Source organism: Sphingobium sp. B10D7B (assembly GCF_025961955.1).
Classification (GTDB): Bacteria; Pseudomonadota; Alphaproteobacteria; order Sphingomonadales; family Sphingomonadaceae; genus Sphingobium.
Window position 1 is genome coordinate 3,008,998 of record NZ_JAOQOQ010000001.1, and the last position, 221,963, is coordinate 3,230,960.

General features: G+C 65.3%; 240 protein-coding genes and 2 tRNA genes (2 of these 242 only partly in view). 116 read left to right on the plus strand and 126 right to left on the minus strand.

Annotated elements, in window-relative coordinates; translation table 11 throughout:
* Both M2331_RS13970 and M2331_RS13975 read right to left on the minus strand, forming a co-directional pair.
* On the minus strand, positions 1-93 hold the start of the coding sequence (locus M2331_RS13970) for a hypothetical protein (protein ID WP_181560836.1). 210 nt of this gene lie to the left of the window's left edge; only the first 93 of its 303 coding nucleotides appear in the window; the start codon lies at positions 91-93; its stop codon lies off the left edge, out of view.
* 102 nt (positions 94-195) lie between these two features.
* The gene (locus tag M2331_RS13975) at positions 196-1,155 is read right to left on the minus strand and encodes an NAD(P)H-dependent flavin oxidoreductase (protein ID WP_181560837.1); all 960 of its coding nucleotides are present in this window, start codon (positions 1,153-1,155) and stop codon (positions 196-198) included.
* Positions 1,156-1,456: 301 nt separating this feature from the next.
* Between M2331_RS13975 and M2331_RS13980 the strand changes: the two genes are divergently transcribed.
* Positions 1,457-1,774, plus strand: a complete 318-nt coding sequence (locus M2331_RS13980; RefSeq protein ID WP_264592407.1) for a hypothetical protein — start codon at positions 1,457-1,459, stop codon at positions 1,772-1,774.
* Positions 1,775-1,795: 21 nt separating this feature from the next.
* Here M2331_RS13980 and M2331_RS13985 read toward each other — a convergent pair whose 3' ends face one another.
* Positions 1,796-2,137 (minus strand): hypothetical protein, encoded by a 342-nt coding sequence (locus M2331_RS13985; protein ID WP_184117280.1) that lies wholly within the window; start codon positions 2,135-2,137, stop codon positions 1,796-1,798.
* A gap of 50 nt (positions 2,138-2,187) precedes the next feature.
* Positions 2,188-2,373, minus strand: a complete 186-nt coding sequence (locus M2331_RS13990; RefSeq protein WP_181561545.1) for a hypothetical protein — start codon at positions 2,371-2,373, stop codon at positions 2,188-2,190.
* A 102-nt stretch (positions 2,374-2,475) separates the two neighbouring features.
* Here M2331_RS13990 and M2331_RS13995 point away from each other — a divergent pair, with 102 nt between their 5' ends.
* Entirely contained in the window at positions 2,476-3,147 is a 672-nt protein-coding gene (locus tag M2331_RS13995) for a helix-turn-helix transcriptional regulator (RefSeq protein WP_181560840.1), read from the plus strand.
* A gap of 12 nt (positions 3,148-3,159) precedes the next feature.
* Here M2331_RS13995 and M2331_RS14000 read toward each other — a convergent pair whose 3' ends face one another.
* From M2331_RS14000 to M2331_RS14020, 5 genes are all read right to left on the minus strand, one after another.
* Entirely contained in the window at positions 3,160-3,918 is a 759-nt protein-coding gene (locus tag M2331_RS14000) for a class I SAM-dependent methyltransferase (protein ID WP_181560841.1), read from the minus strand.
* Positions 3,918-5,045 carry a peptide chain release factor 2 gene (prfB, locus tag M2331_RS14005; protein ID WP_181560842.1) on the minus strand — a complete coding sequence of 376 codons (1,128 nt, stop codon included), beginning with the start codon at positions 5,043-5,045 and terminating at the stop codon, positions 3,918-3,920. Before prfB ends, M2331_RS14000 begins: the two co-directional genes overlap by 1 nt.
* A gap of 120 nt (positions 5,046-5,165) precedes the next feature.
* Positions 5,166-5,717 (minus strand): DUF2062 domain-containing protein, encoded by a 552-nt coding sequence (locus M2331_RS14010; RefSeq protein WP_264592408.1) that lies wholly within the window; start codon positions 5,715-5,717, stop codon positions 5,166-5,168.
* Between the two features lie 123 nt (positions 5,718-5,840).
* Positions 5,841-8,342: a penicillin-binding protein 1A gene (locus tag M2331_RS14015; RefSeq protein ID WP_181560843.1), complete on the minus strand. Its 2,502-nt coding sequence runs from the start codon at positions 8,340-8,342 to the stop codon at positions 5,841-5,843.
* Between the two features lie 71 nt (positions 8,343-8,413).
* On the minus strand, positions 8,414-9,319 hold the full coding sequence (locus tag M2331_RS14020; protein ID WP_181560844.1) for an N-acetylmuramoyl-L-alanine amidase family protein: 906 nt from the start codon (positions 9,317-9,319) through the stop codon (positions 8,414-8,416).
* Between the two features lie 512 nt (positions 9,320-9,831).
* Here M2331_RS14020 and M2331_RS14025 point away from each other — a divergent pair.
* The 3 genes from M2331_RS14025 to M2331_RS14035 all read left to right on the plus strand — a co-directional run bounded on the left by M2331_RS14025 (position 9,832) and on the right by M2331_RS14035 (position 14,848).
* The gene (locus M2331_RS14025; RefSeq protein WP_181560845.1) at positions 9,832-12,519 is read left to right on the plus strand and encodes an Rne/Rng family ribonuclease; all 2,688 of its coding nucleotides are present in this window, start codon (positions 9,832-9,834) and stop codon (positions 12,517-12,519) included.
* Positions 12,520-12,608: 89 nt separating this feature from the next.
* On the plus strand, positions 12,609-14,033 hold the full coding sequence (locus M2331_RS14030) for a M48 family metalloprotease (protein WP_181560846.1): 1,425 nt from the start codon (positions 12,609-12,611) through the stop codon (positions 14,031-14,033).
* Positions 14,034-14,125: 92 nt separating this feature from the next.
* The gene (locus tag M2331_RS14035) at positions 14,126-14,848 is read left to right on the plus strand and encodes a DsbA family protein (protein ID WP_413716085.1); all 723 of its coding nucleotides are present in this window, start codon (positions 14,126-14,128) and stop codon (positions 14,846-14,848) included.
* Positions 14,849-14,988: 140 nt separating this feature from the next.
* Here M2331_RS14035 and M2331_RS14040 read toward each other — a convergent pair whose 3' ends face one another.
* The 3 genes from M2331_RS14040 to M2331_RS14050 form a co-directional block, all read right to left on the minus strand.
* Positions 14,989-15,171 (minus strand): DUF2892 domain-containing protein, encoded by a 183-nt coding sequence (locus M2331_RS14040; protein WP_181560848.1) that lies wholly within the window; start codon positions 15,169-15,171, stop codon positions 14,989-14,991.
* A 102-nt stretch (positions 15,172-15,273) separates the two neighbouring features.
* Positions 15,274-16,020 (minus strand): glutaminyl-peptide cyclotransferase, encoded by a 747-nt coding sequence (locus M2331_RS14045; protein ID WP_181560849.1) that lies wholly within the window; start codon positions 16,018-16,020, stop codon positions 15,274-15,276.
* Entirely contained in the window at positions 16,017-16,793 is a 777-nt protein-coding gene (locus tag M2331_RS14050; RefSeq protein WP_181560850.1) for a YgfZ/GcvT domain-containing protein, read from the minus strand. Before M2331_RS14050 ends, M2331_RS14045 begins: the two co-directional genes overlap by 4 nt.
* A 49-nt stretch (positions 16,794-16,842) precedes the next feature.
* Between M2331_RS14050 and M2331_RS14055 the strand changes: the two genes are divergently transcribed.
* Positions 16,843-18,180 carry a dihydroorotase gene (locus M2331_RS14055; protein ID WP_181560851.1) on the plus strand — a complete coding sequence of 446 codons (1,338 nt, stop codon included), beginning with the start codon at positions 16,843-16,845 and terminating at the stop codon, positions 18,178-18,180.
* A 29-nt stretch (positions 18,181-18,209) separates the two neighbouring features.
* Positions 18,210-18,962 carry a monofunctional biosynthetic peptidoglycan transglycosylase gene (gene mtgA, locus M2331_RS14060; protein ID WP_181560852.1) on the plus strand — a complete coding sequence of 251 codons (753 nt, stop codon included), beginning with the start codon at positions 18,210-18,212 and terminating at the stop codon, positions 18,960-18,962.
* A 101-nt stretch (positions 18,963-19,063) separates the two neighbouring features.
* Here the strand turns inward: mtgA and M2331_RS14065 are convergent, their stop codons facing one another.
* The 5 genes from M2331_RS14065 to M2331_RS14085 all read right to left on the minus strand — a co-directional run bounded on the left by M2331_RS14065 (position 19,064) and on the right by M2331_RS14085 (position 26,642).
* Positions 19,064-22,387 (minus strand): TonB-dependent receptor, encoded by a 3,324-nt coding sequence (locus M2331_RS14065; protein ID WP_181560853.1) that lies wholly within the window; start codon positions 22,385-22,387, stop codon positions 19,064-19,066.
* A gap of 378 nt (positions 22,388-22,765) precedes the next feature.
* Complete coding sequence (locus M2331_RS14070; RefSeq protein ID WP_220128574.1) at positions 22,766-23,428, minus strand: phosphatase PAP2 family protein; 663 nt, start codon at positions 23,426-23,428, stop codon at positions 22,766-22,768.
* 11 nt (positions 23,429-23,439) lie between these two features.
* Positions 23,440-24,855 carry a dihydrolipoyl dehydrogenase gene (gene lpdA / locus M2331_RS14075; protein ID WP_181560854.1) on the minus strand — a complete coding sequence of 472 codons (1,416 nt, stop codon included), beginning with the start codon at positions 24,853-24,855 and terminating at the stop codon, positions 23,440-23,442.
* A 66-nt stretch (positions 24,856-24,921) separates the two neighbouring features.
* Positions 24,922-25,326 (minus strand): acyl-CoA thioesterase, encoded by a 405-nt coding sequence (locus M2331_RS14080; RefSeq protein ID WP_181560855.1) that lies wholly within the window; start codon positions 25,324-25,326, stop codon positions 24,922-24,924.
* 8 nt (positions 25,327-25,334) lie between these two features.
* Positions 25,335-26,642, minus strand: coding sequence for a pyruvate dehydrogenase complex dihydrolipoamide acetyltransferase (locus M2331_RS14085; protein ID WP_181560856.1), 1,308 nt, complete (start codon positions 26,640-26,642; stop codon positions 25,335-25,337).
* 142 nt (positions 26,643-26,784) lie between these two features.
* On the opposite strand from M2331_RS14085, the gene M2331_RS14090 reads away from it, so the two are divergent.
* Positions 26,785-27,240 carry a universal stress protein gene (locus M2331_RS14090; RefSeq protein WP_181561548.1) on the plus strand — a complete coding sequence of 152 codons (456 nt, stop codon included), beginning with the start codon at positions 26,785-26,787 and terminating at the stop codon, positions 27,238-27,240.
* A 193-nt stretch (positions 27,241-27,433) separates the two neighbouring features.
* Here M2331_RS14090 and M2331_RS14095 read toward each other — a convergent pair whose 3' ends face one another.
* Positions 27,434-28,045 carry a superoxide dismutase gene (locus tag M2331_RS14095; RefSeq protein WP_181560857.1) on the minus strand — a complete coding sequence of 204 codons (612 nt, stop codon included), beginning with the start codon at positions 28,043-28,045 and terminating at the stop codon, positions 27,434-27,436.
* A 247-nt stretch (positions 28,046-28,292) separates the two neighbouring features.
* On the opposite strand from M2331_RS14095, the gene M2331_RS14100 reads away from it, so the two are divergent.
* Positions 28,293-28,856, plus strand: a complete 564-nt coding sequence (locus M2331_RS14100; RefSeq protein ID WP_181560858.1) for a urate hydroxylase PuuD — start codon at positions 28,293-28,295, stop codon at positions 28,854-28,856.
* Between the two features lie 33 nt (positions 28,857-28,889).
* Here the strand turns inward: M2331_RS14100 and pspF are convergent, their stop codons facing one another.
* Positions 28,890-29,930, minus strand: a complete 1,041-nt coding sequence (gene pspF / locus M2331_RS14105) for a phage shock protein operon transcriptional activator (RefSeq protein WP_181560859.1) — start codon at positions 29,928-29,930, stop codon at positions 28,890-28,892.
* Between the two features lie 182 nt (positions 29,931-30,112).
* On the opposite strand from pspF, the gene M2331_RS14110 reads away from it, so the two are divergent.
* The 9 genes from M2331_RS14110 to M2331_RS14150 all read left to right on the plus strand — a co-directional run bounded on the left by M2331_RS14110 (position 30,113) and on the right by M2331_RS14150 (position 33,791).
* Complete coding sequence (locus tag M2331_RS14110; protein WP_181560860.1) at positions 30,113-30,289, plus strand: hypothetical protein; 177 nt, start codon at positions 30,113-30,115, stop codon at positions 30,287-30,289.
* A 66-nt stretch (positions 30,290-30,355) separates the two neighbouring features.
* Entirely contained in the window at positions 30,356-31,024 is a 669-nt protein-coding gene (pspA, locus tag M2331_RS14115) for a phage shock protein PspA (protein WP_181560861.1), read from the plus strand.
* 3 nt (positions 31,025-31,027) lie between these two features.
* Entirely contained in the window at positions 31,028-31,294 is a 267-nt protein-coding gene (gene pspB / locus M2331_RS14120; protein ID WP_181560862.1) for an envelope stress response membrane protein PspB, read from the plus strand.
* 1 nt (position 31,295) lies between these two features.
* Positions 31,296-31,676 (plus strand): envelope stress response membrane protein PspC, encoded by a 381-nt coding sequence (pspC, locus tag M2331_RS14125; RefSeq protein WP_181560863.1) that lies wholly within the window; start codon positions 31,296-31,298, stop codon positions 31,674-31,676.
* Positions 31,677-31,771: 95 nt separating this feature from the next.
* Positions 31,772-32,074 carry a cell division protein ZapB gene (locus M2331_RS14130; RefSeq protein ID WP_181561549.1) on the plus strand — a complete coding sequence of 101 codons (303 nt, stop codon included), beginning with the start codon at positions 31,772-31,774 and terminating at the stop codon, positions 32,072-32,074.
* 29 nt (positions 32,075-32,103) lie between these two features.
* Positions 32,104-32,403, plus strand: a complete 300-nt coding sequence (locus tag M2331_RS14135) for a hypothetical protein (protein WP_181560864.1) — start codon at positions 32,104-32,106, stop codon at positions 32,401-32,403.
* Between the two features lie 25 nt (positions 32,404-32,428).
* Entirely contained in the window at positions 32,429-32,689 is a 261-nt protein-coding gene (locus M2331_RS14140; protein ID WP_413716072.1) for a hypothetical protein, read from the plus strand.
* Positions 32,690-32,729: 40 nt separating this feature from the next.
* Positions 32,730-33,161 carry a SufE family protein gene (locus M2331_RS14145; protein WP_413716073.1) on the plus strand — a complete coding sequence of 144 codons (432 nt, stop codon included), beginning with the start codon at positions 32,730-32,732 and terminating at the stop codon, positions 33,159-33,161.
* A 135-nt stretch (positions 33,162-33,296) separates the two neighbouring features.
* Entirely contained in the window at positions 33,297-33,791 is a 495-nt protein-coding gene (locus tag M2331_RS14150; protein WP_181560866.1) for a flavin reductase family protein, read from the plus strand.
* 5 nt (positions 33,792-33,796) lie between these two features.
* On the opposite strand, the gene M2331_RS14155 is transcribed toward M2331_RS14150, so the two are convergent.
* Complete coding sequence (locus tag M2331_RS14155; protein WP_181560867.1) at positions 33,797-34,282, minus strand: vgr related protein; 486 nt, start codon at positions 34,280-34,282, stop codon at positions 33,797-33,799.
* A 621-nt stretch (positions 34,283-34,903) separates the two neighbouring features.
* Between M2331_RS14155 and M2331_RS14160 the strand changes: the two genes are divergently transcribed.
* The 4 genes from M2331_RS14160 to M2331_RS14175 all read left to right on the plus strand — a co-directional run bounded on the left by M2331_RS14160 (position 34,904) and on the right by M2331_RS14175 (position 38,102).
* Positions 34,904-35,704 (plus strand): exodeoxyribonuclease III, encoded by an 801-nt coding sequence (locus M2331_RS14160; protein ID WP_181560868.1) that lies wholly within the window; start codon positions 34,904-34,906, stop codon positions 35,702-35,704.
* Between the two features lie 13 nt (positions 35,705-35,717).
* A complete protein-coding gene (ribA, locus tag M2331_RS14165) occupies positions 35,718-36,782 on the plus strand; it encodes a GTP cyclohydrolase II (RefSeq protein WP_181560869.1) in 1,065 nt (354 codons plus the stop codon).
* Entirely contained in the window at positions 36,779-37,309 is a 531-nt protein-coding gene (locus M2331_RS14170) for a L,D-transpeptidase family protein (protein WP_264592409.1), read from the plus strand. Before ribA ends, M2331_RS14170 begins: the two co-directional genes overlap by 4 nt.
* 100 nt (positions 37,310-37,409) lie before the next feature.
* Complete coding sequence (locus M2331_RS14175) at positions 37,410-38,102, plus strand: methyl-accepting chemotaxis protein (RefSeq protein WP_181560870.1); 693 nt, start codon at positions 37,410-37,412, stop codon at positions 38,100-38,102.
* A gap of 1 nt (position 38,103) precedes the next feature.
* Here the strand turns inward: M2331_RS14175 and M2331_RS14180 are convergent, their stop codons facing one another.
* From M2331_RS14180 to M2331_RS14225, 10 genes are all read right to left on the minus strand, one after another.
* Positions 38,104-39,960, minus strand: a complete 1,857-nt coding sequence (locus M2331_RS14180) for an ABCB family ABC transporter ATP-binding protein/permease (protein ID WP_181560871.1) — start codon at positions 39,958-39,960, stop codon at positions 38,104-38,106.
* 76 nt (positions 39,961-40,036) lie between these two features.
* A complete protein-coding gene (locus tag M2331_RS14185; protein WP_413716074.1) occupies positions 40,037-40,972 on the minus strand; it encodes a glutaminase in 936 nt (311 codons plus the stop codon).
* Between the two features lie 8 nt (positions 40,973-40,980).
* Positions 40,981-42,303 carry a dicarboxylate/amino acid:cation symporter gene (locus tag M2331_RS14190; RefSeq protein WP_264592410.1) on the minus strand — a complete coding sequence of 441 codons (1,323 nt, stop codon included), beginning with the start codon at positions 42,301-42,303 and terminating at the stop codon, positions 40,981-40,983.
* A gap of 73 nt (positions 42,304-42,376) precedes the next feature.
* Entirely contained in the window at positions 42,377-42,793 is a 417-nt protein-coding gene (locus tag M2331_RS14195; protein WP_181561553.1) for a secondary thiamine-phosphate synthase enzyme YjbQ, read from the minus strand.
* Positions 42,794-42,820: 27 nt separating this feature from the next.
* Positions 42,821-43,408 (minus strand): hypothetical protein, encoded by a 588-nt coding sequence (locus M2331_RS14200; RefSeq protein ID WP_181560873.1) that lies wholly within the window; start codon positions 43,406-43,408, stop codon positions 42,821-42,823.
* Positions 43,405-44,475, minus strand: coding sequence for a chorismate synthase (aroC, locus tag M2331_RS14205; protein WP_181560874.1), 1,071 nt, complete (start codon positions 44,473-44,475; stop codon positions 43,405-43,407). The genes M2331_RS14200 and aroC overlap by 4 nt, the downstream gene beginning before the upstream one ends.
* A gap of 52 nt (positions 44,476-44,527) precedes the next feature.
* Positions 44,528-45,337, minus strand: a complete 810-nt coding sequence (gene fabI, locus M2331_RS14210; RefSeq protein WP_181560875.1) for an enoyl-ACP reductase FabI — start codon at positions 45,335-45,337, stop codon at positions 44,528-44,530.
* The gene (locus tag M2331_RS14215) at positions 45,334-46,290 is read right to left on the minus strand and encodes a YihY/virulence factor BrkB family protein (protein WP_181561554.1); all 957 of its coding nucleotides are present in this window, start codon (positions 46,288-46,290) and stop codon (positions 45,334-45,336) included. Before M2331_RS14215 ends, fabI begins: the two co-directional genes overlap by 4 nt.
* Before the next feature lie 93 nt (positions 46,291-46,383).
* Positions 46,384-47,310, minus strand: coding sequence for a DnaJ C-terminal domain-containing protein (locus tag M2331_RS14220; RefSeq protein ID WP_181560876.1), 927 nt, complete (start codon positions 47,308-47,310; stop codon positions 46,384-46,386).
* A gap of 93 nt (positions 47,311-47,403) precedes the next feature.
* Positions 47,404-48,099, minus strand: coding sequence for a DUF4136 domain-containing protein (locus tag M2331_RS14225; protein WP_181560877.1), 696 nt, complete (start codon positions 48,097-48,099; stop codon positions 47,404-47,406).
* Between the two features lie 173 nt (positions 48,100-48,272).
* On the opposite strand from M2331_RS14225, the gene pdxH reads away from it, so the two are divergent.
* The 4 genes from pdxH to M2331_RS14245 are packed head-to-tail and all read left to right on the plus strand — an operon-like array spanning position 48,273 to position 51,152.
* Positions 48,273-48,893, plus strand: coding sequence for a pyridoxamine 5'-phosphate oxidase (pdxH, locus tag M2331_RS14230; protein ID WP_181560878.1), 621 nt, complete (start codon positions 48,273-48,275; stop codon positions 48,891-48,893).
* Between the two features lie 10 nt (positions 48,894-48,903).
* Entirely contained in the window at positions 48,904-49,908 is a 1,005-nt protein-coding gene (locus tag M2331_RS14235; RefSeq protein WP_181560879.1) for a cation diffusion facilitator family transporter, read from the plus strand.
* Positions 49,905-50,732: a PhzF family phenazine biosynthesis protein gene (locus tag M2331_RS14240; protein ID WP_181560880.1), complete on the plus strand. Its 828-nt coding sequence runs from the start codon at positions 49,905-49,907 to the stop codon at positions 50,730-50,732. Before M2331_RS14235 ends, M2331_RS14240 begins: the two co-directional genes overlap by 4 nt.
* Before the next feature lie 6 nt (positions 50,733-50,738).
* On the plus strand, positions 50,739-51,152 hold the full coding sequence (locus M2331_RS14245) for a hypothetical protein (protein ID WP_184117281.1): 414 nt from the start codon (positions 50,739-50,741) through the stop codon (positions 51,150-51,152).
* A gap of 4 nt (positions 51,153-51,156) precedes the next feature.
* Here the strand turns inward: M2331_RS14245 and M2331_RS14250 are convergent, their stop codons facing one another.
* Entirely contained in the window at positions 51,157-52,269 is a 1,113-nt protein-coding gene (locus M2331_RS14250; protein WP_181560881.1) for a serine hydrolase domain-containing protein, read from the minus strand.
* 80 nt (positions 52,270-52,349) lie between these two features.
* Here M2331_RS14250 and M2331_RS14255 point away from each other — a divergent pair, with 80 nt between their 5' ends.
* The gene (locus tag M2331_RS14255) at positions 52,350-52,667 is read left to right on the plus strand and encodes a hypothetical protein (protein ID WP_264592411.1); all 318 of its coding nucleotides are present in this window, start codon (positions 52,350-52,352) and stop codon (positions 52,665-52,667) included.
* A gap of 58 nt (positions 52,668-52,725) precedes the next feature.
* Here M2331_RS14255 and M2331_RS14260 read toward each other — a convergent pair whose 3' ends face one another.
* Both M2331_RS14260 and ung read right to left on the minus strand, forming a co-directional pair.
* A complete protein-coding gene (locus M2331_RS14260; RefSeq protein WP_181560883.1) occupies positions 52,726-53,655 on the minus strand; it encodes a DUF808 domain-containing protein in 930 nt (309 codons plus the stop codon).
* Between the two features lie 74 nt (positions 53,656-53,729).
* On the minus strand, positions 53,730-54,470 hold the full coding sequence (gene ung / locus M2331_RS14265; RefSeq protein ID WP_181560884.1) for a uracil-DNA glycosylase: 741 nt from the start codon (positions 54,468-54,470) through the stop codon (positions 53,730-53,732).
* A 473-nt stretch (positions 54,471-54,943) separates the two neighbouring features.
* On the opposite strand from ung, the gene gdhA reads away from it, so the two are divergent.
* On the plus strand, positions 54,944-56,293 hold the full coding sequence (gene gdhA / locus M2331_RS14270; protein WP_220128578.1) for an NADP-specific glutamate dehydrogenase: 1,350 nt from the start codon (positions 54,944-54,946) through the stop codon (positions 56,291-56,293).
* Positions 56,294-56,353: 60 nt separating this feature from the next.
* Here the strand turns inward: gdhA and M2331_RS14275 are convergent, their stop codons facing one another.
* The 20 genes from M2331_RS14275 to M2331_RS14370 form a co-directional block, all read right to left on the minus strand.
* Positions 56,354-56,506 carry a hypothetical protein gene (locus M2331_RS14275; protein WP_181560885.1) on the minus strand — a complete coding sequence of 51 codons (153 nt, stop codon included), beginning with the start codon at positions 56,504-56,506 and terminating at the stop codon, positions 56,354-56,356.
* Positions 56,507-56,639: 133 nt separating this feature from the next.
* A complete protein-coding gene (gene fliS, locus M2331_RS14280; protein ID WP_264574132.1) occupies positions 56,640-57,008 on the minus strand; it encodes a flagellar export chaperone FliS in 369 nt (122 codons plus the stop codon).
* 75 nt (positions 57,009-57,083) lie between these two features.
* The gene (gene fliD / locus M2331_RS14285) at positions 57,084-58,466 is read right to left on the minus strand and encodes a flagellar filament capping protein FliD (RefSeq protein WP_181560887.1); all 1,383 of its coding nucleotides are present in this window, start codon (positions 58,464-58,466) and stop codon (positions 57,084-57,086) included.
* Positions 58,467-58,586: 120 nt separating this feature from the next.
* Positions 58,587-59,030 carry a hypothetical protein gene (locus M2331_RS14290; RefSeq protein WP_181560888.1) on the minus strand — a complete coding sequence of 148 codons (444 nt, stop codon included), beginning with the start codon at positions 59,028-59,030 and terminating at the stop codon, positions 58,587-58,589.
* A gap of 58 nt (positions 59,031-59,088) precedes the next feature.
* Positions 59,089-60,234, minus strand: a complete 1,146-nt coding sequence (flhB, locus tag M2331_RS14295; RefSeq protein WP_181560889.1) for a flagellar type III secretion system protein FlhB — start codon at positions 60,232-60,234, stop codon at positions 59,089-59,091.
* 3 nt (positions 60,235-60,237) lie between these two features.
* Positions 60,238-61,014: a flagellar biosynthetic protein FliR gene (fliR, locus tag M2331_RS14300; protein WP_181560890.1), complete on the minus strand. Its 777-nt coding sequence runs from the start codon at positions 61,012-61,014 to the stop codon at positions 60,238-60,240.
* A complete protein-coding gene (gene fliQ / locus M2331_RS14305; RefSeq protein WP_181560891.1) occupies positions 61,011-61,283 on the minus strand; it encodes a flagellar biosynthesis protein FliQ in 273 nt (90 codons plus the stop codon). Before fliQ ends, fliR begins: the two co-directional genes overlap by 4 nt.
* Positions 61,284-61,308: 25 nt before the next feature.
* Positions 61,309-62,259, minus strand: a complete 951-nt coding sequence (gene fliP / locus M2331_RS14310; protein WP_181560892.1) for a flagellar type III secretion system pore protein FliP — start codon at positions 62,257-62,259, stop codon at positions 61,309-61,311.
* Complete coding sequence (locus tag M2331_RS14315; protein WP_181560893.1) at positions 62,252-62,524, minus strand: flagellar biosynthetic protein FliO; 273 nt, start codon at positions 62,522-62,524, stop codon at positions 62,252-62,254. The genes fliP and M2331_RS14315 overlap by 8 nt, the downstream gene beginning before the upstream one ends.
* On the minus strand, positions 62,521-62,850 hold the full coding sequence (gene fliN, locus M2331_RS14320) for a flagellar motor switch protein FliN (RefSeq protein ID WP_181560894.1): 330 nt from the start codon (positions 62,848-62,850) through the stop codon (positions 62,521-62,523). Before fliN ends, M2331_RS14315 begins: the two co-directional genes overlap by 4 nt.
* Before the next feature lie 11 nt (positions 62,851-62,861).
* Positions 62,862-63,731, minus strand: a complete 870-nt coding sequence (locus M2331_RS14325) for a flagellar motor switch protein FliM (protein WP_181560895.1) — start codon at positions 63,729-63,731, stop codon at positions 62,862-62,864.
* A gap of 38 nt (positions 63,732-63,769) precedes the next feature.
* Complete coding sequence (gene fliL / locus M2331_RS14330; RefSeq protein ID WP_181560896.1) at positions 63,770-64,390, minus strand: flagellar basal body-associated protein FliL; 621 nt, start codon at positions 64,388-64,390, stop codon at positions 63,770-63,772.
* Positions 64,391-64,402: 12 nt separating this feature from the next.
* On the minus strand, positions 64,403-65,794 hold the full coding sequence (locus M2331_RS14335; RefSeq protein WP_181560897.1) for a flagellar hook-length control protein FliK: 1,392 nt from the start codon (positions 65,792-65,794) through the stop codon (positions 64,403-64,405).
* Positions 65,791-66,219, minus strand: a complete 429-nt coding sequence (locus M2331_RS14340) for a hypothetical protein (RefSeq protein ID WP_181560898.1) — start codon at positions 66,217-66,219, stop codon at positions 65,791-65,793. The genes M2331_RS14335 and M2331_RS14340 overlap by 4 nt, the downstream gene beginning before the upstream one ends.
* Positions 66,216-67,547 carry a FliI/YscN family ATPase gene (locus M2331_RS14345; protein ID WP_181560899.1) on the minus strand — a complete coding sequence of 444 codons (1,332 nt, stop codon included), beginning with the start codon at positions 67,545-67,547 and terminating at the stop codon, positions 66,216-66,218. The genes M2331_RS14340 and M2331_RS14345 overlap by 4 nt, the downstream gene beginning before the upstream one ends.
* Positions 67,544-68,227: a flagellar biosynthesis protein gene (locus M2331_RS14350; RefSeq protein ID WP_181560900.1), complete on the minus strand. Its 684-nt coding sequence runs from the start codon at positions 68,225-68,227 to the stop codon at positions 67,544-67,546. Before M2331_RS14350 ends, M2331_RS14345 begins: the two co-directional genes overlap by 4 nt.
* A complete protein-coding gene (gene fliG / locus M2331_RS14355) occupies positions 68,220-69,236 on the minus strand; it encodes a flagellar motor switch protein FliG (protein WP_181560901.1) in 1,017 nt (338 codons plus the stop codon). The genes M2331_RS14350 and fliG overlap by 8 nt, the downstream gene beginning before the upstream one ends.
* Positions 69,229-70,995: a flagellar basal-body MS-ring/collar protein FliF gene (fliF, locus tag M2331_RS14360; RefSeq protein WP_181560902.1), complete on the minus strand. Its 1,767-nt coding sequence runs from the start codon at positions 70,993-70,995 to the stop codon at positions 69,229-69,231. The genes fliG and fliF overlap by 8 nt, the downstream gene beginning before the upstream one ends.
* Before the next feature lie 4 nt (positions 70,996-70,999).
* Positions 71,000-71,356, minus strand: a complete 357-nt coding sequence (fliE, locus tag M2331_RS14365) for a flagellar hook-basal body complex protein FliE (protein ID WP_181560903.1) — start codon at positions 71,354-71,356, stop codon at positions 71,000-71,002.
* A gap of 17 nt (positions 71,357-71,373) precedes the next feature.
* Positions 71,374-72,633, minus strand: a complete 1,260-nt coding sequence (locus M2331_RS14370) for a sigma-54 interaction domain-containing protein (RefSeq protein WP_181560904.1) — start codon at positions 72,631-72,633, stop codon at positions 71,374-71,376.
* 374 nt (positions 72,634-73,007) lie between these two features.
* On the opposite strand from M2331_RS14370, the gene M2331_RS14375 reads away from it, so the two are divergent.
* Positions 73,008-73,823, plus strand: coding sequence for a flagellin (locus M2331_RS14375; RefSeq protein ID WP_181560905.1), 816 nt, complete (start codon positions 73,008-73,010; stop codon positions 73,821-73,823).
* 608 nt (positions 73,824-74,431) lie between these two features.
* Here the strand turns inward: M2331_RS14375 and lptG are convergent.
* The 7 genes from lptG to obgE all read right to left on the minus strand — a co-directional run bounded on the left by lptG (position 74,432) and on the right by obgE (position 81,953).
* Positions 74,432-75,526, minus strand: a complete 1,095-nt coding sequence (gene lptG / locus M2331_RS14380; protein ID WP_181560906.1) for an LPS export ABC transporter permease LptG — start codon at positions 75,524-75,526, stop codon at positions 74,432-74,434.
* Positions 75,527-75,529: 3 nt separating this feature from the next.
* Positions 75,530-76,741 carry an LptF/LptG family permease gene (locus M2331_RS14385; RefSeq protein ID WP_181560907.1) on the minus strand — a complete coding sequence of 404 codons (1,212 nt, stop codon included), beginning with the start codon at positions 76,739-76,741 and terminating at the stop codon, positions 75,530-75,532.
* Positions 76,742-76,955: 214 nt separating this feature from the next.
* Positions 76,956-78,215, minus strand: a complete 1,260-nt coding sequence (gene spt / locus M2331_RS14390) for a serine palmitoyltransferase (protein WP_264576896.1) — start codon at positions 78,213-78,215, stop codon at positions 76,956-76,958.
* 4 nt (positions 78,216-78,219) lie between these two features.
* Positions 78,220-78,468: an acyl carrier protein gene (locus M2331_RS14395; protein WP_181560908.1), complete on the minus strand. Its 249-nt coding sequence runs from the start codon at positions 78,466-78,468 to the stop codon at positions 78,220-78,222.
* Positions 78,469-78,569: 101 nt separating this feature from the next.
* Positions 78,570-79,493, minus strand: coding sequence for an NAD-dependent epimerase/dehydratase family protein (locus M2331_RS14400; protein WP_181561557.1), 924 nt, complete (start codon positions 79,491-79,493; stop codon positions 78,570-78,572).
* Positions 79,490-80,620, minus strand: a complete 1,131-nt coding sequence (gene proB, locus M2331_RS14405) for a glutamate 5-kinase (protein ID WP_181560909.1) — start codon at positions 80,618-80,620, stop codon at positions 79,490-79,492. Before proB ends, M2331_RS14400 begins: the two co-directional genes overlap by 4 nt.
* Before the next feature lie 262 nt (positions 80,621-80,882).
* A complete protein-coding gene (gene obgE / locus M2331_RS14410; protein ID WP_181560910.1) occupies positions 80,883-81,953 on the minus strand; it encodes a GTPase ObgE in 1,071 nt (356 codons plus the stop codon).
* A gap of 125 nt (positions 81,954-82,078) precedes the next feature.
* Between obgE and M2331_RS14415 the strand changes: the two genes are divergently transcribed.
* Entirely contained in the window at positions 82,079-83,047 is a 969-nt protein-coding gene (locus M2331_RS14415) for a magnesium and cobalt transport protein CorA (protein WP_181560911.1), read from the plus strand.
* A 67-nt stretch (positions 83,048-83,114) separates the two neighbouring features.
* Here the strand turns inward: M2331_RS14415 and M2331_RS14420 are convergent, their stop codons facing one another.
* The 3 genes from M2331_RS14420 to rplU form a co-directional block, all read right to left on the minus strand.
* On the minus strand, positions 83,115-83,687 hold the full coding sequence (locus M2331_RS14420) for a GNAT family N-acetyltransferase (protein WP_181560912.1): 573 nt from the start codon (positions 83,685-83,687) through the stop codon (positions 83,115-83,117).
* A 231-nt stretch (positions 83,688-83,918) separates the two neighbouring features.
* A complete protein-coding gene (gene rpmA, locus M2331_RS14425) occupies positions 83,919-84,188 on the minus strand; it encodes a 50S ribosomal protein L27 (protein ID WP_181560913.1) in 270 nt (89 codons plus the stop codon).
* Positions 84,189-84,278: 90 nt separating this feature from the next.
* The gene (rplU, locus tag M2331_RS14430) at positions 84,279-84,641 is read right to left on the minus strand and encodes a 50S ribosomal protein L21 (RefSeq protein WP_181561558.1); all 363 of its coding nucleotides are present in this window, start codon (positions 84,639-84,641) and stop codon (positions 84,279-84,281) included.
* Between the two features lie 227 nt (positions 84,642-84,868).
* On the opposite strand from rplU, the gene M2331_RS14435 reads away from it, so the two are divergent.
* Positions 84,869-85,393 carry a hypothetical protein gene (locus M2331_RS14435; RefSeq protein WP_181560914.1) on the plus strand — a complete coding sequence of 175 codons (525 nt, stop codon included), beginning with the start codon at positions 84,869-84,871 and terminating at the stop codon, positions 85,391-85,393.
* Here M2331_RS14435 and M2331_RS14440 read toward each other — a convergent pair.
* The 3 genes from M2331_RS14440 to hemB are packed head-to-tail and all read right to left on the minus strand — an operon-like array spanning position 85,368 to position 87,514.
* A complete protein-coding gene (locus M2331_RS14440; RefSeq protein ID WP_181560915.1) occupies positions 85,368-85,925 on the minus strand; it encodes a gamma carbonic anhydrase family protein in 558 nt (185 codons plus the stop codon). The genes M2331_RS14435 and M2331_RS14440 overlap by 26 nt on opposite strands.
* Positions 85,922-86,497, minus strand: coding sequence for a GNAT family N-acetyltransferase (locus tag M2331_RS14445; protein ID WP_181560916.1), 576 nt, complete (start codon positions 86,495-86,497; stop codon positions 85,922-85,924). Before M2331_RS14445 ends, M2331_RS14440 begins: the two co-directional genes overlap by 4 nt.
* A gap of 21 nt (positions 86,498-86,518) precedes the next feature.
* Complete coding sequence (gene hemB / locus M2331_RS14450; protein WP_181561559.1) at positions 86,519-87,514, minus strand: porphobilinogen synthase; 996 nt, start codon at positions 87,512-87,514, stop codon at positions 86,519-86,521.
* Positions 87,515-87,689: 175 nt separating this feature from the next.
* On the opposite strand from hemB, the gene M2331_RS14455 reads away from it, so the two are divergent.
* From M2331_RS14455 to M2331_RS14470, 4 genes are all read left to right on the plus strand, one after another.
* Complete coding sequence (locus M2331_RS14455; RefSeq protein WP_181560917.1) at positions 87,690-89,054, plus strand: MFS transporter; 1,365 nt, start codon at positions 87,690-87,692, stop codon at positions 89,052-89,054.
* A 48-nt stretch (positions 89,055-89,102) separates the two neighbouring features.
* A complete protein-coding gene (locus M2331_RS14460; RefSeq protein WP_181560918.1) occupies positions 89,103-89,588 on the plus strand; it encodes a cyclodeaminase/cyclohydrolase family protein in 486 nt (161 codons plus the stop codon).
* 41 nt (positions 89,589-89,629) lie between these two features.
* Positions 89,630-91,921 (plus strand): DNA topoisomerase IV subunit A, encoded by a 2,292-nt coding sequence (gene parC, locus M2331_RS14465; protein ID WP_181560919.1) that lies wholly within the window; start codon positions 89,630-89,632, stop codon positions 91,919-91,921.
* 205 nt (positions 91,922-92,126) lie between these two features.
* Complete coding sequence (locus M2331_RS14470) at positions 92,127-93,842, plus strand: putative bifunctional diguanylate cyclase/phosphodiesterase (protein WP_181560920.1); 1,716 nt, start codon at positions 92,127-92,129, stop codon at positions 93,840-93,842.
* Here the strand turns inward: M2331_RS14470 and M2331_RS14475 are convergent.
* The 4 genes from M2331_RS14475 to M2331_RS14490 form a co-directional block, all read right to left on the minus strand.
* Positions 93,806-95,026, minus strand: a complete 1,221-nt coding sequence (locus M2331_RS14475) for a CCA tRNA nucleotidyltransferase (protein ID WP_181560921.1) — start codon at positions 95,024-95,026, stop codon at positions 93,806-93,808. The two genes, M2331_RS14470 and M2331_RS14475, sit on opposite strands and share 37 nt — an antisense overlap.
* Positions 95,023-95,622, minus strand: a complete 600-nt coding sequence (locus M2331_RS14480; RefSeq protein WP_181560922.1) for a CoA pyrophosphatase — start codon at positions 95,620-95,622, stop codon at positions 95,023-95,025. Before M2331_RS14480 ends, M2331_RS14475 begins: the two co-directional genes overlap by 4 nt.
* Positions 95,619-96,185: a DUF1285 domain-containing protein gene (locus tag M2331_RS14485; RefSeq protein ID WP_181560923.1), complete on the minus strand. Its 567-nt coding sequence runs from the start codon at positions 96,183-96,185 to the stop codon at positions 95,619-95,621. The genes M2331_RS14480 and M2331_RS14485 overlap by 4 nt, the downstream gene beginning before the upstream one ends.
* Before the next feature lie 83 nt (positions 96,186-96,268).
* Complete coding sequence (locus tag M2331_RS14490) at positions 96,269-96,814, minus strand: GNAT family N-acetyltransferase (protein WP_181560924.1); 546 nt, start codon at positions 96,812-96,814, stop codon at positions 96,269-96,271.
* A 165-nt stretch (positions 96,815-96,979) separates the two neighbouring features.
* Here M2331_RS14490 and M2331_RS14495 point away from each other — a divergent pair, with 165 nt between their 5' ends.
* A complete protein-coding gene (locus tag M2331_RS14495; protein ID WP_181560925.1) occupies positions 96,980-97,351 on the plus strand; it encodes a dihydroneopterin aldolase in 372 nt (123 codons plus the stop codon).
* 89 nt (positions 97,352-97,440) lie between these two features.
* On the opposite strand, the gene M2331_RS14500 is transcribed toward M2331_RS14495, so the two are convergent.
* Entirely contained in the window at positions 97,441-98,388 is a 948-nt protein-coding gene (locus tag M2331_RS14500; RefSeq protein WP_181560926.1) for an isopenicillin N synthase family dioxygenase, read from the minus strand.
* Positions 98,389-98,539: 151 nt separating this feature from the next.
* On the opposite strand from M2331_RS14500, the gene M2331_RS14505 reads away from it, so the two are divergent.
* Positions 98,540-98,947: an EVE domain-containing protein gene (locus M2331_RS14505; protein ID WP_181560927.1), complete on the plus strand. Its 408-nt coding sequence runs from the start codon at positions 98,540-98,542 to the stop codon at positions 98,945-98,947.
* A gap of 10 nt (positions 98,948-98,957) precedes the next feature.
* Complete coding sequence (locus M2331_RS14510) at positions 98,958-99,167, plus strand: hypothetical protein (protein ID WP_181560928.1); 210 nt, start codon at positions 98,958-98,960, stop codon at positions 99,165-99,167.
* 368 nt (positions 99,168-99,535) lie between these two features.
* Here the strand turns inward: M2331_RS14510 and M2331_RS14515 are convergent, their stop codons facing one another.
* From M2331_RS14515 to groES, 4 genes are all read right to left on the minus strand, one after another.
* Positions 99,536-99,835 (minus strand): hypothetical protein, encoded by a 300-nt coding sequence (locus M2331_RS14515; protein ID WP_181560929.1) that lies wholly within the window; start codon positions 99,833-99,835, stop codon positions 99,536-99,538.
* Positions 99,836-99,874: 39 nt separating this feature from the next.
* Positions 99,875-101,740, minus strand: coding sequence for an oligoendopeptidase F (gene pepF, locus M2331_RS14520; protein ID WP_181560930.1), 1,866 nt, complete (start codon positions 101,738-101,740; stop codon positions 99,875-99,877).
* Positions 101,741-101,928: 188 nt separating this feature from the next.
* A complete protein-coding gene (groL, locus tag M2331_RS14525; RefSeq protein ID WP_181560931.1) occupies positions 101,929-103,575 on the minus strand; it encodes a chaperonin GroEL in 1,647 nt (548 codons plus the stop codon).
* A gap of 38 nt (positions 103,576-103,613) precedes the next feature.
* The gene (gene groES, locus M2331_RS14530) at positions 103,614-103,901 is read right to left on the minus strand and encodes a co-chaperone GroES (protein ID WP_181560932.1); all 288 of its coding nucleotides are present in this window, start codon (positions 103,899-103,901) and stop codon (positions 103,614-103,616) included.
* A gap of 450 nt (positions 103,902-104,351) precedes the next feature.
* Here groES and mdh point away from each other — a divergent pair, with 450 nt between their 5' ends.
* The 7 genes from mdh (at position 104,352) to lpdA (M2331_RS14565) (ending at position 112,654) form a co-directional block, all read left to right on the plus strand.
* On the plus strand, positions 104,352-105,314 hold the full coding sequence (gene mdh / locus M2331_RS14535; RefSeq protein WP_181560933.1) for a malate dehydrogenase: 963 nt from the start codon (positions 104,352-104,354) through the stop codon (positions 105,312-105,314).
* A gap of 70 nt (positions 105,315-105,384) precedes the next feature.
* A complete protein-coding gene (locus tag M2331_RS14540; protein ID WP_181560934.1) occupies positions 105,385-105,726 on the plus strand; it encodes a GIY-YIG nuclease family protein in 342 nt (113 codons plus the stop codon).
* Positions 105,723-106,607, plus strand: a complete 885-nt coding sequence (gene sucD, locus M2331_RS14545) for a succinate--CoA ligase subunit alpha (RefSeq protein ID WP_181560935.1) — start codon at positions 105,723-105,725, stop codon at positions 106,605-106,607. Before M2331_RS14540 ends, sucD begins: the two co-directional genes overlap by 4 nt.
* A 99-nt stretch (positions 106,608-106,706) precedes the next feature.
* Complete coding sequence (locus M2331_RS14550) at positions 106,707-109,526, plus strand: 2-oxoglutarate dehydrogenase E1 component (protein WP_181560936.1); 2,820 nt, start codon at positions 106,707-106,709, stop codon at positions 109,524-109,526.
* A gap of 33 nt (positions 109,527-109,559) precedes the next feature.
* The gene (gene odhB, locus M2331_RS14555; RefSeq protein WP_181560937.1) at positions 109,560-110,834 is read left to right on the plus strand and encodes a 2-oxoglutarate dehydrogenase complex dihydrolipoyllysine-residue succinyltransferase; all 1,275 of its coding nucleotides are present in this window, start codon (positions 109,560-109,562) and stop codon (positions 110,832-110,834) included.
* A gap of 50 nt (positions 110,835-110,884) precedes the next feature.
* Entirely contained in the window at positions 110,885-111,193 is a 309-nt protein-coding gene (locus M2331_RS14560) for a GIY-YIG nuclease family protein (protein WP_264572326.1), read from the plus strand.
* Positions 111,194-111,250: 57 nt separating this feature from the next.
* The gene (gene lpdA, locus M2331_RS14565; protein ID WP_181560939.1) at positions 111,251-112,654 is read left to right on the plus strand and encodes a dihydrolipoyl dehydrogenase; all 1,404 of its coding nucleotides are present in this window, start codon (positions 111,251-111,253) and stop codon (positions 112,652-112,654) included.
* A gap of 153 nt (positions 112,655-112,807) precedes the next feature.
* Here lpdA (M2331_RS14565) and M2331_RS14570 read toward each other — a convergent pair whose 3' ends face one another.
* The 6 genes from M2331_RS14570 to M2331_RS14595 form a co-directional block, all read right to left on the minus strand.
* Entirely contained in the window at positions 112,808-114,949 is a 2,142-nt protein-coding gene (locus M2331_RS14570; protein ID WP_181560940.1) for a transglycosylase domain-containing protein, read from the minus strand.
* 91 nt (positions 114,950-115,040) lie between these two features.
* The gene (gene msrB / locus M2331_RS14575) at positions 115,041-115,451 is read right to left on the minus strand and encodes a peptide-methionine (R)-S-oxide reductase MsrB (RefSeq protein ID WP_181560941.1); all 411 of its coding nucleotides are present in this window, start codon (positions 115,449-115,451) and stop codon (positions 115,041-115,043) included.
* 414 nt (positions 115,452-115,865) lie between these two features.
* The gene (locus M2331_RS14580; RefSeq protein ID WP_181560942.1) at positions 115,866-116,849 is read right to left on the minus strand and encodes a DNA polymerase III subunit delta; all 984 of its coding nucleotides are present in this window, start codon (positions 116,847-116,849) and stop codon (positions 115,866-115,868) included.
* Positions 116,846-117,343, minus strand: coding sequence for an LPS assembly lipoprotein LptE (gene lptE, locus M2331_RS14585; protein WP_181560943.1), 498 nt, complete (start codon positions 117,341-117,343; stop codon positions 116,846-116,848). The genes M2331_RS14580 and lptE overlap by 4 nt, the downstream gene beginning before the upstream one ends.
* The gene (gene leuS, locus M2331_RS14590) at positions 117,343-119,898 is read right to left on the minus strand and encodes a leucine--tRNA ligase (RefSeq protein ID WP_181560944.1); all 2,556 of its coding nucleotides are present in this window, start codon (positions 119,896-119,898) and stop codon (positions 117,343-117,345) included. The genes lptE and leuS overlap by 1 nt, the downstream gene beginning before the upstream one ends.
* Before the next feature lie 47 nt (positions 119,899-119,945).
* Positions 119,946-120,395 (minus strand): DUF3576 domain-containing protein, encoded by a 450-nt coding sequence (locus M2331_RS14595; protein WP_181560945.1) that lies wholly within the window; start codon positions 120,393-120,395, stop codon positions 119,946-119,948.
* 349 nt (positions 120,396-120,744) lie between these two features.
* Between M2331_RS14595 and M2331_RS14600 the strand changes: the two genes are divergently transcribed.
* On the plus strand, positions 120,745-121,503 hold the full coding sequence (locus tag M2331_RS14600) for a hypothetical protein (protein ID WP_181560946.1): 759 nt from the start codon (positions 120,745-120,747) through the stop codon (positions 121,501-121,503).
* A gap of 152 nt (positions 121,504-121,655) precedes the next feature.
* Entirely contained in the window at positions 121,656-122,951 is a 1,296-nt protein-coding gene (locus tag M2331_RS14605) for an SGNH/GDSL hydrolase family protein (RefSeq protein ID WP_181560947.1), read from the plus strand.
* Here the strand turns inward: M2331_RS14605 and M2331_RS14610 are convergent.
* Positions 122,944-123,480 carry a thiamine phosphate synthase gene (locus M2331_RS14610; protein WP_264592413.1) on the minus strand — a complete coding sequence of 179 codons (537 nt, stop codon included), beginning with the start codon at positions 123,478-123,480 and terminating at the stop codon, positions 122,944-122,946. The two genes, M2331_RS14605 and M2331_RS14610, sit on opposite strands and share 8 nt — an antisense overlap.
* 94 nt (positions 123,481-123,574) lie before the next feature.
* On the opposite strand from M2331_RS14610, the gene M2331_RS14615 reads away from it, so the two are divergent.
* On the plus strand, positions 123,575-124,252 hold the full coding sequence (locus tag M2331_RS14615) for a YggS family pyridoxal phosphate-dependent enzyme (RefSeq protein WP_264592414.1): 678 nt from the start codon (positions 123,575-123,577) through the stop codon (positions 124,250-124,252).
* 12 nt (positions 124,253-124,264) lie between these two features.
* On the opposite strand, the gene M2331_RS14620 is transcribed toward M2331_RS14615, so the two are convergent.
* Positions 124,265-124,843 (minus strand): NADPH-dependent FMN reductase, encoded by a 579-nt coding sequence (locus tag M2331_RS14620; protein WP_181560950.1) that lies wholly within the window; start codon positions 124,841-124,843, stop codon positions 124,265-124,267.
* Between the two features lie 131 nt (positions 124,844-124,974).
* Here M2331_RS14620 and M2331_RS14625 point away from each other — a divergent pair, with 131 nt between their 5' ends.
* Positions 124,975-125,640, plus strand: a complete 666-nt coding sequence (locus M2331_RS14625) for a trimeric intracellular cation channel family protein (RefSeq protein ID WP_181560951.1) — start codon at positions 124,975-124,977, stop codon at positions 125,638-125,640.
* On the opposite strand, the gene M2331_RS14630 is transcribed toward M2331_RS14625, so the two are convergent.
* The 7 genes from M2331_RS14630 to M2331_RS14660 all read right to left on the minus strand — a co-directional run bounded on the left by M2331_RS14630 (position 125,616) and on the right by M2331_RS14660 (position 133,322).
* Positions 125,616-126,014, minus strand: a complete 399-nt coding sequence (locus tag M2331_RS14630; RefSeq protein ID WP_181560952.1) for a GFA family protein — start codon at positions 126,012-126,014, stop codon at positions 125,616-125,618. The two genes, M2331_RS14625 and M2331_RS14630, sit on opposite strands and share 25 nt — an antisense overlap.
* A gap of 2 nt (positions 126,015-126,016) precedes the next feature.
* A complete protein-coding gene (gene sppA, locus M2331_RS14635; protein ID WP_413716086.1) occupies positions 126,017-127,912 on the minus strand; it encodes a signal peptide peptidase SppA in 1,896 nt (631 codons plus the stop codon).
* A 120-nt stretch (positions 127,913-128,032) separates the two neighbouring features.
* Entirely contained in the window at positions 128,033-129,166 is a 1,134-nt protein-coding gene (locus M2331_RS14640) for a glycosyltransferase family 2 protein (protein ID WP_319800992.1), read from the minus strand.
* A complete protein-coding gene (locus M2331_RS14645) occupies positions 129,163-130,773 on the minus strand; it encodes a glycosyltransferase family 39 protein (protein WP_184117283.1) in 1,611 nt (536 codons plus the stop codon). The genes M2331_RS14640 and M2331_RS14645 overlap by 4 nt, the downstream gene beginning before the upstream one ends.
* 142 nt (positions 130,774-130,915) lie before the next feature.
* The gene (zapE, locus tag M2331_RS14650; RefSeq protein WP_181560955.1) at positions 130,916-132,034 is read right to left on the minus strand and encodes a cell division protein ZapE; all 1,119 of its coding nucleotides are present in this window, start codon (positions 132,032-132,034) and stop codon (positions 130,916-130,918) included.
* On the minus strand, positions 132,031-132,495 hold the full coding sequence (locus tag M2331_RS14655; RefSeq protein WP_181560956.1) for a GFA family protein: 465 nt from the start codon (positions 132,493-132,495) through the stop codon (positions 132,031-132,033). Before M2331_RS14655 ends, zapE begins: the two co-directional genes overlap by 4 nt.
* Positions 132,496-132,536: 41 nt before the next feature.
* Positions 132,537-133,322 (minus strand): succinate dehydrogenase iron-sulfur subunit, encoded by a 786-nt coding sequence (locus tag M2331_RS14660; protein WP_181560957.1) that lies wholly within the window; start codon positions 133,320-133,322, stop codon positions 132,537-132,539.
* 191 nt (positions 133,323-133,513) lie between these two features.
* Here M2331_RS14660 and M2331_RS14665 point away from each other — a divergent pair, with 191 nt between their 5' ends.
* Both M2331_RS14665 and M2331_RS14670 read left to right on the plus strand, forming a co-directional pair.
* Positions 133,514-134,353 carry a diacylglycerol/lipid kinase family protein gene (locus tag M2331_RS14665; RefSeq protein ID WP_181560958.1) on the plus strand — a complete coding sequence of 280 codons (840 nt, stop codon included), beginning with the start codon at positions 133,514-133,516 and terminating at the stop codon, positions 134,351-134,353.
* 94 nt (positions 134,354-134,447) lie between these two features.
* Positions 134,448-135,737 (plus strand): dipeptidase, encoded by a 1,290-nt coding sequence (locus M2331_RS14670; RefSeq protein WP_264592415.1) that lies wholly within the window; start codon positions 134,448-134,450, stop codon positions 135,735-135,737.
* A gap of 22 nt (positions 135,738-135,759) precedes the next feature.
* On the opposite strand, the gene M2331_RS14675 is transcribed toward M2331_RS14670, so the two are convergent.
* Together M2331_RS14675 and M2331_RS14680 are read right to left on the minus strand one after the other, a co-directional pair.
* Entirely contained in the window at positions 135,760-137,271 is a 1,512-nt protein-coding gene (locus tag M2331_RS14675) for a YifB family Mg chelatase-like AAA ATPase (RefSeq protein ID WP_181560959.1), read from the minus strand.
* Between the two features lie 40 nt (positions 137,272-137,311).
* The gene (locus M2331_RS14680; protein WP_181560960.1) at positions 137,312-138,034 is read right to left on the minus strand and encodes a winged helix-turn-helix transcriptional regulator; all 723 of its coding nucleotides are present in this window, start codon (positions 138,032-138,034) and stop codon (positions 137,312-137,314) included.
* Positions 138,035-138,131: 97 nt separating this feature from the next.
* Between M2331_RS14680 and M2331_RS14685 the strand changes: the two genes are divergently transcribed.
* Genes M2331_RS14685 through M2331_RS14715 form a run of 7 tightly spaced genes read left to right on the plus strand, consistent with a single transcriptional unit; the run spans position 138,132 to position 141,837 of the window.
* A complete protein-coding gene (locus M2331_RS14685; RefSeq protein WP_181560961.1) occupies positions 138,132-138,545 on the plus strand; it encodes a VOC family protein in 414 nt (137 codons plus the stop codon).
* Between the two features lie 23 nt (positions 138,546-138,568).
* Positions 138,569-138,799: a DUF4287 domain-containing protein gene (locus tag M2331_RS14690; RefSeq protein ID WP_181560962.1), complete on the plus strand. Its 231-nt coding sequence runs from the start codon at positions 138,569-138,571 to the stop codon at positions 138,797-138,799.
* A 39-nt stretch (positions 138,800-138,838) separates the two neighbouring features.
* A complete protein-coding gene (locus M2331_RS14695) occupies positions 138,839-139,522 on the plus strand; it encodes a glutathione S-transferase family protein (protein ID WP_181560963.1) in 684 nt (227 codons plus the stop codon).
* On the plus strand, positions 139,519-139,878 hold the full coding sequence (locus M2331_RS14700) for a DUF1428 domain-containing protein (RefSeq protein WP_181560964.1): 360 nt from the start codon (positions 139,519-139,521) through the stop codon (positions 139,876-139,878). The genes M2331_RS14695 and M2331_RS14700 overlap by 4 nt, the downstream gene beginning before the upstream one ends.
* Before the next feature lie 23 nt (positions 139,879-139,901).
* Positions 139,902-140,672, plus strand: coding sequence for a VOC family protein (locus M2331_RS14705; protein WP_181560965.1), 771 nt, complete (start codon positions 139,902-139,904; stop codon positions 140,670-140,672).
* Between the two features lie 12 nt (positions 140,673-140,684).
* On the plus strand, positions 140,685-141,176 hold the full coding sequence (locus tag M2331_RS14710) for a VOC family protein (RefSeq protein ID WP_181560966.1): 492 nt from the start codon (positions 140,685-140,687) through the stop codon (positions 141,174-141,176).
* A 4-nt stretch (positions 141,177-141,180) separates the two neighbouring features.
* Positions 141,181-141,837 carry a glutathione S-transferase family protein gene (locus M2331_RS14715; RefSeq protein WP_181560967.1) on the plus strand — a complete coding sequence of 219 codons (657 nt, stop codon included), beginning with the start codon at positions 141,181-141,183 and terminating at the stop codon, positions 141,835-141,837.
* 73 nt (positions 141,838-141,910) lie between these two features.
* Here M2331_RS14715 and M2331_RS14720 read toward each other — a convergent pair whose 3' ends face one another.
* Complete coding sequence (locus tag M2331_RS14720; protein WP_181560968.1) at positions 141,911-142,210, minus strand: hypothetical protein; 300 nt, start codon at positions 142,208-142,210, stop codon at positions 141,911-141,913.
* Between the two features lie 353 nt (positions 142,211-142,563).
* Between M2331_RS14720 and M2331_RS14725 the strand changes: the two genes are divergently transcribed.
* Positions 142,564-143,718, plus strand: a complete 1,155-nt coding sequence (locus M2331_RS14725; protein ID WP_181560969.1) for an L-lactate dehydrogenase — start codon at positions 142,564-142,566, stop codon at positions 143,716-143,718.
* A gap of 143 nt (positions 143,719-143,861) precedes the next feature.
* Here the strand turns inward: M2331_RS14725 and M2331_RS14730 are convergent, their stop codons facing one another.
* The 3 genes from M2331_RS14730 to M2331_RS14740 form a co-directional block, all read right to left on the minus strand.
* Entirely contained in the window at positions 143,862-144,725 is an 864-nt protein-coding gene (locus M2331_RS14730; protein ID WP_181560970.1) for a class III extradiol dioxygenase family protein, read from the minus strand.
* 3 nt (positions 144,726-144,728) lie between these two features.
* A complete protein-coding gene (locus tag M2331_RS14735) occupies positions 144,729-145,118 on the minus strand; it encodes a protocatechuate 4,5-dioxygenase subunit alpha (RefSeq protein ID WP_181560971.1) in 390 nt (129 codons plus the stop codon).
* A gap of 131 nt (positions 145,119-145,249) precedes the next feature.
* On the minus strand, positions 145,250-145,609 hold the full coding sequence (locus tag M2331_RS14740; RefSeq protein ID WP_181561562.1) for a MerC domain-containing protein: 360 nt from the start codon (positions 145,607-145,609) through the stop codon (positions 145,250-145,252).
* 135 nt (positions 145,610-145,744) lie between these two features.
* Between M2331_RS14740 and M2331_RS14745 the strand changes: the two genes are divergently transcribed.
* From M2331_RS14745 to M2331_RS14765, 5 genes are all read left to right on the plus strand, one after another.
* Positions 145,745-146,878 carry a COX15/CtaA family protein gene (locus M2331_RS14745; RefSeq protein ID WP_181560972.1) on the plus strand — a complete coding sequence of 378 codons (1,134 nt, stop codon included), beginning with the start codon at positions 145,745-145,747 and terminating at the stop codon, positions 146,876-146,878.
* Positions 146,875-147,207 (plus strand): divalent-cation tolerance protein CutA, encoded by a 333-nt coding sequence (cutA, locus tag M2331_RS14750; protein ID WP_181560973.1) that lies wholly within the window; start codon positions 146,875-146,877, stop codon positions 147,205-147,207. The genes M2331_RS14745 and cutA overlap by 4 nt, the downstream gene beginning before the upstream one ends.
* Before the next feature lie 145 nt (positions 147,208-147,352).
* Positions 147,353-147,832, plus strand: coding sequence for a 50S ribosomal protein L13 (gene rplM, locus M2331_RS14755; RefSeq protein WP_181560974.1), 480 nt, complete (start codon positions 147,353-147,355; stop codon positions 147,830-147,832).
* Entirely contained in the window at positions 147,832-148,356 is a 525-nt protein-coding gene (gene rpsI, locus M2331_RS14760; RefSeq protein WP_181560975.1) for a 30S ribosomal protein S9, read from the plus strand. Before rplM ends, rpsI begins: the two co-directional genes overlap by 1 nt.
* 333 nt (positions 148,357-148,689) lie before the next feature.
* The gene (locus tag M2331_RS14765) at positions 148,690-149,022 is read left to right on the plus strand and encodes a zf-TFIIB domain-containing protein (RefSeq protein ID WP_181560976.1); all 333 of its coding nucleotides are present in this window, start codon (positions 148,690-148,692) and stop codon (positions 149,020-149,022) included.
* Between the two features lie 15 nt (positions 149,023-149,037).
* Here M2331_RS14765 and M2331_RS14770 read toward each other — a convergent pair whose 3' ends face one another.
* A complete protein-coding gene (locus M2331_RS14770; protein ID WP_181560977.1) occupies positions 149,038-150,639 on the minus strand; it encodes an ABC-F family ATP-binding cassette domain-containing protein in 1,602 nt (533 codons plus the stop codon).
* Positions 150,640-150,747: 108 nt separating this feature from the next.
* Positions 150,748-151,431, minus strand: coding sequence for a hypothetical protein (locus tag M2331_RS14775; protein ID WP_184117284.1), 684 nt, complete (start codon positions 151,429-151,431; stop codon positions 150,748-150,750).
* Between the two features lie 99 nt (positions 151,432-151,530).
* Between M2331_RS14775 and M2331_RS14780 the strand changes: the two genes are divergently transcribed.
* From M2331_RS14780 to M2331_RS14790, 3 genes are read left to right on the plus strand one after another with little or no spacing between them, the layout of a single operon-like run.
* A complete protein-coding gene (locus tag M2331_RS14780) occupies positions 151,531-151,761 on the plus strand; it encodes a zinc-finger domain-containing protein (RefSeq protein ID WP_181561563.1) in 231 nt (76 codons plus the stop codon).
* A gap of 57 nt (positions 151,762-151,818) precedes the next feature.
* Complete coding sequence (locus tag M2331_RS14785; protein ID WP_181560979.1) at positions 151,819-152,793, plus strand: TauD/TfdA family dioxygenase; 975 nt, start codon at positions 151,819-151,821, stop codon at positions 152,791-152,793.
* A 30-nt stretch (positions 152,794-152,823) separates the two neighbouring features.
* The gene (locus M2331_RS14790) at positions 152,824-154,020 is read left to right on the plus strand and encodes a L,D-transpeptidase family protein (protein WP_181560980.1); all 1,197 of its coding nucleotides are present in this window, start codon (positions 152,824-152,826) and stop codon (positions 154,018-154,020) included.
* Positions 154,021-154,053: 33 nt separating this feature from the next.
* On the opposite strand, the gene M2331_RS14795 is transcribed toward M2331_RS14790, so the two are convergent.
* The 9 genes from M2331_RS14795 to M2331_RS14835 all read right to left on the minus strand — a co-directional run bounded on the left by M2331_RS14795 (position 154,054) and on the right by M2331_RS14835 (position 164,619).
* Positions 154,054-154,656 carry a murein L,D-transpeptidase catalytic domain family protein gene (locus M2331_RS14795; protein ID WP_181560981.1) on the minus strand — a complete coding sequence of 201 codons (603 nt, stop codon included), beginning with the start codon at positions 154,654-154,656 and terminating at the stop codon, positions 154,054-154,056.
* 380 nt (positions 154,657-155,036) lie between these two features.
* Entirely contained in the window at positions 155,037-156,554 is a 1,518-nt protein-coding gene (dnaA, locus tag M2331_RS14800) for a chromosomal replication initiator protein DnaA (protein WP_181560982.1), read from the minus strand.
* A gap of 426 nt (positions 156,555-156,980) precedes the next feature.
* On the minus strand, positions 156,981-158,432 hold the full coding sequence (locus M2331_RS14805; protein ID WP_181560983.1) for an efflux transporter outer membrane subunit: 1,452 nt from the start codon (positions 158,430-158,432) through the stop codon (positions 156,981-156,983).
* Positions 158,433-158,436: 4 nt separating this feature from the next.
* Positions 158,437-159,549: an ABC transporter permease gene (locus M2331_RS14810; RefSeq protein ID WP_181560984.1), complete on the minus strand. Its 1,113-nt coding sequence runs from the start codon at positions 159,547-159,549 to the stop codon at positions 158,437-158,439.
* Positions 159,549-160,733: an ABC transporter permease gene (locus tag M2331_RS14815; protein WP_181560985.1), complete on the minus strand. Its 1,185-nt coding sequence runs from the start codon at positions 160,731-160,733 to the stop codon at positions 159,549-159,551. Before M2331_RS14815 ends, M2331_RS14810 begins: the two co-directional genes overlap by 1 nt.
* On the minus strand, positions 160,730-162,484 hold the full coding sequence (locus M2331_RS14820; RefSeq protein ID WP_181560986.1) for an ATP-binding cassette domain-containing protein: 1,755 nt from the start codon (positions 162,482-162,484) through the stop codon (positions 160,730-160,732). Before M2331_RS14820 ends, M2331_RS14815 begins: the two co-directional genes overlap by 4 nt.
* A 49-nt stretch (positions 162,485-162,533) precedes the next feature.
* Positions 162,534-163,538: an HlyD family efflux transporter periplasmic adaptor subunit gene (locus M2331_RS14825; RefSeq protein WP_181560987.1), complete on the minus strand. Its 1,005-nt coding sequence runs from the start codon at positions 163,536-163,538 to the stop codon at positions 162,534-162,536.
* 4 nt (positions 163,539-163,542) lie between these two features.
* The gene (locus tag M2331_RS14830; protein ID WP_264592416.1) at positions 163,543-164,247 is read right to left on the minus strand and encodes a CerR family C-terminal domain-containing protein; all 705 of its coding nucleotides are present in this window, start codon (positions 164,245-164,247) and stop codon (positions 163,543-163,545) included.
* A gap of 204 nt (positions 164,248-164,451) precedes the next feature.
* Complete coding sequence (locus tag M2331_RS14835) at positions 164,452-164,619, minus strand: hypothetical protein (protein ID WP_181560989.1); 168 nt, start codon at positions 164,617-164,619, stop codon at positions 164,452-164,454.
* Positions 164,620-164,729: 110 nt separating this feature from the next.
* On the opposite strand from M2331_RS14835, the gene M2331_RS14840 reads away from it, so the two are divergent.
* Positions 164,730-164,804: transfer RNA gene (locus M2331_RS14840), tRNA-Thr, on the plus strand.
* Between the two features lie 204 nt (positions 164,805-165,008).
* Entirely contained in the window at positions 165,009-165,449 is a 441-nt protein-coding gene (locus M2331_RS14845) for a DUF4168 domain-containing protein (RefSeq protein WP_181560990.1), read from the plus strand.
* Between the two features lie 58 nt (positions 165,450-165,507).
* Here M2331_RS14845 and M2331_RS14850 read toward each other — a convergent pair whose 3' ends face one another.
* Both M2331_RS14850 and M2331_RS14855 read right to left on the minus strand, forming a co-directional pair.
* Positions 165,508-167,622: a malate synthase G gene (locus M2331_RS14850; RefSeq protein ID WP_181560991.1), complete on the minus strand. Its 2,115-nt coding sequence runs from the start codon at positions 167,620-167,622 to the stop codon at positions 165,508-165,510.
* Positions 167,623-167,640: 18 nt separating this feature from the next.
* Positions 167,641-168,069, minus strand: coding sequence for a GlcG/HbpS family heme-binding protein (locus tag M2331_RS14855; protein WP_181560992.1), 429 nt, complete (start codon positions 168,067-168,069; stop codon positions 167,641-167,643).
* A 252-nt stretch (positions 168,070-168,321) separates the two neighbouring features.
* On the opposite strand from M2331_RS14855, the gene dapD reads away from it, so the two are divergent.
* Complete coding sequence (dapD, locus tag M2331_RS14860) at positions 168,322-169,164, plus strand: 2,3,4,5-tetrahydropyridine-2,6-dicarboxylate N-succinyltransferase (protein ID WP_181560993.1); 843 nt, start codon at positions 168,322-168,324, stop codon at positions 169,162-169,164.
* A 47-nt stretch (positions 169,165-169,211) separates the two neighbouring features.
* Here dapD and M2331_RS14865 read toward each other — a convergent pair whose 3' ends face one another.
* The 3 genes from M2331_RS14865 to M2331_RS14875 all read right to left on the minus strand — a co-directional run bounded on the left by M2331_RS14865 (position 169,212) and on the right by M2331_RS14875 (position 171,682).
* Complete coding sequence (locus M2331_RS14865; RefSeq protein ID WP_181560994.1) at positions 169,212-170,462, minus strand: mechanosensitive ion channel family protein; 1,251 nt, start codon at positions 170,460-170,462, stop codon at positions 169,212-169,214.
* Between the two features lie 136 nt (positions 170,463-170,598).
* Positions 170,599-170,919, minus strand: coding sequence for a DMT family transporter (locus tag M2331_RS14870; RefSeq protein ID WP_181560995.1), 321 nt, complete (start codon positions 170,917-170,919; stop codon positions 170,599-170,601).
* Between the two features lie 130 nt (positions 170,920-171,049).
* A complete protein-coding gene (locus M2331_RS14875; RefSeq protein ID WP_264592457.1) occupies positions 171,050-171,682 on the minus strand; it encodes a PilZ domain-containing protein in 633 nt (210 codons plus the stop codon).
* A gap of 236 nt (positions 171,683-171,918) precedes the next feature.
* On the opposite strand from M2331_RS14875, the gene M2331_RS14880 reads away from it, so the two are divergent.
* Positions 171,919-174,285: a ribonuclease R family protein gene (locus tag M2331_RS14880; protein WP_181560997.1), complete on the plus strand. Its 2,367-nt coding sequence runs from the start codon at positions 171,919-171,921 to the stop codon at positions 174,283-174,285.
* 70 nt (positions 174,286-174,355) lie between these two features.
* Here the strand turns inward: M2331_RS14880 and M2331_RS14885 are convergent, their stop codons facing one another.
* From M2331_RS14885 to hisC, 3 genes are all read right to left on the minus strand, one after another.
* A complete protein-coding gene (locus M2331_RS14885; protein ID WP_264592417.1) occupies positions 174,356-175,012 on the minus strand; it encodes a hypothetical protein in 657 nt (218 codons plus the stop codon).
* A 126-nt stretch (positions 175,013-175,138) separates the two neighbouring features.
* Complete coding sequence (locus M2331_RS14890; protein ID WP_181560999.1) at positions 175,139-176,047, minus strand: prephenate/arogenate dehydrogenase family protein; 909 nt, start codon at positions 176,045-176,047, stop codon at positions 175,139-175,141.
* Positions 176,047-177,162 (minus strand): histidinol-phosphate transaminase, encoded by a 1,116-nt coding sequence (hisC, locus tag M2331_RS14895; RefSeq protein WP_181561000.1) that lies wholly within the window; start codon positions 177,160-177,162, stop codon positions 176,047-176,049. The genes M2331_RS14890 and hisC overlap by 1 nt, the downstream gene beginning before the upstream one ends.
* Before the next feature lie 138 nt (positions 177,163-177,300).
* Between hisC and metX the strand changes: the two genes are divergently transcribed.
* From metX to M2331_RS14920, 5 genes are all read left to right on the plus strand, one after another.
* Positions 177,301-178,440, plus strand: coding sequence for a homoserine O-acetyltransferase MetX (gene metX, locus M2331_RS14900; RefSeq protein WP_181561001.1), 1,140 nt, complete (start codon positions 177,301-177,303; stop codon positions 178,438-178,440).
* 5 nt (positions 178,441-178,445) lie between these two features.
* A complete protein-coding gene (locus M2331_RS14905) occupies positions 178,446-178,898 on the plus strand; it encodes a GNAT family N-acetyltransferase (RefSeq protein WP_181561564.1) in 453 nt (150 codons plus the stop codon).
* Positions 178,891-179,484 (plus strand): methionine biosynthesis protein MetW, encoded by a 594-nt coding sequence (gene metW / locus M2331_RS14910; protein ID WP_181561002.1) that lies wholly within the window; start codon positions 178,891-178,893, stop codon positions 179,482-179,484. The genes M2331_RS14905 and metW overlap by 8 nt, the downstream gene beginning before the upstream one ends.
* A gap of 136 nt (positions 179,485-179,620) precedes the next feature.
* Positions 179,621-180,844 (plus strand): multidrug effflux MFS transporter, encoded by a 1,224-nt coding sequence (locus tag M2331_RS14915; RefSeq protein ID WP_264571617.1) that lies wholly within the window; start codon positions 179,621-179,623, stop codon positions 180,842-180,844.
* Positions 180,845-180,959: 115 nt separating this feature from the next.
* On the plus strand, positions 180,960-181,826 hold the full coding sequence (locus M2331_RS14920) for a pirin family protein (protein WP_181561004.1): 867 nt from the start codon (positions 180,960-180,962) through the stop codon (positions 181,824-181,826).
* 16 nt (positions 181,827-181,842) lie between these two features.
* On the opposite strand, the gene M2331_RS14925 is transcribed toward M2331_RS14920, so the two are convergent.
* Together M2331_RS14925 and M2331_RS14930 are read right to left on the minus strand one after the other, a co-directional pair.
* Positions 181,843-181,918, minus strand: a tRNA-Val gene (locus M2331_RS14925).
* A 408-nt stretch (positions 181,919-182,326) separates the two neighbouring features.
* The gene (locus tag M2331_RS14930; protein ID WP_264592418.1) at positions 182,327-182,695 is read right to left on the minus strand and encodes an ester cyclase; all 369 of its coding nucleotides are present in this window, start codon (positions 182,693-182,695) and stop codon (positions 182,327-182,329) included.
* On the opposite strand from M2331_RS14930, the gene M2331_RS14935 reads away from it, so the two are divergent.
* Positions 182,656-182,904 (plus strand): helix-turn-helix domain-containing protein, encoded by a 249-nt coding sequence (locus tag M2331_RS14935; protein WP_181561005.1) that lies wholly within the window; start codon positions 182,656-182,658, stop codon positions 182,902-182,904. The two genes, M2331_RS14930 and M2331_RS14935, sit on opposite strands and share 40 nt — an antisense overlap.
* A gap of 272 nt (positions 182,905-183,176) precedes the next feature.
* On the opposite strand, the gene M2331_RS14940 is transcribed toward M2331_RS14935, so the two are convergent.
* Both M2331_RS14940 and M2331_RS14945 read right to left on the minus strand, forming a co-directional pair.
* Entirely contained in the window at positions 183,177-184,322 is a 1,146-nt protein-coding gene (locus M2331_RS14940; protein WP_181561006.1) for an acyltransferase family protein, read from the minus strand.
* Positions 184,323-185,175: 853 nt separating this feature from the next.
* On the minus strand, positions 185,176-186,009 hold the full coding sequence (locus M2331_RS14945) for a hypothetical protein (protein WP_264573673.1): 834 nt from the start codon (positions 186,007-186,009) through the stop codon (positions 185,176-185,178).
* Positions 186,010-186,876: 867 nt separating this feature from the next.
* On the opposite strand from M2331_RS14945, the gene M2331_RS14950 reads away from it, so the two are divergent.
* Complete coding sequence (locus M2331_RS14950; RefSeq protein ID WP_413716087.1) at positions 186,877-187,416, plus strand: SOS response-associated peptidase family protein; 540 nt, start codon at positions 186,877-186,879, stop codon at positions 187,414-187,416.
* 328 nt (positions 187,417-187,744) lie between these two features.
* Here M2331_RS14950 and M2331_RS14955 read toward each other — a convergent pair whose 3' ends face one another.
* The 3 genes from M2331_RS14955 to M2331_RS14965 all read right to left on the minus strand — a co-directional run bounded on the left by M2331_RS14955 (position 187,745) and on the right by M2331_RS14965 (position 191,017).
* Positions 187,745-187,909, minus strand: coding sequence for a hypothetical protein (locus tag M2331_RS14955; protein ID WP_181561007.1), 165 nt, complete (start codon positions 187,907-187,909; stop codon positions 187,745-187,747).
* A gap of 229 nt (positions 187,910-188,138) precedes the next feature.
* Positions 188,139-189,161 (minus strand): phage portal protein, encoded by a 1,023-nt coding sequence (locus M2331_RS14960; RefSeq protein WP_181561008.1) that lies wholly within the window; start codon positions 189,159-189,161, stop codon positions 188,139-188,141.
* Positions 189,158-191,017, minus strand: a complete 1,860-nt coding sequence (locus M2331_RS14965) for a terminase large subunit domain-containing protein (RefSeq protein WP_181561009.1) — start codon at positions 191,015-191,017, stop codon at positions 189,158-189,160. The genes M2331_RS14960 and M2331_RS14965 overlap by 4 nt, the downstream gene beginning before the upstream one ends.
* Before the next feature lie 147 nt (positions 191,018-191,164).
* Between M2331_RS14965 and M2331_RS14970 the strand changes: the two genes are divergently transcribed.
* The 28 genes from M2331_RS14970 to M2331_RS15105 all read left to right on the plus strand — a co-directional run bounded on the left by M2331_RS14970 (position 191,165) and on the right by M2331_RS15105 (position 211,839).
* A complete protein-coding gene (locus M2331_RS14970; RefSeq protein ID WP_181561010.1) occupies positions 191,165-191,980 on the plus strand; it encodes a GPO family capsid scaffolding protein in 816 nt (271 codons plus the stop codon).
* Positions 191,981-192,029: 49 nt separating this feature from the next.
* Positions 192,030-193,112, plus strand: a complete 1,083-nt coding sequence (locus M2331_RS14975; RefSeq protein ID WP_181561011.1) for a phage major capsid protein, P2 family — start codon at positions 192,030-192,032, stop codon at positions 193,110-193,112.
* Between the two features lie 46 nt (positions 193,113-193,158).
* Positions 193,159-193,968, plus strand: a complete 810-nt coding sequence (gene gpM, locus M2331_RS14980) for a phage terminase small subunit (protein ID WP_181561012.1) — start codon at positions 193,159-193,161, stop codon at positions 193,966-193,968.
* Positions 193,969-194,172: 204 nt separating this feature from the next.
* Positions 194,173-194,652, plus strand: coding sequence for a head completion/stabilization protein (locus M2331_RS14985; protein WP_181561013.1), 480 nt, complete (start codon positions 194,173-194,175; stop codon positions 194,650-194,652).
* Positions 194,652-194,876, plus strand: a complete 225-nt coding sequence (locus M2331_RS14990; RefSeq protein ID WP_181561014.1) for a tail protein X — start codon at positions 194,652-194,654, stop codon at positions 194,874-194,876. The genes M2331_RS14985 and M2331_RS14990 overlap by 1 nt, the downstream gene beginning before the upstream one ends.
* 2 nt (positions 194,877-194,878) lie before the next feature.
* The gene (locus M2331_RS14995; protein WP_181561015.1) at positions 194,879-195,214 is read left to right on the plus strand and encodes a hypothetical protein; all 336 of its coding nucleotides are present in this window, start codon (positions 194,879-194,881) and stop codon (positions 195,212-195,214) included.
* A 3-nt stretch (positions 195,215-195,217) separates the two neighbouring features.
* Positions 195,218-195,670 carry a D-Ala-D-Ala carboxypeptidase family metallohydrolase gene (locus tag M2331_RS15000; RefSeq protein WP_181561016.1) on the plus strand — a complete coding sequence of 151 codons (453 nt, stop codon included), beginning with the start codon at positions 195,218-195,220 and terminating at the stop codon, positions 195,668-195,670.
* A complete protein-coding gene (locus tag M2331_RS15005; protein ID WP_181561017.1) occupies positions 195,667-196,158 on the plus strand; it encodes a hypothetical protein in 492 nt (163 codons plus the stop codon). The genes M2331_RS15000 and M2331_RS15005 overlap by 4 nt, the downstream gene beginning before the upstream one ends.
* Before the next feature lie 28 nt (positions 196,159-196,186).
* Positions 196,187-196,387: a hypothetical protein gene (locus tag M2331_RS15010; protein WP_181561018.1), complete on the plus strand. Its 201-nt coding sequence runs from the start codon at positions 196,187-196,189 to the stop codon at positions 196,385-196,387.
* Positions 196,384-196,902, plus strand: a complete 519-nt coding sequence (locus M2331_RS15015; RefSeq protein ID WP_181561019.1) for a phage tail protein — start codon at positions 196,384-196,386, stop codon at positions 196,900-196,902. Before M2331_RS15010 ends, M2331_RS15015 begins: the two co-directional genes overlap by 4 nt.
* A complete protein-coding gene (locus M2331_RS15020) occupies positions 196,899-197,564 on the plus strand; it encodes a phage virion morphogenesis protein (protein WP_181561020.1) in 666 nt (221 codons plus the stop codon). Before M2331_RS15015 ends, M2331_RS15020 begins: the two co-directional genes overlap by 4 nt.
* A gap of 153 nt (positions 197,565-197,717) precedes the next feature.
* Complete coding sequence (locus M2331_RS15025) at positions 197,718-198,209, plus strand: demethoxyubiquinone hydroxylase family protein (RefSeq protein WP_221266477.1); 492 nt, start codon at positions 197,718-197,720, stop codon at positions 198,207-198,209.
* A gap of 539 nt (positions 198,210-198,748) precedes the next feature.
* The gene (locus tag M2331_RS15030) at positions 198,749-199,603 is read left to right on the plus strand and encodes a phage antirepressor N-terminal domain-containing protein (protein ID WP_181561022.1); all 855 of its coding nucleotides are present in this window, start codon (positions 198,749-198,751) and stop codon (positions 199,601-199,603) included.
* Positions 199,604-199,679: 76 nt separating this feature from the next.
* Positions 199,680-200,675, plus strand: a complete 996-nt coding sequence (locus tag M2331_RS15035) for a baseplate J/gp47 family protein (RefSeq protein ID WP_181561023.1) — start codon at positions 199,680-199,682, stop codon at positions 200,673-200,675.
* Positions 200,672-201,223 carry a phage tail protein I gene (locus M2331_RS15040; RefSeq protein ID WP_181561024.1) on the plus strand — a complete coding sequence of 184 codons (552 nt, stop codon included), beginning with the start codon at positions 200,672-200,674 and terminating at the stop codon, positions 201,221-201,223. The genes M2331_RS15035 and M2331_RS15040 overlap by 4 nt, the downstream gene beginning before the upstream one ends.
* Positions 201,224-201,234: 11 nt before the next feature.
* Positions 201,235-202,833: a tail fiber protein gene (locus tag M2331_RS15045; RefSeq protein WP_181561025.1), complete on the plus strand. Its 1,599-nt coding sequence runs from the start codon at positions 201,235-201,237 to the stop codon at positions 202,831-202,833.
* A 10-nt stretch (positions 202,834-202,843) separates the two neighbouring features.
* Positions 202,844-203,074 carry a hypothetical protein gene (locus M2331_RS15050; RefSeq protein ID WP_264592419.1) on the plus strand — a complete coding sequence of 77 codons (231 nt, stop codon included), beginning with the start codon at positions 202,844-202,846 and terminating at the stop codon, positions 203,072-203,074.
* 155 nt (positions 203,075-203,229) lie between these two features.
* Positions 203,230-203,637 (plus strand): response regulator, encoded by a 408-nt coding sequence (locus M2331_RS15055; protein WP_181561568.1) that lies wholly within the window; start codon positions 203,230-203,232, stop codon positions 203,635-203,637.
* A gap of 590 nt (positions 203,638-204,227) precedes the next feature.
* The gene (locus tag M2331_RS15060; protein ID WP_264592420.1) at positions 204,228-204,812 is read left to right on the plus strand and encodes a phage baseplate assembly protein V; all 585 of its coding nucleotides are present in this window, start codon (positions 204,228-204,230) and stop codon (positions 204,810-204,812) included.
* Complete coding sequence (locus M2331_RS15065) at positions 204,809-205,159, plus strand: GPW/gp25 family protein (protein WP_181561028.1); 351 nt, start codon at positions 204,809-204,811, stop codon at positions 205,157-205,159. The genes M2331_RS15060 and M2331_RS15065 overlap by 4 nt, the downstream gene beginning before the upstream one ends.
* A gap of 17 nt (positions 205,160-205,176) precedes the next feature.
* On the plus strand, positions 205,177-206,346 hold the full coding sequence (locus M2331_RS15070) for a phage tail sheath subtilisin-like domain-containing protein (protein ID WP_181561029.1): 1,170 nt from the start codon (positions 205,177-205,179) through the stop codon (positions 206,344-206,346).
* 39 nt (positions 206,347-206,385) lie between these two features.
* A complete protein-coding gene (locus tag M2331_RS15075) occupies positions 206,386-206,898 on the plus strand; it encodes a phage major tail tube protein (protein ID WP_181561030.1) in 513 nt (170 codons plus the stop codon).
* Between the two features lie 63 nt (positions 206,899-206,961).
* The gene (locus tag M2331_RS15080; protein ID WP_181561031.1) at positions 206,962-207,267 is read left to right on the plus strand and encodes a phage tail assembly protein; all 306 of its coding nucleotides are present in this window, start codon (positions 206,962-206,964) and stop codon (positions 207,265-207,267) included.
* An 11-nt stretch (positions 207,268-207,278) separates the two neighbouring features.
* Positions 207,279-207,410, plus strand: coding sequence for a GpE family phage tail protein (locus M2331_RS15085; protein WP_181561032.1), 132 nt, complete (start codon positions 207,279-207,281; stop codon positions 207,408-207,410).
* Positions 207,411-207,412: 2 nt separating this feature from the next.
* Positions 207,413-209,761 carry a phage tail tape measure protein gene (locus M2331_RS15090; protein WP_181561033.1) on the plus strand — a complete coding sequence of 783 codons (2,349 nt, stop codon included), beginning with the start codon at positions 207,413-207,415 and terminating at the stop codon, positions 209,759-209,761.
* 12 nt (positions 209,762-209,773) lie between these two features.
* Complete coding sequence (locus tag M2331_RS15095; RefSeq protein WP_181561034.1) at positions 209,774-210,184, plus strand: phage tail protein; 411 nt, start codon at positions 209,774-209,776, stop codon at positions 210,182-210,184.
* Entirely contained in the window at positions 210,181-211,182 is a 1,002-nt protein-coding gene (locus tag M2331_RS15100) for a contractile injection system protein, VgrG/Pvc8 family (protein WP_181561035.1), read from the plus strand. Before M2331_RS15095 ends, M2331_RS15100 begins: the two co-directional genes overlap by 4 nt.
* Positions 211,183-211,425: 243 nt before the next feature.
* Complete coding sequence (locus tag M2331_RS15105) at positions 211,426-211,839, plus strand: cupin domain-containing protein (RefSeq protein ID WP_181561036.1); 414 nt, start codon at positions 211,426-211,428, stop codon at positions 211,837-211,839.
* A 222-nt stretch (positions 211,840-212,061) separates the two neighbouring features.
* Here M2331_RS15105 and M2331_RS15110 read toward each other — a convergent pair whose 3' ends face one another.
* From M2331_RS15110 to M2331_RS15120, 3 genes are all read right to left on the minus strand, one after another.
* Positions 212,062-212,547, minus strand: a complete 486-nt coding sequence (locus M2331_RS15110) for a hypothetical protein (protein WP_181561037.1) — start codon at positions 212,545-212,547, stop codon at positions 212,062-212,064.
* A 602-nt stretch (positions 212,548-213,149) separates the two neighbouring features.
* A complete protein-coding gene (locus M2331_RS15115) occupies positions 213,150-213,620 on the minus strand; it encodes a thermonuclease family protein (RefSeq protein WP_181561038.1) in 471 nt (156 codons plus the stop codon).
* 214 nt (positions 213,621-213,834) lie between these two features.
* Entirely contained in the window at positions 213,835-214,335 is a 501-nt protein-coding gene (locus tag M2331_RS15120; RefSeq protein WP_181561039.1) for an XRE family transcriptional regulator, read from the minus strand.
* 105 nt (positions 214,336-214,440) lie between these two features.
* Between M2331_RS15120 and M2331_RS15125 the strand changes: the two genes are divergently transcribed.
* The 10 genes from M2331_RS15125 to M2331_RS15165 all read left to right on the plus strand — a co-directional run bounded on the left by M2331_RS15125 (position 214,441) and on the right by M2331_RS15165 (position 221,446).
* Positions 214,441-214,731, plus strand: coding sequence for a carph-isopro domain-containing protein (locus M2331_RS15125; RefSeq protein ID WP_181561040.1), 291 nt, complete (start codon positions 214,441-214,443; stop codon positions 214,729-214,731).
* A 133-nt stretch (positions 214,732-214,864) separates the two neighbouring features.
* On the plus strand, positions 214,865-215,128 hold the full coding sequence (locus M2331_RS15130) for a hypothetical protein (protein WP_181561041.1): 264 nt from the start codon (positions 214,865-214,867) through the stop codon (positions 215,126-215,128).
* A complete protein-coding gene (locus tag M2331_RS15135; protein WP_181561042.1) occupies positions 215,128-215,469 on the plus strand; it encodes a hypothetical protein in 342 nt (113 codons plus the stop codon). The genes M2331_RS15130 and M2331_RS15135 overlap by 1 nt, the downstream gene beginning before the upstream one ends.
* Entirely contained in the window at positions 215,466-215,969 is a 504-nt protein-coding gene (locus M2331_RS15140; RefSeq protein ID WP_181561043.1) for a hypothetical protein, read from the plus strand. The genes M2331_RS15135 and M2331_RS15140 overlap by 4 nt, the downstream gene beginning before the upstream one ends.
* A 31-nt stretch (positions 215,970-216,000) precedes the next feature.
* Positions 216,001-216,273, plus strand: coding sequence for an ogr/Delta-like zinc finger family protein (locus tag M2331_RS15145; RefSeq protein WP_264577011.1), 273 nt, complete (start codon positions 216,001-216,003; stop codon positions 216,271-216,273).
* 86 nt (positions 216,274-216,359) lie between these two features.
* Entirely contained in the window at positions 216,360-219,074 is a 2,715-nt protein-coding gene (locus tag M2331_RS15150; protein WP_181561045.1) for a toprim domain-containing protein, read from the plus strand.
* Positions 219,075-219,233: 159 nt separating this feature from the next.
* Positions 219,234-219,479 (plus strand): DUF2312 domain-containing protein, encoded by a 246-nt coding sequence (locus M2331_RS15155; protein ID WP_264592458.1) that lies wholly within the window; start codon positions 219,234-219,236, stop codon positions 219,477-219,479.
* A 175-nt stretch (positions 219,480-219,654) separates the two neighbouring features.
* Positions 219,655-220,203, plus strand: a complete 549-nt coding sequence (locus tag M2331_RS15160; RefSeq protein WP_181561046.1) for a hypothetical protein — start codon at positions 219,655-219,657, stop codon at positions 220,201-220,203.
* Positions 220,200-220,499, plus strand: a complete 300-nt coding sequence (locus M2331_RS16640; RefSeq protein ID WP_181561047.1) for a helix-turn-helix domain-containing protein — start codon at positions 220,200-220,202, stop codon at positions 220,497-220,499. Before M2331_RS15160 ends, M2331_RS16640 begins: the two co-directional genes overlap by 4 nt.
* Entirely contained in the window at positions 220,385-221,446 is a 1,062-nt protein-coding gene (locus M2331_RS15165) for a tyrosine-type recombinase/integrase (protein ID WP_181561048.1), read from the plus strand. Before M2331_RS16640 ends, M2331_RS15165 begins: the two co-directional genes overlap by 115 nt.
* Before the next feature lie 143 nt (positions 221,447-221,589).
* Here M2331_RS15165 and M2331_RS15170 read toward each other — a convergent pair whose 3' ends face one another.
* A protein-coding gene (locus M2331_RS15170; protein ID WP_181561049.1) for a hypothetical protein crosses the window boundary here: on the minus strand, positions 221,590-221,963 show its 3' end. It continues 682 nt past the right edge of the window; only the last 374 of its 1,056 coding nucleotides appear in the window; the start codon falls outside the window, past its right edge — the gene reads right to left on this strand; its stop codon occupies positions 221,590-221,592.

A 221,963-nucleotide genomic window follows, 5' to 3' on the forward strand; every position in this document is an offset into this window, starting at 1 on the left:
CACATGCGGCGCGAGCACGAGCGCCAGCTTGTTGTAGCGGGCGGAAAGACAGCGACGCAGCGCGATCGCTTCAAAGATGCGACTATTGTCCATGGCCGGGCCATTGGCCGGTTTGTCGCCGATTATCAAGGCCCATGGCGTGTTTTGCCCGGCGGGCGCGTGGCGCGCCGTGCAGCCCGCGTACCGCGCACGCCCTCACGATGCGCAAAGGCAGCGGCGCGCATCCTCATATTCCGCGGCGAATCGCGCGATGAGCGCAGCGGCCGGCACCACGCCGGTGACCGCGCCAATGCCCTGGCCTGCGCCCCAAATGTCCTTCCACGCCTTGGCACCTGTCGCCGCAGCGAAGTCCATCGCCGAGGGATCGCTGGCGGGCAGCGCGTCGGGGTCGAGCCCCTGTGCGACGATGGACGCGCGCAGATAATTGCCGGAGACGCCCGTGAAGTAATCCGAATAGACGATGTCCGCCGCCTGCCCGTCCACGATGCCTTGCTTGTAGGCGGCGCTGGCCCGCGCTTCCTGCGTGGCGATGAAGGCTGAGCCGATATAGGCAAAGTCCGCGCCCATCGCCTGCGCGGCAGCGATGCCGCTGCCCGTGGCGATGGCACCGGAAAGGGCGATCGGCCCGTCGAACCACGTCCGCGTCTCTGCCACCAGCGCGAAAGGCGACTGGCTGCCGGCATGGCCGCCTGCGCCCGCCGCCACCAGGATCAGGCCATCCGCGCCCTTTTCGACCGCCTTGTGAGCGAAGCGCTGATTGATGACGTCATGGAAGACGAGGCCGCCCCAGGCCTTCACCGCCGCATTCACCTCCTCATTGGCGCCCAGCGAGGTGATGATCAGCGGCACCTTGAAGCGGGCGCAGATCGCAAGATCCTCCATCAGGCGCGGGTTGGAGCGATGAACGATGAGATTGACGGCAAAGGGCGCGGCCGGCGCCTCGGGATGGGCAGCATCATGCGCCGCGAGTTCGGTGACGATGCGCTCCAGCCAGTCCTCGACGCGGTCCGGCGCGCGCGCATTCAGCGACGGCATGGCACCGATGATGCCCGCCTTGCACTGCGCGATGACCAGATCGGGATTGGAGATGATGAACAGCGGCGCGCCGATGACGGGCAGACGCAAACCACGGCGAAGGCTCTCGGGAACGGACACCAGTTTCTCCTCTCCCGCCCGGCCTGACATGGCGACTTTCGCCCGTCAATGCCGGCGAAATTCGCATCGTTACCATTTCATTTACCATCTGCACGCTACCGCTACGGCAGAGCCAATCGAGGCCAAGGGGGTAAGCGGCATGGGACAGACAAGAACGATGCGGGCGGGTCTGACATGGGCAGCGCCGGATGTGACGAGCTTGCTGGCGCGGTTGTTCGACCGCACGAGTCGCGCGCAGGCATCGGTTCAGGGTCAGGCTGCACCCTCCGCATGGAGCCCGAGGCCGGCGCCTCGCCGCCGCATGAACGACGACCTGCCCGCCACTCCGGATGTCGCGGAGACAGCGCCGACGCCGCGCCGCCCAGCCCTCATGCTCGTCACCGAGACCAACGCGCTGCCCGCATGGGCGTCGTTCAGCGCGGTCATGCCGGCGCCACTTAGCGATCTGGAGGTCAGCGCGCTGGCCGCCGCGCAATGGCCCCGCGCCCGCCCGATAAGCGATGATGCAGCCATCCGCGTCGCCAGCGATGCGACGGAGGAGGACTCCGCCGCGATGCAGGCCGCGCTGAGCGAGGCGCTCGCCCGCCTGCGCGCACTGACCATCCAGTCCCGCCACTGACAAAGCCGCACCGCACGCCAGTCACCAGTCCTCAATCGTGAGGACCGCCAGCACCATCTCCACCCGGCCATGCTGCCCATCCATCACGGAATCGACCGCCAGATCGACGACGATATGATGGACGAGGGCGAACTCGGCGTCCGGCAACGTCTTGGTCAGCACCGTCGCCCTGTCCCACGCATCCGGACCTGCGAGGTGCAGCACGATCCGATGCTGCGCGCCGACGAACGTCGCGCTGCACCAGGGGCGCTGTCCGCCATCCTCCACAGCACAGTCCGGACCGGCCAGCGCCTGCAAGGCAGCCAGCAGACGGCCGTGACAATCGCGCCGCGTGCTGCGGGGCGGGGCAGCCTTGCGAGGCAAGGGGCTGGACGTGGCCGCCAAACGAGCCGGCCTGGATCTCAACAGCGCTCTCATTGCGCACCTTCTTCATAAATGTTCATGAAATGTTCTACGCGGCGCCGCGTGCGTTCGGAGGGTTCACGCCCCCGACGCAGATCATGCACGAAACGGGGATCGCGCACGCATTCGCGACCGAAACGGGTTGCCGCCATGCCTGTACGGCGCAGGAACAACTCAATGGATCTCAGGACCGTCATCGCCAACCGAACCTCCTCACTGGACTCGACAATAGGAAGACCCCTAGGTTCTAAAGTTATTTCCTACTTGTCTAGGAAAATTCCTATGTGTAGTGTCCCGCAATGGACAGCGTCGATGCGAGAGCCAATCTGGAACGGCTGATTCAGGAGCGTGGGGAAAGCTATGGCAGCATTTCCCGCCTGCTCGGTCGCAATCCGGCCTATATTCAGCAGTTCGTGAAGCGCGGCTCGCCCCGCAAGCTGGACGAGGCCGATCGCCAGCTGCTCGCCCGCTTCTTTGGCGTCGAGGAGGCGCTGCTCGGCGGCTCTTCAGCACTGACGCCCAACCCGATGAGACACAGCGCACCCCTGCCGCGCGGTCTCATCGCAGTTCCCCGACTCGCTCTCGGCGCTTCTGCCGGCGTCGGCGCGCTGGTCGAGGATGAGGCAGCGGCTGGCGCGCTAGCCTTCGACATGCGCTGGCTCAGAGCCCTGGGCGGCCAGCCCGATCAGCTCTCCATCATCCGCGTGGATGGCGAATCGATGGCGCCGACGCTCAGCGATGGCGACGACATCATGGTCGATCGGGCCGACGGCATCGATCGGCTGCGCGATGGCATTTATGTGCTACGCATGGATGATGTGCTGATGGTCAAGCGCGTCGCGCTGACGCCCCGCCGCGGGCTCTTCTCGATCCGCAGCGACAACCCGCTCTACCCGACATGGGAGGATGTCGACCCCGCCCTCGTCAATATCGTCGGTCGCGTGATCTGGGCCGGGCGCCGGGTGGGCTGATCGCCTCGCCGGCTATCCGGGGCGACCACGGCGCGCCAAGCGGCATGGCCTGATTTCGCTCGGCTCGACACGGCGTTCGCCGGGCGCGAAACGCGCCAGATAGCCGCCCGCCGCCGTCCGGCCTTCCATGCCGACGAAGCGGAAGCCGATCGCCTCGAACTCGCAGCGCAGCAGTGCCGGCGGCGTGCCATGATGCTCGGTCGGGCGGTCGATATCGACCACCACCACCTGCCCGCCGGGCTTGAGCGCCGGATAGAGCCGCCAGAGAAAGGCGTAGGGCTCGGCGATCTCATGATACATGTGCACCATCAGCACCCGGTCGAAGCTGTGCTCCGGCAGGCGCGGATCGTCCGGCGTGCCGAGCTTGACGCTGACATTGTCCCGATTCTCGCGGGTCACGCGCTGGCCGAGCTGGTCGATCACCTCGGCGATGATGTCCTGCCCGAGCACGCGGCCCCTCGGCCCCACGCGTGTGGCGAGCCGCACGGTGTAGTATCCCTCACCCGCGCCGATGTCGGCTACGGTCATGCCCGGCGCGATGCCGGCACGGTCCATGATTTCCTCGGCCTCGTTGACCCGGTCGCGCGCCTCTTCCGTGGACCAGCGCGTCGAGATGATCGGCGCCACCGGCCGGTCGGCGCGGGGGAAGGCTTCGGCCGTGTCGGGTCGGCCACTGGACGCCGGCGCGAGCGAATCACAGCCCGAGAGCAAGGCAGGGCCAAGCAGCAGGACCAGCGCGGCTGAGCGCCGCGCATCCCGCCCGCGCAGCATCAGTCGACATCCTCGACGTCGACCTTCTCCCCGGTCACCTTCTGGCTGAGCGCGGCCGCCATGAACGGATCGAGCGCGCCGTCCAGCACGTCATCCGGCGCGGTGGAGGTGACGCCGGTGCGCAGATCCTTCACCAGCTGATAGGGCTGCAGCACATAGGAGCGGATCTGGTGGCCCCAGCCGATCTCGGTCTTGGCCTGATAGTCGGTGTTGGCTTCCGCCTCGCGCTTCTGCAGCTCCGCCTCATAGAGGCGCGCCTTGAGCATGTTCATCGCGGTAGCGCGGTTCTTGTGCTGGGAGCGGTCGTTCTGGCTCGCCACGATGATGCCGGACGGCACGTGGGTGATGCGGACCGCGGAATCGGTGGTGTTGACGTGCTGACCGCCCGCACCGGACGCGCGATAGGTATCGATCTTGAGGTCGCTTTCCTTGATCTCGATCTCGATATTATCGTCGATCACGGGATAGACCCACACCGAGCTGAACGAGGTGTGGCGCCGGGCGGAGCTGTCATAGGGGCTGATCCGCACCAGCCGGTGCACGCCGCTCTCGGTCTTGGCATAGCCATAGGCATTCTCGCCCTTGAGCAGCAGCGTCGCGGACTTGATGCCCGCCTGTTCGCCCGCCTGATACTCGATCATCTCGACCTTGTAGCCGCGCTTCTCGGCCCAGCGCTGGTACATGCGCAGCAGCATCTCCGCCCAGTCCTGGCTCTCGGTGCCGCCGGCGCCGGCGTGGATTTCCAGATAGGTGTCGTTGCCGTCCGCCTCGCCGGAGAGCAGCGCCGTCACCTTGTCGCGGTCGGCCCGCTCGGCCAGCGCGGCGAGGCCGGCGATGCCCTCATTGGCCATCTCCTCGTCGCCCTCGGCATCCGCCATGTCGATCAGCTCGACGGTATCGTTCATCTCGGATTCGATGGCGCGGGTGGCGTTGATGGCTGCGTCGAGCCGCTGGCGCTCGCGCATCACATCCTGCGCCGCCTTGGGATCATCCCACAGCGTCGGATCCTCCACGCGGGCGTTCAGCTCATCCAGGCGGCGCAGCGCGCGATCCCAGTCGAGGAACCGGCGCAGCAAATCCAGCGCTGCCTGAATGTGGTCGACATGGGCCTGCGCTTCGGCACGCATGAGAAATCTCCGTCAAGTCCGTGGCCAGATGGTGGGCCGAATGCAGCCCGATGCGACGCCGCTTCCCCCCGGTCAAGGGGCGAGAAGGCCGGCCTTGGCACAGCGGGCGGAAAGTTGCTCTCAGAGCAACGATTGATCGGGCGGATCGGATGCGGCGGAATCGCCCTGCCGCGCGCGGCTGCGCTGCCGCCAACGATGGGCCACCCAGCCGCGCCAGCCGAGGTGGACGAGGCAAAAGCCCAGGATCGATGCCACAATGGCGAACAGCAGAAGCCCCAGCGCGGTGGGCGCCGCAACATCCAGCGCGCGCGCGCCGATCGAGCGAATCATCGTGTCGCCGCTTGCCGAGAGACGGTCGCCCAGCACGCCATGCCCCAGCTTGTACGCCGCGAAATAAATGGGCGGGAAGGTCAACGGGTTGGTGACCAGCGTTGCGCACGCGGCGGTCAATATGTTGGCCCGTGCGGAAAATGCCAGCATGGCCGCAACTGGCGTCTGCCCGAAGGGAATCAGGAAGCCCGCGAACAGACCCAGCGCGACCCCGCGTGCTGTCGACCGCCGGTTGAAATGCCAGAGCAGCGGGTGCGCGATGCGGTGCGCGAACGGCTTCATCCACCGATTCGACAGCAGGCTTTCGCGGGTCGGCAGGCGGCCGATCAACCAGCGCTTCAAGACGGGTCCTCCATGACAGGCGACCTGTCTAACCCATCAAGGCTGAGCATCGCGTGAACGCGGCGCACGAGGACGGGACAAGTAACGGGCCAGACACGCGATATAGGTCGCCGGGCCCGCGGCTCAATAGATGCCGCCCTGCTCCCCGGCGAAATCGCGGCTCACATCGCGGCGGGCCGCGGCCGGCTTGTCCTCGCGCGCGCGCTCTTCCAGCTCATCGCGCCGCATGGAAATGCGCGGCTCGGTTTCCGGCTTGAACGCCTCCCAGATGATCGCGGTGCGCGGATCGTCCGAGGGCCAGCCGCCGTAGACGCGCTTGCCGCTGCGCCGGTCGACCCGCACCATGCGGACGCCCGCCGGCGCCACGAACGGCGTCTTGGGCATATCCTTGAGAATGGGCGCCATGGCCGACTTCCAGATCGGCGCCGCCAGCGTGCCGCCCTGGGCATAGCCGCCCATGTTACGGGGCTGGTCGAAGCCGACATAGACGCCGGCGACGATGTCCGGCGATCCGCCCACGAACCAGACGTTGGTCGGGCCGTTGGTGGTGCCGGTCTTGCCGAACAGCGGCCGGTCCAGATCGCGCAGGCTGGTCGCGGTGCCGCGCTGGATCACGCCTTCGGTGATGTGCACCATCTGATAGGCGGTCATCGGGTTCATCGCTTGCCGCCCGCCATGGGCGAAGCGCGGCATGGCCTTGCCGTTCCAGTCATCGGCATTGCAGCCCTGGCAGGGTTTCCAGTTGCGCGGCCAGATCACCTGGCCGTTCCGGTCCTGCACATAATCCATCACCTTGGGGGTGAGCTGGCGGCCGTGATTGGCGAGCATCGCATAGGCATTGACCATCTTCTCGACGGTCGTCTCGCCGGCGCCGAGCGCGAAGGCGAGATAGGGCTGGTAATCGCCAATGCCCATCGCCTTGATGGTGCGGACGACGCGGTCCATGCCGGTCTGCGCGGCCGTGCGCACCGTCATCAGGTTGCGCGATTGCTCGATACCCCAGCGCATCGTCTGCGCGCCACCGCCCCCGCCGGAGAAGTTGCGGAAGCACTTCTGCCCGAGATTGGCGCCCTGCCACACGCAGAAGGGGCCATCGACGATGATCGAGGCGGGCGTCATGCCATTGTCGAGCGCGGCGGCATAAACGAACGGCTTGATGGTCGAGCCGGGCTGCCGCATCGCCTGCGTCACCCGGTTGTAGGAAGACAGGCGCGCATCGAACCCGCCCTGCATGGCGAAGACGCGGCCGGTGTGGACGCCCTCGATCATGAAGCCGCCGGAGACGCCCGGAACGTTGCGCAGCGCATAGGCATTGCCCTCGGGCTTCACCGCGATGACATCGCCGGGCTTGAGCGAATCGAAGGTCGGGCGGCCATTGCGCCGGTCGGCGAGCAGGGCCGAGGAGCGCGGCAATGTGCCGGTCTGCCCACCGGGCAGGCCGAGCGAGGCGCTGCTGCCGGACTTGTCCAGCACCACCGCGACGGTCCAGTCCGCATAATCGATGCCGAGATTGGAGGCGGCAAGCTCGCTTTCCCAGCGATCCAGATTGTCGATTTTCGCGATCGGCCCGGACCAGCCCTTGCCCGAATCATAGCGCAGCAGGCCCTCGCGCAGCGCCCGCGCCGCCTGCTCCTGCATGAAAGGCGAGAGCGGCGAACGCACCCACAGGCCGCCTGCATAGACGCTGTTGGGGCCATGCTCGGCAGCTTCGCCAAACTCGGCGATCAGGCGCCGGCGGATTTCCTCGATATAATAGCCGCCGACAGCACTGTAGCCGCTGCCGCGCTGCCGCACCGCGCCGAGCGGCTGCGCCCGCGCTTCCTCATATTGGCCCTGCGTGATGAAGCGGTTGCGCAGCATCTCGCCCAGCACCCAGTTTCGCCGTTCGAGCGCGCGATCCATGTGGACTTCGGGCCGATAGTTCGCCGGCCCTTTGGGCAGGATCGCGAGATACGCCGCCTCATGCAGCTTGAGATCGGCCACATCCTTGTCGAAATAGGCGCGCGCCGCAGCCTGCACGCCATAAGCGTTGCGGCCAAGGAAGATCTGGTTGAGGTAAAGTTCGAGGATCTGCTGCTTGGTCAGCACGCTTTCCATGCGCCAGGCGAGGATCGCTTCCTTGAGCTTGCGCGTATAGCTCACCTCATTGCCGACCAGCAGGTTCTTGGCGACCTGCTGGGTGATCGTGGAGGTGCCACGCGGCGTCTGCCCGCTCATCAGGCCCTGGAATGCGGCGCGGGCAAGGCCGGGATAATCCAGGCCGTGATGACTGAAGAACGTCCGGTCTTCCGCAGCCAGATAGGCATTCACCAGCATCGGCGGGAAATCGGAATATTGCAGCTGGACGCGCCGTTCGCGCGCGAAGCTGTAGACCGGCTGGCCATCGATATCACGCACCACCGTCGGCAGCGGCGGCTGGTAATCGAGCAGCGTGCGCGCATCGGGCAGATCGCGCGCGAACAGCAGCCAGAAGAGGAAAATCGCGCCAATGAAGGCCAGCAGCGCATAAGCCAGCCAGCGCCAGCGCCGCCGTCTCATCATGTCGCGCAGGCGCGCGCGCACGGCGTCAAGACGCCCGCCCCGCTGCAACCGGAAGCTCGTCGCTTCGTTTGTCGCTTCTTCCATGCGCGCCACCTAGACCAATTCTGCCGCGTGAGGGAACCGATTTTGCGGCAGGGTGCGCGCAAATCTGGAATTCAACGCTGCACCGATTGCCGCGCGAAATAGACCGAGACAGCGGCGGCAACGCCCTTGGCCAGTTGCAACCGGCCATCGCGCGTCGCCATCCATCCGGCCTCGGCATTGTTGCTGACATAGCCGGTTTCCAGCAGCACCGAGGGCGTATCGGCCGATTTGAGCACCACCAGCGAGGCTTGGCGGTGATAGGGCGTGCGGAAGCGGAAATGCGGCAGTCCCTCGCGATGCAGGATCTCGGCAAAGCGCGCCGAGGATTCCATCGTGTCCCGCCGCGTCAGATCGATCAGGATCGAGCTGACCGCCGTGCTGGCGCCCGAGAGGTCCACGCCATTGATGATATCCGTGCGGTTCTCGCGCGCCGCCAGCCGCGCCGCCTCGCGGTCGGACGCGACGTCGGACAGGGTGTAGACAGTCGCGCCGCGCGCCTCCCCGTCTTGCGCGGCGTCCGCGTGAATCGAAATAAACAGCCCGGCGCCCAGCTTGCTCGCGATGCTGTAGCGCTCCTGCAGGATGAGGAAGCGATCGTCCGACCGTGTCAGCGCAACGCGGATGCGCCCGGTCTTGAGCAACTCATCCCGAACGGCCTGAGCGATGGCCAGCGTCAGATCCTTCTCGCGAATCTCGAGGCTGGCATTATAGGCGCCGGGATCGTGCCCGCCATGGCCGGCGTCGATCACCACCAGCGGACGACGCGGGTCTTTCGGCCCTTCGATGGTCGGCAGGGGCACGGCCGGCGCGGCATCCGGAATGCGCACGACAAGGCGCGGCCCCTTGGGCGGGCGGCTCATATGGTTTGTGAGGTCGCCAGCGCCGGACGCAGGCGCCCAAGCCACAGGCGCCTGCCCCCCGTCCGACGGCGCGGCAAGGCTCAGCACAAGAGCAGAAAATGCGGTCAACAGGGCCATGGAAGGCGACTTTTGCCGTCCATGCGGCGCCAGCGCCAGCCAAAAGTTAACCGGCCGGCAAGGCTCTTGCGTGCAGGGTGCCGCCGCGTTGGTAAGCAGCCTGGCTTGGTCTGGCAGCGCGGGGCCTTCTGCTTTTCCACGTTGCTCTGCGGAGCAAGCCCTGCTAGCGCTTCGTTCTCCCGGACAACCCGCTGTGCCCGACTGGCGCGCGGTGGGGATTTTTCCGGTTAATCATCGCCTTCTGGGCGATCCGACAGGTTGATGTTGCATGGGGCATGGCTTGATGAGCTTGGAGCGCGCGAAAGCGGGCCTTCAGCCGCGAGCACTGTTCAAGCCGGTATCCGCAGGACGCGGACATGCCCAGGCGACAGACACGCAATCCTTTTTTGAAAACCGGGGTTTTCAGCGCCGCTGCCGTGTCGACACGACACGCAAGAGCGCGCCCCCCTACATGACACCGGGTCGCCATCCCCGCTTGCGGCGCATGGCGATGACCGGCTGGAGAGACTTTAATGACAATGCGTATGCTGATCGATGCGCGCCACCGGGAAGAGACCCGGGTCGCGGTCGTAACGGGGAACCGGATCGAGGAGTTTGATTTCGAGAGCGCTGAACACAAGCAGCTCAAGGGCAATATCTATCTCGCCAAGGTTACCAGAGTCGAACCCTCGCTGCAGGCGGCGTTCGTCGATTACGGTGGCAATCGCCACGGTTTCCTCGCCTTTTCGGAAATCCACCCGGATTATTACCAGATCCCCCGCGAGGACCGTGAGGCGCTTCTGGCTGAAGAAGCCGCGCACGCCGCCGAAGAAGCCGCCCTGCGCGGCGATGTCGACGACGAGGATGATCATGGCGAGGATGGCGTAGAAGTCGTCGAGCGCCCCAATCTCGACGAAGACGAAGAGAGCGAAGGCGAAGCGCCGGCCCGCAAGCAGAACGGCAAGGGCAATGAGCAGGCCGCCGAGGAAGTGCGCCGCAAGCGCATGGCCCTGCGCCGTCGCTACAAGATTCAGGACGTCATCAAGCGCCGCCAGGTGCTGCTCGTCCAGATCGTGAAGGAAGAGCGCGGCAACAAGGGTGCAGCGCTGACCACCTATCTCAGCCTCGCCGGCCGCTATTGCGTGCTGATGCCCAACACCAGCCACGGCGGCGGCATCTCGCGCAAGATCAGCAACGGTGCGGATCGCAAGCGGTTGAAGTCCATCATCGCCGAGATGAAGCTGCCCAACACCATGGGCTGCATCGTGCGCACGGCGGGCCTCTCGCGCACCAAGACCGAGATCAAGCGCGACTTCGACTATCTCGCCCGCCTGTGGGACGAAATTCGCGAAAACACGCTCAGGGCCGCCGCGCCGGAGCTGATCCACAATGACAGCGACCTCATCAAGCGCGCCATCCGCGACATCTATCACCGCGATATCGAGGAAGTGATCGTCGAGGGCGATGAAGGCTATCGCCAGGCGAAGGACTTCATGAAGCTGCTGATGCCGAGCCATGCCCGGCGCGTGAAGCAATATGCCGATCCGGTCTCGCTGTTCCAGCGCTTCGGGGTCGAGGACCAGCTCGCCGCGATGTATAATCCGGTCGTCCAGCTCAAGTCCGGCGGCTATCTGGTCATCAACCCGACCGAGGCCCTGGTCTCCATCGATATCAACTCGGGCCGCTCGACGCGCGAGCACAGCATCGAGCAGACTGCCACGGCCACCAATCTGGAAGCTGCGCGCGAGATCGCCCGCCAGTTGCGCCTGCGCGACATGGCCGGCCTCGTCGTCATCGACTTCATCGACATGGAGCACAACTCCAACATCCGTAAGGTCGAGAAGGCGATGAAGGAGGCGCTCAAGGACGATCGCGCCCGCATCCAGGTCGGCCGCATCTCCGGCTTCGGCCTCATGGAAATGAGCCGCCAGCGCCTGCGCACCGGCGTGCTGGAAGCCTCGACCCGGCCCTGCCCGCATTGCGAAGGCACCGGTCTCGTCCGCACGGCATCGTCGGCCGGCCTCTCGGCCCTGCGCATGCTGGAAGAGGAAGCCGCGCGCGGTCGTGGCAGCCAGATCACCCTGCGCGCCAGCCAGGAAGCGGCCTTCTACGTGCTCAACAACAAGCGCCGCGAACTCGATGAAATCGAGAACCGCTATGGCGTGACCATCCTCATCCTGCCCGATGGCGAGATCGAGGGCGCCCGCATGTCGGTCGAGGCCAGTGGCCCGCGCCCGACCATGCAGGTCAGCTATGCCCCCGTCATCACCGAAGAGGTGGAGGACGAAGAGGACGAGATCGAGGACGTCGAGGAAGAGGAAGAAGTCGCTGAAGAGCGCCAGCCTCGCGCAGACGACGAAGGTGGCGAGGGACGCAAGCGCAAGCGCCGCCGTCGCGGCCGCCGTGGCCGGCGTGACCGCGACGACCAGTCGCCGCAGGACAGTGATGGTGCGGCGTCCGACGAGGATGACGACGCGCAGGCCGATGCCGATGAGCGTGATGACGAGCAGGCCGAAGCCGGCCCGTCCGAATCGAGCGAGGCCGAAGGGTCTGACGAGGCACCGCGTCGCGGCCGCCGTGGTCGCCGTGGTGGTCGTCGCCGGCGGGGCGGACAGAGCGACGGTGCAGACAATGGCGCCGAAGCCCGCGAAGGCGAGGCGGACGACGCCGCAGACGCCGCGCCGGTCGAATCGGCCGACGCCGCCGAGGCAGTGCAGGAGACGGCCGAGCCCGCATCGCCCCAGCCTGCTGAGCAAGCGGAAGAAGCGCCCGCGCCCAAGCGCCGTCGTCGCACCCGCAAGGCTGCCGAAGCCACGGATGAAGCCGTGACGGTGGAAGTCTCGCCCGAACTGGCGGAGCCCCCGACCGCCGAAGCGCCTGCTGCTGAAGCACCGACCGAGGCCGCCGAAGAGGCACCGGCTCCCAAGCGCCGCACGCGTCGCAAGACGACCAAGGCTGCGGAAACGCCCGCCGCGACCGAGGGTGAAGCCCAGCCGGAAGCTGAGGCAAGCACCGAGGCGGCAGAAGAGGCGCCCAAGGCCGCCCCCAAGCCCCGCGCGCGTCGCAAGCCCAAGACCGTCGAAGCAGCTACCGAGGCGCGCGAGACGCTGGTCGCGGATGCCGCCGACACGGCAACGGACGCTGATGCGTCGGCGCAAGCCGATGGCGACAGCGGCGAAACGCCCCGTCGCGGCTGGTGGCAGCGCACGTTCGGCGCGTGACGCACACCGCCCTGCGGTCTGAGAACCGGCATGATGGATCGCCCGATCCGTCATGCCGGGTTCAGGCTCGCCGGGCTAAGGGGCCGGTCATGGATCGGCCGCTCTCCCCTCCCCGGCAGCTTGCCGGCCAACTCAAACCCCATCATGCCCGTGAGGCGGCTGTCGCGCCCTGGCTGATCGGCCGACTTCTCGCCGTTCTTGCGCTGCTCAGCCTGCTCGCCGCGCAGCCCGCCCTGGCCCAGTCCGTCCTGCGCGATGCCGAAACCGAAGCGCTGATGCGCGATGCCTCCATCCCGATCATCCGGGCCGCCGGGCTCGATGAGCGCAATGTGCAGATGCTGGTGATCAACGATCCCAGCCTCAACGCCTTCGTCGCGGGCGGACAGATCGTCTGGTTCCACAGCGGCCTGATCGCGGAGGCCGACGACCTCAATCAGGTGCAGGGCGTGATGGCCCACGAGCTCGGCCATATCGAGGGCGGCCACATCGTGCGCTTTGCCGATGGCGCGCGGGAAGCCACCGGCATCCAGCTCGTCTCGCTGCTGCTCGGTGCGGCGGCGATGGCAGCGGGCGGGGGCGAGGCCGGCATGGGCATCATGGCGGCCGGTCAACAGGCCGCGATGGGCCGCTTCCTCACCTTCACGCGCACGCAGGAATCGAGCGCGGACGCCGCCGGCGCGCGCTATCTCAAGGCCGCCGGCATCAGCGGCAAGGGCAGCATCGCCTTCTTCAAGAAGCTGCAGAATCTCGAATATCGGCTGTATGTGCCGCAGGACACCTATGTCCGCACCCACCCGCTCTCGCGCGACCGCATCTCGGCCCTGACGGCGCTGTATGAGAATGATCCGGCCTGGAACAAGCCAACCGACCCGGCCTTGGAAGCGCGCTTCCAGCGTGTGCGCGCCAAGCTGATCGGCTTCGTCAGCGAGCCGGAAAAGACCCTCAAGCTTTATCCGCCCTCGGACCAGAGCCTGCCCGCCCATTATGCGCGGGCCTATGCCTATCATAAGAGCGCCTTCACCGAGAAAGCGCTGGCGGAAGTCGATACCCTGCTCAAGGCCGCGCCGCACGACCCCTATTTTCTGGAGCTGCAAGGGCAGGTCATGCTCGAATCCGGCAAGCCCGCCGATGCCATCCCGCCGCTGCGCGAGGCCGTGCAGCGCACCAATGGCGAGCCGCTGATCGCCGCGATGCTCGGCCATGCCCTCGTCGCGACCGAGGATGACAGCCATCTCGATGAGGCCGAGCGCGTGCTGCGCAACACGGTTGCGCGGGATCGGCAGAATCCGTTCGCCTGGTATTCGCTCGGCGTCGTCTATCAGCGCAAGGGCGACACCGCCCGCGCCGCGCTCGCCACGGCCGAGCGCTACTCGATGGAAGGGCAGGACGCGCTCGCCCTGCGCCATGCCGATGTGGCACTGGCCGGCATCCAACCCAATTCACCCGATTATCTGCGGGCGCAGGACATTGCGATGGCCAGCCGCGCCGCCATGGAAAGGACACGAAAGAAATGACGAACAAGGCAGGCGCGGGCGCGCTGTTCCGCGCAGCCGGGGTGATCGTGTCCGCGCTGGGCACCCGCACCGGCGAGCGCAAGCGCGGGCGGATGGTGATGCCGGCTATGGCCGTTGCGCTGCTCGCCGGCGGCGCGGCGGTAACCTATGCGGCGACCAATCAAAGCCCGGCCCTGCCGACGGCGGACCGCGCCGCCATCGAATCGGTGGTGCGCGACTATATCCTCGAGCATCCCGAGATCATTCCGCAGGCGATGGAACGACTGAAGGCCAAGCAGACCGCCGGCACGGTCGATCAGAACAGGTCCGCGCTGGAAACGCCCTATCCGGGCGCATGGGAAGGCGCCGCCCAGCCCAAGGTCACCCTCGTTGCGTTCATGGACTATGCCTGCGGCTATTGCCGCGCCGCGCTGCCGCATATCGAGGAACTGGTGAAGGCCAATCCCGATCTGCGCGTCGTCTATCGCGAACTGCCGATCATTGCCGATGGTAGTGCCAATGCGGCGAAGGTCAGCCTGCTGGCCGCCAGCGAGAACAAGTTCATGGCCTTTCACAAGGCGATGTACGCTGCGGGCGGCGTCTCCTCGGATGCCATCCTCAAGGCCGCGCGCACGGCCGGGCTGGATGCCGACAAGGCGAAGGCGGCCATCGCGGCGAAGAGCGGCGATGATGAGTTCATGAGCAACATCCGCCTCGCCCAGGCCCTCGGCGCCGAGGGTACGCCTTTGTTCGTGGTGGGCGATCAGGTGTTCAACGGCCTGGTCGGCACCGAGACGCTACAGGCGGCCGTGGACAAGGCGCGCACCAAAGGCTGATTGACCGGAGACGGCCTGGTCAGCGCCGTTCAAGAGTTCCAGCCGGACATTGGAGGCCCCCTCCGCTGCCAAGAGGGGGCCTCCCTTTGCACTGGCCTCCAATGCCCGGACGGTGGGACGAGAGGCGCGCAAAGTGACGGTCAGGACTTGGTCCTGATTCCGATCAGTGCGTAGAGCGGGCAGAAGCTGACGAACGCGGTGAGCATCGGCACCAGGCCGATCCAACCCCACGGCGTTCGCGGGCCGACAAAGACGAGCGCGATCAGCCCGAGGCCAATCAGGATCCGGATGGTCCGGTCCAGTCGTCCGATGTTCGCAGCCATGGCCACAGCCCTCTCACCATTTCATCTGATGGTGATGCTAGGCGGGTGGCGGGCGCCTGACCTTGATGAAGATCAAACAGGCGCAATCTCAGTCCTTCAGGCTCAGTCCTGCAGGCGCAGCGCGTAGATTTTGGGCCAGTTCTTGCCGGTGACGTAGAGAAGCTGCGCCTTGGCATCCCACGCGATGCCGTTCAGCACGCCCTCGCCGCTCGCGCTCATATTCTTCGCCACCAGCGGCTGCAGATTGATCCAGTCGTCGATCTTGCCGGTAGCCGGATCGATGCGGGCAATGAGCGGCGAGAACCAGATGTTGGCGTAGAGAACGTCGCCGACCTGCTCCAGCTCGTTGAGAAAGCGCACGGGCTCGCCTTCCCATGTGACGGTGACGCGGCGCTGCTCCTTGTAGCTCTCGGGATCGAGAAAGCGCAGGTCCGGCGTGCCGTCGCTCATGATCAGCGCGTGGCCATCATGAGTGAGGCCCCAGCCCTCGCCGGTGTAGCGGAACGAGCCGATCGGCTTCAAATCCTTGCGGTTCCAGACGAAGCCGGTCTCGTCCTTCCAGGTGATGCTCACGATCCGGTCGCCCCAGATCGTACTGCCCTCGCCGAAGACATCGGCGCGCATGGGCCGCCGCTGCAGGATCTTGCCGTCACTCAGCCGCATGATCCGCACATCCGACTCGCCGACCTGGCCGGTGGTTTCGTAGATCAGCTCGCCATGGATGGTGAGGCCCTGGGTGAAGGCTTTGGTATCATGCGGCAGTTCGCGCACGATCTCCCATTTGATCTCCGCCTGCGCTGGCCCCGCGCTGAAGACGAGGACGAGGAGCGTGAAAAGCACCCGCTTCATTCGGCGTCTTCCGCGAGCGCATCGGCCTGCCAGACCGGCAGCGCGATCCCCTCGAGCGAATCGACCGGGCGATGATCCACCGCGAGCCCCAGGCCCGGATAGGCAATGCGCAGCCGAGCCGGGTCGGACCGGTCGAGCGGCACCACCACGAGCCGCCGGTTCACCTTGTTGCGATAGTGCATCCGCGCAGTATTCTCCTGCCCGACATAGCAACCCTTGCCATAATCGACGCCGTGCAGCTCTTCCGCGTTGCATTCCAGCCAGAGCGTCTTGTCCTCGCCCAGCTCCGCCACACCCTCGGGCACGCCCTGAGCCAGCCGATGCGCGCGATAGAAGTCCGAAGCGTCGCCCTCCCCCGCTGGGGCCAGCCACCGCCAGCCCAGCGCGGCGAGCCGGGGGTCGGCGGAGGCACCCTCGACCGGATCGGTAGACCAGTGCGCGGCAAGCCCTTCCTCGATGCCGATGGTGACGGGGCGGCGCAGCCGGTACAGCGTCAGCCTGCGGGCCAGCGCCTCGGCGCGGGATGCCTCGCAATCGATCAGCACATCCTCTCCGCCCGCCGGATTGGCCCAGAGCAGCATGTCGTAGAGCGCCTTGCCCTGCGGCGTGAGCAGCCCGGCATAACGCGGCGCGCCCGGCTGCAGGCCGAGCATATCCTGCGTGAGCAGGCCTTGCAGGAACGGCCGCGCCTCCGCCCCGCCGACATGAAGGATGGCCCGATCGCGCAGCGTGGTTGCGAGGGGCGGCGTGGCAAGGGGGGTGGTGGCGGACATGCGCTTTAGGTAGGGGGAGAGGAGCACCAAGCCAAGAGAGGTTCGCGCGATGGCCCAGACATTCGACCTGCTGCTGAAGGGCGGCACCGTCCACCTCCCGAGCGGCCCGGCACGCGTGGACGTGGGCGTCACTGCCGGCAGGATCGCGGCAATCGGCACCAGTCTTGGCGATGCGGGCGAAACGATCGACTGCGCCGGCCTCGACGTGCTGCCGGGCGTGATCGACAGCCAGGTCCATTTCCGCGAACCCGGGCTGGAGCATAAGGAAGATCTCGAATCGGGCAGCCGGGCCGCGGTGCTGGGCGGCGTGACCGCCGTGTTCGAGATGCCGAACACCAATCCCAATACGGACACCGCCGAGCGCGTGGCCGACAAGCTCAAGCGCGCCCATCACCGCATGTGGTGCGACCATGCCTTTTATGTGGGCGCGACCGGCGACAATGCCGAGCAGCTCGGCGAGCTGGAGCGCATCCCCGGCACGGCGGGGGTCAAAATCTTCATGGGCGCATCCACCGGCAGCCTGCTGGTCGCCGAGGACGAGGCGCTGGCCCGCGTGCTGGCCCATGGCCGCCGCCGAGTCGCCGTGCACTGCGAGGACGAGGCGCGGATGAACGCGCGAAAGGACGAGCGGATCGAGGGCGATCCGGCCAGCCATCCGGTCTGGCGCGACGATGAGAGTGCGATGATGGCCACCCGCCGCATCGTGAAGCTGGCGCGCGAGGCCGGTCGGCGCATCCATGTGCTGCACGTCACCACGCCCGCCGAGCTGGAGTTCCTCAGCCAGCACAAGGATGTCGCGACTTGCGAAGTGACGCCGCAGCATCTGACGCTGGCGGGCGAGGACGCCTATCCGCGCCTCGGCACCTATGCGCAGATGAACCCACCGATCCGCAGCGCCGCGCACCGTGAGGGGCTGTGGCACTGGGTCGGCCAGGGCGTGCCCGATGTGCTCGGCTCCGACCATGCGCCGCACACCAAGGAAGAGAAGGCCAAGACCTACCCCGCCAGCCCGAGCGGCATGCCCGGCGTGCAGACTTTGGTGCCGCTGCTGCTCGATCACGTCGCGAACGGCCGCCTGACGCTCCAGCGCTTTATCGATCTGACCAGCGCCGGGCCGCAGCGCATCTTCGGCCTGGTCGGCAAGGGACGCATTGCGACCGGCTATGATGCCGACTTCACCGTGGTCGACCTCAAGGCGCGCTGGACGATGCAGGCGGACTGGATGGCCTCGCGCTGCGGCTGGTCGCCGTTCGAGGGCATGAGCGTGACCGGCCGACCGATCGGCACCATCGTGCGCGGCCATCGGGTGATGTGGGACAATCAGCTCGCCAACGAGGCGGTGGGCGAACCGGTGCGCTTCGAGGCCACCGAGTTCCCCGGCCACTAAGGCAAAGGCAAAAGGGTGAAGGCGGAGCGATGGCGACAACGCGCAGCACCACGAGACGCAAGGCGCCCCGGCGCAAGGGCCTGCGCTTTCCCGGCAACCCCACCAGCCTGCCGGGCAAGTTGTTCCGCTGGCTGCTGATGCTCATCCTCGGCTTCATCGGCATCTCGTTGCTGCAGGTGCTGGTCTATAAATTCGTGCCGGTGCCGGTGACCATCACCATGCTGATGGACAAGAACGGCATCACCAAGGACTGGACGCCGCTTTCAGCCATCGATCCGGACATGCCGCGTGCCGCCATCGCCGGCGAGGATGCCAAATTCTGCCAGCATCACGGCTTCGACACCGATGCCATCCGGCAGGCGATGGAACAGAACGCACGCGGCGGGCGCATTCGCGGCGGTTCCACGATCAGCCAGCAGACCGCCAAGAATGTGTTTCTCTGGCAGGGCGGCGGCTTCTTCCGCAAAGGACTGGAAGCCTGGTACACGGTGCTGGTCGAAGCGATCTGGGGCAAGCGCCGGATCATGGAAGTCTATCTCAACGTCGCCGAGACGGGCATCGGCACCTATGGCGTGCAGGCCGGCGCAATCCGCTACTTCAACCACGGCGCCGACAAGATGAGCCGCACCGAGGCCGCCCGCATCGCGGCGGTCCTCCCCCTGCCCAAAAAGCGCGGCGCCATCGCCCCCACCGGCTTCACTCGCCGCCACGGCAACAACATCGCCCGCTGGATCGGCCACGTGAAAGCCGACGGACTGGATGCCTGCCTGGATCTGAACTGAGCGGGCAGACGCTGTTCCCGCACAAAGAGCAAATAAGCCGCGCAACAAAAAGGGCGGAGGCATCGCTGCCCCCGCCCTTTCCGATCTTTATCCCGCGCCGATCAGAAGCTGAAGCGTGCGCCCAGACGGATCGCGTACAACGACGATCCGTTTGTCGTCACCAGTTCGTCCGCCAGCACAGTGTCGCTACTCGGCTGCTCATATTTGTACTGAGCACAGCTGTTGGCGCCCACTGCCACGCAGCTCACCTTCGCAACGGTCTTGCGGAAGGGGAAGCTCGACCGAAGCTGCTGGCCCCATTTGTGGTTGAGCAGGTTCGTGAAGTTCTCGATGTCCGCGAAGAGCGCGAAGCGCGTGCCCAGAGGCAGCGGCAGTTCCTGCTCCACATGAAGGTCGATGCGCGTGAACGCCTTCGAGCGGAAGGCATTGCGCGGCGCAACCTGCCCGCGATAGCCTGCCAGCCCAGAGGACTGGATGATGCTGTCGATCCGCGTTGCCGTCGCCGCACTATCATAGATGACCTTCGGGTCGTTCACGCCGGTCGGCACGTAGAACAGATAGCGCTGTGCACTGCCGGCCGTGCCGAACACACCCGAGCGGCCGCCCGAGAGATCCTGCATCGTGTAGCTGTACCGGGCACCGGCACGGGTCGAGCCGAACAGGTCGATACGCGTCTTGTAATCCCCGAAGAACGCGCGCTCGAACGACGCATTGTAGCGGAAGGCCCAAGTCACTTCGTCGTTCGAATGGCCAGGCCCGCTCAGATTGGCGTCATAAGCCGCGGTGTTGCCGTAGATCGAGCTTGCCTGAGAGGACGTGAGCGAGGTGTCGTCACGCACGTCCTGACGGGTATAGGCACCGCCGAGCGTCAGACCCCAGTCCCAGCTCTTCTCGGCGCGCAGGACGCCGATCCAGCCGCGACCATAATCGGTGTTGGTCAGGAGCAGGTCCTGGCCGGTATCGTTCGCGTTGCCGATCTTGCTGGTGTAGCGCTGACGGCCGTCCGGCGTGAGCGAGCCTGCAACGGGGATCGACCGCAGATCGATGACCTTCACCTGCGAACGCACTTTCGAATACAGCACATCGGCGCCGAAGCGCCAGCCGTCGCCGAGCGGACCCAGATCGGCCTCATAGTCCGCCGACAAGGTCGCGCGGAATTGGTTGGGTGCCTTGAAGTTCGGATCGATCGCATTGATCGACGTGGTCGCGTTCGGGTTCGCAGACAGACCGTTGGCTGCGGCGACCACCGCAGTGTTGGCAGCAGCGGGAATGTTGGTGAACGACGGGTTGTTGAGGATGGAGGACGCATTTGCGCTGTTGGCGCCGCTCGCGGAACCGTTAAGCTGGTAAATGCCGCCGTCCGTCTGGCGCGCCGTGATCGATGTGTTGATCACGCCGGTGTTGGAGAAGGAGTTGCCGATATAAACGTCCGGCGATCCGCCACCAAAGATGCCGCCACCACCGCGAATGGTGAGGCGCGGCGTTGCCTTGTAGGTGAAGCCAAGGCGGGGCTGCAGCAGGTCGATGCCACTGATGTTGCTGTTATTCGAGAAGCCGTAGCGCGGGTAGAAGTTGGGGTTTACCGCCGCAGTGCTCTTCATCCCGAACACATCCCAGCGCAGACCGACGCCGACCGAGAGCGTCTCATTCACGCGCCAGTCGTCCTGAAGGCCGAAGGTGTACACATTGTAGGAGAAACTGGCCGCGGCATCCGCAGGATTGAGCGAGGCCGCATTGTTGTAGCTGAAGCTCTGCGCCGTGCCCGCCTGGAAGTCTGCGATCGAGTCGAAATAATAGGTGCCCGCCGAGGGGTTGACGAACATGTTGAAGGACTTGGTGTGATTCCATTCCGCAAGAGCGCGGAGGTTGTGGTCGCCCGCCTTCAGCTTGGCGGAAACGGACCCGCCCCAGCTCTTGATGTTCAGCACATTCGACTGGCTCGGGCCACCGGCACCCAGGACGAACTGCGGTGTCCCGGTGGGGCACACGATGCTGGCCGCGGTCGTGGTAGCGCCATTCGTCGTGCGATCCGAGGTCGGCGCCGCGCAGACCGACATCTGGGCGCTGCGGCCCATCAGAGGGAACTGGCCGCTGTCATAGGTCTTGTAGAGCGCGCGGGTCTCGGTGGAGAAGCTATCCGACCAGTCGGCATTCCAGGCCAGAATACCGGCCTTCAGTTCGTTCGGCTTGCGATAGGCGTTGGATTCAAGGCCCAGATCGCGGGTGCCGGTGGTCGTGCTGACGTTCAACTCATCCTTGGTATAAAGACCGGTCAGCGAGACGCGCTGCGTTTCGGAAAGGTTGGCGTCCAGCTTGCCGACGATCCGGTCGTCCTTGTCGCCATCGGTGCGGAGCAGGCCGCCGGCGTCGTAGTTGTAACGGCTCTGGGCGATGCCCACGATCTGCTGCAGGGCAGCGTTCGTCGCGCCGATGACCGGCGTGCCGGCATTGTCTTCCTGCGTACCGAAGGCCACCGGACGGGCAGCGCGCACGCGCTCGGCGGAGACCATGAAGAACAGCTTGTCCTTGATGATCGGACCCGAGAGGGTTGCACCGAAGTCCTTGCTGGTGAAATCGGGCTGCGTGATTCTCCCGGCGGTGTTGAGGATATAAGGCTTGGTGCGCTTCCCGGTCAGCTCGTCCGAGCTGAAGGTGAAGAAGGCCGTGCCATGGAATTCGTTGGTGCCCGACTTGAGGATGGCGTTCGAAACGCCGCCCTGGAAGAAGCCTTCGCGGATATCGTACGGGGCAACCTTGGTTTCGAACTGCCCGATGGAATCGAGCGGAACCGGGCCACGACGTGACGGCAGCGCGTCCGGGTTGAGGCCGAAGCTGTCGGTGACCGGAACGCCGTCCACGGTGAAGCGGTTGAAGCGGGGATTCTGTCCGGCGAACGAAACCTGGCGGCCCGTCGTCTGGCTGGTGTCGAGCGTCGCAAACGGGTCGCGCGCGGCAATGTCGCGGATATCGCGATTGACCGAAGCGATCTTGCCGATCTGCTCAGCGGTCATGACCATGGCGGGGCCCTGCGATACGTTGCCAGCGCCGCGGATGGCCGATGCCGTCACGACGATGGCGTCGCCCGAGGCCATCTCAATCGGCAGCGTGAAGGACTGGCCAACGACCGTGTACACGTCCGTCACGCGGACATCTTCGAAGCCGGATGCGGCGACCTCAACCGTGTAAGGCCCACCAATCCGCAGGCCGCTGGTCGAGAAGCTGCCGTCGGCGCCCGTCGTGGTGCGCGAGACGGTGCCCGAGGGGACGTGCGTCACGGTGACGGCGGCGCCGGCGACCGGCGCGCCTTCTGCCGTGACAGTGCCGCGCACGGACGAGGTGGTTTCCTGCGCATGGGCAGGGCTGAGCGCCACGCAGGTGGCGATGCTCGCGGCCGAGGCAGCGAGGAAGAAGCGGAAGTTGCGCATCGAAGATCCCCTTTAGATCATCACGAAAACTGGTCTTGAGCCGTCCTGATCACGGCTGCCTTCACCCCTCTGGGCTCGGACACATCCTCTCGCCTGGTCTGCGATCCTTATGTCATCGCCCGTGTCTGGCGGACGTGACTCAATTATGACGATGGCGGGTTCATACTGGCGACCGGCCCACTCTCGCCATTGCGAAATGAGCGGTATGTACCCGAAATAAGGAGCAAAATTCCGCAAACCGCTCATTATGCGGCGATAAAATCGCGCGATATCAATGGCATATTGTGCAGTGCGGCATCCATGCAACGCTCGCGCAGAATCTTGCCATAAGATGAACGGATCGGCGGGCCAATCGGTCGTCCGGGCTGCCGGCGAGGTTCAGTCTCGCGAGACGGCCTGCCATGATAGAAGCGGACGCCACCAGGGCAGGATGAAAAGCACAAGCAGCAGCCAGATCAGGCCGACCGCCCAGCCGCCCGCCACATCGCTCGGCCAATGCACGCCGAGCCACACCCGGCTGGCCCCGGTGGCGAGAATCATCGCCGCGCAGATCCCTGTCACCACCCGGCTCCGCGCCAGCAGCGCGATGGCGCCATAGAGCGCCATGGCGCCGGCGGCGTGCCCGCTGGGAAAGCTGGTGCCCACAGTCTCGACGAGGCTGGGGAGCATATCGGGGGAGAGCATCATCGGGCGCGGCGCATTGAAGCCGAGCTTCACCACCCCGATGACGAGCGCGGTCCCCACGCCCGCGACCAGCAGCGGGATCAGGCGTTCGGGATGCCCCAGCTTGATGAAGACCAGCCCCACCGCCAGCACGATCAACGTGCGACCGCCGACCGCGCCCAGCCGGTCGAGCGCCACCGCGCCATGCGTCACAAGCCCCGCACCGCGCACGCCGTGCAGCTTGCCCGCCAGCCCCATCAGCCGCTCATCGATAGGCGCGAACAGGCCGGTGGGCTGGAGGAAGCCGATGGCCGCGACCAGCAACGCCAGGCCGAGCGCAAAACTGAGCGCGACGCCCGGAGTTGGCAGTTGCCGCATCCGCCGTTGGATCAGATGTGCAGCGCCCGCCCATAAGCGGCCAGCACGCTCTCGTGCATGGATTCGCTGATGGTCGGGTGCGGGAAGACCGTCTGCATGAAGTCCTGCTCCACCAGCTCGGCCGTCTTGCCGATGGTGTAACCCTGGATCATCTCGGTCACCTCGGCGCCGACCATATGCGCGCCGAGCAGCTCGCCAGTCTTGGCGTCGAACACCGTCTTCACGAAGCCTTCCGCCTCGCCGAGCGCGATCGCCTTGCCATTGCCGATGAACGGGAAGGTGCCGACCTTGACGGTGTAGCCCGCGTCCTTCGCCTTCGCCTCGGTCAGGCCCACGGAGGCGACCTGCGGCTGGCAGTAGGTGCACCCCGGAATGTTGAGCGGGTCCATCTCATGCGGGTGGACATCCTTATTGCCCAGCGCCTGCGCAATCGCCTCGGCGGCGGTCACGCCCTCATGGCTGGCCTTGTGGGCGAGCCATGGCGGCGCGGTGACATCGCCGATCGCCCAGATGCCATCGACGCCGGTGCGGCACAGGCCGTCGGTCTTGATGTGGCCGCGCTCCAGCGTGACGCCCAGCGCCTCCAGCCCGATATTCTCGGTATTGGGGACAATGCCGATGGCGACGATGCAGTGGCTGAACTCGCTGGTTTCGCTCTTGCCATCCTTGCCCTTGATGGCGGCGGTGACGCCCTTGTCGCTGGCCTTGAGGCTCTCCAGCGAAGCGCCGGTGATGATCTTCATGCCACGCTTCACCAGCTGCTTTTCGAGAAACGCAGAGACGTCCTTGTCCTCGACCGGCACGATGCGATCCATCATCTCGACCACGGTCACGTCAGCGCCCATGTCGTTATAGAAGCTCGCGAACTCGATGCCGATGGCGCCCGAGCCGATGACCAGCAGCTTGCCTGGCATTTCCGGCGGGGTCATCGCGGTGCGATACGTCCAGATGCGCTTGCCGTCGGCTGGCGCGAAGGGAAGGTCGCGTGCCCGCGCACCGGTCGCCACGATGATGTGCTTGGCCGCCAGATCGGTCTTCTTGCCGTCCTTGTCCGTGACCGAGAGCTTGCCCTTGCCGGTGATCGTACCCGTGCCCATGTGCACGGCGACCTTGTTCTTCTTCATCAGGTGCGTGACGCCGGCATTCAGCTGCTTGGCAACACCGCGCGAGCGCTTCACCACCGCCTCAATGTCCGCGCTGATCTTCTCGGCGGCCAGGCCATAATCCTTGGCGTGGCTCATATAATGGAAGATCTCGGCCGAGCGCAGCAGCGCCTTGGTCGGGATGCAGCCCCAGTTAAGGCAGATACCGCCGAGCAGCTCGCGCTCCACAATGGCCGTCTTGAGGCCAAGCTGGCTCGCGCGGATCGCCGCGACATAGCCGCCGGGGCCGGAACCGAGAACGATGACGTCATAGGATTCAGACACGAAATGCTCCATCCATGATGCCCTCTCCCCTTGAGGGAGAGGGGTCTAAAATGACCGACTGCGCCTTCATTGCGCGTTCGCCAGGGGCGGCACCCTGCGGGGGCGGCGCACTTCGTCGATGGCGACGAAGATGAACCGGGCCTGCGTGACCTTGTAGGTTTCCTCGCTGTGCCGCGCGCGGCGCCAGGCCTCGACCTCAATGGTCATCGACGTGCTGCCCACCTTCACGAGCGTCGCGAAGACGGAGACCTCGTCCCCCACCAGCACCGGGCGGTGGAACTGCATGCCTTCCACGGCGATGGTGACAGCCCGGCCCTTGCTGTGCCGCGAGGCGACAAGCGCCGCCGCCATATCCATCTGGCCCATCAGCCAGCCACCGAAAATGTCCCCATAGGGATTGGCATCCGCCGGCATCGCGGTGATCCGCGTCGCGGGCGCACCTTCCGGCAGGACATCCTCGTCAGCGGCCATGTGTGCGCTTACGCCACCAGACCCAGCGGCGCCTCTACCAGTTCCTTGAACACCTTCATCAGCTCCGCACCGTCGGCGCCATCGATGGCGCGATGATCGAAGCTGCCGGTGGCGGACATGACGGTCGCGATGCCGAGCGCGTCGTCGATCACATAAGGCCGCTTCTCGCCTGCGCCGATCGCCATGATCATCGCCTGCGGCGGATTGATCACTGCCTCGAACTGCTTGATGCCCATCATGCCCATGTTGGAGAGGCTGGCCGTGCCGCCGGTGAACTCTTCCGGCTTGAGCTTGCCTTCCTTGGCGCGGCTGGCGAGGTCCTTCATCGCGGTCGAGATGGCGGAGACGGACTTGGCGCCGGCATCGGTGATGATCGGCGTGATCAGTCCGCCCTCGATGGACACCGCCACCGAGATGTCGGCCCGGCTGAACTTGAGCAACTGGTCGCCGGCGAACTGCACATTGCATTTGGGCACGGCGATCAGCGCCTTGGCCAGCGCCTTGATGAGCAGATCGTTGACCGAGAGCTTCACGCCCTGCGATTCGAGCGCCTTGTTCAGCTCGCCGCGCAGCTTGAGCAGCGCATCGAGGCGCACATCCACGGTGAGGTAGATGTGCGGCACCTGCTGCTTCGATTCGGTCAGGCGGCGCGCAATGGTCTTGCGCATGTTCGAGAGCTTCTCGACCTCGTGCGGAATGCCGAAATCCTGCGCGGTCGCGGCCACAGGCGCGGCCGGAGCCGACGCTGCGGGCGCCGCTGAGGGGCTCGCGGCGGGCTTTGGCGCGGTGCTGCCGGGCTTCACGCCCTCCAGATCGGCCTTCACGATACGGCCATTGGGACCAGTACCGGAAACCGCGGCCAGATCGATGCCGCTGTTCGTGGCGATGCGGCGGGCAAGCGGGCTCGCCTTGACGCGATCTCCAGAGGAGGCAGCGGCCGGCGCAGCGGTCGATTTCGCGACTTCCGGCTCCGGCTTGGGGGCGCTGGCGGCTTCCGGCTTCTTCTCCGGAGCGGCGTCGGCCTTGGTTGCGGGCTTGGCTGCAGCGGGGGCATCGCCGCTCGGCACCTCCTCGCCTTCCTCGACCAGCACCGCGATGACGGTGCCGACCTTCACATTGTCGGTGCCTTCGGCGACGAGGATCTTGCCGACGACCCCTTCGTCCACGGCTTCAAATTCCATGGTGGCCTTGTCGGTCTCGATTTCGGCGAGCAGATCGCCGGACGAGACGGTGTCGCCTTCCTTCACGAGCCATTTCGAAAGCGTGCCTTCCTCCATGGTCGGCGAGAGGGCGGGCATCTGGATATTGATCGCCATGGGGGCCAGGCTTTCCTGTTTTTCGGGTTGGACAATCACCGGCCACCTTCACGCTTTGCCCGTCGGGGTCAAGGCCATCCCTTGCATCCAGACCGAATTTCCCGCACCTACCGAGCCGGTTTCTTCGGGGGAGCAGGCGATGATGCGGACTTATCTCGTCGTGGTGGACGAAAGCAGCGAGGCGGAATCGGCCCTGCTGTTCGCCGCGCGCCGCGCTGCCAAGACGGGCGGCGGCGTGCATATGCTGGCACTCGTGCCCAAGACCGAGTTCGTCCAATGGGGCGCCGTGCAGGCGACGATGGAGGAAGAAGCGCGCGCCCGCGCCGAGGCGCTCGCGGCCAGCGCCGCCGGCACGCTGATGGCAGAAGCCGGCATCCAGCCCGCGATCACGGTCAAGGTCGGCGATCCCGTGGCATCGGTGAAGGAGATGCTGGCCTCGGGCGAAACGGTCGCCGCGCTCGTGCTGGGCGCGGCACCCAAGGGCGCGCCCGGCCCGCTGGTGGCGCACTTCGCCGGCAATGACGCCGGCACACTGCCCTGCCCGGTGATGATCATCCCCGGATCGCTGAGCCGCGAGGATATCGAGCGGCTGAGCTGAGGGTCTGCTGCCTCCAAGTCAAATCAAAGCCGTGCTCCTGCGAAGGCAGGAGCCTAGGGCGGCGAGGTTCGTCGGTTGAGCCCTGGGCTCCTGCCTTCGCAGGAGCACTGGAACGTCTCAAGACCAGCCCTACCGCAACGAAAAAGGGGCCGACTTTCGCCAGCCCCTCCTTCAAAATCCGATTGCGACGGGTTCAGCCCGGCTGGTTGGCCCGTTCGGCGCCATTGCCGTCCAGATTCTCCGCGACGAACGCCCAGTTGACGTGCTTCTTGAGGATCGTGTCCGCGAAGTTGGGGCGCGCGTTGCGATAATCGATGTAGTAAGCGTGCTCCCACACATCGAGAATGAACAGCGGCGTATCGCCATGCGCCACCGGGCAATCGGCGTCGTGATAGCTGGTCACTTCCAGCTTACCATCCTTGAGGATGAGGGCGGCCCAGCCGCTGGCGAAGTGGCCGACGGCTTCCGCCTTCAGCTTCTCGATCAGCGCGTCGGTCGAGCCGAAGCCTTCGTTGATGAGATCGGCCAGCTTGCCGCTCGGCGCCTGCGTCTCGGGCGAGAGGCACTGCCAGAAGAAGCTGTGGTTCCAGATCTGGCCGACCTGGTTGAACAGCCCGCCCTTGGAGGACTTGATCAGCTCCACGAGCGACTTGCCCTGCAGGGCCGGATCGGCGGCGACCAGCTCATTGGCCTTCGTCACATAGGCATTGTGGTGCTTGCCGTGATGATAGTCGAAGGTCTCGGCCGACATGTCATCGCCAAAGGCGGTCTTGGCATAGGGAAGGTCGGGCAGTGTGAATGCCATGGCGCTAATCTCCTCTTGGTGCATTAAAGTCGTTCTGCAGGCGAAACGCGCAGGCGCGCGATTCGTGTCGGTTGCCCGCAGCAGATGGCGCGTAGACCGGCAGCTTTCCAGTCATCTCTCCCGATCAGCGCCAAATATAATTTCGATATGACAGCGGCGCGACTTTGGCATAGCCTGTGCGATGGCCGATAACCGGCTTTAGGGGAGGGTGCGGTCAAAGCACCCGGCAAACGACTGGGGGAGCATCATGACGAAACTGTTCGGCAATCTGCATCTCGTCCTGCTGATCGGGGTTATTCTGACCCTGGCTGTCATTTACGGCATTGGCCCGAATGGCGAATCCGTCTCCGCCGCCTTGCGCTGGCTGCACACCTTCTTCGGCATTTTGTGGATCGGCCTGCTCTATTACTTCAACTTCGTGCAGATCCCGACCATGCCCAAGGTGCCGGCCGAACTGAAACCGGGTGTCTCCAAGTTCATCGCGCCCTCCGCGCTGTTCTTCTTTCGCTGGGCCGCGGCGCTGACCGTGCTGACCGGTTTGCTGGTGGCGTGGCGCACAGGCTATCTGCACGAGGCGTTCGCGTTCAAGGCGCCCTATCAACTGATCGGCCTTGGCATGTGGCTCGCCCTGATCATGGCGATCAATGTGTGGTTCGTGATCTGGCCGGCGCAGAAGAAGGCGCTGGGACTGGTGGCCGCCGATGATGCGACCAAGGCCAGCGCCGCCACCCGCGCGATGATCTTCAGCCGTACCAACACGCTGCTGTCGATCCCGATGCTCTACTGCATGGTCAACTTCAACGGCGGCTGACCGACCGGCGCCCTGCGCGAGGCGGCAAGCGCCTCAAAGCAGGGCGTGTTTCTTCAGGCAGTGCCGCAACTGGTCGTAGGAGAGCCCGATCGCCTTGGCCGTGGCGCGCTGGTTGAAGCGGTGGCGCTGGAGGGCATGGCGCAGGATCGCGGCCTCATGCGCGTCGACAGCGCCGCGAAAGTCGGCGACATCGTCCAGCGCGATCAGCAATCGCCCGTCTTCGGCCGCGCCCTCCTCGGAAGGACCGGCAACAGGCGCCGCGCTGGCGGCAGCGGGCTTGCCCGGCATCGGCTGCGGCTTCCATGGCGAAGCAAAGGGATCGAGCTGGATCTCGTCGATCGGCCGATCCGGATCGGGCCAGCGATACACGGCGCGCTCGACAACATTGCGCAGCTCGCGCACATTGCCGGGCCAGCGATAGGCGTTGAGCGCCGTCATCATCCGCTTGGAAAAGCCCGGCCATGACGACCAGCCGCATTCCGATGCCATCTTGCGCCCGAAATGCTCGACCAGAACGTCGACATCGCCCTCGCGCCCGCGCAGAGGCGGCAGGGTAATCACTTCGAAGCTCAGCCGGTCGAGCAGGTCGGCGCGGAACCGCCCGGCTTCCACGGCATCGGGCAGATGCTCGTTGGTCGCCCCGACGATCCGCACATCGACATTGAGCGGCCGCGAACTGCCGATGCGCGTCACCTCGCCATATTCCACGGCGCGCAGCAGCCGCTCCTGCGCTGCCATGGAGAGCGTGCCCAGTTCATCGAGGAACAATGTGCCGCCATCGGCCTCCTCGAAGCGACCGGCCCGCGCCCGCGTCGCGCCGGTGAAGGCGCCGGCCTCATGGCCGAACAGCTCGGCCTCGATCAGCGTCTCGGGCAAGGCGGCGCAGTTCATGATGATGAGCGGCCCATCCCAGCGCTGGGAAAGGCGATGGATGCGCTCGGCGATCAGCTCCTTGCCAGTACCCCGCTCGCCGATGACCAGCACCGGGCGGTTGAGATCGGCCGCGCGGCCGGCCTGCTCGACCGCATCCAGAAAGGCGAGGGATTCCCCGACAAAATGCGTCGTCTTTTCCATTCCCAACTTTTAGGGATATTTCCCAACTCATTGCAACAAACAATGCTTCGCGCGCACCTCGATCAAGAAGAAATTGGCGAAAATCCGGGCTTCTCAAAAATTGGCACGCCCCCTGCACTGCATTGGGCAATCCGCCAATGAGCGGGATTTGAAGGCCTAACCAGGATCAGGAAGAGACCGCCATGTTGAACACAATCGACCGCTTCGGTGCTCAGACCGCTGCAGCATGTCTTACCCTCATTTTCAGCGCCATCATGGTGATCGGCGCTGTCGGCCCTGCTGTCACCGGCAACCCTGCCGCCACGACTGCAGCGGCTCTGGACAACACACCGGACAAGCCGTCACAATCCCTTGTGTGACGGCTTCAAGGTCGGGGCAGCACACCCCCGCTGCCCCGACCGAACCGCCTCAGTTGGAGTATGTACATGAGTATTTTCTCTCGCACCCGGGACATCATTGCCGCCAACGTGACCGATCTGCTGGATCGCGCCGAGGACCCGGCCAAGATGATCCGCATGATCATCCTCGAAATGGAGGAGACGCTGGTCGAGGTGCGTGCATCGGCAGCGCGGACCATCGCCGACCAGAAGGAGATGCGCCGCCACATCGCCAAGCTCGATGCCCTGCAGGAAAGCTGGGTCGAGAAGGCGCAACTCGCCCTCTCCAAGGATCGCGAAGACCTTGCCAAGGCCGCGCTGGTCGAGAAGCAGAAGGCCGGCGACATGGCCGAGCAGCTGCGCGGGCAGATTGCCATGCTGGATGAGGCGCTGGCCGCATCCGAAGAAGACATCGCCAAGCTGCAGGCCAAGCTGCGCGAGGCGCGCGTCCGGCAGAACAGCCTCGTCGCCCGCATGGAGAGCGCACAGACGCGCCGGCGTGCGCGCGAGATGTACAATGGTGAGCGCGTGCAGGATGCCTTCTCCCGCTTCGAACTGCTGGAGCGCCGGGTCGATCTGGCCGAAGGCGAGGCCGATGCCATGGGTCTGGGCGGTCAGCCCAAAACGCTGGAGCAGGAAATCGCCGAGCTTCAATCCGCCGACAAGGTGGAAGCCGAACTCGCGGCGCTCAAGGCCGCGCAAGCCAGGAAGGATTGATCCATGGAGGACGTCTTTCTGCCCATCGTCATCTGCGGCATGCTGTTCATCGGCATGCCGTGGCTGATCTTCCACTATGTCACCAAGTGGAAGCAGGCGCCCAAGATCACCGATGAGGACGAACGGCTGCTCGATGAGATGCACATGCTCGCCCGCCGCCTGGAGGAGCGCCTCCAGACGGTCGAGCGGATCATTGCCGCCGACAATCCCGATTTCCGTCCAGCCCGCCCGAGCGCGAGCGACGATCCCTATTTCGACAGGAGGAACTGAGATGTCCGCCCGCCGCACCAAATTCTACCTCGACAAGAAAAATGCCAAAGCCATGGGCGTCTGCGCTGGCATTGCCGACTATATGGGCATCGATGTGCTCTGGGTCCGCATTGGCGCCGTGCTCGTGACGCTGGCCGGCGGCTTCCCGTGGACGGTGATCGCCTATCTGCTCGCCGCATGGATGGCCGAGCCCAAGCCGACCGGCCTCTATGCCGACCGGGAAGACGAGCGCTTCTGGCAGGGCGTGCGTACCAATCCGGCGCGCTCCACCCGCGATGTGCGCAGCAAGTTCCGCGACATCGACCGGCGCCTGTCCGACATTGAGACCTTCTACACCAGCCGCAACACCCGGCTTGCCGACGAGATCGACAGCCTGCGCTGACAAGACGCGCGAGGCGAATGAGAGGCGCAACAGCGCTCGATTACAGGGAAATTTCAACCATGGATCCTATCACCGCGGACGCCGTCGTCGAATCGATGCCGCTCATCGTCGGCGCCAGTTCACTGCTCGGCCTGCTGGCCATCGCCGGATGGGTCTTCAACACCTGGCTGCGCGTCCGGCACGGCTATCCGCTCGAGAACAGCTGGGGCAAGGCCGTCTACCCGCAGAAGAATGAGGAGCTCAGCGAGCGGATCAAGCTGCTCAGCCAGGAGAATGCGCAGCTGCGTGCCGAGCTTGGCGCGGTCAAGGATCGGCTGGCCAATGTGGAGCGCATCGTGACCGACAGCGCCCTTCATCTGACCAACGAGATCGAAAGCCTGCGCACCCCCTCCAACTGATCGCCATCCAACTGGCCGGGAGTCCCATCATGCCTGCTTCAATGCTGTTATTCTTCATGATTGTCGTCGGCATCCCGGTCATCGGGGGCATCTGGAGCAAATATATGCGGCAGAAGATGAAGCTGCGCGAGCGCGAGTTGGACGTGCTCGGCACACAGACCGCAGAAAAGGCCGCACAATATGCCGCGCAAGTCGAGCGGCTGGAGCAGCGGGTGCGGGTCCTGGAGCGGATCGTGACCGATCGCGGCGCCGCTCTGGCCCATGAAATCGACCAGCTCGGCGGCGCTGAATCCGCCCCTCACGAAATCCCCACGCGGACCGACCACTAAGACATCGACAGGAGGAGATAGAGTCATGACCGATCTTGACCTCGTGAAGCACGCCATGCCCGTGATAGCGCTAACTTTGTCGTTTGCACTTGTCGCCCTGGCCTCGCTCAAGGGCTGGAACGGATGGCTGGCGCTCAAGCGGGCGGAGCTGGAAATGGCTAGTAGCCGCGCCGCCCCGCGCGCGCCGACCCCGGACGCGCCCTTGGCCGGCGGCCTGATCGAGATGGCCGATCTCAAGGAGCGCATTCGCAAGCTGGAAGCCATCGCCGCCGGCATCGACGTCTGACCCGCAGAGTTTCACTGGCCTCCCGCGCGCCGCGACCTATATGGGCGGCATGACGACATTGCAGACCATCCAGGACGATTACGAACTGCTCGAAGGGGATGAGCGCTACCGGCTGCTGATCGATCTGGGCCGCGAACTGGAGCCGATGCCGGACGCGCTGAAGACGGACGCGACGCTCGTGCGGGGCTGCTCCGCCTCCGTCTGGGTCTACCCGACACGGCTGGACAATGGCGCGCTGCATTTCCTGGCGGACAGCAATGCCGCCATCACCAAGGGCATCATCGCCCTGGTCCTGCTCACCGTGCAGGACCGGCTGCCGGCGGAGGTCGCGACGTTCGATATCGAACAGGCGCTGGCACCCTTCGACCTCAAGCGCCAGCTCTCGTCCAATCGCACGCAAGGGCTGCCGAACATGATCGCGCTGATCCGGGAAACGGCGACTCGCCTGCAGGCGGAGGATGCTGCCGGTTGAAAAGGGGGCGGTTGACAGGCTCGCATCACAGCTTGCAGGTTGGGCGCCATGCCGGTGAGCCGTTTTCACCGCAGCTTCATTCGCATGCGGCCTCCGCCACGAACCGGGCGGGCGCCAGAAGAAACAGGTGGCGCATTGATTGATCCCAAGCATTTCCGCGACGTTCTCGGCAGTTACCCCACCGGCGTATGCGTCATCACCTCAAACAATGCGGACGGCCAGCGCTGGGGCCTCGCGGTCGGCACTTTTTCTTCGATCTCGCTAGACCCGCCGCTGGTCGGCTTCCTTCCCGACAAGCGCTCGGGCAGCTGGGCCAATATCGCCACCACCGGCCGCTTCTGCGTGAATGTGCTGGGCAATGCGCAGCTGGAGACCTGCCGGCGATTCGCCTCGCGGCATGACGACAAGTTCGAGGGCATGGCCCATGGCACCAGCCCCGGCGGCCTGCCGATTCTCGATGGTGCGCTCGCATGGATCGAATGCGCGATCGAAAAGGTCGTGGAATTGGGCGACCATCTTCTCGTCGTCGGCGCGGTGCAGGCCATGGAGCGTGCGCCCGAGGGATCGCCGCTGATCTTCTATCGCGGCGGCTATCACCGGCTGGTCGATCTGGAAGACGCCACCGCTTGACCGGCTCACGCCCGGCCGAACGGCAGGATCGCCTCCAGCACCGGTAAAGGCGGCTTGCCCGGCACCTGCCGGCCGTTCCGCATCAGGAAGACATGGCGGACGATCTCCGCCTGCTGCTCGATCCCGTAGCGCGCGAACGGCTTGCCCGGCTGGAAATCGTAATCATAGCGGCAGAACGGGTGCCGTCGCAGCAGCAGGTTGATGCCGGTCTGGTGCTGCCAGACATGCGTCATTTCGTGAATGAACAGCCCTTGTGCCGCCAGATCGCCGGCACCGAAGCAATCGCAATAGCTGCGCCCCTGCGGATGGAAATGAATATGCCCCCGCGGCGCCATGACGATGGCACGCGGCTGGAAGGGCCACCATTTGCGGTTGCGAATTCGCACCTCATCGAGCGCAATCGCATCGCCGAACATCCGCTCGACCAGCGCGCGCTCCGGCTGGGACAGCGGCCGATCGACGGCGCCAATGTGCGGGGATGGGACGGCCATACAGCCGAGATAGGCGCCCCTGCCTCACCGGCAAGGCCCGTCCGTCCCGGCGCATGCCCGCCGGCCGTCACTCGCTCTTGAGATCGAGAACCGACACCGCCGCCAGAATGACGCCAAAGACCGCAACCATGCCGATGAAGGTCAGGACCGGCCACTGCATAAGAAGGTTCATCGCGAATGCTCCTGCAAACCATGTGATGAGCCCTCTTTTCACCGAACGGCGCCGCCGACATTGATCGGCATCAAACCCGCGCGCGCGCCCCGTCCCGGCGGAATTTTTTACGGATGATCACAGCTCCCCTCTTCCCGTGCGCAAAAACCGACAACCTTGCCCAAGTCTGACAGGTCCATTCATCGGGCGGTCATCTGGGCTGACTTAGAAAAGCGATGTGGCGCGGGGACTGACCTCGGGATTCCCCCCTGTTGCCCGGGCTTCGCCCCGCACCACATGCGCAAAAATTTAGGCGCTTTCTTCGAGCCCCCGCTCCATGCCCCCCGGAGCGGGGGTTTTCGATGTCCGCGCGATCCGCCCGGCCTGGTGCCGCGGCGCACAGCCGCTCGAGTCAAAATAATCGCTTCGCGGCTTGGGTTCGGCGCCGAGGGCGGCTAGGGACTTTGGCCATGTCGACCAAGCAGACTCTCAAGATCGCCTCCTGGAATATCAACAGCGTCCGCGCCCGCCTCGAAATCGTCGAGCGCTTCCTTACCGAGTATCAGCCGGACGTTCTGTGCATGCAGGAGACCAAGGTCGTGGACGGCTCCTTTCCGGAGGGCCTGTTCCGCCGGCTCGGCTATAATCATCAGGTGCTGCATGGCCAGCCGATGCACCATGGCGTGGCCATCGTCAGCCGCATTCCGGTGCGTGAGGACGAGCGACTCGACTGGCAGGCCAATGGCGAGGCGCGCCACATCGGCGTGCGGCTGGAAAACGGCCTGCGTATCGAGAATGTCTACGTGCCCGCCGGCGGCGAAGAGCCGGACCGCACGATCAACCGCAAGTTCGGCCAGAAGCTCGATTTTCTGCAACGCATGATCGATTGGTCGGGCAAGCTCGGCGGATCGACCCTGCTGCTCGGCGACTTCAACGTCGCGCCGCTGGAGTGCGATGTGTGGAGCCACAAGCAGCTCATCAACGTCGTCAGCCACACCCAGATTGAGCGCGACCTGCTCGGCCATCTCCAAAGCTCGCACAACTGGATCGACCTTGGCCGGCGCTTCGTGCCCGCGCCCGAGCGGCTCTACACCTGGTGGAGCTACCGCGCGCAGGATTGGGCGAAGTCTGATCGCGGCCGTCGGCTCGACCATATGTGGCTGAGCCCCGACCTCGCGGAGACAGCGGTCTCGCATCAGGTCGCCGAGGATTGCCGCAGCTGGACGCGCCCCTCGGACCATGCGCCGCTGATCACGGAATTCGCTTTCTGATGGGCGCGCGATAATGGACGGGCGCGCTGCGGCTCGCGCCATCGATGCCCTTCGGCGCGGCTGGCCCATCCGGCTGGTCGATGCAGGTGGGGCGCTGACGCTGCTGCCTGTGGAAGGCGCGACGCCGACGAGCCTCTCCTCGTTCGACCCGGCGGCAGAGGCGCCCCTGCTGCTCTCCGCCGCGCGCGCCGTCACGCTCAAGCTCGCCAACCAGCGGGAGGCGGCGGACCCGCAAGCGCCAGCGCTCATCGCTCGCGAGCGCTGGATCGATTCGCCGGCCGCCGCTATGGCCATTGCCGATCCGGTGCGCGATCTCGCGACGCCGCTCAAAGGCCCGTTCCGCGCCCTGCCGGTGCCGCACCCGGCCCTGGCCGCCGCAGCTCTCACCCTTGCGCGCCTCGCCGGCATGTTGCCCGCCTTCTTCATCGGCTCCGAGGATGCCGAGGCGGAGGTGCAGCTGAGCGCGGACGACATCGCCACTTATGCAGACCCGACCCGGCTCGCCATCGCCGCCCGCGCGCGGCTGCCCGTCGAAGCCAGCGTGGATGCGCAGATCGTCGCCTTCCGCTCGCCCGAAGATCCGCGCGAGCACATCGCCCTCGTCATCGGCGAGCGCGACGGCAGCGCCCCGGTCGTCCGCCTGCACAGCGAGTGCCTGACCGGCGACGTGCTCGGCTCGCTCAAATGCGATTGCGGCCCGCAATTGCACGGCGCTCTGCACGAGATCGCCCATGCGCGCTGGGGCGTTCTGCTCTACCTGCGGCAGGAGGGGCGCGGCATCGGCCTCATCAACAAGCTGCGCGCCTATCAGCTGCAGGATCAGGGCTTCGACACGGTGGACGCCAATGTCCGCCTTGGCTTCGCCATCGATGCGCGCGATTTCGGCGTCGCGGCACGCATGCTCCATCTGCTCGGCATCGACGAAATCCGGCTGCTCACCAACAATCCGGAGAAGGTCGCCGGCCTCGAATCACAGGGCATCCGCGTTGCCGAACGGCTGCCGCTGGCTTTGCCCTCCAATCCCCATAATGAGCGCTATCTCGCCACCAAGCGGGACCGCACCGGCCATCAGTTGTGAGCGAAGCGCCAGCCATTCTGGTCGATGGCGAGGCGGGGCGCCTGACCATCGGCGACTGGTCCTGCGCCTGCGTCATCGGCAAGGGCGGGCTCATCGCTGCGGCGGACAAGCGCGAGGGCGATGGCGCCTCGCCCATCGGTGATTGGCCAGTGCGCGCCGCGCTGCTCCGCCCCGGCCGCATCGATGCCACTCAGGCGCCCGCAATCCCGTGGCGCTGGCTCCGGCCGAACGATGGCTGGAGCGACGATCCCGCCGACCCGGCCTATAACCGCCCCGTCCATCTGCCGCGCCACACCAGCCACGAGCGGCTTGCGCGCGAGGATCAGGCCTATGACGTCATCATCGTCCTTGGACATAATGATGCGCCGCCAGCGCCCGGCATGGGCAGCGCGATCTTCTTCCACCAATGGGTAATCGGCGAGAACGGCCAGCCCAAGGCGACGGAAGGCTGTGTCGCCATCGCCCCGGAGGATATGCGCACCGTCCTTGGGCTGCTTCGCCCCGGCATGATGCTCCGCTTGCGATAGCCCCTCCTGCCGCGTTCAACGGCTCGTCGCGAAACCACCCCATGGTAAGCGGCGCTTAACCACAGGGGCCTCACCTGCCGGGACGACCACAAGGTGATTCATGAACGCATATCTCGAAGATGGGCGGACCGACGCAGCCTGGCAAGCCATTTGCCGGTCCCAGGGCGTCATCGAATTCAACCCGGAAGGCACCATCTTGTGGGCCAATGACGTCCTGCTCGAGGCATTGGGCTACCGCCTCGATGAGGTGGTCGGCGAGCATCATCGCATCTTCTGCGCGCCATCCTTCGTGCGCTCCACTGACTATGCGGCCTTCTGGCGGACGCTGACCTCCGGTGAATTCCACGCCGGCCGCTATGAGCGGCGCTCACGCGGCGGCGCCTCGGTCTATCTTCAGGCCACCTATAATCCCGTTGTCGATTGTCAGGGCAGACCGGTGCGCATCCTCAAGATCGCATCCGACGTCACCCGGCAGGTCCAGCTCGAACAGGAAGTGCAGGCCCGCTATGAGGAAAGCCAGCGCCTGCAGGGTGAGTTGCAGCGCGGCAATGCGCGGCTCCAGTCCACCATGGCCGAACTGGCGGCCATCGTGACCACGATCGGCGCCATCGCCAACCAGACCAACCTGCTGGCGCTCAACGCGCGCATCGAAGCCGCCCGCGCCGGCGAGGCCGGTCAGGGTTTCGCGGTCGTCGCCAATGAGGTGAAGAAGCTGGCCGGGGACACCCGCCTCGCGACCTCCCGCGCGGTGGACATGATGAAGCACAGCATCGCGCCGGATATCGCCGCCTGAGCTACTCCGCCGCATCCTCCAGCGATGCGCTGGGTTCGGATGCCGCCAACCCCGCCTCCGGGTTCATCCGCTCGGCCTGCTGGCGCATCCACATCTGCGCATAATGGCCGCCGAGCGCGAGCAATTGCGCGTGCGTACCCTGCTCGACCACGCGGCCGTCATCCATCACGATGATGCTGTCGGCATGGACGATGGTCGAGAGCCGGTGCGCGACGATGATCGTCGTGCGCCGCGCGGCTACGTCATCGAGCACGGTCTGGATCGCCGCTTCCGTGCGGCTGTCGAGCGCACTGGTCGCCTCATCCAGGACCAGGATCGGCGGATCTTTCACCAGCGTGCGCGCGATGGCGACGCGCTGCTTCTCGCCCCCGGAGAGCTTGAGGCCGCGCTCGCCGACCCGCGTGTCGTAGCCCTTGGGCAGCGAGTCGATGAAGCGGTCGATCGCCGCCCCGCGCGCGCCGGCCTCGATATCCGCCTGCGTCGCGCCGTCGCGGCCATAAGCGATGTTGTAGCCGATGGTATCGTTGAACAGCACCATGTCCTGCGGCACGATGCCGATGGCGGCGCGCAGCGAGGTCTGTTGCACGCGGGCGATATCCTGCCCGTCGATGAGGATGCGGCCGCCCTGAATATCGTAGAAGCGGAAGAGCAGCCGCGCGATGGTCGACTTGCCGGCGCCGGAATGCCCGACCACCGCCAGCGTCGTGCCCGCCGCGACATGGAAGCTCACGCCCTTGAGGATCGTTCGGTCGGGATCATAGCCGAACACCACGTCCTCGAAGCGGATATCGCCCGCTGTCACCGCAAGCGGTGGCGCATCGGGCACGTCCTTGATCTCGGTCTCGGTATCGATCAGCCTGAACATCGCCTCCATGTCGATGAGGCCTTGGCGGATCGTCCGATACACCATGCCGAGCAGATCGAGCGGGCGGAAAAGCTGCATCAGCAGCGCATTCACCAGTACGACATCGCCCGGCGTGAACCGGCCCTGCGCCCAGCCCCAAACCGTGAACGCCATCGCGCCGCCCATCATCACATTGGTGATGAGCGCCTGGCCGATGTTGAGCATCGCAAGGCTGTTGTTGCTCTTGGTTGCCGCGTTCATGTAGCTGCGCTGCGCCGCCCCGTAGCGAGCCGCCTCGCGGTCTTCCGCCGTGAAATATTTGACGGTCTCGAAGTTCAGCAGGCTGTCCACGGCATGGGCCGTCGCCCCGGTATCGAGATCGACCATCTCCCGCCGCAGCGCGTTGCGCCATTCGGTGATCTTCTGCGTGAAGGCCGTGTAGAGCGCGATCATCACCAGCGTGCCCGCCACCAGCCCGAAGCCGAACTTGACCTGGAAGATGATGCACACCGCGATCAGCTCAATCGCGGTCGGCGCGATGTTGAAGAGCAGGAAGTGCAGCATCGTCTCGATGGACGTGGTGCCTCGCTCGATGACCTTCGTAACGCCGCCGGTCTTGCGGTTGAGGTGGAAGCGCAGCGAGAGATTGTGCAGGTGGCGCAGCGTCTGCTCCGCCATCAGCCGCTGGGCATTGCGCCCGACCCGCTCGAAGGCGACATTGCGCAGATTGTCCGAGACGACGCCGCCAAAGCGCGCGCCGGCATAAGCCAGCACCAGCCCCAATGCGACGGCCACCCCCGCCTGCATCCCCGGCCCCATCCGGTCAATGATATCCTTATAGGCGAAGGGCATGACGAGGATGATCGCCTTGCCCAGCAACACCAGCACCAGCGCGACGATGATTCGCGCCTTGAGATTGGGTTCGCCCGCCGGCCAGAGATAGGGCAGGAAGCGCCGCAACGTCGCCCATGCGGGCGGCGTGGGCAGATCCTTATCCTGATTGTCCGGTGGCATGGATGCCAGTTAGGCGCGCGGCAACCGCTTGCCAAGGGTGGTGATCATCCCAATGCGCAAGAGCAACCCTGCCCGGTCACGCCCGCGCGCTGAAGACGCTCCAGCCGGTGGCTTCGGCCAGCCGTTCGAGGGCACGCGTGCCGAGGTGGGAGTTGCCGCTTTCGTTGAGGCCGGGCGACCAGACGGCGATGCTCGCCTTGCCCGGTACGACGGCGAGAATGCCACCGCCGACGCCGGATTTGCCCGGCATCCCGACCCGGAAGGCGAAGTCGCCGCTGGCATCATAATGGCCGCAGGTCAGCATCAGCGCGTTGATGCGGCGGGCGCGGCGGGGCGAGACCACGCGCCCGCCCGCCGGCTGGCGTCCATCCAGCATGAGGAAGCGGCCGGCCTGCGCCAGTTGCACGCAATCCATGGCGATGGCGCATTGGTGGAAATAGCAGCCCGTCACCAGTTCGACGGGATTGTGGATGTTGCCGAAGGCCCGCATGTAATTGGCCAGCGCGATGTTCCGGTAGCCGGTCTCCGCCTCGCCGCGCGCCACGCTTTCATCGATGGCGATGCTGTCATCGTCCGCCAGATAGCGCACGAAGCGCAGCAGCGCGCCGATGGACTCGCGCGGTTGATGGCCGGAGAGATTGACGTCCGCCACCACCAGCGCACCGGCGTTGATGAACGGATTGCGCGGAATGCCCTGTTCGGCCTCGAGCTGGACGATGGAGTTGAAGGCATTGCCCGAAGGCTCGCGGCCGACGCGCTTCCAGAGCTGGTCCCCCACCTTGCCGAGCGCCATGGTGAGCGCGAACACCTTGGAGATGGACTGGATCGAAAAGCTGGTCCGCGCATCCCCGCCGATGGCGATGGTCCCGTCCGCGCCGACAATGGCCATGCCAAACTGGTCGGGGGACACGTTGGCAAGGCCGGGGATATAGGTCGCGACGGCGCCGCGATCCCGTTCGGCCGCCATGGCCGAGACGATCTCGTCGACGATTGTCTGCAGGTCGCCAGCCATCGGAGCGATCAATGGATAACGATATCGGCAGGCTCCTGCGGCAGCTCATCGCCTGAGGTGCTGGCGATCACCTGCGCCGCGACCAGATCGCCCACCACATTCACCGTGGTACGGCACATGTCGAGGAAGCGGTCCACACCCAGCACGAGCCCGATGCCCGCCGGGGGCACGCCCACGCTGGCGAGGATGAGCGCGATCACCGGCAGCGTGCCGGCCGGAACGCCCGCCGTGCCGATCCCGCCCATGATGCAGATGAGCATCACGACGAGCTGCTGGCCCAGCGTCAGATCGACGCCGAAAAATTGCGCGAGGAACAGCACCGTCACGCCCTCGAACATGGCTGAGCCATTCTGGTTGGCAGTGGCGCCGATGGTGAGCACGAAGCGGGAGATAGGGCGCGGGAGCTTCAGGCCTTCTTCGGCGACGCGCAGTGAGGTGGGCAGGGTTGCATTGGAAGAGGCCGTGGCGAAAGCCATCACGCTGGCTTCTTGCGTCTCGCGGAAGAAGGCGATGGGGCTTTTGCCCGCGATGAACTTGAGGATGAGCGGAAACACGCCGAACATCTGCAGGCCGAGCGCCAGCAGCACGACAAAGACGAAGGCGGAGAGACGCCCGATCAGTTCCCAGCCGAACAGCGCGGCCAGATTGAACATGAAGCAGAAGATGGCGATGGGCGCGAGCTTGATGACGAGGCCGATAAGCCGCATCGAGACCTCGAAAATGCCCTCGAACCCGGCTTTGAGCGTGGCTGTCTTCGCCGGATCGACCAGGAGGAAGCCGACGCCGAAGAACAGCGCGAAGAACATCACCGCCAGAATGTCATTCGCGCCCATTGCCCCGACGATATTGGTCGGCACGATCGACAGCACAGCGTCGACGCCGGTTTTGGACTCGCCAGCCTGCGCTACGATGGAGGCAGCCCCTTCCGCCGATTGCGCGATCATACTGCGGGCCAGCGTCGGATTGATGCCGCCGCCAGGCTGGAGCAGATTGACGAGCGCCAGAGCGATGGCAACCGAAATGCTGGAAACGACGACCGTGTAGAGCAAGGTGCGCAGGCCCACGGTCTTGAGATGCCGCGCCTCCCCCATATCCGCGACGCCCACGATCAGCGCCGAGACCAGCAGCGGAATGATGAGCATGAACAGCAGGCGCAGGAAAATCTGGCCAATGGGCTGCGTGACATAGGTGGTGACGAGCGCCACCCAGGCCGCGTCTGCTGCAACGCTGTGGACGATCAGCCCCAGCACCAGCCCCGCAAGGAACCCGCCGAGCATCCAGTATTGCAGGCGCGTTTCCTTGCGGTCTTCGCCCGCGCTGGCTTCGGTCATGCTCGATCCCCTTTTGGTGTTGCGAAGCAGGCTAACAGTGCGGGGAGCGCATCGCAAATACGCAAAAAGCCACTCAGCATCCCAGAAGATGCAACGCCACCTCGCGCTGATGCGGAGCACGGCGATGCTCGACCAGATAGATGCCCTGCCAGGTGCCGAGCGCCAGCCGCCCGCCGATCAGCGGCACGCTGAGCGAAACACCGGTCAGGACCGCCTTGACATGCGCCGGCATATCGTCCGGCCCTTCATCGTCATGGAGATAGCGCTGGTCCTCGGGCGCCATCCGCGCCAGCCAGGCGAGCAGATCTTTCTGCACCGCCGGCGCGGCATTTTCCTGAATGGTGAGCGAGGCGGAGGTGTGGCGGCAGAAGACGGTCAGCAGGCCTTCGTCCATGCCCTGCGCCAAAGCCCAGCGCGCAACCTCGCGGCTGATCTCTACCATGGCCTGCCCCGGCGTCGCGATGCGCAGGACCGTGCTAGCCTGCCGCAGATCAGCCATGACCGGCGAGCGCTAAGATCACGAGCAGCCCTCGACCCACTGGACCTGCTCCCACTGGCCGATGCGCCAGCTCTGCACGGTCTTGCCGTCCGTCTCCGCGATCAGCCCCGTCGGCGCATTGGCCCGATGGAACACCAGATAATGGCCGGTCGGGCCGGTATAGGGATGCGGCTGCACCTCGGCGGAACGGAGCCGCTTGATCGCCTCGGCTTCGCTCTGGCCCACGCGCAGGCCAAATGGTCCCTCATGCTGCGCATCGGAGACGTCGACCCGCACGACATGGTCGCCATCCAGCATCACCGCTGCGTCCGGCCAGCCCTTGAAATGCGCATAGGTACAGGTCGAGCCCGGCATGGGATCGTCCCGCCCGGCGACCGCAAGCCCTTCAGCGGCCAGTTCGGCGAGGGTCGCGCCGATGCGGATCGGCCCGACCTGGTCGAGCGTCTCTGCCTCCGCCGGCTCCTCGGCCGCATTGGCGGCGTTGCCGCTATCATTGGCCGGCACAGCAATGTTGCGACCCGCCTGCGCGCCATTGTCCGGATCGGCAGGCTGGGACTGGCAGGCGGCAAGGCTTGCCAGAGCGAGGATCGCGAGGGCCGCCCTCATCCGCACTGCGCCCGGTGGAGCAGCGCCTGATCGGCCAGCACCAGCGCCATCATCGCCTCGACCACAGGGACGCCGCGAATGCCAACGCAGGGATCATGGCGACCCTTGGTGCGGATATCCGCTGCCGCGCCCTCGCGCGTCACCGTTTCCTGCGGAATGAGGATCGAGCTGGTCGGCTTGAACGCCACGCGCACCCGGATCGGCTGACCGGTAGCGATCCCACCGGCGATGCCACCGGCATGATTGGCAAGGAAGACGGGGCGACCGTCATTGCCCGGCCGCATCGGGTCGGCATTCTCTTCGCCGCGCAGGCGGGCAGCGGCAAAGCCGTCGCCAATCTCCACGCCCTTGACCGCGTTGATGCTCATCATCGCCGCCGCCAGTTCGCTGTCCAGTTTGGCATAGAGCGGTGCGCCCCAGCCGGCAGGCACGCCCATGGCGACGCATTCGACCACGGCGCCGAGCGAGGAGCCATCCTTGCGGGCCGCATCGACAAGCGCTTCCCAGCGCGCCGCCGCAGCCGGATCGGGGCAGAAGAAGGGATTATTGCCGATCTCACTGGCATCGAATGCCGCAGGATCGATGGCGTCCCCGCCGATCTCGCTGACATAGCCGAGGATCTGGACCTGAGGCACAACCAGCCGCGCCACGGCACCCGCCGCAACCCGGCTCGCCGTTTCGCGCGCGGATGAGCGCCCGCCGCCGCGATAATCGCGCAGGCCATATTTGGCATCATAGGCATAATCGGCATGGCCGGGCCGATAGGCCTGCGCGACCTCGGAATAGTCCTTGGAGCGCTGGTCGACATTCTCGATCATCAGGCTGATCGGCGTGCCGGTCGTCTTTCCGTCGAACACGCCCGAGAGGATGCGCACCTGATCCGGCTCCTGCCGCTGGGTGGTGAAGCGCGAGGTACCCGGGCGGCGCTTGTCCAGCCAGGGCTGCACATCGGCCTCACTCAGCGCCAGTCCCGGCGGGCAGCCATCCACCACGGCGCCGATGGCCGGGCCATGGCTCTCACCCCAGGTGGTGAAGCGGAAGACCCGCCCGAAACTATTGAAACTCATGCCATTCTTTCCAGCTCAGCCGCCAGGGCAGCGCAGACGGCTGCGCTGCCGCTCATCCCTTGTCGAGCGCGATATCCGGCGCGTCCTCGGCCTTCATGCCGATGACGTTATAGCCTGCATCGACATGATGAATCTCGCCGGTCACGCCGGAGGCGAGATCAGACAGCAGATACAGCCCGGCCCCGCCGACATCCTCGATGGTGACGTTGCGGCGCAGCGGCGAGTTCAGCTCGTTCCACTTGAGGATATAGCGGAAGTCGCCGATGCCCGATGCCGCGAGCGTCTTGATCGGCCCGGCCGAAATCGCGTTCACGCGGATGTTCTGCGGCCCCAGGTCCATGGCGAGATATTTGACGCTGGTCTCCAGCGCGGCCTTGGCGACGCCCATCACATTATAATGCGGGATCACCTTCTCGGCGCCATAATAGGTCAGCGTGACGATCGACCCGCCTTCGCTCATCATCGGCACCGCGCGCTTCGTCACGGCGACGAGGCTGTAGGCCGAGACGTTCATGGTCAGCAGGAAGTTTTCCAGACTGGTGTCGACATAACCGCCACGCAGTTCGTTCTTGTCCGAGAAGCCGATGGCGTGGACCACGAAGTCGATGGTCGGCCAACGCGCGGCCAACCCCTCGAAGCAGGCATCGACAGACGCCATGTCCGACACGTCGCAAGGCAACAGAAAATCAGAGCCGACTTCCGCCGCCAGCGGGCGCACGCGCCGCTCCAGCGCCTCGCCCAGATAGGAGAAGGCCATTTGTGCGCCCTGCGCGTGAAGTGCCTTGGCAATACCCCAGGCCAGCGACTTGTCGTTGGCCAACCCCATGATGAGGCCGCGTTTGCCGGCCATAAGGCCTGTCATGATGTTGGATCCTCCGTCTCTTCAGCCGGTTCTTCCCCGTCCGGGAAATCAGCCAGCGCGGCGTTGAGTTCGGCGCCAATTACCACGCCAAGCCCAATGATGAAGAAAAAAATGAGCGTGATCATCGCGCCCGCCAGGCCGCCATAGGTCAGGCTGTAGCTGGTAATGTTGGAGAAGAAGAGCGGCAGCAGCAACGAGGTGACATACCACCAACCGGCCGTGAACGCCGCGCCGGGCCATTTCGGGAAGCGCTTGGCGCGATAACGGCTCGGGGTCAGCGCCGCGAAGATGAAGTAAAGCGCGAGATAAAGGATGATCGCCGGCACGAAACGGGTGGCGGTAAGAATGGCGAAAGCCTGGTCGCTGCCCGGCAGCAATTTCTCCACGACCGTCTCCGCCGCCACCAGCAGAACCTGCAGGGAAAGCGCCAGCAGCGCGCCAAAGACGCTGAGCACGATGATCCCCATGGCCCGCAACCTGTAATGCCAGAAGGGCGATGTCGAGCGCGTGCCATAGGCCCGGCGGAGAATATCACGGATCGTCTCGATCAGGCTGCCGACGGTCCACAGGCCGATGATCGCGCCCAGCCAGAGCAAGGGGCCGGTCCGCGCCTCCAGCACATCCACGATCGCCGGCCGCAGCACCTGTGCGACGCTGGGCGGCACCGTCAGCAGAAAACCGTTCACCGTTTCGAGACCGGCGCGGGTGCGCCCGAGGATCTGCGCGATTGCCGCAGCAAGGATGAAGAAGGGAAAAACCGCGACCAGCGTCAGATAGGCGAGATTGCCGGCATGGATGAAGCCGTCATTATAGACGCCCACCGCGACGCGCTTGACCACGGCCAAAGCGCGGCTCGCCCAGCGACTCCGCTCGATTTCCGCGCGCAGGCGCTCGCCCCGATCGCGCAACCGGCGACGGCGCGCTTCAGGCGATTGCGGAGAGGGATTGGTCAGCACGCCCGATCTCTAGAACAAAGCGGCAGGCGAGGGAATCGCGCACATGCACCCCTCGCCCCGGCCATAGCGCAGGGCTTGCCCGCGCCGGGATCACACGCCCAGATGCGTTCGCAACGGCCGCGTATCGCTCCAGCTCTCCACGAAAGACTTGAGCGCGGCATCATGGCCCGGCACGTCGATCATCAGCGTGACGAGCTGGTCACCGCGACCACCGCTTTTGCGATGGAAACCCTTGCCCTTCAGCCGCAGCGTCTGCCCGGAATGCGCGCCCGCCGGAACGGCGAGCATCACCGGCCCATCGACCGTGGGCACCTTCACACGCGCGCCGGCCACGGCCTCGTTGAGGCTGATCGGCAGGTCCAACCGCACATTGTCGCCATCGCGCTTGTAGAAGGCGTGATCGCCGATCTCGATGGTGACGATGGCATCGCCCGCGCCCGCCGGTCCCGGCTGGCCCTTGCCGCTCAGCTTCATCTGGGTGCCGTTCTCGACACCGGCCGGGAGCTTGAGGTCGATGGTCTTGCCATCGGCGAGCGTGATGCGCTGCGGCGCCAGCGTCGCGGCATCGGTGAACGGCACGGACAGGCGATAGGCCATGTTGGCGCCCCGCTGCGGTGGCGGCGCGCCGCGCCCGCCAAAGCCGAAGCCGCCGCCCGGTCGCCCGCGTCCACCGCTGAACAGCCCCTCGAAAATATCCGAGAAGTCCGCGCCGCCGGCCCCGAACTCAAAGCCTTCCGGCCCGCCGCCCTGCGAGCGGCCCCCGCCCTGTCCGCCAAAGCCGAAGGGATGCGTGGGGTTGCCGTCGGCATCGATCTCGCCCCGGTCGAACCGGGCACGCTTGTCCTTGTCGGACAGCAGATCATAGGCGCGCGTCACCTCGGAGAATTTCTCCGCGGCCTTGGGATTGTCCTTGTTCCGGTCCGGATGCAGCTCCTTGGCGAGCTTGCGATAGGCGGACTTGATCGCCGCCTCGTCCGCACTGCGGGGGACGCCCAGCAGCGAATAGGGATCAGCCATGTCGTTCTACCCACCCGTTCACGAAGATATCATGCCTCATGGCATTCATCTGGCGATTGCGGCGCGGCGCCGCAAGTGGGGATGCGCGTGCGGCTAGCGCGCGGCGACGCGTGCCGGCCCGTTCGGAAAGCGCTCGAACATCGCCTCGGCGAGGCGCGTGGCGATCGCCTGGTCGCTCCAGCGCGAATCGCCCTCGCGCGTCGCGATCTCGGCCCGGCCTTCCCACAGGGGCGCGCCGGTAGCCTTGTCGAGGATGCGCGCTTCCATGCGGGTCGACACCAGCGCCTTGCGCGGCTTGGAGAGATCGACCGCGAGCGCCATGCCCATCGTCGAGCCATAGGTGCCGGTTCCGACCATCATTTCGCCGCTCACCGGCTTGCGCTTGGTCTCCTCGGGCACCAGCGTCTCGCGGCGGATGCGCAGTTCGGTCACCTGCCCGCTGTCGCCCTGCGACTGCGCCAGCGTATCATAGCCGGCCTTCACCAACTGATCGATCACCGCCGCTTCAAAGGGCGCGGTGCCCGGGACATCATCGACCGCGCCGGTCAGCGTCGAAACCTGGACCGGCCCGCTGCCGAGCCGCGCGGCCCCGCCCTCGGCGGTGAACTGTGCGGCATCGACCTGCCCTTCGCGCGAGTCCCGACCGCTGCTCACGAGGGGTGCACGCGGCGAATCGATGCGCGAGCCGCCCCAGCGATCCGGGCCGCGACCCCATTGGGCAACGCCCGGCGCGGCGGTCGCGAGGAGGGAGAGGGCAGCGATGAAGCGGACAGGGACGGAGGCGTTCATGGTGGTCCTCTTGCGCAGAGCTTGTTTCCGCGCCAGCCCACCCAACTGGTCCAGCATCGGCGCGCATAGTCTATCGACCCACGCCTTGCCCCCATATGAATGGGCATCGCGCCTCCGGGGCAAGAAGCGACAGGAGAGTTTCCACGCGCGGCCGCACAGGCTAGGTGAAGCGCATGACGACACAGACCGCGACCTCATCCGAACCGACCACGCTGACGGACGACCCCTTCGCCCTCTTCGCCCAATGGATGGCCGACGCCCGGGCCAGCGAGCCCAATGATCCCGAGGCCATGGCGCTCTCGACCGTCGATGCGCAAGGCCGCCCCTCCACCCGCATGGTCCTGCTCAAGGGCTATGGGCCGGAAGGCTTCACCTTCTACACCAATTTCGAGAGCCGCAAGGCCGGGGAACTGCTCGCCCATCCGGAGGCCGCCTTGCTGTTCCACTGGAAGTCGCTGCGGCGCCAGATCCGGATCGAGGGACCGGTCGGCCCGGTGAATGCCGCAACGGCCGACGCCTATTTCGCCTCGCGCCCGCGCGTGTCGCAAATCGGCGCCTGGGCGTCCGACCAGTCCCGGCCGCTGGATGCGCGCGAGACCTTCGAGGATCGCATCAGGGAGGTCGAGGCGCGCTTCGCCCGCGTCGACGTGCCCCGCCCGCCGCACTGGTCGGGCTTCCGCCTTGCCCCGCGCGCAATCGAGTTCTGGCTGGACCGGGCCTTCCGCCTGCACGAGCGTCGCCGCTACGAAGCCGACGGCGCAGGTCGCTGGGCCGCGCAGATGCTCTATCCATGAGGCATGGCCGGTGAGTGCGGCGACGCCTGCGGCGCGCGAGGATCATCTCGCCACGACCGGCGCGATCAATCGCAAGGCCGCGCTCGCCAGCGTCGCCGTGGCGCTCATTCTCGCGGCGGCCAAGAGCTGGGCCGTGCTGCGCACCGAGTCCATCGCCATGCTGGGCTCGCTGGCCGACACCGGACTGGATCTGGTCGCCAGCCTCGTCACGCTCTTCGCCGTCCGCCTCGCCGCGCGCCCGGCGGATTACGACCACCGGTTCGGCCACGGGAAGGCGGAGGCTCTGGCCGCATTGTTTCAGGTCTCGCTGATCAGCGTTGCCGCCGTGCTCATCATCCTGCGCTCAGTCGAGCGGTTCGGCAGTGCCGGCACGCCCACGGCGATCGAATATGGCATCGGCGTCTCCATCCTCGCCATCGTGCTGACCATCCTGCTCGTCAGCTATCAGGCACGCGCGATCCGGGCGACGGGATCGGTCGCGATCAGCGCAGACAGCCTGCATTATCGCAGCGATCTGCTGCTCAACGGCTCGGTCATCCTCGCGCTGGTGCTGGAAACGGCGCTGCACCTGCGCGGCGCGGATGCGCTCTTCGGCCTCGGCATCGGCCTGTGGCTGGCGCTCAATGCGGGCCGGACGGCGATGCACGCCATTGGCGAGCTGATGGACAAGGAATGGCCGCTGGAAAAGCGCCAGCGCTTCCTCGACATTGCCGAGCGGCACCCCGCCCTGCACGGCATCCACGATTTGCGGACCCGCAGCAGCGGATCGCATGACATCGCTCAGTTCCACATCTGGCTCGACCCGCATATGTCGCTGAAACAGGCGCACGACGTGATGGAGGACATCACCCGCGACCTGACCGCCGACTTCCCCGGCCTGGAGCTGATCATCCACCCCGACCCCGCCGACCAGCCGGAAAGCGACCTGCTCACCCAGCAGGATGCCCGCACGGTGCTCGTCAACGAAGCCGCCGCGAGCGACAAGACGCCCGGGCCGGAGACGCCCGCCCCATGACGGCAGCGCCGATGATCCTCCCTTTCGTCCAGGTCGATGCCTTTGCGCATGCGCCGTTCACCGGCAACCCCGCCGCTGTCATGCCGCTGGATCACTGGCTGGCGGACGATGTGCTGCAGGCGATCGCGCAGGAGAATAACCTCGCGGAGACGGCCTTCGCCGTGCCGCTCCCGCCCGGCGCCGGGGCGGACTATGACTTGCGCTGGTTCACGCCGACCGTGGAAGTCGCGCTGTGCGGCCACGCCACGCTGGCGAGCGGTCATGCCCTGATGGGCGCCGCGCGACAGAGCCTGCGCTTCCGCACACAGCAGGCCGGGGATCTGGTGGTCGAACGCGTGGCGGGCGGTGAAGGCGATACCTACCGGCTCGATCTGCCGGGCATGGCCATGACGCCGGCGGACCTTTCAGAAATCGCTGCCCTGCTGGGTAGCCCCACGCCGCAGGAGACGCACGCCCGCGACGGCGGCTATCGCCTGCTCGTCTATGCGGACGACGCGCAAGTGCGCGCGCTGCGCCCCGATTTCGCGGCGCTCGGCAAGCTCGGCAATTTGCTCATCATCGCCACCGCGCCGGGCACCGAGACCGATATCGTCAGCCGCGCCTTCGTGCCGGGCGCAGGGATCGACGAAGACCCGGTGACCGGCTCGGCCCATTGCCTGCTCACGCCCTATTGGAGCGACCGGCTCGGCCGCGACCGCTTCACCGCCTATCAGGCCAGCACGCGCGGCGGCTATGTCGACTGCGAACGCGCCGGCGACCGCGTCATCCTCACCGGTCGCTGCCGCACGGTGATCGAGGGGCAGTTTTTGCTTTCAGGGTGGTAAGCCGTCATGAGCAAGAGAGAACTGACGCAAAACGAACGTCGGCAGTTCCACTTGGGCTGCGCCGCCTTGCTCCTCATTCTGGCGTTCGGACTTGTGCGGTCAGCCGGCAGCGCAATGTGCGACACAACGACGTTTTATGAAAGTCTTTCGCCCGACGGTTGGACCGAAGCGCGCGTTCAAATGACGGACTGCGGCGCTTTGTCTGGCTTTTCCAGAGTCGTCTGGATACAGCCCCGCTGGCTTCCAACGGATCGGCTCTTCGCCTGTCGAGCCGTAGCGATCGATGGTCAACCAGCTGTTCGTCTGGAGTGGGCGCAGGCAACGCTGGTCGTCGCGACCGACGCACCGCGCGCAAGCGTCATCCACGCCAACGCCTCGTGCTACGGTTGGTCCGTTAAACTGGCAGCGCCACACTCCTGACCAGTCACGAAAACCGCCGAACCAGCCGCGCCATGGCTTCGCGCAGGGCGTCCATGTCTTCCTCGCGGGTGATGCCGAGGCGGACGATGACCAGTCGCTGCTCGGGCGAAACCAGCACGAACTGGCCGCGCTCGCCCACCGCCGCCATCACGCCGGCACCGGCCTGGCCCGGAAAGAGCGGTGAGGGGTCGCCACCCCGGTTGAGCCAGAGATGCCCACCAAATGCGGCATGCGCCGGCGATGGCGCCGTCATGAAATCGAACCAGGGGTCGGCAATGAGCTGGCGCCCCGCGACATGGCCGCGCTGGCGGATGAGTTCGCCGATCGCCGCATAGTCGCGCGCCGTCATATGCATCATCAGCGCGCCCTCGAGCGTCCCGCGCGCATCAAATTCCGGCACGAAATCCTTGAGCCCGAGCGGTTTCGCGAAGCGGGCATCGAGAAACCGCGCCATGGCAGCGCGGCGGGCGAGCGGGTCCTGATTCGCAGTCAGCCGGTCCGTCATGATGCCGGTGAGGATCATGGTGCTGCCCGCGCTCGGCGCGAAGGTCGCGCCTGGAGACTGCACCAGCGGCTTGGCCGCCGCGAACGCCGCCTGATCCGTGCTCCCCTCGCCGGCGAGCATGGCGAGCGTGTCGCTCGGCTCGCCTGGTTGCCAATCTTCGCGATATTGCAGGCCACTGCTCATCTGCAGCAGGTGCCGCAAGCTGATCGCGGCGCGCGGATCGCCGGTCTGTCGCCAGGCGGCCACGGGGGCCGGATCGTCCAGCGCCAGCAGACCGTCCGAGACCATCATGCCGGCGATAAGGCCGGTGACCGTGCGGGCAATTGACCAGCTTAAAAAGCGGCTCTGCGGCGTGAACCCATCGGCATAGCGCTCGGCCACGATCTCGCCCCCGCGCATCACGATGAGCGCGCGTGTCTCGCCCACGTCCGCGCCATCGCCGGGATCGAACAGCGGGTCCACCGCCTCGCGCAGCGCCATGGCGGAGAGGCCGGGGCTGTCCTTCAGCACGGCATAGCGGCTGGCCGGCACGTCCTGCGATGCACCCGCCCCGGCGAGCATCAGGCTGGCGGCGGTGACGCACAGCCAGCGGGAAAGGCTTTTGATCTTCATCGCGCGCGGCCTTATCACGCAGCGCGATGAAAGGGGATAATCAGATGTGGGGGCAGCGCGATCCTCTCAAGCGCAAGGCCATGATGAAGCGCGCGAGCGGCTGGTTCGCCCTGCTGCCGGTGGTTCTGGTTGCCTTCTGGGTCGCGGTGAGCTGGCCCGGCTGGCAGCGGGAGGCCGACCAGGCCGCCGGCCTCGCCGCGCGCTTGGGCTGCTCGTGCCGCTATGTCGAGAATCGCCCGCTCGAAAGCTGCCAGAGCGATCTGGCCGGCGTGCCGTGGATGGCGCTCGTGCGCTATGAGGATGCGCCCGAGGCCCGGCGCCTGACCGCCAAAATACCCATGCTGGCCACGCGATCCGCGCGGCTCAAGCCCGGCTTCGGCTGCATGCCCGAACGCTGAAGATGACAGGGTGGACCGACACGTCCCCCCTCCTCTTCAGAGGAGGGGCTAAGATAGATCAGTGCCCGCCGCGCATCCGCTGGACGAGGTGAACAACCGCCGCCACCACCAAGCCGACGAGGAAGCCGAACAGCGCCGCCAGCATCGCGCTGATCGTCCAGACAATCACCGGAGCGTGGCTCACCGCTTCGGCAATCGTATGTTGGCCATGAGGCAGCACAGCCAGCGGCGTCCCTTCCAGCCCGTGCAGAATGATCCCGCCGCCGACCCACAGCATCGCCACCATGCCAATCGATTCGAGCAGGCTCAGCACGCCCGGCATCATCCGCACCAGCCCGCGACCAACCCGCTGGACCAAAGGGCCACCGGTCTTGGCGAAGTGCAGGCCGATATCGTCGAGCTTCACGATCAACCCGACCACGCCATATACGGCAACCGTGACCAGCAGGCCGACGACGGCGAGGACCAGCGCCTGCGTGAGCAGCGGGCGGCTTGCCACGTCCGCCAGGGCAATCGCCATGATCTCGGCCGAGAGAATGAGGTCGGTGCGGATCGCGCCTGAAACTTTCGCCTTTTCCAGCGCCACGGCGTCGCCATCGGCGGGGAGCATGTCCTCCTCCTGCGCATGGCCGCCCCGCAGCATCTCGATGATCTTCTCGGCCCCCTCGAAGGCGAGGAAGGTGCCGCCGACCATCAGCAGCGGCGTGATCGCTTGCGGCAGGAACGCACTGAGCAGGAGCGCGAGCGGCAGAAGGATGATGAGCTTGTTGCGCATGGACCCAAGCGCGATGCGCCAGATCATCGGCAGCTCGCGCTGCGGCGAAAAGCCGGTGACGTAGGTCGGCGTCACGGCGGCATCGTCGACCACCACGCCCGCTGTCTTCACGCTGGCCCGGCCGGCAGCGGCCGTCACATCATCGACGGATGCCGCAGCAAGGCGGGCAATGGCGGCGACGTCGTCAAGCAGGGCGGCGAGGCCGGAGGCCATAAGGAATGCTCCTCGTCAGGATATTGCAGCCACCCTGCCTGATTTCCCGGCGGGCGGAAAGATCGGGCAACAGGTCAGGCAGCAGGCTCGGGCGGCAACGACCAGTCGATCGCCCCCCGCCCCTGCGCGGTGAGAAACGAATTGGCCCGCGAGAAGTGCCGGCAGCCGAAAAATCCATTATGGGCCGAGAGCGGCGAGGGATGCGGCGCCTTCAGCACCAGATGCCGCCCCCCCGCGCTCACATCCTGCACGAACGCCGCTTTCTTCTGGGCGTAGGCCCCCCAGAGCAAGAAGGCGACGGGCTTGTCCTGCGCGGCGACGGCGGCGATCACTGCATCCGTGAACCGCTCCCAGCCCTGATTGGCATGGGCGCCGGCCTGCCCCATCTCGACGGTGAGCACGCTGTTGAGCAGCAGCACGCCCTGCTCCGCCCAATGGACGAGGTGACCATGGCCGGGCGGGGTAAAGTCCACATCCGTCCGCAGTTCCTTGAAGATGTTGACGAGGCTCGGCGGCGGCCGCACGCCCGGCTTCACCGAGAAGCACAGGCCATGCGCCTGCCCCGGCCCATGATAGGGATCCTGCCCGAGGATCACCACCCGGACATCCGGCAGGGGCGTGAGGGCGAGCGCGTTGAACCAGTCGCTGCCGCGCGGGAAGATTTGCGCGCCGGCCGCCTTGCGGGCCTGAAGAAAGGCTTTCAGCTGCGCCATGGAGGGCGCGGCGAACGCTTCGGCCAGTGCCACCCGCCAGCTTTCATCGAGCGAGGCAGGGATGGAGGGCGGGGTTATGGCGGTGTCGGCATCGGCAGTCATTCGCCCGGCTTAGAGCATTTGCGGCGCCGGGCAAATCGGTCCGCATAGGCGCGAACGGCAGACAGCCGCTGCCGGTTGACACGCAAGGCGATGAAACGCATGGGATTTTCATGCGGATATGCATCAGGCATTTTTCCATCCGCCATCATGCGGGGCAGCTTCTCGCGGGCATCTAGCCCCGGGACCCGGTGCCGTGCGCGCCAGGCTCGGGGCACCTTTCGCTGAACCGACGTGTGACGTTCCAGACGCGCACGCCCCACGCCCGAAAGTCCGCATGATGCCACGCCATTCCATCAAATTCCGCCACCCCGCTAAGGCCTGACCAGAGCACGCACGCCAGCCTTCACCGCGCGCTGAGTCCTGCTCGGCCCGGCAATGTTCGGTCGCTTCGTCTCTGTCTGCCCCACGCGCGCCCTGTCGGCGCCGTCCCGCCCCAGCCATCAAATTTAAGTCCAGAGAAGAAAGACCAAACATTGCTGAGAATTGACGATAAGCTTCGCCCGGTCCTGCATGACGTCATCCGCCGTAATGGCGGCGAGCCGGAATTTCATCAGGCGGTGACCGAGGTGCTGGAAAGCCTCGGCCGCGTCGTCGCAAAGCGGCCCCATTATCTGGACAATGCCCTGATCGAGCGGCTGTGCGAGCCCGAGCGGCAGATCATCTTCCGCGTGCCGTGGGTGGACGATAATGGCCAGGTGCAGATCAACCGGGGCTTCCGCGTCCAGTTCAACTCGGCACTCGGGCCCTACAAGGGCGGCATCCGCTTCCATCCCTCGGTCAATGTCGGCATCATCAAGTTTCTCGGCTTCGAGCAGACCTTCAAGAACGCCCTCACCGGCATGCCGATCGGCGGCGGCAAGGGCGGATCGGACTTCAACCCCCGCGGGCGCTCGCAGGGCGAGATCATGCGCTTCTGCCAGTCGTTCATGACCGAGCTGTTCCGGCATCTGGGCGAATATACCGACGTGCCGGCCGGGGATATCGGCGTGGGCGGGCGCGAGGTCGGCTGTATGTTCGGCCAGTATAAGCGGCTCACCAACCGCTATGAGGCTGGCGTGCTGACCGGCAAGGCGCTGTTCCATGGCGGCTCGCGCGCCCGCACGGAGGCCACCGGCTATGGCGCGACCTATTTCGTCCAGCGGATGCTGGCGACCCGCAAGCAGAGCTTCGATGGCAAGCGCGTAACCGTGTCCGGCTCGGGCAATGTCGCCATCTACACCATGGAGAAGGTCATCGAGTTCGGCGGCATCATCGCGGCCTGCTCGGACTCGAACGGCTATGTGATGGACGAGGACGGCATCGACCTCGAACTGGTCAAGGAAGTCAAGCTCGTCCGCCGCGACCGGATCAGCGACTATGTGCGCCTCAAGGGCGGCAAGAGCCATTATGTCGAGGGCGGCTCGGTTTGGGATGTTCCCTGCGACATCGCCATGCCGTCCGCCACCCAGAACGAGCTGACCGGCAATGACGCCAAGACGCTGCTCAAAAATGGCGTCATCGCGGTGGGCGAAGGCGCCAACATGCCATCCACTCCGGATGCGGTGCGGCTGTTCCAGGAAGCCGGCATCCTGTTCGCACCTGGCAAGGCCGCCAACGCTGGCGGCGTCGCCACCTCGGCGCTGGAGATGCAGCAAAACGCCTCCCGCGACAGCTGGTCCTTCGAGAAGACGGAAAGCCGCCTCGCCTCGATCATGCACGACATCCACGACCGCTGCGCGGAAACCGCCGAGGAATATGGCGCCCCCGCTGACTATGTGCTGGGCGCCAACATCGCCGGCTTCGTCCGCGTGGCCGAGGCGATGGACGCGCTTGGGGTAATCTGACGCGCGGCGGACACAAACAAGGCCGCCGGAACACCGGCGGCCTTCGCATGTCCGATCGGATCAGCGCTGGTTCTGGCGTTGACCGCCGCCCTGCTGGTTCTGATCGTCCTGTCCGCCCTGCTGGCGACCGGACTTGTCCGTGTTGGACTGGTCCTGCTGGCCGCCCCGGCCGGGCTGGCGCTGTTGATCATTCTGCTGGTTCTGGTTTGCCATGGTCCATCCTCTCTTGTCGCCCTTGATGGGCATGGGAGAGAAACGGATGGAAGAGCGGCCGGTGCCCGGCTTTGCGACGAATGCCGGAAAAGCGGACGAGTTGAAAGGAGCGTCGGACGGGCCGGGTAGGCCGTCAGCCGATCTGCTTCCAGGCCGACGCGATTTCCGCGATGAAGCCGTGAGCGCTCTCCATCAGGCTGGGATCATTGGCGACGGTCGCCTCCAGCGTCCGGCGGCGCGTCTCGCGGTAGATGGTCGCCAGGCTGATGGCGATCTCGCCACCCTGCTCGAAATCGAGGCTCGTCTCCAGCGCGTGGAGAATGGCGAGCGCGCGCGTCTGCCGGTCCAGGCATTTGTGGCGATCGCCGGCCTTGAGCGCCAGTGCGGCGGTATCCAGCGCGAGCAGCAGCTCGTCGAACAGGATGCGCACGAGCTGGTGCGGCGTGGCGCCCTCGACGCGGCTGCCGCTATCCACCGCCGCATAATGGCGGAGCGCGGCCATCGGCCTCATCGGATGCGAACCCATGTACATACAGCGTATCCCTTATTGGTGTGTCCAGCGTCTGCGCCCGGACCGTTAGTCGTTGTTCTTGCTCCAGATCTTGACCTGCTGCTCAAGATAGGATTGCGTGGCCTGGAACTGCAGCAGGCGCGTTTGCATCTTCGCGTAGGTCGCGGTGAGCTGGGTGCTGTAGGTGCTGCGCTGATCGCCCAGCTTCTCCAGCTCCTTCTCCAGCGCGGCTTTCTGCTTCCCGTAAATGGCTGCGGAACTGGCGAGCGGACCTTCGCTGCCGTTCACATAATCGGTGATGTCCTTGAGCGCGCCGGCAATGCCCGGCTGCGTCGCGCTGGGCACGGCGGGATTGAGCATCTGGGTGACGCCTTCCGGATCCGCCGCCAGCGCCGCTTCGAGCCGCTTGGTATCGAGCGTCAGCGTGCCGTTGCGCTCGGTGCGCACGCCCAGGTCGCTCAGCGTACGATAGGTGCCGCTGTCGGTCAGCGGCTGCGAGACCAGGCCGGCGAGACGACGCGACAGATCCCGCACGCCAAAGTCGCCCGAGAGCAGGCCGGCCGTATCGCCCTGCGCGACCGTCGCGTCGTTGAGGGCGCCCTTGAGCTGATTATAGGCGGTGACGAACTCGCGAACGAGATCGCTCATCGTGCTGGTCGGCTGGTCCGTGGCGAGCGTGATCGTCTTGCCCGGCTCCGCCTTGTTGAGGTCGATCTGGATATTGGGAATGGCGGTGGTGATCTTGTTCGAGCCGAATTCCATATCGACATTGTCGATGCGGATCAGCGCATTCGCGGCGACCTGGCTCTGCGTCAGCGTCCCGGCGGCGCCATCCCAGACGAAGCGCTGGAGATTGGCATCCGCATCGGCCTCGGCAGTGAGCGTGAAGGCCTTGGCCGTGCCGGTCTCGCCCTTGAGCACGAGGCGCGCGCCGGACTGATCGGTGACGATCGAGGCCGTGACGCCCGCATTCGCGCCGTTGATGGCCGAAGCAAGGTCGCCCAGCGTGCCGGTGCCGCCGACGGTGATCATCGTCTCGGTGCTGCCCACGGTGAGCTTGAGCGTGCCGGTGCCGGCGACGGCGGCGCTGTCGGCCAGCGCGGCGGACTGGAGCACCTGCCCGGCGGCAAGCTGGCGCACCTCAAGCTGCGCCGGCAGGCTCTTGGGTACGCCGCCGGGAATGAGCGAGACCGCCGCGATGGTCGGATCATTGGAGACCGGATTGCCGCGATAGCCGGTGCCCTGCAGCAGGTCGGTCAGGGCCTTCGAGAAGGTCTCGAGCGAGCTTTTGGCGGAGGCCAGCGCCGACACGCGGGCGCTAGCGGTGTCCAGCCGGGACTGGACAGCGCTCTGGCGCGGCTGGAACGAGGCATTGGTAAGATCGGACACCATCTGGGTGATGTTGATCCCGGAGCCGATGCCCAGTGCGCTCGCAATATCCGTCGCCATATCCGTCGTCCTTTCAAGGCTTCAGAACGGCAGCGGCGCGCGCGGCTTTAGTGCCATGGGCAAAGAATCAGGGCAGGCGCATTCAGTCGTCGAACAGCGACGCGCTTGGCGCCGGAACCCTCAGTGCGAGGCGGCTTCCACCATGAGCGACGTGACCGATGCCTGCGCCGCCTGGGCCAGCCCGGCCTGTCGCGCCACCGCCTGCGCCACGTTGGCGACGAAGGTGACCATCTGCTCGTCGGTCGGCGGCATGGGGAGCATGACGACGGGGCTCGGCATCAATGCGACGATGGCCCGGTCGGCCAGTTCGACGCTCGATTCAGCATTGCGGGCCGAGGGCTGGATATGCGCCAGCACATCGGCAATCTCGGCATGGATGCGGGCATAATCGGCAGCGGCGGCGGAGCGTTCGCGATCCCGCAGCAAGGCGGCGCGGGAAGTCTCGCCCTCCGCCCCGCCATGCATGGCACGGGATTGGGAAACGGCAGGCACGGCCAAGGGGCTGCGCTCCGTTGCGCTGGTCACCGGGGTGACAGCCCCGGCGCGGGGCAAGAACTCGTTCATGACACATTGCCTTCTAATGTGTCCCCATCAACAAAAGACGGACGAGTTCGGCTAAGCTTTAATTCACGATATTGCGCCCATCCGCATCGAATCGCATCGCATCGGGCAGATCGATGTGCGGACGGTCCATCTCGGTCGCCATGGCATGCTCGATCCGGTAGACGAAGGCGAGGATCGCGGCGACGGCCATGAACAGCCGTTCGTCCACTTCCTGCCCCGCGCGCGAGGTGAAGTAGATGGCGCGGGTAAGCTCGGGATATTGCAGCACCGGCCGGCCCTGATCGGCCGCGAGGGTGCGGATCGTGGCGGCGATTTCATCGGAACCGCGCGCGACTACCACAGGCGCCGCATCGCGCCCCGGATGATAGCGCAGCGCGACGGCGAAGTGCGTCGGGTTGGTGAGCACCACCGTGGCCTCTTCCACCGCCTTACGCACCGAGCCGTTGAGCGTCTCATATTGCCGCCGGCGGATCGCGCCCTTGAGTTCGGGAGAGCCTTCCGTCTCCTTGTGCTCCTGTTTCACTTCCTGCTTGCTCATGTTGAGCCGCTTCATGCGCTGGAAGATCTGCGCCGGCACGTCGATGCCCGCGATGAGGAACAGGGCCGCCGCGAGCGCGAGCGTGACGACCACGAAGATGTGGCCCATCTCGCTCATCGCCGGCATCACCCCGGTCTTGGCCATGCCGTGGATCGCATCGAACTGCCGCCACAGCAGCACGCCGCCGATGCTGCCGAGCAGCACCACCTTGGCGAGCGATTTGACCAGTTCGATAATACCCTGCATGCCGAAGATGCGCTTGAGCCCGTTGATCGGGTTCATCCGCTCCGGCTTGGGCACGAGCGCGCCGGTGCGAAAGCCAAGCGAGCCCAGCACGGCAGGCGCGGCAATCGCCGCGACGACCGTCGCCAGCAGCACGCCCGCGAGAGGCAGCGCGATGATGGCAAGCAGATGATAGGCGCGCTGCTCCGGCGCGAAGCCCGCAATATCACCCTGATCGAACCGCAGGGCTTCGGCGAGCATCAGGCGGATGGCGTCGATCAACGCCGGCCCGGCAATCGCGAGCCAGCCGACGCCCGCCATCACCACCATGGCCGTGGAGAGTTCGCGGGACTGGAGAATGTCGCCCTTGCTGGCCGCGTCCGTCAGACGCTTGGCTGTTGGCTTCTCGGTCTTTTCGCCGCCGCCGGAGGCTTCCTGCGCCATGCTTCAGCCGCCCGCCAGCAAGCGGCTCATGTCGAGTCCTTGGCGCAAGGCGTCGCTGATCGCCTCGCCCATGACCGGCGCGGCGATGGCGAGCAGTACGAGGCCAGCCAGCAGCGTCGCCGGCAGGCCGACCGCGAAGAGATTGAGCGACGGCGCGGTGCGCGCGAGCATCCCCATGACGAGTTGGACGAGAATGAGCGTGAAGGTGACCGGCAGGGCGATGATGACGCCCGAGGCAAACATGGTGCCGCCGAACTGCGCGATGCTCTCGAACGCGCTCGCCGGCATGAGATTGCCCGGGGGCAGCGCCTTGTAGCTCATCACGACGTATTGGATGAGCAGCAGATGCCCATCCATGGCGAGCAGCAGGAAGGTGGCGATGATCGAGAGGAAGCGGCCGACAACGGGCGTGGGCTGGCCCGAAAGCGGATCGACCATGGAGGCAAAGCCGAGGCCCATGGCATTGGCGATGGTCTCGCCGGCGATGAACGCCGCCGAATAGCCGATCTGCAAGGCGAAGCCGAGGCTGAGGCCGGCGATCACTTCCGCCGCAACAAGGGCGATGCCGGCGATGCTCGCCAGCCCTTGCTCGGGCAGCGCAAAGGGGGCGCTGTTGAGCGCGGCGATGCCGATCGCGAGGCTGAGGATGATGCGCAGCTGCACCGGCACGGCGGCGGCACCGAAGATCGGCGCGGCCAGCAGCGCGGCGCCGGGCCGGATCATCGCCAGCATCCAGAGCCACAGCTGCGCCTCTAGGCCCGCAAATGCCGGTGCGATCATCTGAGCAGGTCCGGAATCCGCTCGAAGATCTCGCGCGTGAAATCGGCGATGAGCATCAGGATCGCGCCGCCGAACAGCGCCAGCGTCACCGCGACGATGATGAGCTTGGGCACGAAGGAGAGCGTCGCCTCGTTGATCGAGGTGGCCGCCTGAATCATGCCGATGATAACGCCCGCCAGCAGGGCCGGGATCAGGATCGGCCCGGTCGCGAGCGCGGCAACCCACAGCGCCTGCTGGGCGAGGCCGACGAAGAAATCGCCATTTTCCATGCGATGTGCTCCCTTTTCTGCCCGCTCAGGTCGCGAACGAGCCGGCGAGGGAGCCCATGGTCAGCGCCCAGCCATCCACCAGCACGAACAGCAGCAGCTTGAACGGCATGGAGATGATCGTCGGCGAGAGCATCATCATACCGAGCGCCATGAGCGTAGAGGCAACGACGAGATCGATGATGAGGAAGGGCAGGAAGATCATGAAGCCGATCTGGAAGGCGGTCTTCAGTTCGCTGGTGATGAAGGCCGGCAGCATGATCGAGAAGGGAATCTCCTCGGGCGAGCGGAAGGCCGGCACGTTGGCGAGGTTCTGGAACAGCGCAAGGTCGTTCTGGCGGGTCTGCTTGGCCATGAAGCCATGCAGCACCTTGCCCGAGCGGCTCACCGCTTCCTCGATGCTGATCTGGCCCTCGCCATAAGGCGTGTAGGCACTGGCGGTGATCTGGTCGATCGCCGGGCGCATCACAAACAGCGAGAGGAACAACGCGAGGCCGACGAGCACCTGGTTCGGCGGCGTCTGCGCGAGGCCGAGCGCCTGACGGAGCAGCGAGAGCACGATGATGATGCGCGTGAAGCTGGTCATCATCAGCACCAGCGACGGCAGCACCGTCAGCAGGCTCATGAGGACGAGAATCTGCAACGAGATGGACAGCGGGCGCCCATCGCCCGAAACATCGTCGAGCGCCCGGGTCAACCCGCCCGAGGCAGCGGCGGCACCTTGCGGCAGCGCGCCGGTTGCCGGCGCCTGCACTTGCGGCGCGGGCGCGGCGGCGGGTGCAGCCGGCGCGGCGGGCGCAGCTTGGGCGAAGGCGGGCTGCGTGAGGCTCAGCGCGCCAAAGAGCAGAGCGCAAAGGAGGATCAGCAAACCCGTGCTCCTGCGCAGGCAGGAGCCAAGGGCGGCGAGGAACGGCGACTGCGCCTTGGGCTCCTGCCTGCGCAGGAGCACTTGGGTGGTCGCCAGAATGGGGTCAACCATGACGGGTTTCGCTCTCCGCGATCTTCTCGACCTTGCCGCGCGAGACCGAGAGCAGCAGGCGCTTGCCCTCGAACTCCACGACCGCGAGCTTGCCGAGCGTGCCCATGGGCAGCACATCGACCAGCTTGACCATCCGGTCGCGCTGGCCGGCGCCCAGCATGCCGGGCTGATATTTGCGCCACAGCCACAGCGCGCCATAGGCCATGCCGCCGACTAGCGGCAGCATGATGAGCAGCTTGAGGAAATACCAGGCGAGCGCGCTCATGCGCGGCGCTCGAGCCCGGCGAGGCGCGCCTCGGTGGAGGCGATCTCGACAATGCGCACGCCATAGCGGCCGTTCACCGTCACCACCTCGCCCCGGGCGACCAGCGTGCCGTTGACCATGATGTCCAGCAGATCGTCAGCCTGACGATCGAGCTGCACGACGCTGCCCTCGCCCAGGTTCATGATCTCGGCCAGACGCAACTGTGTGGCGCCGACCTCGACAGACATGCGGACGGGGATATCCGCCAGCAGGGCCATGTTACGGCCCAGACCCATGTCCACCGGTGCGGCGGCCTCAGCCCGGAGTGTTTCGCTCATCTCGCTCATTATGTTGGTCCTCAGGCCAGTTTTTCGATCATGAAGGCGGCACTGCCGTCCTGTTCGCCCACGGTGCCCTGCGCGAATACGCGGTCACCGACGAGAAGCGGCAATTGCCGCGCGATGTGGATGGGGATGACGTCGCCGGGCTTCAGCGACATCAGCTCCGCCATTTTGAGATTGGGCCGCGCGAGCACCGTGCGGACGGGGAAGCGCACATCGTCCAGCCGGGTGGCCAGACGGGTCCGCCACACCGGATCGGCCGGCCGCGCCTCGTCCCCCGCCTTGGGCGAGCCGACGATCTCCAGCCCGCCAAAGCCGGCCTTGGGATAAATGAACTCGATGATGCGCGGGCGATGATCGCCCATGTCGACCTCGAACCCCTGCACCACGATGGCCGTCTCGCCGGGCATCAGCTGGGCGTGGGCCGGATTGGTCTCACGGTTGATCAGCACCGGCTCCAGCGGGGCGATCTCGGCCCAGCATTCGACCAGCGCCGCGATGATGCCATCGGCAAGCCGGGCGCCGAGCCGCGTTTCCGTGGGCGTGAACTCGCGCTTGTCGCTGCTCGCGCGGTCGCCCTTGCCGCCATAGAAGCGGTCGACCAGCAGCGAGACCAGCGGCGCGTCGATGCGCAGCACCACCGGCCCCTTGATTGGGTGCAGGCGATAGAGCGAGAGGCTGGCGAACTCCGGCGCGCTCGCATCCCACATCATGAACATGGTTTCTTCGAGCGGCAGCGCGGTGACCAACGGACGCGCGCCCCCATAGGGCTCGATGATCGCGCGCAACCGGCGGCTGACCCGCTCGCCGAGTTTTTCCAGTCCGCTGATCGCGGCGACCGGCTCACTGGTCTGTCGCCCGAGCGCGAAAGGCTGCACGTCATTCATCGTTCATTGTCCCCGTCCGACCCCCGTCGGACACGGCGCTACTGAATAACGAAATTGGTAAAATAAACGTTATCAATGCCGCCGTAGCCCGTCTTTTCCTTCAAAACATCGTTAATAACGGTCAGAAGTTTCGCCTGGAGCTTCTCCTTGCCCTGCGGGGTCGAGAGGTCGAGCTCCTGCTCCTGCGCCATCATCATCAGGATGGCGGAGCGGATCGGCAGCTCATGCGCCTGCACCGCCTCGATCACGCGCTGGTCGTAATAGGTCGACACGGCGATCGAGACCTGCGCGAAGGAGTCACTGTCCGCGAGGTTTGAGGTGAACGGTGCCGGGATCTGGAAATAGGTCGCCTGATAGGCCGAGGCATTGGCCGGGCGGGGCAGATCCACGCCCTTGCCCTCGCGCTCCGGCGCATGCTGCTCGGCGGCCTTGGCGGCCCAGGTCTTGGCGACCTCCTCCGGCTTCTCGCCAGTCAGCACCAGCTGCGGGCGAAAGGCATCTTCCGCCGGCCCGCTATCCTTGTGCATGGAACCAGCGGCGAAGAACCCCGCCGCCGCGCCACCACCACCCAGCAGCGCCACGGCGCCAAGGATGATGATCAGCTTCTTCTTGCCGCCGCCCTTCTTCTTGGCGGCGCCGGCGTCCGGTGCGTCACTCATCGATCGATCCCCTTAAGCAAAGCGCACATGCCCATCGGCACTGTCGCGCGCGGCGACCCTGCTCTCATCGGGCTGGCGAGATTGTTCCCCGGCGACGCGCGTGAACGATGTCCCGCGATCGCCATCCTGTCCGCGACCCTGCTGCTGCATCTGGCTCGCCAGATCGCGCTGGGCCTGGCCCTGGGCCTGATTTTGCGCCTGATTTTGGGCCTGGCTTTGCGCCTGCCCCTGATCGCGCGCGGCATCCGAGGAGGCGCCGGCCTTCTCGACCGTGATCTGCCCGAGGTGCAGGGTGGCAAGACGTGCATCGGCCTGCAGCGTGCCGCGCCCTTCGTTGAGGCGCCGTGCGGCTTCATCCGTTTCCGCTGTCAGGCGGATATCCATGGCGCCTGCGCCCTGGAACACATCGACCTCAAGCCGGCCCAGATGCGGCGGATTGAGCGAGAAGCGGCTATGCCCGCCGCCTTCCGCCAGCCCGGCAATTTCTCGCGCCAGCCGGTCGATCCACTGGCCGGAGACGCCCATGTCGATAACCTGTGCGCCCAGCGCTGAGGCTGCCGAAGGCGCTGCCTGTCCTGCACCGCCACTGCTGCTGACAGCGCCGCTCTCGGTCGAGATGCCGACGGGCAGGTCGACCACGAAGCGCTGGGCCGTGTCTGGAGCCGGCGCTGCGGCCTTGCCGGTCGTCGCGCCCTGCGCCGCCAGAGCATCTGCCAGGCTGGCACCCTCCGCCTTTGGAGAGTCCGCGCCATCGGCCTTGGGGGCAGCGAGCGCTGCCACGCCGGCGGCTGCCGTCGCGCCATCCTGCGATGAAGCGGCGGCACGGCCTCCTTTGGGTCCGGTCCCGGCGGCGACGTGCGCAGCCATGGCCGGCATGCCGGGTGCGAGCGGGAAGGGAATGACCTGCGCCTGCAGGGGCTGCGCGGGCGCCGCAGCGTTGGTGGCGCCATCATCCGTCGCGGCCGTGTCACCGGCCTCGGCGTCTGCATGCGGCTCGCCTTCGGTCAACGCCAGGGCGGCATCCTGGGGCGGCTGCGCTATCGCGGCGCCCTGCTGGGCCTGCTGCGCCTGCAGCTGAGCCGCGACGGTAACAGCCTGTTGGGGCTGGCTCGCGAACCGATCGGGCGCTGTCAAAGCCAGCTTTCCACCGCCGACCAGCGCGAGGATATCGGCGCTGAAGCCTTCGTCCGGGGCACCGGCCGGTCCGGTCGTGGCGGTCCCGTCATTGTCGACGACAAGGCTGAGGCCCGCGCCGCCTGCCGCCGGAGCGTTGCCGTTGAGCGCAGCCAGCTCGACAAGCGCAGCGAACTGCCCGCCCGTGGCGAGGCCCGGCTCCCCGGCCTTCGCATCGGCAGCCGGAGCGCGCCCCGTCATCATGCTGAAGAGCGACGTGATGTTGATCATTCTTCCAGTCCCCTGTTCTGCATCCGCCGGACGCGCGGCTGCGCGGCCAGCCGGGCTTCGCGCTGCGCTTCCCGTGCGGCCTTGGCCTTGTCCTTGAGGCGCTCGGCAATTTCGCGTTCACGATCCGCCACCACCCGTTCCGCATCGCGCGCGTCGATCCGCCGATTGGCATCGAACAGCGCGCCATCAAGCTGCCGGCCGGCGCGCTCCAGGCGGCTGGCGAGTTCGCGCCGCGCAGCGAAGAGTCCGCCGATTTGCTGCCCGCTCTGGCCGCACAGCTCCTCGCGCACCTGCGCGATGCGGCGGGCATTGCTGGCGATCTGGCTCGCCTCGTCCTGCGCCAGCGTGAGCGCGGCGACGGCCTGATTGTGCTGCACGTCCCGCACCCGGACGAGGCGCTTGCGCGCGGCGACCATGCGGCTCATGCGCCAAACTCCGCGATCAGCGCCGCGGCGCTCGTATCGACGTCAATCGTGGACTTGCTGCTCTGGCGCAGGAAGCCGAGCAATTGCTGCCGGCGTTCCACGGCCTCATCAATGGTCGGATCGTTGCCGGGGCGATAGGCGCCCATCAGGATGAGATCGCGATTTTCCTCATAGGCCGCCCACAGCCGCCGATAATTGGCGGCGGCGCGCAGATGCTCGTCATCGACGATGTCCGCCATCACGCGCGAGAGCGAGCGCCCGACGTCGATAGCCGGGAAGATGCTCTGCTCGGAGAGATGCCGCGAGAGGACGATGTGCCCGTCGACAATAGCGCGGGCGGTATCGACGATGGGATCGTCGGTATCATCGCCATCGGCCAGCACAGTGTAGATCGCGGTGATCGACCCGCCCGAGCGGCTGTCCACGCCTGCGCGCTCGACGAGGCGGGGGATGAGCGACAGCGCCGAGGGCGGATAGCCCTTCATCGCCGGCGGCTCGCCCAGCGACAGCCCGATCTCGCGCTGGGCATGGGCGCAGCGGGTGAGACTGTCGATGAGCAGCAGCACCTGCTTGCCCCGCGCGCGGAAATATTCGGCGATGGCGGTCGCGCGGGCAGCCGCGCGCAGGCGCAGCACCGGCGGATGATCGGCCGGCACGGCAACCACGACGCTCTTGTTCATGAGCGCGCCGCCGATCTTTGTCTCGAGGAAGTCGCTGACCTCGCGGCCGCGTTCACCGATGAGGCCGGTGACGATCACGTCCGCCTCGGCGCCAGCAATCATCTGGCCCATCAGCACCGATTTACCGACGCCTGACCCCGCCATGATCGCGATGCGCTGGCCGCGCCCGGCGGTCAGCAATGCATTCACGGCGCGCACGCCGAGATCGAAGCGTTCCAGCACCCGGCCGCGATCCAGCACATTGCCGCGCACGCCGGCGAGCGGCCACTGCCCATTGGCGAGCACCGGCCCCTTGCGATCGAGCGGCTGGCCCATCGCATCGATGACGCGGCCGATCAGCCCCTCGCCGACCTGCACCATATTGGCGGCGCTGTCCGGCTCGACGCGCGCGCCATTTTCCAGCGGCGCATCCTGATCGAGCGGCACCAGCACGGCGCGACTGCCCCGGAAGCCCACAACCTCGGCCCGCACCGACGTGCCATCGGCCGCGCGAATGCGCGCGCCGGCGCCGATGGGGCGGGAAAAGCCGGTGACTTCCAGCATGCCGCCATCATGGCCGACCAGCCGGCCGACGTGACGGGGCGCCTGATTGGGCACCTGCATATGATCGAGCAAGCGCGTAGCGCGGGCGAGTTCCGCCTGGATCACAGCCGGCCCTCCATATCGTCCATCAGCGCCTTGAGGCGCGCGAGGCGCACGTCCGGGCCATCCTCGATCCAGCCCTCCGCCGTGGCGAGACGGACGGATCCGCGTGGCACATCGGCGCTGGCCGCCAGCGAGAAGCGCAGCGGCTCGGCCTGCAGCAGCGGCAGATCCTCGGGGTTGACCTCCAACCGGCCCTTGGCGTCGTCCGTGTCGATGCAGGCGGCAACCGCCTCGCAGCGCGCCCGGAGCACATCGGCATCGATCGGCACTTCACCCACAATCTGCCCGACCAGACGGATGACCGCCTGGGAGAGCAGCGTGGCGAATGCGCCTTCATCCACTTTGCCGAGCGCCAGAACAGCGGCAGCCAGCTCCCGCCGCGCCGCATCGTCCTGCTCGGCGGCTTCGCGCGTGATGCGCTCTCCTTCCTGAAAGCCCTGCACGAAGGCATCGCGCGCGGCTTCCTCGATGGGGTCGACCGGCGCCTGAGCGGCCAGCGTCTCATCATAGTCGCCGCCCGGCCCGCTTCCGCCGGGGAAGGTCACATTCCAGGCCCGATGGCCCTGCTCCTCGGCATAGAGGTGGCGAAAGCCCCTGCCATCGCGCCCGACGCTGCCGAAATTGCCCCAGCTCTCCAGCGGTGCGGCGCCGCTGACACTATCGGCCGACCAGATCCTAGACATAGTCGTCGCCCTTTCCGCCCAGCATGATCGCCCCTTCCTCGCCCATGCGGCGCGCCTCGGCGATGATCGCCTTTTGCGCTTCCATCACTTCGGCAAGGCGCATCGGGCCGCGCTCGTCCATCTCGTCCTGAATGGACTGGGCGGCGCGCTGCGACATGCAGCCCAGGATGCGCGTGCGCAGCGTGTCGCTCGCACCCTTGAGCGCGACGACGAGAATGGCGTTGTCCACCGCCCGCATGAGCGTGCCCAAATCCTTGTCCGACAGGGCCTGCAGATTCTCGAAGACGAACATCTCATCCTCGATGAGCTGGGCGACATTGCGGTCGCGCTTGTTTAGCGCCTTGATGATGCGCTGCTCATGATCCTTGCGGATGTTGTTCATGATCGCGGCGGCCTCGCTGGTGCCACCGCGCTTGGTGGTGCCGGCGGAGGAGCGGCCCTGCGCCGGGCGGGAGGCGATGAGCTGCTCCAGCTCGTCCAGCGCCTCGGTGCTGACCGGGCCGAGCGTGGCGACGCGATAGACGACATCGTCCTGCACCTCGGCCGGCAGCAGCTGCAGCGTTGCGGCCGCCACGGCCGGATCCAGATGGGCCAGCACGATGGCCATGATCTGCGGGTGCTCAGGCTCGATGATCGAGGCGATCTCGGCCGGCTCCATCCATTTGAGCATAGAGAGCTTGGTCGAGCGCGTCGGCGGCGTGATGCGCGCGAGCATATTGTCCGCGCGGTCGGGGCCGAGCGCCTTGTGCATGGCGCCGCGAATATGCTGCGTCGCCCCGTAGCCGATGGTGGTGCGACCGCGCGCCTTGGAGACGAACTGGTCGAGCGCGGCATTCACCTCGTCCACCTCGACATCGGCGACGTCATACATGGCGTAGCCGAGCTGGCGCACCTCGTCCGGCTCCAGCCGGGAGAGGATCTGCGCGGCTTCGTCTTCCTCGAAGAGCATCAGAAGCACGGCGGCAGCGGCGCTGCCGGTGAGCGGGCGGGCGGCGTCGACCTCAGCCATCGGCCTTCACTCCATCCTTGAGGAGATCGCGAACGACGAGCGCAGCGCGATCGGGGTCCTGCTTCACAAAGTTGCGGATCAGCGTGGCACGGTCGCTATAGTCATGCGTGGCGCTGATCATATCGAGGGTCACCGGCTGGGCGGGGTCATGCACCGCCGCCGAGGCCCGGCCGATCTCGGCCTGGATTTCCGTGCCGATCTGCTGGCCGATCTGTGCATCGAGCACCTGGCGCTCGGCCTGCGCGGCGGACCAGCGCTTGAGCAGCGGGCGGCCGATGCCGACCAGCAGCAGCAGCGCGACGAGCAGGGCCGAGACGTTACGGGCGAGCATTGCCACCCAGGCTTCCTGATACCAGGGCGTCGCATCGGTGGCGGCGTCCCCGGCGGCTTCGGCGAACTTGCGGGAGGAAATCGCCACCACGTCGCCGCGGGCCTGATCGAAGCCGATTGCGCCTTTGACCAGCGCCTCAAGCGCGGCAATCTCCTGCGGCGTGCGCGGCTTGCCATCGGTGCCCTGATCCAGCGCGACGGCGATGGACAGGCGCTGCACGGTGCCCACGGCATCCCGCGTCACGGAGACTTCGCGGCCCAGCTCGAAGCTGCGGTTGAAGGTCTCGGTGGTCTTGAACGGCGGCATGCCGGGTGCGGGCGGCGTCTGCATGGCGTTGGCCTGTGCCTGCGCCTGTGTCGGCGGCGGTCCGCCCGGATCGGCGGGATTGACCGGCGGATTGGGCTGCAGCGCGCCGGGGATGCCGCCGGGCGCAGCATTGGCATTGCCCTGCGCATCCGTGTTCCAGCTGCCGGTTTCGGCGCGCAGACGGGCTTCGTCCTGCGGATAGGTTTCGCGCGTGGCCTGCCGCTCGGCGAAGTTCACCTCGGCATGCACCTCGGTCGAGAACTTGCCGGCACCGATGATCGGCGTGAGCAGCGCGGTCACAGCCTGACGGTAGCGATCTTCGATGCGGCTCTGGATCTGGATCTGCCGATCCGTCTCCGCGCCCGCCCCCGTCGCATTGCTGAGCAGGCGGCCATTCTGATCGACGACCGACACCGATTCCGGCGCCATGTCGCCCACGGAGGAGGCGACGAGATGGACGATGGCCTCGACCTGCCCTTCGGACAGCGAGCGGCCATTGGCCAGCTGCAGCATCACCGACGCCGTGGGCCGCGAGCGTTCGCGCAGGAAGATGCTCGGCGCCTCGACCGCGAGGTGAACCCGCGCCTTGGTGACCGCATCGATCGCCTCGATGGTGCGGGCGAGATCCATCTCGCGCGCGCTGCGCAGCTTCTCGCCCTCGACGGCGCGGCTCGCGCCCATCGGCATGGAGTCGATCAGCGTGTCGCCGGTCGGCGCGCTCCGGGGCAGGCCCTCGGCGGCGAGCTTCATCTTGGCGTTGAAATAATCGGTCTCGGCGACGGTGATCGCACCGCTCGTCTGATCGAAATTATAGGCGATACCGCTCTTGCCCAGCGCCTCGGCCACGGCGGCCTGGTCGGCCTCCGGCAAGCCCCGGAACAGGTCGCGCTGCGGCGGTTCGCGCAGCGCCAGCCAGGCCAGCGCGGCGAGCGCGGCAACGGTGATGAGCCCGATCATCGGCAGGCTGCGCTGCACGGCGGGCTGCTGGAGCAGGCCCGTGAGGCGCAGCTTCATGCCCTGCGCACCGGCCGCAAAACCCGCGCCAGACCCGGAAAGGGCGGGCAAGCCGGGCTGCATCGCTGCCTGGTTGCCAGTGGTGGTGGTGATGTTCGCGTCGCTCATCTCATTACACCGGCATGCTCATGATGTCCTTGTAGGCGGACAGGAGTTTGTTGCGGACCTGCAGGGTCGTCTCGAAGCCCACGGACGCCTGCTGGCGCGTCAGCATGACCGCGGCGATGTCCGTGGTCTCGCCGCGCTCATAAGCCGCGGTCGCGTCGCTCGACTGGGTCTGCAGCTTGTTCACGCCCTCGATGGCGCTGCGCATGGCGTCCGCAAAATCGGCACCACCTGCAGGGCTGCTGGCGGGCGCGCCGCCCGTCGCGGCACCGGCGGCGCTTTTCGCGGCGTCCTGGATCGCGGAGTTACGCTGGAGAATGCTCTGGCGCAGGGCCAGCACGCTATCGACGGAAAGTCCCGACATGATGATGCCTCCTGCGCTCAGCTAGCCAGCGCGAGGTCACGCATTTCAGCGAGACGGTAGCGCAGGGTACGTTCGGAAATGCCAAGGATGCGCGCCGCGCGGGCGCGGTGCCCGCCGGTGTCACGCAGGGCGAGGCGAATGGCGTCCATCGCCGAGGCGCGGGCGACATCCTGAAGACGAGCGCGGGCCGGCAGCGGTGCGGGCTCGGCCGGAATGGGCGCGGGCATGGCGTTGCCGGCGAGGCTGAGATCGCTCACGTCGATCTGGTCGCCTTCCCGCAGCACGATGGCCCGCTGCAGGACATTGCCCAGCTCACGGGCATTGCCCGGCCAGCTGTGCGCGGCGAGATGCGCCAGCGCAGCGGGCGTCGGCCAGGCAAAGCCGGACTGGCCGCCCTGATGGCGCAGCAGAAACGAAGCGGTGATCGCCGGAATGTCACCCGGACGGTTTGCGAGCGCGCTCAGGTGCAGCGGCATCACGTTGAGCCGCCAGTAAAGGTCTGCGCGGAACCGACCCGCGTCGGCTTCCGCTGAAAGATCGCGGTTGCAGGCGGCAACGACGCGCACATCGACCGGCACCGGATGCGTCGCGCCGACGGGAAGCACTTCGCCTTCCTGCAACGCGCGCAGCAGCTTGGCCTGCAAAGCCAGCGGCAGTTCGGCGATCTCGTCGAGGAACAGCGTGCCGCCATTGGCAGCGAGGAACAGGCCGTCAGACGACGCGCCAGCACCGGTGAAGCTGCCCTTCTTGTGACCGAAGAGCATGGCTTCCATCATGGTTTCCGGCAGCGCCGCGCAATTGACGGCGATGAAATCCTTGTCGGCGCGCGGGCTCATATCATGAAGGAAGCGCGCAATGCCCTCCTTGCCTGTGCCGGTCTCGCCCTGAACGAGCACCGTCGCATCGCTGGCGGCGATCCGCTGGGCGAGGCGCATCAGCATGGCGCTGCTCTCATCACCCACCGCCGGCATCCGCGCCGGGCGGAGCAGTTCGGCGATCAGGGCAAAAGCCATCGCCTTGTCCTGCGCACCGAAGGCAATGCGGGCGGGGAAGCCATTGGAGGCGGGCATGAAGCGCGGCGCACCCTCGCGCCACTCGATCAGCAGGTCGCGACACGTTGCGTCGGCAATTTCCTCGGCGAGGAGAATGCGCTGGATCGATTTACCACGCGGCGTGTCCGCACCCACCGTTCGTACAGAAAAGCAGGCAGTATCGAGCCACACGTCCAGATCCGGCAACAGCCGCTGTACGCGCTGACTCATGTCGACATGCAACATGCGTAAGCCCCCGTTTTGGTCCAGTCCGGGCTCTTGCGAGCCACCCCGTCTTGCCCGTTAAAAGTGATAAAAAATGCTTAGCATCCGGTTAACGACGGCGAACCATTGCCGCAGTGCGGCAGGATTTTGCCGACCGGCTGAAGGCGCGAAAATCATGCCGCGCATAACATGCAAAGCCTCCACTTTCCCTCTCGACGAGCCCGGCCCATCGCGCTTTGTTGCAAAATATGTCTTTATATTTCACAATGTTAGTTGGTGATTTCGGGAAATTTGAGACGGGGACCTAAAGCTCCTGAGGCCTTATCCGTTCTGTGGTTTCGAGGCCGCCACCGCCAAAGGGCAGCGACCCTCAGTGAAGCGGGAAAGGAAACCACATGACTGTTATTGCATCCAACGTGTCCGCGATTCGGGCCCAGAATGCCTCGGCCGCTGCGAATCAGGGCCTGTCGCAGGCCATGGAGCGCCTGTCCTCCGGCAAGCGCATCAACACCGCGAAGGACGACGCCGCCGGCCTCGCCATCGCCACCAAGATGACCGCCGAAGTCCGTGGCCTCGCTGCCGCACGCCGCAACGCCAATGATGGCCTCTCGCTGGCGCAGACCGCTGAAGGCGCGCTGGGCGACATCTCCAACATGCTGGTCCGCATGAAGGAACTGGCTGTGCAGGCGAAGAACGGCACCAACGACACGGCCGCTCGTGACAATCTGCAGGCGGAAGTCACGGCACTGACCGACCAGATCGCCAAGGTGCAGGGCCAGGAGTTCAACGGCGTGGCGCTGTTCAGCGCGACGGCCACCTCGATCCAGGTCGGCACCGGCTCGACCGACACTGTCTCGGTTGACACCTCGACCGTGACGACGGCGCTCACCGCGCTCGCCACCGCCGCACCGAACATCGGCGGCGCCGGCACGACGATCGGTGCAGCGATGACCGCCATCGACACGGCGATCGAAGCGGTTGCTACCGGCCGTGCCAATCTCGGTGCCACGCAGAGCCGTCTCGAATCGGCTGCCAGCAACCTGACCACCACGATCACCAACCTGTCCGACGCCCGTTCGCGGATCGAAGACGCCGACTTCTCCGAGGAATCGACGGCGCTCGCCAAGAACCAGATCCTCAGCCAGGCCTCCACGGCGATGCTCGCTCAGGCGAACCAGAGCCAGCAGGGCGTGCTCAGCCTGCTCCGCTAAGGGCAGCACCTAAGATCGGACGGCGAGGGTACTGGTCCACACTCGCCGGCCCGGTTGACCCCCGGCACCATAGAGTCCCCATCGTGCCGGGGGTCAGCATCCCCAACAGGGAATATGGAAACCCTTCGCTCCCCCGGGCGGAGGGTTTCTTCTCTTGTAGGCGAGCGAGGCGCCGGCCCCCGGCGGACAAGCGAGAGGTGTTGATCGGGCACGTGGAGCGCGCATGAAGGCGCCGCTCGCCAGCCTGATGCTCATGCGGACATGCAATGGGCGGAGGCCAGAAGGGGAGTGGCCAGCCATGATCCCTTCCATCGCACCACCACTCCGTTCGCTTCGAGCGAAGTCGAGAAGGGTGAAGCGTACCGTGTCTCGACTTCAGCCTTCGGCTGAAGTTTATCCTGAGCGCCCGCCCTGCGGGCAGTCGAAGGGCTCGACACGAACGGGAGGTTAGGCGGCGTGGACAAAATTCCGAGCTTGGGAAAACAGTGTCGGTTCCGCTCCGATCCAGCACGTGGCGTGCCAAGGATCCACTTCCGTTCGTCCTGAGTAGCTGCTGAGCCTGTCGAAGCGGCGTATCGAAGGACCGCCCCGCCCATCCGGGCAGAGCGCTATTCCTCCGTGGTAATCAACACCGCTTCGCCGACCACCAGAAAGAGCAGGAACGGCGCCCAGGCCGCCAGCATCGGGGGGTACACCCCCAGATTGCCCATGGAGAGCGCGAAATTATCGGCCACGAAGAAGGCGAAGCCCAACGCCATGCCGATCACCGCGCGCACGAACAGCTTGCCGGAGCGTGCAATACCAAAAGCGGCGACAGAGCCCAGCAACGGCATGAGCAATGCCGACAATGGCCCGCTGATCTTATGCCAGAGCGACCCTTCGAGCGATGCAACCGGGCGCCCCGCCTCGCGCAAGGTATCGATCGCCTCGCTCAGGTCGGCAAAGGACATGGCGTCGGGATCGACCGAGGACAGCGTGAACTGGTCCGGCGTAACCCCCTTGCCGACAACCATCCGGTCGACATGGCGGCTGACCCCGCGCACGACATCGAACACGCGGATATCCTCAAGCAGCCAGCCATCCGGGGTAAAGCGCCCGTGCTTGGCATAGACGATCGAGATCAGGGCATTGTTATGCCGGTCATAGACGTTCACGTCCTGCAGCCGCACGGCATCGCCCCGGCCGGTGATCGTCCCGGCCCGGATGAGGTCATCCTCATGCCGCACCCAGACATTGCCCTTGACCCCCGGGTCCGAAGGGATGGGGCCGAATTTGGCGGCCTCCCAGGCGGTGAGCGTCGCGGTGGCGCGCACGACCACCCGTTCGTTGAACACATAGCTGATCGCGGCGACGGCAAGACTGGCCAATATGAGCGGCGCGAGAATCTGGTGGGCCGAGAGCCCGCCCGACTTCATCGCCACCACCTCGCTATTGGCATTGAGCGTCGCCAGCGTGATCAGCGTGCCGAGCAGCACCGAGAAGGGCAGGAAGCGGGAGATGATCTGCGGCGCGCGCAGGCTGACATATTGCCACAGCTGCGCATCGCCATTGCCGGGATAGGCCAGCACCTTGCCTGCCTCGCTCAGCAGATCGAGCATCTGCAGGATCAGCACCAGCATCGCCAGCATCGCCAGGCAACGCAGCAGGAAGGTCTTGCCCAGATACAGCGCCAGCGCGCGGGAAGGGAAGAAGTTGAGCAGCATGGCCTATCCCCGATGTGCCTTGCGGTAACGCCGGTCGCCAAACCATTTGAGCAGCGACTTGAACAGGCCGAGCAGCTTGGCGAACTGACGATCCAGCGCGCCGATGGGCTGGCCGCCGGGCACATAGGCGGTCTGATAATAGAGCCAGGCGATGATCCCGGCGAAGATGAGGAACGGCCCCCACAGGCCCAGGAACGGATCGATCCGGCCCAGCGCCCCCAGCGACTGCATCGTCTGGTTGATCTTGTGATAGGTGACGATGAAGACGATCGACAGGAAGACGCCGAGCGCGGAGGTCGAGCGTTTCGGCGGGATCGCGAAGGCAATCGCCGCGAGCGGCAGCAACATCATCATCGCCACTTCCACGACGCGGAAATTGAAGTTCGACCAGGCCTGCGCCCGGCCCAGCGCCGTATCGCGGGTGAGGCCGGCGCGGAACAGCTCCGGCAGGCTCAGCTCCACATCGCCATCGCCGCGCGTACGGAACTCCTCGATCTTCGGCAGCGAGATCGGCAGATCGTGGTTGGAGAAGGAGAGGATGCGCGGCTCGGTGAAGCTCGGAGAATTATGCACCAGCACGCCATCTGTGAGGCGCATGATGATCGTATCGGGGTCGTCGGTCGCCAGGAACTGGCCGCGCGCCGCCGTGACCGCCAGCGACTGGCCGCCGTCGCTATCCATGCGCGCGAAGATGCCGCTCAGCTTCTTGCCTTCGTCCTCGCTCTCCTCGATGCGGATGGTGATGCCATCGCCCAGCTTGGTGAACTCGCCAACCTTGATGGATGCGCCCAGCGCGCCCGAGCGCAGCTCGAACCGCAGCCGCTCATAGGCATATTTGCTGTCCGGCTGGATGAAGCCGACAATGGTCAGGTTCAGGATCGCCAGCGCGATGGCGTACATATACGGCACTTTGAGCAGTTTCGTATAGGAAAGGCCGACACCGCGAAGGATGTCCAGCTCCGAGGACAGAGCCAGCTTGCGGAAGGCGAGCAGGATGCCGAGCATGAGGCCGATGGGAATGCCAAGGCCGAGATATTCGGGCAGGAGATTGGCGAGCATCCGCCACACCACGCTCACCGGACCGCCCTCGGTCGCGACGAACACGAACAGCCGCTGCATCCGGTCCAGCACCAGAAGCATCGCCGCAACGATGAGGCTTGCGAAAAGCGGGACCGCGATCAGCCTCGCCATGTAGCGGTCCAGAGCGGTCAGCATGAGAGTCCGCAGGTTCCTTGAGCCGGTTCAGGTGGCCCGGCCGGAAGGTCCGGACACGGCAAGGCCGTAAGCGGGATGCGCCCGCGCCGCAACCTTAGAGTGTATCAGCGCCCGCCAGATCATAGCGCCACGCGCCAGCCGGAGCCGGGAAGGCGCCCGGTCGTGCGACCAGCGGGCGGCTTGACCGGGCCTTCACACAGGCCCGGCCGGTCGATCAGCCAGCGATGGCGCCCGTCATCCGGCCCGCCGTGGCGAACATCTCGAGAATCTGGCCAACCTGCTCGCTCGAATGCTCGGCACAGAGCGAGCAGCGCAGCAGGAAGGTGCCGGCCGGTGTCGCGGGCGGACGGGCCATGTTCACATAGAGCCCCAGCTCCAGCAGCGCCTGCCACATCGCCACGGCCTGCGTCTGGTCGGTGAGGATGACGGCGATGATCGCCGATTGCGGCGTCTTGGTGCCGAGCGTGAAGCCGAGATCGATCAGCCCCTTGTGCAGGCGGCGGCTGTTCTCCCAGAGATGCGCGCGCTTCTCGCCGGCGTGCATCAGCTTGCGGATCGAGGTCGCGGCGGTGGCGACGACGCTCGGCGGCAGCGAAGCGGTGAACACATAAGGCCGGCAGACCAGGCGCATCACATCGAACTTGGGATGGTCCGAGACGCAGAAGCCGCCGACCGTGCCGACCGATTTGGAGAAGGTGCCGACGACGAAATCGATCTCCTTCTCGACGCCCTGCTCCTCATAGACGCCACGACCATTGGGGCCGAAGAAGCCCATGCCATGCGCCTCATCGACAAGGATCATGCAATTGGGGTGCTTGCGGATCGCGGCAACCATGTCCGGCAGCGGGGCGACGTCGCCGAGCATCGAATAGACGCCTTCCAGCACGACGAGCTTGAGCGCATCGGCCGGCAGGCGCCCGAGGCGCTTGTCCAGATCCTCCACGCTGTTGTGGCGGAAGCGCACGATCTCGGCATTGCCGAGCGCGCAGCCATCATAGATGCTGGCATGGCTGTCGGCATCCAGCACGATGTAATCGCCCTTGCCCGCCAGCGTGGAGATCATGCCGAGATTGGCCTGATAGCCGGTCGAGAACACCATGGCGTGCTTGGTGCCATAGAAGTCCTTGAGCGCATCCTCGCAGGCCTTGTGGGTCTGGTAGGTGCCGTTGAGCACGCGGCTGCCGGTGGTGCCGGATCCGAACTCGTCGAGCGCCTTCTTGCCCGCCGCGACCACGTCCGGGTCGAAGGTCATGCCCATATAATTATAGGTGCCGAGCAGGATCGTCTCCTTGCCCTTGATCACCGCAAGCGTGGGCGACTTCACTTCGTCCATCACGATGGCGAAGGGATCGCGCACGCCGGTCGCCAGCAGCGCCTCGCGCTCGGCGATCAGGGGATCGAACTTGGAGAACAGGTCCTTGTCGGCCTCCGCCACGCGCATGGTGGTTTCCGCCCCGTCGATCACGCTCGCCATGGCTTCAGCCCTCCGCCTTCAGCTTCATCACCGCATCGACGAGCTGGCCGACCGTCTCGATCTCCGCCTGCATGTTCATGGTGATGATGATCTCGAACTCGTCCTCGATGGCGGCGACGAAATCCATGACGGTGAGGCTGTCCCACTCCAGGTCGCCGGCGAAGGTGGTGCTGTCGCTCAAGGCGACGCCCTTCTTGTTGAAGGGTTCGATCTGCGCTGCGATCTGCGCGTAGACGTCCTGACGGTCCGACATGGCTGCGACTTTCTTTCCGTAATAGCCCAATAAGGCCCTGTTGCGAGCCGAATGCCCGCTTCGCCCTGCCTATGGCAAGCGAATAAGGCGGGATTCGGGCATCAGCGCGGCAGCAGGCCCTTGTCGCGATAGGCCTGCGCGGTCATGGCAAGGCCCGCCTCGGGGGCGATGGTCGGGCGCCAGAGATCGGCTGGCGGATGCAATGCTGCCTTCGACACCCAGTCGGCATGGCAGAAATAAGCGGCGCGGTCGGGCGTCAGCCGCGCCTTGTCGCCGCGCAGCAGCCGGTCGATGCGGGCACCGAAGCGGACCAGGGCGGACGGCATGGAAATGGTCCGCACCGAGGCACGCCCGACGGCGCGGCCAATGGCCCGGGCGAAATCGACATGGCTCCAGCCTTCCGGTGTGCCATCGTCCACTTCATAGACTTTGCCCTGCGTTTCGCCGCCCTGCCGCGTGCCGAGCCGCACCAGCAGATCGGCCAGATCATCGACATGGATCGCCGAGAGACGCCCGCCCGGCGGCAGCAGCACGAAGCCACGCGTCGCCATCTGGAACAGCTCCAGCAATTCGGCATCACCCGGACCGTAGATCGCAGGCGGACGGATCATCGTCCAGTCGAGCGCGCTGGCCTGCACATGGCGCTCCGCTTCCGCCTTCGACCATCCGTAATCGGAGAGCCCCGGCTCGCGCGCCGCGAGGCTGGAGACATGCACGAGCCGCACCACGCCCGCACGCTGCATGGCGGCGATAACGGCAGCGGTGCCGGTGGCATTGCCCGCCTCGAACCCGGCACGGGTCGGTGCATTGACTACGCCGGCAATGTGCATGACGGCATCCGCGCCGGCGACCAGCGCATCCAGCGCGGCGGCATCCTCCAGCGAGCCGGCAATCCAGCTTACGCCCTCGCGCGGCGGCTGGGGGCGGCGGGTCAGCGCGCGCACGGCATGGCCGGCGGCCAGCGCCGTCTCCACCGTCGCCTTGCCGACAAAGCCGGTGGCGCCGGTGAGGGCAAGGGTGCTCAGAGCAGCACCATATAGCTGCGGTGGACCATCGCGGCGCGCGGGGTGCCGCCGAGCAGGCCGGCGACCTCAGCGCTGCGCTTGCCGATGATCCGCTCGGCATCCTGGCTGTCATATTGCGCGAGGCCGCGGGCAATCACCGCGCCATCCGGCCCGACGATGTCGATCACGTCGCCGCGCGCATAGCTGCCATTGGTGGCGGTGACGCCGGCCGGCAGCAGGCTGCGGCCCTTGCGCAGGGCTTCCGTCGCGCCGGCATCGACGCTGAGCTTGCCCTTCACGGTCAGGCGCCCGGCCAGCCAGCCCTTGCGCCCGCCGCGTTTGGCCGAGGCGCGGAACAATGTGCCGCGTCCGCTGCTCTGCCAATGGCCGAGCGGCGCATCGACGCGGCCGGAAATGATCGCCAGATGTGCACCCGCGCCGGTGGCGATCTGCGCAGCCTGCAGCTTGGAGATCATGCCGCCCGATCCCATGCCCGAGGCGCTGTTGCCGTCTCCCATGGCCAGAACGGCGGCATCGATCTTCTCCACCAGCGGGATCAATGTGGCATCGGGATTGCTGTGGGGGTTCGCCGTGTAGAGCCCGTCGATATCCGAGAGCAGCACCACCGCATCTGCGCCCGCAGCCTGGCCGATGCGCGCGGCCAGCCGGTCATTGTCGCCAAAACGGATTTCCTCGGTGGCGACGCTGTCATTCTCATTGACCACCGGCACCACGCCGAGGCCCGCGAGCCGGTCCAGCGTGGCGGAGGCATTGAGGTAACGGCGGCGATCCTCAAGGTCGCCCAGCGTCACCAGCATCTGCGCGGCGGGAATATCGTGCCCGGCAAGCAGGTCGGCCCAGACCTGGCTGAGCGCGATCTGGCCGACGGCGGCCGCAGCCTGCGCATCCTCCAGCGTCGCCCGCCCCCCCTTGGCGAGGCCCAGACGGCGCGCGCCAAGCGCAATCGCGCCGGAGGACACGACGATGATCTCCTGCCCATCCGCGCGGCGGGCGGCGATCTCGTCCACAAGGCTGGTCAGCCAGTCGCGCCGCACGGAGCCGTCCGGGGCGACGAGCAGCGCCGAGCCGACCTTGATGACAATGCGCCGAATGGCGGCGGGCGGGAAGCCGGTGAGGGCGTCAGTCATGATGGGTATCCCCAACGCACTCTTCTCTCATGCCCAGAACAAACCCCCCGTTCGTGTCGAGCGAAGTCGAGACACGCGAGACCTGTGCCAGCCGTGTCTCGACTTCGCTCGACACGAACGGCGCGGGGGACGGGGGAAAAGCCCCTCCTCTTCAGAGGAGGGGTTGGGGTGGTGCTGGACGATGGGGCGTGAGCGCTGCGCAGTCGATGCTGGCGCATCACCACCCCCGCTCCCTCCTCTAATGAGGAGGGGAGATACATCCTCAAATGGGGGACCATGGCTTGTCCTCCACCTCACCTTCCTGCGCGGCCTTCTCCTCGGCCTCGGCGCGGTGAACCTCGCCCAGCATGGGCAGCACGGCGTCGAGCAGCGCCTCCATGCCCTCGCCGGTCGCGCCGGAGATGATGAAGGCCTTGCCCGCGCCGGCCTTCTTCAAGTCCTTGGCGACATCTTCCATCAGCTCCTGCCCAAGCAGATCGCCCTTGTTAAGCGCGAGAAGCTGCGGCTTGTCCTCCAGCCCCTCGCCATAATTCTCCAGCTCGGTCTGCACGATGCGCCAGGCCTCGACCGGATCGTCCCCGGTCGCGTCGATAAGGTGAATGAGCACCCGGCAGCGCTCGATATGCCCGAGGAACCGGTCGCCGATGCCTGCGCCTTCCGAGGCACCCTCGATCAGCCCCGGAATATCGGCCAGCACGAACTCCCGCCCCTTGTGCAGCACCACGCCGAGCTGCGGCTTGGTCGTCGTGAACGGATAGGCGCCGACCTTGGCCTTGGTGTTGGTCACCTGATTGATGAAGGTCGACTTGCCGGCGTTCGGCAGCCCCACCAGCCCTACATCGGCCAGCAGCTTGAGGCGCAGCCACACCCAGCGCTCCTCGCCCGGCCAACCGGTGCCGTGCTGGCGCGGCGCGCGATTCGTGCTGGTCTTGAAGCTGGCATTGCCGCGCCCGCCATCGCCGCCGCGCAGCAGGACGATCCGCTGGCCGGGCTCGGTGAAGTCGGCCAGCACCTCGCTATAGCCTTCTTCATCCGGCTCGGAGATGACCTGCGTGCCCACCGGCACCTTGATGACGAGATCGTCCCCGCCAGCGCCGGTGCGGTCGCCACCCTCGCCATGGCCGCCGCGCGGCGCCTTGAAATGCTGGGTGTAGCGGAAGTCGATGAGCGTGTTGAGGCCGGGCACCGCCTCGAAGATGATGTCGCCGCCCTTGCCGCCATTGCCGCCATTGGGGCCGCCATATTGAATATATTTCTCGCGCCGGAAGCTGACCGCTCCCGGCCCGCCCGCACCCGAGCGAATGAAAATCTTGGCCTGATCTAGGAAATGCATCGGCCGCCCATAAGGCCTTTGCCGGCAAAGGTGAAGCGCGGCCTCATACGGGCCCGCCTTCCCATGCTTCCATTTCTCCGGCGAGGCGTTACCTCAGCCGGGTTCGACTGGTGAAAGGCACGCGCGTGACCGTCATAGCAGCACGGCGATATCGCAATGGCGAGGTTGTGGGGGATGTCGACATCCACTGCCCCCGCCATGACCGGCTGCCGGCGGGCGAGTTCGTCTGGATCGGCCTGCATGAGCCGGATGCCGAAGAACTGGCCCAGGTCGGCACCTGTTTCGGCCTTCACCCGCTCGCGCAGGAAGACGCGCGCAAGGGCAAACAATTGCCCAAGCTGGAGCTGTATGGCGACCAGCTCTTCCTGATCCTGCGCACGGCGCATCTGGAAGGCGATCTCATCGGCTATGGGGAGACCTCCGTCTTCCTGGGTGCCGACTTCATCGTCACCGTGCGCCACGGTTCGGCGCGGGCGCATTCGGAGCTGCGCGCCCGGCTGGAGAGCGCACCCGCCGCCCTGGCCCACGGCCCGGATTATGTGCTGCACGCGATCATGGACTTCATCGTCGACGGCTATTTCCCGGTCGTCGATGCGCTGGAGGAACAGGTGCTGGCGATGGAAGCCGCTGCCGGCGAGGCCTTCCTCGACTCAGACCAGATCCGCCAGATCTTCGCGACCCGCCGGGAGATCGTCCGCTTCCAGCGCATCCTCGGGGTGATGAGCGATGTTGCCGGGCGCATGGTCAATCATGTCCAGCCGAATATCGACGAGAACATGCTGCCCTATTTCCGCGACGTGCTGGATCATGTTCGGCGGGTCGAATATCGCGTCGCCGGGCTGCGCGACTATCTGACCTCCGTCGCGGAAACCAGCAGCCTGCTCGAACAGCGCCGCCAGGGCGATATCACCCGGATGCTGGCGGCCTGGGCCGCAATCCTCGCCGTGCCCACCGCCATTGCCGGCATCTACGGCATGAACTTCAGCAACATGCCCGAATTGCAGTGGCGCTATGGCTATTTCATCGTGCTGGGCGGGATCGCGATCATCTGCGCGCTGCTGTATCGGCGCTTCCGCAAGCTCGGCTGGCTATGAGCGGTCCGCGGCCGCGCTCGGGGCGAGCACGGCCATGGACTTCAAACGCGTCGACAGCACGCGACTTTCAAGCTGCGACGGGCTCGCGATCCGCATAAATTTCCACCGCCACGTCCTCGCGCATGTCGCCTTCGCCGCCCTCTTCGTAGAATTGGCAGAGGTCGGCGCGATTGCGGCCACGGCTGTGGCGCGGCTCGGGGCGGCCCGCCGGCCGGAATCCGAGCTTGCGCAGCACCCGGCCGGACGCCGGATTGTCGGTGAAATGGCTGGCGCGAATGTTGCGCACGCCGGTCGCGCGGGCGATCTGCATCACGGCCGAAGCCGCTTCGGTCGCGAAACCCAGGCCCCAATAAGGGCGCGCGATCCAGTAGCCCAACTCCAGCGCGCCATCGTCCTGCGTATGGATGCCGCAGGAGCCGATAAGACGCGGTACTCCCTGGGTGCGCTTCATCACCAGGAACTTGGGCTGCAGCGGATCGTGATCGCCGGCGAGGAAATCGACCGCATCGTCCAGCGTATAGGGCCAGGGCGCGCGGGCAAGATTCCGCACGATCGCTTCATCCGCGATGGCGGCATAGAGCGCCTGCGCATCTTCCGGCCAGCCGGGCCGCAGCAGCAAACGGGGGGTACGTGCAAACATGGTCTTGTCTCCGGTTCCGGGGCGCTCTGCCGCAGACAGATGACGCCTGTGAGACAGCCTTGCGAACGCTGCGAGCAACCGTGCTCCTGACGCGTCGAGGTCTATCGAGGGTCCAGGGAGAACAAGAAAAAAGGGAGGAGGGGCGATCCCTTCTCCCTTGGTTTCAGATGAACCGGCACCGGCTCACCAAGGGATCGTCCCGCTGGACGATCCCTGTCATGAATCGTCCGATTATTCGGCGGCTTCCGCCATCACGTCCACGGACACAAATTTGCGACCGAGCTTGCCGTCGTGGAACACCACGCGACCTTCGGTGAGCGCAAACAGGGTGTGGTCCTTGCCGATGCCGACATTGCGGCCCGGGTAGAACTTCGTGCCGCGCTGACGGACGAGAATATTGCCGCCGAGCACGCTCTGGCCGCCGAACTTCTTCACGCCAAGGCGCTTCGATTCTGAATCGCGACCGTTGCGCGATGAACCGCCAGCTTTTTTATGTGCCATGGTCTAAACTCCTCGAAACTTTCAGAGCATTTTCAGCAAAAGTGGAAACCGGTTTTGCGTCCGAAACTGCTCAATCAACCAAATTCAGGCTCAGGCTTCGGCGGCTGCCGGAGCGGCGTCGGCCTTCTTGGCGGCGGCCTTCTTCTTCGGCGCTTCGCCGCCGATCGCCACGATCTTGAGGATCGTGTGCTGCTGGCGATGGCCGTTGCGACGACGGTAATTGTGCCGGCGACGCTTCTTGAAGACGATCACCTTCTCGCCCTTGGCCTGGGCAATGATCTCAGCCGAGACCGTGAGGCCCTTGCTGTCCTTGATTTCCGAGCCGTCACCCGCGAGCAGGACATCGTCCAGCGTGACGGTTTCGCCGGCTTCACCAGCGATCTTCTCGACGACGATCTTGTCTCCGGCGGCGACGCGATATTGCTTGCCGCCCGTACGCACGACAGCGAACATGGGCTTAACTTCCATCAATCAAATGCTTGGCGCGAACGGCATGGCACAGCCATTTGGAGCTGTCCGCGCGGGAATGTGGCCCCTTAGTGAGGGTCGCCGGACCTGTCAACGGAAAGACTCGGATTTTCGCCGCGCAACCTCACGCGCCGCGCCATCAAACCGGCAACGGGCACCGGCTGCGCGCCATGGTTGAAGCGCTTCTCCCGCCACCCTAAATGAAAGGCATCATGCTGCGCCGACTCACCGCCTTTTTCGCCCTGATGATTCTGGGCTCCGCCGTCAACGCGCAGGCCGACCCGCGCGCCTTCCCGTCGCTGGCCAAACGTCCGGTGGAGAGCCGCGATCGCACGGTGCCCCCGGCCCCGGCGATCAAGCCCGCCGCGACGGACCCGGCGCTCGCCACGCAGGTGGATCGCTTCACCCGCGAGGCGGGCAGTGCCGACACGGCCTTTCAGAGCCTGCTCGCCGGCAGTCGCGCCAGCGTGGCAGCAGGGGCAGGCGCAGCGCCCAACAGCGAATCCTGGGTGACCGCCCAGACGGCGATCAGCGCGCTCGACAGTGCCCGCTATGAAAGCGTCGCCGCGCTCGCCGCGCTCGATACGCTGTTTGTTGAGCGGCAGGACGCGGAGGATGCCGCCCGCGTCGCCGCAGACCTCGCCGTCATCGATCCGGCCCGGGTGCGCGTCCTGGCAATGGTCGACGCGCAGAATGATGCGCTGGATGCCCTCAGGCGCCAGCTTCCGCAGCCTTGAGCGCGGCGGTGTGCAGCGCCGCCTCCTCGACATAGGCCTCCACGCCGCGGCGCATCCCGTGCAGGTCGGCCTCGCCGAGATCGCGCATATATTTGGCCGGTCGCCCGCTCCAGAGCTGGCCTGACGGCATGCGCTTGCCGGGCGTGAGCATCGCGCCTGCCGCGAGCATCGCATCCCCCTCGATGACGCATCCGTCCATCACGATGGCGCCCATGCCGACGAAGGCGCGATTCTCCAGCGTGCAGCCATGGATGATAGCCATATGCCCGATCAGCACATCGTCGCCGATGATCGCCGGATGGCCCCCATCGCCGAAATCGCTCTCGACATGGACGGTGCTGCCATCCTGAATGTTCGAGCGCGCGCCGACGCGAATGGCGTTGATGTCCGCCCGCAGCACGCAATTATACCAAACGCTGGCCTGCGGGCCGATCTCGACGTCGCCGATGATGACGCAGCCCGGCGCCACGAAGGCGGTCTCGTGAATCTTCGGCGTCTTGCCGTTGAAGGGAAGGATAAGAGGCCTGGTCATGACTTGTCCTCGCTCAGCGCCGTCCAGTCCGCCCGCCGCATCTCATAGATGATCGTGGGATTGTCGGCAGCGGGATAACGGCTGTCACCATAGTCCAGATCGGCACGACGCCGCATGCCGAGCTTCTCCATCAGGCCCCAGGAGGGCGGATTGCTGAGCGAGGTCTGCGCGAAGACCGCCGGCAGATCCCACGATCCGAACGCCCGCGCCAACATCGCCCGCGCAGCCTCCTGCGCATAGCCGTTGCGCCAGCAATCGTGCCGGATGATCCAGCCGATCTCCCACTGCCCGGCCAGCGCGGCCGGGGCTTCCGGCGAATCGATGACGCCAAGCCCGCAATCGCCGAGCAGCAGCCCATCGGCCTTGCGCTCGATCATCGCCAGCGAGATGCCCTTGGTCTCCCAATCGGCGGCAATCCGAGCGAAATTGTCTGCAATGGCCTCCGCCGGTCTGGGGCCGCCCAGATAGGCCCGCACTTCCGGCGTGTTCATGTGGGCAAGCCAGACCGCCTGATCGCCCGGCCGCTCGGTCCGCAGGATCAGCCGCTCGGTTTCAGCGATCATTCTGGCCATGGCGCTCCCTCACTGGCCCGCTCAGCCGCCCAGCAGCCGGGCGGCATGCAGCGCGTGATAGGTCAGCACGCCCGTGCAGCCGGCCCGCTTGAAGCTCATCAGCGTTTCCATCACCAGCGCGTCGCGCTCGCCCGCGCCGACGGTCACGGCGGCCTCGATCATCGCATATTCGCCGCTCACCTGATAGGCGAAGACCGGGATGTTGAAGGCATCCTTCACCCGCGCGACGATATCGAGATAGGGCAGACCGGGCTTGACCATCACGCTGTCCGCGCCCTCGGCAATGTCCATCGCCACTTCGCGCAGCGCCTCGGCGCCATTGGCCGGGTCCATCTGGTAGCTCTTCTTGTCGCCCTTGAGCAGCCCGCCCGAGCCCACCGCATCGCGGAACGGACCATAGAAGGCGCTCGCATATTTGGCGGCGTAGGCCATGATCTGCACATTGGCGTGACCATCGGCCTCCAGCGCTTCGCGAATCGCGCCGATGCGCCCGTCCATCATGTCGCTCGGCGCGATGATGTCCGCCCCGGCGGCGGCCTGATTGAGCGCCTGGCCGATCAGCATCTCCACCGTAGCATCGTTCACGACATAGCCGGCTTCATCGAGCAGGCCGTCTTGGCCGTGCGCGGTATAGGGGTCGAGCGCCACGTCGGTCAGCAGGCCGATCTGTGGCACGGCATCCTTGATCGCGCGGATCGCCTCGCACATCAGATTGTCCGGATTGAGCGCCTCCGTGCCATCGTCACTACGCAAATCATGCGGGGTGTTGGGGAACAGGGCGAGGCAGGGAATGCCCGCCGCCGCAGCCTCCCGTGCGCGCGCCACGGCCAGATCGACCGACCAGCGCGAGACGCCCGGCAGCGAGCCGACCGGCTCCTCGACCCCGCGCCCCGCCGTGATGAACAGCGGCCAGATGAAATCGGCCGGCGTCAGGCGATGCTCGGCATGAAGGCGGCGGCTCCAGGCGGCAGCGCGGGTACGGCGAAGGCGAAGCTCGGGATAGGCAGCGTGCGTCATGCCGGCGGGATAGGCCTCTCGCGCGCCCCGATCAATGGCTGCGGCGCCGCTCGCCCTTGAGAGACGGTGGGGCGCGCCCATCCACGTTCATTCCTTCGACAAATGATATTCAATCCGTTACGCCGTCGCAAACGGCCGATATCCGGCCAACAACAGATCCGAGGGAGAGGCAGGCATGGCATCCACCGCCGCCACCACATTCAGCGCCGCGCTGGCCAGCAGGCCCGTGCGCAGGTTCCAGTGGATCACGGTCGGCATCTGCCTGCTCATCCTCGTCAGCGATGGCATCGACATGCAGCTGCTCGGCATCGTCGCGCCCCTGGTGATCGCCGATTTCGGCGTGGATCGCGGCACATTCGGCATTGCGATGAGCGCGGCGCTGATCGGCTTCGGTCTCGGCGGCTGGCTGGGCGGGATGCTGGGCGACAGGATCGGCCGGCGCTACGCCCTCGCCTTCGCCGCCATCATCTTCGGCATCGGCACCATCGCGGCGGGCCAGGCCGGCAGCGTGACCAGCATGGCTCTGTGGCGCTTGGTGAGCGGCATCGGCTTTGGCGCGGCCTATTCCAACGCGCTGACCATGGCCAGCGAGTGGCTGCCGGACCGGCTGCGGCCGATCACGGTCAGCTCGCTCTCGGTCGGCACGCCGATTGGCGGCGCCGTCGTCGGCTGGGTCGCCCCGGCCCTGTCGGACCTTTATAGCTGGCGCTGGACCTTCATGGTCTTCGGCATCGCGACGCTCTTCCTCATCGTGCTGATTATCGCTGTGCTGCGCGACAGCCCCTCCTTCCTTATCGCGCGCGGCCGCAAGGCGGAGGCGCAGGCCGTTGCCCGCCGCGTGCTGGATGAAGACATCGACCTCATGCCGGAGCGCCATCGCGCGGATGATGGCGCCGGCGTCGCCATCGGCGTGCTCCACCGCAGCAATCTGCGGATGAACATCGGCGTCTGCACCTCCTTCACCGCCTGCGCCCTCGTCGCCTATGGCATCCTCAACTGGTCCACCACATTCCTGACCGCCGCCGGCTTCACCCTGCCCCAGGCGGGCAATGCCGTCTCGGTGGCAGGCATCACCTCCATGATCGCAGCGATTGCCGCCGGTTTCCTCAGCCGGCGGCTGGGCACCCGCACGGTGATGAGCGGCATCAGCATCGCGCTGTTCCTCTGCATCGTCGCGCTCGGCTTTTTCGTCGAGACGCTCTCGCCCGTGCCGACCGAGACCGAGCGGCTGATCGTGGTCAGCCTGATCGGCGCCTCGGCGGCGGCGTTCAGCGGCGGCATCGCGACCATGTATGTCATCATGACCCATGGCTATCCGCCCTCCTGCCGCTCGTCGGGAATCGGCTTCGGCATCTTCATGAGCCGGGTTGGCGCGGTGTCGGCCAGTGCATTCGGCGGCGCGCTGCTGGAGCTGGGCAATGGCAGCGTCATCCCCTTCTTCGCAGTTCTGGCGGTCGGCGCCATTCTCGTCTCGGCAGCCTCCTTCATTGTCGACCAGCATATGCCGCCCGCCGGGCGCCCCGTCCCGCTGCCGGCCTGAGCGGATCGAGCCACGGGAACCGAATCCGCGCAGGCCCGCTTAAGGCGCATGCTGGCGCGCGCACCATTTGAGGATGTTCTGGAGGAGATCGCCTCAGGCGACCTCTCGTCCGGCTCCGGCACGGCCGCAGCCTGTGCGCTGGCGATGGGCATTGCCTGCCTGCGCAAGGCGATCGCAGTGAGCCTCCACCATCCCCCCATCGACCCCGCCCTGCACGATTCGGCGGCTCGGCTGTGCGCCCTGCAGGATCGCGCGCTCGCCGCCGCCAAGGCGGACGCCGTCGGCTTTCCGCGCCTCGTCCGCGCCCGCCCGGATGGCGAGAAAGCGCAGGCGGCAGACGATCTGGTGGCGCTGGCCGACCGCTTCACATGGCTCTGCGCGCAACTCATGTCGGAAGCCGAGCGACTGGCGCCGCTGCTACGCGCCAACATGGCCAATGACATCCTCGCCGCTCGCCGATTGGCCGACGCCGCCTCCGCGATCATGGAGGCCAATGGCTCGGAGAATGCAGGCGACGCAACCGAAGGCGCATAGCTCCCCTACCCAAGCGCCGCTGCGCTTGCTAATCGCGCGGCATGACAGATTTTCGCGATCCGCTGGACAGCATCAAGGACCACCCCTTCGATTCAGCCCTGTCCGAGCGATATCTGGTCTATGCGCTCTCCACGATCACCGCGCGCTCGCTGCCCGATCTGCGCGACGGCTTGAAGCCGGTCCACCGCCGCCTGCTGTGGGCGATGCGCCTTTTGCGGCTCGAACCGAGCGGGCCGGCGCCGGATATTTTGGTCGCCAATCCCGAGCGGAACACCACCAGCTACAAGAAATGCGCCCGCGTCGTGGGCGACGTCATCGGCAAATATCACCCGCATGGCGATGCCTCGGTCTATGACGCGATGGTCCGGCTGGCACAGGATTTCTCCCTGCGCACCCCGCTGGTCGACGGGCAGGGCAATTTCGGCAATATCGATGGCGATAACGCCGCCGCCATGCGCTACACCGAGGCGCGGCTGACGCAGGCCGCTGCCGATCTGATGGCCGGCCTCGACCACGGCACCGTCGATTTCCGCCCGACCTATAATGGCGAAGAGGAAGAGCCCGAGGTCTTCCCCGGCCTGTTCCCCAATCTGCTCGCCAATGGCGCCAGCGGCATCGCGGTGGGCATGGCGACCAGCATTCCGCCGCACAATGTCGCCGAGGTGATCGACGCGGCCACGCTGCTGATCGACCAGCCGGAGGCCGATCACGCCCAGCTCATGCAGTATATGAGAGGGCCGGACTTCCCGACCGGCGGCGTGCTGGTCGATCCGCCCTCGGTGATCTCGGACGCCTATGCGACCGGCCGGGGCAGCATGCGCCTGCGCGCCCGCTGGCACCGCGAGGATGAAGGGCGCGGCACCTGGATCGCAGTGATCGACGAGATTCCCTATGGCGTTGCCAAGGGCAAGCTGATCGAGCAGATCGCCCAGCTCATCGCCGACAAGAAGCTGCCGATCCTCGCCGACGTGCGCGACGAGTCGGACGAGGTTCTGCGCATCGTGCTGGAGCCCCGCGCCCGCACGGTGGACCAGGACGTGCTGATGGACAGCCTGTTCCGTCTCACCGATCTGGAAAGCCGCTTCCCGCTCAACATGAACGTGCTGGATGCCAGCCACACGCCGCGCGTCATGGGCCTGCGCGATCTGCTGACCGAATGGCTCAAGCACCAGATCGAGGTGCTGGTCCGCCGCGCCCGGCACCGCATCGAGCAGATCGACAACCGGCTGGAGCTGCTCGACGGCTATATCATCGCCTATCTCAACCTCGACCGGGTGATCGAGATCATCCGCAGCGAGGATGAGCCCAAGCCGGTGATGATGGCGGAGTTCCAGCTGACCGACCGGCAGGCCGAGGCGATCCTCAACATGCGGCTGCGCTCGCTGCGCAAGCTGGAGGAAATGGAGTTGCGGCGCGAGCGCGACGACCTCGCCGCCGAACGCGAAGATCTGCACAAGCTCGTCGAATCGCCCGCCCGCCAGCGCACCCGCCTCAAGCGCGACCTTGCCGATCTGCGCAAGCGCTACACGCCGGAAAAGGGCATCGGCGCACGACGAACCGGGCTGGAGCAGGCCGGGCCGGCGCGCGAAATTCCGCTGGAGGCGATGATCGAGCGCGAGCCGATCACCGTCATCATGTCCCAGCGCGGATGGATTCGCGCGATGAAGGGCCATGCCGATCTCACCGCGACCGATGCGCTCAAGTTCAAGGAAGGCGATGGCCCGGCCTATGCCTTCCATGCGCAGACCACCGACAAGCTGCTGCTCGCCGGATCGGACGGGCGCTTCTACACGCTGGGCGCTGACAAGCTGCCGGGCGGACGCGGGTTTGGCGAGCCGGTGCGGCTGATGATCGATCTGGCCAATGAGACCGACATCGTCGCGCTGTTGCCGGCCAGGGCGGACGGCAAACTGCTGCTCGCCGCCAGCGACGGGCGCGGCTTTATCGCGGCGATGAGCGAGATCATCGCCGAGACCCGCAAGGGCCGGCAGGTGGTGAACCTCAAGGCCGGCGCGCAGCTCAAGGTCGTGCGGCCGGTGGCACCGGGGGCCGATTCGGTCGCTGTCATCGGCGAGAATCGCAAGCTGGTCATCTTCTCGCTCGCCGAACTGCCGGAAATGGCGCGCGGACAGGGCGTCACCCTGCAGCGCTACAAGGATGGCGGCCTCTCCGACGCGATGACGCTTACGCTGGCGCAGGGCCTCTCCTGGACGATGGGCGGGGACAGCGGCCGGACTCGCACCGAAACCGACCTGCTCTCCTGGCGCGCGGCCCGCGGCGCTGCCGGGCGAATGCCGCCCAACGGCTTCCCCCGCGACAACCGATTCGACTGACCCGTCAGCGCACAAATCCTCCTTTTCCCGTCACGGGACGAGGGGGACTGTTGCAGCATCAACAAAAATAGGGGCTTGCGCCAGACTTTCAGCCTTAATTTACCATGGGCCGTTAACCCGGCGATCCATGACGGCAAGCGCAAAACGCGAGACGGAGCATGTAGAGGCAGCGGCACGCCCGCGCCCTGCGCCCTTTGACGCCTCCATGACAGCGCCCTTGCCGGCGGTCGACGACCTGCGCGGCTATACCGCCTTCCTCAAGGCGCTCCCTTATCCCGCCGCGCTGTTGACCCAGTCCCCCTCAGGCCTGCACGTTCTGGTCGGCAATGCGGAGTTTTTCAGCTTCGTCGAGGATCAGGCCGCCAACGAATTGCTCGACAGCGAGGACAGCCAACGCAGGCAGCGCAACTGGCGGCACCGCGCGCAGGCGATGTTCGATTCGCAGCGCCGCTCCGACCGCTTCGAGCTGGAATTTCATGACCGGCTCGGGCTGCGCGCCTACAGCTGCTCGCTGACCTGGGTTGAGGAAGACGATGCGCAGCCCGCCCGGCTGGTGCTCTTCACCGCCACGGACCGCACCAGCGAGCGCAATGCGGAAAGCACATTGCGCAAGGAGCTGATGACGGACAGCCTGACCTCGCTGCCCAACCGCATCGGCTTTGTCGAGCAGATCGAAGGCCTCGCCGAAAACGGCCGCCCGGCCGCCAGCAAGGCGACCTATGCGATCATCGGCTTCGATCTCGTGCGCTTCAGCCGCATCAACGAATCGCTGGGCGCCATGGCGGGCGACGAGCTGATCATCACCGTCGCGCGGCGCGTCAAATCCGTGCTGCGCGCGGGCGACGTGCTGGCCCGAATCGGCGGCAACGAGTTCGCCATCTTCGCCCATGTCGGCCACGGCCTGTCCGAAGTGCTCCAGATCGCCGAGCGCGTGCGCAAGGCGTTCGAGGCACCGATCCGCCTCTCCACCTATCTCATCAACGTCGAGGTCGCGCTGGGCTGCGCGCTGGCGCAGGAAGACAGCGACGATATCGAGCGGCTGCTCCGGCAGGCGCAGGCGGCCGTGAAGCGCGCCAAGAAATCCGGCGCGCTGGAGGTCTACCGCGCCAATGTGCTCCGCGAGGCGCTCAAGCGCTTCACACTGGAGAACCGCCTGCGCGAGGCGATCGACAATGGCGAGCTGACCATGGTGTTCCAGCCGCTCATCAACCTGCAGACCGGCGCGGTGAAGGGCTTCGAGGCGCTCACCCGCTGGGAAGATTCGGTGCTGGGGCAGGTCTCCCCCAATGAGTTCATTCCTGTCGCCGAGGAATCGGGGCTGATCGTGCCGCTGGGGCGCTGGGCGATGTGCGAGTGCGTGCAGACCCTCGCGGATTGGGACAGGCGGTTCGGGGAAACCCTGCCGATCACCATGAACGTCAACCTCTCACCGGTGCAGATGGTGCGCGACAATGTGCCCCGCGCGGTGGAAGAAGCGCTGCGCTATGCCGGCATCGCCGGCAACCGCCTGATCATCGAGCTGACCGAAAGCGCGCTCATCGCCGACCCGGACAAGACCCGGCAATTGCTCGGCGCGCTGCAGGCGATGGACGTGACGGTGGCGATGGACGATTTCGGCACCGGCTTTTCCAACCTCGCCAGCCTCCAGTCGCTCCCCATCGACGTGCTCAAGATCGACCGCAGCTTCGTGACGGACATGATCGGCGACGCCGACAAGATCGCCATCGTGCGCGCCATCGTCAGCCTCGCCGGCGCGCTCGGCATGGAAACCACGGCGGAGGGCATCGAGACCCCGGACATGGCCGATGCCCTGCGCAAGCTCGGCTGCCATTTCGGCCAGGGCTATCACTTCGCGCGCCCCCTGCCGCCGCAGGAGGCCTTCCACTACTGGCTGGAGCGCAGCGCCGCCCCCACCATCTGACGCGCCATCTCGCGCGTCTCATCCGGCGCGGGAAAGCCCCGGTCGATCCACGCTCTCTCCAGCGCCTGAAGCGTCCGCGCCACCAGCGGGCCGGCCGTCAGCCCCATCGCAATCAGATCGCCCCCCGAAAGCGGCAGGCGCGGCGCCTGCCAGCCGATCAGCGCGGGCGCGCAGTCGGGCGAAAAGGCCCGGCCCAGCAGGATGTGATCGACCGCGCTGTCCTCGCCCAGCGCATAGGCCAGTGCCTGCGGAGTGGCCGCCGAGGCCAGCGTAGCCGCCGCGCGCAAACGCTGCCGCGCCTTGTTGGAGAGGCGCAGCCGTGCACCGACCTGATCGGCCAGCGCGCCATCGGGCGGCAGCAGCGCCGCCAGACGACGCAAGCCGGCCGGCGCAATGCCCGTCGCCTGCTCGGCGGCGATCAGCGCGCGCAGGGCGGCCACGCCATGGGCATCGATCTCCGGCAGCACGGATGCCAACACCCCATCGCCCACCATCGCCGCGATCACGTCGGCTGGATCGGGCAGACCGAGCAGCTTGAGCATCTCGTCCGCGACGCGCTCGCGAGAGAGCGCCATGAGGCTGGTCGCGTGCGCCACGCAGGCGCGATAATCCGGCGCGTCGCGATCCAGCGTGCCAAACCGGGCCGTAAAGCGGAAATAGCGCAGGATGCGCAGATGATCCTCGGCGATGCGCTGATTGGGATCGCCGATGAAGCGCACGCGGCGAGCCAGCAGATCGGCGCGCCCGTCGAAATAATCCGACAAGGCGCCGCTGGCGGGATCGGCATACAGCGCGTTCATCGTGAAGTCGCGGCGTGCCGCGTCATCCCGCCAATCCGTGCCGAAGGCGACCGTGGCCCGGCGCCCATCGGTGGAAACATCTCGCCGCAATGTGGTGATCTCAATCGGGCGATGATCGAGAATGGCCGTGATCGTGCCATGCGCGATGCCGGTCGGCACGGCGCGCAGGCCAGCGGCCTTCACGCGGCGGACCACCTCTTCCGGCAGGTGAACGGTCGCGATGTCGATATCCTTGACCGCGATGCCCAGCAGGGCATCCCGCACCGCGCCGCCGACGAAGCGCGCTTCGCCTTGGTCCGCGCCCAGCGCCTCGCAGAGTGCCAGCAGGCCCGGCCAGGCCCGCCACTCGGCATCGGGGAGCCGCTCGGGGAGGGCCGCGCTCATGCTGCCGCCTCGATGCGCCGGGCGAGGTTGACCAGCATCGCTGCCGTCACGCCCCAGATGCGGTGCTCCTGCCACAGAAACTCGTAATAGCTGCGGGTGCCGCCTTCCCAGTCCACGGTGCGCAACGCCCGGTTGGTGGGATCGAGCAGAAAATCGAGCGGCACCTCGAAGATGGCGTCAACCTCCGCCTCGGACGGCCGCAACGCCAGATCGGGCGGGACGATGCCGACAATCGGCTCGATCTCGAACCCCGTGCCGGTGCGGAAGCGATCCGACCGGCCCATCACCTCCACCGCCTCGGGCGGGAGCGCGATTTCCTCATGCGCCTCGCGCAGCGCTGCCTCCACCGCATCGCGATCACCCGGGTCCAGCCGGCCACCGGGAAAGGCGACCTGTCCGGCATGGGCGCGCAGCCCTGCGTGGCGCAGGGTGAAGATCATGCCCGGATCGGGGCGGTCTGTGACCGCGATCAGCACCGCTGCCGGCGTGAACGGCCCCGCCGGCTCGGGCCGGTTGCGATACAGGAAGAAATCATGGGTATGCGCCGAGTCGAATTCCGGCCGCAGCGAGGCCGTGAGTCGGTCCCGCCAACTCATGCCGCCGTCTCCAGCGCGTGAAAGACGCCGCCGCTCCACAGACCCAGAGGATCGTGCCCCTCCGCAATGGCAAGTTCGGCCAGCGCATAATAGACCGGGCGGATCAGCCGCGCGCGCAGGCCAGCCTCCAGCCCGAGCGCGGGACGCGGCCCCGCCGCATTCTCTTCCATCCCCAACGGATGGGCGCCGTCAGCCGTGACCCACTGCCCGGTCGCCCCAATGCGGAACCGCAGCGTGCGCGCCTGCCCGTCCCCCTCGCTCGCCATTTCCACCGCGAACAAAGGCGCGTCCTCGACCTCGATGTCGAGCATCTCGACCGGCGTCACCAGCACATGCCGCCCGTCCGGCTCGCGCCGCAGCAGGCGCGCGAACAGACTCACCAGCTCGGGGCGGCGGATCTCGCGCTCTTCATGAAACCAGCGGCCCTGCGCATCGATTCGCATGGCGCTGTGCCCGCAGCGCGTGGGCGACCAGTCCATGACCGGATAAGGGCGCGCCGGATCGGCATCCTGCGGGACGCCGGCAATGGGCAGATCGGAACCGGGATCGAGAGGCGCAACCATGCGCTGCAGATAGGCAAGGCCAGCCGGCTTGGCAAAGGGCGTCTCGCACTGGTGCCACGCGGTGCTGACCGCGATCAGCGCGCTCAGACCGCCGGCGTGGCCGTCGCCCCCGCCACCATGGCCGTGCCGCGCGGGCCAAGACTGCCAGCGGAGGGCAGCGCCACGCCGGGCGCCGCGCGGGTCAGCAAGCGGTGCCGCTCCACCGGACCGGGCACGGCCCAATCCCCCGTTGCATCGGCCGTAAAGCCCCAGAAGCGGCCATAATATTCGGGATCGCCGATCATCACCAGCGGATCGCCCGGATGCAGATCGACGGTTTCGATCAGCCGGTCCATCAGCGCGCGGCCGGTGCCATGGCGCTGCATCGCTGGGACTACCGCGACCGGCCCGACCATGATCAGCGGTGTCTCGCGACCGTCCGGGCCGTGCAGGGCCACCGGCCAGCTTTGCAGCGTGCCGATCACTTGCCCGTCCGAATCGAAGGCGGCGAAGGAAAGGTCCGTGAACCAGGCCATGCCCAGGCGGATGCGATAGGCCGTGCGGCCGTGGCGCGCCGGGCCAAATGCCGCATCGAGCAGCGCGGTGATGGCCGCGTCTCCGGTTCCTGCCAGCTCGCCGATCCGTGTCACCGCTTGCCGTCCGCCTTCCAAGCGGGCAATAGCGCCCGAGGCGGCGGCCTTTAGCGCTTCACGCCCAAATGAAAAGGGTTATTCGAGGCTATGATGGCGGGACGCGAGGCGGGAATGCCAGGAACGGGAGGGCACAGCGCCAATCCGGCAAACGGCGTGAATCCCATGGATGACATGCTGCTGCTCGAGATCGAGGATCTTGAGGTGGATGTGCTGACCGGCATCTATTCCGAGGAAACCCATCTGCCGCAGCCGCTGCGAATCAGCATTCGCGCCCTGCTCGAGCATCGCAGCCATTACGAGCCGAATACGCCGCTCAGCACGTCCAAAAACTATATGGACCTCAAGCATGCGGCGACCACGGCGATCACCCGGGGCCAGCACTTCATGCTGGTCGAGGCCGTGGCCGATCACATCATCGACACCATCTTCCTGCAGGACCGCAAGGCGCGCCATGTGACGGTGAAGATCGTCAAGCTGGCCCTCTCCGAGCGGAACGAAAAGATCGGCATCACTCTCTCCCGCTGGCGGAAATAGGGTCCGCAGACCCACATCCCTCCGCCCCCCCCCCCCGTTCGCGTCGAGCGAAGTCGAGACACGAACGGGATGTGTGGGGGCGCGAAAACCTAACCCTTCTTCAGCCCAATCTCCCGCAGCCGCTCATGCAGATAATCATGCGCGCTGATCGGCGGTTCACGCAGCGGATTTTCCGCGCTCACGCATTGCGGCAGCGCCTCGATCATCACGTCCGGCTCCAGATGCAGGAAGAAGGGCATGGAATAGCGCGGAATGTGGCGGCGCTCGGGCGGCGGATTGACGACGCGGTGGCTGGTCGAGGGCAGCACATGATTGGTCAGCCGCTGCAGCATGTCGCCGACATTGATGACCAGCGCGCCAGCGGGCGGCGTGGCCGGAATCCACTCACCCTCGCGCGTCAGCAGCTGCAGCCCGCCTTCCTCGGCGCCGAGCAGCAGGGTGATGAGGTTGATGTCCTCATGCGCGCCCGCGCGAATGCCGGGCGCCTGCGCGGAGACGGGCGGATAATGCAGCAGCCGCAGGATGGAATTGCCCTCGTCGATCTTGGCGTCGAACCAGTCGGGCGCGAGGCCGAGATGGCGCGCGACGCCGGAGAGGATGCGCGCGCCCACGGCATCGAACGCCGCGAACAGCGCCTTAAAAGTCTCCTCGAACCCCGCGATCTCGCCCGGCCAGATGTTGGGCGGCATATCCTCGGCGAGGGGATGACCGGCCGGCAGGGCGCGGCCGACATGCCAGAATTCCTTGAGGTCATTCTCGCTGGCGCCCTTGGCGACCTCTGTCCCGAACGCCGTGTAGCCGCGCTGTCCCGCGCCGCCGGGTACCAGATAGGTGCGCTTGACCGGATCGGGCAGCGCGAAGAACGCCTTTGCCAGCGCCCAGCCCCGCGCCACGAGGTCCGGGTCCATCCCGTGATCGGTGACGATGGCGAAGCCAAATTCGCGGAAGCTGGCGCCGATCGCGTCGGCAAATTCCTGCGGCGAGAGGCGCGCGAGCGAGAGAGTGGGGACATGCCCCAACGGATCGGATGACGTCATGACGGTCTGACTCGCACTGAAATGGTCAGTCCTGACTAGGCGTTCGCGGCGGGGCTGTCACGCCGGGGCTTGGTGACAGCAAAGGCCTTGCACGCCGCGTACCGGCATGGAATGGCGCCCGGGCAGGCTGGCAAAGGAGGATCGATCGCCCATGCGCTACTGGCTGATGAAATCGGAGCCCGATGTGTTCTCCTGGGACGATCTGGTCGAGAAGGGCCGCGCTGAGTGGGACGGGGTGCGCAACCATGCCGCCAAGCTGAACATGAAGGCGATGGAGGTCGGTGACCAGGCGCTGTTCTATCACAGCAATATCGGCGTCGAATGCGTCGGCATCATGGAGATCGTGCGCGGGGCCGAGCAGGACAGCACGGACGAAACCGGCAAGTGGTTCGCGGTGGAAGTCGCTCCGGTGCGCAAACTCGCCAAGCCGGTCACGCTCAAACAAATCAAGGCCGATCCTGCATTTGCGAACATGGCTTTGGTGCGACAATCGCGCCTGTCCGTGTCGTCGGTGAGCGACGAGGAATTCCAGAGGATCGTTGATTTATCGGAGCAATAATCATTCCCGATTGAATGCGCAGGCCATAACGATTGCAGTTTTTGCATTCGCGGCCCGGCCTTTGCAATTGAACTTTGCTGCGTTGCAACACAAATGGCCTCCAGAGACCCGGGCGCTACGCCCGATCAATTCCGGGAGCCACGACATGACCATTCTCAAGAAGATTTTTGCTGCCTACATCTCTGCCGCTGCCATGAGCGTTCCGTTCGGCGGCCTCTAAGCAGATGAGGCACGGCGCGACCCACTGAGGTCGCTCTGCTGCAAATCAAAAAGGCGACGCTGCAAGGCGTCGCCTTTTTTGCGCCTTTTTGCTGGCGAATCTGCGGCCGCTTCCCTACAGCGCGGAACAATGATCGGCCCGGCGCAAATTATCCCCGGACTTATCCACACTCATCCACAGTTTTGATCGCGGTCCCCGCATTGCAGCGGCGGATAATGCTTCGCACGACTCGATTCTCGTGAGACCATCAAGCCATAGAGAGACAGAAATGTTCTGTTAAATCAGAATGTTGAGTCGATCTTACGGACCAAGACCTGCGCGCGGCAACGTGCTCAGCGCATTGGTTCGGCCCGCCGCCAACCGCAGGATCACGCTTCCCCCGGGAACAGGATCGCGAGGCAGCGGGGATGGATGCAGGCTCTGCCGTCTAGGCATGATCCCACATCCGCAAAGGCCGCCACGGCTTGCCCTTCGGGCGAGCCTCGCGCGGTCGATCCGAAGGCGGCCTGCCGCAGCCGGATCAGCACGTCGGACTTCCGCAAGGAATAGGACGTGAGGCGCACGATCTCACGATCGAGAGCGTCGTGCCAGACGCCGGATGTCCCGGAGACGGGCTGGAAGGCGATGGCATCGTGGGGGCCGGTAGCGATGCCGGCCCCCATTTTCATGAGTCGCGTGCGGTGAAAACTCCCCGCGCCGGTCTTCGCTCAGGCCATCAGCGCCTCGGCCTCATCCAGCGTATCCGACAGGAGCTGGACCACGGCACGATAGGGCTCCGGCCCCGCCATGTTCAGCCCCGCGCGCTTGAGAATCTCAACCGGATAATCCGAGCCGCCGGCCTTGAGCACCGCCAGATAATTGTCCCGCGCCTTCGCCCCGCCGCGCTTGATCTCTCCCGCGAAATAGACGGCGGCGGAGAAGCAGGTGGCATATTGGTAGACATAGAAGCTGTTGTAAAAGTGCGGGATATAGGCCCATTCATTGCCATAGGCCGGCTCCATGCCGACCTTCGGCCCATGGTAGCGCGCCAGCAGATCGGTGTAGAGCGTAGTGAAGGCGCCACCGGAGAGACCGTCGCCCGCCTCGGCCCGGTCATGCGCCACCAGCTCAAACTCGGCAAACATCGTCTGGCGGAAGAAGGTGCCGCGAATATTCTCCATCCGCTGGCCGAGATAGAAGAGCTTCTCCTCGCGCGTCTTGGCCTGCGACTCCATATAATCGAGCAGCAGCAGCTCGTTCAGCGTCGAGGCGATTTCGGCGGTGAAGATCGGATAATCCGCTTTCTCGAAAGGTTGCGCGGCATTGGCGAGCAGGCTGTGCATGGCATGGCCCCACTCATGCGCATAGGTGCTCAGGCTCTCATATTCGTCGCTCAGGTTGAGCAGCAGATAGGGATGCACGTCATAGGCGCTGGACTGCATATAGGCGCCCGGCCGCTTGCCGGGCCGTGGCCACGGGTCCATCCACCGCGCAGCCGTCGCGCGTGAGAGAGAGGCGGCATAATCGGGGCCCAGCGGCTGCACCGCAGCAAGCGTCAGTCGACGCATCTCGTCGAGCGAGAAGCGGCGCCCCGTTTCGACCAGCGGCGGATAGATATCGTAATAATGGAGGTCCGGCAGCTTGAGCATCCGGCGGCGCAGCTCGAAATAACGGTGAAGCTGGGGCAGGCCCTTGTTCGTTTCCGCCACCAAGGTGCGATAGACGCCCTCAGGCACATTCGATCCGGCGAGGGCCGACGCCAGCGCGGTGGGATATTTGCGCGCCTTCGCATCGAAGATATTGCCGCGGACCTGCGCCAGATAGGTCGCACCGAAGCTGTTGCGGAACTCCCCATAGGTCTTCCAGAAGGCATCGAACACCGCCTTGCGATCCGCCCGCTCGGGCGCCGCGCGGTGGACGGTATAGCCCTGATTGTCGAGCTTCACTTTTTCGCCGGTGGACAGGGTGATGCTGGGCCAGGGAATGTCCGAACTGCGCAGCTGGTCCGAAATGTCGCCCGGTGCGGAGAGCACGGATGTTGCGCTCGCCAGCAGCCCTTCCCCTTCCGGCGAGAGCGTATGCGGCGCGCGACGCAGCATGTCGGCCAGCGCATGATCGAACCGATCGCGCAACACGGCATTCCCGGCGATGAACTGCTTGATCTTCGCCTCGCCGATGCTGAGCACTTCCGGCGCGATCCAGGCGCTGGCCTCGCTGAACGCGGTGAACAGGTCAACCGCCTGCCCCTGCTTCTCCTGGTTCGCAGACACGCGCACATCTTCGTCGGCACGCAGGCTGGCATAGACATAGACGCGCAGGATTTGCCGGTAGAGATCGGACTGCATGGTGAAGGCCGCCGCGAGCGTCTCGGCACTTTCGCCGAGCCGCCCCTTATAGGCCGCCATGCCCTTGACCGCCTCGAGCGCGGACCGGCGGGCGGTGTCCCACGCGGCATCATCGGCATAAAGCGCGCTGAGATCCCAGGTGAGATCCCGGTTGGAGGCGGTTTGCGCGGCAAGCGACGCGGGCGCCAGCGCGGCGAGGCCGGCAAGGGCGGCGGCGGCCACGGCTTCGCGGCGGGAAAGGTCGGTCATGCGGTCATCCTGATCGGGCGCCGCGGAACAGGCAGCGCCAGGTTGCGATGCCCCACTGTGTCGGCATTGCGCGCCGATGGGAAGATGCTTGTGCGAAACCGTCCGCGCCCGCACGGCCCGCCGTTGCCCAAAGGAAAAGGCCGCCGGTTTCCCGACGGCCTTCCCTGATAGAAGAAACGGTGAACTTCTTAGAAGTCCATGCCGCCCATGCCGCCCATGCCGCCGGGCATGCCAGCCGGAGCCGAGGACTTGTCCTCGGGCAGCTCGGCAATGGTCGCCTCGGTGGTGATGAGCAGACCGGCAACCGAAGCCGCGTCCTGCAGAGCCGCGCGCACAACCTTGGTCGGGTCGATCACGCCGGCTTCCACCAGGTTCTCATAGACGTCGGTCGAAGCGTTGAAGCCCCGGGTCTCGTCATTTTCGCGCAGCAGGTTGCCAGCGACGACGGCACCGTCGAAGCCCGCATTCTGAGCGATCTGACGCAGCGGCGCTTCGATGGCCTTGCGGATGATGTCGATGCCGCGGGTCTGGTCGTCATTGACGCCCTTGAGGCCGGCCAGCGCCTTGGTGGCGTACAGCAGAGCCGTACCACCGCCGGGGACAATGCCTTCCTCGACAGCCGCGCGGGTGGCGTGCAGCGCATCGTCAACGCGATCCTTGCGCTCCTTCACCTCGACCTCGGACGCACCGCCAACCTTGATGACGGCCACGCCGCCAGCCAGCTTGGCCAGACGCTCCTGCAGCTTCTCGCGGTCATAATCGGACGTGGTCGTCTCGATCTGCGCGCGGATCTGCTCGGTGCGGCCCTTGATGGCATCCGCATCGCCAGCGCCATCGACGATGGTGGTGTTGTCCTTGTCGATGGTGACGCGCTTGGCGGTGCCGAGCATGCCGACCGTGACGTTCTCGAGCTTGATGCCGAGATCCTCGGAGATCACCTCGCCCTTGGTGAGGACGGCGATGTCTTCCAGCATGGCCTTGCGACGGTCACCGAAGCCCGGTGCCTTCACGGCAGCGACCTTGAGGCCACCACGCAGCTTGTTGACGACGAGCGTGGCCAGAGCCTCACCCTCAATGTCCTCGGCGATGATGAGCAGCGGACGGCCCGACTGCACCACGGCCTCCAGGATCGGAAGCAGCGCCTGCAGCGAGGAGAGCTTCTTCTCGTGGATGAGGATGTAGGGGTCAGCCAGCTCGACCTGCATCTTCTCGGGGTTGGTGATGAAGTAGGGCGAGAGGTAGCCGCGGTCGAACTGCATGCCTTCCACGACGTCCAGCTCGAAATCGAGGCCCTTGGCTTCCTCGACCGTGATCACGCCTTCCTTGCCGACCTTTTCCATGGCCTCGGCGATCTTCTCGCCGACTTCGGTGTCGCCATTGGCCGAGATAATACCGACCTGGGCGATTTCCTTGTTGCCGGAAACGGCCTTGGAGCGGGCCTTGAGGTCCTCGACAACCTTGGTCACCGCGAGGTCGATGCCGCGCTTGAGGTCCATCGGGTTCATGCCGGCCGCAACCGACTTCATGCCCTCGCGCACGATCGCCTGGGCGAGAACGGTCGCGGTGGTGGTGCCGTCACCGGCAATGTCGTTGGTCTTCGAGGCCACTTCGCGCACCATCTGGGCGCCCATGTTCTCGAACTTGTCCTTGAGCTCGATTTCCTTGGCGACCGACACACCGTCCTTGGTGATGCGGGGGGCGCCGAAGCTTTTGTCGATCACGACGTTACGGCCCTTGGGACCGAGGGTGACCTTCACTGCATCGGCGAGAATGTCCACGCCGCGCAGGATGCGCTCACGGGCATCGCGGGAAAATTTGACGTCCTTGGCTGCCATGTTGCTAGTCCTTCCTTAAATTCAACGGAGTGCGAAAATCAGGCGATGACGCCCAGAATGTCGCTTTCCTTCATGATGAGCAGGTCTTCACCGTCGACCTTGACCTCGGTGCCGGACCACTTGCCGAACAGCACGCGGTCACCGGCCTTGACGTCGAGCGGCGTCACCTTGCCGTCTTCCGCCTTGGCGCCCGTGCCCACGGAGACGATCTCGCCTTCCTGCGGCTTTTCCTTGGCGCTGTCGGGAATGATGATGCCACCGGCAGTCTTCTCATCGGCTTCGATGCGGCGAACGAGCACGCGATCGTGCAGCGGACGAAATCCCATTATCCAAGTCCTTTCCATAGCGGCGGGCGCTGTCGCTCTCCGATGGATCGCCCGGCCGGCCCTTGCCGAAGCCTGCGCGCCCCCCGGATACCGACTCCGGCACCCCGCCTGTGAAACACTGTGTTAGCACTGTCAGCGAGTGAGTGCTAACGGCCGCCATATGGGTCGGTCGAACCCCACGTCAAGGCGCAGTGCAGCAAAAAACTATTCGTTCTTTTGCCCGCGCGGTGGACCGTTCGGCGTTCTCGGCCGTTGGACGGTATCGCGTCGAAGGCGGGCGATCCATCGATGACGGTCACTCATCCGCCTCAAGGACCGGCTGAACGCCCCCAAATGATATTGCGAACTAATCGCAAAGAAAAGCCGAAATCTGGCCCGATCGTCATTGAACGGTAAGGAAATTGGGCCTATGGGCGCCTCATCGACCACCGCGCAAAGAAGGAGACGCGCATGGCCCGGAAGAAGATCGCGCTTATTGGTGCCGGCAATATCGGCGGCACGCTTGCTCACCTCGCGGCTCTCAAAGGGCTTGGCGATATCGTCCTGTTCGACGTGGTCGAAGGGATTCCCCAGGGCAAGGCGCTCGATCTTTCGCAGTGCGGTCCGGTCGAAGGCTTCGACGCCAAGATCACCGGCTCCAACGACTATGCGGACATTGCCGGGGCCGACGTCATCATCGTCACCGCCGGCGTCGCCCGCAAGCCGGGCATGAGCCGTGACGACCTGCTCGGCATCAACCTCAAGGTCATGAAGGCCGTCGGTGAGGGCATTCGCGACAATGCGCCCGACGCGTTCGTGATCTGCATCACCAACCCGCTCGACGCGATGGTCTGGGCGCTGCGCGAATTCTCCGGCCTGCCGCACAACAAGGTCGTCGGCATGGCCGGCGTGCTCGATTCGGCCCGGTTCAGCCACTTCATCGCCGAAGAGTTCGAAGTGTCCGCCAAGGACGTCACGACCTTCGTGCTCGGCGGCCATGGCGATACCATGGTGCCGGTCGTGCAATATTCCACGGTCGCCGGCATTCCCGTGCCCGACCTCATCAAGCAGGGCCGCTCCACCAAGGAGCGTATCGACGCCATCGTGCAGCGCACCCGTTCGGGCGGCGGCGAGATCGTCGGCCTGCTCAAGACCGGCTCGGCTTATTATGCGCCCGCGACCAGCGGCATCGCCATGGCGGAAGCTTATCTGGGCGACCAGAAGCGCCTGCTGCCCTGCGCCGCCTATGTCGAGGGCAAGTACGGCGTCGACGGCCTGTATGTCGGCGTACCGGTGATCATCGGCAAGGACGGCGTCGAGCAGATCGTCGAGATCGAGCTGGATGACGAAGCCAAGGGCAATCTCCAGGTCAGCGTCGATGCGGTCAAGGAACTGCTGGTGGCGTGCAAGGGCATCGATCCGAGCCTGGCGTAAGCGATGAAGCGCATCGCTTGCTCTTCCTGTTCCCCGGCGAAGGCCGGGGCCCAGCAGCGGCGGTGATGCAATGACCTGCGCCGGCTATGTCTACATCATGGCAAGTCGGCGGAACGGGACGATTTATACCGGTGTGACGAGTGATCTGGTGAGACGGGTCACGCAGCATCGGACAGGAGAGATCAAGGGCTTCACCAGCAAATATGGCTGCAAGCTACTGGTTTGGTACGAAGCCCATGACGATCTTCAGAACGCGCGGCAGCGCGAACTGCGGATCAAGGAATGGAAGCGTCAGTGGAAACTGCGCCTCATTGAAGAGATAAACCCGGACTGGAACGATCTGTTCGAGTCCATCTGTCAGAACTGGACCCCGGCCTTCGCCGGGGAACAAGGAAGCGAAGCGAGCCCATGAGCATCCTCGTCGACAAGAACACCAAGGTCATCACGCAGGGCATGACCGGCGCGACTGGCACGTTCCACACCGAGCAGGCGCTGGCCTATGGCACGCAGATGGTCGGTGGCGTGACGCCGGGCAAAGGCGGCACCAGCCACATCGGCCTGCCGGTGTTCGACACGGTGGAAGAAGCCGTGGCCAAGACCGGCGCCACCGCGAGCGTCATCTACGTGCCGCCGCCATTCGCCGCCGATTCGATCCTGGAAGCGATCGACGCGGAAGTGCCGCTGATCGTCACGATCACGGAAGGCATTCCGGTGCTCGACATGGTGCGCGTGAAGCGCGCGCTCTCCGGTAGCAAGTCGCGCCTCATCGGCCCGAACTGCCCCGGCGTACTGACGCCGGACGAGTGCAAGATCGGCATCATGCCCGGCTCCATCTTCCGCAAGGGCAGCGTCGGCGTCGTGTCGCGCTCGGGCACGCTCACCTATGAGGCGGTGTTCCAGACCTCCAATGCGGGCCTTGGCCAGACGACGGCCGTCGGCATTGGCGGCGATCCGGTCAACGGCACCAACTTCATCGACGTGCTGGAGCTGTTCCTCGCCGACGAGGCGACGCAGAGCATCATCATGATCGGCGAGATCGGCGGCGATGCCGAGGAGCAGGCCGCGCAGTTCCTGATCGACGAGGCCAAGAAGGGCCGCAAGAAGCCGATGGCCGGCTTCATCGCGGGCCGCACGGCGCCTCCGGGCCGTCGCATGGGCCATGCCGGTGCGATCGTCTCCGGCGGCAAGGGCGATGCGGAAAGCAAGATCGCGGCGATGGAAGCAGCGGGCATCAAGGTTGCGGCCAGCCCTTCGGAGCTGGGCACGACGCTGCTTGAGGTGCTCAAGGCGTAGGTGGTTAACAGCCGCTTCACCCGGGACGCCTTAAAAGGCCGGTCCGGGATGGCGGCACAGGCGTCTTCCGCCCGGCGGAGAGAGGCAAGGATCGAACCGATGGGTTACGAGAATCAGGAATTCAGCGGCGCGCAAGAGGCCGAACAAGGGCCGAGCTGGGCGCGCAAGGGCTGGCCACTCGACAGCACGGATGACCTGACCGCCGCGCTCGACCCCACGCAGATGCAGGTGGCGATCAAGGCCGCCGCCGCCAAGAGCGGCGCGCCCGCCTCGCAGGCCGATGTCGCCAAGGCGGCCGCCGATTCGATCCGCGCGATGATGCTCATCCGCACCTACCGGGTGCGCGGCCATCTGGCGGCCAATCTCGATCCGCTCGGCCTCAGCCAGCGCGACCTGCCGGCCGATCTGACGCCGGAATATCATGGCTTCTCCGGCGCGGAGCAGGACCGCAAGGTCTATGTCGGCGGCGCGCTCGGCCTTGAGTGGACGACGATCCGCGAGCTGGTGGACATTCTGCGCGCCAATTACTGCGGCAATGTTGGCCTGGAATATATGCACATCTCCGATGTGGAGGAGCGCCGCTTCCTGCAGGACCGCATGGAAGGCAAGGACAAGGAAATCATCTTCACGCCCGAGGGCAAGAAGGCGATCCTCGCCAAGGTCATCCAGGCCGAGCAATATGAGAAGTTCCTCGGCCGTAAATATGTCGGCACCAAGCGCTTCGGCCTCGATGGCGGCGAGTCCATGATTCCGGCGCTCGAAGCCGTGATCAAATATGGCGGCCAGCTCGGCGTGCGCGAGATCGTGTACGGCATGGCCCATCGTGGCCGCCTCAATGTGCTGGCCAATGTGATGGCCAAGGGCTTCCGCGTGATCTTCCACGAGTTCTCGGGCGGCACCGCCAATCCCGAGGATGTCGGCGGCTCCGGCGACGTGAAATACCATCTCGGCACATCTACCGACCGTGATTTCGACGGCATCAATGTCCACATGTCGCTGGTGCCCAACCCCTCGCACCTGGAGACGGTCGACCCGATCGTGCTCGGCAAGGTGCGCGCGCAGCAGTTGTTCCGCGACGATATCGGCCCCGGCAAGCACAAGCAGGTGCTGCCCGTGCTCATCCATGGCGATGCGGCCTTTGCCGGCCAGGGCATTGTGTGGGAGTGCTTCGGCTTTTCCGGCGTGCGCGGCTACAATACCGGCGGCTGCATCCACTTCGTCGTCAACAACCAGATCGGGTTCACCACCAGCCCGCAATTCTCGCGCGGCTCGCCCTATCCGAGCGATGTCGCCAAGGGGGTGCAGGCGCCGATCATCCATGTGAACGGCGATGACCCCGAGGCGGTGACCTTCGCCTGCAAGCTGGCGATCGAATATCGCCAGACTTTCCATCGCGACATCGTGATCGACATGTGGTGCTACCGCCGCTTCGGCCACAATGAGGGCGACGAGCCGAGCTTCACGCAGCCGCTCATGTATGCGCGCATCAAGCAGCATCCGCCGGTGAGCGAGGTCTATGCCTCGCGTCTGCGCGAAGAGGGCGTGGTGGACGATTCGTTCCTCTCCGCGCAGGTCGAGGGCTTTGTCGATCATCTCGAGGAAGAGTTTGAATCGGCCAAGACCTACAAGGCCAATCATGCCGACTGGTTCGCCGGTCGCTGGTCCGGCCTGCATCAGCCCGCCGACATCGAAACCGCGCGCAAGAATGTCGAAACCGCCGTCTCCCCCAAGCTGTTCGAGAGCCTGGGCCGGACGCTGACAACGGTGCCCGAAGGCGTGAACGTCCACCGCACCTTGCGGCGCGTGCTCGATGCCAAGGCCGAGATGTTCAAGACCGGCGAGAATTTCGACTGGGCAACGGGCGAGGCACTGGCCTTCGGTTCACTGCTGTCGGAAGGCTATGGCGTGCGCCTGTCCGGTCAGGACTCGGGGCGCGGCACGTTCAGCCAGCGCCACGCCGTCTGGGTCGATCAGGACAGCGAGAAGAAGTATATTCCGCTCAACACCGTGCCGCACGGCCATTTCGAGGTCTATGACAGCCCGCTCTCCGAATATGGCGTGCTGGGCTTTGAATATGGCTACGCCATGGCTGACCCCAAGAGCCTGGTGCTGTGGGAAGCGCAGTTCGGCGATTTCGCCAATGGCGCGCAGATCATCATCGATCAGTATATCGCCTCGTCCGAATCCAAGTGGCTGCGGGCCAATGGCCTCGTGCTGCTGCTGCCGCACGGCTATGAAGGGCAAGGGCCGGAGCACAGCTCCGCGCGGCTCGAACGCTTCCTGCAGCTCTGCGCGGAAGGCAATATCCAGATCGCCAACTGCACCACGCCGGCCAACTATTTCCACATCCTGCGCCGGCAGATGCTGCGCCCGTTCCGCAAGCCGCTGATCATCTTCACGCCCAAGTCGCTGCTGCGGCACAAGCTGGCGGTGAGCAAGGCCGAGGACTTCCAGGGCGATCGCCATTTCATGCGCATCCTCTCCGACCCCGCGCCCGCGGCGGACGAGAAGACGCGCCGGCTGGTTCTGTGCTCCGGCAAGGTCGCCTACGACCTCATGGAAGCGCGCGATGCAGCAGGCGACAAGGACGTGCAGATCGTCCGCATCGAGCAGCTCTATCCCTTCCCGACCGAGGCGCTCGCCACGCGCCTCAAGCGCATGACCGCGCTGGAGGAAGTGGTGTGGTGCCAGGAAGAGCCGCGCAACAATGGCGCGTGGTTCTTCGTGGAGCCGTATATCGAGGAGGCGCTCGATCAGGCCGGCAAGGCACCGATGCGCGCCCGCTACGCAGGTCGCAAGGCTTCGGCATCGCCCGCCACGGGCCTTGCCCGCCGTCACCAGGCCGAGCAGGGTGCGCTCATCGCCGACGCGCTCGGTCACAATGTTCGCGCCGAAATCAAGCGCCAGAAGAAAGCATAGTCCGCGCAGGTCGCGCCGGGCAGGAGGAAAGACATGGCCACTGAAGTGAAAGTGCCGACTCTGGGTGAATCCGTCACGGAAGCGACGGTAGGCCAGTGGCTGAAGAAGCCCGGCGACGCGGTGAAGGCCGATGAGCCGATCGCCAGCCTGGAAACCGACAAGGTTGCGGTGGAAGTCCCCGCACCGGTTGCCGGTGTGATGGGCGAGTTGCTGGTGAAGGAAGGCGACACCGTGAATGTCGGCGCCGTCATCGCCACCGTGCAGGAAGGCGCGGCTGCGGCTAGCAAGCCTGCGCCTGCCAAGGCGGAAGCTGCCGCGCCGGCACCGACCAAGACCGAAGCGGCTCCTGCACCGACGCCGGCACCGGCTCCCGCCCAGGCTGTGCATGACGGCGACAGCACGCTTGGCGCCATCACCCTCTCCCCGGCCGTGCGCCGGCTGGTGCTCGAGCATGGCCTCGACCCCAGCAAGATCAAGGGCACCGGCAAGGACGGCCGCCTGACCAAGGACGACGTGATGGCCGCCATCGCCGATGGCAGCGCCGTCGCGAGCGAGTCTGCCGCAGCCACGCCCGCAGCGGCACCGGCCGCCGGCACGTCCGGCCCGTCGCGCAATCAGGAGCGCGTCAAGATGACGCGGCTGCGCCAGACGGTCGCGCGGCGCCTCAAGGAAGCGCAGAACAACGCCGCACTGCTGACCACGTTCAACGATGTGGACATGAGCGCCGTCATCGCCGCGCGCGCCAAATACAAGGATCTGTTCGAGAAGAAGCACGGCGTGCGCCTGGGCTTCATGGGCTTCTTCGTGAAGGCCGCGTGCATGGCGCTCAAGGACATCCCCGGCGTCAATGCGCAGATCGAGGGCGACGAGATCGTCTACAATGATTTCTGCGACATCTCGGTCGCGGTGTCGGCGCCCAATGGCCTCGTCGTGCCGGTCATCCGCAATGCCGAGACGATGAGCATCGCCGAAATCGAGAAGACCATCGCCGATTTCGGCAAGCGCGCCAAGGAGGGCACGCTGTCCATGGCGGACATGGCCGGCGGCACCTTCACCATCTCCAACGGCGGCGTGTTCGGCTCGCTGATGTCGACGCCGATCATCAACCCGCCCCAGTCCGGCGTGCTCGGCCTGCACCGCATCGAGGAGCGCGCCGTGGTGGTCGATGGCCAGATCGTCGCGCGCCCGATGATGTATCTCGCGCTCAGCTACGATCACCGCATGGTCGATGGCCGCGAAGCGGTGACCTTCCTCGTCGCGCTGAAGAACGCCATCGAGGACCCGACGCGGCTGCTCATCGATTTGTGAGGCAGGCAAACATCGCAAACTAGCCCGTGCTCCTGCGAAGGCAGGAGCCCATCGGCGGAGATGAAACGACGAAACGTGGCTTCCTATATCTGATGGCCAGCAAGCCTAATGGCACGCTGTACCTCGGAGTCACGAGCGACCTTGTCGCGCGATGCCATCAACATCGCGAGGGCCATGTCGAAGGGTTCAGCAAACGCTATGGTTGCCGGCTCCTTGTTTGGTACGCAGTATATGACGATCTGCAGGAAGCGCGGCTGCGCGAACTGCAGATGAAGAAATGGAAACGGGCCTGGAAAGTCCGCCTGATCAGGGAGAACAATCCCGAATGGCGCGATCTGTGGTCGGTGATTGCGACCTAGCCGTGGGTTCCTGCCTCCGCAGGAACACAAAGCGGTGACCGGTCAATGGAGCGAGTAATGGCAGACCAGTTCGACTATGACGTTCTCGTAATCGGCGCCGGGCCGGGCGGTTATGTGGCGGCGATCCGCGCCGCGCAGCTTGGGCTGAAGACCGCCTGCGCGGAAAGCCGGGAGACGCTGGGCGGCACCTGCCTCAATGTCGGCTGCATTCCCTCCAAGACGCTGCTGCACGCCTCGCACCTGTTCCATGAGGCCAAGGATGGCGTGCTGGCCAAGCACGGCATCAAGCTCGGCTCGGTATCGCTCGATCTGCCGGCGATGCTGGCGGACAAGGATGCGGCGGTGAAGGGCCTCACCGGCGGCATCGAGTTCCTGTTCAAGAAGAACAAGGTTGAATGGCTCAAGGGGCTCGCCAGCTTCAAGGACGCGCACAGCGTCGAGGTGGCCGGCAAGACCGTGACCGCCAAGAACATCGTCATCGCCACCGGCTCCAGCGTAACGCCGCTGCCCGGCGTCGAGGTCGATAATGACAAGGGCGTGGTGGTCGATTCCACCGGCGCGCTGGCGCTCAAGAAGGTGCCGGATCATCTGGTGGTGATCGGCGGCGGTGTCATCGGCCTCGAACTGGGTTCGGTCTGGGGTCGCCTGGGCGCCAAGGTCACCGTGATCGAGTATCTCGACCAGATCCTGCCCGGCATGGATGGCGAGGTGCGCAAGGAAGCCGCCAAGCTGTTCGCCAAGCAGGGCTTCGATATCCGCACCGGCACCAAGGTGACCGGCGTTGCCGTCAAGGGCGGAAAAGCCAGCGTGACGGTCGAGCCGGCCGCCGGTGGCACCGCCGAGACGATCGAGGCCGATACGGTGCTGGTCGCCATCGGCCGCCGCCCGAACACACAGGGCCTCGGCCTCGACAAGATCGGGCTGGAGCTGAACCAGCGCGGCCAGATCGAGACCGGTCCCGATTTCTCCACCAAGGTCGATGGCGTGTGGGCCGTTGGCGACGTGATTCCCGGCCCCATGCTCGCGCACAAGGCCGAGGATGAAGGCATTGCCGTCGCCGAGAACATCGCCGGCATGACCGGCATCGTGAATCATGACGTCATCCCCAGCGTCGTCTACACCAGCCCCGAGATCGCCGGTGTCGGCCTGACCGAGGAAGCCGCCCGCGAGAAGGGCGAGATCAAGGTCGGCAAGTTCCCGATGATGGCGAACAGCCGCGCCAAGGCGATCAGCGCCACCGACGGCTTCGTGAAGGTGATCGCCGATGCCGAGACCGACCGGGTGCTCGGCGTATGGATCGTCGCCGATCCCGCCGGCACGATGATCGCCCAGGCCGCGCAGGCCATGGAGTTCGGCGCGACGTCAGAGGACATCGCCTACACCTGCCACGCCCACCCGACGCACAATGAGTCGGTGAAGGAAGCCGCGATGGCAGTGCTCGGCAAGCCCATCCACATGTAAGGAATGGCGTTCCTGACCGGCCCGTCCGGTCAGGAACAATCCCTTTTAGCCCGCATATGAGCGTGTTTGCTGGCTGAGCTGAATGCCGGCGAGAGCGTCGCGCACACCCGGCCCTGCGCTCACGAGACTCTTCCGGGCCTCAACCAGCCCCGCTTACTGCATCCCCGATGGCAGGATCGACGGCGATTCCCGTTGCGGCTGTTGCTGCGCCGGCGGGGCCTGACGCTGTTGCGGGGCCTGGCGTTGCTGGCCCGGCTGGGCGGGTGCGGGGCGCGCGGGACGTTCGTCACGGCCGAGCACTTCATCGATCCAGCGCTGGTCGATCCGGCGCGGCGCTTCGGTGCCACTGGTGTCGCCGGGCGTCGCGCCTTCGGCACCGCTGCTCTGGCCCTCGGCGGGCGGCAGGGGCAGGCCGTTCTCGTCCACCATCATGCCATTGTCGGGCGAGCCATAGGCCTCTTCGTCCGGTTCGAGCTGCCACTCGGGCAGCACCACTTCGGTCTCGAAATTCTCCACCGGGCGATTGGCGACGGCGGTGCGCATATAGGCGGCGAAGGCCCGCGCGGGTGCTCGCCCGCCGGCCAGCCCACCCACGGCGCGGCTATCGTCGCGGCCCATCCACACCCCGGTGGTGATGCCGCTGGAGAAGCCGACGAACCAGCCATCCTTGTTGCTGCTGGTCGTGCCGGTCTTGCCCGCCACCGGCCGGCCGATCTGGGCCGCGCGGCCGGTGCCGGTGTTCACTGCCGTCTGCATCAGGTCGGTCATCCCCGCGGCGACCCAGGGCGCCACCAGCACGCGGCTGGTATCGTCCTCATGCTCATACAGCGTGGCGCCATCGGCCGTGGTCACCTTGAGAATGCCATAGGGCCGCACCGCCACGCCCTTGCGCGCGACAGATGCGAAAGCCTGCGTCATGTCGATCAGGTGGACCTCGGACGTGCCCAGCACCATCGAGGGATGCGTGTTGATCGTCGTGGAAATGCCAAAGCGCCGCGCCATGTCGGCGACGGTCGAAAAGCCCACTTCCATGCCCAGCTTGGCGGCGACGGTGTTGATCGAATAGGCAAAGGCCGTGCGCACATCGATCTCGCCCACATTGCGGCGATTATCGTTGCGGGGCGACCAGCCGTTGATCGTCACCGGGCTATCCACCACCGGCGTCTCGGGCGTGTAGCCGGCCTCCAGCGCAGAGAGATAGACGAACAGCTTGAAGGCCGAGCCGGGCTGGCGCTGGGCGACAGTGGCGCGGTTATAGTTGGAGCTGACATAATCCAGCCCGCCAACCAGCGCACGCACCGCGCCATCGCGGTCAAGGCTGACCAGCGCGCCCTGCGCGCCCCCCGGCACATTGCCCTTGAGCGCCGCGACGGCGGCCCGCTGCATCCGCGGATCGAGCGTGGTGTAGACGTCGAGCGGCTGCTCGCGCTCGTCGATCAGCGTATCGAGCTGCGGCAGCACCCAGTCGGTGAAGTAGCGCACGCTGTCCTGCGCCCTTTCCGGCACCAGCCGCACGCTATCGAGATCGGCGGCGGCCCGCTCGGCACTGGTGAGGTCGCCATTGGCTGCCATCACGTCCAGCACCACACTGGCACGGCCGGAGGCGGCATCGGCATCGGCGGTGGGCGAATAATGCGAGGGCGCCTTCACCAGTCCGGCGATGATCGCCGCTTCCTCAAGGCTGAGCGTCGTCGCCGGGTGATTGAAGAACTTGCGGCTGGCGGCATCCACGCCATAGGCGCCACCGCCGAAATAGACCTTGTTGAGGTACAGCTCCAGAATCTGGGACTTGCTGAACTTGCGCTCCATGGCGAGCGCCAGGATCATCTCGCGCAGCTTCCGCCCGGCGGAATAGCTGTTGTTGAGGAAGATATTGCGCGCGAGCTGCTGGGTGATGGTGGAGGCGCCCTGCAGACGCCGGCCCTCGCCACGGCGGACATAGCCCACCCACGCCGCGCGGGCGACGCCGATCGGATCGACACCGGGGTGCATATAGAAGCGCTTGTCTTCAACGGAAACCAGAGCGCGGGTCATCACCTCGGGAATCTGTGAATGGTTGAGCCAGCGCCCATAGCTCGGGCCGAGCGAGACGAGGACGGAGCCATCCGCGGCATGGACGCGGATCATCTGCCCATTGGGCGAGCTTTTGAGCGAGTCGAAGCTCGGCAGCGACTGCATCGCGATGACGACCGCGATCACCAGCGCGATCAGTCCCCCGATGGCGAGTGCGATGCCGACCTTGATCAGCCGGATGGTCCAGAGCCTGATCGAGCTCCCCGATTTTGCCTTGGCCATGCCTTGCCTTGTATCGCTCCGAACCGCTGCGTGCTGCAACTGTGCAGGACGCTACAAGCGTCCAGCGCCTTTACAAGCGCTGAATAGGATATCAATCGTCCTGTGCGGTGCCCTGCGGCTCGAAGTCCAGCGCGACGCTGTTCATGCAGTAGCGCAGGCCTTCCGGCCCCGGCCCGTCGGGAAAGACATGGCCCAGATGCCCGTCGCAGCGCGCGCAGCGCACCTCGACCCGGCGCATGCCGTGGCTCGTGTCGGTATATTCGCTGACCGCCTCATCTTCCAGCGGCGCGGTAAAGCTCGGCCAGCCCGAGCCGCTGTCATATTTATGCCCACTGTCGAACAGCGGCATGCCGCAACCCGCGCAATGATAGATGCCGGCATCCTTGAGCTTGTCATAGGCACCCGCAAAGGCCCGCTCGGTGCCATGTTCGCGCAGCACATGATATTGTTCGGGAGTCAGGCGCTCGCGCCACTCGGCATCGCTGAGGTTCATCTTGTCCATGCGCGGAATATCGGGTGCCTGCCCGGGCGCGTCAATGGCGGCCGTTCGGGAGGCGCGGACAAAATCGCCGAATTTGCGGGAAGCAGAAGCCCCCCTTTGAGCCCTTCTTTTTCGTCATCCCGGACTTGATCCGGGATCCCGCTTCTTCTGGTTTCTCAATCTGTCTGGACCTGCGATCTTCAAGGCAGTGGGATCCCGGATCAAGTCCGGGATGACGTCGCTAACGACGAGATAGGGTCCGGCGCCATCGCCCCGGAATTGTCCACGCCCCTCGGGCCAATCGACATTCAGATGATGACGTGACGAAAATGGCGGTTTTCCGTGACCCGGAGCGCAGCGTACTTCAGGTACGTGAGCACCGGAAGCACGGAAGGCCGCCATTTGCAGGCCGTCAGGGCTGAATGTCGATTGGCCTTAGCGCCCGCGTGCGCCCAGCCGTGCGACGTTGATCAACTCCTGCGCCAGCACTGTCTCGCCGATCTGGTGCGAGAGGCGGCTGGTGCGCTCGGCTTCGGCCAACCGGTGAATGGCCTTGTCCAGCGCCTCGGCACTCCAGCGGCGCGCCACCTCCTCGTCGCCGCGCCCGCCAAAGCGCGGCGCCTGTCCGCCCTGCGCCTGCGCAAAGCCGATGGCGCGTTGCAGGGTAAGGCGGGCAAGCCCCGCCAGCGAGCCGCCACTCTGGCGCAACCGGGCCATCTCATGCTCGGTGGCGCGGACATTGCCGGAGAGCACGACCATCGCCGCCTTGAAGAGCTGCTGGTCGCCCCCTTCCGCGCCCAGCGCATCGAGCGCCTCGGGCGTGGCGGCCTTGGGCTCCTCGGGCGAGGCATCCAGATACAGTGCCAGCTTCTCGATCTCGCCGGCCAGCAGCCCGCGCTCGGCACCGGTCAGCGCAACCAGCCGCCGGGCCAGATCGCCGGGCAGTTCGAGACCCAGCTCGCGCGCCATGCTGACCGCCAGCGCATCGGCATTGCGGCCCTCCGGCGCATAGCTGACGATGGCCATCACCGCCTTGTCGCCCTCGCACAGCTTGAGCAGCTTGCTCGTCTTGCGCAGATTGCCCGCGATCATCACCACCGGATTGCCGGTCGCCGGCGCCTGCAGCAGCGCTTCGACCGCCGGCACGACTTCCTCACCCGCTGGCTGCACGCGCACCCAGCGCTTATCGCCGAACATGGAGATGGCGGCAGCTTCATCCGGCAGGCGCGCCGGGTCGCTGCGCAGCGTCGCCCCATCCAGGTCGATCCGTTCGGCACCCGCCCCCATGGCCTTGCCGACGCGGGCGCTGAGCGCTTCGCTGCCGGCTTCATCCGGCCCGTACAGCAGATAGAGGCGGATGTTCGGCGCGGGATCGTCCAGCGCCTTGAGCGCGGCCTGATTGTCCGCCCGCAGGCTCATTCGCGCGCGGCGAGCGCCACGCTGGCCAGCACCCGGTCGGCGACGATCTCGGTCAGTCGCTCCAGCGCGCTGTCCTCGGCCGCAACCGTCGCATATTCGCTGGAGGCGACATCGATGCCCGCGTCCCAGCTTGACGTCTCGTCGAGCACGGTCTTGCCATCCTGCGTGTCAACCAGCTGGTAGCGCGCGCGCAGGGTCCGGCGTTCGCGCGTCACCGTGTCATCCGCGCGCACGCCCAGGCCCTCGATGCGATCATCGAGCTGCACCTTGAGCAGAAAGCGCGGGGCAGCATCGCCCATCGCCGCCAGCCGGTCGTTGAGCGCATTGCGCATCAGCCAGCCATTTTTTCCGGGGATCGGCTCCACCTGCACGCTCGCCAGCGCCTGCGCCGCAGCCCCGCTGCGCCCGCCCGCATACATGGGCTTCAATCCGCAGGCCGAGAGGCTGGCGGCAAGGGCGAGGCCCAAAACGAGGCGGGAGAAAGCGCTGGTCATCAGATGACCAGATTGACCAGACGATCCGGAACCACAATCACTTTCTTCGGCGCCCGGCCTTCCAGCTGCCGCGCGACATTGGGCGCGGCAAGCGCAAGGCTCTCCAGCGTCGCCTTGTCCGTGCCCTTGGCAACGGTGATCGTATCGCGCAGCTTACCCATCACCTGAATGGCGATGGTCACTTCGTCATCGACCAGCAAGGCCGGATCGACAGATGGCCACATGGCGTCGGCGATCAGGCCCTCATGACCCATCTCGGCCCAGGCTTCCTCGGCGATGTGCGGCGTCATCGGCGCCACAAGCAGCGTCAGCGCGCGAATCGCCTCGGCGCGGGTGGCGGACGGCGCCGCCTTCTCGATGGCATTGGCCAACTCGTAGATCTTGGCGACGCCCTTGTTGAACGCCAGCGCCTCGATGTCCCTGGCGACGCCGTCGACAGTCTGGTGCAGCTTGCGCTTGAGGCCCAAGTCCTCGCTGCCGTCGCCGGTTTCGCCGACCTGCCCGAAAATCCGCCACAAGCGATTGACGAAGCGCCATGAGCCCTCGATGCCGGCCTCGCTCCACGGCAGGTCGCGTTCTGGCGGCGAGTCCGAGAGCATGAACCAGCGCACCGCATCCGCGCCATAGCGCTCGATGATCTCGTCCGGGTCCACGACATTCTTCTTGGACTTGGACATCTTGATGACGCGGCCGATCTCGACCGGCGCGCCATCGGCCAGCAGCGTCGCGCCCTCGGCGGTGCGCGTCACTTCGCTGGGCGCATAATAGAGCGGCGGCAGGCCTTCGCCCTGCCTGCGGGCATAGGTCTCATGCGTAACCATGCCCTGCGTGAACAGGCTCTCGAACGGCTCGGCAACGCTGATCTTGCCGATATGAGCGAGCGCGCGCGTCCAGAAGCGGGCGTAGAGCAGATGCAGGATCGCATGCTCGATGCCGCCGATATACTGGCCGACCGGGAGCCAGCTCTCGGCCTCGGCGCGGTCGAACGGCTGGTCATCGGGCTGGCTGGCGAAGCGGATGAAGTACCAGCTCGAATCCACGAAGGTATCGAGCGTGTCGGTCTCGCGCACGGCAGCTTTGCCGCATTTGGGGCAATCGACATGCTTCCACGTCGAGTGCCGATCGAGCGGATTGCCCGGCACGTCGAAGCTCACATCCTCGGGCAGCACCACCGGCAGCTGCGCCTTGGGCACGGGCACCACGCCGCAATCCGAGCAATGGATGAACGGAATGGGCGTGCCCCAGTAGCGCTGGCGCGAGACGCCCCAGTCGCGCAGGCGCCAAACGGTCGTGCCCTTGCCCCAGCCCTCGGCCTCAGCGCGGCGGATGACTTCGGCCTTAGCGTCTTCCACGGCCATGCCGTCGAGGAAGCGCGAGTTCACGAGGCGACCGGGGCCAGTATAGGCCTCGTCATGGATCGGCGCCTGCTCCTCGCCCTGCGGCGCGACGACGCGCTCCACCGGCAGCATATATTTGCGCGCGAAGTCGAGGTCGCGCTGGTCGTGCGCCGGGCAGCCGAAGACGGCGCCAGTGCCATAATCCATCAGCACGAAATTGGCGACGAACAGCGGCAGCTTCCAGTCCGGATCGAGCGGATGGACAACGCTCAGGCCCGTATCGAAGCCCTTCTTCTCCTGCGTCTCCAGGTCAGCCGCGGCGGTGCCCGACCGGCGGCATTCCTCGGCGAACGCGGCGAGATCGGCATTGTCCTGAGCGAGCGCCAGCGCAATCGGATGATCGGCGGCAATCGCCGCGAAGCTCGCGCCGAACAGCGTGTCCGGCCGGGTGGAGAAGACCTCCAGCTCCTGAATCTCGCCAACCGGCGTTGCCAGCCGGAACCGGAACTGCATGCCCTGCGACTTGCCGATCCAGTTCTCCTGCATCAGCCGAACCTTCTCGGGCCACTTGTCCAGCGTGCCCAGGCCGGCGAGCAGGTCGTCGGCGAAGTCGGTGATGCGCAGGAACCACTGGTTGAGCTTGCGCTTCTCGACCAGCGCGCCCGAGCGCCAGCCGCGTCCGTCGATCACCTGCTCATTGGCGAGCACGGTCATATCGACCGGGTCCCAGTTCACCGCGCTTTCCTTGCGGTAGACGAGGCCGGCTTCATACAGGTCGATGAACAGCGCCTGTTCCTGGCCGTAATAATCCGGCTCGCAGGTCGCCAGCTCGCGGCTCCAGTCGAGCGCGAAGCCCAGGCGCTTCAATTGCGCCTTCATCGAGGCGATATTGTCGCGCGTCCAGCTGCCCGGATGGATCTTCTTTTCCATCGCGGCATTTTCGGCGGGCATGCCGAAGGCATCCCAGCCCATCGGGTGCAGCACGTCATGGCCCTGCATCCGGCGGAAGCGGGCCAGCACGTCACCCATGGAATAGTTGCGCACATGGCCGATGTGAATGCGCCCGGAAGGGTAGGGGAACATCTCCAGCACATAGCTTCTCGGCGCGCCCTGGCGGGTGCCGGCCTTGAAGCTCTCCCTGTCGTCCCACACGGCCTGCCAGCGGGCGTCAGCCTGCGCAGGGTTGAAGCGTCTGTCGCTCACTCTCGCCTCGTTCATCAATAGGGCCGGTCCGGCCCCGTGACGGGCGCCGAGGCCGGGCTTTGTCAGCCGCTGATCGCGCGGCGCCGCAGGTCGCGGGCACGCGTCAGGATGATTTCTTCAAGCTTCTGGGTCGTCGCCGCCTGCACGGGGGCATCGATCCACTGGCCGTTCTGCAGGGTCTGGCGGCTCGCTGCCACGCGCAGGGCATCGGCGCGCAGATCCTGGTCGAGGATCGTCACCGTCAGCTTCATGCGCTCGTTCGTCGCGGCGGGATTGATGTACCAGTCGGTCAAGATCACGCCGCCGTTGGAATCGGTCTGGAGCAGGGGCATGAAGGACAGCGTCTCGAGGCTGGCGCGCCAGAGATAGCCGTTGATGCCGATGCTGGTCACGCGCGAGGCGGCCAGATCGGCCTTGGGGCGATCCTTCCCGCCGCCGCAGCCTGCCAGCAGCCCGCAGGAAAGCGCCAGCAGCAGGCCGCCCTTCAAAGTCTTGTGTCCGCTCAGAACCATGCGTTGCCTATCCCGTGATGTCCGGTGGTGACCGGGCTCCCTGTCGATCAGCCTCTATAGTGAGGCAGGGCGGCGGCACAAGTGGCGGATTGCGCGGGCTCTGCCGCTCGCGCCGCTGCCGGCATCGGCCCGGCGCAATTTCGGTTGCGATGGGTTGATTTTTGCAACCGTGTTGAACAATGGTCGTTTCACGAAGGGATTATAAGGGGATAACCGGCTCGCCGGTGGCCACTGTGGAGAATCGGTCACGCTTTCCAGCGAATCGTCTCTGCTTCTGGTCCGCGCTATCCCCTCATGATATAAGAACACAGACCGGCCCTCAAAATGGAGTCGGCGCAGGGAGCGAACGGTGACGGTGAAGACGGGAAAGATCGCGTTGGCGGGGGCTTTGACAGCCGCCCTTTCGCTCGCCCTCACCCCGGCGCTTTCCGCTGTTCTCGGCGCAGAATCGAAGGGCCTGGATCAAAGCGGCGTGTCGCTGAAAATGCTGGGCAGCATCGGTTCGTTCACGCCGGTCACCCATGATGAGAAGCTGGCCAAGGCCTATGCCCAGGCCGCGCGCGAATCGCAGAGCAAGGGCTTCCGTTTCACGCCGACCAGCGGTTCGGCCGCCGGCAATCGCTCGCTGACCATTCTCGTCCGCACGCCCAACGCCATGGCCTCCGCGCTGGATGGCCGGTCCGAGCGGGTTCTGCCCAATCTCGGCGTCGCGCCTGTCGCATACCGGCTGGGCGTGACCAAGGGTCTCGCGCGGTTCACGCCGGGCACCCGCATCGAATCCTCCAGGCTTGACCCGATCATCGAGAAGTCGATCAGCGAACCGGTCGCCAGCTTCACGCTGCGCCCGAAGCAGGATCGCTTCTCGGCGAATGTCCAGCTTGAGCACCGCGAAGTCGCTGCCGCCTCCCCGGCGGAAGATACGCCGGCCACGCTCGGCGCCGAGCCCAGCTATGCTGTCGATCTGTCGAGCAGCTACTCGCTGACCCGCAACCTGAACCTGAAGGCTGGCGTGCGCTATGCCGGGCCGAACAACCGGCTTGCGCCGACCGTCACGGATCAGGCGCAGGACAGCCAGGCCGTCTACGTCGGGACCACCTTCAAGTTCTAAGCCCGCTTGTGCGCTGACCTTTGGTTTGCGAGCGCGATGAGTCGCGTCCGCAAGCGCTGCGTTCTTCCGTCTCGATGATTGACACAGCGGCGCCCCACAAGGCAGCACCGCAGTGCAGGCCTTCAGATGGCACCGCAACGGGGAGAGGGACTATGCGCATAAATCAGATCGCCCATCATCGTCGCGATCACGCCGAAAAAAGCCGGATCGGACGCACGACGGGCATCGCCGCCATGGCCCTCGGCCTGCTTCTCTCGGCAGCCCCCGCACGGGCGGACTGGATCACCAGCTGGTCCGCCGCGCCGGTCCGCCCCCGCACGGATCTTGGCCCACTGATGGCGCCGAGAAGCTATAACAATCAGACGCTGGTGCAGACGCTCCGCATCGCGGCCGGTGGCAAGGCCCTGCGGCTGCGCCTCACCAATGCCTATGGCGAGAAGCCGCTGGAGATCGGCGGGGTGCGCATCGCCCTGCTCGATCCGCAAGGCGCCGAAGTACCGGGCTCGGCCCGGATGCTGCGCTTCGGCGGCGCGGCGACAGCCCGTATCCCGGCGCGCGCGCCATTGCTGAGCGACACGGTCGACATGCCCGTGCCGGACCTCGCCCGCCTCTCCGTGCAGATCTATGTGCCGGGCGATACCGGCCCCTGCACCTGCCATGAAAGCGGGCTGGATACACTGCGCGTCTCACCCCCCGGCAATTATCTCGGCAAGCCCTTCGAGCCGGTGCAGCAAGGCCCGCACCGCCCCTTCCTCGCCGCCGTGGAGGTCGATGCGCAGGACGGTGCCGGGACGATTGCCATGCTGGCCGATTCGATCACCGACGGCATCGGCTCCACGCCCGGCGCGAACCGGCGCTGGCCGGACTTCCTCGCCGCCCGTCTCTCCGCCGCCGCTCCCGGCAAATGGGGCATCGCCAATCAGGGCATCAGCGGCAATCGCGTGCTCAGCGATGGCTTTGGCGATAGCGCGCTGGCCCGGGTGGACCGCGACATCCTCGCCCTGCCCGGCATCCGCTATCTGATCGTGTTCGAGGGCGTGAACGATCTCGGCATCGCTTTTGGTGCCGAGCGCATGGCCCAGCAGGCTGGCCGGCCCAATGTCCTCGCCGATGGCACCAAGGTAACGCTGGAGACGATGCTGGAAGGCTATCGCCAGATCGCCGAGCGCGCGCGGGCGCGCGGCATCACCGCGGTCGGCGCGACGATCGCCCCCTATAAAGGCGCGACCTACTGGACGCCGGAGGCCGAGGCCGTACGGCAAGGCATCAATGCCGCCATCCGCTCCGGTACGATCTTCGATGCCTGGCTGGATTTCGACGCCGCCTTTGCGGACCCCGCCAATCCCCAGCAGATGCGGCCCGGCTATCATATGGGCGACTTCCTGCACGGCACCGACGCGGGTTATGAGGCGCTGGCCGCGTCCATCGACCTCTCGCTGTTCAAATAGCGCCACCGCGCGGGCCACGTCTGGGCGTCAACCCGTCGATGGCCGCATAACCCACAGCCCCAAGGCGCCGCACCAAGGCGGCATGGCGTGGGTGAACCCCGCCAAGCGCGATCACCGGCAGGGTCGCCAGTCGTGCAAGCGCCGCAAAGCGCGCAGGGCCGAGCGGTCGCGCGCCGGGGTGCGACCGCGTACGAAACAACGGGGACAGCAGGACGACATCCGCACCGGCGCGCTGCGCCGCCCGCATTTCCTTATGGCTGTGCGCCGGCGCGCTATGCAGCCAGCGCGGGTCGCGCGGTCCGGCGGTCGGGCCATGATGGCCATCTGCCCCCCATTGCATGGCCGTCCTCGCATCGCCGGCGAGCAGGATGCGGCAATGGCGCTTGCCCGCTGCCCGCCGCACCTGATTGAACAAGGCCCGCCGTGCAATGGGGTCGAGGCGATAATGGCGCAAGATGACGGCCGAATGGCGCGGCAGACGCGCGATGGCGCGCAACAGATCGTCCGTCGCGACGCGCTCGTCACTCATCAGCCACAGGGTTGACGGGGGGGTGCGCGATTTGCCTTGGCCTGCGTGCATCGCGCCTTTTATAGCGGCGCCGATGAATGGGCAAAATAATCAGATGAGCGCCGAGAGTACGGCCGAGAGCCGGTTGGCGCATGTGCGGGACAGCATCAGCAGGGTCGAGCGCGTCGCGGGTCGTCCTGCGGGGTCGGTGACGCTGATCGCCGTCAGCAAGACGCATCCGGCCGAGGCGGTGCGCCCGCTCATCGCGGCCGGGCAGCGCGTGTTCGGCGAAAACCGCGTTCAGGAAGCGCAGGCCAAATGGCCGGCGCTGCGCGAGGCTTATCCCGATATCCGCCTCCACCTTGTCGGCCAGCTTCAGTCCAACAAGGCGGAGGATGCGGTCGCGCTGTTCGATGCCATTCATGGCGTCGACCGCGCCTCGCTGATCGCGGCGCTGGCCAAGGCCATGGACAAGGCGGGCCGCCGGCCGGACTGCTTCCTGCAGGTCAATATCGGCGAGGAAGAGCAGAAGGGCGGCTGCGCCATCGCCGATGTACCGGCCTTGCTGGCGCAGGCGCGCGCGGCGGACCTGCCGGTCGTCGGGCTCATGTGCGTGCCCCCCGCTGAGGTCGAGGCCGCGCCCTATTTCGCCCTGCTCGACAAGCTGGCCCGCGATCATGGATTGCCGGGCCGCTCCATGGGCATGTCCGGCGATTATGAGACGGCGGTGATGCTCGGCGCCACCCATGTACGCGTGGGCACTGCATTGTTCGGTGCCCGCGACGCCATCTGAAGGCCGGCCGCGTCAGCCCGGCTTGCGCTGCGCTTTCACCGCGCCGGCCCACCATTCCAGCTCTTCCGCAAAGCCGGTGAAGCTGCGCACCAGCGCCGCGCCACCCGCGCCGCTTGGTTCGCCGGCCGCATCGAGACTGTCCGTGATCCCGCCGACCGCCACGCTGGCGGGAATCACGGCGATGCCGAGCGTCGTCAGCGTCGGATGCCAGGCGTAGCTGGAGCGCGCGCCCGCCATCCGCCCTGCCGAATAGCTGACGATGCCGGCCGGCCGCCGCCGCCATTCCTGATAATAATGGTCGATGAGATTCTTGAGGCCCGGCTGCAGACCTGAATTATACTCGCCGGTGACGAACACGAACCCATCGGCCGCGCTGATCTTGTCGGCCAGCGCCGTCATCTCGGCAGGGGCGGTGCCGGGCGCATAATCGGAGAGGCGCTTGTCCAGCATCGGCAGGCCGACCGCCCGCGCATCGATCAGCTCCACTTTATGGCCTCGTTCGGACAGCGTGCGCACGCAATAGTCGGCGAGCCTGATGCCGGCGCGCGCCTCCCGATAGGATCCATAGAAGACGAGAAGCGAAAGGCTCATATTGTCGGGCTCCGTGGCAATGTCGGCGCGAGCCTAGCAGCCTGTCCCATCCTGCGCGACTGGCGAAACGCCGGAGCAGCAGAGGGGGCAGCAGAGATGGAAAGCCCGCCGATCTGCGCTAAGGAAGGCGCATGACACCGCAGGATCTGCCCGTGCCCGTCGACGCGCTGCTCTCCGCCATGGGGCTGGTGGGCATCTTCGTCTTTGCGGCCTCGGGCGCGCTGGCGGCGGCGCGCCTCGGCCAGACCCTCGTCACCTTCGCCTTCTTCGCCATCACCACCGGCGTTGGCGGTGGCACGGTGCGCGATCTGCTGATCGGGGCGCCGGTCTTCTGGATTCACGATGTGCGCCCCGCGCTCATCTGCCTCGGTGCATCGCTCGTGGTGTGGATGACGCCCGAGCGCTGGTGGAGCGAGCGCGCGCTCGACTGGCTGGACGCCGTGGGGCTGGTCGCCTTCGCCGTGTTCGGCACCGCCAAGGCCATGAGCCTCGACATCCCGCCCTTCATCAGCGCCCTGATGGGCATCATCACAGCCTGCGTCGGCGGCATCATCCGTGATCTGCTGGCCGGCCACCCCTCCATCGTGCTGCGCCCGGAAATCTATGTGACCGCCGCCGCCCTGTCGGCGGGCCTCTATGCCCTGCTCGCCAGCATCGGCATGGCAGCCCCCTGGGCCGCCGTGCTGGCGGTGATCGCCGGCTTCATCCTGCGCGCCGTCGCCATCGTGCGCGGCCTCGCGCTCCCGCATTATCGCACCGGCAACAGCCCGGATCAGGCAGGTGGCCCCTCGGGATAATGCGGCAGATCATCGGCCGATGTCAGCCAGCTCAGCGCACTTGAGGTCCAGATATGCTCGGTCGGCGGGTAGCGCTCGGGTTCATCCAGGCTGCCGATGGCAAGGCCGATCACATTGGCCGAGGCGCGCTCCGAGAACAAGGTGGTGCCGCATGCGGTGCAGAAGCCGCGTCGCAACGCCGCCGAGCTGTGATGCCATGCCACCGGGCCTTCAATGCGGACGGCATCGAGCGGCACCAGCACCCGTGCATAGAGCGGCGCGCCTGTCGCCTTTTGGCAGAGCCGGCAGTGGCAGGCGCGAATGTTGATCGGCGCGGCATCGGTGGCATAGCGGCAAGCGCCGCACAGGCAGCCGCCGGTGATCGCGTCCGCCATTCTCAGAGCGGCCGCTGCGCAGCGCGAAGGAGGATGCCGAGCCAGCCTGCCTGCTCGCCCGACGTCATGGCGCTGGCCGGCGTAAAGGCGCGGCATTCCAGGCAGTCCGCGCGGATGGACGGGCCCTCGACCAGCCCCTGCAGATCACGCATGATCCGCACGGCAATCTGGCGCTGCTGCCGCGCCGCATAGCTCAGCAGATCGCGCGGGGCGGTGAGGGCCGGCGCTCTGGCCTCCCCGCTCAGGAACATGCCGAGGAACTGCGCCAGCGAATCCGGCTCGGGGTCGAAATAGCGCGCGCTTGCGGCGTCACCGCTCAGCTTGGCGCGCCGCGCGGCTTCCGCCACGGCCTCTTCCAGCCCGCCAAAGCGGTCGACCAGCTTGAGCTGATGCGCCATGCCGCCGGCCCACACCCGGCCCTGCGCGATCTCATTCACGCGCTGCGGCGTCATCTTGCGGTTGCTGGCGACCAGACCGATGAACTTGCCGTAGATATCTTCCACGCTCGCCTGCGCCAGCGCGTTGAACTCCGGGCTCACCCCACCGATCACGTCCGGCTCGCCGGAGAGCGGCGTCGCCTTCACGCCATCGCTGGTAATGCCGACCTTCGCGAGTGCATCCTCGAAGCTCGGCAATATGCCGAACACGCCGATCGAGCCGGTGATCGTCGCCGGCTCGGCAAAGATCATGTCGCTGGCCGTGCTGACCCAATAGCCGCCGCTGGCCGCGACATTGCCCATCGAGACGACGATCGGCAGGCCCTTGGCCCGCGCCTGCGCCAGGGCGAGGCGGATTTCCTCCGCCGCCGCCGCCGATCCGCCGGGCGAATCGACGCGCAGCACCAGTGCCTTCACCGAATCCTCGGCCACCGCGTCGTTGATCAGGCTGGCGACGCTGGTCCCCCCGGCTTGGCCGGGCGCCGCTTCGCCATCCACGATTTCTCCGGCGACGGTGACGACCCCGACCTGCCCGCCGCTGCCTTCCTTATGCTTGCGCAAATAGCCCTCGAACGGGATGGCGGCATAATCGCCCGGCCGCGGGTCGCTCGCTTCCCCGACAATTTCGGCGACATGATTTCCGAACGTCACCGGATCGCCGAGCTTGTCGACCAGCCCCGCCGCCTGCGCCGCCTTGGCGGTATCGCCGCCATTGGCGCGCAGCAGCGCCAGCGGATCGGCCAGATAATCGCGCACCCGCGCCGCCGGACGCGCCTTGCCGACATGCTCCAGCCAGTCGGACCAGATCGCCGTCACCAGCGCCTCATTGGCGGCGCGCGCCTCGGGCGACTGTTCTGCCTGCGTATAGGGCTCCACCGCGCTCTTGAAGCTGCCGACGCGATAGACATGCGCCTTCACCCCCAGCCGGTCGATCAGCCCCTTGAAGTAGAGATTGCTCCCGCCCGGCCCGGTCACCCCGACCATGCCGAGTGGATCGAGCCACACCTCGCTGGCATGGGCGGCCAGCATATAGCTGGCATCATCATAATAAGAAGCGCGGGTGAGCACCGGCTTGCCCGCGGCGCGCACCTTGTCCAGCGCCTCGCCCACGCGCTGCATCGCGACCTGACCGCCGCCGCCAAAGCCATCCAGATCGAGCACCACGGCCTTGATTGCGCTGTCGCCCGCCGCCGCCTCGATGGCGCGCACCACATCGCGCAGGCGATACTCGCCCGACCCGCCGGTGCCCGCGACCATCGCATATTGATCGATCGGCCGCGGCTGCTCGACGATCGGCCTGTCCAGCGCAAGATAGAGCGCGCCGCTTGCGGGAAAGCTCTCTTCCATCCGCGCGGCCTTGAGGCCGGCGTAGAGCATCGCGAAGAAGAGGATGAGGAAGAGCAGGACCAGCGCGTCCTTCACCCCCATCATGATTTTCCAGGCAGTTTTCACAAGACTCAGCACGTTGGCGGCTCCTTTGCCGCTTCGCTAGCGCATCTTCCTGCCCGATGCACGTTCCTGTCAGATGCAGAAGGCCCCGGCGATTGCGAACCGCCGGGGCGCATCATGTTTGCTTGGTCGTCAGCCCTTCTTCTTCCAGGTGAAGAAGGCCGACATCACATAGTTCCACACGACGCTGACCATGATTCCCGCCAGCGCGGACAAAGCCCAATAGGCCTTGTTCACGAACAGCCAGTCCGCCACGCCGATATTGGCGGCCGCACCGAAGGCACAGACGAGGTTGAAGGTGATCCAGCCGCGCAGCAATCCCCAGCCCTGCAGGCGCTGGTCGCGGTACGTGAACATGTTGTTGAGCAGGAAGTTGCTGGTGATGGCGACGAGCGTCGCTGCGGTCTGCGCCACCGCGAAGCTCACGCCCAGCGCCACGAACAGCAGCGTCAGCACGGCAAAGTGGACGACCACACCCGTGCCGCCGACCATGGCGAAGCTCAGGAAGCGGACGGGCACGATATGGCCCACCGCCTTGTCCATGAGCAGCTGCACATATTCCCAGAGCACCAGGCTATCGAGCTTGCTCTCGCCGAACTGGCGCGTGCGGAAGGTGTAGGGCACTTCCGCGACGCGCAGCGGCGTCGGCGCGCTGGCCGCGATATCCAACAGGATCTTGAAGCCCACCGTGGAGAGATTGGGCAGCGAGCGCATGAAGGCATCGCGCCGCATCATCATGAAGCCGCTCATCGGGTCGGAAATCGGCGTCTTGGTCAGTTTGAGCGCCAGCTTGGTGGCGAACTGGCTCATCCGCTGGCGGCTCTCGCTCCAGTCGCCCATCCCGCCGCCTTCGACATAGCGGCTGCCGACCACCAGATCGACATCATCCGCCCTGATCCGCTCGAACATGGTCTTGAGCACCGATTCGTCATGCTGAAGATCGGCATCCATGATCGCCACATAGGGGGCGGATGTTGCAAGAATGCCCTCGACGCAGGCGCTCGACAGGCCACGCCGCCCGAAGCGATGGAGAACGCGCACGCGCGGATCGCGCTGGGCGAGCGCCCGCACCTTGCCGGAGGTATCGTCGGGCGAATTATCGTCCACGAACACCAGTTCCCAGGCGACGCCGGGCAGCGCCTTGTCGACCAGATCGGCGAGCAGGGCCACATTCTGCGCTTCGTTGAAGGTCGGAACGACGATCGCAAGCTCGGCCGGAAGCATCTGCGCCGCGACCGGAGCTTCTGTCATGGTCTGGATGGTCACTCGGAAAGGTCCTCAATGGCTGGCGCGGCGGGTTGACGGGTCGGCGCGGATGCAGGGTCGGGATGATGGTACAGCGTACCGGTGAAGGCGAAATTACCGGGACGATCGATTGTTTCCGCCGGGCGCCATCCGGCCGCCGTCAGGGCGGGGACCAAATCCCTCGTCGGCGGGGGCGTCTCACCCCGCGCCAGGGCGCGCAGATCGTTGTGGCTTTTGAGTTCGACATGGCTGACCAGCAACGTGGCGCGGTCGGCCAGCGCGGTCAGCGGCTGCGGCCGCCCACCCGGATCGCCGCCGCGCGTGATCCGAATCGCGGATTGCCCGTCCGCCGTCAGTAGCCATTGCGGCAGATCGTCGCGATGGGTGCGATAGAGCGGGAAATAGGCCCATGCCCACGCATCGCCGACATGCAGCACGGCGAGCGGCTTCTCCGCCTTGGCCACCATGGCCTCCAGCGTGCGCGAAGGCCCGTGGATGAACCAGTCGGCCCGCACCAGGAACATGACCAGCGCCGCCGCGCTACCGATGACCAGAAGGGCGGTGCCTGCGTGGCGAACCCAGTCGGCGATCCGCCCGCGCTTCGCGATGGCCCCGTCAGCGGCGAGCGCGAGGATCACCGCGAGCGGCGCCAGCATCCAGATATTATAGCGCGGCGCGAGCGCATCGAATTGCGAGACCAGCAGCGCCGCCGCGATGGTCACGATCATGCCCGCAGCCAGCGCCAGGATCAGGCCGATGACCGGATCATGGCGGATGGCTGTTCCGCGTGTGGCGGCCTGCCCGCCAAGACCGACTGCCGCGACGAGCAGAAGGATGGCGCCCCCCGCAAAGCACAAGGCAGCCACCGGCAGATCGACCAAGGTCGCGCCACTCACCAGCATCTGCGCCAGAAAGGCCGCGATATCGCCCAGACCGACCCCGCCGGCCGGCGCGGCGGAACCGGGCGCCGGCGAACTCAGATTGGCCGCACCCAGAACGAAGGGCGCCAGTCCTGCCCACAGCAGCAGCAGCAGCGCGTAGGCCAGTACCACCCGCACGGCGCCGCGCACAGTCCGCGCATCGATGAAGATGGCCAACGTATAGGCCGATGTCGCAACGATGCCGAAGAAGTGCGTGTAGCCGCTCAGCACACCGAGCAGCACGAACAGGCCCAGCCGCCGCACGCTTTGCGCCACGTCGCCGCGAATCACCATCGCCGCCTGCGCACAGCTGATCGCGAGAAGGATGGGATAGGCCCGGATTTCGACGGCCATGGAGACCAGCCGGGGGGAAAGCACCAGCAGCAGCCCGGCAATCAGGGCCGCGCGCAACCCGTAGCGGGATGCCAGCGCGCGCATCAGGATCAGGATACCGCCCGCCGTGATCGCGGCATGATAAAGCCGGAACGCCAGCTCGTTCGCACCCCACAGGTGCCAGCCGATCATATCGATGAAGTAGCTGAGCGGCGGCATCCGGTCGTCCGGCACGCCGAACCCGGCATCATAGCCGCCGGCCAACCAGGAGAGCAGCGTGCCGGGCGCGAGGGTGACGCCGGAAAGCTGGGTCGTCTCGTCGATCCAGATATTCTGGAGGCGCGCGAAGAGGACTGCCGCGATGGCAAAAATCACGAGGACGGGCGTGGCCGCAAGCCAAAGCCGTCCTGCACCGCTGGACCCCTGCTTCATTGATTCCCCACGTCCCACAGGCCCACCGGCCCGCATATCAGATCATCATTCAGCTAGCCGCTAGCACCGGCAGCCTAATTTTACGTCAACTGGCGTGCGCGCCATGGCCGAGCGCGAGATACTCCAGCGACTGCATTTCCATCAGGCGGGAGACCGTCCGCTCGAACTCGAACTTGCCATCACCCTGCGGATAGAGATGCTGAGGCAGGGCGTCCGCACCGCCGATCAGCTTGACCTTATGCTCGTACAGGGCGTCGATCAGCGTGACAAAACGCGCGGCCTCGTTGCGGTTTTCCGGCCCGAGCACCGGAATGCCGACGATGATGACGCTGTGGAAGCGCCGCGCAATGGCGAGATAGTCCGCCGCGCCGCGCGCCTCTCCGCACAGGCGCTTGAAGGAAAACACCGCCACGCCCTTGAGGCTCTTGGGCACATGCAGGCTGCGCCCGCCGCCCACGCTCAGTTCCTCGCTCGGCACATTGGCGCTGTCTTCAGGCGGATAGTCCGTCAGGCGGAAGAAGATTTCGCGCAGCTTGGCAGTGGTCTCATCGCCATTGGGGACATGCCAGATGTCCATGCCGCCCAGCCGATCCAGCCGATAATCGGTTGGCCCGTTGAGCGGCACCACGTCGAGCCGCGCCTTGAGCAGATCGATAAAGGGCAGGAACAGCTCGCGGTTGAGCCCATCCTTGTAGAGATCGTCCGGCGCGCGGTTGGAGGTGGCGACCAGCGTCACCCCAGCATCGAACAGGGCGGTAAACAAGCGGGACATGATGGCGGCATCCGCCATATTGTTGACCACCATTTCATCGAACAGCAGCACCTTGGCCTCGGCCGCGAGTTGCGCGGCGACGGGCGCAATCGGGTCGCCGCTCTCGCTCTCGCGCACCGCCCGCAGCCGCGCATGCACATCGAGCATGAACTCGTGGAAGTGGATGCGGCGCTTGGCGGGGCCATCCAGGCAATCGCGCATCAGGTCCATCAGCATGGATTTGCCGCGCCCGACGCCACCCCACAGGTACACGCCGCGGATCGGCTCGGGCGCCTTGCGAAGCATCCGCCAGAGCACGGAGCCTTTCTTCGGCGCGGCTTCCAGCTCCTGCTGCAGCCGGTCGAGCCGGATCGCGGCAGCGCGCTGATCCGGATCGGGTTTCAGCTCTCCAGCGGCGATAAGGTCGTCATAACAGGAGAGCAGGCCACTCATGCGTCGCGCGGGGAGGCCTCCGCCGGGGCGCTGTGCTGCACGCGCGGTTGCATGATCTCATATTTGGGCAGCGCCGGGTCGAAATAGTCCCAGGCCACGGCATCCTTCATGTAGATGACGCTTTGCGGCGAGACGCGGTCGGGCTCGTCGAGAGACCCGGCCTGCACCATGATGAACTCGCCCGGCAGCGTGCCGGAGGTGAAAATCCGTCCGCCGCATGTTCCGCAGAAATGCCGCGTCACATCCCCGCCGGTATCGCCATGGTTGGTATAGGTCTTGGGCGTGCCCTCGATGGCGAGCTGGCTGTTATGGATGCCGATGATCGTGGTGTGGCCGGTGCCGGTCGCCTTCTGGCAATCCTTGCAGCAGCATTGGGAGACCCAGAGTGTGGGGCCAGTCAGCTTGTAGCGGAGCTCTCCGCACAAGCAGCCACCGTCGAGAACCTCGCCTTCCTTCACCATCGCCGATCTCCGAATTGTCGTTGTCTCGGTCGACTGTGACGTCAAATCGCGCGTTCGACCATCATCTTTCGCGTCTCGGCAATGGCCTTGGCGGGCGACAGCCCCTTGGGGCACACATTGGCGCAGTTCATGATGGTGTGGCAGCGATAGAGGCGGAAGGGATCTTCCAGATCATCGAGGCGCTCACCGGTCATCTCGTCGCGCGAGTCGGCCAGCCAGCGATAGGCCTGGAGCAGGATCGCCGGGCCAAGGAAGCGATCGGAATTCCACCAATAGCTCGGGCAGCTGGAGGAGCAGCAGGCGCACAGGATGCACTCGTAGAGCCCATCCAGCTTCTCGCGATCCTCAGGGCTCTGCAGCCGCTCCTTGCCGCTCGGCGGCGGGGTGACGGTCTGCAGCCAGGGCTTGATCGAGCTGTATTGCGCATAGAAATGCGTGAAGTCCGGCACCAGGTCCTTGATCACGTCCATATGCGGCAGCGGCGTGATGCGGACCTCGCCCTTGCAGTCCTCGATCGCGGTCGTGCAGGCGAGGCCGTTCTTGCCGTTGATGTTCATCGAGCAGGAGCCGCAAATGCCCTCGCGGCAGGAGCGGCGGAAGGTCAGCGACGAATCCTGCTCGCCCTTCATCTTGATGAGCGCATCGAGCACCATCGGTCCGCAGCTATCGAGATCGATCTCGAACGTGTCGTAGCGGGGGTTCTCGCCGCTATCCGGATCGTAGCGATAGACCTTGAACTTCTTGACGTTCGTGGCGCCGTCCTGCGCCTTATGCACGGTCCCGTTCTTGCGAACGACGCTGTTTGCGGGGAGGGAGAATTCGGCCATCGTCTGTTTCCTGCCGCCTGCTGGCTGATCGGGCGCTTGATGCCGCGCCGCAATAAAAGCAATGCGGCGTCCTAGCGCGTGTGTCCGCGCGGCTCAAGCACCGAGCGGAGGCCAAGCGAAATTGCTTGTAACCACCGCCATCCTGCATCCAAACACCCCGCCAGACGTTCCCGGCGAGCATGACGGTCACAATGAGCGACTCCCTCTTCATCTATAATGAGCGCAGCGGCACATGCGATCCTGCGCTGGTGTCCGCGATCCAGGCCGCGTTCGCGCAGGCCGGACGGCCCATCGGCACCGCCCGGCCCATCGACGACGGCCCGCTGCCAAACGCCGCGCAGGCCCGTGAGCGCGGCATCGGCCTCGTCATCATTCTCGGCGGGGATGGCTCGCTGGCCTCCACGGCGCAGGCGCTCGCCGGCTGGGATGGCACCTTGCTCGCGCTGCCCGGCGGCACGATGAACCTGCTGGCCCACCGGCTCCACGGCAATCTCGATCCGCTCGCCATCGCCAAGGCCTATCTGGCGGACAAGGGGACCGTGATGGCCGTGCCGGTGATCGAGGCAGACGAGATCACCGCCTATACGGGCATCATCGTCGGCCCCACGGCCGCGTGGGGCAATGTGCGCGAGGCGCTGCGCAATCATGATCTCGCCGCGCTGGCTGAAAAGGTGCCGGAAGCCATTACCGCCACCTTCGAGGCCCCGGCCGTCTCGCTCGCCGGCGATCCGCGCGATTATCCCGCGATCTTCGTCGAGCCGGCCAAGCAGGGCCTGCATGCTTATGGCGTGCTCGCCCGCAATGCCGGCGAGCTATTCGCGCATGGCTGGGCCTGGCTCTCGGGCGATTTCCGCAATGGGCCCTCCGAATCGCTCGGCGCCGCCGATCATCTGGAGATAGAAAGCGCCGGCAAGACGCTGGACCTGCTCGTCGATGGCGAGAAGGCGACCACCAGGGCGCCCTTTAACCTCCGCAGCGCCCAGTCGGGCGTGCGCTTCTTCGCCGCACAGGGGGACGCAGGCTGGCGCTGAGCCATAGCGCCGCCGCCCGCCGTACGACATTTCTCCCCCTCAAGCCCCGCGCCGGGCTCTTCCCACCAGCCCGCGGACATGCTGAAATGCAGCCATGTCCATGCTCACGCGCCTGCTCACCGCCGCTCTGGCTTTCTCCGCGACCACCGCGCTGGCCGAACCGGCCGACCCCGCCGATCCCAATCTGCCGCGCCTCAAGAAGGTGCTCGCCGCCACGCCGCTGATCGACGGGCATAATGACTGGCCCGGCGCCATCGCCGGCCATGATGGCGATGCGCGCTGGTCGGTGGACCTCACCCGGCTGAACACAGAGGATTTCGATACCGACATCACCCGGCTGCGGCAGGGCATGGTCGGCGGACAATTCTGGTCCGTCTATGTCCCCGCGACGCTGCCGCCGCTGGAACAGGTCAAGAAGACGCTGGAACAGATCGACCTCGTGAAATCCATCGTGCGCCGCTACCCGGCCGAGTTCACGCTCGCGCGCACCGCCGCGCAGGTCCGGGCCGCGCACAAGGCCGGGCGGATCGCCTCGCTGATCGGCGCGGAAGGCGGCGGCCAGATCGACGAGAGCTTCTCGGTCCTGCGCGCTTATGCCGAGCTGGGCGTGGGCTACCTCACCCTGACGCACAGCCGCACCATTGCCTGGGCGGACAGCGCCACCGACGATCCGGCCCATGGCGGGCTCACCCCGTTCGGCGTGGCGGTGGTGCGTGAGATGAACCGGCTGAACATGCTGGTCGATCTCAGCCACGTGAATGAGGACACGATGCTGGACGCGATCGCCGCCAGCCGCGCGCCGGTCATCTTCTCCCATTCCAGCGCACGGGCGCTGTGCGATCATCCTCGCAACGTCTCGGACAAGGTGCTCAAGGAGGTCGCGCGCACCGGCGGCATCGTCATGGTCGCCTTCGCGCCCAATTATATTTCGGAGCCGCGCCGGGTGTGGGGCGTGCAGCAGGGCGCCCAGCGCGCGCTCTACAACCAGCCGCCGCTCAACGGCCTCTATATCGGCCAGCCGGACCGGGCGAAGGCCGCCATGGAAGCCTGGCTCGCCGCCAATCCCGAGCCGCACGTGACGGTGCAGATGGTCGCCGACCATATCGATCATATCGCCAAGGTCGCCGGCTATGATCATGTCGGCCTTGGGGGCGATTATGATGGGCTGCCGGCCCTGCCGGACGGCATGACCGGCGTTGAAAGCTATCCGCCACTGTTGCTGGAGCTGATGAAACGCGGCTGGAGCGATGCCAATATCGCCAAGCTGGCCGGCGGCAACATCCTGCGCGTCATGGAACAGGCCGAGAAGGTCGCCGCCTCCCTGAAGGACGAACCACCCGCCACCGGCACGCGCGAGGCGATGGACGCCGCGCCGAAGGGCTAAGGCATCCCCTCAATTCACCCCCTCAATTCACAGGCGCGCGCCGCCTGTAACTCAGCGCTTCCGCCACATGCGCCCGCCCCACGGTCTCCGCGCCTGCCAGATCGGCAATGGTGCGGGCGACCCTGAGCACGCGGGTATAGCCCCGCGCGCTAAGCTTCATCGCGGCGGCAGCCTGCGCGAGGAGATCGCGCACCGGCGCGTCGGGCGCTGCATGGACATCCAGTGCATCGCCGGTCAGTTCCGCATTGGTGCGCGCGCCGCCGCTTGATGCCGCGCGCGCCGTCTGGCGGGCACGGGCCTGCGCGACGCGGGCGGCAACCTCCGCCGATCCTTCGACCGGCGGCGGCAGCAGCAGATCGGCCGCCGAAACCGCGCCGACCTCCACATGCAGATCGATCCGGTCCAGCAGCGGCCCCGAAACCTTCGCCTGATAATCGCCCGCACAGCGTGGCGCCCGCGAGCAGGCCAAAGCGGGATCTGCGAGATGCCCGCAGCGGCAGGGGTTCATCGCGGCAATCAGCTGAACCCGCGCCGGGAAGGTCACATGCGCATTGGCGCGCGCGACGCTGACCTCGCCCGTCTCCAGCGGCTGCCGCAAACTATCCAGCACCGCGCGCTGAAATTCGGGCAGTTCGTCCAGAAACAGCACGCCCAGATGCGCGAGGCTGACTTCGCCCGGCTTCACCCGCAGCCCGCCCCCGACCAGCGCCGCCATGGAGGCACTGTGATGCGGCGCGCGATAGGGGCGGTTCTGGCTGATCCGCCCGCCCGACAGCGTGCCAGCCACGGAGGCGACCATGGAGACTTCCAGCGCTTCGGCCGGCGTGAGCGGCGGCAATATGCCGGGCAGGCAACTCGCCATCAGGGATTTGCCCGCGCCCGGCGGCCCGACCATCACCAGATTATGCCCGCCAGCCGCCGCGATCTCCAGCGCCCGCTTGGCGACCTCCTGGCCCTTCACTTGCCGCAGATCCGGCCCCGGCACAGGCGGTTCGACAGTGCCGGGTGCCGGGCGCGGCAGCACCGTCGCGCCCTTGAGATGATTGATGAGACCGAGCAGATCCGGCGCAGCCAGCACGCCTTCCGAACCTGCCCAGGCAGCCTCCGACCCCTGCGCCGCCGGGCAGATCAGCGTCTTGTCCGCCTGCGCCGCATGGAGCGCGGCCAGCAGCACGCCCGGCACCGGCGCGATGCGCCCGTCCAACCCCAGCTCACCCACGACGAGATGATCGGCCAGTTGCTCGGCATCCACCACGCCCATCGCCCCCAGCAAGGCGAGCGCAATCGGCAGATCGTAATGCGAGCCTTCCTTGGGCAGGTCGGCCGGCGAAAGATTGACCGTGATGCGCTTGGGCGGCAGCGAGAGGCCAATGGCGGCGATGGCATTGCGCACGCGCTCGCGGCTTTCCGCCACGGCCTTGTCGGCCAGCCCGACGACGATGAAGTTCGGCAAGCCGGAGACAAGCTGGCACTGCACCTCGACAGGCCGGGCCTCCAGCCCGAGAAACGCCACCGTTTCCACCGTCGCAACCAAGACTTGCCCCCTCTTTGTTCCCCTCCCTGTCTATGTCGGGTCAGAGGGGCAAAGTCGAGCCGCTTTCGTTGGGCTGGTATCGAGCCGGCAAATTGAACAGCGCCGCGAAGTGCGCCTCCAGCGCCGCATCGCCGTGCACGCTGAGTTCGCCCGTCTCGGCAAGCTGGTCTACGGGCATCTTGCCGTAGAAGCGCTTGGCAAGGCCGCGCGCGCTGCCCTCATAGGCGAGGTCCGGCGCCGAAACCTCGCCGGCTTCGACATGATAAACGCCGCGATCCAGACTGGCCCGATAGGGCGTTCCGTCGATGCGAAAGCCGATCCGCAGCACCATGTCCGCCGCCGCTGCGCGATCCAGATTGATCTTGAAGGAGAGCATCATCGCCGTGCCGTTGAGCGGCAGCATCCGGTCATGCGTCGGCGAGCGATAGGCCCATTGTGCCATCGCCAGCACCATCGGCTCGGCCTCCTTGCCCCACGGCGTCAGGCCATAGACCTGCACATTGGCGGGCGGCGGCAGGCGCAGGCGCTCGACAATGTGGCGCTCCTCCAGCTCGGTCAGGCGCTGGGTCAGCACATTGGCGCTCAACCCCGGCAGGGCCGCGCGCAGATCGGAAAAGCGACGCGGCCCAAGCAGCAATTCTCGGACGACAAGCAGCGCCCAGCGCTCCCCGACCAGATCGAGCCCGTGCGCGAGGCCGCAGGCGTCGTCAAACCGGCGCTTTTGCGGCGGCTTCGCCTCGTGAGTTATTTTTTCTAACTCCATAGTTGCAACATCTAATTTCTTCCGTCAGGATCGTCAAGGTCGGTGATTCGCATGGGTCGATACGGCGAGAGGGTTTGGGAGAGGACGGGTAGCTGCCATGGAACGGATGATTTTCGTCAATTTGCCAGTCACGGATCTGGCACGGTCGATGCGCTTCTATGAGGCGATCGGAGCAGTCAACGATCCGCAATTCACCGACGAGAGCGCCGCGATGATGCGCTTTTCCGAGACGATCTGCGTCATGCTGCTCACCCGCGAGCGCTTTGCCAGTTTCACGCCGCGAAAAATTCCCGATGCGCATGAATGTGCGCAAGTGCTGCTCGCACTCAGCGAGGAGAGCCGTGCGTCCGTGGATGCGATCACGGAGCGCGCGGCTGCCGCGGGCGGCACGCCCGATCCCAATCCGCTGCAGGACCACGGCTTCATGTATGGCCGCAGCTTCGCCGATCCCGATGGCCACATCTGGGAAACCGCGTGGATGGACATGAGCGCCGTCCCGCAACCGGCCTGAGCGCTTCGGCAGGAGATGCGACCATGTCCTTCCAGGCCTATCTGGACACGATCAAGGCAAAAACCGGCCAGTCGCCGGACGACTTGCGCGCTTACGCCGCCTTTCAAGGCTTTCTCGACGACGAGAAGAAGCTGCGCCCGGAGGTGAAGGCGGCGACGCTGGTCGCCAGTCTCAAGCGCGATTTCGATCTCGGTCAGGGTCACGCGATGGCGGTCTACGCCCTGCTCAAGGGTACGCGCAAGGAAGGCGACTGAGCCCCTGCGGCATTCAGACCGCACAGAGAGGAGTGATACATGTCTCAGAGGGATAGCGCCTCCATCGAGGTGACTGCATTTTCATGGGTGCCGCCGTTCGCGCGCGGCCATGTCCGCGATCTGCGGGTGCGCTGGGCGCTGGAGGAGGCAGGCCTCGATTATCGCACCCGCCTGATCAGCGCCATCGACCGGCCGGCGGACTATTATCGCGAGCAGCCCTTCGGCCAGGTGCCGCATTATCGGGAAGGGGATGTCGCCCTGTTCGAGAGTGGCGCCATCGTCCTCCACATCGCCGAGAAGGACGAGCGGCTGATGCCGCGCGATCCCGTCGGGCGGGCGCGGGCGATCACATGGGCCGTCGCCGCACTCAACAGCATCGAGCCGGGCATCATGCATCTGGCCGATATCGACCTGTTCTGCGCCGGGCAGGAGTGGGCGAGGCTGCGCCGCCCGGATGCCGTCAGGCAGGTGGAAGGCCGCCTCGACCGGCTTGCCGCAGCGCTGGGCGACAAACCCTGGCTGGAAGAGCGCTTCACGGTCGGCGACCTTCTGATGATCGAGGCGCTGCGCAATCTCTCGCCGGATCGCCTCGCCATACCGGACGTGCTGACCGCCTATGTCGCGCGCGGCGAGGCGCGTCCCGCATTCAAGGCCGCCATGGCGGCGCAAATGGCCGACTTCATCTCCGATGATGCGGTCCAATCAGAAGGAGTATCCGCATGACCTATATCGATGGCATCCTCGTGCCGGTGAAACCCGGCCGCAAGGCAGACTATCTGGAGATCGCCCGCCGGGTCGATCCACTCTTCATCGAATATGGCGCGCTGCGCGTGGTGGAGGGCTGGAATGACGATGTGCAGCCCGGCAAGACCAACGATCTGCGCACCGCCGTCCTGGCGGAAGAGGGCGAGGACGTCGTCTTCTCCTGGATCGAGTGGCCGGACAAGGCGACCCGCGATTCCGGCTGGCAGAAGCTGATGGCCGACGAGCGCATGGCGCACGCCCCGGAAGACAATCCAATGGTCGGTCCGCGCATGATCTACGGCGGCTTCACCGTGATTCTGGACGAGCGCAAATAGCATTGGCGGGAGGAGGCGGCCCCATGACCAACAGGCAGGGCGAATTCATCTGGTACGAGCTGATGACCACCGATCTCGAGGCCGCCCGCGCCTTCTATGGGGCCGTGGTCGGCTGGAGCATCGCGGAGCGCAGCGACATGCCGGGCATGGACTATCGCATGATCCGCACCGCCGATGGCGAGGTCGGGGGCATGATGGCGCTGGATGCCGAGATGATCGCCGGCGGCGGGCGCCCGATCTGGCTCGGCTATATCGGCGTCGATGATGTCGATGCGACAGCGGCGGCGATCCTGGCCATGGGCGGTCGCCTCTACGTGCAACCGCAGGACATCCCCGGTGTCGGCCGCTTCGCCATGGCGGCCGACCCGCATGGCGCGCCCTTCTATATCATGCGCGGCAGCGTCGAGGGGGGCGTCAGCCGCGCTTTCTCGCCGCAAGCGGTGGGCCATTGCGGCTGGAACGAGATATCCTCGCCGGACCAGCCGGCAGCGCTCGCCTTCTATACAAGCCTGTTCGGCTGGACCAACCCCTCCGCCATGCCGATGGGGCCGATGGGCGACTATCGCTTCCTGTCCGTCGGCGATCTGCCCATCGGCGCCAGTCTGGAACAGAAAGACCAGCGGGCCGAATGGCGCTTCTATTTCCGCGTGCCATCCATCCGCGCTGCGATGGAAGCAGTGGCGGCGCATGGCGGCACCATCACCACAGGCCCCCATGAGGTTCCCGGCGGTGACTGGGTCGTCATGGGCACCGATCCGCAGGGCGCGCGTTTTGCGCTTGTGGGCGGTCGATAAGGAGGAGCGAGCATGACCAGCGCGATCACGCCCTGCATCTGGATGGACGGCACCGCCGAGGAGGCCGCGACCTTCTACGTCTCGCTCTTCCCGGATTCCCGCATCGACCGGATCGTCCGCTATGTCGATGACTCGCCCTTCCCGCCCAGTTTCCCGGCTGGCACGGCCATGCTCGTGCTGTTCACGCTGAGCGGCCGTCCCTTCTCCGCGCTGAACGGCGGGCCGATGTTTCCGCAGACCGAAGCCGTGTCGTTCGTCATCCCCGTGGATGATCAGGCCGAGCTGGACCGCGTCTGGACCGCCCTCACCGCGGATGGCGGCGCGGAAAGCATGTGCGGCTGGTGCAAGGATCGCTTCGGCGTCTCCTGGCAGGTCGTGCCGCGCCGGGCGCTGGAGATGCAGGCCAGCGATGACGCAGCCGCCGTCCGCCGCATGAGCAGCGCGCTCATGACCATGCACAAGATCGACATCGCCACGCTCGAAACCGCCTTTTCCGGAGACTGACCCCGTGAGTTACATCCTCTACGCCCATCCCTTCTCCAGCTACAGCTGGAAGGCGATGATCGCGCTGCACGAGAAGGAACTGCCCTACACGCTGCGCAATGTCGAAGACGAAGGCGTGATGGACGCGCTGCGCGACCAGTGGCCGCTCGGCAAGTTCCCGGTGCTGATGGATGAAGACACACCGGTGATCGAGGCGACGACGATCATCGAATATCTCGACCTGCGCCACTATGAGCGCGCGCCCTTGATTCCCGCCACTGCCCATGATGCGCTGGATGTGCGCTTCATGGACCGCGTGTTCGACAATCATGTGATGACGCCGGTTCAGGCGGCGGTGACCGAGGCCCTGCCCCACCTCATCGGCGCGAGCGATCCGGTGCGCACCCAGCGCGCGCGCGATGCGCTCGAGACCATCTATGGCTGGCTGGAAGCGCGGCTGACCCGGCATCTCTGGGCCTCGCCGCAAGGGTTCAGCATGGCGGATTGCGCCGCCGCGCCGGCTCTGTTCTATGCCGATTGGGTCCACCCGATCGGCGAGCGCTATCCGGAAGTGCGCGCCTATCGCGGACGGCTGAACAAGCGCCCGTCGGTTGCCCGCTGCATTGAGGGCGCGAGGCCCTATCGCCATTATTTCCCGCTTGGCGCGCCGGACCGGGATTGAAATCCTTAACCGACCGGGCCGGCTGCCGAGGGGTCACGCTCCCACGCTCCCCCCGGCCTGTAGCCTGTAACGATCAGCGCTGGCTCGCGATCCGGGTTTCACCGCCCTTGCTGATCTGCACCGAGTCACCCGCGCCTTCGATCCGCGCGCCGGCATAGCTCAGCTCCTTCTCGGTCACGCAAACCCGGCGGGACATGCGCGTGCCGGTCGTCGCCTGCTGTTTGAAGCAATAGAAGGTCTGGTCGCCACGCTTCAGCACCTTGGCCGGAATCTGATAGGTGGTTTCGGCAGCAGGCGCGGCCAGCGCCGGCTGGGCCAGCGGCAGGATGGCGATAGCGGCAGCGGCGGCGATCAGATGAAATTTGCTCGACATGTTGGTTCTCCCTACTGAATTTTTTCAGTCCCGAATGACTGACACACAAGGCATTGCACTTTGCGTGCCAAATCATAAAAACACGTCTTTTCAGTATGTTGAAAATCATGAGGCCCAGCGCCTTCAAAAGCCCTCTCCCACAGGTTGGTTATTCGTTCAGATAGTTGGCGAAATTCACCATCGCGCACCGCCAGCCATATCGAGAGCACGCTATTTTGTTTGGGCGTCATCCGCTCTACGCTCTCCGCCGCGAACAGAATGGGGGGCACACCCCCCGTGAGGAGAGCCAGATGATGAGGATGACGAAGGCGGCGTCGAACGCGCCCGCCAAGGCCCGCGAGGCACGGCGCTGAATGGTCTGGCCGCACAGCTTCACTGATCTGCGTGACGCCGCCCGCCGCCGGCTACCGCGCTTCCTGTTCGATTATGTCGATGGCGGGAGCATCGATGAGCTGGCCCTGGCGCGTAACAGCGCCGCCGTTCGCGCCGTCACCTTGCGCCAGCAAGTGCTGAACGACGTCTCGGCATCCGATCTTTCGACCACTTTGTTCGGGCAAAAGCTCGCCATGCCCCTGATGCTCGCGCCGATCGGCATGGGCGGATTGCTGGCGCGGCGCGGCGAGGCGCAGGCGATCCGTGCCGCCCATGCGAACGGCGTGCCGATGGTCGCCTCGACCGTGACGGTCTGCTCGGCGGAAGAAATCGCCGGCACCGGCCACCCCTTCTGGTTCCAGCTCTACATGGCCAAGGATCGCGCGTTCATCGCCGACCTGTTAGCCCGGGTGAAGGCTCTGGGCTGCAACACGCTGTTCATGACCGTCGACCTGCCCCTGCCCGGCCCGCGCTGGCGCGACCAGCGCTCGGGCCTCTCGGGACCGCCCGGCCTGCGCGGTCAGGCCCGGCGCTGGCGTGAGATCCTTGCCCATCCCGGCTGGGCCTGGGATGTCGGGCTGCATGGCCGCCCGCATACGCTCGGCAATCTGGTGCCGATCATGAATGGCAAGGTGCGCATGGGCGATTTTCTGCGCTGGAGCGGCCAGAACTTCGATCCGTCCGTCACCTGGAAGGATCTGGCCTTCATTCGCGAGCATTGGTCCGGCACGCTGGTGCTCAAGGGCATCATGGACCCGGCCGACGCGGTCCGCGCGGCGGAGATCGGCGCGGATGGCATCGTCGTCTCCAACCATGGCGGCCGCCAGCTCGATGCCACGGTGGGCACCGCGCAGGCGCTGCCGGATATCGTGGCAGCGGTGAGTGACCGCCTCACCGTGCTGATCGACGGCGGCATCCGAAACGGCCTCGATGTGCTGCGCATGCTGGCGCTGGGTGCCAAGGGCGTGATGATCGGCCGCCCCTGGGCCTTCGCCCTCGCCGCCGGGGGCGAGGCCGCCGTTTCCCGCATGCTCGCGCAATATGCACTCGAACTGCGCTCCGGCCTCGCGCTCACCGGCTGCGCCCGCGTCGCGGACGCCGGGCCGCATTTGCTCGACAAGCGGGGCGGATACTAGCAACCTTATTAAGCCCCTCCTCTTCAGAGGAGGGGTTGGGGTGGTGCCACGACTTCGCCGTCATTCAAGCCTGCGCGATGCTGGCGCATCGCCACCACCCCCGCCCCCTCCTCTAAAGAGGAGGGGAGAACATAGCCTCCCCGTCAGGCCGCCTGTTCAAGGGCGGTCGAGCCGCTTTCCAGCAACATCGTCGCAGCCGCCGTGTTGGAAATGGGGATGTGATAATTCCGGCTGACCTCGGCCACATCCTCGCCCAAGCCCCCACGCGCCGCGATCCAGTTGACGATCTCGATGCCCTGGCTGCCGGCTTCCTCGACAATGTCGAGCGCGCTGATTTTCGTCAGCGCATCCGGATCGGGGCCGAGATTGTCCATGCAGAACTGGTCGTAGCGCTGGTTGATGAAGCCGGCGCGTTCCCCATCCAGCTGGTGGGAGAGGCCGCCGGTGCCAAACACCACGATCCGCTCATCGCCCTGCCAGCTGCGCAGCGCCTTGCCGACCGCGCGACCCAGCGCCAGGCAGCGCTTGGGGCTCGGCAGCGGATGCTGCACGGTGTTGATGGCGATCGGCACGATGCGCACCGGCCACTGGCCGCCACCCGGCCATGACAGCTGGAACGGCACGACCAGCGCATGATCCACCAGCATCGACTGGCAGGTCGTGACGTCGAATTCGTCTTCCACCAGTCCCTCGATGATGTGCCAGGAGAGGGCAGCGTCGCCCTTGAATCCGTTCTGCACCGGCAGGCCCCAGCCCTCATCGGCATTGTGGTAGCTGTCCGCCGCGCCCACCGCGAAGGTCGGCATCTTATCGAGGAAGAAGTTGAGGCCGTGATCATTGTAGAAGACCACGGCAACGTCCGGTCTGGCGGTTGCAAGCCAGCGATGGATCGGCTTGAACCCATCGAAGAACGGGCTCCAATAAGGGTCCTGCTCCTGACCGCGCGCAATGGCGCCGCCGATTGCCGGCACGTGGCTGGTGAAGATACCGCCGAGAATATGCGCCATGGCTCAGGCCTCCTCTTGCTGATGGGCTGCGTCGAGCAGCATTTGACGGAAAGCCTCGACACTCATGCCGGTCTGCTGCGCCCCCACATCCTGCACGTTGAGGCCGTAGATGCCGGCCAGCTTGGCGAGATAATAGATGTTGCCGCCCGCCTCGATCATCTGGAGGACGTTGCGGGCGCGGACCGCCTCGCGCTGCTCCTCGGTCAGATGGAAGCGCTCGAAATAGGCTTCCTCGTCCGCCTGATAGGCAGCGCGATTGGCAGCATCGTTGAACGAAAAGCACATCGCGTTCAGCGCGAAGCCGCGCGCCGCCGCGTCACCGTCGAAGACCGGCGTACCGGGAATGATTCGTTTGGCGGTCGTTCCCGCCTCGATCGTTTCGATCGCACCCATTGATCCATGCTCCTGCTTCAGGACTGCATCCGTCACTGCGCTCGCCGCGCCGGGCAGACATTGACCTTGATCAAGCAGGGGATGTTGATCGCGCGGGGGGTCGTCGTCGCAGCGCCCCTGGCGCTAGGGGGTCACCAGAAGGCGCGGCGATTAAGCTCGTGACCGAAGGCAAGCAGGGCGACGCCGAGCAGCGTATAAGGCGTCTCGCCGGCCCAGCCATGCGGCAGGCTGAGCGCCCCGGCCATGATGCCAAGGCCGAGCGCGCCGACCGCGACCGGCAGGGCCATGCCATGCTTGAGCGCGCCGTGGCCGAGCGCCAGCGCGCCGAGCACCATGGCGATCATCAGGCCGGCTTCGTGGATGATCTCCGCCTCGAAAATGCCCGCGACAGAAGACAGCACGCCCACGGCAATCGCCGTCGTCAGGCAATGCACGGCGCACAGGCCGGACAGGCCGATGGCCAGCCGGTCGAGCTGTGGCATTGTCCACATCCGGGGTGCGGTGAGCGTTCTCATTGCAAGGGCCATACGCCCCCTCGCGGGAAGATACAACATATCCTTTGCCTCCGGGTGAGCCCTTTATGCTGGGGGCTTGCTTCCGCCGATCCCGCGGCGCATGGGGACCGGATGGCTGAACTTGCGCACTCGTCCTCGCCCGGTGCGCCCGCGGTCAGCGGGCGCCATCTTGGCCGTCCCGCCACGCTGGCACGCTGGCTGTTCGTCGTCGCGGGCCTGATTCTCTTCATGGTGGCGGTGGGTGGCATCACCCGCCTGACCGAGTCGGGCCTCTCCATCACCGAGTGGAAGCCGGTGACCGGCACCCTGCCGCCCATGAACGAGGCACAGTGGCAGCAAGAGTTCGACCAGTATCGCACCAGCTCACAATATGCGCTGATGAACAAGGGCATGACACTCGAAGCGTTCAAGCACATCTATTTCTGGGAATATTTCCACCGGCTGGTCGGCCGCATCATCGGCCTTGCCTATGCCGTGCCACTGGCCTGGTTCGCGCTGCGTCGCGCCGTGCCGCGCGGCTTCGGTGTCCGCTTGCTGGTGCTGCTGGCGCTGGGCGGCGCCCAGGGGGCCGTCGGCTGGCTGATGGTGAAGAGCGGCCTTGTCGACCGGGTGAACGTGCAGCCGGCGATGCTCGCCGCGCATCTGGGCATGGCGCTGATCCTGCTCGGCGCCGTGGTGTGGACGGCTTGCGACTTCCTCCGGCTGGCCCGACATGATGCCGCCAATCCGGTTAGCGCCACCACTCCGGCCAGCCTCGCGCCGCGACGGGCCGTGCCGACATGGGCGGGCACCATTCCCGTGCTCATCCTCTTCGTCCAGTTGCTGCTCGGTGCGCTCACCGCCGGCCTACGCGCCGGCTATGTCTCCAACACATGGCCGATGATGAACGACCGCTTCGTGCCGGACGGCATCGCGTGGTGGGGGTCGCTGTGGATGACGCTGACCAGCGACCCGTTCCTCGTCCACTTCCTCCATCGCTGGTGGGCCATGGTCGCGGCGGGCGCCATGCTGTGGATGGCCGGGCGGCTTCATGCCCAGGGCGCGCTCCGCCTCTCTTATGCGCTGACCGGCGCCACGCTGGTGCAGGTGATGCTCGGCATCGGCACTGTGCTGACCGGCGTGTCGCTGCACATTGCCGTCACGCATCAGGTCACCGGCGCGCTGCTCCTCGCCATCGCGGTCGCCGGCGCGCATCGGATCGGCCAGCGGGATCGCGAATCGGATCTCACGCCTGCACGCGCATGAGCGAGATCGCTCTGGTCTACGTGCCTTATGGTTCGCGCGCCGAGGCTGAAGCGGCGGGCCGCCAGATGGTGCAAGAGCAGCTGGCCGCCTGCGCCAATGTGCTCGGCGAAGGCTGCTCGATCTATCCGTGGGATGGCGTCATCGAGCAGAGCGCCGAAACCGTGGTGCTGTTCAAGACCGCGCCGGACCGCTGCGCGGCGCTCATGACCGCCATTGCGCAGGCCCATGCCTATGATCTCCCCGCGATCCTCACCTGGCCCGCGCACACCACTGCGGCCTATGCCACCTGGGTGCACGAAAAAACCCGGCCTGACGCCCGTCCGGACTGATAGGGTATCCTGATACCCGTCAGCAAGGGCGTGCTTTTTCTTGACTCTCCGCCCCCTCATCGCCATTGGGGCCGCGCGGGCGGTGCCTTTTCCGGGGCGCCGCTGTTGTTATTTTCTGGATACTCATTCCTGGAGGCAAGAGGCCATGAAGGCGCTCATGAAGACCACCAAGCCGGCAACCCCGGCCACGGTCGAGAAGAAATGGTTGCTGATCGACGCCGAGGGTCTCGTCGTCGGTCGCGTCGCGAGCATCATCGCGAACATCCTGCGCGGCAAGCACAAGCCCAGCTTCACCCCCCATGTCGACTGCGGTGACAATGTCATCGTGATCAATGCCGACAAGGTGAAGTTCACCGGCAACAAGCTGACCGACAAGCGCTATTACAAGCACACCGGCTATGCCGGCGGCATCAAGGAGACCTCTCCGCAGAAGGTGCTCGAGGGTCGTTTCCCCGAGCGCGTGCTGGAGAAGGCCGTGGAGCGCATGATTCCGCGCGGTCCCCTCGGTCGTCAGCAGATGCGCAACCTGCGCGTCTTCGCGGGCAGCGAACATCCGCATGAAGCCCAGAACCCCGAAGTGCTCGATGTTGCGGCGATGAACCGCAAGAACAAGGTTGGTGCCTGATGTCCGATACCGTCAACTCGCTGTCCGATCTGCAGGACCTCACCCAGGGTAACGCCGATGCGCCCGCCCCCACCGACGCCGTGCAGGCACCGGTGAAGGTGTCGAACGCGCCGCTGCGCCAGCAGGAGCTGGACAAGCAGGGCCGCGCCTACGCCACCGGCCGTCGTAAGGATGCCGTCGCCCGCGTGTGGGTGAAGCCCGGCACCGGCAAGATCACGGTCAACGGCCGCGATCAGGAAACCTATTTCGCACGTCCCACGCTGCGTCTCGTCATCAACCAGCCCTTCACGGTCACCGACCGCACCGGCCAGTATGACGTGATCTGCACCGTGAAGGGTGGCGGTCTCTCCGGTCAGGCCGGCGCCGTGAAGCATGGCATCGCGCAGGCGCTCAGCAAGTATGAGCCCACGCTGCGCGCCGCCGTGAAGGCAGAAGGCTTCCTCACGCGCGATCCGCGCGTCGTCGAGCGCAAGAAGTACGGCCGCGCCAAGGCTCGCCGCAGCTTCCAGTTCTCGAAGCGCTAAGAACGTCGACGTCGTTTCGCGGAGCAGACCATGGTCCGGCTCCGCGGACGCGCAGAAGGTTCAGAATATCCCGTCCGGGACCGGAACAAGGGCTGCTCTTCAGGGCGGCCCTTTTCTTTTAGGCGCATTATGGGCGCAGCGCGCATAGCTTCACGCGCGAAGGCTTGACCTACGACAGGGCTCACCTACTTTGGGTCTGCGGGCCGGGCCCCTCTGGCGATCCCCTATGGATCGTGATGTCGGACCGCATCGAGTGCGCTCGGTGCCGGGTCCAGACTTATTGAACACCTGCATCAGCCACCCGATCGACAATCGTTCCATCGGAGGTTTTTCATGACATCAGCCCAATCCATGCCCTGCCCGGTTTGCCACGTGCCGCTCGTGATGAGCGAGCGCCAAGGCGTCGAAATCGATTATTGCCCCCAATGCCGTGGCGTGTGGCTGGACCGGGGCGAGCTGGACAAGATTATCGAGCGCGCCAGTGCCGAATTGGCGCCTGCCGCCCCGCCGCAGACCCGCGCCGAGCCTTATCCGCCCCAACCTCAGATCCAGCAGCCGTACCGCGACGAGCGATATCGCGAGCAGGGCTATCGGGATGACGGCTACCGCTCGCATAAAGGCTATCCCAAGCGGAAGAAGTCGTTCCTCGAAGAGCTGTTCGACTGATCGAGGGTTTAGCTCTCACAAGCCGTCCACGCCCAGCTTCAGCCGCCGCTCGATGCCGATCCGGTCCAGAAACGCGGCATCGTGGCTCACGACGAGCAAGGCGCCGTCATAGTCGGCGAGCGCCTGCTCAAGGAGCTCGATGCTCTCGATGTCGAGATGATTGGTCGGCTCATCGAGGATTAGGAGCTGCGGCGGCACCGGCCCGCTTGTGATCACGCACAGGGCGGCGCGCAGCCGCTCGCCGCCGCTCAGCACCGCGACATCCTTCAGGGCATCGCGGTTGCGGAAGGCGAAGCGAGCCAGCGCCTCATGCGCCATGTGCGGGGTCATACCGGGATGCGCGGCCAGCATCGCTGCTTGCAGGGTCTGGCCGGGCCTCAGAAGGTCGGCATGCTGGTCGAGCAGCGCGATCCGGCCCGGCCCGCGATGGATGGTCCCCGCGCTCGGCTCGGCCAGGCCGACCGCCAGGGCCAGAAGGCTGGTCTTGCCACTGCCGTTCGGGCCCGTGATCGCGACGCGCTCCGGCCCGGTCATAGCAAAGGACAGCGGGCCGAACAGCCGGCGCCCGCCCCGTGCCAGCACCACATCCTCAAACCGCAACACCGTGCGATTATGCGGGAGACGGGCCGCTGGCAGACGAATTTCCAGCGGCATCAGAACCTCAACTTGCGCGCGGGCAGCCTCCAGCGACTCGCTTGCCGCGTCGATCTGGCGCTCAGCCTGATGACGCTCGCGCGCCCCGCTTTGCTCGGCTTGCTCCGCCCGCTTGCCGAGCAGAATGCGCGGCTGATCCCCCCGCGCCCGGGCAGTGCGCCCGGCCTTGTCCCGCCGGGCCTTTCGCTCGGCCTGAGCCTGGGCATCCCGCTGCTGCCGGGCGAGTGTGCGCTGGCTGCGATCCAGCTCGTCCTCGGCCCGTGCGCGCATCGCGTCACGACTCGCCACAAAGGCGCTCCAACCCCCGCCGACGCTGAAGGCCCCGACCGGCGAGAGCTGGACGATCCGGTCCATGCCTTCCAGCAGCGCGCGATCATGGCTGGCGACGAGTGCGCCGCCCGGCCAGCAGGCCAGCAACTCCCCCACCGCGGCCCGGCCGGCGTCGTCGAGATTGTTGGTGGGTTCATCGAGCAGCAGCAGTTCGGGCTCGGCAAGCAGCATCGCCGCCAGCCCGACGCGGGTGCGTTCCCCGCCCGACAGCGTCGCGCAATCGCGATCAAGGCCGGTGCCGGTCAACCCGACATCGGCCAGCGCTCGCTCAAGGCGCTCGGGCAGAGTCCAGTCCGCCTCCGCTGCATCCTCCAGCGATCCTTCGCCCGCGTCCAGGCGCGCGAGTCTCTCCAGCGCATCGGGCAAGCCGAGCGCATGTGCAACGCTGCCAGCATCCGGCTGGATCTGCCGCAAGGTGCCGATGCGCCCGGTCCGGTGGATCGTCCCCGCCTGTGGCGCGCCGCCCTCGGCGATCATGGCGAGCAGGCTCGACTTGCCGGCGCCGTTGCGCCCGACAAGGCCGACCCGCTCCCGCCCGATGGCCAGAGTCAGGTCAGAGAAAAGCGCCGTCCCGTCAGGCCGGGCGAGCGTGACGTGATCGAGGGTGAAAAGAGCGGGATTTGGGCCGGGCATGGAACACCTGTGACGAAGGAACAATCGGGCGGATGTCCGGTGCCTTGTCCATGATGATGTGCTCCTGCTGGCGTTGAAGGGGCGATGTAAGCGCGATCGTGCGCGGAATCAAATCCGCCGCACCAAGCGCGCGACGAGAAGCATCGCGGCGGGAAAGCTGAGCGCCCACAAGGTGCCCACCCAGATCAGCCACGGCCAGAACATCTGCAGCGCCAGCGCCGGCATCAGGAGGCCGTTGGCGAGCAGGGCTGCATGAGCCGCGCGACCGCCCCGCCCGGCGGGAAGCGCGAAGGCAGCCAGCAGGGAAGCGAGACTCATCAGAGCGTAGCCCAGCAGATCCACCGCGAAGAGGAAGCTACGATAGGGCAGGAAGAGAAAAGGCTCGATGCCTGCCGTATCGCCGCTGGCGAGTCTCGGCGCGACGAAGGTGAGCTGAACGAAATAGACGAGGCCCGTGAGCGTGGCATACATGATCGCGAAGCCAAACGCGCTTTGACTGAAGGCCCGACGCCCCGGCGGCGCGAGCCGATGCAGGGCGGCCATGAGGATCACGAAGGCTGGGCCGAGCAGCAGCGACGGGGTGAGCAGCAGCGCCAGCCCGCGCGGGGCGCTGGCAGCATTCGGGCCGCCGGCAGAGCCCAGTAGGCCAAGCCATTCGAGGAGTTGCCCACAGACATAGGCAAGGGCGAGCGACGCGCAGGCCAGTGCAGCGGCATAAGCGAGCCGTGCGGCGATCGCGCGGTCCTGTTGCTCTGATGGGTTGCCCATCGTCTGCCGCTCGTCTTTCAACATGTGCACAGGATAGGTTAGCCATCGTCGCCGGGCTTTGCGCGGGATCAACAGCATCCTCCATATTGCCCGCTGGCGGCGGGGGTGCTAACCGCCAACCTCATGCACACGCCGCCTGAAATCATTCACGTTCATGCTCGCCGAGTCTCCTGCGATGGCTCGGGCCACGGCATCCCCGCTGCGCTGGGGCATCCGCGCATATTCCTGGAGATCGACGAGCATGGCTATGTCGACTGCGGCTATTGCGACCGGCGCTTCGTCCTTGCCGGCGGCCCGGCCGACACCCCGGACATCGTGAACAAGCCAGACATTTCGTCCGGCGCCAGCCTCTGAACGGCTGACGACCCAACCGGCGAAGACCGGGCCATCAACGGAGAGGATCGACCGCCCATGCCATTGCATCCCGTGCCGGTCGACGATCCCGCTGTCTGGACCAGTGCCGAAATCGGTGGACGCGAAGGCTTCACCCATCGGCTTTCCCCTGCGCAACGCGACGCTATCGATCGCGCCGTGCTCCGCGTGCGCGGCCGAGTCGCGCATGACCTCCGGCGCGAGGATTTCTCCTGCCCTGAAATCGACGCGCTGATGAAGGCAGCGCGCTGGCAGCTTTTCCATGGCTGCGGCGCGGTCATCCTCTCCGGGATCGATGCGGGCCGTTATGATCTGGCAGATCATGAGCGGCTCTATTGGGGGCTTGGCACCCATATCGGCACCGGCGTCGTGCAAAGCCCACGAGGCGACCATATCGCCCATGTCCAGAAGGAAGAGGGCGGGCCGCCGCGCGGCTACACGTCCGATCTGGAACTGCGCTCCCATACCGATTTTCACGAAGTCCTCTCGCTCTACGGCCTTCGTGCCTCGGCGCAGGGCGGCGAGAGTGGTGCTGTCAGCCTGCTCGCCATCCATAACATCATGGCCCGCGAGCGACCCGATCTTCTCGCCCGTCTCTACGAGGGCCATTATATCGACTGGCCCCAGCGGCAGCAGCCTCATGAAGAGGCGCTGCCCTTCTTCTGGACACTGGTTGGCAAGACCAGCGGGTTCAACAACCGCGTGTTCCTGCGCCATGGCCGCGAGCCGGAGAAGCTGCCGGCTGCGTTCCGCGAGGCGCTCGCCCTGTTCGACGAGATCGCGCTGCGGCCCGATGTCCGCGCCGATTTTGTGCTGCAGCCCGGCGAGATGTTCTTCTGGCACAATTTCCTCGTGCTGCACTCGCGCCAACAATTCCATGACACGCCCGATGCGCGCCGCCTGCTGCTGCGCTTGTGGCTGAACATCCCGGACGGACGGCCGATTCATCCCGCCATGCGCAGCCTGACGGCGGAGATTGATGCATATCATGGCGGGGTTGCGGTGCCGGCCTAGGAGGGACCGATCATCTTGGGAGGACGGCCCATGCCTCGTATCCTGCTCGCTCTTCTATGTTTTCTCATCGCGATGCCGGCGGATGCCAGCACGCCCTGGTCCCGCCCCGCGGCAACCACGCTGCTCGATTATGGCCGAAAGATCGACTCGCACGGCCTCGATCCGCGCGATTATGAGCTGGACCGGCTCAGCACTGCCCTTGGCGCTGGAGACCAGCGCGGCCTGGACATCGCCGCGACGCGCAGCTTTGCCTTGATAGCCCGCGACCTCGCCAATGGCCGGGTGCCTGTCGATCAGCGCCGCCTCTCCTATTTCCGCACCCCCAATCTCAGCCCGGACGCGGTGCTCGCCCTGATCGACCGCGCGCTGAGCAGCGGCGATATCGCTGCCGAGCTGGACCGGCTGGCCCCTGCCCATGCCGATTATCGCAGGCTTCGGGCCGCGCTGCTGAGTCTGCCGGCCGATGCCGTGGCGGACCGCGCCCGGCTGCGCGCCAATCTCGAACGCTGGCGCTGGCTGCCCCGCGACATGGGGCCGCGCTACCTGATCGTGAACGTGCCGGAATATGTGGCGCAATTGGTCGATCGCGGCGCCGTGCTGGCCACCCACCGGGTCATCGTGGGCAAACCCGGCACGCCGACGCCCCAATTCGCCACCACCGCTACAGGGGTCATCCTCAACCCGACGTGGACCGTGCCACAGTCGATCGTGCGCGAGAGCGTCGGCGCGTTGATCCGCACGCGCCCGGCCACGGCCCGCGCGCGGGGCTATAGCTGGACCCAGCAGGGCGGCAGCCTGCAGGTCGTGCAGCAACCAGGCCCCGGCAATGCACTCGGGCAGATGAAGATCGACATGCCCAATCCGCTCGCCATCTTCCTGCACGATACGCCGAGCAAGAGCCTGTTCGAGAAGGAAGAGCGCACCTTCAGCCACGGCTGTGTGCGCACGGACCAACCGTTCGACCTCGCCGTGGCGATGCTCACCGGTACGGACTGGACGCGAGCGCGGATCGACGCTGCAGTCGCCGCCGGCACCCCCGTGACGGCCAAGCTGTCCGCACCGATTCCGGTCTACATCGTCTACATGACCGCGCGTGCCGATGCGAAAGGCCGGCTCAACAGGTTCGATGATGTCTACGGGCTGGATGGCGACATTGCCGCAGCCCTCGGCGCCGGCAACCTCGCCGCGACCCGGCAACTCTCCAGCATGGGATGTCTGGCTGGCTAGGCGCCCCGTAACACGCTCGTCAGTGGCGGCGCCTTACACCTTGTCGGCGTAGAGCATCCGTCCGGGGCCGAGCCAGTCGAGCAGAGGGTTGATCTGCGTTTCGCTCACGGCAAAGCAGCCCTCGCTGCGCCCCAGCTTGCCGAGGCGCTTCACCATGTCGTCATTGCTGTACCAGGCGCCGTGAATCACGATGGCGCGCGATTCGGCATTGTCGTTGCTCGTCTCCAGCCCGATCAGCCGCTGCGAGCGTCCATGCTGGCCAGTATAATGAGCGCCGGTGAGATAGGCCCCGCGCGAGCTGGCGTTGGAGCCGGGCGCATTGCTGAAGCTGTGCAGGAAGCCGCTATGCGCCGGATCGGACCCACGCCCGTGCGCGACGGTCAGCAGCCGGTGGAGGCCGCTCTCGCGATCGACCAGCAACATCCGCGCGGCGGCCGAGGGCAGCGAGAAGTCCACGACGACGAACCGGTCGCGCAACTTGACGCTATACTGGTCCATGGCCGCTTCCGCCTTGGCAACGAGCTTGGCCCATTGCGGCGGCGTGCGCACGGCGGCGCGCACACTGGCAGGCACCAGAGCAGCCGATGCGGCGGCTCCAGCGAGCGTAAGAAACTGACGGCGATGCACAACGGACATGACGGCTCTTTTCGATCAATCGATGATTGCAACGCGCCCCGCATCCCGTCCCCCCGGAGGCTTCGATAGATCGGAAAATAGGGGAAGAGCCCTCATTTGCCAAGTCCCGTGCGGTGCATCGTGCCTTTCGATGGCCGCACGTTGGGGAAGAAAACCCCGGATCTGACCAACCTGTGCTCCTGCGAAAGCAGGAGCCTAGGGTACGCGGGACCGCCTAAACCGCCCTGGGCTCCTGCCTTCGCAGGAGCACGTAGTTGGTTGGGTGGAGAGCAGGTGATCATCTCAAGCTGGCCGAGGCGGGACATGATTATCTCGGGTGGCAGCGGCGCGCCGCCTGCCGGTCCGGATGCACACCGCACCCAGCCCGCCTCTTCACCCCTTCATCCCTCGAGCTGCTTCTGCAGCGTGCGGATATCCGCATCCATCTCGGGATTATCGAGACGCATCGCCTCGATGGTCTTCACGGCGTGGATCACCGTGCTGTGGTCCCGTCCACCGAACACGCGGCCGATTTCCGGCAGCGAGCGCGGCGTGAGCTTCTTGGCCAGATACATCGCCACCTGACGCGGACGTGCAACCGCACGGGCGCGACGCTGTGAGCGCATTTCGGACTGGTCGATCCGGTAATGAGCCGCGCACAGCTTCTGGATCTCGTCGATGGTGATGCGCCGGTGGCTGGCTCGCAGCGATTCGGCCAACATCGACTGTGCCAGTTCGGTGGTGATCGCCTTGTCGACGAGCTGGGCATAAGCCACCAGCTTATTAAAGGCGCCCTCCAGCTCCCGAATGCTGGTGCGGATGGCCCCGGCGAGCAGGGCGATGACGTCGTCCGGCACCGCAATGTCCGCCACTGCTTCGCGACGCGCTTCCAGAATTTTCATGCGCAGCTCGAGGCCTGCAGGCTGGATGTCGGCGACCAGCCCGCCGGCGAGGCGGGACAGGATGCGCGGATCGACCGAGCCAAGCTGCTGGGGCGGCCGATCGGCGGCGATCGCGATCCGCGCACCGGCATCGATGAGATCGTTGAGCGTGTGGAGGAATTCCTCCTGCGTCGGCCCCTTGCCGGCGATGAACTGGATGTCGTCGATCAGCAGCATCCGTGCTTCGCGCAGCCGGGCCTTGAACGAGAAGGTGTCGTTGGCGCGAATCGCGGCCACGAACTCGTTCATGAACCGCTCGGCCGACATATAGAGGATCGCCCCCTCCCTCGGCGGCGCACCGGTGCTGCCGCCAAGCGTCTCGCCATAGGCCTGCGCAATGGCGTGGAGCAGGTGGGTTTTGCCAAAGCCGGTCGGGCCGTGGATGAACAGCGGATTGAAGGCCGGGCGGGTCGCGCCGGCCATGGCCTTGGCAGCCGACGCCGCCAGCACATTGCTCTCGTCCGTCATGAAGCCGGCGAAATCGTGACGCGGCTCGAAGCGGTGCGCAGCGCGCCGCCCCGCCGACTCGCGGTTGCTCGATGCGTCCTGCGAGGACGCAAGCGCCCGCGCCGACTGGCCCGGACGCGCCGTGCTCTCCTGTGGGCGGAAGCCGCGCGGGGTGACCGGCACCGTTTCAGGCGCCTCGCTGGCGCGGACGATGCGCAGGTCATGCACGCCGACGGGCGTCGTGCGCCAGGCCAGAGCAATACGGGTGGCGAAATTGCTGGAAACATAGCTCGCCGCGAATTCCGACGGCGCCTCGATATCGAGCGTGCCGGACTGGGCGCAGAAGCTGCCCAGCCGCAACGGCCGAATCCATTGATCGAACAGGCGAACCCCGACGGCCCTGCGCAGCCCCGCGCGGATCTCCGTCCATGCCTGTTCCAGCGCCTCGCGCTCGGGCTGCTCGCCGATGTCGGCTGGCCCGATGCCGTCGGCAACGCTGCTGAAATGTTGCTGATTCACGTGTTGCCCCATGTCTTCCCGATCCCCGATCGTCCTACTCCTCGCAGGTGATCTGCTGTCAGACGCTGGACGCGAAAATCCCTCGCGGGAGTGCCCCTCCCACGTCCAGTGTTCAACTCAGACCGCTGTATGACGTGGCTACGATTCGAGCCCCGCCGAGGGCAAGTTGTGGCAGTGCTCGCCCCCCCGATCAAGCACGCCCTCTGTCAAAAATCTGAAATAAAATGCTTGACCACGGAATCCCGACCGGAAGGACGGTTAAACAGATAACCAACTGATATTTAACACATTTTTCCAGCCTTGAGAGGCCGGAATTTGCTGCGCCCGCTGCGAATCGTTGGGATTCCGAAGATCAGGTCACGGCGCTCCTGCGCCCCGAAAGTTTAACCGTTCGGACACCATTTGCGCTTGTCCTCTTCTTGTTCTCATACGGCTCGCTCAGCGCGCTCCGTCGGGTTCCATCGAGGCCTGCGACTCGGACGTCCAGCCACCGCCCAATGCCTTGTGGAGTGCAATCGCAGCCTGCACCGCCCCCGCCTGCGCGCGGTTCAGCTGCTGCATCGCGGACTGGCGCACCAGAGCGGCCCGCGCCAGGGCGAGCCGGTCGTCCTCGCCAGCGGCCTGGCGGCGGGACACCAGCGCATAGGCAGCCTCTTCCCGCGCCAGCGTCTCGCGTGCAGCGGTGAGACCCTCCACGCTGCGGTCGAATCGATTGATCGCGTCTTCACTGTCCGCCAGCGCGCCGACCACGGCGCCATCATAGCGGGCCGCCGCTGCCTGCGCGCGCGCATCGGCCGCACGCACCATCGCCCGCGCCCGCCCGCCGTTAAACAGCGGCCAGAACAGGCCGCCCCCGCCCTGCAGCCGGGTGCTGTCCCCGCTCACCAGATCGCCGATCGCGCGGGCCTGCTGGCCGACAGCCAGGCTGAGCGACAGGCGCGGGAACAGATCGGCCCGCGCCGCGCCGATGTCGGCCGTGGCTGCCGCCAGCTCCCGCTCGGCGCCGAGAATATCCGGCCGACGCCGCAACAGCTCGGAGGGCAGGCCCGCCGCAATGGCCGGCGGCGGCGCAGGAATGGCGCCCGGCCGCTCCAGTTGCGGGACCAGCGCGGCGGGTTCCTTGCCGACCAGCAGCGCTACCTGCACGGCCGCGCTCCGCACGCCGGCCTGCGCCTGCGTCACCGCCAGCCGGGCAGTCTCGGCCTCGCCCCGCGCGCGGCCGGCATCGATGGCATTGGCTTCGCCAGCACGCTCCAGCAGCCCTGCCAGATCGGCGAGCTGCGTGCGCGCGGCAAGCATCTCCTGCCCGACCGCAAGATCCGCCTGCGCCTGCCGCAGACCGACATAGGCCCGGGCCAGCTCCGCGATGAGCTGCATCCGCGCCGCTTGCGCCGAGAGCGCCGCCGCCTCGCTACGCGCCTGCGCGGCCTCACTCTGGCGCGCCTGCCTGCCCCACAGATCAAGTTCCCAACTGGCGTCGAAGCCGACATCGAACAGCGGGAAGTCCCGCGCGAAACCGGGAATCTGGCCCACCGGCATCTGGCCATTCTCGCTCAGCACAACCTGATTGCCGCTCGCGCTCGTTGTTACCTGCGGCAGGCGCCCGCCGCGCACGGCGTCGCGATTCGCCCGCGCCTCCGCGACCCGCGCCTGTGCCTCGCGCAGATCGGGATTGCCGGCCAGCATTTGCTCGACCAGTCCGTTGAGCATGGGATCGTGCAACTGCTCCCACCACCGCTCGGCCTTCACGGCGCCTGTCCCAGCCTCGCCCAGCCAGCGATCCGCCAGTTGGGTCTGCGGCGGCGCATAGGCGGGACCGAGCGCACAGGCGGAGAGCAGCAGCGGTGCCAGCGCAGCGCCGGCGAGCGGAGGGAGAGGGGTAACACGCATGGCTTCACTCCATTCGGGCACGGAACAGCCAGGCCGCCGCACTCAGAGAGACGAGGGCTATGATGCCAAGCGGCCAGAGCTGATGAAAAACGACGGCGGCGGGCATGGCCTTCAAGAACAGGCCCTGCACGATGATGAGGAAATAGCGGACCGGATCGGCGTGCGTAATGATCTGCAACCAGTCCGGCATATTCTCGATCGGCGCGGCATAGCCGGAGAGCAGGATGAGCGGCACGGTGACGATGAAGGAGCCGAGAAACGCCTGCTGCTGCGTCATCGACATGGCCGAAACGAGCAGACCCAGGCCGATGAGGGCAAGCTGGTAGAACAGCATCGCGATGAGGAAGAGCAGGAAGGAGCCGGTGAAAGGCACCCCGAACGCCACCTGCGCCACCACCAGAAACAACACGCCATTGACCATGCCGACCAAGAGCGGCGGCACCATCATGCCGATGAGAATCTCATGCACCCGCATGGGCGAGACCATCAGCTGATCGAACGTCCCAAGTTCCCGCTCGCGCGCCACCGCCTGCGAGGTGATGGCAATGCCGGCGATGGAGATGATCAGCGCCACCAGCCCCGGCAGGGTGAACCACATATAATCGAGGCTGGGATTGTACCAATGCGTCACCGCGCTGCCGCCGGCCATGCGCGCGCTGATCGGCGCCAGGTCCGCCCCATAGCCCGCCGCGATCTGGCTCACATAGCCCGCGACGATCTGCGCAGCATTGGACCGGCGGCCATCCAGCACCAGGCCCAGCGTGGCGCTCTGCCCACGCGCAAGGCGCTGGTCGAAATCCTCCTGAATGACGAGCGCAGCCAGCACCTTTTGCTCGTCGATCGCCTCTTCCATCGCCGCCATGGAGGGCAGCACGATGACGGCCCGAAAGCGCGGACTGCCCTCGATGCGCTGGAGCAATTCCTGCGCATGGGCGCCGCCGGAACGATCGACGAGGCCGATGTCGACATTCTTGACGTCCAGCGTGGTGGCGAAGGTGAAGATCAGCAACTGAATCAGCGGCGGCAGCACAAGCACGATGCGCGACTTGGGATCGCGCAGCAGCGCCCAGATCTCCTTGACGATCATCGCGCGCAGGCGGGTGAACCGGGCGGCCATCAGTCAAGGCTCCGCCGCGTGGCGCGGAAGCACAGGATGAAGAACAGGAGGCCAAAGCCCAGCATGATGAGGATGTTGGGCAGGATGATCGCCCAGATGTCGCCGGCCATGAACACGGTTTGGAGCGCGGGAATGAGGTAGCGCGCCGGCACGGCATAGGTCAGCGCCTGGATCGGCCAAGGCATCGATCCGATCTCGAAGATGAAGCCGGAGAGCAGGAAGGTCGGCAGGAAGGAGGCGAGCAACGCCACCTGACTCGCCACGAACTGGTTGCGCGTCGTTGCCGAGATGAACAGCCCCAGCCCAAGCGCCGGCAGCAGAAAGGCGGCAGCGATGGCGAACAGCGCAAAGATCGACCCGTGGAAGGGCAGCCCGAAGGCGGTCACGGCAATCACTGTACACAGCGCCATGGAGACCATGCCGAGCAGGAAATAGGGCAGCACCTTGGAGAGAATGAACTCGGTCATCCGCATCGGCGTGGCCAGCAGCGCCTCCATGGTGCCCCGCTCCCATTCACGCGCGACGACCAGCGCGGTGAGCAGCGTCCCGATCATCGTCATCACGATGGCGATGGCGCCGGGTACGAGGAAGTAGCGGCTCTGCAGGCCCGGATTGAACCACATGCGCTGAGAGACATCGATGGGCGGCGCAGCCCCGCGCCCGAGCCGCATTCCCAGCTCGTCGGCCATCCATGTCTGGCGCACCCCCTCGGCGTAACTGGCGACGAAGTTCGCCTGATTGGGCTGGGTGCCATCGGTGACTATCTGGATTGGTTGCGGTGTCCCGTGCGCCATGGCCCGGCCGAAATCGGGCGGAATGACGACGAAGCCGCGAATCGCCCCCTGCTGCATCAGCGCGCGGGCGGGCAGCACGGCATTGAGCGGGGTGACCTGAAAATAGGGCGAATGGGCATAGGCCTGCGCCAGCCGCGCGGCCGGCGCGCTGTCATCCTGCACGACCAAAGCGATCTTGGTGTCGCGCGGATCGAGGGAAATCGCATAGCCGAAGAGGAAGAGCAGCAGCAGCGGCATCGCAAAGGCGATGAGGAAGGTCGAAGGATCGCGCCGGATTTGGGCATATTCCTTGACGATCAGCGCCAGCAGCCGGCGGCGCGAAGAGCCCGCTATGGCGCCGGCATTCGCCTCCACCTGCGCCAGCGTCGGGTCGGGATCGGTCCTGCTCATGCCGCGGACTCCGCCTCCCGGTGGGCGTCGGACGCCTCGATGAGGGCAATGAATGCATCCTCCATCGTGGGATCATCCTTGCCGGTCAGTTCGCCGGCTTTGGCCTTGAGCGAATCGGGCGGACCGCTGGCGATCTGCCGCGCGCGATAGATGAGCGTCACATCGTCGCAATATTCGGCCTCGTCCATGAAATGGGTGGTGACCAGTACCGTGACGCCGCGCCGGACGAGTCCGTTGATATGCGTCCAGAACTCGCGGCGCATCACCGGATCGACACCGGATGTCGGCTCATCGAGGAACAGCACCGGCGGCTCGTGCATCACCGCGCAGGCCAGAGCGAGGCGCTGCTTGAAGCCGAGCGGCAGCGTCCCGGCATTGCGCTTGAGGTTGCCGCCGAGCTCGAAAATGTCCGTCACCCGCTCGATCGCCGCGCGCGCCTGTGCGCCAGCCAGATCATAAGCCCCGGCGAAGAAGTCGAGATTCTGCGCGACCGACAGATCGCCATAGAGCGAAAATTTCTGCGCCATATAGCCCAGCGATCCGCGTGCTTGTGCTGCTGCCCGGCGCAAATCGTGCCCGGCGACCGATCCGCTGCCCTCGCTCGGCGTGAGCAGGCCACACAGCATCTTGAACGTGGTCGATTTGCCGGCGCCATTTGGCCCCAGCAGGCCGAAAATCCTGCCACGCGGAACCGTGAAGCTCACATCGCGCGCCGCCGTGAAGTCGCCAAATCTTTTGGTTAGCCCCCTGGCCTCAATGGCGGGTGCGTCGCTGGCGGGAATCTCGCGATACGCCGCCGCCAGCGCGCTGGTCCCCTCCGGCCCGCCCCCCAGCCGCTCGATGAACCCGTCCTCGAAGCGCGCAGGCGCCCGAGACACCTGCGTTTCCGGCCCCATATCGAGCGCGTCGGCATCCGGCACCGGATGGCCCTCGCCGATGAGCAGGCGGATCGCGCGGCCCTGCAAGGTGCCGTCGATCACGTCCGGCCGGTCGAGCGCGCGGGTGAGCGCCTGCCGCCGGCGCTCGGCGAAACCAGTGACCCGAATCACGCGGTCGCTGATCGCATCGGTCAGGGTGGCCGGCGGGCCCGTGAACAGCGTCCGTCCCTCGCTCAGCAGATACACCGTGTCGCACAGCTCGGCCTCATCGAGATAGGCGGTGGACCAGAGCACGCCGATGCCCTCCTTGGTCAGCTCGGCAACCATGGCCCACAGCTCACGGCGGCTGATCGGATCGACGCCCACGCCCGGCTCGTCCAGCAGCAGCAATGGCGGCGTGCTCACCAGCGCACAGGCCAGGCCCAGCTTCTGCTTCATGCCGCCCGAGAGCTTGCCGGCCGGGCGCGCCTGAAAGCGGGCAAGGTCGGTGAATTCGAGCAGGCGTTTGAAGACGCTCTCCTGCGCGTCGCGCGGCACACCCCGCATTTCAGCATAGAGGACGAGATTCTCGCGCACGGTCAGGTCTTCATAGAGACCGAAGCGCTGCGGCATGTAGCCGATCGAATCGAGGCGGTCGGCAGGCGGCGCGCCGAGAATGGAAACGGTGCCTTTATCCGCCCGCATCAACCCGGCCAGCACGCGAATCAAAGTCGTCTTGCCGGCGCCATCCGGCCCCACCAGCCCGGTGACCTTGCCCGGCACCACCACCAGATCGACCCCGCCGAGTGCGCGCGTGTCGCCGAACGCTTTCACGATCCCGGTCGCCGTCGCGACCGGCTGGCTATCGCCAGCGCCTAGCGCGAGGTCAGTCATATCGGCCTGCCGCCATTATTCCGTCGCGATGGCGACGTCCCGCGCATGGTCAGCGCTTCGCTGCAGGAGCGGGATCGGCGATGGCAACGCTCACCGGCTGGCCCTGCCGCAGCTTGCCGTCCGGATCATCCACGACGATCCGCAAGCGATAGACCAAGTCGGTGCGCAGGTCGCTCGTCTCCACCGTCTTGGGGGTGAATTCCGCGCGCGGCGAAATATAGCCGATGATGCCGGAATAGGATTTGGGGTTGCCGTCCGCCGTGATCGTGACCGTCATGCCCGGCGCGATCCGGCTGAGCTGGTTCTCCGCCACATAGGCCCGCACGCGCACCGGGCGATCGATCGCGAGGGTGAAGACGGTTTCACCCGGGGCCACGATGGCGCCGGGTTCGCGCGCGCGCGTCACCACCACACCGTCCACGCTGGCGACCAGGCGCGCGTCGTCGAGATCCGTGCCGACGCCCTTGCGGGCTGCCTCGGCCGCCTGCAACGCCGCGCGCGCCGCCTCTATATCTTCGCGCCGCGCGCCGGTGCGCACCAGAGTCAGCGCCGCCTGCGCCTCCGCGAGCTGGGCATTAGCGCGATCGCGCATGGCGACGGTGGATTCCCACACATCGCGGCTGATTGCGCCCGGGGCGACCAGCGGCTGCCGGCGTTCATAGTCGCGCTGGGCATCGCGCGCCGCCGCCTCCGCTGCCGCAAGGCGGGCCTGCGCCTGAGCGACATCTTCCGGCCGACTGCCGCGCTGGAGTTTGAGCAGTTCCGCGCGAGCCTGCGCCACGCGCGCATCGGACTGGGCGACGGCGCTATCGATGGAGGCCCGGTCCAGCTCGGCCAGCAGCATGCCCTGCTTGACGCGCTGGCCTTCCTCGACCGGGATCTGCGCGATCCGTCCGCCGACCCGGAAGCCGAGATCCACTTCCCGAATGTCGACATTGCCATAGAGCGTCAGAGGCCCGTCATCCCGCCCCAGCAGCCCGAAGCCGCGCGTGCTCACGGCAGCGATCAGCAGGACGGCGACGATGATGAGCACGATCAGGCGCTGGCGGGTCATGGCGTCATTCCTCGGTGAGCAGGGTTTCGGCGGACTTGAGCAGGCTGGCGACCAGCGCCTCGCCCGTGGCGGAATCGAGATCGGGCACTTGCATCGTCCGCACCACGCAGGCGCGGCCGAGGCGCAAAATCAGCGCCATGCCCATGATATGGAGGATCAGCGGGCGGCGCTCCGCTTCGGCGAGCGAGGGCCGTGCGACAGCGGAGAGCAGAATCGCGGTCTCCACCAGCGGGCCTATCAATCCATCGTAGAGGCGCGTGAAGGCCTCGGTCGGGTGCTGCTGCTCGCGGGCCACGAACTGCGCAAAGGTCGCCGAGCGCGACGAGAGCAGGAAGCGCGCCAGCGTCTCCAGCAGCGCCAGCATCTGTGTGCGGGCCTGCGCAGGCGTCTGCGGTGGCTGCTTCTCGATGATGGCGATCAGCGGCGCGTAGATACTGCCCACGACGGAGGCGATATGGTCGGCGCAGGCGAGGTAGAGCCCTTCCTTGGAGCCAAAATGATAGGTGATCGAGGACATCGCCGTCCCGCTGGCGCGGGCAATCTCGCGCGTGCTTGCCCCATCGAAGCCGAAGCGGCCGAATTGTTCCAAGGCAGCTTCGATAATCTGCAACGGAAGATCGCTTCTTGCAGGGCTTTCTGTGCCCACGGATGCGGCCCCGATATCCGTTGCGAGCGCTTTCTTGCGCGTGCGGGTTACGGCCTCATGCATTTTCTTTGCCCGTCGTGGCGTGGCGGACGTGCTGGTGGCACTTCCCTGAACCGCTCGATCTCGACATCCTTCGTCGAGCGGCGTTCAACGATGACCAGCACAATGACGATGGAGACCGCATGAAGGATATTTGTTCGATCGAACGAACAATGTCAAATGGTGAGAGTAACCGTCAGTAAGGCTGGGTTGAACCGCTGCGACGCCCTAGCGACCCGTAGGAGCCTCCTCCTCGCGCCCCTCGAAAGGTTGATCCAGCGTGGCCTTTGAATCCGGCGCATCCGTCTTGGCACGGGCCTGCCCCTTGCGGCGGCGCAGATTGGCCCGCAGCGCTTCGGCGAGCCGGCGTTGGCGGTCGGAGGGCGGGGTACTCATGCCCTTGCTTTACGAATCCGGCTTTTGCGCTGCAAGTCGCCTTGACAAGGCCAGACGGTAAGGCCATAGGCGCGGCCTTGCTGACGCGGGGTACCCCTGCGAACGGCAGTGCTGCCGTAGCTCAGTGGTAGAGCGCATCCTTGGTAAGGCTGAGGTCGCGAGTTCAATCCTCGCCGGCAGCACCATTTTCCCCATCTGCTGTGAAGAACGCAGCGCCCGCCCCTGAAGGGCGGTTGCGGGCCATGATAAATCATCGACTTACGGCGCATGAGTGGCGCTGCAGACACACCTCACCCCGGTGAGTAAACGTGTAATCGACGTTTATTTGCCCCCTCCCCATCGCTCCCTACCTTTCAAGCACGGTTCAAAACATCTGAAAGGTATCCGTCATGAAGTCATCACTGCTTTACACCGCTGCGTTGCTGCTGAGCGGCGGCATTGCCGTGCCAGCCATGGCGCAGGACACCGCAGCGCCGGCTACTGCACAGCCGGCCGCCCCCGCGTCGCCAGCCTCGCCCGCAGCGCCGGCTTCTCCTGCCACGCCGGCCGCACCGGCTACGGCAGCAGCTCCCACGAGCTTTACGGATGCGGAGCTGGTCGGCTTTGCCAAGGCCGCTATCCAGGCGGACAAGATCCAGAAGGACGCAACGGTCGCTGCGGACGCCAAGCAGGAGCAGATGCTCGCCGCAGTGCAGTCCAATGGCCTGACGCCGGCGCGCTACAACGAGATTGCCCAGGCGACCCGGACCAATCCGGATCTCGTGAAGAAGATTCAGGAACTGGCCTCGGCCGACATGGCGACCCAGCAGCCGGCGACCGCAAATCCTTAAGACGCGGCGCGCACAACGCTGAAACGACTTGGGCGGCTCCCTGCGGAGCCGCCCATTTTCATGCCCGGTTGTCCTGCGCCTTCACCCGCAATCGCCACGCATGAAGCAGGGGCTCGGTATAGCCGTTCGGTTGCGCGACGCCCTCGAACACCAAGGCCCGTGCGGCTTTCAGCGCGAGGCTCTCCGGATGGCCTGCCATCGGTCGATAAAGCGGATCGCCGGCATTCTGTGCGTCGACCTTGGCCGCCATCTTCTCGAAGGCTGCATCGACCTGCGCCGGCGTACACACGCCATGGAGCAGCCAGTTGGCGATATGCTGGGAGGAAATGCGCAGCGTCGCGCGATCTTCCATCAGGCCGATGTCGTTGATGTCCGGCACCTTGGAACAGCCAACCCCCTGATCGATCCAGCGGACGACATAGCCGAGAATCCCCTGCGCATTATTCTCCAGCTCCTCGACGATCTCCTGCTCGGACCAGTTGGTGCCAGGTGAGAGCGGCACGGTGAGCAGGCCCGATAGCGGCGCCACCGGCTCGCGGCCGCGCTCCTGCTGGCGCGCCGCGACATCGACGGTGTGATAGTGCGTCGCGTGCAGCGTCGCCGCCGTCGGCGAAGGCACCCAGGCCGTGTTCGCACCGCTCATGGGATGCGCGATCTTCTGCTCGAGCATGTCGGCCATCCGGTCCGGCGCCGCCCACATGCCCTTGCCGATCTGCGCCCGGCCAGAGAATCCGCAGGCCAGACCGATCTGCACGTTGCGATCCTCATAGGCCTTGATCCAGGCGGCGCTCTTCATGTCGCCCTTGCGGATCATCGCCCCGGCCCGCATCGATGTGTGAATCTCATCGCCCGTCCGGTCGAGGAAGCCGGTGTTGATGAACACCACCCGATCCTTGACCGCCGCGATGCAGGCCATGAGGTTGGCGGACGTCCTCCGCTCCTCGTCCATCACGCCGACCTTGATCGTGTGCCGGTCCATGCCCAGCATATCCTCGATCGCATCGAACAGATCGTTGGTGAAGGCGCATTCCTCCGGCCCGTGCATCTTGGGCTTCACGATGTAGACGCTGCCGGTGAGACTGTTGCGCACCGGGCCGGCGCCCTTGAGATCGTGCATGGCAATCAAGCTGGTCACGATGCCATCGAGAATGCCCTCGGGCGCCTCGGCACCATCGGGCAGCACAATCGCCGGCGTGGTCATCAGATGGCCGACATTGCGGACGAGCAGGAGGCTGCGTCCCTTGAGCGACCATTCCGACCCGTCGCGATCCTTGAAAACCCGGTCCTGGTTGAGCCTGCGCGTCTGCGTTTTGCCGCCTTTCTCGAACGTCGCAGAGAGGTCACCCTGCATCAGCCCGAGCCAATTGGCATAGGCGGCCACCTTGTCCTCCGCATCCACGGCCGCGACCGAATCCTCCAGATCGACAATGGTCGAGAGCGCCGATTCGAGCACCACATCAGCGATGCCCGAGGGGTCATCCTTGCCGATGGGGTGATTGCGGTCGAACACCACCTCGATATGCAGGCCGTTCTTGCGGAACAGGCGGCCCTTGGGCGTCTGGCCGACATATTGGGTGCCATCCGCGATGGCGAAGCCCTTGGCGGGATCGCCCATGTCCGCCCAGCTCCCGGACACCAGCGGCACGGCCCTGTCGAGAAAGGCCTTGGCCCAGGCGATGACCTGCGCGCCGCGCTCGGGATCGTAACCGCCCGGCTTGGCCGTTCCCGGCAAGGCATCCGTGCCGTAGAGCGCATCGTACAGACTACCCCAGCGGGCATTGGCCGCATTGAGCAGGAAGCGGGCGTTGAGCACCGGCACCACCAATTGCGGACCGGCCAGCGTTGCGAGCTCGGCATCGACCTTTTGCGGATCGATGGTGAAGGGCGCCGGCTCTGGAACGAGATAACCAATCTCGCGCAGGAACGCCTCATAGGCCGGCTGATCGATCGGTTGGCCGGCCCGCGCCTCATGCCAGGCATCGATCTGCGCCTGAAGATCGTCGCGCTTCGCCAGCAACGCCCGATTGCGCGGTGCAAAATCGGCGAAGATCGCCGCCGTCCCGGCCCAGAAGGCTTGCGCAGTCAGCGCCGTACCCGGCAGCGCGCGCTGCTCGATGAAATCGGCCAGTTCCTGCGCGACCGAGAGTCCGGCGCGGTCCACCTTGTTCGTCATGCCTTGCATCCCCGCCGTTCAGCCCTGCGCCTTGAGGCCGGCCGCTGCCAGCCCGGCCAGCGCGGCCGCTTCGTCATTGTCCGATGTGTCGCCGGTCACCCCGACCGCGCCGATCGCCACGCCCTCATCATCGACGATGATGACGCCACCGGCCGCCGGGATCACCGCATGCGGCGCGGAGGCCGCAAAAGCCCCGATGAACCAGGGACGCTCCTGCGCCATGTCCCCCAGCTTGCGCGAGGAAACGCCCATGGCGAGCGCCCCGGCCGCCTTGCCCGTCGCCACCTGCGCGCGCGCGAAAGAAGCGCCATCGCCACGCTGAAAGGCGATCAAATGCCCGCCGGCATCCACGACGGCGGCGCTCAGCGGCTTGAACCCTGCGGCCTGCCCTTTCTCGAAGACACCCTCGATGACCGCATTGGCCTGTTGCAAACTGATCCGGCTCATAAATCTGTTCCTTCCGCTCACGTGCGATCATCGGGATTTGGCTGTGCGGGGACATAGCCGGCCCGTTCAGTCGAGACCAGCAAAGTCAGCGTCGAATCAGCCGCGAAGCGCAACGCCTTGCTGGCGACAGGACATCGGTCACAGCAACTGCCGAAATGCCAACGCCCCGGTCACAAAGCGGTTCAGCATCGCGCCAAAACGCATTAAGGGGCGGCCCACACTCCGCACTCGCGATGAAATACGAGGGACGTCATGACCGATACCAAGCTGATCGCCACCATCGATGCCGCATGGGAGGACCGCGCCAATATCGGCCTGTCCGCCACCGGCGACGTCCGTGCGGCGGTGGAGAAGGCGCTGGCGCTGCTGGACAGTGGCGAGGCACGCGTTGCCGAGCCCAGCGGTAATGGCTGGCAGGTCAATCAGTGGCTCAAGAAGGCCGTGCTGCTCTCCTTCCGCCTCAACGACAATACGTTGATCGACAACGGTCCCGGCGCCGGCCACTGGTGGGACAAGGTGCCCTCCAAGTTCGCCAACTGGGGCGAGGCGGATTTCCGCGCCGCGGGCTTCCGCGCCGTGCCCGGTTCCATCGTCCGCGCCGGCAGCTATATCGGCAAGAATGTCATCCTGATGCCCAGCTTCACCAATATCGGTGCGTTCGTGGGTGACGGCACGATGGTCGACACCTGGGTGACGGTCGGCAGCTGCGCGCAGATCGGCAAGAACGTCCACCTCTCCGGCGGCGTCGGCATTGGCGGCGTGCTGGAGCCGCTGCAGGCCGACCCGGTGATCATCGAAGATGACTGCTTCATCGGCGCGCGCTCGGAAGTCGTCGAGGGCGTCCGCATTGGCCAGGGCTCGGTGCTGTCGATGGGCGTGTTCATCGGCCAGTCGACCAAAATCGTCGATCGCGCCACCGGCAAGGTCTATATGGGCGAGGTGCCGCCCTATTCGGTGGTTGTGCCCGGCTCGCTCCCCGGCAAGCCGCTGCCGGACGGCACGCCCGGCCCGAGCCTCTATTGCGCCGTCATCGTCAAGACCGTCGACGCACAGACCCGCTCCAAGACGGGCATCAACGACCTGCTGCGCGACTGATCAGGAAAGGGGGCGGGGCCAGACCTCGCCCCACCTTCTCCCCATTCTCACGCTGCTTTGAGCTGGCGCAAATCCCGGCCGCTAGGCTCCTGGAACACCCGCAGATCGAAGGAGTCCAGCACGGCCAGCATATGGTCGAAGATGTCGGCCTGGATCGCCTCATAAGCCGCCCATGCCGTGGTGGTGGTGAAGCAATAGATTTCCAGCGGAATGCCCTGCGGCGTCGGGTCCAATTGCCGCACCAGCAGCGTCATCTCCTTCGAGATGCGCGCATTGGCCCGCAGATAGGCGGCCATATAAGCCCGGAATGTCCCGAAATTAGTGACCCGCCGGCTGTTCACCGGATCGAGGCCGTCATGGGCGATGCGGCTGTTCCATCGCTCCAGCTCCGCCTGCTTTTCCACCAAATAGTCGCCCAGCAGCGCAAAGCGGCGCAGGCTCTGCTCTTCCTGATCGGACAGAAACCGCACGCTGGTCTGGTCGATCATCAACGAGCGCTTGATCCGCCGCCCGCCGGATTCCGACATGCCGCGCCAGTTCTTGAAGCTCTCCTCGATCAGCCGGTGAGTCGGGATGGTGGTGATCGTCTTGTCCCAGTTCTGCACCTTCACCGTGTGCAGCGCGATGTCGATCACGTCGCCATCAGCATTGAGCTGCGGCATCTCGATCCAGTCACCGACGCGCAACATGTCGTTGGAGGTCAGCTGGACGGAGGCCACCAGCGACAGGATCGTATCCTTGAACACCAGCATGATGACCGCCGCCATGGCGCCAAGGCCGGAAAGCAGCAGCAGCGGCGACTTGTCCATCAGCTGGGCGATCATCAGGATCGCCGCCGCCGCGAACAGCACGATCTTGAGAACCTGGATATAGCCCTTGATCGGCCGGTTCACGGCGTGCGCCCGCCGCTGATAGAGATCGTTGACGAAGGTCAGTGCATGGCTGAGCGCCAGCACGATGGTGAGGATCACGAACGCGCCCGCCACATTCTGCACCACCGTCACCAGCGACGGCGGCAGATGCGGTACGGCCGCGATCCCGCGTGAGACGACCATAGCCGGGACGATATTGGTCAGCCGGGCCACCGCGCGGCCGAGCGCCGGCGTGTCGTGCGGCAGGACGCGCAGCGCCATGCGCAGCAGGATCGACTTGAAGATGAAGTTCGCGAGCGCCGCGACCGCGATCAGGATTGCCAGCCCGGCGAGACTTTCAGCCCAGGCCGGCAGACCGGCGAACCACCGATCGAAAAGGGGAATGGAAAAGGAAGGGTCGGTTGCCGTGGGAATAGAATCAATCATGACAAAGGGCGCGGCCGCGAGAGGGGCCGGCGATAAGCTCCTGTTTTATCGCAAATTGGGCGGCCAACCTGCCTGCCTTTAGGCATGAAGTCAAACCAGCGGCCGGATTGTGCGGGCCGCTGGCTGCTCCCACGATCTAGACCGGCGTTGAAATCTTCATGAGGACAAGGCCCGAAACAATCAGCCCGGCGGCAGTCAATCGCAGCACTGTAAGCGCCTCCCCAAAAAACGCGATGCCGACAGCGAATGCGCCAAGCGCGCCGATGCCCGTCCAGATCGTATAGGCGGTGCCGAGTGGCAAAATCTTCAGCGACCAGGCCAGGCAGGCAAAGCTGAGCAGCATCGCCGCGATCATGACGAGGGTGGGCCATAGCCGGGTGAAGCCATCCGACTGCTTCATGGCCGTCGCCCAGACGACCTCGAACAAACCCGCGATGAAAAGCGCAATCCACGCCATGACAGCCTCCTGAAAGCGCCGGGCCGTCCCGGTCTTGACGTCAGAGGCGGGAACGTGGTCGCCGCAAGGAAAATTTAGGCGCCACACCAGGCCCGATCAAGGGCAGTTACGCCCTGAGGTGATCATGCCCTCAGCCGCCGCCGAGCAGGCGCTGGCGGAGGCGTTCCATGCCGATGGCGTCAATGGCGACTGCCCGGTCGGGCGCCTTGAGCACCTCGGCCAGATAGCCAAGCGTCTGCGCCGCAAGATCGAACTGCTGCAAGGCGGTCGCCCGGCTCGTGACATCCACCGTTTCGACCAGTTGCGTGCCGAGGTCTTCGATCAGATGCCGCAGCACATCCAGTTCCTCGGCGATCCGCCGATCCAGCTCCGCAGTCGGGGCCGAGGCGCGGGGCGCCGTCCCAGCCGCAGCGGGCCGTGATGACGGCAGAGGCGCATCGGCGCGGGGCAGCCCGACCTGACTTGCGGCAGCGATCCAATTGCCCTCCCGCCAGCCGGACACCGAAATCGTGCCCTCAAAGCGCACGCCGCAGCGATTCTTGTCCACCCAGATGACCGTGGCGCCCATCTCAAGCTGCAAGCGCCGCAAGATAAGGCCAGCACCGACCGGCGGCAGCGCAGCGCCTTCCAGCAATGCGCCGTGCTCGGAGAGATTGCGGATGCGCACCGGAGCGGCGATCCCCTCCGCCTCGATAGTCGCGGACAGGAGCAGATTCGTGCGGGAAGGCCGAGCGGCCGCTGGGTTGGACTGGTCTGCCGGCATCGGCACAATCGGCTTCCTATCCAAAAAACATTCTCTAGAACCGTCGCTCGGTCCGGCGTCCGTCCGACCTCCCGGACGTCTGCGGGGCTGAGGAAATCTCCCCGCAAATAGCAGGCTCGCTTGCCGGCGCAAATCCCATCCGTCGACTCGCGCCCCATGCCGAGTCCCGAAATGCGCCGAACGGGCCGCGTTGCAATTGATTAGCGCCGGCGCCGGCACGTGCCTATATCGACGCTATGGCACCACCCAGAAAGCCCACCCGTCCTCAGCCCGCCGGCCTGCCGACGCGCGAACAGATCCTCGATTTCATCAGCAATGCCGATCAGCCGGCAGGCAAGCGCGAGATCGCCAAGGCCTTCGGTCTGCGCGGCAACGAGAAAATCGCGCTCAAGGCCCTGCTGCGCGACATGGCCGATGAAGGCCTGCTCGAAACCGGCAAGGCGCGGGCCTTCAACCTGATGGGCGGCGTCCCCAAGGTCACCGTGCTGCGCGTGGTCGAGTCCGATGGCGGCCAGGTCATCGCCGTACCGGAGCGCTGGGAAGCCGAGGGCCACCCTATTCCCAAGCTGCGCGTCATCGAGCGCGGCAAGCGCGGCGCTCTGGGCGTTGGCGACCGGATTCTGGCGCGCACCGAGCAGGCCGGTCATGGCTGGGTCGCCCATCCGATGAAGAAGCTGGCCGGCGCGACCGAGCAGATGCTCGGCGTGGTGGCCAAGGACGAGCGCGGCAAGCTGATCCTGCGTCCCGTCGATAAACGCATCCGCTATGAGACGCCGATCAGCGACCAGGGCGATGCGCAGCCGGGCGATCTCGTGCTGGCCGAGAAGAGTGGCCGACCGCCGCGCGTCACGGCGCGGGTGACGGACGTGCTTGGCGACCCCTTCCAGCCGCGTAGCTTCAGCCTGATCGCCATTCACAAATATGGCATTCCCGATGTGTTTCCCGAGGAGGCCGAGACCGAAGCCGCGAAGGTCCACGACCTGCCCCTCCACGCCGATGCGCGCGAGGACCTGCGCGCCCTGCCCATCGTGGCGATCGATCCGGTCGATGCCCGCGATTTCGATGATGCCGTGTGGGCCGCGCCGGACGATGATCCGACCAATGAAGGCGGCTTCAAGGCCATCGTCGCCATTGCTGACGTCTCTTATTATGTGCGCCCCGGCTCGGCGCTGGATCGCTCGGCGCGCAAGCGCGGCAACAGCGTCTATTTCCCTGACCGCGTGGTGCCGATGCTGCCGCATGCGCTCTCGTCGGACATGTGTTCGCTCAAGGCAGGCGAGGATCGCGCCGTTCTGGCCTGCCATCTCGTCATCGGACCGGACGGGGCGCTCAAATCCTGGCGCTTCACCCGCGCGATCATCCGTGTCGCCGCCAACATTCCCTATGAGATGGCACAGGCCGCGATCGACCGCGTCGAAGGCAAGCCCGAGCGGACCTTCTCAGACACCCGGCTCGACACGGGCCTGATCGATCGCCTCAAAGGCGATGGGCTGATCGACGAGGCGCTGGTGCCGCTCTGGGCTTGCTGGCGGGCGCTCGCCAAGGCACGCGATGCCCGTGGTCCGCTCGATCTCGACCTGCCCGAGCGCCGGGTCGTGCTCGACGAGGAAGGTCGCATCGTCAGCATCGCCATCCGTGAACGGCTTGATGCACACCGGCTGATCGAGGATTTCATGGTCACCGCCAATGTCGCCGCAGCCAAGGCGCTGGAAGCCAAGAAGGCGCCGGTCATGTACCGGGTCCATGAGCCGCCCAGCCGGGAGAAGCTGACGACGCTCAAGGAGTATCTTGAAACCTACGGCATCAGCCTGGCGCTCGGGCAGGTGATCACCACCAAGACCTTCAACCGGCTGATCGAGCAGATTCCGGATGATGCCGCCGCGCGCCCGCAGATCATGGAGCAGATCCTGCGCAGCCAGACGCAGGCCTATTACGGCCCGCGCAATCTCGGCCATTTCGGCCTGTCGCTCGGCTCCTATGCGCACTTCACCTCACCGATCCGGCGCTATTCGGACCTTTTGGTGCATCGCTCGCTGGTCGGCGCCTATGGGCTGGAAATGCCAGCCCCGGCGGACAAGTCGCTTCCCCGGGAAACGCGGCTCTCCTCGGAAGACGTGGCCGATCTCGCGCCCATCGGCGAGCGGATCAGCCAATATGAGCGGCGGGCGATGGAGGCGGAGCGTGAAACCGTCGACCGCTATGTCGCGGCATTTCTGGCGCAGCATGTCGGCGAAATCATGGCCTGCCGCATCACCGGCGTGCAGAGCTTCGGCTTCTTTGCCACCGTCGTCGAACTGGGCGGCGATGGCCTCGTGCCCGTCTCGACGCTCGGTGGGGAATATTTCCGCTATGACGAGGTGCATCAGGCGCTGATCGGCGAGGATAGCGGCGACCGCTATGCTATGGGCGATCGCATCGACCTGCGCATCGCCGAATCCGACCCGGTGAGCGGCGCGCTGCGCTTCGAGATTCCGCACGGCGCCAGCCACATGCCCGAACGCAAGGACCGTCGCCGTCCCGGCAGTGCGCCCGTCCGCCGCACCGGACGCCCGCCGAACATCCGGCACACCGCGCGCCGCAAGGGGCCGGTCAAACGCCGCTGATCGCGCGGGACATTGGATAAAGGGGCGCTCCATCTAGGCGCGCCCCGTCGTTCATTCCTGCGCTGTCAGGTCAAAAGGCATAGAACAGAGAAAACTGCAGCACAGGGTAAACCTTGTACTTGTTGACCTCGTCGTTGACATCCGCCTGCTCCTTGAGCAACTGCTCCTGGAAAGCCGCGTTGGTCGCGAGGCTACCGGTGGCCCGCAGCGCATCCACGCGCGGCGTGCCCTGGAACATGGCGCCGGCGTCCACGCCGAACTTGATGCCGCGCGTCAGGCCACCCGCATAACCCACGGTCAGCAACGGCGCGAAGTCCTTGGCGCGGATCGTGCCGGAGAGCGTGCCGATCTCGCTCGGGGTATAAGTGACATCGCCGATGGTCACAGGCTCGGTCGGCGTCGCCGTAGCGCTGACCCGGTTCTTGGCGATGCGGAAACCACCGGAAAGCCGGAACCCGCCGCCGAACGGATAGACGTCCGCGACGGCGCCATAGGATTCGAGCTTCAGCTTGCCCTCATAGGTCAGGTCGTTGACGTCGATGTCATGGCTGAAATCGAAGAAGGACGCGCTGGCTCGTACGCCAAACGTGTCATTGATCCTCATCCCCACTTCCGGCCCGGCGCCGAGCGTGCCGGCGGTGACGCCAACCGAGTAACGCGCATCTTCTGCGAAGGCGGGCGACACCGCCAGAAGCGTGGCGGTGCTCAGTGCGAGACAGGTCTTCATCTTGATAGGCATTTTTGCTTTCCCCCCAAATGTCGTGAGGGCGCGCTCATGCCCGAGCCGGGTACAGGCGTCATATCCTGTCAGGGATATACGCCGCGGACGCGATCGCTGTGTTTCGGCGGCCGATTATTCGTGCTGCCGGCCGAAGTCAGGCGCGGCGTCGTCCTGCCCTTGCTCGATGATCGAGCGGCGGATCGCCCGCGTCTTGCTGAAATGCTCGAACAGCGCGTCGCCATCGCCCCAGCGAATGGCCCGTTGCAGTTGCGAGAGATCCTCCGAGAAGCGCTGAAGCATCTCCAGCACTGCATCCTTGTTGGTGAGGAAGACATCGCGCCACATGGTGGGATCGGATGCGGCGATGCGGGTGAAGTCGCGAAAGCCGCCGGCCGAATATTTGATGACCTCGCTGCGCGTCACGCTCTCCAGATCATTCGCCGTGCCAACGATCGTATAGGCGATGAGGTGCGGCAAATGGCTTGTGACGGCCAGGACCAGATCATGATGCGCGGCATCCATGATCTCGACATTGGCGCCCAGTCGCTGCCACAGCGCCTCGACCCGCGTGACCGCAACCGGATCGGTCCCGGCCGGCGGCGTGAGGATACACCAGCGGTTCCGGAACAGCGTCGCAAAGCCTGCCTCCGGGCCGCTATTCTCGGTGCCAGCAACCGGATGCGCGGGCACCAGCGTCACATCAGGCAGGACACGATGGATTTCGGCGATGATGCTGGCTTGTGAGGAGGCCACCTCCGAGAGGATGACATCGGCTGCCAGATCGTCACGGATCGCCTCGGCAACAGGCGCCATCGCGCCCGGCGGCACGCACAGCACCACCAGATCGGCATCGATGACCGCAGCGCCGGGCGTGTCCGTCACGTCATCGCATAGGTCGATCCGGCGCGCGGTGTCCCGTACTTCCGGATTGGCATCGTGTCCGACCACCCGCACGGTCGGCGTATAGGCCCGCAGGGCGCGCGCCAGCGACGAGCCGATCAGGCCCAGCCCGATGATGGCAACGCGCGAAAAGGGCAGCATCAGGCGCCGACGATCCGGCGAAGCGCAGCGACGAGCCCCTTCATGTCTTCCGGCGTGCCGATGGTGATGCGCAGGGCATTGGGCAGATCCTGCCCGGGCAGCCAGCGCACGATATAGCCGGCGTCCATCAGGTCCTTATAGGCCGTCTCGGCGCTCGTCTCGCCCTCGAACAGTACGAGGCTGAAATTGGCCTTGGACGGCACGGCGCGCAGCCCCTTGTTGCTAAGCGCCCCGATCTCCGTCTCGAACCAGGCGCGCCATTCGCTGTTGTGCGCGCGGCTCTTCTCCACAAAGTCCTGCGCCTCCAGCGCCGCGACCGCCGCGCGGGACGAGGCGATCGGGAAGGAGAAGGGCTGGCGGATACGATGCATCGCGTCGATCACCTCCGCACTTGCATAGCCCCAGCCGACCCGGCCGGCAGCAAGGCCGAAGATCTTGGAGAAGGTGCGCGTGACCAGCACATTGGGTGCGGTGCGGGCGAGCTCCAGCCCGCCATCGTCATCCTCGGCGTCGAGATATTCGCTATAGGCCTGATCCAGCACCAGCAGAACATGTGGCGGCAGTCCGGCATGCAGGCGGGCGATCTCCGCGCGAGGCGTGAACGTGCCGGTCGGGTTGTTCGGATTGGCGAGGAACACCAGCCGGGTGCGGTCCGTGACATGGGCCAGGATGGCATCGACATCCGTCGCATAATCCTTGTCCGCCACCTCGACGGGCACCGCGCCGACGCGCCGCGTCGCGATGGGGTAGACCGAGAAGCCATAGCGCATGAAGATGATCTCATCGCCCGCGCCCGCGAAGGTGCCGGCGGCCATGTGCAGCACTTCATCTGACCCCGTCCCGTAGATGATCCGGGCTGGGTCCAGCCCGTGCCGCTGCGCAATCGCTTCGCGCAGCTCAACCGCAGCGGAGTCGGGATAGCGCTCCAGGCAGTCGGCAGCGGAGCGGAATGCCGCGCGCACCGGCTCGGCTGTGCCGAAGGGATTTTCATTGGACGAAAGCTTCACGACCTCGCGGCCATCATCCGCCTTCGACTTGCCCGGAACATAAGGCGCGATGGCCATGATCCAGTCTTTGGCGACGGGTGCGGCGGGCTTTTGAAGATCGTCTGTCATGGCGTGGCGCTTTAGCCCCGCTGTGTGCAATTGGCAAAGGCCTGTACGATTCACCCAAACCTCCGCGAGGATGCACTCCGCCGACACGCCCAGCCGGCCCGATTGACAATGCCCGTTCTTCGGCTCAAGCGCTGGATCATGTCCATGGAGAGTGCCATCGCTTCCACAGACCAGCGCTTCGGCCTGCGGCGGTCTATCCGGCTGGCAGGGCCACTCCGGCTCGATAGCGGCGCCAGCCTGACGCCCGTCGAGATCGCTTACGAAACCTATGGCACGCTCAACGCGCAGGGCAGCAATGCCGTGCTGATCTGCCATGCGCTGACCGGCGACCAGTTCGTCGCATCGGAACATCCGGTGACCGGCAAGCCCGGCTGGTGGACGCGCGCCGTGGGACCCGGCAAGCCCATTGACCCCGAGCGGCACTTCATCATCTGCGCCAATGTGTTGGGCAGTTGCCTCGGCTCTTCCGGCCCGGCCAGCATCGATCCTGCCACCGGCGCGCCTTTTGCGATGCGCTTCCCGGTCATCACCATCGCCGACATGGTCCGTGCGCAGGCGATGCTGCTCGATCATCTGGGCGTGGCCCAGCTTGCCGCTGTGGTCGGCGGCTCGATGGGCGGGATGCAGGCGCTGGCATGGCCGACCCTCTATCCGGAGCGCGTGCGCGCCGTGCTGGCGATTGCCACCACCGCCCGTCACAGCGCGCAAAACATCGCCTTTCACGAAGTCGGGCGCCAAGCGATCATGGCCGACCCGCGCTGGCGCGGCGGCGACTATTATGCGAGCGGCGAGCCCCCGGCTGCGGGCTTGGCGGTGGCACGCATGGCCGCGCACATCACCTATCTCTCCGAAGCCGGGCTGACCGAAAAGTTCGGCCGCAAGCTGCAGGCGCGGGAGGCGAAGACCTTCGGCTTCGATGCGGACTTCCAGGTTGAGAGCTATTTGCGCCACCAGGGCATCAGCTTCGTCGAGCGGTTCGACGCCAACAGCTATCTCTACATCACGCGGGCGACGGATTATTTCGATCTGGCAGAGGATCATGGCGGCAGCCTGGCCAATGCGTTCGCGCGGACGCAGGCCCGCTTCTGCATCATCAGCTTCGATACCGACTGGCTCTACCCGACGACAGAGTCGCGCAACATCGTCCACGCGCTCCATGCCGCCGGTCGGGCCGCAACCTTCGTCGAGCTTTCGAGCCCCTTCGGGCATGACAGCTTCCTGCTCGATGCGCCCGAGATGAATCGCGTTCTGGATGGCTTCCTACGAGGCGGTGCGTGACAGAGATGCCCGACCACATCGAGCTGAGCGACGATCCGGCCCGGTTGGACCGCGCACGCATTCATGGCTGGCTGGCCTCGAGCTATTGGTCGCCCGGCATTGCCCGCGCGCTGGTGGACCGGGCCATTGACGGATCGCACTGCCTCGGCGCCTATCGCAATGGCCAGATCGGCTTCGCCCGCATGATCACCGACCATGCCACATTTGCCTGGCTGAGCGACGTGTGGATCGATGAAGCCGCGCGCGGGGCTGGACTGGCACGCCGCATGGTCCAGTGGTTTCTCGATCATCCTGATTTCCAGGGCATCCGGCGTATCGGCCTCACCACGCTCGATGCGCATGGCGTCTATGCCCCGCTCGGATTCCGCAGTCCGCGAAGGCCGGACCGCTATATGGAACGGCTCGACCCCGCCTTTGACACGCTGCTGAATGGCGAAGAGACTCCGCCGCATGACTGACGGCCTGCGTCCGGATCTTGCGCTGATCGCGCGCCATGTCACCACGGGCTCTCGGGTGCTGGACGTGGGTTGCGGCGATGGCGCCCTCATGGCGGCGATGCGCGACGGAGCACACGCGGATGTGCGCGGGCTGGAGATCGATCCGGCCAATGTTGCGGCGGCCGTCGGGCGCGGCCTGCCGGTCGTTCAGGGCGATGCCGACACCGACCTTGGCTATTATCCAGACAAGAGCTTCGATTTCGCGATCCTCAGTCAGACGCTCCAGACCACGCGGCGGCCTGACAAGGTGATCGAGCAACTGCTGCGCATCGGCAAACAGGCGTTCGTGTCCTTCCCCAATTTCGCGCACTGGCGCGGGCGCCTCTCGCTGATGTGGGGCGGGCGGATGCCGGTGACGCCGCTGCTGCCCGAGCGCTGGTACGACACGCCCAACATCCATCACCTCACCATCGACGATTTTCGGGCGCTGGTGCGTGAGCGCGGCTGGACCATCGATGCCCAGTGGTTCCTCAACCATGGCCGAACGACGGGATCGGCCAATGCCAATCTGTTCGCCGAACACGCCGTCTTCCTGCTGCATGCCTGATGGGCGCAACACCACTCTTCAGAATTATGCTGCAGTGCAACAACGGGGTGGCCAGATGGCAACAGGCGGTGCATAGGGCGTGCCACGAACAGAACAGCGAAACGACGACATGACTGCTGCGGCCAAGCCCTTTCCCATGAACGAACGTGAATTTGTCGGCCTGATGGCGTCGATCATGGCGCTCAATGCGCTCGCCATCGATGCGATGCTGCCGGCCTTCCCGGCGATTCGCGCGTCCCTGAACGTGGCCGACCCCAATTCGCTGCAATATATGATCACGGCCTATATGCTGGCGAACGCCGTAGGATCGCTGGTCGCCGGCCCGCTGGCGGACCGGTTCGGGCGCCGGCCGATGCTGCTGCTCAGCATTACCTTCTCGGCGCTCGGCGGCCTCGCCAGCGCGCTGGCGCCGACCTACGAGATGCTGCTCACGATGCGCGCGGTGCACGGCTTCTTTGCCGCGGGCCTGGGCGTGCTCGCCGTGTCCGTGATCCGCGACCGCTACTCGGGCGACACCATGGCGCGGCTGATGAGCGTGATCTTCATCATCTTCATGCTGGTGCCGGTCATCGCTCCCTCCGTGGGCCAACTGGTGCTGACCGTGGCATCCTGGCGCGAGATCTTCCTTGTCCTTGCGGCTTATGCCAGCATCGTGCTGGTGTGGACATGGCGCCGACTGCCGGAAACGCTCGATGAAGACCAGCGCCAGCGCATTTCCCTGCCGGTCATCGCCCGCAACTGGGCGGCGGTCGTCAAGGATCGTCAGGGTCTGGGCTATATGCTCGGCGCAGGGATCATGATGGGCGGCATGTTCGGCTTCCTGAACAGCGCGCAGCAAATCTTCTTCGACGTGTTCGATGCCGGGGCTTTCTTCCCGCTCGCCTTCGCCTGCGTGGCGGGGTCGATGGCGGTGGCGAACTTCTCGAATAGCCGCATCGTCGAGCGCTTCGGTGCGCGCAGGGTTTCGCACCTCGCGCTCATCTTCTTCATCGTCGTCAGCATTGCCCAGCTGCTCGCCAGCCAGATGCATCCCGAGCCGCTGCTGCTGTTCATGGTGCTGATCGCGCTCAACATGGGCATGGTCGGCTTTACCGGATCGAACTTCGGCTCGATCGCCATGGAGCCCTTCGGTCACATCGCCGGATCGGCCGCCAGCTTCCAGAGCTTTGCGCGCATGGCGATTGCCACGCTGATCGGGGCAGCGACCGGACAAAGGTTCGACGGCACCACCCAGCCACTGGCGGAAGGCTTCATGGCCACCGGGCTGGTCGCGCTCGTCTTCATCCTGCTGGCCGAACGCGGACGCCTCTTCACCCGCCCGCGCCGCAACGCCATGCGGCCCCCACTGCCGCCGCGCTGAGCGGTCTCGGGCGAGCGCCGGACGAGCAACTGCGCCGTCCGTCCTTCATTTCCTGAGGCCCTCACCCTATCTGAATAGGGAAAGGCTGGCCCGTGCCCGCCTGCGGAGATCGTTTGTGCGCAAGGCAGTTCTCGGCCGTTTCGGCAACAATCATGGTCATTGGGTCGGCGATGGCTTCCCGGTTCGCTCGCTCTTTTCCTATCATGACCTTGGGCAACAGATCAGCCCGTTCCTGCTGCTCGATTATGCTGGGCCGCACGCGTTCGAACCGACGCAGGCGCGACGGGGCGTAGGACAGCATCCCCATCGTGGATTCGAGACGGTCACCATCGTGTATGATGGCGAAGTGGAGCATCGCGATTCCACGGGCAATGGCGGCATCGTCGGCCCTGGCGACGTGCAGTGGATGACGGCCGCCGGCGGCATTCTGCACGAGGAGTTCCATTCGCCCGCCTTCGCGCGCGCCGGCGGTCCGTTCCGGATCGTGCAGCTCTGGGTGAACCTGCCCGGCAAGGACAAGATGGCGCCGGCGGGTTATCAGGCGATTTTATCCGATGACATCCCCACCGTCGACCTGGGCGCTACTTCCGGGACAGCGCGCATCATCGCGGGCGCGCTTGGCGACACTCGGGGGCCGGCGCGCACCTTCACGCCAATCAACGTGTGGGATGTGCGGCTGAACGCAGGCGCGGACACGACGCTCGATCTGCCTGAGGGACACATTGCCCTGATCGTCGCGCTGAGCGGCCGCCTCACAATCAATGGCACCCAGCTGCTTGATGAGGCCGAGGTGTTGCTACTGAGCCAGGACGGCAAGCATGTTCAAATCCAGGCCGCCGGCGAGTCGAGCCTGCTCGTCCTCACCGGCGAACCGATCGACGAACCGATTGTCGGCTACGGGCCCTTCGTGATGAACAGCGAAGCGGAAATCCACGCGGCGATCGATGATTTCAACAGCGGGCGCTTTGGCGCGCCCGTGTGATCGCCGGACAGGATGCTGGTGGGCGATGACGGGCTCGAACCGCCGACATTCTCGGTGTAAACGAGACGCTCTACCAACTGAGCTAATCGCCCCCTCACGGGAATTCCCGCGCTTTCTAGGTTTTCCTGCTGCAGGTCAAGGGTACATAAGCGGAACAGAGCGGATACATTTGGCCGTAGCCGGACCTGAGAGTCCCGAACTATTCCCGAAGTCCGAAGAACGTTGGCTCCCCCGAAATGGAGAAATAGCGCTCGTCCAAGTCGGGCGTCGGTTTAGATCACCGCCAGCGTCGCCAAGTGGGACAAACCCGTCCTTCCCGCAAGGACCGCTCAACGACAGCTATTACCAGATTCGGCCGTTCGGCAGACCTCTCCTTGCACCGCCTACGCGAAAGTCTGGTGGGAGGACGCCAGGCTGGTTTCGGGGAATTCGCAAAGATGGCTGCCGATCTGACTGACCGAGATCGGAACTGGGAAAGCGTCAGCCTTTCCCAAGATCTCCTAGCCGCTGCGCTGTAGCTGCTGGAACACGCCAAGCCGATCCGTGATCTGCCAATGGCCTGTCAGCCGATCTTCGCTGTCGAACCTGTAAACCGTCGCGCCCGACATACGGATCACCCGGCCGGTTGCCGGGAACCCCGCCAAGTCACCTCGATGCGTACCGTTCCAAAGCCAGGTCATCACGACATTTTCACCCTCGGCGAACAATCCCTGAGTATCGAACCGTTGGTTGGGGAAAGCAGCTCTCGACTTTCGAACCCGATCTTTGAAACCGGCGCGATCAAGCGCTCTACCCTCCCAGGGATCGCCGGGATCGTGATGGATGGTGTATGTCTCTGCGACATAGCCATCGGCCGCGTCTGCATGCACTTGAGCTCCGGGCAGACCGGCGCAACCTTGAATGGACGGCCAAGCGGATGGCCGAGGAGCTAGGAATGAGCGAAACTTATGTCGGTCAGATGGAACGAGGACAGAAGCCCATCGAGACGCGTACCGCGGTAGCCGCCCGCTATCTCGCGCTGGCCCCTGTGGTCATGGTTCCTAGGATGAAGTTGGGTAAGCAGACCGACCCACATTGAGATGGCCGGCTGAACCCAAAGTTTCACAATTGGTTAACATCCGTGCCACCGCCAGCCTTTTCGGTTATGCATCGCGCGCGAGCAGGGCAGATTTGTGAGGGATTAAGAAATGATACAGATCGATGAAAATAATGAAGAGTTCATGCCGCCGCCACCGTCGGCATCAGATATCATGAAGATCCTTATTTGCATCCTGGGTGCGGCCGCCATCATAGTAGGCATTGATTTTCTGTTTGGATAGCCGGCCTTACGATAGTTCCTATTCGGGTTGATTATTTGTGTATTGTCCGGGCGCCCCATCCCTTTGCCAGCTTCCGCCCAAACTGTTGCCCGGGCAACTCGATAAAGCGATGTGTTATCGCCGCTGCTATCAAGACGATAAGGATGATTGGAACTGTCAGCAAAGCGCTGACTAGCACATCGCCAGTCAGCCTCGTTACCCCCTCGCTCTGCTCGACTAGATCCCTGCCGCTGATCCTTTCAGCCAGCGTCAGCCCATTGAAGTAGCGCCAGACGATGAACAAGTGGACCATGTAAATCGAGTAGGAGAGGGCGCCCAGCTTCAGCATGGGTGTTGTGAGAAGCGCCTTGCTGATCCAGCCGCGCTCCCGCGAGAACACCAGTACCACGGCGATAAAAACGAGCGGCGCCGCCAAGGTAAGCCTACCCGCCCACGCGACAGAGACGAAGGCCAGACACAGCACCGCTGCCCCGACCTCAAGAGCCTCGTCGGCGGCCCGGCCTAGCGGCTTTTCTCTCCACGTCCTGGGCGCCTTCCACAGGAGGACGCCAGCCGCAAACCCGAACAGGCACCGGGTCAGGGCGCCGTCGTGGAACACGTACATGTTCCGGTCGCTGCCGAGCGCCAGCATGATCGGCGCGACAATGACGACCGCCACGCACATCGGCACAATGAACCTCGGCGCCACCTTCATGGCCAGCGCGAAGATCAGGTAAGTCCAGAATTCTACAGCGATCGACCATGACGGCCCATTCCAAGGCGCAGCGTCCGGACCGAGAAACGGCTGGACCAGCAGAAAACTTTGGATGAGTTGCGGGACCGTGTAATTGTCGCCGAACGGCTCGCGGGAGGCGGTACCAATCGCTCCCGTCGCATAGACAACCTCGAAGGCGAGGAACATTAGCAGCATGAACGCATGGAGCGGCCACACCCGAAAGAACCGCTGGACCATGTAGCGGCCAAGCGAATAGTCTCCAGCGAGGCGCTGTCCGTAGCTCGTGCCGATCACGAAGCCGGATAGCACGAAGAAGAAATCCACGAACAAGTAAGAGTTTTTCACCAGCGGGATGGATTCCAGCGGGCCGGGAATGTGGTGCAGCACGACCATGCAGGCGCAGAAGCCGCGAAGGCTGTCGAGTGCCAGATACCTATGCGACGAATCGACCGAAATTGACATGAGGCCCCCTGGCGGCTTGTGGAGCGCGGCATAGGGCGTTGTCCACTTCCGGTGCGTTAACGGCCTGCCTCGCACAGCGCCCGCCAACGTGCATTATGCTCCTGCACCTCGCCACGGTTTGCGCGGTATCCAGCCTGTTGCCCGGATCGTCGACGCCTTCCTGCCCGGCCTTCGCATTGGCATAGGTCAGCGCGCGCAGCGCGGTGCAGGCGCTGCTAGCAGTTTTCGGGGGTTCGGCTGTCCCGCAGGCAGTCAGCCCGGCGAGCATCAGCATCGCGGCGGATTGTCACAGCAGCATCATTGGCCCTTTCTGTCTGTCGGATGGTCTCCTGCGCGCCGTCGGCGCGCTCGGTCTGTTTTCCCGCCTCTGTGGCGCCATCCTCGCAATCGCCAGCCGGGAAACTGCGAGCCTCATGCATGGCGGCAATGGCCCGCCAGCCGTGATAGATCGGCGATCCTCGAGTTCGAAGTTGATGATGTCGATGCCGAGCGTGCGCGGATCGATCCGTTCGTGAGGACTGGCTGCAGCAACCCAAGGATATGCCCTGGGGCAACCGCTCGATGCTGTTCCGAGACCCGGACGGCAACCCGATCAACTTCTTCAAGCGGATTGCCGCGGCCTGACTGGGAACTGCCCGGAAACTACAGCGGGGTGAACAGCTGGTTTCGGCGTGAGCCGACATCCTCGCCACCGAGTTGAAGCGGCGGAATATGGTCGAATGGGAACAGCAATTTCCTAATTTGGCGATCGACTGAAAGCACGGCGCACGGATCGGGCGCTCCCAACGCAACAGCCCTCCGCGACAAGCGCTGGAGGGCTTCGCAAGCGCAAGATCGATCCGACTACGTCGGTTTAACGAACCGTGAAATCGAAGATTCTGGCAGTCATGGCACCATTGGCGCCGCCGCCGGCAAGCGAATAAATGAAACCGTACTCACCCGGCTCTAAATTCTCGCTAGGTTCGATCATGAAAACGCCGGGTCGCATAGCGGTATGCGAGAACATAATCCGGTCTTTGTCCATGACACCTGTTTTGGCACCGCCGATGTTCACGCTTCCTACGCGGGCCTCGCGACGGTCATCCTTTTTAGTAAGACGAATTAGGGTCAGCTCGGCGGGCGAATTGATCACGGTGTTCAGGCCGCTAGCCCAAGCTCCCGCGCCGTCACCATTCGACTCGCTGGAAAAGAAGTAAAATCGAGGCTTAGTTGAGACAGGCACACGCGAGGTTTCATTTTGCACCACGGCCTTGACGCTCATCGAAGCGAGCCCGCCTGTCAGCGCATAGCCGAAGATGCCGCCGGTTTTTGCTTGATTGGTTACCGTCGCTTCCATTCGCTGCATGCGAGGCGTACCACCATCCGCGTAGAACACATAGAGACCTGCTGGATGGGAAACCATCGGGTCCGGAGAATCGAGCGAGGGCTCAACTTTTGCCACATAGCGATTGCTGATTGCAGCCGCGATCACGGCCGATGAAACCCCCATTCCTTTCATCTCAATCATCTCGTCGGTCGAAAGGTCAAAGTCCACCTTGTCGGCCTGGATCTTGGCAATAACCGCATCGTCTCCAAGTCCGAGCTTTGTCAGTTGAAAGACGGCATCCCGGTTGAGCGGTTCTGCCTGCAACCATTGCGGCGTAAGAACAAAAGCAACCGCCACGCAACTACGCACCAAAAATTTCATATCCCCCCCGTAGGCAAGTGTGCCTAAAACCCATGCCTACCCGACATGTTTCGACAGAACTGTTGAATCTCAATGAGCAAGTCAACAGAGTTTGCCAGGCGCCAATCCCAAGCGACCGACTTTGACGATTGCTGGGCGAGATAACCTCGCTCACCTAAACTCCGTAAAGCACTCTTGGCTCAACCTCATCGTGATGCTTCTCCGTGTCCCTAAGATGGGGGTCGGGAAAACCATAACATTCATAACATGCACACAATTTCAAATAGTTACCCAATAACATCTACCATAATATTACCATAACCTGATTATGCCTTATCGAACTGATGTGCGGCTTTGAAAAAGTCCTTTGTTTTCAGAGGCATTATGTTTTGACGCCGCTGAGGTTATCAAAGATTATGGTTGAACCATAACTGCGTAAAAGGCAGATTTTAGCGGGTTACAGCGCAAGCTGTTCGCGATGTTATGAATGTTATGGTTTTCCCGACCCCGCCCACCAGCCTTGAGCTGAAGAGTGGAATTCAGAATTTAGGATTTGTACCGGCAGACGGGAAAGATTGACCCTTATGGCGGTCAAACAGGCGCGAGCGTGCATGAGAATGCATCTGCGTAGAACCCACTCAATCGGCAGCCTCGCCCGGCTCTTAGGCCGGCTTTCGGCGCTTTCGAAAATGCATCAAAACCGACATGCAAAGCGCGCGGGCGAGGCGGGGGGAAAAGCGCGTTTCGCGGGGGGCCGGCGCGCTGGGCCGGTTGGGCCGGCTACGGATCGATGCTAGGCTAGGAATCAGCCGCTGGCATTGACGGGAGGTCGCCATCTGCAATCACTTCCGGGCCGATCCCTCGAAGCTCTCCACATGGGCACAGTATATCGGCGCCACCCTTCCCCAGTCCGAGCTGCAAGCGGCATCCGAGGATATCTGGCCCCGCAAGCCCGCCATCGTAGTGCGCAGTAGCGAAGGGCGAACCATCGTTGATCAGATGATCTGGGGCGTCCCGCGAACGATGTCCGGCAAGCGCCCCGGCACGACGATCACCAAGCACATCACCAATGTCCGCAACCTCGATAGTCCGTTCTGGCGATCGATGATCGCGGCGCCGGCCCAGCGCTGTCTCGTGCCATTCACGCAGTTTGCCGAGCCGAAGATCGGCCAGGGCCGGGAAGAATGGTGGTTCACGATCAAGGAGCAGCCCGTGTCATGCTTTGCCGGCATCTGGCGGCCGAGCGCGGCGGGCATCGTATTCGCGTTCCTCACCTGCGAACCCAATCCGCTGGTCGCCCCGCTCCACCCCAAGGCCATGCCAGTCATTCTGCAGCCCGAGGATTATCAGACCTGGCTGACTGGTGATCTCGATGCGGCGCGCGCCCTCGCCCAGCCCTTCCCCAGCCAGCTTATGGCGGTGAACTGAGCGTCAGGTCCGGTATCTCCGCAGCGCCCTCTTCCAGACCAGCTTATCGGGAAGCGGGAGCTGGATCGTTTCCATGTCCCTGCTGGTTTCGATCAGCACTGGCCGGACGCGCCGACCGCGAGCAGCCGAGCATCGCCGGCAGTAAAATCGCGTTCTGGCTTCGCGAAACGTGTCGTTCCAGTGGCGCTGCTGAAACCACCACCACAGACCATGCGGATCGAACGGCGCCGCATGTCCGCACCGGCACACCACGCGAACGGCGTTGTGCCATGCTGCCGCTTCAAAAATACACGTCGCGACCCTTATGTCGCCAACATAGCGGGCCACTTCATCGAGCAGTGTTCAACAGCTTCGCGCATGCGAGCGCGCCAAACATAAACGGTCCCTCGTCTCGCGCGCCTGCGCGGATCTCTTCCAAAAACTGGCGGTTACCGTGGCCGCGCTCTTCCAGCGCCTTCGCGACGGCGTCGCGAATGTCGTCAATTCGGTCCATGTGCATGTTCTCCTGATAGAGAACATATGTTGAACATGGTGCGATTCGGTCAATGGAAGAATCTCGTGAACTTGGATGACGCGACGAACTGTCGTAAAAGCAAAATTGCAGGCGCCGACTCCGTCGGCCCTGTTTGGCGGTGCCCATCCCCCCCGGATACAACCGCCAATAAAGAGGGGCGTCGCTCCGCGGCGCCCCTCCATTCTTATCCGGTGCTGAGATATGCCAATCACATATCGCGTGGCCGAAATCGCACAACCTCAGTCCCGACCGCTTCATTCAGATCGAGAAACACCGACTGAAGCGGTGCCAGCTCCAGCTCGAAGAAAGCGTCGGTCGCCTTGGTCACGTCGCCAAAGCCGCCCGCGTTCGCGGGCACAATCCCCAGCAATTGCGGCGGCACCCGGTGCGCGGCGAGCACGTCATCGCGCGTGGTGTTCTTGATGCCGAGGAACTCATCGCTGGCGCCCATTTGCGCGATCGGCAGCAGCTTGATGCCGTTCTCTTTCCCGTTGGGCGAGTGGACGAACAGATTGCGGAAATTGCCCGGTCCGCGCGATCGCTTGAGGGCATCGCGCATCTTGTCCACGTCGCCCTCGGCGAATTCGCCGGTCGCATACATGATGTAGCCTGCATGGCTCCCGTTTTCATAGTAGCGCCGGCGGAACAGGGTGGCATTCTCATTGAGCAGGGCTGACTGCAGGGCCGAGATATATTCGGGCACGCCATAGATCTCCTGATTGAGATCGGGCGCCAGCAATTGGTGGACGGTGCCGAGCGGGAACTGCTCTTCATTCTTGAAGCCCGGCACCCACCAGAACGCGCCCGGCTCGATGCCCCGGCGCGTATATTTGGCAAGCGGATGATCGAGGCGCAGCAGGTCGCCCAGGCGGTTGCGAATCTCCTGCGCATAGGCGTTCCCGAGAACGAGATAATCGAGCACCATGCCGGCGAACACCTTGCGGCTCAGCCAGCGCGTCGGCTCGAGGCTGGCGGCCAGCATGTTGCGCTTGAGCATGATCGCGCTCGAATGGTGCGGCGAGGCTCGAAACGCACGGGAAAGGCCGTTGAGCGAGATCGGCGGCTCATACCAGCGGCCATTGTGCCCGCACTCCATCATATCGAGCATGGTAGCGCGGCTCAGCACCGGCTCGGGATCGCCGAAGCTGAAGGCTTGCACCTCGCCGACGGTGGCCGGCATAGCGGTGGACAGGGCACGTGCAGTCAGGCGGCGGGACCGGCGCTTGCTCATTCGATTATCTCCATTGTGCCCTTGGGCTTTTCTTTGCCGTCGAGCGGCTCATTCATGAGGATGTGCATCGTGGCCCAGGCGAGATCCGCGTGGCCGTCATTGCCACCGCGCCCGGCCTTGAACGTCATGCTGCGGCCGCTAGCGGTGAGCGTCTTTTTGACGGACACGAACGACGAAACGAGATCGAGCATGGAGGCATCGAAGGCGAGGCGGCCCCGGCGCACGACATTCTGCGCCTTCATCACCATCTGGGCTTTCAGCTCGAGCGAATATTCGATCTTCGCGACCGTGCAGCCGGGCATGGCACCCACCTTGGTGAGCAGCTGATAAACGCCCGCGCCCACGCCCTTGGCGTCAACGCCCAGATAGGTGCAATTGTATCGGCTGAGCATCGCCTTGATGAACTCGGCCTGCTGCTCGAAATCGAGGCCGCGCAGTTGGTGGCGCTCGAGGATCCTGAAAGGTTCGCCTTCCTTTTCCGGCGGCGCCGCGATCACTAGCGCGGCATTGTCGCCGTCCTCGCTCTCCTGCGGATCATAGCCCGCCCACACCCGGCGACTGCCATAAGGGCGCAGGGCGTCAGGATCGAAATCCACCCACTCCACAAGGCTATCGCAGCCGCAAGCGATGAGATCGTTGAAGCGGAAGGCCGAGAGGCTGTCATCCACGAATTCGCAAAGGAACAAGTTGGCGAATTCATCGGGCGCATACTCATCCTGCAGCTCCTCGATGTCGAAAAGATCGCAACCGCCGGCCTCAGCGTCGCGGATGTTGACGATGTGGCGCCACACCCGATCCGGCCCGACCGAACCGATCGTCAGCGCCGCATGGCTCACATCGATCTCGATCCGGTCGGCCTTCTTGCGCCGCTTGTTCCGGCGCTCGCCCGTCCAGTAGGGATAGGCCGGATGCGCCACGCTCGATGGCGTCGAAAAGTAGGTTTTGCGCCACTTCTTGTGCGTCGCCATCCCCGAGGCGACCTTGTTCAGCTCCTCGAATGAGTGAACCCAGAAGAACTCATCGAAATAGAAATTGCCGTGCCGGCCCTGCGCCGTGCGGAAATTTGTGCCGAGATAATGCAGCTCGGCCGCCGCTTCCTCCGACGGGCGAAGGTCGGACGTGATCAGCATCGGATCGCCGGTCAGCGCGACGCCGACCAGCTTGGCGAAACTCACGATATAGCTGCGGAACTGGTGGGCCTGCGCCTTGGAGGCAGAGAGGAAGATCTGATTGCGGCCCGTCTCGATCGCGTCGATCAGCGCCTCGAAAGCGAAATAATAGGTCGCGCCGATCTGGCGGGACTTGAGGATCATGCGCGTGCGCTGATCCTTGGCTTCCCACCACTGAGCCTGATAGTCGTACAGGCCTTGGAGGAAGATCCGCTTCAGCTCGGCGGCCTGTTCTTCCGTGAAGTGGTTCTTGCGCGCTTTCTTGCGCGGCCCGGCGTTGCGATTGGCGACCTTCTCATTGAGAACGCCTTCATGCCCGCCCTCGGCCTGATAACGGCGCACGCGGGCCATGGCGGTGATTGAGCGCGATAGGGCGTCCAGCTCGGCGAGATCCGCGTTGGTCTTCTTCTCCTTGGCGACCAGCACCATGAACCGGCATTCGAGGCTGTCCTCGATCTTGCTGATCGAGGGCGCATCGTCCCAGCGATCGCGCTGTTTCCAGCTTTCGATCGTCGCGCGCGGGATCGCGCTGCCCTTGTCGTTGACGATGCCATGCAGCGCGAATTCATCCGCGATCTGAGCGACGCCCCAGCCACGCCAATAGAGGCTGCGCGCATGCCGGCGCGGATCGAACTGCCAGAAGCTGGGCGGCCCTGCTGGGGCGGTGAGAGGCTGGGCAACGGTCATCGCGCCTGACCATGCCGTCCGCGCCGATCAGATCACGGTTCTCCATCGGGTGAGAAGCTCTCGCCCGATGGACTGGCTTGAGGATCACGCCCCGTCCGGCCCTTCTGGCGCCAGCACCGCCGATCCAAAGCAAGGGAACCCGCCCCCATGGCCAAGAGCAAGTTTTTCCGCATCGCCGTTGAAGGTGAAACCGTCGACGGCCGCGTGATCCAGCGCGAATGGCTCGAACAGATGGCCGCCAGCTACGATCCCAAGACGTACACGGCGCGGATCAACTGCGAGCATATCGCTGGCTACAGCCCGGATAAGCCATTCAACGCCTATGGAACCATTCTCGCCCTGCGGACGGCCGAGGTTGAGCTGCAGATTAATGGCCAGACCGTCAAGAAGCTGGCGCTCGAAGGCGAAATCGAGGCGAACGATCAGCTGCTCGCCATCAACAAGGCCGGCCAGAAGCTGTTCACCAGCTGTGAAATCCACCCCAACTTCGCGGACAGCGGCAAGGCCTATCTGGTCGGCTTGGCTGTTACCGATCAGCCGGCATCACTGGGCACCGAACCGCTCAAATTTGCGGCCATGACGCGCCCCAACCTGTTCACCAACGCGCTCGAAACAACGCTCGAGCTGACGGCCGAGCCGATCGAGCCCGCCGGCATCGCCGAGGCGATCAAGTCTGGCTTCGCCGGCGTCGCGGCCCTGTTCTCGCGCTCGGAAGAAAAGCCGAAGGAAGAGCCGGCCCCCAAGCAGGAGCCGGCGAACGACAACAGCTTCGATGTGAAGGCCTTCGCCAGTGCCATTGGTGATCAGGTCGCGGCTGCAGTCAAGCCGGCCAATGACGCGATCGCGGCGATCAATGCGCGCTTCGATGCACTCGATGCGAAGCTCGCCAAGACCGAGCAGCCCGGCACGTTCACGCGCACGCCGGCCACCGGCGGCAGCGGTGCGGTGGTCACGGATTGCTGATCACACGCCCCGCCTCCCCCTCCCGCACCCGCCCCACTGGAGCCTGACCATGCGTAACGAAACCCGCCTCCTCTTTGCCGCCTATGTGAGCCAGATTGCGCTCATCAACGGCGTTGCCTCCGCCGAAACCAAGTTCACCGTCGCTCCGGTCGTTGAGCAGAAGCTCGAAGAGAAGATCAAGGAATCGAGCGATTTCCTTGGCATGATCAACATCCAGCCCGTTGTGCAGCAGAGCGGCAACAAAATTGGCGTCGGTGTCACCCGCCCCCTTGCCGGCCGCACCAACACCGCCGGCGGCAACCGTCGGACGCCTACCGATCCCACCGACACTTCTGACGAAGGCGGCTACTTCTGCCGTCAGACCAATTACGATCACGCGATTCCCTATGCGAAGCTCGACGCATGGCGCCACAAGCCGGAATTCCAGACCCTCCTGCGCGACGTGATCATCAAGCAGCAGGGTCGCGACCGGATCATGATCGGCTTCAACGGCACGTCGGTCGCCGCAACCACCAATCGCACCGACAACCCGCTCCTGCAGGACGTCAACGAGGGCTGGCTCCACAAGATCCGCACCAAGGCTCCCTCGCGTCATCTTGAGGACGGCGCGCTGACCTCCGGCGGCGCGAAAGCCATCTACGTCGCCGCCGGCGTCGAAGTCGTGAACGGTGCCGGCACCAATACGGACACCGCCAAGGCCGATTACGCCAATCTCGATGCGCTCGCCTTCGACGCGCTGGATCTGCTCGACCCCTGGCACCGTGGTGACACCGATCTGGTGGTGATCGTTGGCTGGCAGCTGGTGAAGGACAAGTATCTCAACCTGCTGCAGGCGGCCGGCGACACGGCCACCGAGCGCGAGGCGGCACACCGCATTCTCACCCTGCCGATGCAACTCGCCGGCAAGCGCGCCATCATCGTGCCCTTCTTCCCGGAGACGAGCCTGCTGGTCACCAGCCTCGATAATCTCTCGATCTATTGGCAGGAAGAGACGCGCCGTCGCCACATCCGCGATGAGCCGGCCCTCGACCAGATCGAGAATTACGAGAGCGTCAATGAGGACTTCGTGGTCGAGGATTACGGCCGCTGCGCCCTTGTCGAGAACATCGTGATGGGCGCCAAGCCGGCCTGATCGGCGGCGCCTTAACCCCTTCGCTCCAACTGACAGGACACGCACCATGAGCCTCGCTCGCCGCCACAGGGATCGCATCCTTGCTGCACAGACCGTTGCGTCCGCTCCCAATGTTGGAGCGGCCACCCCCGCCGCTGCACCTCTCCCGGCGGCGGGGGATACCCGCCCGAACGGATCGCCCGCTGATCGCGCAGCCGCCCAGATCGCCATGCGCCTGACGCATGATCTGCGCCGCCTTCACGAAATCAAGAGCGTCGATCTCAAGGTCGCTGCCAAGAGCGAAATGCTGCCCGAATATGCCGATTGGGTGAAAGGCCTGCTCAATGCCGATGCCGGCGTAGGAACGGGCGTTTCTGCCGAAGTTCTGCCAACTGTCATGGTCTGGCTGATCGACGTGGGCGCGTTTGATGATGCGCTCCAGCTGGTGCCCTTCGTTCTGCGCCACAATGTGCAGATGCCGGCGCGCTACAACCGCGATGCCGCCACGATCGTGGTGGAAGAGATCGCGGAGGCCGCACTCAAGGCGCACAATGCAGGCGCCCATTTCGATCTGGGCGTTCTGCTCCGCGTGGCCGAGCTGACAGACGCGATCGACATGCACGATCAGGCCCGCGCCAAGCTGCGCAAGGCCACCGGCGCGCAGCAGCTCTACATTGCCGAGGACATGGAAGCCAATGCCGAAGGCCGGGCGATGATCGAGGCGGCGCTCGTGTCCCTCAAGGCCGCGCAGGCGCTCAATGATCGCATCGGTGTGAAGGACAAGATCAAGCGCGCCGAGAAGCTGCTCGCGGCGCAGGACGCCGCTGCGGCGGCCACCACAACGCAACCCAACCACGAAGGCGGCTCAGCCGCCTGACAAGCTCGCCCCCGGCGCTCGGGGGCGGATCGCGCGAGGCGGGAGGTTTTTACAACCGAAGGGCCGCCCTCTGTCCCGATTCTCACCCCCGTAAGCCGAGAGCCGGAAAGGACGCATGATGCTGACGCGCAACGACTATCTGCTGCTCGCCTTAATCGGCATCATGGTCGGGGGAATGGCGCCCCTCGCGCGAGCGATCATGGCATGAGCTTCGTCGCCAAGCCCCCGTCGCCTGAGAGCGGCCCACAGCCGGCGGAAACCGTCATCGAGAATGACGGCTTTTTCCCCGCGATCGATCCGCGCGAGATCCGCGAGCTGGCACGCATCACATCCAGCATCACCGCGCCGCGCCTGCGCGGCGCCATTCTCGCCGCCATGGATGCGACGGAGATCGATCTGCGCGCGTGGGTGGCCGAGCAGAAAGGGCAGGGGCATGCCACGCTGGCAGACGTTCCCGCGCTCCAGCTCGGGGGTGAGAGCCGCAATCTGATCCGCTATCGCCGCGTCATCGCTCTGCTCGCCAAGGCCGAGCTGATCGATCGACATCGCGACTTTGACACCACCGCCGCCGGCGCAAGCCAGGGCGATGAACTCGATGAGAGCGTGCGCGAGCTGCGCCGCGATGCCGCGCATGCGATCCGCGACATGCTGGGCCGCACGCGCACCACCGTGGATCTCATCTGATGGCCCGCATGCAGCCCCTCACGGCGCGGCAAGGCGACACCGTGGACGCATTGATCTGGCGCGAAGCCGGCCTTGGCTCCGGCTCGATCGGCACGGTGTTCGATGCCAATCCGGGCTTGGCCGATCTCGGCCCGATCCTCCCGCTCGGCACCGTCGTCATGGTGCCGATTTCCAAGGCGCCCGAGGCAACCCGCCAGCGCCCTCTCACTCAGCTCTGGGACTGATCATGGACCCTAAATCGATCCTGCCGGCCGCCATCGAAACGATCAGCTCGCTCACGCCCGCACTCATCGGCTCTGCCGTCGCCCAAGCGTGGAAGCCGGGCCTGAGCTGGCGCCAGCGCTTCGTGCAATGGGTGGTCGGCTCGACGGTGAGCTACTACGCCACGCAGGGCATCGTCGCCTTCACAGGCTGGAATGAGTTTGTGGCGCAGTCGATCGGCTTCGGCATCGCGCTGGTCGCCTTCGACGCAACGCCACGCGTGATCGCCTCGGCCTCTGACACGCTCACCCATGCGCCGGCCCGGCTCTCCGATCTCATCTTTGGCAAACGGAAGGATTGAGCCATGCAGCTCTCGCCGAACTTCTCTCTGGCCGAATTCACCGCCTCGGCCACCGCCAAGGCCCGGAAGATCGACAACAGCCCGGATGCGCAGCAGATCGCTGCGATGCAGCTGCTATGCGCCAAGGTGCTCGAGCCGTTGCGCGCGCAGTATGGCAAGCCTGTGCGCGTCACCTCTGGCTATCGATCGCCGGCGCTTTGCGTGGCCGTGGGATCCACGGTCAAAAGCCAGCATGCGCTGGGCGAAGCGGCCGATCTGGAGGTGGTCGGTGTCGATAACTTCACCGCCGCCACTTTCATTCGCGATGCCTTGCCGTTCGATCAGCTCATTCTCGAGAATTATGTGCGGGGCCAGCACGATAGTGGCTGGATTCATGTGAGCTATCGCGCCGGTCGCCTGCGGCATGAGGCCCTCACTTATTCGCGCCGCACCTATTTCACGGGTCTTTTGCCATGAAGGGGGCGCTCGGGATCCTCAAAGCTGGCTGGGCCATGCTGAGCGGCTCGCGTGAGACGCTGATCCTGCTGGGCCTCGCCGGCGCAGCAGCCGGGCTTTACGCCTGGGGGGCAAGCGGCCGCGCCGAGCGCGACCGCCTCGAGGCATGGGCGCAGCGGCTCTGCCTTGCCGCCGGCGGCGAGTTCACCGGCACCAAGCCCAAGGGCAAAGCCAAGTTGGACGGCTGCACCGCGCTGGTGGCGAGCCATGCCGCCTATAAGCGGGAATCGCAGAGCACCACCGCTGCCACCCTTGCCCGCGCAGCTGAGCGCACCGAGGCGAAGGCCACCGCCGATCGCACCCTTGCAACCGCGCAGTCCACCCGCCGCAACGCCACCGTTCAAGCCATGGAGAAAGCAGATGAGACGATCGCGCCAGATGATCGCGTTGGGGGTGATTGGTTTGATCGCCTCAATGACCTTGCAGGGCTGCGCCCAACGTCAAATTGAAACGGCGCCGGCCGTCATTGCGGTGGAAGTGAAAGACACGCCGCCGGCGGATCTGCTCGCCTGCCCGGCGGCGCCTGCGCCATTCCCGAGCAATGCATCGGCCACAATCCCGCCGGCGGTGCGATCGGCGCTCATTGCCCTGGCCACGGCCTATGCCGACACGCGCGATCAGCTGCTGCGCGTCATCCGCTGGCATGGGCCGGGCGCCTGCGCGGATCCGCGCCGATGAAAAAACCGGCAAGCCTTCGCGCCCACCTCACTGCATATCTGCCCGAGCTGCAGACGCACCCGGATCGCCTCGCCATCTATGTCGAGAGCGGCAGCGTCCGCGCACTGCAGTCGCGCTCCCATAGCTTTGAATATGCCTACAAGCTGCAGGTGGGCCTCTGGGATTTTGCCGGTTCGGCCGATAGTCTCATGCTGCCACTGCTGATCTGGCTGGAGACAGAGCAGCCCGAGCGCCTGCGTGATCGCGATGCGACGCCCTTCACCTTCGAGGCCGAGCTGCTGGACAGCGACGCCAGCGATATCCTGATCTCGATCGATCTCACCGAGCGCGTGATCGCCAAGCCCCGCGAGGATGGCACCGGCTTTGACCTTGAACACCCGGCTGAGCCGCCCGTGTTTGAGACGTTCCCGGGCATCGACAATCCGTTCCTTCAAGGCTGGGGCGGCACTGAGCCGCTCGTGGCGAGTGAAGCGCCTGGCGCCATTCTAACACCGGCGATCCCGCCAGACGCATGAGCGAGGAACTGCTCGAGCTGGAGGCGATGGCCGGCGCGATCGTGCGGGCGCTGAGCGCCGGCGAACGCCGCGCCATGCTGCGCAAGATGGCCCAGCGCCTTGCGTTGAGCCAGCGCCAGCGCATCGCCGCCCAGCGCGCGCCCGATGGCAGCGCCTTTGAGCAGCGCAAGCAAAAGGCGCCTGCCATTCCCTCGCGCGGCCCGGCATGCTTCCTCTATCCATCGAGCAGCGGCGTGCGCCGCGTCATCATGCGCGGCTTCTCATGGGACAGCGATCGCAAGATGACCGGCTTCGATGTGGAGGCCGGCGGCATTCGCTCTTTCCACTTCGACAAGGTGGTGAAGTGGCTTCCCGTGCCCGAGGAATATCGCGGGGGCGGCGGCAGCACATTGCGTCGCAAGGGCGGCCTGCGCCGCCGCGCTATGTTCCGGCGGCTCTCATCAGGCCGCTATCTCCGCTCTGGCGTGGACGATCGCGGCTTCTGGGTGGGCTTCAGCGGGAAAGCGAGCGAGATCGCCGGCATCCACCAGCACGGCCTTCGCGATAAGCCCTCGCTGCGCGCCCGTGCGATTTCTTATCCCAAACGCGAAATGATCGGGGCGACCGAGGCGGACCGGGAAATGCTCATCAACGTGCTTTATCAACAGCTCGGCTCGACGTGACGGGGGTGATCCAAGGGCGGCTTTCGCCAATGCTGTTAAGCTTATCGGACGTCCAGTTTGGCGTGGGGAGCTGACCTTCCAATCGATTTCCTTTTGAAGACCATCTGCTAGATGTGTCCGATGCCACGTCCTGCGAAAACAATGCCCGAGAAGATGATCAAAGTTGATCACGCAGGCGAGAATGGGGCCGTAAACATATATCGAGCGCAAGTGATCGGTGCGAGATTGGTCGCAAGGGATTTGGTTCCTGGTATCAGAGAGAACCAGACCCACGAACAGAGGCATCGAAGGCTCTTTGCTGAGCAACTACAAAGATGGAACGTGAGGCGGTGCATCAGCTATCATGCTTGTGGCATCGGCGGATTTGCTCTTGGTCTGCTTACCGGCTTCATGGGCCGTCAGGCGATCCATGCTACTACCTATGCTGTTGAGAGTGTCGTTTTGGAACACCTGCGACATCAATTGGATTTTCTTGGAAATACGAATGAAGACGCCTTTCTTTGTGTCGCCGCGATCATCGCCGATGAGCAGGAACATCATGACAGTGCCGTCACAAGCCTTCAACAGAGTCAGGCTTTGAACAAGCTACTTGTGTTCGTTGTAAAGATATCAACCGAGGCGGTCATTCGCTTTGGCATGAGATGACCGCTTTGTTGTCGTGTCCGGACAGGCGGCTAATGGCGCGAGAATACAGTCATTTTGCCTCAAGCGCTCTGTCGACCAGACGGCGGATCGCTTCGGGACGACTTACGAATGGCGGCCCCTGCGCCGCAATCCAGGCATCTATAGCCGATAACTCTTCAGCAGCCATCCGAACCATAACCGGCGTGGTATCTACGCGCGGTCGACCCCTCGATGATTTCTTGATATCTTCACTTGATCCACTCATGCATTGTTGATATCAAGTAATCAGGCCGGAGGGAAGCGCGAACTTCCCGCCGGCCCTGACCACATCGTGCTTACGAGGAGCAACGTCATGGCTTCCCATTCTTATACACCCTGCAATTCTGCGCGCCAAAGCGAAACCCTGCGGGCAGCACCATTCTGCGATAAAGCTTGCGCAGCCTGCACAATCCGCTGTGCCACCATCATGGCTGTGCGGAACGATTTGCTCGTGCAACTCGCGCGGGCAGAAGCCGCGCTTCTTGATGTGCAGCCTTTCCATCGGCCATTGATGCACTGATATGAGCATCCATCAAAGATTCGAGATCGTGCCTTTCAACGATCAGCAGATCCTTACCGTTCGCGATGAGGCAGGCGTTCACGTTGTCATGAAGCCGATCGTTGAGGCGCTAGGCTTAGCGTGGCACGGCCAATTTGAGCGCATCAAGCGTCACCCAGTTCTGTCTGAAGGTGTTCGTGTAACGCGAATACCTTCCCCCGGCGGGATGCAGGAAGCGACCGCCCTCGAACTTGAGGCCTTCCATGGTTGGCTTGTCACGATCAGCCCAGACCGGATCGCCGACGAAGATAAGCGCGCGCTCATCATCGAGTATCAGCGTCGCGCCTTCCGCGTTATCTTCGAGCATTTCCACGGCCCGATCCGTCAGGCCGAACCGGCTTACAGCCCGGTGCGCGATCTCATTGCTCTGCAAAATCAGGCCATGCGGCTGAGCGCGCGTCTCCAGCGTACCAGCAATGCCGCTGATCGACGGATGGTCCACGCCATGCTCGCGGGCCTGTGCGGCCAGATCGGCATCGAGACGCCACCGCTCGACCAGTTGGGCAGCGACGCGCCCACGGCGCCCGATCAACTCCGCGCCTTCTGGCACGGGCTGGAATTGCTGGCCGGGCTTGGCGTCGACGTGAACCACAGCCGCCGGGCGGACCTGCTCGCCGTCTCCCTGCCCGAACTGAAGGCGCTGTTTCGCGCGCACGGAATCGGTGTTGAGATCAACAAGCCCCTGCGAGAAAGCATGCGCCTGAGCGAACACCCGCGCTTCATGGCCATCAAATCCGTCAACAGCCGCCTGCTGCCCAAAGCTGTAAGCTGTTGGGTATTCCTCAAGGATGCGGCGGCCCTACCCGAACCGACCTAGCGCCTTCATCGGGCGAGAGCGTCTCGCCCGATGCGCCTCATAGAATAGGGCGCCTGCCTCGGCCGAAATGGCCGGCATGGCTGATGCAACTTTCACTGCAGTCGATCTCTCGCGCCTTCCCGCGCCCGATGTGATCGAAAAGCTCCACTTCGAGACGATCCTCGCCGAAGCGGTGGCGCAGATGCAGGCGCGCATGCCTGATTTCGAGGCGCGCGATAGCGACCCTGCCACCAAGCTGCTGCAGGTTACCGCCTATCTCGCCCAGCTGCTGCGCCAGCGCGTCAACGATGCCGCCCGTGCCGTCATGCCGGCTTATGCCACCGGCGCGGATCTCGACAACATCGCTGCGCTGTTCGGCATTGCCCGCCTCACGCTCACGCCGGCCAACACTGAGCTGGGGATCCCGGCCGTCATGGAGAGCGATGCCGATTTCCGGCGGCGCATGGTGCTGGCGCCCGAGGGTTATTCCGTCGCCGGGCCGGAAGGGGCCTACATCTTCCACGCGCTCAGCGCCGATCCGCTCGTGCTCGATGCCAGCGCCACCAGCCCCGAGCCTGATGACATCCGCGCGCTCGTGCTTTCAGTACTCGCGGATCACGATGCCAATCCGGCGCTGGTCAATGCCATGACGCTGGCGCTCGATAGCGCCACATGGCCCGGCCAAGTCGTCGTCTCTGTACTCTCACGCGCAGAGACTGGCGAGGCTTCCCCAGCGCTGATCGCCATCGTTGAGGCGCACCTCTCCGATGAGACGATCAGGCCGCTCACGGATCATGTGATCGCGCAGTCAGCCGAGATCGTCGGTTTCGAGGTGGATGCGACGCTCACCACATTTAGCGGGCCAGATGGCGCGGTGGTGCTCGATGCCGCGCGCGCGCGCCTCGATCGCTATGTGGAAGAGAGCCACCGGATCGGCCGCGATATTACGATTTCGGGCCTGCACGCGGCTTTGCACGTTGAAGGCGTGCAGAATGTCGTGCTGGCCCATCCCACCGCGGATCTCATCATCAGCCGGACGCAGGCACCCTTCTGCACCGGGATCTCGCTCACCTATGCGGGCACGGGCGAATGACCGCGCCCAGCATCCTGCCATCCGGCTCAACCCAGCTCGAGAAAGCGCTCGAGCAGGTGATCGCCGCAGCGCTCGATATCCCGGTGCCGATTCGAGAAACATGGTCGCCAGATCTCAATCCAATCGAGCATCTGCCGTGGCTGGCTTGGGGCCTCAGCCTCGATAACTGGTCATCGGACTGGTCGGAGGCGATCAAGCGCGAGCGCGTGCGCAAGGCGATCCCGATCGCGCGCCAGAAGGGCACCGCCGCCAGCGTGCGCAGCGTGGTGCAGAGCTTTGGCGGCTCGGTCGCGATCCGCGAGTGGTGGCAGCAGGAGCCGCGCGGAATCCCGCACACATTCGAGCTGCTGCTCAATCTTGAGCAGGCTGGCGCCCCGGCAAGCGCAGCCTTTGTCGATCAGGTCATTGCCGAGGTGAGCCGCGCCAAGCCGGTTCGCTCTCACTTCACATTCACCCAGGGCATCACGGCGCGCGGCGGCATCGGCCTTGTCGCGCGCGCGAGGCCTGCGCTGCTCGCCCGGCTCAGCTGCGCCGCGCCGGCCGCCTAATCGGAGGTTCCATGGCTCTTTCTATCATTGTCACCGATGCCGGGCGCGCTGCTCTGGTCAATGCCGCGAACAACGGCACTAATCCGGTGGTGATCACGCAAGCCGGCATCACGGCCACCGCCGTCGTGCCTTCAGCCAGCGCCACCGCCATTCCCGGCGAGATCAAACGCATCTCGACAATCTCCGGCGATGTGGTGGCTGATGACATGATCCACCTCATTGTGCGCGACGAAACGGCTGATAGCTACGCGCTGCGCAGCTTCGGCCTCTATCTCGCCGATGGCACGCTGTTCGCCATCTATGGCCAAGCTGCGCCGGTTGTGGAGAAGTCCGCGCAGGCGATGATGCTACTCGCGATCGACATTGCCTTTGCCGATATCGATGCCGCCCAGATCAGCTTTGGCGATGCCAACTTCATCAACCCGCCTGCAACCGAGGAGGTGCAGGGGGTGGTGGAGCTGGCGACGCCGGCGGAAACCATGGCGGGCGTGGACACCTCGCGCGCGGTGCATCCCAAGGGCCTGAAAGATGCCGTGACGAGCTGGCTCAACGCGCGCTTCGGCGAGGGAAACCCGTCGGCCTTCATGAAAGGCCTGCTCTCCACCGCTTCGGCGGCTGCAATGCGCCTGGCCCTTGGGATCAAAAGTGGCGCGCTTAAAGACGAAGGCGCCGGCGGCGGCCTTGACGCGGATCTGCTCGATGGCCAGCATGGCGCTTATTATGCTGACATTCCGGCCCGCCTTGGGTTTGTGCCGTGGGGGCCGAACAATGACGGCGCTGGCTCCGGCCTCGATGCCGGTCTGCTGGCTGGCCAGTTGCCCAGCTTTTACACCAATATCACTGCCCGGCTCGGCTACACGCCGCTCAATTCCACGGCCTATACTGCTTCCGATGTGCGCTCGAAGCTGCTGACGGTTGATGGCGCTGGGTCGGGCATCGATGCGGATCTGCTCGATGGCCAGCAAGGCGCCTATTACACCAACATTATCGACCGGCTCGGCTACACGCCTCTGAATAAGAACGGGGACACAGCGTACGGCTATATAATTTTCAACGCCGGGCGCGCTGGTAGTAGTTGGATCGGCGCGTCGGGTGGTGCCGAGCTAGAGGTAACGGCCAGCGCGGGCGGTGGCGCATTCATGGCCTTTCACCGCCCCGGCACTCATGCGTTCTATTTCGGGATGGACATTGATAATCAACTCAAGATCGGCGGATGGAGTTTAGGCGGCGTCGGCCATGTCCTTTGGCATTCGGGCAACGACGGAGCTGGCTCCGGGATGGATGCCGATATGCTGGACGGCCTTCACGCCGATGCTTTCGATCGATTTGTTGCGCAAAATCTGTCTGCCACCGATGGCTATGTTGTCCACTCGAACGGCCTCAAGGAATGCTGGACGATGCTCTGGGTGCCCGCCGACAGCGCGGCGACATGGGCGCTTCCCGTCGCGCATAGCTCGTGGGTGAATCCCGTCATCGCCATGTCGATCAACAATGGCGAAAACAACGCCCAGCAGACCGTTGGCATCGTCTCGGCCACGACCTCGCACGTCACCATCTATTCGGCCGTGAACTATGGCCAATATGTTCGCATCCAGACCAAAGGCGTTTGAAATGAAAGACATGACCATCAAGATTGGCGCGCTCGACAGCGCGACCGGCACAGTGCCCGTCACATTCATGCTGGGTGAGATTGAACACAAGCGCCCCGTTAACGCCGTGATCAAGGAAAACGGCACGCATGATCGCGCCGCAACCGTCGAGCGCGTCAATGAGGTAGCGCGGGGCGTAGCGGAAAAGATCAGGGTCGGCGTCATCACCTCTGCCCCGCCGCACTCATCAGGCACTGAGTAAACCCGTGCCTTCATTCGACCCGCGATGGTCATGACAGGTGATGCCAACTTGCATCGGTCATTGAAAAAACGACCAGTTGCCTTCTCTATTTGGCAATTAGGTGGTGATTAACCGGCATCGGTGAAACTAACATTCATCAAGTTTGTTTGCCGGAAGTGGAGAAATCAACAACCCTTGCTGCTCTTGTAGTCGACGATGACGCGCTGATCCTGATGCATGCCTGCAATATTCTGGAGGACGCCGGGTTTCGCTGTTTCGATGCATCTGATGGGCAAGCTGCGGTCAAACTGCTTGCCGGACATTCCGCTTCAATCATTTTGCTTTTTTCGGATATCGAAATGCCCGGCGGCATCGATGGCTTTGCATTGGCACGTCACGTCGCTGAGCACTGGCCACACATCGAAATTGTCATTGCCAGCGGTAGGATAACGCCCGCACCAGGCGACATGCCGGACCGCGCGACCTTTGTTTCCAAGCCCTTCAGTACGCAAATGGTCCACGATCATCTTCGCGCAACCCTCCCAGACGGCAAAAAGCCCGAGCCGCTCAGAACGGCGGTTTAGTCTCACAATCCGCTGGCTTTGCACGCGACCCTTTGGAAACAACAGAGTAATCCATGCCATCAAGCAACGATGACCAGGAACGTCCTTCATCTTCAGGTTGCGGAGGGAATTTTGCCATAGCTGCAGTTTTCCTCGCGATTTCCGCCCTCGCGATTGTGGCGATGCTCCTTTAGTCCTGTGCTACGCGTGTCAGCGACAATGGCTGAATGCCGCGACGGGCCGCTTCATCCAGAACGGCAGCTTGAAGCGCAGACACACAATTGGCCGCTGCACTTCGTCGTGCCATCCAAGCCAGCTCATTATCGCTCATTTTCTTTGCCATCTCGGCGCAAGCTTGCTGCAACAGGCGCATCCCGGAATCCCGAAATCGAAGTCTGATCATGGGCGCAACTAGCCCGATAAGCTGCCCCGCAGTACCTGTCCCTTCGGGCAAAAATCGGCCTCAACTGTATCGATCAACGTGCCGGAACGCCTTGGAGGGGCTTGAGGGGCAACAGCCGCCTGCCTACCACTGTCCGAGCTCAATCATCTTCATCGGGCGAGACGTTCTCACCCGATGAAGCCCCGCGCATGAGCGATAACCGCGCGGCATGGTCCTGCCCATGCGCAACCCTTCCGACCTTGAGCACACCACCGGCGAAGTGATCCAGCTGGGCGCGATCGCCTCCGTGGATCCTGCGAACGCCACCTGCACCGTGGCCATTGGCGAGATCACCACCGGCGAGCTGCCATGGCTCGCCCAGCGTGCCGGCGGCGTCCGCTCATGGTCGCCGCCGACCGTTGGCGAGCAGTGCGTGGTGCTGGCGCCCGAGGGCGATCTGGCGAACGGGCTGGTGGTGCTCGGCCTCTACAGCAACGCGCACCCGGCACCCTCGACCAATCCCGATCTCGTGCAGCTGGCCCTCAATGACGGCGCGGTGATCGAATATGATCAGGCGGCCCATTCTTTGCGCGCGACGCTGCCTGCCGGCGGCACGGCCCAGATCGAGGCGCCCCGAGGCATCACCATCAAAGGCAATGTGACGATCGAGGGTGATATCAGCCTTGAGGGCGATATCAGCATGAGCGGCACGCTGACGGCCGAGCAGGATGTGCTGGCGGACGGCAAGAGCCTCAAGAGCCACCGCCACAGCGGCGTGACGGTCGGCGCGGCACAAAGCGGGCCACCGGCATGAGCGGGATGGATCGCCGCACGGGCGCCCCGCTCGACGGGCCAGACCATATCCGCCAGTCCGTGAGCGACATTCTCGGCACGGCAATCGGCGCGCGCGTCGGGCGCCGCGAATATGGCTCGCTGCTGCCCGAGCTGATCGACCGGCCAATGACGGCGCCGAACATTCTGCGCCTCTATGCAGCCACGGCACTGGCACTCTCGCGCTGGGAAAAGCGCCTGCGCCTGCGGCGCGTCCAGCTGGTTGCGGGCGATCGCCCTGGCACTGCCTCACTCACCATCGATGCCGAGCGCACGGATGCCCCTGCGCCGAACGCCCGGCTGCGCCTCACTTACCCCCTCAACGCTTAAAATCGAGGAACCGAGCAATGGCTTTCAAGCACGGCATCACCATCACCGAGATCGATACCGGCGCGCGCACGATCAGCGCCGTGGCCACCGCCGTCATCGGCCTTGTCGCGATCGCCAGCGATGCGAACGCGGCGACCTTCCCGCTGGATAAGCCCGTGCTGATCACGGATCTTGCCGATGCGATCAGCAAGGCCGGCGCCAACGGCACGCTCGCCAGCTCGCTGCGCGCGATCAGCGCGATCGTGAGCACGCCCGTGGTGGTGGTGCGCGTGGAAGAGGGCGGCGACGCGGCCGAGACGGCCAGCAATGTGATTGGCGGCGACGTGGCCGGCGAAAAGACCGGTATGCAGGCCTTGCTCGCAGCGCGCGCCCAGACGACGGCTCAGCCCAAAATCCTGATCGCGCCCGGCCTCGAGACGCAGGCGGTCACCAAGGCACTGGCCGTGGTGGCAAAGAAGCTGCGCGCTTTCGCTTATGCCCGCGTCGTCGGCGACACCGTGGCCGAGGCCGGCCTTTATCGCGCCAATTTCGATGAGCGCGAGCTGATGCTGATCACGCCGGACTGGCTGGTCTGGGATACGGCCACCAGCGCCAATGTCACCGGCCATGCAGCTGCCTATGCCGGCGCCATGCGCGCGCTGATCGATCAGCAATATGGGCCGCAAAAGACCCTCTCGAATGTCCCGGTGCCCGGCGTCCTTGGCATCACCAAGGATTTCTATTGGGACATCGAGAACATGGCGAGCGATGTGGGGGTGCTCAATCAGGCCCACGTCACCAGCCTCATCCGCACCGATGCCGGCTATCGCTTCTGGGGCAACCGCACCTGCGCAGCGGATACCAGCCTCTATAAGTATGAGAGCACGGTGCGCGTGGCGCAGCTGCTCACCGATACGATTGCCAAGGGCATGTTGTGGGCGGTGGATAAGCCGCTCACCCCGTCGCTCACCCGCGATATCATCGAGACGATCAACGGCTTTTTCCGCCAGCTCAAGGCGCAGGGCGTGGTGCTGGGCGCCAATGCGTGGTTCGATTCCGCGCTCAACTCGGTGGAGAGCCTCAAGGCCGGCAAGCTGCGCATCGATTATGATTACACGGTGCCGCCGCCGCTCGAGGATCTCGGCTTCAATCAGCGCATCACGGACAAATATCTGGCCGATTTCAGCGCGGCGCTGAGCGAGGCCTGATCGCCCGCCATCCTCTTTCCCCGATCATAGGAGCAAATCATGGGCCTGCCCCGCACTCTCAAAAATATGATGCTGTTCAACGAAGGTTCGGCCTATCTGGGCGAGGTCAAGACGGTGACCTTGCCCACGCTGACCCGCAAGATGGAAGAATATCGCGGCGGGGGCATGGGCGCGCCAATCAGCCTCGATATGGGCATGGAGGCGCTCTCGGCTTCCTTCACCGCCGGCGGCCCGCTGCGCGACGCCCTGCGCCAGTTTGGCATTCAGACCGTCGATGGCGTCTATCTGCGCTTTGCCGGCGCCTATCAACAGGACGACAGCGGCGCGGTGGATGCGATCGAGGTGGTGATGCGCGGGCGCTATAGCGAAATCGAGATGGGCGATCAGGAGGTGGGCGAGCCGGGCGAGTTCAGCGCCACGGTGGCGATCGCCTATTACAAGCTGATCTGGAACGGCCGCACTGAGATCGAGATCGATTTCATCAACATGATCGAGATCGTGGACGGCGTCGATCGTCTCGCAGCCCAGCGCAACGCCATCGGCCTATTCTAATCGTCCCGGCTCGGCTTCACCGGCCGGGCCGCGCCCCCCTTTGACCTTCTGGAGAGCAGCATCATGACCAACCCGGCTGAGCCGATCTTTCGCACCGTCACTCTCGACACGCCTATTCAGCGGGGCGAACAGTCGATCGACAGTATCCAGCTGCGCAAGCCCAAGTCGGGCGAGCTGCGTGGCCTTTCATTGGTCGACCTCGGCCAGCTCAAGGTGGACGCACTCACCAAGATCCTGCCGCGTATTTCAAGCCCTGTGCTGACCGAAGCCGAGGTGGCCAATCTTGACCCGTCGGATCTGCTCGCATGCGGCGCCGAGATTGGGAGTTTTTTGCTGCAGAGATCGCAGAAGGCGGCGCTCCACGACTGATCGAGGATGCCATGGCGGATCTGGCGATCACCTTCCACTGGTCGCCGGCCGTCATGGACGAAATGAGCGTGAGCGAGCTGCTGGGCTGGCGTGAGCATGCCGCCCGCCGATCAAGGCCCCCTGAGAAACCCGGAAAGCGCTAGTCATGGCATCCAAGAACCTTCGCCTGCAGGTCATCCTCGAGGGCCTCGATCGCGTGACCGCACCGCTCAAGGCGATCACGGGCGCCAGCTCGAACGCGCGCAAGGATCTGGCCGAGACGCACAAGCAGCTGCAAAAGCTCGATGCGGCGCAGCAGCAGGTGGGGAAATACAAGGCAGCCGAGGGCCGCTTTGCCGCCGACAAGCAGGCACTGGCGCAGCAGCGCGCGAAAATGGAAGAGCTGCGCGCTACGCTCGAAAAGACCGAGGCGCCGACCAAAAAGCTGCGCAACGAGTTCGCGCGGGCTGAAAAGCAAACCGCCCTTCTCACGGCCAAGGTCGACAGGGGCGGCGATGAGCTGCAGCAGCTCTCCCGGCAGCTAGGCGAGGCCGGCATCGACGTAGCGGACCTCGCGCGCCACGAGAATGATCTGGCGCTGCGCACGCACGATGCCAATCAGGCTCTGAAGCGCCAGACCGAGCAGCTCGACAAGGTGGCGAAGGCACAGCGCAACACCGATCGGCTCAATGAGGTGAGCGCCAAGGCGACCGGCCTTGGCCTCGGCATGGTGGCCGCCGGCACCGCCGCCGGCGCGCCGATCGTCATGGCAACCAAACAGGCGATGACGCTCGAGGCCGCGATGGCCGACGTGCGCAAGGTGGTGGATTTCGATTCCCCGCAAGCCTTCGCGCAGATGACCAGCGATATCCTGGACATGAGCGAGCGGATCCCGATGGCGGCCGAGGGCATCGCTGCGATCGTGGCGGCCGCCGGGCGCGCGAACGTGCCGCGCGAGGAGCTGCTGCGCTTTGCCGAGGATGCGGCTAAAATGGGCGTGGCCTTTGAGAGCACGGCCGAGGATGCCGGCGCGACTATGGCTAAGTGGCGCACCGCGTTCGAGCTGCCGCAAGATGGCGTGGTGGAGCTGGCCGATCAGATCAACGCGCTCACCAACACCTATGGCGGCAATGTGGGCGCCGTTACCGAAATGGTGACGCGCATCGGCCCGCTCGGCAAGGTGGGTGGCCTGGCTGCAGCCCAGATCGCCTCCATGGGCCAAGTGCTCTCGAGCGTGGGCGTTGAAAGCGAGATCGGCGCCACGGGCATCAAGAACATGATGCTGGCGCTCACCAAGGGCAGCGCCGCCACCAAATCGCAGCAGAAGGCGTTCGCATCGCTGGGTCTTGATGCCGAGCAGGTGGGCAAGGCCATGCAGAAGGACGCCGGGGGCGCGATCCTCGATGTGCTCGGTCGCCTGCAGAGCCTATCGAAAGAGGCGCAGGCTTCCACCCTTACGCAGCTCTTCGGATCCGAGAGCGTCGGCGCGATCGCGCCGATGCTCAACAATCTCGATCAGCTGCGGGAGAACTTCGCACTGGTGGGCGATAGCAGCCGCTATGCCGGCTCGATGAATGCCGAATATCTCGGCGCGATCGCCACGGCCGAGGGCGCCACCGGCCTTGCCACCAACGGGCTCAAGGCGCTCAACATCACCATGGGGCAATATCTGCTCCCCACGGTGGTGAAGGTCGCTGGCATGGTCGCCAGTGCGGCCAAAACCATGCGCAGTTGGGCGCAGGAGCATCCGGTGCTGGCCAAGGGCATCATGATGTTCGTCGGCGCCGGCGCGGCGCTGCTCATCCTTCTCGGCACATTGGCGCTCGGCTTCGCCGCTCTTACCGCCGCTGCCGCGCCCTTGGGAATCGCGCTCGGCCCGCTGCTGCTCATTGTGGCGGCCGTCGCTGCCGTCGCCGCTGCTGCCTATCTCATCTATGACAGCTGGGACGGCATCGTTGCCTATTTCAGCGGCCTGTGGAGCGGCATTCTTGACGCGATCCGGAACGCGGTGGGGTTCCTGCGCTCTCTCGACTTTGGCCAGATCGGCCGGGATCTCATTCAGGGCCTGATCAACGGCATGCTGGGCAAGCTGGCGGCGCTCAAGGATACGATTGTCGGCGCGGCCAGCAGCGTGGCGAAGTGGTTCAAGGAAAAGCTCGGCATCCATTCGCCCTCGCGCGTGTTCGCGGGGCTGGGCGGGTTCGTGATGGAAGGCCTCGATCAGGGTCTTGCTGCAAACACCGCAGGGCCGCTGCAGCGGATCTCCGAACTATCCGGCCAGATGACGCGCGCGCTGGCCGTGGGCGCCGGTGGGGCGGCCGTTGCGATCGCTGGACCGGCTGCGGCACAGGGCGGCGCCAGCGCATCTGCTGCGCCGGCTGCGGCATCCTCCACCTATCATATCGAGATCACGGTGAGCGGCGCCGGCGTGCCCGAAGACATTGCCGATGCCGTGCGCCGGGCCATTGGGCAGATCGAGCGCGAGAAGCGTGGGCGGGGCTATGGAGACGATTAAGGAGGCAGCGCGATGCATCTGATGGCTCTGGGCATGTTCGTTTTCGAGATGGGGTCGCTCGCCCCCGATGAGCTGCAGCGCAAGGCGGACTGGCTACATGCTCGCGCCCCGCGCATGGGCGCGCGCGACGCGGTGCAGTTTACCGGGCCGGGCACCGAGACTATCTCGCTATCGGGCGCCACCTATGCCGAGCTGAGCGATGGGCAAGTTAGCATCGACCAGTTGCGCGAGATGGCAAGCGCTGGCGATGCCGTTCCGCTGGTGAGCGGCGCCGGCGAGGTGCTTGGCAATTTCGTGATCGAGGCGATCGATGAGCGCCATGCCTTTCTGATGGCCAATGGTCGCCCGCGCCGCATCGATTTCGCGATTGATCTGCTGCGCGTCGATGATCCAGCGCCAGAGGATCCCGAGGCTGCGCAATGACGAGCCACAATATCGCTGACTGGCGCGTGACACTCGATGGCGTCGATCTCTCAGATCGGCTGCGCCCGCGCCTCGTCTCGCTCAGCTTGTCCGAGCGGCGCGATGATGAGGCCGATCAGCTCGATATCGTGCTGAGCGATACCGATGGCGGTCTTGCGATTCCGAAAGAGGGCGCGGTGTTGAGCGTCGAGATCGGGTGGAAGCAGGGCCGCAATGTGCCGATCGGCCTTGTTCACAAGGGTAGCTTCAAGGTGGATGATGTGACCCATGCCGGGCCGCCCGATCAGATCACGATCCGCGCGCGATCGGCGGACTTTACATCCGAGATCCGCAATCGGCGCGAAGGCAGCTGGAAGGATACCACGCTGGGGGCGGTTTTGCGCGACGTGGCGGGCCGCAATGGCCTTACCGCGAAGGTGGCGCCGGATCTGTCGTCGATCGCCCTGGCATCGATCGCGCAGAGCCGCGAGAGCGACGTGGCGTTCCTGCGCCGGCTCGGCCGCGAGCATGATGCCGTGGCGACGATCAAGGATGGGCACCTGATCTTTGCCCGCAAAGGCGCCGGCACCACCACCGGCGGCAAGGCCCTCCCGCATATCGAGATCCCCCGCAGCCATGTTTCGAGCCATTCATGGCACCGGCAGAGGCGCGAGGGGCAGGAAGGCGTCGCGGCAAGCTGGCACGATCGCGGTGAGGCGAAACGCAAGAGCGTGACGGTCGGCGAGAAGAAGGGCACCAAGCGCCTGCGCAAGATCTATCCCGATGAGGCCAGCGCCACGCGCGCCGCGATTGCCGAGCGCGATAGGCTCAAGCGAGCACCCGCCACGCTCGATCTCAGCCTTGCTCTGGGGCGGCCGGACGCATCCCCCGAAGCGCGGGCGACGGTGAGCGGCTTCAAGGATGATATCGATGCCACTACATGGCTGATCACCGAGGTGACGCATCGGCTCGATAAGAGTGGCGGCTATGTCTCGAGCCTGAAAATGGAAACCGGCTGAGCGCGGCTCATTTGCTTACAGCAAGCTTCATTTCTGCCTCGCTAGCGCCAAGAGCTAGTGCAGGCCGCTTCAGGCCTGCAGCACAGGCAAACACGCCTGCCTGAAGTCCTTCAGTCGCCTCCTCCAGCGAGGCCTTCACATGACCCTATTTGTAGCGAGCACCGCGCTAAGCCGACCGGCTTCTCAGACGAAGCATCTTATGCGAAAAGCGGGGTATCGGTCGCGAAGCTTAGGGGGAAGAGGGTGCGTTTCGTTCTTGCAGTCGGGGCCATAGCGATGATGCATTGGTCGATATCCGTTGCCGCCAAAGACCTTGATGCCGTCGCGGCCGCTCCGAAAAACCACCATATCGTCCTCGAAAACGATGATGTCCGCGTTCTTCAGGTTGAAGTTGGCCCAGGGGAAGTCGAGCCCATCCACAGCCATAGCTGGCCAAGTGTGATGCATATCGAGTCTCCTCAGCCATTGACTGACATTCTTTATCGCGAGGCCGCTGGTAAGATGGTGGAGGTTCGGCGCGTGGACATCCCCGCCGTGACACCGCCGGTCGCGCTATGGTTTCCGCCTGAAGAGGCGCATTCGATAAAGAACAATGGCGAGGGACCCTTCAGGGCACTTCGCATCGAATTGAAGCGAGCGAAGGCTGGGGGTCAATAGTTTGCCTAACTCTGGCGTCCAGAGGTAAAATCCCAAGCCCGGAAAGTCAGCTCTCCACGCCATCTCGGCCATAGCACTCAGCGGCAGCAATCATCAAAACCTGCCGTCCGTGCAGCCTCCGGCCGATAGTCTCGATTTAGCACTTTTGCGCTAAAAGCTGACTTTCCGGACACGACAACATTTCGGAGGTTGAAGCGGACGATAAGCCTTTTCGATAGCGGACTATCGGCGACAAGCATCAGCATGGCTTGTACGAGAGTATACAACGTCAGCTCCATCCGCTGCAATTTGGATGCGGCCCGCATACTCTTCCGGATGCGTTACTCGATCTCTGTTCTTTCCGGGGGCAGGCAGCAACGGCCAGAAGAAACCGGTGCCTTGCGTAGGAGCGAATGCATAGCGCCCAGTCGGTTCACGTTTCAGTAGCAGTGCAGGTCGCACATTTAGTTGATAGCTCGTCTTCGAAGGCTCGGCGATGTAGCTAAACGTGCGACGGGCAGGCTCGATGATGTAAATCGCATCTTCGCGGATATCGAGGGGCGGGGCGTCGTGAGCGACATAACATCCCCACACCAATCGTTGATTGATGGCTTCTGGACGCAGAAATATCGCTCCGAGCAGAACCAATGCGGCAAGGGGTATGACGATGATCCCCCAGCCTATGACTTTGGCCTTGAGCGGAACGTCGTGGAAAAGCGATGCTGCCATAACAGCAGTATGCCGAGGCTGGCCGCCGTCGTCACGTCGCAACGTCCGCTATCTTCAAATTGCAGCCAAAAGCCGACGGTCCGCTCCCCACTAATTTCTGGTCTAACGACAACGATCATGCATCGCCTTAAAACCGGACATTGACGCTGTGTGTCGGGCTCGGCTTAAGAGGCACGAAGATGCGAGGCGCCCTAATGGAATGTCGATGGCTTATCCTGTTCGCGGCGGCACTTTTATCTGGCTGTGGTGCGCCATCCATCAAAGTTAAATCAGGTGAACTGACGCAGAGCCAAGCAGACGGGATCGCTACAAGATGCGGCGGAGACGAAGGAATGCTTTTGGTCAAGGATGGCGAACTGACTCTTGTCCAGGCTAAGGAGTTCGATGTCACTTCCTGTATTATGAAAAGCCTTGATTCTGCGGGCATAACTGACTTCGCTTCGTCAGTCAGAAACGAAAAACACTGAATGCGCAGCGGCTGTTTTCATATCTGAACTCCTGTAAACCGTCTGTCCGCTTCCCACGCCAATACAGCGGTACCGATCGCCGGGCATGAGGCTTGAAACCGGACGCAATCGTCTGCTTGAATTTGTCCACGCTGCTTAGCACCAAGATTGGCGCCGTCCGGTCCATGTGCGGGCTAGGCCTTCGCTCACGAGTTGGTCGCCGAGGGACTTGCCGTCGCGGATGAGGACGCGGAGTTTTCGGTCGTACTTGTCGGCATCGCGGTCGCCGATCTGGCGGACCTCGAAGGGGCCGTCGTTGACCAGCTCGAGGAGGCGGCGCTTGGCTTGTTCGCCCCGCTCCAGTTCCTCGCTGCAGCGTGGGGAGCTGATTTCGGGGGCGTCGATATCGGCGATGCGGACCTTCACTTCACCGATCCAGAGCGTGTCGCCATCCACCACACAGTTCCGGCGGGAGGTGCCGCAGATGTCGTACTGGACGAATGTAGCTGGGGCGAGTTCCTGCGGGGCACCGCCCCCTCCCCGGCCCGAAAACGAGCTGAGAGCACCGATGCCCAAGCCGACGATCGCGGCAGCGCAAAGCATTCCGGTCACCTGCAAGCTATTCATGCCTCAATTTTCTCACCGACACGGCCAAACGTAAATCCGTCTTGTGCTCACAACTGAACATTTCTTGCTTTCCTACAGGGAGTTGGCCCATTTAGGCAAGAACGAATCAGGAACAAACGGATAAGGTTGGTGACGGGAAAGACGTGGCGGTTGACGCCGGGGTGCGAGTTTGCGTGCGATCGATGCAGTGTGCGGTGTGCGACGATCGCGGCGGTCAGGGACGATCTGTGGCGAGAGACCGAGCAGCTTCTGCGGGCGCAATCATTGGCGCCTTGCCCTGATCGGGCGCGACAGGTCCGATCGCTGCAAAGCCAGCTGGAAGGCGCTGAGCGAGAATTCGCGCGGCTTCGGCCCTCGTTGCGTCCGCTGGCACCAGTGCGAGCAAGCTCTGGAACATATCAGCCAGCGCGTCTTCACTAGGGAAAGCAACTGACAGGGTGACATACTGGACGACGGGCTTGGCGGCTTCGATGGCGCGCGCCTCCGGTTCGACCTCTCCCTCGTTCAGCCCGGCAAGCTTCATGACTTCAGCCGGGTCAACGTTATGCCTCGCCAGCACTGCGGCGATGCGGCGCGTCAAATCTAGGGGCAGCTCACCTTTTTTGTAACGCGATGGGGTTTCGTACGACGAGTACGTCCCGAAAGGCATGCCCAATGCTTCGGCGATGCCGCGCACGGTTAGTGGCGGGACTGCAGACTTGCGCAGGGCCTTCAATCGGGTGGCTATCGACTCCATCGCTCAAGTATGCGGAAATTTCGCACACCGGCTTATGTATTTTGCCATTGACCGGTGTGCGCAAATATCGCACATGCTCTCTGCATGGAACGCACACATTCCCTTTTCGACCTTTTCGGCGGCATACGGCCCATGGCGCGCGCGATCGGCGAAGCACCCTCTACCGTGGCGAGCTGGAAGAGGGGCGGGCGCATCCCCGCTGAGAAGCAGCCCGGTGTCCTCAAAATTGGGCAAAGCATCGGCTTGGGCATCTCCGCCGACCATGTCGTCTTCCCCCTCGGCTGTCCTGCCACTGATGCCTCGGATCTAGCCGATCCGGCGAATGCGGTCTGTTTCGAAGGGAACGCGGAATTGAATCGGGAGGGGCAAGCCTGATGCTGACCCTCGGCTCCATCCTTTTCCCAATGGCCGGGGCCGCTGCCCTCGCCACGATCATCAAAACCGGCGCGGATTATCGGGTGCAGGCGCGTGCCGCCCTCTCCGCGCTTTTCCACGGAGGATCAGATTAATGATCAGCAGCCGCATTTATCGGCCCGGCGAGATCATGCCGGCGAACGAGTGCCGTTATTGCCACGGCAAGGGCACATTGCAGAACGTCCACTCGTCCGCCTGGGCCGTGCCGCGGCTCATCCGCGTCCGCTGCACGCACAAGGTTGGCGACCCTTATGGCTTCGCCGAGCAGCAGCGCGATAATTTGCGCTACTGGCTGATCAGCCTTGGTATAGGCGGCGGTCTGCTCGCCCTTGCCCTCCTGCTGGGAGGCCAAGGCTGATGACCTTCTCCCGTGTCGATCAGGAAACCATCCGCGCCATCGTGCGCGAAGAAATCGCGCTCGATGAGCTGAACAGGCTTGAGGCTCCCACCTCTCCCACAATCAAGTCTGCCCAGCTCACCTTGCGCGGGGGGGCTGGCGCACCACCCACAGTGCCAGCCCCTACCACAATCGCCAAAGCTGCGGAATTCGTCGCGGCGCTACTTCGTGAGGAGCGGGATCGCCGCTGCGATATCGAGGCCGTGACCGTGCATCACCGGGGGAGGGGGACGGAGGTTCGCCTGATCGCCGGCGGCCGTTCGTTCACGCTCACCGTGAATGAAAGACAGGTGATGGCATGACAAAGCGTCGCGAACCGCTCAGCTTTGCGGCAGCCGTCAACACCGTGGGATCACTGGTAGGCTGGGCGCAGCTCGCCCAGATACTCGGCAAGTCCGAGCGGCTCATCCGCTACTGGTCTGATGAGGACCACCGCGCGCAGCCATCGCTTGAGCAGGCCATGGCGCTTGATCGCGCCTATCTCGCCGCCGGCGGCAATCATGCGCCGGTGCTCGAGGCCTATGCCGATCAGCTTGACCTGCATAACTGGACGAGCAGTCCCTGCCCTGCCGGTCTGGCATCAGACATATCCACCGCCACGCGCGAGACGGCCGAGGCGATCAGCATCAGCATCACCTTGATCCAGCCCGGTGCGACCCTGCCAGACATGCGCAGCGCCCAGCGAGAGGTGAATGAAGGAATTGACGCGCTCAATCGCGTCCGCGCCCGCCTCAACAGCATGATCGTTCATGATGGCGGCGCGACAAAACGGGGAAGCCGCGCGGGGCGGCTTTGTGCATGAGGAGGCCATGTTGGCACGAGAAAATCACCGGATGCCGGGCGCGAGCTGCCCGGCCTGCGGGGGCGGTGCGAAAGCGCGCCGGGTGGGCAAGGTCGCGCTCACCTATCGCGAGATCTATTATCACTGCCGCGATGAGCTGGGCTGCGGCCATGTCTTTGTGGCCGAACTCACGGCGATCAGGACGGTGCGCGTCAGCCAGCGAAATCCGCCAATCCATCCATTGCCGATCTCAGAGTGGCGCAGGGGGCCGGCGAACGACGATTCCCCCAATCCTGAGCCGAATGCTGGCGCGCTGAAAGCCTAAACGCCCCAGCACCTCACAGACTGAAATCGCCGCCCGGAAAGCCTCATTCCGGGAACGCTGCCCCTTTGCCTTTTGGATGCCATCCCGTGCGCGATGAATTGCTCAATGAACTGCTCCCTCGCCTCAAGCGCGACTATGGCTTTGCGGAAAAGGGCGAGTGGCTGCGCGAGGGCAAATGCCCCGAATGCGGCGCCAAGAAGTCGCTCTACACCCATGCGGAACACCCGTGGATGCTTCGCTGCGGCCGCCTCGACAGCTGCGGCGCCGAGATCTCCGTCAAGCAGAGCTATCCCGACATTTTCGATGACTGGTCGAAGCGCCACGAGCCGACGCCCGAGAAGCCCAACGCAGCGGCGGACGCCTATCTGCGCAGTGCACGGGGTTTCAATCTGGCTCCCCTTGCCGGATGCTACGCGCAGGAATGGTACAAGGATCCCGAGCTCAACATCAGCTCAGCGACCGTGCGATTTCCGCTGCCCGGTGGTGGCTACTGGCAACGCCTGATCGATCAACCCGGCCGCTTCGGTGATAAAAAGGCGACCTTCAGCCCCGGTTCAAAGCATCGCGGCCATTGCTGGCTCTACCCAGGCGATGGTTTCGAGACGCTCGCCGCAGAGCGCGAAATCTGGATCGCCGAGGGCATCTTTGACGCCATCGCACTGAGGCAGGCGGGTATTGCCGCCGTCTCGGCCATGACGTGCAACATTTGGCCCGAGCACTTCCTCGCGGATCTGCGCAAGGCCTGCGCCGACCTCAATCGACCGATGCCAAAGATCATCTGGGCCTTCGATCAGGGCGCCGCCGGCGTGGAATGGTCACGGCGCTTTGCCAAGCAGGCGAGGGAGGCAGGCTGGCCGGTGGGCGCCGCGCAGGTGCGCGTGGATGGCGAAGGCAAAAAAACCGACTGGAACGATCTGTTTCAGGCCGACAAGCTCAAGCCGGAGCACATCGAGGACTATCTCTGGGCAGGTGACGTCACGATTGCGCAGAGCGCCGATGAAAAGGCGTTCCTGATCTACAAGAAACATCGCTCGGCGTCCTTCCCGCTGGTGTTCAACGGGCGCCAGCTCTGGGCCACCTTTTCGCTGGAGCGAATCGAGCAGCACCTCGAGCAGCTGCGCGAGGCCGATCCTTCGATCGCCGAGCTTCCCTATGGTGAGCAATGGGAACTGGCGGCCCGCCAGTCCGTGGACATTGCCGAGCTGGCGAACTGCACCTTCCGCACCCTCTATTTCCAGCGCGATACCAACATGGAAGAGGGCGCCTATTATTTCCGCATCGACTTCCCGAAGACGAAGGGCGGCCCGCGCAAAGATGCGGTGAAGGCGCCGTTTTCCGGCTCTGCCTGCTCATCCTCGGGCGAATTCAAGAAGCGGCTCGCGGCCGTCGCGCCCGGCGCGCAGTGGGTCGGCGCCAATTACCAGCTCGATAAGCTGATGCTGCGCCAATGGACCGATATCCAGACCGTCGAGGCGATCCAGTTCACCGGCTATTCGATCGACCATGAGGGCTGGCTGCTGGGTGATCTGGGCGTCTCCAAAGGCAAGGTCGCGAAGATCAATGAGGACGATTATTTCGTCTTCTCCCGCAAAGCGGTGAAGCTGCGCACCAGCGATCGCCTGCTCTCAATCAAATATGATCCCGACAAGCTCGATATCCGGTGGACTGGCGACATCTATCGCGCGTGGGGCGCCAAGGGCCTCGCAGTGATGACTTTCTGGGGCCTTTCGCTCTTTGCCGAGCAGATCCGCGCCATGCAGGAATCGCTCGCCTTCCTCGAGGTGACCGGCCCCCCCGGCACCGGCAAAACGACCCTGATCGCCTTCCTCTGGAAGCTGATGGGCCGCGTCGGCAACTATGAGGGCTTCGATCCCACCAAGGCGACCAATGCCGGTATCGCGCGCACGTTGGGGCAAGTCGGCAATCTGCCGGTGGTGCTGATCGAGGGCGATCGCAATCAGGACACGCCACATAGCCGCCGCTTCGAGTGGGACGAGCTGAAGACCGCCTACAATGGCCGAGCCGTGCGGACGCGCGCGATCGCCAATGGCGGCATGGAGACATTCGAGCCGCCGTTTCGCGGTGCGATCGCGATCGTCCAGAATGACGCCGTGGAGGCATCGCCCGCGCTGCGCGAGCGCATCATGGGCCTGTGCATCACCAAGGATGGCTGGGGGCCGCAGACACGCGAGGCGGCCGAGCGGATCAATCGCTATGAGCGCGATCAGGTGAGCGGCTTCATCGTTCACATGGTCAAGCGAGAGGCCGAGATCCTCACGCGCTACCGCGAGCGCTTCGCCGTCCATTATGAGCAGATGCTCAGGCAGGACGGCATCCGCAACGACCGCTTGGCGAAGAATCACGCCCAGCTCGCTGCGATGTTCGACGCGATGCGCATCGTGCTCACCAACATTCCCGACGATGTGGCGAGCGAGGTGCAGGCGCAGTTTCGCGTGATGCTGGCCGAACGCCAGCGCCTTACCGAGAACGATCACCCGCATGTTGAGCTGTTCTGGGAGCGGTTCGATTACATTGAGGGGCAGGAAACCGAGAGTACGACGCACCGGATCAATCACAGCCGCATCGATGGCACGATCGCGGTCAACCTCGTGCAGTTTGAGCAGAAGTGCGGCGACCTGCGCCTCTCGCTGCCGCCTATCAATGAACTCAAGCGCCTGCTGCGCACCAGCAGAAGCCGCAAATTCATTGCCTACAAGCCGATCAATTCCGGCGTGACAGGCAAAACCACTGCCTGCTGGGTGTTCGAGCGCCCCGCAGGCTCCACCAGCAGCCACCCATAGGAGAGCGCAATCATGCAGCCACAGACTTCCACGCCCGTTGAAATGCGGATGATGGCCGTGCCCGATGGCATGGGCGGCACCGTCCACAAGCTTATGCCCGTCTCTCCCTCTGTCGCTGCAGGAAAGGGCAAAAAGAAGGCTCGGCCCGCGCCGGATCCAATCAACGCGAATCCCGATGCGGCGGCTCAGAACCTGCGCCAGCTCATCGAACGGCTCGAAACCCTCGAAGGGGAAAAGCGCGGGATCTCTGACGATATCAAGGATGTTTACGCTGAAGCCAAAGCCACCGGCTATGACGTGAAGGCCGTGCGGGCGATCTTGCGGCTGCGCAGCCTTGATCCCGGCACCCGCCTCGAGGACGCGGCCATCCTCGAAACCTACCTGTGCGCGCTGGGAATGGAATGATGCTGGTCGCCCTGCAGCGCACGCTGCTGATCCTCGCGATCATGATCGCAATCCCGTTCCTGTTCGCACGCGGCATCGCCCGCATTTCCGGAGACAAGCGATGAGCTTTGATCTTTTTTTCCGCTGCATGTCGGATGAGAGCGCGGATCCGCTCAGGGTCCCAAAAGCTGCGATAGTGGAAGAACTGGCGCGCGAGCTGCACATGCGGCGCCAGCATTATCCCGACCGGATCGCCAAGGGGAAAATGAGCCGCGAGGACGCCAATCGCGAGATCAGCATCATCGCTGCCATCCATGCCGATCTGGCGGTCGACCTGCTGCTCACCCCTGGCAGTGAGGACGCCGCTGCCAAGGCAAGGCGTGAGGCCGATGAGCGCCTCGCCCCGTTCGGTTGGCGCGAGCTGGTGAGCTGCCTGCGCCGCGAGATCGCCATGCGCCGAAAATTCTATCCGCGCATGCTCGCCACCGGCGATCGCTCGCCGGCCGATCTGCGCGCCCAGCTCGAGCACATCGAGGCCGCGCATTTCTACTATTGGGTACTCGGCCGCGCATGGTGGCCGGATGAGCTGGAACAGCACCGGCAAAATCCCACCGGTATGACCGACCGAGATCATCAGGCTTTTCGCGCGGCTTACGCCAAGCACCGCGCCCATTTCATCCCTCTCACAGTGGCGCCGCGAGGTGCTTATGCGACGGTCGCCGAGCCGGAGGGAGCAGCGGCATGACCGACGAAATACTGCTGACCCCGGCGGAGGCCGCCGCCCGGCTCCATATCAGCGACAAGACGTTGCGCCGGCTGCGCCAACAAGGTCATATTCGCTACGTTGCCATCACACCGCGTAAGATTCGCTACCGCCCGGAAGATTGCGACGCGTATGTGATGAGCCGCCTCCGCGAGGACGATCAGTGTCAGTCTACAAGCCGAAAAATTCCACGGTCTACGTCTACGACTTCCAGCATCGTGGTCGCAGATTTCACGGCTCGACGGGCCAGAAAACGAAACGCGCGGCGGAAACTGTAGAGGCGCAGAAGCGCGCCGAGGCAGCTCTCAACATCACCACTCGGCCGCCCATCACCCTCGATGAGGCGGCAGGCATTTATGAGGAAAAGCTCCGCAAAGAGGGGCGTTGGAGCAAATCGACCGAATGCTGGATTGATCGCATCGTGAATGCGATCGGGCCGCGATCGTTCATAGCGGACATCAATCATGTGGCGATCGGCAAATATTTCCGCTCCCGTGCCGGAGAGGTGAGCGGCGCCAGTGTCAACCGCGAGATCGATGTAGCGCGCGCGCTCTGGCGCGCTACTGCCAGGGCAAAATATGACGTGGGAGAAATGCCCGATTGGGCCTCAATGCGCTATGCCGTGCGCGAGCACGATCCCCGCGAGCTGCAGTTTGATGAAGAGGCTCGACTGCTCGAGGCGATCCGTGAGGACTATCAACCATTCGTGCGATTCGCGCTGCTATCGGGCTGGCGGCTTGCCGAGGTGCGCGGCCTGCTTTGGTCCGATATGGATTTCCCGGCTAAGGTCGCGTGGCGCACGGTGAAGGGCGGCCGGCGCATCAAACGTCCCCTCACAACGGAAATGATCGTTCTGATCGCCACCCAGCCACAGGCCTGCGCGCAAGTGTTCACCTATGTTTGCCAAAAGAGCCGTCAGAAGCGGCGGGAGGGCGAGCGCTATCCGATCTCCCAGAATGGATGGCGCAAGGTCTGGGCCGAGGCCCTGACCGCCGGCGAGATTCCCGATTTCCGCTTTCACGATCTGCGCCACACCCGTGGCACCCGGATCCTGCGCCAGACCGGCAACCTAGCCGCCGCTCAGAAGGCGCTCGCGCATAAGAACATTCGGACGACCTTGCGATATGCCCATGCGTTCGATGACGATGTGCGCGCAGCGCTCGAGGCGAGCGAGTCCCGAACTATTCCCGAAGCCCCCGCTGTACAGGCAATGAAAAAGGCCTAAGATCAGCATCTTAGGCCAAATCAGTAATTTCCGTGTAAACGAGACGCTCTACCAACTGAGCTAATCGCCCCAGCAGCATCGTGACGGTTCGTCCGTCACAGGCGCCCCTTATCGGTCGCTATGGGGGCGGGTCAAGCTGTGCTTCAACGCGGCGGCGCCAGAAGCCCGCCCCTGCGACGCACCTTGTCGACCCATCGCAGGGCCGCGTCCGCCGTCTCGTCGGTCAGGTCGATGAATACCCGCCGCCCATCGGTGGGATCAGCAAGCCGGACCAGGATTTTGCGCTCGGTCAGCTGCGTGATCCAGCGCAGCGCCGTGGTCGGCGGAACGGCAGCGGCAATGCAGAGGCTCGAAACCGAAACGCGCTGGCCGGCAAGGCGGGCCGCCAGCAGGTCCAACAGCATGTCCCAGGCGGGATCGGCGAACAGGTCCGCCGGCAGAAACTCGTCGCGGAGCCGCCGCGCCCGGATGAGGGCGCGGATCTCCGCGGCACTGGCGCGGCTTTCGATCGGCAATC

Excerpts from the sequence above, each read along its gene's own strand:
- M2331_RS13980 (WP_264592407.1), top strand. The coding sequence starts at position 1,457 with ATGAACGACGACCTGCCCGCCACTCCGGATGTCGCGGAGACAGCGCCG.
- M2331_RS13990 (WP_181561545.1), bottom strand. The coding sequence starts at position 2,373 with ATGACGGTCCTGAGATCCATTGAGTTGTTCCTGCGCCGTACAGGCATG.
- M2331_RS13995 (WP_181560840.1), top strand. The coding sequence starts at position 2,476 with ATGGACAGCGTCGATGCGAGAGCCAATCTGGAACGGCTGATTCAGGAG.
- M2331_RS14000 (WP_181560841.1), bottom strand. The coding sequence starts at position 3,918 with ATGCTGCGCGGGCGGGATGCGCGGCGCTCAGCCGCGCTGGTCCTGCTG.
- prfB (WP_181560842.1), bottom strand. The coding sequence starts at position 5,045 with ATGCGTGCCGAAGCGCAGGCCCATGTCGACCACATTCAGGCAGCGCTG.
- M2331_RS14015 (WP_181560843.1), bottom strand. The coding sequence starts at position 8,342 with ATGGAAGAAGCGACAAACGAAGCGACGAGCTTCCGGTTGCAGCGGGGC.
- M2331_RS14020 (WP_181560844.1), bottom strand. The coding sequence starts at position 9,319 with ATGGCCCTGTTGACCGCATTTTCTGCTCTTGTGCTGAGCCTTGCCGCG.
- M2331_RS14025 (WP_181560845.1), top strand. The coding sequence starts at position 9,832 with ATGACAATGCGTATGCTGATCGATGCGCGCCACCGGGAAGAGACCCGG.
- M2331_RS14030 (WP_181560846.1), top strand. The coding sequence starts at position 12,609 with ATGGATCGGCCGCTCTCCCCTCCCCGGCAGCTTGCCGGCCAACTCAAA.
- M2331_RS14035 (WP_413716085.1), top strand. The coding sequence starts at position 14,126 with ATGGTGATGCCGGCTATGGCCGTTGCGCTGCTCGCCGGCGGCGCGGCG.
- M2331_RS14040 (WP_181560848.1), bottom strand. The coding sequence starts at position 15,171 with ATGGCTGCGAACATCGGACGACTGGACCGGACCATCCGGATCCTGATT.
- M2331_RS14045 (WP_181560849.1), bottom strand. The coding sequence starts at position 16,020 with ATGAAGCGGGTGCTTTTCACGCTCCTCGTCCTCGTCTTCAGCGCGGGG.
- M2331_RS14050 (WP_181560850.1), bottom strand. The coding sequence starts at position 16,793 with ATGTCCGCCACCACCCCCCTTGCCACGCCGCCCCTCGCAACCACGCTG.
- M2331_RS14055 (WP_181560851.1), top strand. The coding sequence starts at position 16,843 with ATGGCCCAGACATTCGACCTGCTGCTGAAGGGCGGCACCGTCCACCTC.
- mtgA (WP_181560852.1), top strand. The coding sequence starts at position 18,210 with ATGGCGACAACGCGCAGCACCACGAGACGCAAGGCGCCCCGGCGCAAG.
- M2331_RS14065 (WP_181560853.1), bottom strand. The coding sequence starts at position 22,387 with ATGCGCAACTTCCGCTTCTTCCTCGCTGCCTCGGCCGCGAGCATCGCC.
- M2331_RS14070 (WP_220128574.1), bottom strand. The coding sequence starts at position 23,428 with ATGCGGCAACTGCCAACTCCGGGCGTCGCGCTCAGTTTTGCGCTCGGC.
- M2331_RS14080 (WP_181560855.1), bottom strand. The coding sequence starts at position 25,326 with ATGGCCGCTGACGAGGATGTCCTGCCGGAAGGTGCGCCCGCGACGCGG.
- M2331_RS14085 (WP_181560856.1), bottom strand. The coding sequence starts at position 26,642 with ATGGCGATCAATATCCAGATGCCCGCCCTCTCGCCGACCATGGAGGAA.
- M2331_RS14090 (WP_181561548.1), top strand. The coding sequence starts at position 26,785 with ATGCGGACTTATCTCGTCGTGGTGGACGAAAGCAGCGAGGCGGAATCG.
- M2331_RS14095 (WP_181560857.1), bottom strand. The coding sequence starts at position 28,045 with ATGGCATTCACACTGCCCGACCTTCCCTATGCCAAGACCGCCTTTGGC.
- M2331_RS14100 (WP_181560858.1), top strand. The coding sequence starts at position 28,293 with ATGACGAAACTGTTCGGCAATCTGCATCTCGTCCTGCTGATCGGGGTT.
- pspF (WP_181560859.1), bottom strand. The coding sequence starts at position 29,930 with ATGGAAAAGACGACGCATTTTGTCGGGGAATCCCTCGCCTTTCTGGAT.
- M2331_RS14110 (WP_181560860.1), top strand. The coding sequence starts at position 30,113 with ATGTTGAACACAATCGACCGCTTCGGTGCTCAGACCGCTGCAGCATGT.
- pspA (WP_181560861.1), top strand. The coding sequence starts at position 30,356 with ATGAGTATTTTCTCTCGCACCCGGGACATCATTGCCGCCAACGTGACC.
- pspB (WP_181560862.1), top strand. The coding sequence starts at position 31,028 with ATGGAGGACGTCTTTCTGCCCATCGTCATCTGCGGCATGCTGTTCATC.
- pspC (WP_181560863.1), top strand. The coding sequence starts at position 31,296 with ATGTCCGCCCGCCGCACCAAATTCTACCTCGACAAGAAAAATGCCAAA.
- M2331_RS14130 (WP_181561549.1), top strand. The coding sequence starts at position 31,772 with ATGCCGCTCATCGTCGGCGCCAGTTCACTGCTCGGCCTGCTGGCCATC.
- M2331_RS14135 (WP_181560864.1), top strand. The coding sequence starts at position 32,104 with ATGCCTGCTTCAATGCTGTTATTCTTCATGATTGTCGTCGGCATCCCG.
- M2331_RS14140 (WP_413716072.1), top strand. The coding sequence starts at position 32,429 with ATGACCGATCTTGACCTCGTGAAGCACGCCATGCCCGTGATAGCGCTA.
- M2331_RS14145 (WP_413716073.1), top strand. The coding sequence starts at position 32,730 with ATGGGCGGCATGACGACATTGCAGACCATCCAGGACGATTACGAACTG.
- M2331_RS14155 (WP_181560867.1), bottom strand. The coding sequence starts at position 34,282 with ATGGCCGTCCCATCCCCGCACATTGGCGCCGTCGATCGGCCGCTGTCC.
- M2331_RS14160 (WP_181560868.1), top strand. The coding sequence starts at position 34,904 with ATGTCGACCAAGCAGACTCTCAAGATCGCCTCCTGGAATATCAACAGC.
- ribA (WP_181560869.1), top strand. The coding sequence starts at position 35,718 with ATGGACGGGCGCGCTGCGGCTCGCGCCATCGATGCCCTTCGGCGCGGC.
- M2331_RS14175 (WP_181560870.1), top strand. The coding sequence starts at position 37,410 with ATGAACGCATATCTCGAAGATGGGCGGACCGACGCAGCCTGGCAAGCC.
- M2331_RS14180 (WP_181560871.1), bottom strand. The coding sequence starts at position 39,960 with ATGCCACCGGACAATCAGGATAAGGATCTGCCCACGCCGCCCGCATGG.
- M2331_RS14185 (WP_413716074.1), bottom strand. The coding sequence starts at position 40,972 with ATGGCTGGCGACCTGCAGACAATCGTCGACGAGATCGTCTCGGCCATG.
- M2331_RS14190 (WP_264592410.1), bottom strand. The coding sequence starts at position 42,303 with ATGACCGAAGCCAGCGCGGGCGAAGACCGCAAGGAAACGCGCCTGCAA.
- M2331_RS14200 (WP_181560873.1), bottom strand. The coding sequence starts at position 43,408 with ATGAGGGCGGCCCTCGCGATCCTCGCTCTGGCAAGCCTTGCCGCCTGC.
- aroC (WP_181560874.1), bottom strand. The coding sequence starts at position 44,475 with ATGAGTTTCAATAGTTTCGGGCGGGTCTTCCGCTTCACCACCTGGGGT.
- fabI (WP_181560875.1), bottom strand. The coding sequence starts at position 45,337 with ATGACAGGCCTTATGGCCGGCAAACGCGGCCTCATCATGGGGTTGGCC.
- M2331_RS14220 (WP_181560876.1), bottom strand. The coding sequence starts at position 47,310 with ATGGCTGATCCCTATTCGCTGCTGGGCGTCCCCCGCAGTGCGGACGAG.
- M2331_RS14225 (WP_181560877.1), bottom strand. The coding sequence starts at position 48,099 with ATGAACGCCTCCGTCCCTGTCCGCTTCATCGCTGCCCTCTCCCTCCTC.
- pdxH (WP_181560878.1), top strand. The coding sequence starts at position 48,273 with ATGACGACACAGACCGCGACCTCATCCGAACCGACCACGCTGACGGAC.
- M2331_RS14240 (WP_181560880.1), top strand. The coding sequence starts at position 49,905 with ATGACGGCAGCGCCGATGATCCTCCCTTTCGTCCAGGTCGATGCCTTT.
- M2331_RS14245 (WP_184117281.1), top strand. The coding sequence starts at position 50,739 with ATGAGCAAGAGAGAACTGACGCAAAACGAACGTCGGCAGTTCCACTTG.
- M2331_RS14250 (WP_181560881.1), bottom strand. The coding sequence starts at position 52,269 with ATGAAGATCAAAAGCCTTTCCCGCTGGCTGTGCGTCACCGCCGCCAGC.
- M2331_RS14255 (WP_264592411.1), top strand. The coding sequence starts at position 52,350 with ATGATGAAGCGCGCGAGCGGCTGGTTCGCCCTGCTGCCGGTGGTTCTG.
- M2331_RS14260 (WP_181560883.1), bottom strand. The coding sequence starts at position 53,655 with ATGGCCTCCGGCCTCGCCGCCCTGCTTGACGACGTCGCCGCCATTGCC.
- ung (WP_181560884.1), bottom strand. The coding sequence starts at position 54,470 with ATGACTGCCGATGCCGACACCGCCATAACCCCGCCCTCCATCCCTGCC.
- M2331_RS14275 (WP_181560885.1), bottom strand. The coding sequence starts at position 56,506 with ATGGCAAACCAGAACCAGCAGAATGATCAACAGCGCCAGCCCGGCCGG.
- fliS (WP_264574132.1), bottom strand. The coding sequence starts at position 57,008 with ATGGCCGCGCTCCGCCATTATGCGGCGGTGGATAGCGGCAGCCGCGTC.
- fliD (WP_181560887.1), bottom strand. The coding sequence starts at position 58,466 with ATGGCGACGGATATTGCGAGCGCACTGGGCATCGGCTCCGGGATCAAC.
- M2331_RS14290 (WP_181560888.1), bottom strand. The coding sequence starts at position 59,030 with ATGAACGAGTTCTTGCCCCGCGCCGGGGCTGTCACCCCGGTGACCAGC.
- flhB (WP_181560889.1), bottom strand. The coding sequence starts at position 60,234 with ATGGCGCAGGAAGCCTCCGGCGGCGGCGAAAAGACCGAGAAGCCAACA.
- fliR (WP_181560890.1), bottom strand. The coding sequence starts at position 61,014 with ATGATCGCACCGGCATTTGCGGGCCTAGAGGCGCAGCTGTGGCTCTGG.
- fliQ (WP_181560891.1), bottom strand. The coding sequence starts at position 61,283 with ATGGAAAATGGCGATTTCTTCGTCGGCCTCGCCCAGCAGGCGCTGTGG.
- fliP (WP_181560892.1), bottom strand. The coding sequence starts at position 62,259 with ATGGTTGACCCCATTCTGGCGACCACCCAAGTGCTCCTGCGCAGGCAG.
- M2331_RS14315 (WP_181560893.1), bottom strand. The coding sequence starts at position 62,524 with ATGAGCGCGCTCGCCTGGTATTTCCTCAAGCTGCTCATCATGCTGCCG.
- fliN (WP_181560894.1), bottom strand. The coding sequence starts at position 62,850 with ATGAGCGAGATGAGCGAAACACTCCGGGCTGAGGCCGCCGCACCGGTG.
- M2331_RS14325 (WP_181560895.1), bottom strand. The coding sequence starts at position 63,731 with ATGAATGACGTGCAGCCTTTCGCGCTCGGGCGACAGACCAGTGAGCCG.
- fliL (WP_181560896.1), bottom strand. The coding sequence starts at position 64,390 with ATGAGTGACGCACCGGACGCCGGCGCCGCCAAGAAGAAGGGCGGCGGC.
- M2331_RS14335 (WP_181560897.1), bottom strand. The coding sequence starts at position 65,794 with ATGATCAACATCACGTCGCTCTTCAGCATGATGACGGGGCGCGCTCCG.
- M2331_RS14340 (WP_181560898.1), bottom strand. The coding sequence starts at position 66,219 with ATGAGCCGCATGGTCGCCGCGCGCAAGCGCCTCGTCCGGGTGCGGGAC.
- M2331_RS14350 (WP_181560900.1), bottom strand. The coding sequence starts at position 68,227 with ATGTCTAGGATCTGGTCGGCCGATAGTGTCAGCGGCGCCGCACCGCTG.
- fliG (WP_181560901.1), bottom strand. The coding sequence starts at position 69,236 with ATGGCTGAGGTCGACGCCGCCCGCCCGCTCACCGGCAGCGCCGCTGCC.
- fliF (WP_181560902.1), bottom strand. The coding sequence starts at position 70,995 with ATGAGCGACGCGAACATCACCACCACCACTGGCAACCAGGCAGCGATG.
- fliE (WP_181560903.1), bottom strand. The coding sequence starts at position 71,356 with ATGTCGGGACTTTCCGTCGATAGCGTGCTGGCCCTGCGCCAGAGCATT.
- M2331_RS14370 (WP_181560904.1), bottom strand. The coding sequence starts at position 72,633 with ATGTTGCATGTCGACATGAGTCAGCGCGTACAGCGGCTGTTGCCGGAT.
- M2331_RS14375 (WP_181560905.1), top strand. The coding sequence starts at position 73,008 with ATGACTGTTATTGCATCCAACGTGTCCGCGATTCGGGCCCAGAATGCC.
- lptG (WP_181560906.1), bottom strand. The coding sequence starts at position 75,526 with ATGCTGCTCAACTTCTTCCCTTCCCGCGCGCTGGCGCTGTATCTGGGC.
- M2331_RS14385 (WP_181560907.1), bottom strand. The coding sequence starts at position 76,741 with ATGCTGACCGCTCTGGACCGCTACATGGCGAGGCTGATCGCGGTCCCG.
- spt (WP_264576896.1), bottom strand. The coding sequence starts at position 78,215 with ATGGCGAGCGTGATCGACGGGGCGGAAACCACCATGCGCGTGGCGGAG.
- M2331_RS14395 (WP_181560908.1), bottom strand. The coding sequence starts at position 78,468 with ATGTCGGACCGTCAGGACGTCTACGCGCAGATCGCAGCGCAGATCGAA.
- proB (WP_181560909.1), bottom strand. The coding sequence starts at position 80,620 with ATGACTGACGCCCTCACCGGCTTCCCGCCCGCCGCCATTCGGCGCATT.
- obgE (WP_181560910.1), bottom strand. The coding sequence starts at position 81,953 with ATGCATTTCCTAGATCAGGCCAAGATTTTCATTCGCTCGGGTGCGGGC.
- M2331_RS14420 (WP_181560912.1), bottom strand. The coding sequence starts at position 83,687 with ATGTTTGCACGTACCCCCCGTTTGCTGCTGCGGCCCGGCTGGCCGGAA.
- rpmA (WP_181560913.1), bottom strand. The coding sequence starts at position 84,188 with ATGGCACATAAAAAAGCTGGCGGTTCATCGCGCAACGGTCGCGATTCA.
- rplU (WP_181561558.1), bottom strand. The coding sequence starts at position 84,641 with ATGTTCGCTGTCGTGCGTACGGGCGGCAAGCAATATCGCGTCGCCGCC.
- M2331_RS14435 (WP_181560914.1), top strand. The coding sequence starts at position 84,869 with ATGCTGCGCCGACTCACCGCCTTTTTCGCCCTGATGATTCTGGGCTCC.
- M2331_RS14440 (WP_181560915.1), bottom strand. The coding sequence starts at position 85,925 with ATGACCAGGCCTCTTATCCTTCCCTTCAACGGCAAGACGCCGAAGATT.
- M2331_RS14445 (WP_181560916.1), bottom strand. The coding sequence starts at position 86,497 with ATGGCCAGAATGATCGCTGAAACCGAGCGGCTGATCCTGCGGACCGAG.
- hemB (WP_181561559.1), bottom strand. The coding sequence starts at position 87,514 with ATGACGCACGCTGCCTATCCCGAGCTTCGCCTTCGCCGTACCCGCGCT.
- M2331_RS14455 (WP_181560917.1), top strand. The coding sequence starts at position 87,690 with ATGGCATCCACCGCCGCCACCACATTCAGCGCCGCGCTGGCCAGCAGG.
- M2331_RS14460 (WP_181560918.1), top strand. The coding sequence starts at position 89,103 with ATGCTGGCGCGCGCACCATTTGAGGATGTTCTGGAGGAGATCGCCTCA.
- parC (WP_181560919.1), top strand. The coding sequence starts at position 89,630 with ATGACAGATTTTCGCGATCCGCTGGACAGCATCAAGGACCACCCCTTC.
- M2331_RS14470 (WP_181560920.1), top strand. The coding sequence starts at position 92,127 with ATGACAGCGCCCTTGCCGGCGGTCGACGACCTGCGCGGCTATACCGCC.
- M2331_RS14475 (WP_181560921.1), bottom strand. The coding sequence starts at position 95,026 with ATGAGCGCGGCCCTCCCCGAGCGGCTCCCCGATGCCGAGTGGCGGGCC.
- M2331_RS14480 (WP_181560922.1), bottom strand. The coding sequence starts at position 95,622 with ATGAGTTGGCGGGACCGACTCACGGCCTCGCTGCGGCCGGAATTCGAC.
- M2331_RS14485 (WP_181560923.1), bottom strand. The coding sequence starts at position 96,185 with ATGGTTGCGCCTCTCGATCCCGGTTCCGATCTGCCCATTGCCGGCGTC.
- M2331_RS14495 (WP_181560925.1), top strand. The coding sequence starts at position 96,980 with ATGGATGACATGCTGCTGCTCGAGATCGAGGATCTTGAGGTGGATGTG.
- M2331_RS14500 (WP_181560926.1), bottom strand. The coding sequence starts at position 98,388 with ATGACGTCATCCGATCCGTTGGGGCATGTCCCCACTCTCTCGCTCGCG.
- M2331_RS14505 (WP_181560927.1), top strand. The coding sequence starts at position 98,540 with ATGCGCTACTGGCTGATGAAATCGGAGCCCGATGTGTTCTCCTGGGAC.
- M2331_RS14515 (WP_181560929.1), bottom strand. The coding sequence starts at position 99,835 with ATGAAAATGGGGGCCGGCATCGCTACCGGCCCCCACGATGCCATCGCC.
- pepF (WP_181560930.1), bottom strand. The coding sequence starts at position 101,740 with ATGACCGACCTTTCCCGCCGCGAAGCCGTGGCCGCCGCCGCCCTTGCC.
- groL (WP_181560931.1), bottom strand. The coding sequence starts at position 103,575 with ATGGCAGCCAAGGACGTCAAATTTTCCCGCGATGCCCGTGAGCGCATC.
- groES (WP_181560932.1), bottom strand. The coding sequence starts at position 103,901 with ATGGGATTTCGTCCGCTGCACGATCGCGTGCTCGTTCGCCGCATCGAA.
- mdh (WP_181560933.1), top strand. The coding sequence starts at position 104,352 with ATGGCCCGGAAGAAGATCGCGCTTATTGGTGCCGGCAATATCGGCGGC.
- M2331_RS14540 (WP_181560934.1), top strand. The coding sequence starts at position 105,385 with ATGACCTGCGCCGGCTATGTCTACATCATGGCAAGTCGGCGGAACGGG.
- sucD (WP_181560935.1), top strand. The coding sequence starts at position 105,723 with ATGAGCATCCTCGTCGACAAGAACACCAAGGTCATCACGCAGGGCATG.
- M2331_RS14550 (WP_181560936.1), top strand. The coding sequence starts at position 106,707 with ATGGGTTACGAGAATCAGGAATTCAGCGGCGCGCAAGAGGCCGAACAA.
- odhB (WP_181560937.1), top strand. The coding sequence starts at position 109,560 with ATGGCCACTGAAGTGAAAGTGCCGACTCTGGGTGAATCCGTCACGGAA.
- lpdA (WP_181560939.1), top strand. The coding sequence starts at position 111,251 with ATGGCAGACCAGTTCGACTATGACGTTCTCGTAATCGGCGCCGGGCCG.
- M2331_RS14570 (WP_181560940.1), bottom strand. The coding sequence starts at position 114,949 with ATGGCCAAGGCAAAATCGGGGAGCTCGATCAGGCTCTGGACCATCCGG.
- msrB (WP_181560941.1), bottom strand. The coding sequence starts at position 115,451 with ATGGACAAGATGAACCTCAGCGATGCCGAGTGGCGCGAGCGCCTGACT.
- M2331_RS14580 (WP_181560942.1), bottom strand. The coding sequence starts at position 116,849 with ATGAGCCTGCGGGCGGACAATCAGGCCGCGCTCAAGGCGCTGGACGAT.
- lptE (WP_181560943.1), bottom strand. The coding sequence starts at position 117,343 with ATGACCAGCGCTTTCTCCCGCCTCGTTTTGGGCCTCGCCCTTGCCGCC.
- leuS (WP_181560944.1), bottom strand. The coding sequence starts at position 119,898 with ATGAACGAGGCGAGAGTGAGCGACAGACGCTTCAACCCTGCGCAGGCT.
- M2331_RS14595 (WP_181560945.1), bottom strand. The coding sequence starts at position 120,395 with ATGGTTCTGAGCGGACACAAGACTTTGAAGGGCGGCCTGCTGCTGGCG.
- M2331_RS14605 (WP_181560947.1), top strand. The coding sequence starts at position 121,656 with ATGCGCATAAATCAGATCGCCCATCATCGTCGCGATCACGCCGAAAAA.
- M2331_RS14610 (WP_264592413.1), bottom strand. The coding sequence starts at position 123,480 with ATGAGTGACGAGCGCGTCGCGACGGACGATCTGTTGCGCGCCATCGCG.
- M2331_RS14615 (WP_264592414.1), top strand. The coding sequence starts at position 123,575 with ATGAGCGCCGAGAGTACGGCCGAGAGCCGGTTGGCGCATGTGCGGGAC.
- M2331_RS14620 (WP_181560950.1), bottom strand. The coding sequence starts at position 124,843 with ATGAGCCTTTCGCTTCTCGTCTTCTATGGATCCTATCGGGAGGCGCGC.
- M2331_RS14625 (WP_181560951.1), top strand. The coding sequence starts at position 124,975 with ATGACACCGCAGGATCTGCCCGTGCCCGTCGACGCGCTGCTCTCCGCC.
- M2331_RS14630 (WP_181560952.1), bottom strand. The coding sequence starts at position 126,014 with ATGGCGGACGCGATCACCGGCGGCTGCCTGTGCGGCGCTTGCCGCTAT.
- zapE (WP_181560955.1), bottom strand. The coding sequence starts at position 132,034 with ATGAGTGGCCTGCTCTCCTGTTATGACGACCTTATCGCCGCTGGAGAG.
- M2331_RS14655 (WP_181560956.1), bottom strand. The coding sequence starts at position 132,495 with ATGGTGAAGGAAGGCGAGGTTCTCGACGGTGGCTGCTTGTGCGGAGAG.
- M2331_RS14660 (WP_181560957.1), bottom strand. The coding sequence starts at position 133,322 with ATGGCCGAATTCTCCCTCCCCGCAAACAGCGTCGTTCGCAAGAACGGG.
- M2331_RS14665 (WP_181560958.1), top strand. The coding sequence starts at position 133,514 with ATGAGCGACTCCCTCTTCATCTATAATGAGCGCAGCGGCACATGCGAT.
- M2331_RS14670 (WP_264592415.1), top strand. The coding sequence starts at position 134,448 with ATGTCCATGCTCACGCGCCTGCTCACCGCCGCTCTGGCTTTCTCCGCG.
- M2331_RS14680 (WP_181560960.1), bottom strand. The coding sequence starts at position 138,034 with ATGGAGTTAGAAAAAATAACTCACGAGGCGAAGCCGCCGCAAAAGCGC.
- M2331_RS14685 (WP_181560961.1), top strand. The coding sequence starts at position 138,132 with ATGGAACGGATGATTTTCGTCAATTTGCCAGTCACGGATCTGGCACGG.
- M2331_RS14690 (WP_181560962.1), top strand. The coding sequence starts at position 138,569 with ATGTCCTTCCAGGCCTATCTGGACACGATCAAGGCAAAAACCGGCCAG.
- M2331_RS14695 (WP_181560963.1), top strand. The coding sequence starts at position 138,839 with ATGTCTCAGAGGGATAGCGCCTCCATCGAGGTGACTGCATTTTCATGG.
- M2331_RS14700 (WP_181560964.1), top strand. The coding sequence starts at position 139,519 with ATGACCTATATCGATGGCATCCTCGTGCCGGTGAAACCCGGCCGCAAG.
- M2331_RS14705 (WP_181560965.1), top strand. The coding sequence starts at position 139,902 with ATGACCAACAGGCAGGGCGAATTCATCTGGTACGAGCTGATGACCACC.
- M2331_RS14710 (WP_181560966.1), top strand. The coding sequence starts at position 140,685 with ATGACCAGCGCGATCACGCCCTGCATCTGGATGGACGGCACCGCCGAG.
- M2331_RS14720 (WP_181560968.1), bottom strand. The coding sequence starts at position 142,210 with ATGTCGAGCAAATTTCATCTGATCGCCGCCGCTGCCGCTATCGCCATC.
- M2331_RS14725 (WP_181560969.1), top strand. The coding sequence starts at position 142,564 with ATGGTCTGGCCGCACAGCTTCACTGATCTGCGTGACGCCGCCCGCCGC.
- M2331_RS14730 (WP_181560970.1), bottom strand. The coding sequence starts at position 144,725 with ATGGCGCATATTCTCGGCGGTATCTTCACCAGCCACGTGCCGGCAATC.
- M2331_RS14735 (WP_181560971.1), bottom strand. The coding sequence starts at position 145,118 with ATGGGTGCGATCGAAACGATCGAGGCGGGAACGACCGCCAAACGAATC.
- M2331_RS14740 (WP_181561562.1), bottom strand. The coding sequence starts at position 145,609 with ATGTGGACAATGCCACAGCTCGACCGGCTGGCCATCGGCCTGTCCGGC.
- M2331_RS14745 (WP_181560972.1), top strand. The coding sequence starts at position 145,745 with ATGGCTGAACTTGCGCACTCGTCCTCGCCCGGTGCGCCCGCGGTCAGC.
- cutA (WP_181560973.1), top strand. The coding sequence starts at position 146,875 with ATGAGCGAGATCGCTCTGGTCTACGTGCCTTATGGTTCGCGCGCCGAG.
- rplM (WP_181560974.1), top strand. The coding sequence starts at position 147,353 with ATGAAGGCGCTCATGAAGACCACCAAGCCGGCAACCCCGGCCACGGTC.
- rpsI (WP_181560975.1), top strand. The coding sequence starts at position 147,832 with ATGTCCGATACCGTCAACTCGCTGTCCGATCTGCAGGACCTCACCCAG.
- M2331_RS14765 (WP_181560976.1), top strand. The coding sequence starts at position 148,690 with ATGACATCAGCCCAATCCATGCCCTGCCCGGTTTGCCACGTGCCGCTC.
- M2331_RS14770 (WP_181560977.1), bottom strand. The coding sequence starts at position 150,639 with ATGCCCGGCCCAAATCCCGCTCTTTTCACCCTCGATCACGTCACGCTC.
- M2331_RS14775 (WP_184117284.1), bottom strand. The coding sequence starts at position 151,431 with ATGTTGAAAGACGAGCGGCAGACGATGGGCAACCCATCAGAGCAACAG.
- M2331_RS14780 (WP_181561563.1), top strand. The coding sequence starts at position 151,531 with ATGCACACGCCGCCTGAAATCATTCACGTTCATGCTCGCCGAGTCTCC.
- M2331_RS14785 (WP_181560979.1), top strand. The coding sequence starts at position 151,819 with ATGCCATTGCATCCCGTGCCGGTCGACGATCCCGCTGTCTGGACCAGT.
- M2331_RS14790 (WP_181560980.1), top strand. The coding sequence starts at position 152,824 with ATGCCTCGTATCCTGCTCGCTCTTCTATGTTTTCTCATCGCGATGCCG.
- M2331_RS14795 (WP_181560981.1), bottom strand. The coding sequence starts at position 154,656 with ATGTCCGTTGTGCATCGCCGTCAGTTTCTTACGCTCGCTGGAGCCGCC.
- dnaA (WP_181560982.1), bottom strand. The coding sequence starts at position 156,554 with ATGGGGCAACACGTGAATCAGCAACATTTCAGCAGCGTTGCCGACGGC.
- M2331_RS14805 (WP_181560983.1), bottom strand. The coding sequence starts at position 158,432 with ATGCGTGTTACCCCTCTCCCTCCGCTCGCCGGCGCTGCGCTGGCACCG.
- M2331_RS14810 (WP_181560984.1), bottom strand. The coding sequence starts at position 159,549 with ATGGCCGCCCGGTTCACCCGCCTGCGCGCGATGATCGTCAAGGAGATC.
- M2331_RS14815 (WP_181560985.1), bottom strand. The coding sequence starts at position 160,733 with ATGAGCAGGACCGATCCCGACCCGACGCTGGCGCAGGTGGAGGCGAAT.
- M2331_RS14820 (WP_181560986.1), bottom strand. The coding sequence starts at position 162,484 with ATGACTGACCTCGCGCTAGGCGCTGGCGATAGCCAGCCGGTCGCGACG.
- M2331_RS14825 (WP_181560987.1), bottom strand. The coding sequence starts at position 163,538 with ATGACCCGCCAGCGCCTGATCGTGCTCATCATCGTCGCCGTCCTGCTG.
- M2331_RS14830 (WP_264592416.1), bottom strand. The coding sequence starts at position 164,247 with ATGCATGAGGCCGTAACCCGCACGCGCAAGAAAGCGCTCGCAACGGAT.
- M2331_RS14835 (WP_181560989.1), bottom strand. The coding sequence starts at position 164,619 with ATGAGTACCCCGCCCTCCGACCGCCAACGCCGGCTCGCCGAAGCGCTG.
- M2331_RS14845 (WP_181560990.1), top strand. The coding sequence starts at position 165,009 with ATGAAGTCATCACTGCTTTACACCGCTGCGTTGCTGCTGAGCGGCGGC.
- M2331_RS14850 (WP_181560991.1), bottom strand. The coding sequence starts at position 167,622 with ATGACGAACAAGGTGGACCGCGCCGGACTCTCGGTCGCGCAGGAACTG.
- M2331_RS14855 (WP_181560992.1), bottom strand. The coding sequence starts at position 168,069 with ATGAGCCGGATCAGTTTGCAACAGGCCAATGCGGTCATCGAGGGTGTC.
- dapD (WP_181560993.1), top strand. The coding sequence starts at position 168,322 with ATGACCGATACCAAGCTGATCGCCACCATCGATGCCGCATGGGAGGAC.
- M2331_RS14865 (WP_181560994.1), bottom strand. The coding sequence starts at position 170,462 with ATGATTGATTCTATTCCCACGGCAACCGACCCTTCCTTTTCCATTCCC.
- M2331_RS14870 (WP_181560995.1), bottom strand. The coding sequence starts at position 170,919 with ATGGCGTGGATTGCGCTTTTCATCGCGGGTTTGTTCGAGGTCGTCTGG.
- M2331_RS14875 (WP_264592457.1), bottom strand. The coding sequence starts at position 171,682 with ATGCCGGCAGACCAGTCCAACCCAGCGGCCGCTCGGCCTTCCCGCACG.
- M2331_RS14880 (WP_181560997.1), top strand. The coding sequence starts at position 171,919 with ATGGCACCACCCAGAAAGCCCACCCGTCCTCAGCCCGCCGGCCTGCCG.
- M2331_RS14885 (WP_264592417.1), bottom strand. The coding sequence starts at position 175,012 with ATGAAGACCTGTCTCGCACTGAGCACCGCCACGCTTCTGGCGGTGTCG.
- M2331_RS14890 (WP_181560999.1), bottom strand. The coding sequence starts at position 176,047 with ATGCTGCCCTTTTCGCGCGTTGCCATCATCGGGCTGGGCCTGATCGGC.
- hisC (WP_181561000.1), bottom strand. The coding sequence starts at position 177,162 with ATGACAGACGATCTTCAAAAGCCCGCCGCACCCGTCGCCAAAGACTGG.
- metX (WP_181561001.1), top strand. The coding sequence starts at position 177,301 with ATGTCCATGGAGAGTGCCATCGCTTCCACAGACCAGCGCTTCGGCCTG.
- M2331_RS14905 (WP_181561564.1), top strand. The coding sequence starts at position 178,446 with ATGCCCGACCACATCGAGCTGAGCGACGATCCGGCCCGGTTGGACCGC.
- metW (WP_181561002.1), top strand. The coding sequence starts at position 178,891 with ATGACTGACGGCCTGCGTCCGGATCTTGCGCTGATCGCGCGCCATGTC.
- M2331_RS14915 (WP_264571617.1), top strand. The coding sequence starts at position 179,621 with ATGAACGAACGTGAATTTGTCGGCCTGATGGCGTCGATCATGGCGCTC.
- M2331_RS14935 (WP_181561005.1), top strand. The coding sequence starts at position 182,656 with ATGTCTCTGCGACATAGCCATCGGCCGCGTCTGCATGCACTTGAGCTC.
- M2331_RS14940 (WP_181561006.1), bottom strand. The coding sequence starts at position 184,322 with ATGTCAATTTCGGTCGATTCGTCGCATAGGTATCTGGCACTCGACAGC.
- M2331_RS14945 (WP_264573673.1), bottom strand. The coding sequence starts at position 186,009 with ATGAAATTTTTGGTGCGTAGTTGCGTGGCGGTTGCTTTTGTTCTTACG.
- M2331_RS14955 (WP_181561007.1), bottom strand. The coding sequence starts at position 187,909 with ATGGACCGAATTGACGACATTCGCGACGCCGTCGCGAAGGCGCTGGAA.
- M2331_RS14960 (WP_181561008.1), bottom strand. The coding sequence starts at position 189,161 with ATGAGCAAGCGCCGGTCCCGCCGCCTGACTGCACGTGCCCTGTCCACC.
- M2331_RS14965 (WP_181561009.1), bottom strand. The coding sequence starts at position 191,017 with ATGACCGTTGCCCAGCCTCTCACCGCCCCAGCAGGGCCGCCCAGCTTC.
- M2331_RS14970 (WP_181561010.1), top strand. The coding sequence starts at position 191,165 with ATGGCCAAGAGCAAGTTTTTCCGCATCGCCGTTGAAGGTGAAACCGTC.
- M2331_RS14975 (WP_181561011.1), top strand. The coding sequence starts at position 192,030 with ATGCGTAACGAAACCCGCCTCCTCTTTGCCGCCTATGTGAGCCAGATT.
- gpM (WP_181561012.1), top strand. The coding sequence starts at position 193,159 with ATGAGCCTCGCTCGCCGCCACAGGGATCGCATCCTTGCTGCACAGACC.
- M2331_RS14985 (WP_181561013.1), top strand. The coding sequence starts at position 194,173 with ATGAGCTTCGTCGCCAAGCCCCCGTCGCCTGAGAGCGGCCCACAGCCG.
- M2331_RS14990 (WP_181561014.1), top strand. The coding sequence starts at position 194,652 with ATGGCCCGCATGCAGCCCCTCACGGCGCGGCAAGGCGACACCGTGGAC.
- M2331_RS14995 (WP_181561015.1), top strand. The coding sequence starts at position 194,879 with ATGGACCCTAAATCGATCCTGCCGGCCGCCATCGAAACGATCAGCTCG.
- M2331_RS15000 (WP_181561016.1), top strand. The coding sequence starts at position 195,218 with ATGCAGCTCTCGCCGAACTTCTCTCTGGCCGAATTCACCGCCTCGGCC.
- M2331_RS15005 (WP_181561017.1), top strand. The coding sequence starts at position 195,667 with ATGAAGGGGGCGCTCGGGATCCTCAAAGCTGGCTGGGCCATGCTGAGC.
- M2331_RS15015 (WP_181561019.1), top strand. The coding sequence starts at position 196,384 with ATGAAAAAACCGGCAAGCCTTCGCGCCCACCTCACTGCATATCTGCCC.
- M2331_RS15020 (WP_181561020.1), top strand. The coding sequence starts at position 196,899 with ATGAGCGAGGAACTGCTCGAGCTGGAGGCGATGGCCGGCGCGATCGTG.
- M2331_RS15025 (WP_221266477.1), top strand. The coding sequence starts at position 197,718 with ATGATCAAAGTTGATCACGCAGGCGAGAATGGGGCCGTAAACATATAT.
- M2331_RS15030 (WP_181561022.1), top strand. The coding sequence starts at position 198,749 with ATGAGCATCCATCAAAGATTCGAGATCGTGCCTTTCAACGATCAGCAG.
- M2331_RS15035 (WP_181561023.1), top strand. The coding sequence starts at position 199,680 with ATGGCTGATGCAACTTTCACTGCAGTCGATCTCTCGCGCCTTCCCGCG.
- M2331_RS15040 (WP_181561024.1), top strand. The coding sequence starts at position 200,672 with ATGACCGCGCCCAGCATCCTGCCATCCGGCTCAACCCAGCTCGAGAAA.
- M2331_RS15045 (WP_181561025.1), top strand. The coding sequence starts at position 201,235 with ATGGCTCTTTCTATCATTGTCACCGATGCCGGGCGCGCTGCTCTGGTC.
- M2331_RS15050 (WP_264592419.1), top strand. The coding sequence starts at position 202,844 with ATGACCATCAAGATTGGCGCGCTCGACAGCGCGACCGGCACAGTGCCC.
- M2331_RS15060 (WP_264592420.1), top strand. The coding sequence starts at position 204,228 with ATGGTCCTGCCCATGCGCAACCCTTCCGACCTTGAGCACACCACCGGC.
- M2331_RS15065 (WP_181561028.1), top strand. The coding sequence starts at position 204,809 with ATGAGCGGGATGGATCGCCGCACGGGCGCCCCGCTCGACGGGCCAGAC.
- M2331_RS15070 (WP_181561029.1), top strand. The coding sequence starts at position 205,177 with ATGGCTTTCAAGCACGGCATCACCATCACCGAGATCGATACCGGCGCG.
- M2331_RS15075 (WP_181561030.1), top strand. The coding sequence starts at position 206,386 with ATGGGCCTGCCCCGCACTCTCAAAAATATGATGCTGTTCAACGAAGGT.
- M2331_RS15080 (WP_181561031.1), top strand. The coding sequence starts at position 206,962 with ATGACCAACCCGGCTGAGCCGATCTTTCGCACCGTCACTCTCGACACG.
- M2331_RS15085 (WP_181561032.1), top strand. The coding sequence starts at position 207,279 with ATGGCGGATCTGGCGATCACCTTCCACTGGTCGCCGGCCGTCATGGAC.
- M2331_RS15090 (WP_181561033.1), top strand. The coding sequence starts at position 207,413 with ATGGCATCCAAGAACCTTCGCCTGCAGGTCATCCTCGAGGGCCTCGAT.
- M2331_RS15095 (WP_181561034.1), top strand. The coding sequence starts at position 209,774 with ATGCATCTGATGGCTCTGGGCATGTTCGTTTTCGAGATGGGGTCGCTC.
- M2331_RS15100 (WP_181561035.1), top strand. The coding sequence starts at position 210,181 with ATGACGAGCCACAATATCGCTGACTGGCGCGTGACACTCGATGGCGTC.
- M2331_RS15110 (WP_181561037.1), bottom strand. The coding sequence starts at position 212,547 with ATGGCAGCATCGCTTTTCCACGACGTTCCGCTCAAGGCCAAAGTCATA.
- M2331_RS15115 (WP_181561038.1), bottom strand. The coding sequence starts at position 213,620 with ATGAATAGCTTGCAGGTGACCGGAATGCTTTGCGCTGCCGCGATCGTC.
- M2331_RS15125 (WP_181561040.1), top strand. The coding sequence starts at position 214,441 with ATGGAACGCACACATTCCCTTTTCGACCTTTTCGGCGGCATACGGCCC.
- M2331_RS15130 (WP_181561041.1), top strand. The coding sequence starts at position 214,865 with ATGATCAGCAGCCGCATTTATCGGCCCGGCGAGATCATGCCGGCGAAC.
- M2331_RS15135 (WP_181561042.1), top strand. The coding sequence starts at position 215,128 with ATGACCTTCTCCCGTGTCGATCAGGAAACCATCCGCGCCATCGTGCGC.
- M2331_RS15140 (WP_181561043.1), top strand. The coding sequence starts at position 215,466 with ATGACAAAGCGTCGCGAACCGCTCAGCTTTGCGGCAGCCGTCAACACC.
- M2331_RS15145 (WP_264577011.1), top strand. The coding sequence starts at position 216,001 with ATGCCGGGCGCGAGCTGCCCGGCCTGCGGGGGCGGTGCGAAAGCGCGC.
- M2331_RS16640 (WP_181561047.1), top strand. The coding sequence starts at position 220,200 with ATGACCGACGAAATACTGCTGACCCCGGCGGAGGCCGCCGCCCGGCTC.